Here is a 226418-nt window from a genome sequence, read left to right as displayed (position 1 = left end):
GACGCCGCCCGCGACCGACGAGCCCACGCCGGCCCCGACCGAGACGCCCGCACCGACCGAGACGCCCGCTCCGAGCGAGACCACGGCGCCGACCAACACCCCGGCCGCGCGTTCGGCTGCACCGGAACAGGGTGTCGAGAAGCTCCTGCCGCAGGCATCGGCCGCGAGCACGTTCGCCGCGCGCGCCGCCGTCCCCGCCGACTCCGGCATCGCCGACCTGGTGATCGACGACAGCACGACGTACTTCACCCCGCAGCCCACCGCAGCGGTGTCGAGCACCTCGCTGTCGCTGACCGTCAGCCAGGCCACCAGCACCGGCTTCCCCGTGACGGGGTCCGGCTTCGCACCGGGCGAGACCGTCGGTGTCGCCCTCGCCCAGGGCCAGTCCGGCACCGAGCTGCCGGGAACGCTGACCGCGGACGCCGACGGCAACATCACCGGTACCGTCGTCCTGCCGGCCGGCGCGACCGCCGGTGCCTGGACGCTGGTGTTCGTCGGGACCTCCTCGGCGCAGACCGCCTCGGTCGCGATCACCGTGACCGCCGACCCGGCCGTGGCACCCGTCGCGACCCCGGTCTCGGGTCGGGCGACCTTCACCGGCTGACCTTGCGGTTCATCCCGACCGAGCCACGGCGGCGCGCGACCCTGGTCGCCGCCGCCGTGGCCGTCGTGTGTGCGGGTGCCGTCGCCATCGTCGTGACCAGCACGATGTCCACCGGGACCCCGACGCCGTCCCACAGCGCGGTCGTGGCGACGCCCAGTGCGACGCCCACTCCGCGCGCCTCCGGTTCACCGGCCCCGCAGGACGCGATCGACGCCCCGGCGACGACCACGGTCGCCGCGGCCACGGGTGACTCGGTCCCGGTGAGCGCCGAGCCGGCCGGCGCCGTGACGGAGCACCTGTCCAACCCTCAGAAGTCCGGTGCTCCGCTCGTCCTCCGGGTGGTGGACCAGCGGGACGGCTGGGCGCAGGTGCAGCTCGCGCAGCGCCCGAACGGCAGCACGGGCTGGGTGCCGACGAGCGCCGTGACGCTGTCCAGCACGCCGTACGCGATCGTCGTCACCGAGGCGACGAACACGCTCGACCTGTACAAGGACGGCTCGGTCCTGCACAGCTACCCGGTCGCGACCGGCACCGGCGGCACACCGACCCCCACCGGGCGGTTCGCGCTCACGGAGCTCCTCGCGCCGACGAACGACGGGTACGGGCCGTACGCGTACGGCACGACGGCGTTCTCGGACGTCCTCAACTCCTTCGGCGGCGGCCCCGGTCAGATCGGGCTGCACGGCACCAACGACTCGTCGAGCATCGGGTCGGGCGCCTCGCACGGGTGCGTCCGCATGCACAACGCCGACATCACCGCGCTGGCGAAGCTCCTGCCGCTCGGAACACCCTTCCAGGTCCGCTGACGGTCCGTCCCACAACGTCCGCGATGGGATGTCGGATCGCGCGTGGGTGGTCGGAAGAACCGACCGCCTACGCGCGATTCGACCCCCTACGCGCGATTCGACCCCCGACGCGCGAGTCCGCCTCGTGGTGCGATCTGGCTGACGGGAGGCTCGGGCAGGCCGGTGGGAACCGCACCATCTCAGGTGGTGACGTCCAGGGCGGTGGCGACCAGTGCCTCCAGGACGGTTCGGACCACGGGACGGACTGCACGGTCCTGCCGGACCAGCGCCTCGATCCGGCGGCCGGCGCGGACGTCCGCCAGCTCCGCCAGGTGGAAGCGCCCAGGCGCTCGCGTACCGGAGGTGTAGCGCGGGACGAGCGCGATGCCGTGTCCCGCTGCCACCAGGTTCTCGATCACGGGCAGGTGGATCGTGCGGAACGCGACCTCCGGCGGGGTGTCCGTGGCCGCCGCCATCGCGGTGAGCACCCGGTCGATCGGGTAGTCCTCCGGCACGCCGATCCAGGTCTCGTCGACGACCTCGTCGATGTGCACGCGATCGTGGCCCGACAGCGGGTGTCCGGGCGGCAACGCGACGTCGAGCGGTTCCCGGAGCAGCGGTACGGTCTCGAGCGCCGCCCGGCCGGCGGGAGCGGCACCGTCGGGCCGGTGACCGACGACGACGTCGTGGTCGGCGGTGAGCGGGGCGAACTCCCCCTCGCTGACGTCCACGTCCGACAGGGTCAGCCGGATGCCGGGGTGGGCGCGCATCCGGGTCAGGAGCCCCGGCAGCAGCAGCTCGGCCGCCGACGGGAAGATCGCCAGGTCGACGGTCCCCGATCCGCCGCCGAGGTGTTCCTGCCAGGCCGCATCGACGGTCGCGATCGCGGTGGCGACGCCGTTCGCGAGTCCGGCGAGCACCCGGCCGTGCTCGGTGAGCCGGACGCCGCGGCCGATACGTTCGACGAGCGGAACGCCGACCTGGCGCTGCAGCGTCTGGAGCTGCTGCGAGACCGCGCTCGGCGTGCGGTGGGTGGCCGTCGCGACCGCGGTCACCGAGCCGCGTTCGGCGAGCTCGCGGAGCACCGGCAACAGCGTGACATCGAACATGCAGTGACCCTACAACGTCGGTGCAGAAACGTTCGCTGGTGCTACCGCGTTCGCCGCGCCACCATCGTGGTGTGCTCGTTCGTGACCGTCTTCTCGCCCTCGTCGTCGCCGTCGTCTGGGGACTGAACTTCCCCGCGACGGCGCTCGCCCTGGAGCACTTCCCGCCGTTCCTGCTCGCCGCGATGCGGTTCACGCTGCTGGCGATCCCGACGCTGCTGTTCGTCCCACGGCCGCGGATCCCCTTCGGACGGCTGCTGCTGGTCGGCTTCGGGCTCGGGGTCCTGCAGTTCGCCTTCCTGTACCTCAGCATGGCGTCGGGCATGCCGTCGGGGCTCGCGTCGCTCGTGCTGCAGGCCTCTGCGCCGTTCACGGTCGTGCTCGCCGGGGTGTTCCTCCGCGAGCGACTCACCGGTCGGCAGGTCGCCGGCGTGACGATCGCCGTGTGCGCACTCGCCGCCATCGCCGTGCACCGGTCGCAGACGGCGGCGCTGCTGCCCGTCGTGCTCGCGCTGTGCGGTGCGATGGGGTGGGCGATCGGCAACGTCGCGACACGCCGGGCGGGGGCCGCGAACCCGCTGCACCTGACGCTCTGGTGGTCGGTCGTGCCGCCGATCCCGATGGCCGTGCTGTCGCTGACGGTCGAGGGGCCGGCGCGCATCGGTCACGCGCTCGGAACGGCCTTCACGCCGACAGCACTGCCCGCAGACCTCGGACTGCTCTACATCGTGCTCGTGGCGACGCTCGTCGGGTACGGCATCTGGTCGCGACTGCTGGCGACGTACCCGTCGAGTACCGTCGCACCGTTCTCGATGCTCGTCCCCGTCGTCGGGGTACTCGCATCGTGGGCGGCCTTCGGCGAGGTGCCCGACCTGGTCGAGGTGCTGGCGGGCGCGGTCGTCGTCGGTGGCGTGCTGTGGGCGTCCAGACCGCCGCGTGCCACGGCTCCGGTGGCGTTGCCGGTGCTCAGCCCCGGTGCTGTCGACGCTCGGCGATGATGTTCGCGAGGGCGCCGCGGAGGAGCGGGTACCGGAACTCGTAGCCCGCCTCGACCAGACGTGTCGGGACGACCCACCGGCTCTTCAGCACGAGCTCGGTCTCGGTCGGGATCGCGAACGACCCGATCTCGAGCATCCACCGCCAGGTCGGCAGGCCGAACCGTCGCCCGACGGCGTCCCGGATCGTCGCCATCACCGTGCGGTTGTCCGACGGGTTCGGGCTCGTGACGTTCACGACGCCGTCGATGTCGTCGTGGTCGCGGATGAACCGGACGGAGCCGAGGACGTCCGCGATGTGCACCCAGCTGAACCGCTGCCGGCCCCGGGTGTGCCGGTCGTGGTGGTAGGTGCCCGCGGCCAGGCGCGCCGGCGTCGGGAACCAGGCGCCGTCGTACTGCGGGCCGCCGAGGCCGGCCTGCGCGAGCCGGATCAGCGGGACCAGGGCGCTGCCGTCACCGAGGACGATCGCCATGCGGAGCGCCACACGGCGGGTACCTGGCAGGTCCGTCCCGAAGAAGGCGTCCTCCCACGCGCGGGCGACCCCGACCGAGAAGCCCTCGCCGAGCTCCCCCGTCGCCTCGTCCTGCGGCCGGTCGTCGGCGTGCCGGTAGATCGTCGCGGTCGAGGCGTTCACCCACAGCGGCGGCGGGTGCTCCGACGTGCGGATCGCCTCGGCGAGTTCGAGCGTGGTGTCCACCCGGGAACCGACGATCTCGGCGCGGTTCCGGCGTCCGTAGCGGCAGTTGACGCTCTTGCCGGCCATGTTCACGACGATCGCGGCACCGTCCACGAGCTCGCGGATGCGAAGGGTGTTGCCCCACACGGCATCGCCCGTCCGGCCGATCGTGACGACGTCGTAGCCCTCCTCGCGGAAGGCGTCCTGCAGGTACCTACCCACGAAGCCGCTCGCCCCCGCGATCACCGCGCGGCCCGTGCGCGCGTCGGTGCTGTCGTCGTTCATCCCGTCCCCGTCTCCTCGTCCGGCGCGATCACGTACCGGAACGCCCCCTCGTACCGGTACAGCGTGCCGACGATCGGCGCCGTCAGCACCAGGGACACGCGCTGCAGGTCGGCTTCGTCATCGAATCGTTCCGTGAGCGTCACACGCGGTGCGATCAGGGCCGGGAGGCTCCACTCGCGTCCGAGCGCACGGAACGTCACACGAGTGGAGACCAGGCGCAGGGCACCCGCGTCCGGCCCGTCGGCGTCGACCTCCACGCGCAGTCGGGCGCTGACGCGCCCGTGGCGACCGAGGTGGTCGACCAGGCCCTCCGGTTCAGCGGCGATGGCGTCCACCATCGTGCGGTCTCCGGAGCGGAGGTGGAAGGCGCGGTGCGCGCGGACCGCGACACGAGCCTCCCGGCTGCTGCCCCGGCCGACGCGTGCCGGCCGGTTCTCGACGGTGAAGGGGACCTGCCGTTCCCAGACCGGGAACATCACCGCGTCGCGCGCGAACAGCGCGAGCACCGGCCAGAGCCACCTGCGCGGTGTCCCGACGACGTCGAAGACGCCGTCGCCGCGACCCACGTGCCCCGGTGGGATCGCCCCGAAGTACGTCCGGAGACGGGGGTGCAGCCGTTCGACGACGTCGGGCGTGGTGCTCAGCTCGTAGGGCGACCGGGTCACGCCTCGATCCTGGCATGTCGTCGGTGCGGATCCGTACGATCGTGTGCATGGGACACGACCACGGACACGCGCACGGGGGTGCGAGCGAGCGCGCCCTGTGGGTGGCGTTCTGCATCTCCGCGACGATCCTGCTGGCCGAGGTCGTCGGCGCCGTCGTGACCGGGTCCCTCGCGCTCCTCGTCGACGCCGGACACATGGTCGTCGACACCGGCGGCATCGGGATCGGACTCGTCGCGACACGGCTGGCCCGACGCTCCCCGACCGCACAGCGCACCTGGGGGTTCCAGCGGGCCGAGGTGCTCGGTGCCACCGCGCAGGCGGCGATCCTGCTCGCGGTCGGCGTGTACGTGATCATCTCGGCGATCCAGCGACTGTTCGTGCCCGCCGAGATCCACTCCGGGCCGTTGCTCGTGTTCGGGGTGATCGGGCTCGTCGGGAACCTGGTGGCCTACGCCGTGCTGCTGCGGGCCTCCGGCGAGAACTTCACGTCACGGGCCGCGCGGCTCGAGGTCCTCAACGACACGCTCGGCTCCGTCGCGGTCATCGCCGCGGCCGTCGTGTTGGCGCTGACGGGGTGGGAGCGAGCGGACTCGGTCGCTGCGCTCGTCATCGGTGGGCTGATCCTGCCGCGGGCGATCCGGTTGCTGCGGGAGACCGCGAACGTGCTGCTCGAGGCCACGCCGCCGGGGCTCGACCTGGAGGACGTGCGCGGCCACATGCTGGAGCTCGACCACGTGATCGCGGTGCACGACCTGCACGCGACACTCGTCGCGACCGGGGTGCCGAACCTGACGGCGCACGTGGTGGTGGACGACCACTGCTTCACGACGGCGCACGCCCCGGCGATCCTCGACGAGTTGCAGCAGTGCGTGGCGGAGCACTTCGACGTGCCGGTCGAGCACTCCACGTTCCAGCTCGAGCCCGCGTCGCACCGTCGGCACGAGCACGACGTGCACGCGTAGGGCGGCGGGGCGGCTGGGTCGGTCTGGCGGGGCGGGTCGGCCTGGCGGGGCGGGCCGGCCTGGCGGGCGGGTCCTGGCGGGGCTGTGACGCCGTTGCCGACTCGGAACGACAACGTCGCTGTCGTACGACAACGACGCTGTCGCACCCACGCGCGCGCAACTGCCCGCGCGCGCAACTGCCCGCGCCCGCAACGAACGACAATGTCGCTGTCGTACGACAACGACGCTGTCGTACGGAGTCGGGACGAGGCAGGCGCGGGCGCGCGGGAAGGGCGGGCGCACCACGCGGGACGGGCGCACGGATCGGGCGGCGCGACCCCTCAGCAGTCGTCGTCGTTCGTAGGGTACGCAGTGATCACGCGGTCGGTCGTCGCGGAGACGATGACCTTCACGAAGCCGTCGGGACTCGGCGCGGTCCCGTCGTCGAACCGGACGGCAGCGGCGTAGCAGACCTTGCCGTCGCCGGCGTCGACCGGGAACCCGTCCCGCGGGCTGGTGAGCGCCGTCTGCACCGCGGTGAGCATCGCGTCGTCCCAGTCCCGGTCGCCGTGGCCCGCGAGGACGTCCTCCCAGTCAGCGGTGTGCCGCACGCGGATGTGCTCGTACCCCTGACTCGAGTTCCCGCACTGCAGCACGACGTCGCCGAGCGCGGCCGTGTCGTAGCGAGCGACGGTCGCGCGGGAGTCCCGGTCGCAGGACGCGAGCACGGAGTCACCCGGCAGGTCCGGACCGGTCCGGTCGATGACGACGGAGCCGTCACTCGTCGCGACGGCGGTCGGCGCGGTCGTCGGCCCGGAGAGCACCGGGTCGTCCGCACCCTGCTGCGCGGTGAGGAAGAGCCCACCGGCCACGAGACCGGCGGCCACGACCGCGGCGACACCGGTGACGACGGAACGGTTGCGTCTCGACGGCATGCGGCCAGTATGCCGGAGGTGGGGCGAGCCTCCCGTCCGGTGGACCAGGGCTCCGGACGGGAGGCTCGGGGTGCGTCAGGCGCGCACGGCCAGTCGCGTCCCGGCGACGGCGGCGAGCGCCGCGACGAGCACCACGTACCCGAGGAGCACGGGGAGCGTCGGGAGCACGAGGAGCGCCGCGCCGACCGCCACGACGGGCACCGTCAGCCCGGCGTACGCGACGAGGAACGTCGCCGCGAGCACCCCGCCGCGTTGCTCGGGGCCGACCAGGGCACCTGCGCTCGCGATCGCCGCCCGGAAGAGCAGCCCCACCCCCGCGCCGGCGACGACGCCCCCGCCGATGAACCCGGCGACCTGCAGCAGGACCGCCGCGACACCGAGCACGACGAGCCCGCCGACGAGGAGGACGACACCGAGCCGGATCTGGGCGCGCTGCGAGAGCCGGGCGAACACGAGTTGGGAGACGGAACTCGCGGCGAACACCCCGAAGGTCGTGGCTCCTGCGGCCAGACGGTCGGTCACGTGGAACGTCGAACCGAGGAACGACGGCGCGACCGACGTGAAGAGCCCCTGCACCCCGAAGGCCGCGAACGCCGCGATGCCCGCGGTCCAGAACGCGCCGCCCTTGCCCGCAGGGGCCTGCACGCGCTGCGGTCGGTAGGGCACACGCTCCTCGGGACGACCGACGGTCTCCGGCGCGGCGAGCACCGCCACGAAGGCGACCACGAGCGCGACGACGAACACGATGTACGGCGTCATCAGCGGCTGTCCGACGAACTCCGCCAGCGCTCCGCCGACGAGGGCGCCGAGGGAGAGACCGCCGAGGTTCACGACGCCGGCCGCGACGCTGGCACCCTTCGCGGACGCCTCGCGGCCGGTGGCGCGGACCCGGAGTTCCCCGAGGTGCGCCGTCGCCGTCGCCGTCAGCGTCCCGACGCCGAAGCCCGTGACGAGCCGCGCGACGATCAGCCCGCTGACGTCGTTCCAGACGAGGAACAGCACCGCCGCGACGAGCTCCAGGGCGATCGACACGAGGATGAGCGGCTTCCGCCCGAGGACGTCGCTCAGGTGCCCGGCGAAGTACAGCGACCCGACGACGCCGAGGCCGTACGCGGCGAAGATGATCGTCGTGGTGAACGTGGGGAAGCCGTCGCGTGCCTGGTAGATCACGTACAGCGGCGCGGGGACCGTCGCGAACGCCATCACCGCGAGGAACGCGAACGCCACGGCCCAGAGCCCCGCACCGTGACGGCGACGGCTGTGCGCGCGCCGACCGCGCGGCACCGGAGGGGCGGTGACGGATCCGGTGGAGGGTTCTTCGAGGACGGTTGTCATGCTCCGATGCTCCCGCCATCGCATCATCGGGTCAAACGGATCATCTTGATGGTTTCCATCGATCTGGTCGATGATGGGGTGCATGGAGACCCGACTGCTCGAACAATTCGTCACCGTCGCCGCCGAGGGCAGCGTCACCCGCGCTGCGGAACGGCTCTGGGCAGCGCAGTCGACCGTCTCGGCGGGGATCGCGAGCCTCGAGCGCTCGTTCGGTGTCCGGTTGTTCGAGCGCACCGGCCGGCAGCTCGTCCTCACCACGGCCGGCGAGGACCTCCTCCCGCACGCCAGGGCCGTGCTCGACTCGCTCGACCGGATGCACGACCTCGCCGCCGCGTCGGACGCCGAACTCCGCGGGCGGGTCCGGCTCGGGATCTTCACGAGCATGGACATCGTCGACCTGACCGGGGTGCTCCGCCCGTTCCGGCAGCGCCACCCGCTCGTCGCCGTGGAGCTCATGACGTCCCCGTCCGGGACCACCGGGCTCGTGCAGGACCTGGTGGCTGGACGGCTCGACCTGGCCTACTGCGGCCTGCCGTCGGTGCCCGCCGGCATCGTCGTCGAGCCCCTCCGCGAGATGCGGTTCCGGGTGTTCGTCGCCGCGGACCACCCGCTCGCACGGAGTGGACGCACCTCGGTGTCGCTGACGGAACTCGCCGACGAGTCGTTCATCGACACGGCGCACGGGTTCGGCAACCGGATCATTCTCGACCAGGCGCTCGAGCGACTCGGCATCCGGCGGCGCATCGTCGCGGAGATGAACGACATGCCCGCGGTCATCCGGTTCGCGGCCGCCGGACTCGGGGTCGGCGTGGTGCCGGACTCCGGGGTCCCGCACGACGGCGTGGTCCTCGAGCTCGAGGACCCGGTCGAGCCGCTCCGGGTGGGTCTGGCGATGCGGACGGCACCAGAACCGAACCGAGCGGTGCGGGCGCTCGCGCAGGACATCGTCGCCGCGCGGCAGTGATGCGGTTCAGCCCTCGAGCAGGTGGGCGATGCCCGACACCGACCGCCGCGCCGCAGCCGACGACGACACGAACCCGACGACGACGATGCCCGCACCGATGCCGACGACGATCCACCACATCGCGTGCGTGGCGACCGCGAACCCCGCACCGACGCTGGCGACCGCACTCGCGCCGGTGACGGTCCCCGCGAGGGCGACACCGAGCGACACCCCGGTCTGGCGGCTCGTCGAGGCGACGGCGGCCGCGGAGCCCGACTGCGCCCGTGGCATGCCCGAAACCGCGGTGTTCGTGATCGGGGCGTTCACCATGCCGAACCCGAGTCCGAAGAGCACGAACGCGGAGACGAGCACCCACATCGGGGTGTGCGCGTCGATCGTCGTGAGCACGACACCCGCGCCACCGATGCCGATCCCGGCGAGCACGAGCGGGACACGGGTACCCACCGATCCCACGAGTCGGCCGGACAGGGGCGAGGCGAGCATCGTCGCGACCGCCGCCGGCAGCGTCCACAGTCCGGCCTCGAACGGGGACATGCCCCTGACCTCCTGCAGGTAGAGCGCGTTCAGGAAGAGGAACGCGCCGTTCGCACCGAACGCGGCGATCGCGGTCAGCACCGCGGACGAGAACGGGATGCTCCGGAAGAACCGGACGTCGATGAGGGGCTCGGCGGTGCGCCGTTCGACCCCGACGAGTGCGACCAGGGCAGCAGCCGCGACGACGAAGAGCCCGAGGGCCGCCGGCGAGGTCCACCCCAGCCGCGGGCCCTCGATGAGTCCGCCCACCAGCGTCGCCAGGAGCACGATGACGAGCCCCTGCCCGAGCGGGTCGAGTCGACGCGGACGCGGGGCGCGGGACTCCGGGACGAACAGGAACGTCAGGACGATCGCGGCGATGCCGATCGGCACGTTGATCCAGAAGATCGCCCGCCACCCGACCGTGTCCGTCAGTGCTCCGCCGACGAGCGGCCCGACGCCCATCGAGACCCCGACGACGGCGCCCCACACCCCGACCGCCCGCGCACGCTCCTTGGCGTCGTCGAACGTGGCCGTGATGATCGACATCGCCACCGGGTTCATCATCGATCCGCCGACCGCCTGGACCATGCGGAACACCACGAGCCACCCGACCGTGGGTGCGAGCGAGCAGAGCAGCGACCCGACGCTGAACAGCGCGAGCCCGATCTGGAAGGTCCGGCGCCGCCCGATCCGGTCGGCGGTCGAGCCGGACAGCATGAGCAGGCTCGCGAGCACGAGCGTGTAGGCGTCGATCGTCCACTGCAGTCCGGAGATCGTGCTGTGGAGCTCGCGGCCGATCGACGGCAGCGCGACGTTCACCACGGTGGCGTCCATCGAGACGATGAACAGGCTCATGCAGCAGACCGCGAGGATCAGGTACCGGTGGCGGTACCGGCCGGGCAGGTCAGGAGCACCCTGCTCGGGTCGTCGGACCTCAGTGGAAGCCGTCGCCGTCTCCTTCACCCGGGGTCTTGTGCCCGCCGAGCATGTCGTTGTCGTCCTGGTCACTCGTCGACGCGAGCTGGAGCATCGCGAGGACCACCACGACCACGATGAACGCGATGCCGAGGAAGATCAGCGCGAGCGTGACCTCCCTCGTCGAGATGAGCACGACGAGCCCGGTGAACACCGCGATGATCGCGGAGATCCCGAGGAGCTCGACCGGGCGCAGGCGGTCACGACGGCTGGGGGTGGTCATGCGTGTGGAGCTCCGTTCGGGGACGCCGCTGGTGCAGTCGTCCCCCACTTGTGCGAGAGGCCGGCGATCGCGTGGAAGACCGCCGTGATGGCGAGGTACGCGCCGAGCAGGCCGACGAGGACGATCGACGCGTCGAGGACGCCGCTGACCTGCTCGATGCCGCCGAGCTGCTGCGAGTAGTCCGGCGGGGTCACGAGGAACCCGATCGCCAGCAGCAGGGTCAGCCCGCCGATCGTCATCCAGTCCCTGGCGAACGGCGAGGTGCGGCGAGCGCGGATGCCCTGGGTGAGCTCGAGTGCGCCGGTCAGGACGGCGAACGCCACGACGATCGTGATGAAGGCCGGCAGCCCGAGGCCGTTGCACGCGATCCCGGCGACGCCCGCGAGGACCGTGACGACGGCTTGGGCGACGGCGGTGCGCCGCGACCGGTCGTCATCGCGGAGTCGCGTGAGGCTGCCGACGCCGAGGACGACGCCCTCGACGACCGCGAACGCGCCGAACAGCAGCAGGCCGTACCCGGCCGCGTGGTTGGACGAGAAGGTGATGACGATGGCGACGATCGCAGCGGGGACGGCCCGGAGGATGGGGATCGGCCAGTACCGCGCGCGCTGGTGTGCGTCGGCGACGGAGTCGGACACGAGACCTCTTTCGGGCATGTGGATCGTTCGAACGATCCTACCGCCGACCGGGATGTGCCCCGTCCGTGTGGGCCGCACCCGAGCTGAGGATGCTCCGACCTGCGACGGGCCGGAGCACCCTCGGTTGCTCCGATCAGTCGCCGACGAAGTCCTCGTGGCGGTCGGCACGGAGGCGACGTCGTGCCACCCACCAGCAGCCCGCTCCTGCCGCCACCAGCACGCCCCCGATCGCCGCGACGATCCCGAGGTCGTCGGTGCCGGTGTAGGCCAGCGCACCGCCGCGTGGGTTCGAGGTCCCACCCCGGTCGGCGGCGGGAGCGGTCGAGCGCTCCGGCACGCTCGCGGCGGGAGCGCTCGGCCCCGGCGGCACCGAGGCATCGTCCGGAGCGTCGGGATCCACCACCTCGATCGCGACACCGGGCGAGGGATCTCCGCCGTCGGGGTCGGTCGGCGAGGCAGCGGTCGCCACGTTCACGACGTCCGAGCCGTCACCGCGGTAGTCCTCGCCGAGCAACGCCCGGAACCGGAAGGCCCGTTCCTCGCCCGGCGCGAGGTCCGTCCCGTCGCCACAGGTCACCCGCTGTCCGGCCGCGGCGCAGGCGTCCCCGGAATCGACGAACACGAGCGCCGCCGGCAGGTCGTCGACGACGGAGACGTCCCTGGCGGTCGCCGGCCCGCGGTTCCGTGCGACGACCTGGTACTCGACGTGGTCACCAGGACGGACCCCGGTCGCGGGTTCGACGGACTTGTCCGTCTCGAGCTGCGCCGACGCGGTCACGACCGCGGTCGCTCGCGAGGTGTTGTCGGTCTCGTCCGCGTCCGCCAGGTGCGGCGCCGTCGCGATCGTCGCGACGCTCACCAGCTCACCCGTGGCACCGGGATCGAGGGCGCCCTCGATCGTGACGGTCGCCGATGCTCCGCGGTCGAGCGCGAGGTCCACGCCGACGTCGCCGGTCCCGTCGGCCGCGGAGCACCCGCCACCGTCCGAGGCCGCACACGCCCACGTCACGTCGTGCAGTGCGTCCGGGACGTCCACCGTCAACGGACTCGGGTCCGATGCGTTCCGGCCGACGTTCGACGCGGTGACCGAGTACCGGACGTGTTCCCCGGCGGCCACGGGCGGGAGGTCGTGCTCGACGCGGAGGTCCGCCGGCTGCCGGACGCTGAGCGAGTCGATCTCGTGCACGTTGACGTGGGCACCGGTCGCCCCCGCGAAGCCCAGCCGCAGCGTGGGCGGGAGCGCCGCCTGGCCTGCGCCGTGCAGCGGGACGCCGTCGAGGACCGTCCGCATGCCCCCGCCGGCTTCGAGCTGCACGCTGACGGCGAGCTCGCCGTCGTCGCCCGGCAGCAGCTGCACCCGGACGGTGCGCGTCGTCGGACCGTCGGTCTCGACCCGGCCGGGCGCGACGGCGTTGGCGACGAACCGGTAGCCGTCCGTCCCGTCACCGGAGCCGCGGACCACGACGGCGTCCGGTGTGACCCCCGGACCACTGTCGTTGATCGGCAGCGAGAAGTTGCCGTACCGGTCGAGCGCGATCGCCGCGAACCCGCCCGGGATGCCCGCGGTGTCGCACGGCCCCTGGCCCTGCGTGCTCTCGGGACGGCAGGCGTACCCGAGCGCTGCCCCGGTCCCGCCGATGCCCGGCTCGGCCGCGCCGTCGGCGAGGTACAGGAGCAGGCCGTCCGCACCGGCGCGCGGGTCGTCCGAGTACATCGCGTACTCGAACTCGATGTCGAGCCCGAGCGTCGAGGGGAACGTGTCAGTGGTCGACCACGAGCCGGCCTGTCCGCGGGAGTCGTCCGTCAGGCGGAGTCGCCCGTCGACGATCCGCGCATCGCCGCTCAGGACACCGCCCTGGCCGGTGTCGAACGCGTTGTCGTAGGGGAACGTGAGGTCGTCGGCGGATGCGGACGGGGTCTGCAGCGCGGGGATCGCCAGGACCGCGAGGGCGGCCAGCGACACGGCGACGGCGAGCACCCGGCGGGCTGCTCGCGGCGGTGTGTGGATGCGTTCTGTCATGCCCCGATCGTCGCGATCGGGGCGCGACCGAGCGGCGGTGGTGGGACGATCCGTGGATCGCAGCCACGAGCCTCCCGGGTGTGGAGGAGCCGCTGCCTACGAGAGCCAGACCGTCGTCTCGCCCGGCAGCACGCCGTCACCCAGCGGTCCCGATGCCACCTCCACATGCCCGGCCGGGAGCGGCACCGGGTCGGTGCCGAAGTTCGTGACCGAGCGCCACCCGTCGTGCCGCGCGAACGCGACGACCGCGGCTGGCGCGTCCAGCCACGTGAGCGACTCACCCGACTGCAGTCGGCGCCTGGCAGCGAGCGCCGCCCGGTAGAGCGACAGCGTCGAGGTCGGGTCGCCGTCCTCCGCCGAGACCGAGCACGCGCCGAAGTCCGCCGGCTGGGGCAGGAAGGGTGCCACGTCGCCGAACCCGAACGACGGCCCCGACTCGGTCCACGGGATCGGCACGCGGCAGCCGTCCCGGCCCTTGACGGTGTGCCCAGACCGGACCCACTTCGGGTCCTGCAGCAGGTCGCGGGGGATCGCCGCGGCCTCGTGCAGCCCGAGCTCCTCGCCCTGGTAGACGTACGACGATCCCGGGAGCGCGAGCTGAAGCAACGACGCCGCACGCGCACGTCGGAGCCCCCGGTCACGGTCGGGAGCCGGCGAGACCCCGTCGGTCATCAGCCAGGCGTCCGTGTCGGTGCCGGCGGGGAGTGCGTACCGCGTCGCGTGCCGCACCACGTCGTGGTTCGAGAGCACCCACGTGCTCGACGCCCCCGACTGCTCGGACATGGCGAGGTTCCGCTCGATGACCTGCCGGAACGCCGATGCGTCGAACGGCGACTCGAGCAGGTCGAAGTTGAACGCCTGCCCGAGCTCCGTCGGCCGGGCGTACAGGACCCGTCGAGGCGCAGGGGCCCAGGCCTCGGCGACGGCTGCGCGCGGTGGGTCGTACTCGTCGAGGACGTGCCGCCAGGCGGCGAAGATCTCGTGCACCTCGTCGCGGTCGTACAGCGGGTCGGACCCGTCGAGCGGCAGGTCGTGCTCGTTCGAGGGGCGGTACGGCGTCGACAGGTCCTTCGCGAGCCCGTGCGCGACGTCCACGCGGAACCCGTCGACCCCGCGGTCGGACCAGAAGCGGAGCGTGTCCTCGAAGTCCGCACGCACCGCCGGGTTCGACCAGTCGAGGTCGGGCTGCTCCGGGGCGAACAGGTGCAGGTACCACTGGCCGTCGGGCACGCGGGTCCATGCACTGCCGCCGAAGTTCGACACCCAGTCGCTCGGCGGGAGCTCCCCGGCGTCACCGGTGCCGTCCCGGAACACGTACCGCGCCCGTTCGGGTGATCCCGGTTCGGCGGCGAGCGCGGCCTCGAACCACGCGTGTTCGGACGACGTGTGGTTCGGTACCACGTCCACGATCACCCGGATGTCGTGCGCGTGTGCCGCACGGACCAGGGCATCGAAGTCGTCGAGCGTGCCGAGCCGAGGATCGACGTCGCGGTAGTCGGCGACGTCGTACCCGCCGTCGGCGAGCGGGGACGGGAAGAACGGCGACAGCCAGATCGCGTCGACACCGAGTCCCGCCAGGTACGGCACCCGGCTCGTGATGCCGGCGACGTCCCCGAGTCCGTCGGCGTCCGAGTCGGCGAAGCTCCGTGGGTAGACCTGGTAGACGACGGCGTCGCGCCACCAGTCCGCGTCGGGGGTCGCAGGGGTGCTGTCGGGCGTCCTGGGGTCGGTCACCCCGCCACCGTACCGACGACGCCCAGTTCGGGAATAGCGCTGCGTGCGAACGTATTGGTTGTCTCTGACACCTTTCCGTCCCAGAACCACGAGCACAGAAGGATCCCCATGACGAACGTCGTCGTCCTCGTCGGCAGCCTCCGCGCCGACTCCATCAACCGCAAGCTCGCCGAAGCAGCGATCCACCACGCGCCGGAGGGCATCACCCCCACCGTCCACGAGGGCATCGTCGACCTGCCGTTCTACAACGAGGACATCGACGGGGACACCCCGCCCGCTTCCGCCGTCGCCTTCCGCAAGGCCCTCGCCGACGCCGACGGCGTGCTGCTCGTGACGCCCGAGTACAACGGCACCCTCCCCGCGGTGCTGAAGAACGCGATCGACTGGGCATCGCGTCCGTTCGGCGCCTCCCCGATCTCCGGCAAGCCCGTGGCGGTCATCGGTTCCGCCTTCGGCCAGTACGGCGGCGTCTGGGCGCACGACGACGCCCGCAAGGCCGCCGGCATCGCCGGTGCCAAGGTCCTCGAGGACGTCAAGGTCGCCATCCCGCAGTCGGTCGTCCGCTTCGCGGAGACCCACCCGCGCGAGGACGACGAGGTCACCCAGCTCGTGCAGGGCGCGCTGACCGCGCTCGCCGAGGCGACCGCGGAGCCCGCCGCCGCGTAGGGACCGTACCCCCAGGACGGACGGGAGGCTCGTGGCGGATCCGCCACGGGCCTCCCGTCCGTTCCGGGGTACGGAAGCCGCTAGACCGTCTAGCAACGAGACGGGTTACCCTGAACCCCATGTCCACGCAGGAGATCACGGAAGCATCCGGATACTGGTTCCCGGATGACGACGCGACCCAACGCGGCGTCGCGGTCCTCAACGCCCTGCGTCGCTACCGGGCCGCCGAGACCGCGATGCGACGGCGTACCCGCGACTCGATGGGCATGGGCGAGACGGACCTGCTCGCCGTCCGCTACCTCCTGCAGGCGCAGCGGTCCGGCCGCAAGGTCAGTCCGAAGGACCTCGCCGCCTACCTGAAGATCTCCTCGGCGTCGACGACGATCCTCATCGACCGCCTGGTGCGGAGCAACCACGTCCGGCGCGAGCCACACCCCACCGACCGACGCGCGCTCGTGATCACCCCCACGACCGAGACCGACGACGAGGTCCGCGCGACGCTCGGTGTGATGCACCGTCGGATGATGTCCATCGCCGAGGGCCTGCCGCCAGCCGACGCCCGTGTCGTGGCGGTGTTCCTCGAGCAGATGCGCGACGCCGTCGACCAGATCGACCCCGCTGCGACGACGCCTGGGCACTGACCGGGGCGTCCGGCCTGTCCGCTGAGCGCGGCGGGGGGACACGACCCTCCCCGTGCACTGTGAAACGACTCCGACGCACCGCGTAGACCGGAACGGTCACCAACCGCGAACACTGCTGAAGGAGCCGATCATGCACGCATCGGAAAAGATGGCCGCCAACCTGCAGGCCGTCCTCGTCGACCTCATCGACCTGCACGTCCAGGGCAAGCAGGCCCACTGGAACATCCTCGGCACGAACTTCCGCGACCTGCACCTGCAGCTCGACGAGATCGTCGACGCCGCACGCGAGTTCGCCGACGACACCGCGGAGCGCATGCGTGCGCTCTACGCCGTGCCGGACGGCCGCTCGAGCACGGTCGCGGCGACGAGCCACCTCGACCAGTTCCCCGAGGGCGAGATCACCACGCACGACGCGATCGACCAGGTCACGCTGCGTCTCTACCAGGCCACCGGGACCATGCGCGACGTGCACGACGAGGTCGACGACGAGGACCCGACGACCGCGGACCTGCTGCACGGCTTCATCGAGCGCCTCGAGCAGCTCGCGTGGATGGTCAGCGCCGAGAACCGCGCGCCGAGCACCCCGCTCGCGAGCGCGACGACGCCCGCGGTCGCCGACGCCTCGGCCCACGCGTAGCGCGGACCACCACGTGGACCTCGGGATCCAGGGCAAGACCGCGCTCGTCTTCGGCGCGGACTCCGGCATCGGCTGGAACACCGCTCGCATCCTCCTCGCCGAGGGTGCGACGGTGGTCGTCAGCGACCTCGACCAGTCGCAGCTGGACAACTCGGCCGACCAGCTCGAAGCGCCGTACGGCAAGCTCCACGCGTTCGCCGCTGACGTGACCAGCGCGTCGAGCCTCGCGGACCTGCACACCAGGGTCCGCGAGGCCGTCGGCGAGATCGACATCCTCGTGCAGTCCTCCGGCGTCACCGGCGCTCAGGGGCTCTTCCACGAGATCGACGAGGACGGCTGGACGTCGACGCTCGACGTCGACCTGATGGGGCCGGTGCGGATCACCCGCGAGTTCATCGGAGACCTGCGGAACGGCGGGTGGGGTCGCATCGTGTACCTCGTGTCCGAGGACGCGTCGCAGCCGTACGACGACGAGCTGCCGTACTGCGCCGCCAAGGCCGGGGTGCTCTCGTTCGCGAAGGGGCTCTCGCGCAGCTACGCGACAGAGGGCCTGCTCGTGAACACCGTCTCCCCTGCCTTCATCCACACGCCGATGACCGACGCGATGATGAAACGGCGCGCCGAACAGCTCGGGACCACCTTCGACGAGGCGATCACGAGCTTCCTCGACGAGGAGCGTCCGTACATGGAGCTCAAGCGCCGCGGCGAGCCGGAAGAGGTCGCCAACGTGATCGCGTTCCTGTGCTCCGACCTCGCGAGCTTCGTCAACGGCGCCAACTACCGGGTCGACTCCGGCTCGGTCGCCACCATCTAGGAGGACGCACACATGACCGACTACCGCTACCTCATCGTCGGCGGCGGGATGGTCGCCGACTCGGCGGCACGGGGCATCCGGGAGATCGATGCCGACGGCTCGATCGGCATCATCAGCGAGGACGTCGACCGACCGTACGCCCGGCCGGCCCTGTCGAAGAAACTCTGGACCGACCCGGACTTCAGCTGGGACGACAAGGTCGACCTGCACACGGAGGAGACGGGCGCGGAGTTCGTGCTCGGGACCGTGGTGACGTCGATCGACCGAGACGGCAAGACCGTGACGACCGCCGACGGCAGCACGTTCGGCTACGAGCAGCTGCTCATCGCCACCGGTGGACACCCCCGCGGGCTCCCCGGACTCGAGCCGTCCGACCGCGTCCTCGACTACCGCAGTGCCGCCGACTACCGGAAGCTCCGCGGGTTCGCCGATGCGGGAGCCCACGTGGTCGTCGTGGGTGGCGGCTACATCGGCACCGAGATCGCGTCGGGCGTCGTGCAGAACGGTGCCCGCGTCACGCTCGTCGACCCGGACGAGGTCGTCGGCGGGAACATGTTCCCCGAGGCGCTCGCCGCCGCGTTCCAGCAGCGGTTCGTGGACCACGGCGTGGAACTCCGGCTCGGCCGACGTGTCGCATCCGGCGCCGAACACGACGACGGCGTGACGCTCACCCTCGACGACGGCTCGGTCATCGAGGCGGACGCGGTCGTCGCCGGTCTCGGCATCGAGCCCGCGACCGAGCTCGCCGCAGCAGCCGGTCTCACCGTGAACGACGGCATCGTGGTGTCCTCCACGCTCGTCACGGACGACCCGGCGGTGTTCGCCGCCGGTGACGTCGCCGAGTACCCGGACCGGATCCTCGGTACCCGCCGCGTCGAGCACGTCGACAACGCGCAGCAGCAGGGACGACAGGCGGGGCGGAACCTCGCCGACGCCGACGAGACATACGACCACACGCCGATGTTCTACTCCGACGTCTTCGACGTCGGGTACGAGGCGGTCGGCCAGGTCACGACGTCCCTCCGGACCGTCGAGGACTGGCAGGAACCGAACACCACCGGCGTCGTCTACTACCTCGACGACGATGAGCTCGTCCGCGGCGTCCTGCTCTGGAACGTGTGGGACAAGACCGACGAGGCCCGGAAGGTCCTCGCCGAGGCGCACGCGCTCACGCCCGACATGCTGCCTGGCCGCATCACGCCCTGATCGCGGGCGACATGGAGGCCCGGTGCCGGTCCGTCGGACCGGCACCGGGCCTCCAGTGCGTCGCGTCGCTAGCCGGCCTTGCGCTGGCTGTGCTCGTCCAGTTCCGGGGCAGCCGCGTCGACGACCGCTGCGCGGTCCTCCGGCGCCACCGGGGCGTCTGCCTCGTCCGCCATCGCGACGGCGTGGGCAGACTTGCCGGCCTCGAGGACCTCGTCGTCGCCCTTCGCCATCCCGAACAGCTCCAGGAACCGCGCCTTCACGACGAGCCAGGCGTCCCCCGGGCTGAGCCGAGCGAGGTCCGACGCGGTCGAGTCGTCCCGCACGCGCTGCAACGACGACACCCCGCGATCGGGCAGGTCCCCGCGGACGTGCGCCACGGCGAGCGCCGCGACGGCGTCGGCCTGCGCGTGCATCACCGAGTGCGCGCCGTCGACGACCTCGCGGAGGACGGCGTACGGGAACACCCTGGCCAGCCGGCGGATCCAGTCGCGGGGCACGAGGGCGTCGTGCTCGCCGCGGACGATGAGCGTGCGCGCCCGCACCTGCGGGGCGCGGTCCTCGATCCGGAACGCGACCATCTTCGGCAGCACCTTCCGGAACCAGTGCCAGCCGCAGAGCGCGTACGCGGTCACGGCGTGCCAGCGGACCGCCGCCGGCTCGTGCACGGCGGACCGCACGAAGCGGACCGCCGATTCGCTGATGGTCCTGGCGTTCGAGTCCATCACCGGGCTGATCAGGACCAGGTCGCTGATCTGCGGGCGGCGCGCGGCGACCTCGGTGACGATCTGCGTGCCCATCGAGTGGCCGACGAGGACCGGGTCCTGGAGCCCGAGTTCGTCGAGGACGCGCTCGACGGCGTCGGCGTACCGCTCGATCGACACCGCGCCGCGGAACTTCGGGACGCCGGCGAACCCGGGCAGGTCGAGGGCGTGCACGGGTCCGAACTCGTTGAGGTTCGGGGCGAGCCGTTCGTAGTAGGTCGACGCGATGCCGAGGCCGGCGACGAGCACGAAGGGACGGACCCCGGTGTCGCCGATGGAGCTGACGCGGACGTTCGTGCCGTCGACCTCGATCCGGTCGACCTTGACCACGACGTCGGCGTTCTCCGCGTGCTCCAGCTGGTCGGCGTGGCGCGGGGTCTCGTCGTTCACTGGTCTCTCCTCGTGGGTCGGGCAGTCGCCCAGGCTACCCCGGCAGTTCCCCGTCCGCGGGACATCGGCCCCGGCGTTGTCCACAGCATCCGGTTCCGAGCGCCACGGTGGCTCGCCAGCTGTGAGCGTTGCGTGATGATCCGACCGCTGCACGCCTGGGGAGACGAGAGTATCCGCTCGCACGGCCTCGACGGCCCCGCCTACCTGCTCGGCGCATCGATCGTCGACTCCGCCGATGCGGACGCGGTGCGCGATCGGCTGCGTTCCCTCCGGGGTGCCGACGGACGAAAACTCCACTGGTACGAGCTCGACCGGCGGCACCGAGCACGGGTGGTCGACGTGGTCACGACCCTCGCGGCATCGCACGTCGTCGTCATCGCGCGTCCGATGGACCTGCCGAAGCAGGAACGGGCTCGTTCCGCATGTCTGGAGCGGCTCGTGTGGGAGCTCGCCGGCCGAGCTGCGTCGCTGCTGACGTTGGAAGCCCGACCGACCGCGCTGATGGCCAGGGACCGACGCGCCGTGGACACGCTGCGGATACGAGGAGTACTGCCACCCACCATGCGCGTGGAACACGGACATCCGTCCGACGAACCGCTCCTGTGGCTGCCGGACCAAGTGCTCGGGATGGTCGGGGCGTGTGTCGCGGGCGGATCCAGTCTGCCCGAGCCGTTGGACGTCGACGTCGTGGAGATCAAGCCGTGACAGCGCGAAAGCCGGGTCCCATCAAAGGACGGGGAGCACCGGCTTCTACTTCTGCACCCTCAACGAAGGCGAGCATCAGCAGTATATCACGGGGCCGTTGCGCGCGGGGGTGGGCTGCGCAACACTGCCGTCATGTCGCCAGACGAGCAGCACTCACGCCGGGCGTTCCTCCGCCGAGCGGGCATCGGTGCCGCCGGTGCCGCCGTCGGTGCGGGTGCCGTCGGCGCGTCGGCGGCGTACGACCGGCACGTCCAGGACGAGCGGTACGGGTTCACCCCGCTGCCGGAACGTCGTGAACCCGGCTTCGACCACGTCGTCGTCCTGATGTTCGAGAACCGGAGCTTCGACCACGTGCTCGGCCGGCTGTACACCGACGACGAGCTCGGCGACGGGCAGTCGTTCGAGGGGCTGCAGTCCGGGACGTACGCGAACACCGCCCCAGACGGCACCGTCGTCCCCGCACACGTCTACGAGGGGTCGACCGACGACGTCATGTCGCAGCCGGACCCCGACCCAGGCGAGTTCTACCCACATGTCAACACGCAGTGGTTCGGTGTGGTCGATCCGGCGTCCAACGAGCGACCCGAGCAGCACGGGTACGCGGCACCGTACAACGCGCCGTCGGACACGAGTGCCCCGCCGATGTCGGGCTTCGTCCACGACTACGTCGTCAACTACCGCATCGAACGCGGCCGGGAGCCCACGGTCGCCGAGTACTCGCGCGTGATGGGCGGCTTCTCGCCCGAGATGCTGCCGGTGTTCTCGACGCTCGCGAAGTCCTTCGCGGTGTACGACCACTGGCACTGCGCGGTCCCCTCACAGACGTTCTGCAACCGGTCGTTCTTCCACGCCAGCACGTCGCACGGATTCGTCACGAACACCCGGGACGGCGGTCCGCAGAAGTGGCTCGACGCCCCGGACGTGCCGACGATCTTCAACCGGCTCGAGGACGCGGGGAAGACCTGGCGCGTGTACTTCGACGCCGAGCAGGTCGTCTCCCTGACGGGGTTCCTGCACGCGCCGTCGATCGAGCGGTACTGGAAGACGAACTTCCGCAGCATGGAGCAGTTCCACGCGGACGCGGCGAACGGCGACCTGCCCGACTACGCGTTCGTCGAGCCTCGGATGGTGTTCGACCACAACGACATGCACCCGCCGCAGAACCGGCCGAAGGTCGTCGAGGTCCCGGGCGAGGAGCCGTTCGACAGCGCGATGTCCGACGTCCGGGCCGCGGAGGCCCTGCTCGCCGAGGTCTACGGTGCGGTTCGCGGCGGCCGGTCGACGCGGGGCTCGAACGCGGTCAACACCGCACTCGTGGTCACGTTCGACGAGCACGGCGGCATCTACGACCACGTCCCGCCGCCGGGGGCCGTCCCGCCGTCGGGGAAGCCGGACCCCGGTGAGATGGGGTTCACCTTCGACCGGCTCGGTGGCCGTGTACCGACGTTCGTCGTGTCCGCGTACACGGAGCCAGGGACGATCGTGAACGACCCGATGCACCACGCCGCGATCGTGCACACGCTGACGCAGCAGCACGGGCTCGAGCCGGTCACGCACCGGGACGCCGGCGCCCGCGGCATCCAGAACGTCCTGAACCGGAAGGTCCCCCGGCAGCCGCAGCTCTGGCCGGACGTCGCGAAGCCGTACGTCCCGCGGAACCCGGAGCGTTCGCGGACGGGACCGGGCGACCGGGAGCGCCGACGGCCGTTGACCGCACCGGGCAAGGGGTTGCTCGGGCTGCTGCTGGCGAAGTACGAGCCGGACGCGCCGGAGCCGGAGACGTTCGGCGATGCCCACGACGTGCTCACGAAGCACGGCTTGGGCTTGTTCGGCGACCGCGACTGACGATCAGAGCTTCGCGTACTTCGCGCGGAAGAAGCTGTAGACGCCGAACGCCAGGAACCCGATCCCGATCGCGATCAGGACGAACACCCCGCCGGGCATCCGGTGCAGGGCGTCGAAGGCCCCGTCGAGCCCGGTCGCCTGGTCGGGGTCGCTCCGGAAGGCGGCGACGGCGACGAGCACGCCGACGATGACGACCGCGACGCCCTTCGCGACGTAGCCGACCACGGCGACGACGGTCAGGGGCCGCTCGACGGACTTCGGCGGGGTGACGAGCTGCTTCCGGTACGAGCGGCGGATGCCGATGACGACGAGGCCGATCCCGATCGCGATGGCGATCGCGGCGACGAGCAGCAGCAGGAACACCCCGCCGGGTGTCGCCAACGCCTGCGCGGCGGCGCTCTTCGTCGACCCGGACGAGCTCTTGCCGGCGCCGAGCGCGTACGACCCGGCCGAGTACCCGATGACGCCGTAGACGACGGCCTTGCCGATGTTCTTCGCCCGGTTCAGCCAGGCCCGGGTGGTGTCCGTGCGGCCGCCGATGACCGCCTCGAGCACAAGGCGGAGGCACAAGGCCGCGGTGCCGACCGCGACGATCCAGAGCAGCACGACGCCGCCGGGGACGGCGGCGAGCTGCGCCAGTGCTCCCGACTGGTCGGTCTCGCCGGACTGCGACCCCTGCGAGCCGCTCCCCGCCGCGGCGTCGCCGATCCCGAGCAGGATCGCCAGGTACCCGATGAGCAGGTGCACGACACCGCTCCCGACGAACCCGCCGCGCGCCAGCAGCTCGAACCAGCGGCTGTCGGCGGCGCGTCTCGCCTGTCGTCCGGTCTCACGGGCAGCGTGCTCGGCGGTGTCGCTCATGCCAACGACACTGCCCGTCGGCGCTGGACGTGTCCGGCAGACGAGCGGACACGTCGCCGCGTCGTCGTCGGCGGACGACATGCGACGACTAGCGTGGCGGGCGTGCAGAGACGACGGGTGTCGAGCAACGCGGCGTCGACCGCCGACGGCACGGTCGTGGTCGTCCGCGCCGATCCACGCCGCCGGCCGCGTCGCGCTGATGTCCCGTGGCGACGTGTCCTGACCGGCGTCGTCGTCGCCGCGGTGGTCGGCGGGCTGCTCGTCGCGACGGCCGGGACCCTGGTCTCGCAGCGGATCGCCGAGTGGCTCGCGGTGCGGAACGCGACCACGGACACCGCGACGCTCGCTCGCGCGGTCATCGAACCGGCACTGGACGACGCGATCGCCGACGAGACGGCGGACGCCGCCGAACGGACGGCCGCACGGGACCGGCTGGCCACCGCGGTGGACCACGCGCTCCCCGGTGACACGGCGGTGCGGGTGAAGGTCTGGGACCGGGACGGCACGATCCTCTGGTCGGACGAGCCGCGCTTGGTCGGCGAGCGCTTCACGCTGTCGGGCGACGACCTCGACGCGCTGCTCACCGACGAGTCGGACGCCGAGGTGTCCGACCTCGACGAGCCCGAGAACCGGTACGAACGCGGCGATGGACCGTTGCTGGAGGCCTACCAGGCGGTGCACACCCCGTCGGGCCGTCCGCTGCTGTTCGAGGTCTACTACCGCTACGACGACGTCCTGGCGAGCGCCACTCGTCTGCGCTCCGCCTTCGCCGGGCTGGCGTTCGGGACGGTCGGAGTCGTCCTGGTGCTCCTCGTGCCGGTGCTGCTCTGGCTGCTCGTCCGGATCCGGGACGGCCAGCGCGAACGGGAGCGGTTGCTCGTCCGTGCCCTCGACGCCCAGGCCGAGGAACGCCGGCGGCTCGCCGCGGAACTGCACGACGGCGCCGTGCAGGACGTCGCCGGTCTGGCAATGTCCCTCGGAGCGGCCGGGGACCCGGCTCTCCGCGAGGCCGCCGGCACCCTGCGAGGCGCCGTCTCCTCGCTGCGCTCGTCGCTCTCCGCGATCCGACCGGCAGCGCCGGAACAGGACGGCCTCGGCAGGGCGCTCGACGATGCCTGCGCCCGAGCCAAGAGCGTCGGGCTCGAGACCGTCCTCCGGGTACCCGACCCGGTCACGGCGAGCCCGGCCGCGCTGCACGCGGTCGTGCGATTCGTGCGCGAAGCCGTCGCGAACACGGTCGTGCACGCCCGGGCGACGACGGTCAGGGTGACGATCACGTCGACCCCCGTCGAGTTGGTCGTCGCGGTCTCGGACGACGGCGTCGGGTTCGAGGCGGACAGCGTCCTCGCGCAGCAGCGGGACGGCCACCTCGGCACCACGATCCTGCGGCAGCACGCGATAGACGTCGGCGGATCGCTGACCCTCCGGACCGCCCCGGGTGCGGGCACGACATGGGAGCTCCGCGTCCCGACGGACACCGAGGCGATCGCATGAGGGTCATGGTCGTCGACGACCACGCGCTCGTCCGCAGTGGTCTCCGCGCAGTGCTCGGCATGACGGACGACTGCACGGTCGTCGGCGAGGCCGGAACGGGCGAGGAGGCGCTCGACCTCGCCGCCGAGGTCGCGCCGGACGTCGTCGTGATGGACCTGTCGATGCCGGGCATCGGCGGGGTCGCCGCGACCGCGGAACTCCGCGCGCGGTTCCCGGGGCTCCGGGTGCTCGTGCTGACGACCTTCGCCGACGACGATCGCGTCCGCGCTGCACTTTCGGCGGGTGCGACGGGGTACCTGCTGAAGGACGCGGCCCCCGACGACGTCGTGCGAGCGGTCCGTGCGGCAGGGCGCGACGAGGTGCCGATCGATCCGCGGGTGGCCCGCTCGCTCCTCCCGCGCATGCGCGACGCCGACACGAGCGACGTCGGCCCCAGCGACAGGAACACCAGCACGAGCAACCCGCGCACGAGCGCCTCGGGCCCCGACATCCCGCCACGGGAACGCGACGTCCTCGTCCTCGTCGCCCGTGGCATGTCGAACAAGCAGATCGGAACGGCCCTCGGCATCGCGGAACGCACCGTCAAGGCCCACCTCGGCAACGTGTTCCGACGGATCGGCGTCACCGACCGGACGAGCGCCGCGCTCTGGGCCCGCGACCACGGGTACTAGCCCGAAGGTCCGATGGCGCCGCGGACAGGCGCACCGCAGGATCGACAGCGTGGGCGACGGTCGCCCGCACTGCCCCCTGGAGGTCCCCATGTCCACCGCACCCTCCCGTCGTGTCGCCGGCATCGCCGCCGCCGTCGCAGCGGTCACGATCGCCGCCGTCGCCCTGGTGGGCGTCGCGCCCGCCAGCGCGTCCGGCAAGACGTCGACCGGCGGCGACTACGCCGTCACGATCAACGGCACCACCACGAACCCGGCGAGCGGCAAGGACTTCAAGGCGAAGGACCTCGCGGTCTCCGGCACGATCAAGGTCCGCGGGATCCACAACGGGTTCGACATCCGCGTCGCCGACCTCGGCGTGTACGACTACACGCTCACCGGCGCCCCGGACACGCAGCGCATGGTGACGAAGCCGACCGTGGTGTTCGCCTCGAAGATCCCCTCGCTGACCGCGGCGCAGCTGTCCGGCACGAAGCTGTCCCAGCTCGAGGTGCGCGACGACACCCTCACCGCGATCTTCGCCACGGGTGCCGGGAAGTTCAAGATCCAGGCGAAGGACGGCGCACAGGGCGGCATCTTCCAGATGGAGACCGAGTTCGCCGGCCCCGTCACCTTCACGCACACGCTCGGCGCCGGCCTGTTCTACTTCACCAACCCGTACACCGGCAAGATCAACTTCGGTGACGGCACCCCGGCCGTCACCTCGGGCTCGGGCTCGCACCAGATGCTCCTCGGCAAGGACTCGCCGCAGGTCGCGACGAAGACCTCGCAGACCGCGACGACGACCACGTGGACGGTCCAGCCCGGTGGTCGCCTCGGTGGCGTCCTGGGCGAGGACGCGGTCGAACTGAGCGCCGGTGCGACGAACTGCACCAGCCAGTGCCAGGCACAGAACCAGATCCGCGGATCGCTGCCGGTCCCGCCGGACCCGGTGGACCCGACCCCGCTCGGCTGAGCGGACACGTCCGGTCTCGACCCGGCGACGGACGGGAGGCTCGGTGCCAGCTGGCACCGAGCCTCCCGTCGTCCTGGCCGCTGCGCGCAGCCGGGGTACGGCCGGAGCGGCTCGCCTCAGGCACCGCGGGCAGCATGGATGCATGTCGCAACGCACCCGAGACACCCCCGACGTCGACGAGACCGCGGAGCGGACCGACGGGTACGCCCCGCTCCGGTCCTACGCGGCGATCGGGGACGGCCGCACCGTGGCGCTCATCGCCCGGGACGGCCGGATCGACTGGCTTCCGATCCCGTCGATGGACTCGCCCCCCGTGTTCGCGAGCATCCTCGACGCCGAGGACGGCGGCCACCTCGCGCTGCGCCCGGTCGACCTCGACGCGCACGTGGAGCGCGAGTACCTCCCGGGGACGAACGTCCTCGTCACGACGTGGACGACCGACACCGGTCGCTGCACCGTGACCGACGCGATGGTCACCGGTGTCGCTGGACGCCTGCCGTGGGCCGAGATCGGGCGCTGCGTGCAGGGCGTCGAGGGGACGGTGGAGCTCGAGTGGGCCGTGGTCCCCGGCACGCTGCTGAACACCGCGGAACCGAAGCGACTGGACACCGTCAACGGCTCGGTGATCGGCGTCGACGGCGTGACGATCGCGATCGTCGAGAAGGGCTTCGACCCGGTGCACGAAGACGGCCCACGCTTCTCCGGTCGGTTCAGCACCGCCGAGGGCTCCAAGCACATCCTGACGATCGTCGGCACGCTCGACGAACCGATCTTCCTGCCGGAACCCGAGCTGACCATGCAGGGCATCAACCGGACCATCGAGAACTGGTCGACCTGGTCGAAGGAGTTCAACTACGACGGTCCGTGGGCGGACGCCGTGCAGCGGAGTGCCCTCGCGCTGAAGCTCCTGATCTTCTCCCCGACCGGAGCGATCGCCGCTGCGCCGACGACGAGCCTCCCCGAGGACCGGACCGGCGGGAAGAACTGGGACTACCGGTTCGCCTGGGTCCGCGACCTGTCGTACACCGTGCACGCGCTGGATCGGTTCGGGCTGCGGGAGGAGACCCACGCCGCGGTGTCGTGGGTGATGCGCACGATCGCGAAGCACGACGACGGCATGCCGATCTTCTACACGCTCGAGGGCGAGGTCAGCGACGAGGTAGAAGAGCGCGACGTCCCGGGGTGGAACGGCATCGGACCGGTGACCGAGGGCAACCGGGCCTCTGGCCAGATGCAGCTCGGCGTCTGGGGCGACGTCTTCGAGATCATGCGGCAGTACGTCCGGCAGGGCAACGTCCTCGACCGCAAGACCGCTGCGGTGCTCGAGGGACTCGCCGACGACGCGTGCAAGCAGTGGGAGAAGCCGGACGCGGGCATGTGGGAGCTCGAGGACACCCAGCACTACACGACGAGCAAGATCGGGTGCTGGCAGGCGCTCGATGCGGCCATCGAACTGCACGAGAAGGGGCAGATCGGCGGCACCAGGGACATCTGGGAGAAGAACCGCGGGCTCATCGCGGACTGGGTCGCCGAGCACGGGTGGAACGAGGAACTCGGCCACTACGTGATGCACCCGGACACCGATGCCCTCGACGCCTCGATCCTCATCCACGCGATGTCGGGGTTCGACCGCGGTCCCCGGATGGCCGCGACGATCGAGGCGATCCAGGCGCAACTGCAGCACGGACCGCTCGTGTACCGGTACTCCGGACTGGAGGACGAGGAGTCCCCGTTCGTCGCGTGCTCGTTCTGGCTCGCCTCGGCGCTCGCGTGCACCGGCCGGGTCGACGACGCGACCGCGCTCATGGACGAGATGGTGGACCAGGCGAACGACGTCGGACTGTTCAGCGAGATGCTCAGCGCGGTGGACGGCGACTTCATGGGCAACCTGCCGCAGGGCCTGTCCCACCTCGCGCTCATCCAGGCGGCCTTGACGATCGAGGAGTTGTCAGGCGCATGATGGTCTGACGATGAACGACGTCGACGCACGGATGGACCGGCTCAGGAGGGCCGCCCGCTACCGGTACCAGCAGCTCGTGGAGAGCGAGATCGAGCGGGGCTCCCTCGATCCGGACGAGGTGCGTGAGGAACGGCGGCTGCTCAAGGCGGCAGACGTCGCCGCGCACGCGAGGGCCCAGATCGAGGAGGCCGAACGCCGCGGGGTGTTCGAGGGCAACCCGTACCACGGCAAGCCCCTGCCGGGGAACGACGGGCAGCACGATCCGGACTGGTGGATCAAGTCGAAGATCGAACGCGAGGACATCCGTGGGATCGCCCCGCCTGCCCTCGCGCTCCGCACCGAGGACGCCGAGCTCGACGACGCCCTCGACGCGCTCTCGGTGGAGTCCGACGTGCGCGATGTCCTCGTGGACTTCAACGCCCGCGTGAAGGAGGCCCGTCGGCAACTCCTCGGCGGGCCACCGGTCGTGACGCCGCTCCGGGACGTGGACGCCGAGATCCAGCAGTGGGCGGAGCGACGGGAGGCCCGTCTCGCGTCCGCAGCGCAGGCTGCGGAACAGCTGCGGCTCGAGTCCCGGCCACGGCGCTGGTGGCGCCGGCGCGGCTGAGCCGACCGAAGCCTCCCGTCCGCAACGCCAGAAGGCGCCGCTCCGTCCGGAGCGGCGCCTTCTGGCGTTCTGTCGTACTTACTTGATCTTGGCGGTGATGGTGGCGGTGCCGACGAGGAGGCCGCTCTTGACGGCGTCGGTCTTGAAGGTGCTGTTGAGCAGCTTCGCGGCGTCCGCGGAGACGTGGACGGTGGTGCCGGTGAGGATCGCGTTGTCACCCTCGAGCTGCAGGGGCTTGAGGGTCCCGCCGTGCAGGCTGAACAGGTACGCGTTCGCTGCGGCGACCTGCCCGTTGACCAGGACGTCACCGTAGAGCTTGGACGAGCCCGGGTTCACCACGAAGTTCTCCAGCGTGACGGTCGTGTCCCCGGCCTTCAGGGTCAGACCGGAGTCGTCGTGGTTCAGCAGGCCCTGCACGTACGGACGGTACTTCCCGTCCGGGGACCAGTAGGTGACCGAGCCGGAGGTGATCGGGAACGACACGGCGCCGTCGGCGAGCTTGGCGTTGCCGGACACACCCGGGGTCAGCTTCAGCGCGGTGAGCGCGTCGGTGAAGCCGGAGTCCAGGGCGACGGAGGTGTCGCCACCGAGGACCTCGGGAACCGACGCGACCGGTGCGGGGATCTTCGACGACGACGATGCGACCGTGTGGATCGCGGGGGTCGACGCGTTCGCGGCGGAGACACCGAACGCGGCACCGCCGAGGACGAGGGCACCGGTCGTGGCGAGGGTGATGGTGGTCTTGAGGGACTTGCGCATGAGGGTTGATCCTTTGCTGTGGTGGGCTCCTCCGGCACGCTCCTGTGCGTACGCCGGCTGTGTGTTTGCAGATCGCCGGCCGAATTTGACCGGAGAGCGCCCTGGGCATTTGCCCTGTGCAGATGATTCGGCACCCCTCCGGGATCGGATTGGACGAGTTTCTTGGTCCCTTCCGGTGGGGCGGTCCGTACCGTGGAGGAATGGCGACAGAGCAACTGCAGAGCACGGAACGCATCCGGGCGATCGACGCGTGGTGGCGGGCCGCGAACTACCTGACCGTCGGGCAGATCTACCTGATGGACAACCCGCTGCTGTCCCGTCCGATCGAGCCAGAGGACGTCAAGCCACGCCTGCTCGGGCACTGGGGCACCTCGCCGGCGCTCAACCTCGTCTACGCGCACTGCAACGCGCTCATCGCGTCGTCGGACCGGCAGATGCTCTACGTGTGCGGCCCCGGGCACGGCGGACCGGCGATGAACGCGAACGCCTGGCTCGACGGCACCTGGCAGGAGCTGTACCCGGGCACGACGTTGCAGCAGTTCTTCCGGCAGTTCTCGTTCCCCGGCGGCATCCCGTCGCACGCCGCGCCGGAGACCCCTGGGTCGATCAACGAAGGCGGCGAGCTCGGCTACTCCCTGGCGCACGCGTACGGAGCGGCCCTCGACAACCCGGACCTCGTCGTCACGTGCGTGGTCGGGGACGGCGAGGCGGAGACCGGTCCGCTCGCCGGGTCCTGGCAGGCGCACACGTTCATCGACCCGGTCGCCGACGGTGCCGTGCTGCCGATCCTCAACCTGAACGGGTGGAAGATCGCGAACCCGACGGTCCTCGCCCGCATCCCCGGCGAAGACCTGACCGCGTACTTCCGCGGGCTCGGGTACGACCCGATCGTCGTGGACTCCGCCCGCGTCGACGACGACCCCTTCGCGGTGCACGCCCTGTTCGACGGGGCACTGCGCCGGGCCCTCGCGACGATCGACGACATCCAGGCCGCCGCGCGTGGACAGGCAGCACGCGCGGCGGCCGGTGAGATGGCCGGCGCTGCGGACCTCCGACCGCGCTGGCCGATGATCATCCTCCGGACGCCGAAGGGGTGGACCGGGCCGAAGGAGGTGGACGGACAGAAGGTCGAGGGCACGTTCCGCGCGCACCAGGTCCCGCTGCCCGCCGTCCGCACCGACGACGGGCACCGGGCCCAGCTGCAGGAGTGGATGGAGTCCTACCGTCCCGACGAACTGCTCTCCGAAACCGGCGACGGCATCGGACTGCTCGAGGCGATCCGTCCGTCCGGCGACCTGCGGATGAGCGCGACCCCGCACGCCAACGGCGGGCGCATCCGGACCGCTCTCGACCGTCCGCCCGTGACCGACTTCGGGGTGCCGGCCGGATCCCCGGCGTCCTCCACCAGCACCCTCGGACCGTGGGTCGCGGCCCTGACGGCTCGGAACCCGTCGTCGTTCCGCCTGTTCGGGCCGGACGAGACGATCTCGAACAAGCTCGACGCGGTCTTCGACGTGACGAACCGCGTCTGGCGTGCCGGCAACGGCCCGGACGACGAACACCTCGCGCCCACCGGCCGGGTGGTCGAGATCCTGTCCGAGCACCTGCTCGAGGGGATGCTCGAGGGCTACGTCCTGTCCGGGCGGCACGGCATCCTGAACACGTACGAGGCGTTCGCGCACATCATCGACTCGATGGCCGGGCAGTACACGAAGTGGCTGGAGTCCTCGGCGGAGATCGACTGGCGCGCGCCGGTGTCGAACCTCACGATCCTGCTGTCGTCGCACGTCTGGCGCCAGGACCACAACGGGTTCTCACACCAGGACCCCGGGTTCCTCGACGTCGTCGCGTCGAAGCAGCAGGACCTCGTCCGGATCAAGCTCCCCGCCGACGCCAACACGCTGCTCGCCGTCGCCGCGCACGCGATGGAGACGACCGACCGCATCGAGGTCATCGTCGCGGGGAAGCACCAGGAGCCGGTGTTCCTGTCGATCGACGACGCCGTCGCGCACGCCGCCGCCGGGTCGGGCGTCTGGGACTGGGCCGGGACCGAGGAGGCGATCGGGCACGCGGACGTCGTGCTCGTCTCCGCCGGTGACGTCCCGACCGTGGAGACCGTCGCCGCGGCCGACCTCATCCGCCAGCACGCCCCCGACGTCGGCGTGCGGGTCGTGAACGTCGTCGACCTGCTGTCGCTCGGCGATCCGCGGAAGCACACGCACGCCGTGTCGGACGAACGCTACGACGAGCTCTTCCTCCCCGGCACGCCCGCGGTGTTCGCGTTCCACGGGTACCCGGCGCTCGTGCACCAGCTCACCTACCGCCGACACGGGCACGACGACCTGCACGTGCACGGGTTCCTCGAGCGGGGCACCACGACGTCCCCGTTCGACATGCTGATCCGGAACGAGATGGACCGGTTCGCGCTCGCGCACGACGCCTTGACGCGGGTGGCGGACGGGTCCGACCGGTTCGCGCCGCTGCTGGCGCGGCTGACCGAGGCCCGGGACGCGGCACGCGCACACGCCTACACGAAGGGCGAGGACCACCCGTCCGTCGCCGACTGGCACTTCTCGGGGTGGCCGCAGGACGACGCCTGACCTCCGGATCACGTGGACGAGCGCACTCGTCGCGGTGGTGAGCGCCTGCGGGGCGCTCGCTTCGCTGGCCGTCACCATGCGAGAAGGTCGAGCGCTCCGGCGAAATACGGAGTTCTTGGCACACCGCGACCAGTGGTGGAAGCGTTGGTCGTGGGTCGTCGACCGCGCAGTCTCGGCCGACGAGCACGACCAGACGGCGGCCGCGATCATGGCAACCGCGCTGACCAGTAGACGGTGGACGACACCAGACGACGAGTACATGTTCGACGCCGTCCGCGTGGCAATGCCGTGGATGGAACCGAGAAAGGACGACGATGATCTCCAAGATGAGTGACGCCGAGTTCAAGTGGCGTCTGGACATGGCCGAGATGTGCATCCCCAATCTGCTTGACGACCCGCACTACGGGCCGATCATGCGCCGGAAGGGCAGGGACGTCGAACTCGCGGAACTCCGTGCCGAGTGGCGGGAGCGACAGGAGCGGGCCCGGGCGCGCAAGCTCAAGTACGAGGCGTCGTTCGCCGACTGACCACCGGGCGCCGTGCCACGCTGGGAGGGTGTCCGACCTCGTGATCCCGGCCCCGCCCGTCCCCACCGTCCCGACGTCGACCGGCGAGCGCTTCCCGGTGCGGCGGGTGTTCTGCGTCGGGAGGAACTACGCCGCACACGCCCGCGAGATGGGCCACGACCCGGACCGCGAGCCGCCGTTCTTCTTCACGAAGCCGGCCGACGCGATCGTGGTCGACGGCGCCGACACCCCGTACCCGACGATGACCGGGCAGCTGGAGCACGAGGTCGAACTCGTGGCGGCAATCGGCATCGGCGGAGCGGACGTCCCCGTCGAGTCCGCGCTCGACCACGTCTGGGGCTACGCCGTCGGGCTCGACCTGACCCGGCGCGACCTCCAGGCGGAGGCGAAACGACTCGGGCGCCCGTGGGACCTCGCGAAGGGGTTCGACGCATCCGCGCCGATCGGCGTGCTCGTCCCGGCAGCGACGGTGGACCCGACCCGCGGCTCGATCGCACTCGACGTCGACGGCGCACCGCGGCAGCACGGCGACCTCGCCGACCAGATCTGGTCCGTCGCCGAGGTCATCGCGACACTCTCCCGGTTCGTGACACTCGCGCCGGGCGACCTCGTGATGACGGGCACCCCTGACGGCGTCGGGGCGATCGACCGCCGCGCCGTGCTCCGGGGGACGATCGACGGCATCGGGACGGTGTCGACCTGCATCGTCTGACGACGGTCGCGTTTCGTGCACGTCACGGCGACCTGGGAGCACTCGGAGCCGCGGAGCGTATCACTGTCGGTGACGCCGTGTCGGGAACCGGCGTCGTGGTTCTCATCGACAGGGACAGCGGGACCGAGCACGGTCAGGACGGCCCCCGCGCGCCCGGAGACGGAAGGTGGCGACGTGATCGAACACGACCTGCTCGCGACGTCCTGGACGTGGGACGGCGACGAGCCCATCGACGAACGGGTCCGTGCGGTCGGTGACGCCGGGTTCGCCGGCATCTCCCTCGCGCTGGACGACCTGCACGAGGTCCGCGCCACCATCGGCTTCGCCACGCTCCGACGCATGCTCGACGACGCCGGCATCGTGTGGATCCAGCTCGGCACGCTCGGCAACTGGTGGACCTGCACGAGCCGCACCACCGGCGAGGACGCCGACCGCGGGGTCCTCCTCGAGGCGGCGGCATCCCTCCGCGCGTGGCAGGTGGTGGCGCGCGCGGACGTCACGCTCCCCGGCGTCTCCCCCGCGGCGATGCTCGACGACTGGGTGGTGCTCGCGACCCAGGCCGAGAGCGTCGGCGCGCAGCTCGTGCTCGAACCGGAACCGTGGTCGAACCTGCCGACGGTCGAGCGGGCATCCCGCTTCGTCGCGGCCGCCGGACACCAGAACAGCGGCCTGCTGCTCGACGCGATGCACGCGCTGCGCGGTGGCTCCACGCTCGCGTCGATCCGGCAGGGCATCGCCCCGTCGACCCTGGCCGCGGTCGAGCTCAGCGACGGACTGCTCTCCACCCCGAGCGGGATGACGCTCGCGGACGAGTCGCGCGACGGCCGGTACCTCCCGGGCGCTGGCGCCTGGGACATCCCCGGGTTCATCCGCGTCGCTCGGGAACTCGGGTACGACGACCCGTGGGGTGTCGAGGTCAGGACCCCTGCGCACCGAGCGCTCCCCATCGCCGACGCGCTGCGGACGGCTGCCGCAGCGACCCGGGCGGTGCTGGACGCCGCCGATGCGTACGGCGCCCCGGCCGCGCCCGCGATGCCGACGACTCCTGCCCCGACCTCGGCGGTCGACTACGAGCCGCAGCACCGTCCGCGTCGGGAGACCGGTTCAGGGACGCCCGCGTAACGTCGCCGGCATGAGCGATCAGGCACCCCACGCGGACGAAGCACTCCTGCGCGAGTCGCAGCAGGCGATCGACGACGCCAAGGCCGCAGCGGCCGACGTCGTCGAGCCGGACGAGGACGAACTCGTCGACGAGGGTCTGCCGCTCGCGGACGACGCCGAGCCGGCCGACGGCCCCGCTCCGGCGGCCTGACCGACCCCGGCGGCCCGGGCGTCAGACGATCTCGACCACGCGGACGGTGACGTCGGTGGGCCGACGACCGGCGACGTCCTCGACGCGTCGGACCACGACGTCGCGGACGGCCTTGGCGCGCCCGGTCGCCGACGTCCCCGCATCGACGGCGATCACGACGCGCACTCGGAGCGCCTCGCCCTGCTCGTCGACGAGGACCGCACCGCCGTCCCGCGGCAGGTCGAGCACCGACCGGACGTCGCGGACGAGCACGGCGAGACTCGGCCCCGGCGGGATCACCGACCGCACCCCGGGAACGCCGAGCACGGCTTCGGTGGCTGCGCGGGAGAGCGCGCGGGTGTCAGCGGTCACGGGTTCCTCCCCGGGGCGAGCAGGTCCGCGACCCGGACGGTGAGGGAGCGCACCTCGAACGGCGCGTGCTCGGCGAGGGCGGCGGCCACGATCGTGCGGAGCTCGTCGGCACGGCTGCGGATCGGGGCGGCGGGATCGACCACGATCGCGACCTCGACGTCGGCCGGTCCGCCGGGGATCGACAGGTCGCCCGTGAACCGGGTCCGACGGACGAGGACGCCGGGGAGCGTGTCACCGAGCGCACGGACCAAGCCCCGGATCGCCCCCTCGGTCACGACGAGGGTGCTGGACGGATCGTCGTCGGGCACCGGGATGTCCCGACCGGCGTGCGCGGTGGTGCGGATCGAGGCCAGGACACCGGCGATCCACCCCTCGTCGGCGCCGTCGGCAGCGCGGACGTCCGCGTCGAGCAACGCCGACGATGCCGCTCGCAGCTCGCCGAGACGCACGAGCGCCGCGCGGGCAGCCGCGTCCGACTCGATGTCGTCCCGCACGGGATCCCGGCCGGAGTCGAGGTAGTCCGAGAGCTCGTCGAGCGTGAAGGCGCCGAAACGGTCGTCGACGTCGTCGTCGTTCATCGCCACCCCTCCATCTGCTCGAGCACGGTCCGGCGCGCACGTGCGAGCAGGCCGCGCACGCTCGCCGCCGACAGGCCGGTCTGCTCGGCGATCTCGGCGTAGGACGCGCCACCGATCTCGCGCAGCACCCACACTGCTCGCTGCGCATCCGGGAGGTTCTGGACGACCACGGCCAGCGCGTCGACCTGCATGCGTGTCGCCACGACCTCGTCGACCGGGCGGTCCTCCGAGGCCTCTGGCAGCGCCTCGAGGTCGAGGTGCGGGTGGCGGCGGCGGAGTCGGTCGAGCGCCTTGTTCGCCGCGATGCGGAACAGCCACGTCCGCACCCGGTCCGGCTCCTCGACGGTGTCGATCCGTTGCCAGGCCAGCAGCGACGCCTCCTGCACGGCATCGTCCGCTTCGCCGTCACCGTGCCCGAGGATGCGCGCGGCGTACGCGCGCATGAGCGGCCCGTACCGGTGGATGAGCACGCCGAACGCGGCGGCGTCACCGTCCGCGGAACGTTCGACGAGCGACCCGTCCGACAGGGACGACAGCTGCGTGTCCTCGGTCAGGGTCGGGCCTCTCGGATCGGGTTTCGGTTCTCGCGTGACGAATTCGGGGTTCGGCACGTCTTCAGTACGTGCCTACCATCGGCGCCTGCGTGCTGATGGTCTCGAGCGCGCCGTGGCCGGTCATCCCTGAACGACCGGTCACGGCGCTTCTGCGGCGGCCCGTGCGTTCCCTGATCCGGCGCGCGGGCCGTCTTCAGTCGTCGACCTCGTCGCCGAGGAAGTCCGCGTAGGTCACCTCCGGGTCGGTCGCCGCTGCTGCCGGCTCCACCGGCTTCCGCAGCGGCTGGTCCCCCGACATGGCGACGCGCTCCTCCGTGGTGAACGGTGGCAGGTAGTTGGACGCGCTCATCGCCGCTCCCTTCGTCCCGAGGAACGTAACAGCCCGGCACGTTCATGCCAGCGGTCGTGATGATTTCGTCCCCCACGACGGGGGCCGACGGGGGACGGAAGTTCGCCCGCAGCGGACCCCATGCGCACGTATTCGATCGCGTGCCCGCTCACTCTCGGACGACGTCACCCGCCGACTTGTCGATCCGCCAGCCACGCCACGACGGCTGCCGGAGTCGACCGTCCCCGGTCCACTCCGCGAATTCGACCTCGCCGACGCGCTCGGGGGTCACCCAATGCGCGTCGCGGGCATCCGGAAGAGGGACGTCCGTGAACGGGGGCGTCTTTCGTTCCAGCCGACCGAGCACCACGGCGATCTCGTCGAGGTCACGATCGCTGAACCCCGTCCCGACCTTGCCGACGTACTCCAGGCCGTCCGTGCCGGGGATCCCGAGCAGCAGCGAGCCCACGCCGCCGGCGCGCCGACCGTTCCCGGGCTTCCACCCGCCGACGACGACCTCCTGCGTGGCGTGGTGCTTCAGCTTGAGCCATGCCTCTGACCGACGACCCTCGGCGTACTTCGACGCGCGCTTCTTCGCCACGACCCCTTCGAGCCCGGCCTTCCGGGAATCGCGCAGCGCCTGGTCGAGGTCACCGTCGTGCGCGGGCGGCACCTCGATGACACCGCCGGCATCGACGACCGTCGACAGCGCCTCTCGTCGGTTGGTGTACGCCAGACGCGTCAGCTCGTGACCGTCCGCCTCGAGCACGTCGAACAGCAGGAAGCGCACCGGGGTGGCCTTCCGTGCGGCCTCGACCTCGCGCGGCTTCGTCAGGCCCATCCGGTTCTGCAGGAGTTGGAAGGACGGCCGCCCGTGTTCGTCGAGCGCCACGATCTCCCCGTCGAACACCCCGTCCACGCCCGCCCGCTCGCCGAGTTCCCGCAGTTCCGGGTACTGCGCCGTGAGGTCGTTGCCGTTGCGGCTCCGCAGCGTCACCTCGCCGTCACGGACGGTGGCCAGGGCGCGCACGCCGTCCCACTTCAGCTCGAACGCCCACTCGGCCGGATCGAGCCGGGGTTCGCCCTTCGCCAGGGTCGCCTGCATCGTCCGGCGTTCCACCGGCTCGGTCGCCGACGCGGCGGCCCCGTCGATCCGCTCACGGCCGTCGTCGTGCCTGTGGGGCCGGGAGGCTCGGCTCGGCTCCGCTCCGCCGGTCCCGTCCGCCGTCGGGTCGGGCTGGTCCTTGGTGCGGTGGATGAGCCAGTTCTTCTCGTCGCCCTCGCGGCCGCGCCCGCGTCCCCGGGTGTGCAGGATCGCGAGGCGTCGGTTGCCGTTCGTCCGGCCGTGCAGCGTGACGATGACCTCCTCGCCCTCGCGCCACTTCTCGAGGTCGTAGGTGCCGTCGTCCCAGATCGTGACCGTCCCGCCGCCGTACTCGTCCTTCGGGATCGTCCCCTCGAAGCCGCCGTACTCGAGCGGGTGGTCCTCGGTCATCACGGCGAGGTGGTTCTTCCCCGGATCGGTCGGCTCCCCCTTCGGCAGCGCCCAGCTGACGAGCACGCCGTCGTGCTCCAGCCGGAAGTCGTAGTGGTCCCTGGTGGCGTGGTGCTCCTGGATGACGAACGTCGGGGTGCCGTCCTGCCGGACCGTCGGCGCTCCTTCCGGAACCGGCTCCGGAGTCTTCGACGCGTCCCGCTTCGCACGGTAGGCCGACAGGCGGTCGTTCCCCGAGCCCGTCCGCTCCTGCCGTTCCGCGTCGTTCGCCTGCTGGGTCCGGTCGCTGTCCCAGTGACCGTGGTCGGCGCGACCGACCGCCAACGAGGCGGCGGCGACCGGGTGCAGGGGGTCGCCACGGTCCTCCAGTCGTTCGAGCACCTGGTCCAGCGTCAGCTGGGCCAGCCCCTTCTCGGTGAGTTCCTTCCACGTCCGCGGCGCGGCGACGGTCGGCTGCGACCGGCCACGCAACGAGTACGGGGCGATCGTCGTCTTGTTGCCGTTGTTCTGCGACCAGTCAACGAAGACCTTGCCCTTCCGCTCCGCACGACTCATCGAGGACAGCACCAGGTCGGGGAGGTCCTGTTCGAGGGCCTTGGCGAGTTCGTGGGCGACCTCGGAGACGTGCTTGGTGGCAGCCTTCCCGTCGAGTGCCGCGTACAGGTGGATGCCCTTCGACCCAGACGTCACCGGGTACGGCTCGAGCCCCATGCCCTGCAGGATCTCCCGTGCCGCGACCGCGACCTCGACGCACTCCGGCAGCCCGACGCCATCGCCGGGGTCGAGGTCGAGCACCAGCCGGTCGGGGTTCTGCTGCCCGCCGCGGGGACCGAACCGCCACTGCGGCACGTGCAGCTCGAGCGCGGCCTGCTGCGCCATCCAGACGAGCGTCGGCAGGTCGTCCACGATCGGGTACTCGTTGTCGTGCTCGGTGTGCTCGATGGTGTGGTGCCGGACCCAGTCGGGCGCGGAGTCCGGCAGGTTCTTCTCGAAGAACACCTTGCCGTCGACGCCGTTCGCCCAGCGCTTCCTGGTCACCGGCCGGTCCTTGACGTGCGGGATCATCCACGGCGCGACCCGCGTGTAGTACTCGATCACGCGACCCTTCGTGGTGCCGGTCTCCGGGTACATCTCCTTGTCGAGGTTCGTGAGCGCGATGCGACGGTCCCCGACGAGGACCGTGGTCTTCCGGGAAACCGGACTCACAACGCGACCCCGGTTGCTCCGGCCACCGTGAGCGTGGACCCGGACGTGTAGGACGACTCCGGCCCGGCCAGGTACACGTAGGCACTGCCGAGCTCGACGGGCTGCGCCGGCCGTCCGAACGGCGTGCCCTCGCCATAGTGGGCGATCTCGTCGCCCGGGTAGCTGATCGGCTGGAGCGGCGTCCACACCGGCCCGGGCACCACCGTGTTCGCACGGATGCCCTTCGCCGCGAGCTGCCGCGCGAGCCCGTTCGTGTACGCGATGATCGCCGCCTTCGTCGCGGCGTAATCGATCATCCGGTCCTGCGGCTGGTAGGCCGACACCGAACTCGTCGTGACGATCGCACTCCCAGGGGCCATGTGCGGGACCGCCGCACGGACGAGCCAGAACATCGCGTAGACGTTGACCTTCATCGTGCGGTCGAAGTCCTCGGTGGACTGCTCGGTGACGTCCTCGTGCACGCGCTGGTGCCCGGCGACGAGGACGAGTGCGTCGAGGCCGCCGAGCTCGCTGACCGCATCCCGCACGAGTCGGTCGCAGAACGCCTCGTCGGTGAGGTCCCCCGGGAGCATCACGGCGTTCCGACCGAGGTCGGCGATCAGGTCGCGGACCTCGGTGAGGTCGTCGAGCTCCTCGGGCAGGGCGTTCAGCGCGACGTCGGCGCCCTCCTTCGCCATGGCGATCGCGGCCGCGCGGCCGATGCCCGAGTCCGCCCCCGTCACGAGCACCCGGTAGCCGGGCATCCGCCCCGTGCCGAGGTAGCTCGTCTCCCCGTTGTCGGGCTGCGGGTCCATCGCACTCGCGCTCCCCGATCCCTGCTGGGTCTGCGCGGGGAACGGCGGCCGCGCGTACTTCGTCCGCGGGTCGTCCTTGTCCAGCTGGCTCATCAGCCCATCGTGCTCCCTGCGAACTCCGGGCGCTCCAGCCTCGGTACGGGCATCATGAGCGCATGAGGTCGATCTGGAAGGGCTCCATCGCGTTCGGGCTCGTCAACGTGCCCATCAAGGTCTACGCCGCCACCGAGACCCACGACGTGTCCCTGCACCAGGTCCACGACGAGGACAAGGCCCGCATCCGGTACAAGCGCGTGTGCGAGCTGGGGCACGAGGTCGAGTTCGCCGACATCGAGCGCGCCTACGACGACGGCGAGAAGACCGTCGTGCTCACCGCCGACGACTTCAAGAAGCTCCCCCAGGAGCAGTCGCACGAGATCGAGGTCCTCGAGTTCGTGCCCGTCGACCAGGTCGACCCGATGATGTTCGAGAAGACGTACTACCTCGAACCGGACTCCCGCTCCCCCAAGGCCTACGTGCTGCTCCGCCGGACGCTCGAGGAGACCGACCGCCTGGCGATCGTGCAGTTCACGCTCCGCCAGAAGACCCGGCTCGGTGTCCTGCGCGTGCACGACGACGTCCTGCTCCTGCAGGGGCTCCTCTGGGGCGACGAGGTCCGTGCCGCCGACTTCAAGGCACTCGACACCTCGGTGAAGGTCAGCGCCAACGAGCTGAAGATGTCGTCGTCGCTCGTGGAGAGCATGTCGACCGACTTCGATCCGGAGCGCTACACCGACGAGTACCAGGCCGAGCTGCAACAGCTCATCGACGCGAAGCTCGAGTCCGGCGACGACGTCGACACGTCCGAGACGTTCGGCGAGCAGGAGTCGTCCGACGACGAGGGCGGTGACGTCATCGACCTGATGGCCGCGCTCCGTGCGTCCGTGGACAAGAAGCGGACAGGAGGCTCGGGGTCGCGCTCGTCGTCCGGGTCGCGCTCCTCGTCCAAGGACTCTGCCGACGAGGAGACCGCGGCGGAGAAGGCGCCGCCGAAGAAGGCCCCGGCGAAGCGCGCACCGGCCAAGAAGGCCCCGGCGAAGAAGCCAGCGGCGAAGAAGAAGGCCAGCTAGGCCGGAGATCGCGGGCGGCGATCAGGTGCGGTCGACGATCTCCCGCATCGCGGCCGCAGCGCGGTCGGCGTCGCCGGCGGCGACCGCGTCCGCGAGCGTCCGGTGCAGCGCCACGTCGTGGGCGTCCGGCTCGACGTCCGCGCGCTCCTCGAGCGCTCGCTCGACCACACGCTGCAGGCGCGCGAACATCGCGTTGCCCGACAGTGCCAGCAACCGTCCGTGGAACGCGCGATCGGCCGGGAGGATCGGGGCCGGGTTCGCCGCACCGGCGGCGGAGGCGAGGCGTTCGGCGGAGGCGAGCAGGGCCTCCAGGTCGGATCGGTCGTGCGTTCCGGACGCGACCGCGCGGGCGGCTGCCGCAGCAGCCGCAGGCTCGACGGCACGACGGAGGGCACGGAGTTCGGCCAGCGCGACCGCTCGGTCGGGGCCGTCGAGGCGCCACCGGACCACGTGCGGGTCGATCACGTCCCACTGCTCGGCGGGCAGGACCCGGAGCCCGACGCGTCGGCCGGCACTGAGCATGCCGAGGGAGACGAGGACGCGGGTGGCCTCGCGGACGATGCTCCTCGAGGCGCCCGTGCGGGCGACGAAGCCCTCGACGCTGTCGGCGTGCCCGACGGGCAGGTCGCCGCGGACGATGGCGCTCCCGAGCTCGTCGAGCACCCGGTCGAAGATCACCGCTGCGACACCGGGGAGATGACGAGCTCGTCGATCCGGACGTGTGCGGGGGCGTCGAGCACGAAGGCGACGGTGCGGCCGATGTCCTCCGGGGTGAGCATGACGGCACGGGCAGCTTCGTCGGGGACCTGTGGGCGCTGTGCGAGGAAGTCCGTCGCGACGTCACCGGGGCAGAGGTGCGTCGCCCGGACGCCGTGCTGCGCCTCCTGCTGGTTGAGCGACCTCGTGAGGGAGCCGAGCGCGGTCTTGCTCGCGGAGTAGGCGACCCCGGCACCGGGCTGAAACGACCACCCGGCGTACGAGGAGATCACCACGACGACGCCGCCGGTCTCCCGCAGGGCGGGGAGGGCCGCGTCCGTGACGATCGCCACGGCGGTGAGGTTCGTGTCGACGATGCTCTGGAAGGAGCCCATCGTCTGGTCGTCCCACCGTCGGGCGGGTGCGTTGAGCCCGGCTGCGAGCACGAGTCCGTCGAGCCGACCGTGCTCGGCGATGACGGTGTCCCTTGCGGCTCGCACCGCGTCCGGATCGGTCACGTCGAGCGGGAGCACCTGCGCTGTTCCGCCGTCGGCGCGGATGCCGTCCGCCACTGCGTCGAGCTGTTCGGCGCGGCGGCCGCTCAGCACGACGGTCCAGCCGGAGCGGGCGGCGGCGGCTGCGCTGGCAGCCCCCATGCCGCTGCCGCCGCCGGTGATCCAGAGCACACGTTCGGTCGTCATGGCCCAATAGTATGCTCATTGCATGGAACTCGACATCACCGGCCGCGTGGTCGTCATCACCGGAGCCGGTCGCGGGATCGGTCGCACCATCGCCGAGCGGTTCGCCGCCGACGGGGCGCGGGTCGTCGCGCTCGACCTGGCGTTCCCGGACGGAGCGCCGACGGACTCGGTCGACACCGTGACCTGCAACGTCGCCGATCCGGACTCCGTCCGCACCGCCGTCGACACCGTCGTCGAGCGGCACGGCACGATCGACGTCCTCGTCAACAACGCTGGGATCAACGTCGACGGACCGGTCGCCGAGCTCCGGTGGGCTGACTGGCAGCGCTGCATGGACGTCAACCTGGGCGGGGTGTTCCTCATGAGCCAGGCGGTGGCACCGGTGATGCAGCGCGCCGGCCGCGGGCGGATCATCAACGCGGCGTCGTTCGCGGCGATCATCCCGAGCGTCGGTAGTGCGGCGTACGCGGCATCGAAGGCCGCCGTCGTGTCCTTCACCCGGGTGCTCGCGTCGGAACTCGGCCCGTGGGGCATCACCGTGAACGCCTACGCGCCGGGGATGGTGCCGACGGCGATGAACGGCTTCGCAACGCGCCCGCAGGAGGAGCAGGACGTGCTGCTCGACACACTGTCGCTGCGCCGGTGGGAGACGGCGGACGACGTGTCGAACCTGCTGCTGTTCCTGGCGAGCGACCAGGCCGGGTACATCACGGGGACGCTGCACGACGTGTCGGGCGGCAAGCTGGCGACGCAGATCCCGTCGAGGGCGTACCCGACACGAGCGTGAAACACGGGTCGGGGACACTGGTGCCATGACTCCACAAGAGCCAGGGAGCCTGCAGTCGTCACCCGAGACCGCCGGCCCGCCCGTCACCGTGTCCATCACCCGTCTCGTCGAACCCGAGCGCATCCCCGAGGTCACCCGCTGGGTGCAGTCCGGCGTGAACCTCGCCAACCGGTACCCGGGGTTCCTCGGCTCCGGGTGGGTCCGCTCCCGGGCGCAGTCCCGCGAGTGGCACATGCTCTACCGCTTCGCCGACCACGACTCCCTGGCGACGTGGGAGAACTCCGACGACCGGCTGCGGTGGCTCGACCTCGGACGGGATCTCGTGGTGGAGTCCCGCGTCGAGAAGCGCACCGGGATCGAGGGCTGGTTCGACACCCCGTCCGACACCCCTGCGTCGAGTGCTCCCCCGCGGTGGAAGCAGGCGGTCAGCATCTGGCTCGGGTTCTTCCCGGTGAACCTGGCGTTCACGATCCTCGTCGGGCTGCTCGTGCCGTCCTTCGCCGGGCTCGCAGCACTGCCCCGGGTCCTCATCACGACGCTGGTGCTCACACCGATCATGACGTTCTGGGTGCTGCCGTTCGTCACGAAGCTGATCCGCCCGTGGTTGCTCGCCCCGCCGCGGCGGCGCTAGCGAGCCCTACGCCCCGAGCACGGAGAGCTGGTCGAGCCGCTCGAGGATCACGCCCTCGCGGAGCGCCCACGGGCAGATCTCGAGTGCGGGCAGGTCGAAGATGTCCAGGCACGCCTCGGCGACGAGCGCACCGGGCACGACCTGGTGCGCCCGGCTCGCGGAGACCCCGGGGAGCGTGGCGAGGTCGGCGACGGACATCTGCAGCAGGGACGGCAGCTTCGCGCGGAGCACGTCCCCGTCGAGCGACCGCGGCACGAGCGGACCGGCTCCGGACGGTGCGGCCCCGCAGATCCGTGCGATCGAGCGGAACGTCTTCGAGGTCGCCACGGCACGATCCGGCGCACCCGAGCGGAGCAGCTTGCCGGCGTCCCGGGCGATCTCGACGCGGATCTCGTGCCGGATCCGGCGGACGTCGTCCTCGGTCGGGGTGCCCACCGCGAAGAACGACCGCGCGAGCCGGGCGGCGCCGATCGGCATCGACCACGCGACATCCGGTGCCTCGTCCGCGCCGCCGGCGATCTCGAGCGAGCCGCCGCCGATGTCGAACACCGCGAGCCGTCCGGCTGACCAGCCGAACCAGCGGCGGACGGCCAGGAAGGTGAGTCGCGCCTCGTCGGAGCCGGACAACACGGCGAGCTCGACGCCGGTGCGTTCCTCGACGTGGGCGAGGACGGCCTCGGAGTTCACGGCGTCACGGACCGCCGACGTGGCGAACCCGAGCATGTCCTCGCAGCCGCGCTCCTCGGCCACGCGCACCGAGTCCGCGACGAAGCCGGTCAGCGCGTCGATGCCGACCTGTGTGACGGCGCCCCGGTCGTCGAGGTGCTCGGCGAGCCGCAGCGGCTGCTTGAACGACGACGCCGGCAGCGGCGCAGCGCCGCCGTGGGCGTCGACCACCAGCAGGTGACCGGTGTTGGACCCGATGTCGAGGACTCCCACGCGCATGCGAAGACCGTACCGGCCCGGGAGGCTCGTCCTACGACCGCGGGAACGCCTCCAGCTGCTCCGTGGTCGGGTAGGACGCCTGTGCCCCGGCTCCGGTCGCGGCGTACGCCCCGACCGCGGCGGCGAACCGCGCGGCCTCCGCGAGGTCGTCGCCTGCGGCGAGTCGGAGCGCCACGGCACCCATGAACGCGTCGCCGCAGCCCGTGGTGTCGACGGCCTCGACGGGGATCGCGGGGACCTCGACGGGCGCGGCGTCGCCGTCGTGCACGATCGACCCGTCACCACCCCGCGTGACGATCGACCGGGCGACGCCGTGGTCGCCGAGCAGTTCCGCCTCGTGCTCGTTCACCAGCAGCACGTCGGTGAGGTCGAGGAGCTCGCGCGGCACGTCGCCGAACGGGGACAGGTTCGTGAGGACGGTCACGCCGGCCTCGTGTGCGGCACGGGCGGCGGCGAGGACGACGTCGATCGAGACCTCGAGGCAGAGCCCGAGCACCGCCGCGCCGTCGAAGGCATCGGCGGGGACGTCGTCCGGTGTCAGCGTGGCGTTCGCGCCGCCGGAGATCACGATGGTGTTCTCGCCCTGCGCGTCGACGGTGATCACCGCGGTGCCGGTCGCAACGCCCTCGCGGACGGCGACGTGCGTCGTGTCCACCCCCGCAGCCGCGACGGAGTCGCGGAGCAGCGCACCGTTCCCGTCGTCGCCGACCGCACCGATCATGCGCACCGTGCCCCCGAGCCTTCCGGCTGCCACCGCCTGGTTGGCGGACTTGCCGCCTGGCAGGATCGCGAGGTCGGAACCGTGCAGGGTCTCGCCGGGCTTCGGGAAGCGCTCGGTGCGGACCACCAGGTCCGCGTTCAGCGACCCGACGACGACGATGGTGTTCAACGGACGGTCTCCTTCTGCGGGGCGACGGACGTCGTCTCGGCGCTCGACGGGCGCGGGATGAGGAACGACGTCGCCAGGGCGGCGATCGTGATGACGGCACCGAGCAGCATCCCACCGGAGTACCCGGCGGTGCCCGCGGACCCGCCGACCCCGAGGGCGATCTGCAGTGCGGGCAGGACGGCGAAGCTGACACCGGCGCCGAGGTTGAACGCCCCGGCGTTGAGGCCGGGCAGGAACCCGGGGTTCGAGTCCGGCGACAGCACGATGCCGAGCCCGTTCAGGATGATGTTCGCGATGCCGGCGTAGGTGATGCCGATGAGCACGGTCGCGGCGATGAGCACCGGCAGGGAGTGCACGCCGACGAAGGCCATCAGGAGCGTCGCGACGATGCTGCCGACGAGCCCGACGCGCAGGATCGCCCGGTAGCCGACGGTCGGGGCGAGGCGTCCGGCGAACGGTCCGACGATCCATCCGACGAGCGCGTACGGCGTGAGGAACACGAGGGAGGCGAGGTCCGCCTCCATCCCGAAGCCGGCGTCGTGGTTCTGCGCCAGGCTCGTGACGAGTCCGTTGACGACGGCGAAGACGCCGGTCATGGTGAGGAACGTCGTGGCGAGGAGCGCCCACGTCGCACGGCGCTTCAGGAACCGCGTCTCGACGAGCGGTTCCTGCACGCGGGACTCGACCGCCCAGAACACGGCGAAGGCAGCGAGCGCGACGACGATCCCGCCGATGACGAGGACCGGGTTCGCAGCACCGAGCTTGCCGGCCTCGTTGAAGGCGGTCAGCAGGGCACCGACGCTCACCACGAGGGGCACGACACCGATCCAGTCCATGCGGGTGCCCTTGGACGGGTGGGACTCCACGCCCCACACGGCGACCAGCGCGAGCGCGACCACGGTGACGACGGCGATGACCCAGAAGATCCCGCGGAACCCGAAGTTCGTGACGATCCACCCGCCGGCGAGGGAGTCGATCCCGGCGATGCCGCCGTTCACCGCGGTGAGGAGGCCGAGCGCGGCGCCGTAGCGCTTCGGATCGGCGATCTCGTTGCGGAGCACGAGCAGGCAGATCGGGACGACGGGGCCGGTGACGCCCTGGATGATGCGGCCGGCGAAGAGCATCGGCACGTTCACCGCGAGGGCTGCGACGACGCTGCCGATGAGCATCACGGCGAGCATGCCGATCAGCACGCGCTTACGGCCGACGATGTCGGACAGGCGGGGCAGGAACAGCGAGAACAGCGCGGCGAGGGTGAAGTACAGCGTCTGCGAGAGGCCGATCGTCGCGTCGTCGGTGTGCAGCTCCCGTGCCATGGTGACGAGGGCCGGGCTGAGCATGCTCGCGTTCAGCTGGAACGCGATGCATGCTGCGAGGAGCGCCGCCGTGAGGGCGCCGATCGACTTCTTCGACATCGTCGTCGAGGTGGGGGTCATGGGGTTCAGGCCTTCTGGGTCTCGGGTCGGGGGGTCCAGCCGGTGTCGGGTGTCTCGCCGATGCGCTCGAGTGCGTCGACGACGAGGTCCCAGAACCGGCCGTGGTCGAGCTCCATCGCGGCGCTCGTGCGGCAGTCCTCCGGCGCGGGGGCGCGGAAGTCGGCGACGGTCATGCCGAGGGTCAGCGTGCCCTGGGTCTCGACGTGGATCGGGACCTTCACGGCCCGCACGATCGTCGGGTCGATGACGTACGCGACGGCGCAGGGGTCGTGGACCGGCGGGGAGTCGAAGCCCTGCGCGTCCTTGTAGGTCTGGCCGAAGAAGTCGAGCAGCTCCCCCACGAATGCCGCGGGTCCGGTGCCGACCTCGCTGATCCGGGCAGCGACCTCGGGCGTCGCCAGGGCCTGGTGCGTGAGGTCGAGGCCGACCATCACGACGTCCCAGCCGGCGTCGAAGACGATCGACGCGGCCTCGGGGTCGATGACGATGTTGAACTCGGCGACCGGGCTCCAGTTGCCGACGTGGACGCCGCCGCCCATCAGCACGACCTGCTTGACGCGCTCGACGATGCGGGGCTCCTTGCGGGCTGCGAGCGCGATGTTCGTCAGGCCGCCGGTCGGCACGAGGGTGACGGTGCCCGGCTCGTGCGCCATGACGGTCTCGATGATGAGGTCGACCGCGTGCCGCTCGTCCAGGTCGAACGAGGGCTCGGGCAGCATCGGCCCGTCGAGGCCGCTCTCGCCGTGGATGTCGCCGGCGACCTCGATCTCGCGCAGCAGCGGCCGGTCGGCCCCTGCGGCGAACGGCACGCCGGTGATCCCCGCGATGCGGGCGACGGCGAGGGCGTTGCGGGTGACCTTCGGCAGCGTCTGGTTGCCCACGACGGTCGTCACGGCGAGCAGCTCGATGTCGGGGTTGCCGTGTGCCAGCAGGATGGCGACGGCGTCGTCGTGGCCGGGGTCGCAGTCGAGGATGATCTTCTGCTTGGTCGCGTTCGGCACGTGTGCGCTCCACTTCGTCGGGGATGCCGGGCTCGCCGGCGGTAGCTGTGGCTCGACGCGGCCATGCACTCCGCGTCAAGCGTTTGACATCACACCTCATCAAACGCTTGACGTCAAGTCGAGCAGGGCTCAGTCGGTAGCATCGACGGGTGCCAGCATCCTCCGGGACCCCTCGTCGCGTCACCGCCGCGATGGTCGCCGAACGCGCCGGCACCAGCATCGCCACGGTGTCGCTCGTGGTGAACGGCAAGGACCGCGGCCGTGTCTCGGTGCCGATCGCGACTCGGGTCCGCGATGCCGTCGAGGAGCTCGGGTACGTCGTCGACCACGCCGCCAGCTCCCTCGCCCGAGGCAGCGGCGACCTCGTCGTGCTCATCGCCCCCGACCTGTCGAACCCGTTCTTCGCCGAGGTCATCCGTGGCGTCCGGGACACCATCGGCGACCGGTTCCAGCTCGTGCTCTCCGTCACGGAACGCGGCGAGCAACCCGTCGACGCCGACGTCCGGCGCTTCGAGCGACTCCGGCCGGCGGGGATCCTCGTCGACGCCCCGGCAGCCGGCGAGTCGATGTCGGCCGGTGTGCCCGTCGTGCTCCTCGACGCGCCGGGAGGCCCGGGAGCCGTCAACTACGACCTGTCCCCGGGTGTCTCCGCGCTCGTCACGCACCTCGCCGACGCGGGGCACCGGCGCATCGGCTACCTCGACGGCACCTCGCGCGCGACGACCTTCGCCGTGCGCCGCGCCATGTTCGAGGACGCGTGCGCCGCCGCGGGCATCACCGTGTCGGACCTCCCCGCGAGCGCCGACCTGACGATCGAGGCCGCCACGACCGCGGTGTCCGGCGTGCTCGACGCATGGCTCGACTCCGGCGTGACGGCCGTCGTGGCCGCAGCCGACACGCTGGCGTACGGGGTGCTGCGGGTCGCTGCCGCCCGAGGCGTCGGGATCCCGGGAACCCTCGCCGTCGCGGGCTTCGACGACCTGCCGTCGTCCTCGGTCACCGCGCCCGCGCTCACGAGCGTGGCACTGCCGGGAGCGGAACTCGGACGTGCCGCAGCACTTCGGCTGCTCGCGACGCTCGACGGCACGGAGGCGCCGGCCCCGTCACTCCAGACGCGCCTGGTCCCGCGCGCGAGCACGGGCGGCTGACGCGGGCGGTGTGCCGCCGGCGGTTGCCGACTCGGAACGACATGCTCGCTGTCGTACGACAACGATCGTGTCGCCCCTTGCACGCGCAACAGTTGCACGCGCCCGGGAGCGACAGCGTCGCTGTCGTACGACATCGACAGTGTCGCCCCTTGCACGCGCAACGAGCACGCGAACCGGCGCTCCTTGCACACGCAACGAGCGCGGGGGCCAGGGCTCCTTGCGCACGCAACGAGCGCGCGGACCGGCGCACGGCCCGGACGCACCCCACGACGGACGGGAGGCACGGTGCCAGCTGGCACCGTGCCTCCCGTCCGTCGTCGGGTGAGCGTCTACTCGTCGTGACGCGCCGTCGGGACCGACCCCGTTCCGAAGCCGACCGACTCGGCCGGACGCTCCGCGCCCGAACCGCGCTGCGCACGCTCGAGCTCGTCCGCCTCGGCGCCGCCGACCGCCTCGCCGCGGGCGACCATGCCGGCCACGTCCGCGAGCTTCATCTGCGGGATGAACAGGGCCAGCACGAGGGCCACCGCGATGAACGGGAGCAGGTACCAGAACACCGGTGACAGCGAGTCGGCGTAGGCGTTCACGATGCCGTCCTGCACCGCTTCGGGCAGCTTCGCGAGCTGCGTCGGGTCGATGCTCGCGCTCGCACTCGCCGCCTGGGAGGCACTTCCGCCGGCGCTCGTGAAGACGTCCGTCAGCGACTCCGTGAGGCGGGACGTGAAGATCGCACCGAACACGGCGACACCGAGGGAGGCGCCGACCTCACGGAAGTAGTTGTTGGTCGAGGTCGCCGTGCCGACGTGCTCCGGTGGGACGGCGTTCTGCGCGACGAGCACGACGACCTGCATGATGAGGCCGAGGCCGGCACCGAACACGAACAGGTAGACGCAGATCAGCCAGATCGGGGTCGCCGCGGCGAGGGTCGTCATGCCGAGCATCGCGATGCCGACGATGATCGTGCCGATGATCGGGAACGCGCGGTACCGGCCCGTCTTGGTGATGAGCGTGCCGGAGAGGATCGACGTCCCCATGAGCCCGACCATCATCGGGAGCATCAGCAGACCGGAGACGGCGGCCGACGTGCCGGACGCCATCTGCAGGAAGGTCGGGACGAAGCCGATCGCGGCGAACATCCCGAGGCCGAGCACGAAGCCGATCGCCGTCGCGGTGACGAACGTGCGGTTCCGGAAGAACGACAGCGGGATGATCGGGTCGTCGGCCCTGGACTCGGTGAGGACGAACAGCGCGGCAGCGACGATGAACCCGGCGCCCCAGGCCCAGGTCTCGAGCGCACCCCACCCGTGCTGCTTGTTGCCGCCGAACTCGGTGAAGAACACCAGGCAGGCGGTGGTCGCGGAGAGCAGCGCGACGCCGAGGACGTCGATGCGCTTCGTCGCCTTCTTGCTCGGCAGGGTCAAGGCGAACCAGGCCACGAAGAAGGCCGCGATGCCGACGGGGATGTTGATCCAGAACGCCCAGTGCCAGGTCATGTGGTCGACGAAGAACCCGCCGAGCAGCGGGCCTCCGACGGCGGAGAGGCCGAAGATGGCGCCGAGCGGCCCGAGGTACTTGCCGCGCTCGGACGCCGGGACGATGTCCGCGATGATCGCCTGCGACAGGATCATGAGGCCACCGCCGCCGAGGCCCTGGAGGGCACGGAAGACCACGAACTGCCAGAAGTCGGTCGACATCGCACACCCCAGCGATGCCAGCGTGAACAGCGCGATCGCGATGAGGAACAGGTTGCGGCGGCCGATGACGTCACCGAACTTGCCGTAGATCGGCATCACGATGGTCGATGCCAGCAGGTAGCCGGTCGTGATCCACGCCTGGTGGGCGACGCCGCCGAGGTCGCCGACGATGGTCGGCATCGCGGTCGAGACGATCGTCTGGTCGAGACTCGACAGCAGCATGCCGGCGATCAGCGCGGAGAAGATGATCCAGATCCGACGCTGGGTGAGGAGCAGCGGCCCGTCGCTCCCGGGGCGTGCGCGCTTGGCGGTGCGCGGCGCTGAGGTGCTCATTCGGTGTCTTCCTGTCCGGTGGTGATGGCCGCCCGCATGAGGCGGAGGTTCGTGGTGAGCAGGTCGTCGAAGGACGGGCCCGTCGACTCGTCGAAGTCGTCGTCGAAGTAGTCGGCGGCGGTGACCTTGAGCAGCCCTGCCGCCGACTCGGTCACGAGCCGAGCGCGAGGGTCGTCCGGGACGGTCCACCCGAAGCGTTCCCGCACGGCGTCGGCGACCTTCGCGAGTTGCACGTCCGTCGCCGAGAGGAACCGTGCGACGAGTGCGGGTTCTCGGTCGAAGACCTTGCGCACGAGCGCTTCGTCGGAACGGTCGAGCCCCACGACGTGGACCTGCTCGATCGCGAGCGCGACGATCGAGCTCAGAGGGTCGAGCGTCGCCGGGACGACCTGTCCGCGGGCGTACGCCACGAGCAGGTTCTCGTCCGCGTTGAGCTCGATGCCGAGGACGACGTCTTCCTTCGACGCGAAGTGGTTGAAGAACGTGCGTCGGGACACCCCGACCGTCTCGCAGAGCTGCTCGATCGTGAAGCCGTGCAGACCGCTCTCGACGGTCGACCGACGTGCCTCGACGATCATGCGTCGACGCAGCGTGCGGGTGCGTTCGGCTGTGCTCACCGGACAAGAATTGCACTCGTGGCACGAAAGTGCAATACGGGAAGTGCTACAGCGCCTTGTCGAAGCAGAACGACCACGGCATCGTCGCCGCGTACGGCTCGTACACGGGGATCGAGCGCCATCCGGTCTTCTCGTACAGGGCGACGGCGTCGGGCTGCCGATCGCCGGTCTGCAGGATCAACCGCCGTGCGCCCTGTTCGCGACCGATGCGCTCACATTCGTCGAGCAGCGCCGTCGCCGCACCCTTGCCGCGAGCGGACGACAGCACGATGAGGCGCTTGAGCTCGACCTCGTCGCGGAGCTGACGGACCGCGATGTGCCCGACGGCCTCGCCGCCCTCGTCGATCGCGAGCACCGAGGTGATGACCGTGGCCGGCTCGACGGCGAGCGACCGGTCGCGCTCGGCGGTGACGGCGGGGTCCTCGTCGGCGGCTGCCGAGCCGTAGCGCTCGTGCATCTCCTCGTCCATGCGGGCGCGGAGGACGACTCCGCGGGGGTCTTCCCAGGCGACGCGTTCGATCGTGATCACGATCGACCATCCTGACACGCACGGACGACACCGCCGAACGCGGGTCCGGGGTCAGGGGTGCCAGCGACGACGGTCCGTGTGCGCCTCGTACGGCTGCGGGTCCGGGTACGTCAGCAGCTCGACGGTGCTCCCCCACGGTGTCCGGACGTAGACGAACCGGTTCCGGGCACCCGCCTCGGGTCCCGGGAGCTGGCGAGGTGCACCGAGCGCGACGGCGCCGGCACGCACGACCCGGTCGAGGGTCGCGTCGAGGTCGTCGACGTACAGGGCGACGTGCTGCCATCCGAGGTCCGTCGGCACCGCTGGAGCCCCTTGCGCAGCACCGTCGAACGCGAACAGCTCGATGCCGGGCCCGCCGGGCAGCGCGAGCATCCGGACGCGGACCTCGCGGGCACCGTCCGGTACGCCGAGTCGCTCGTCCGTCTCGTGGCCGCCCTTCGGCGGCGCGTCGGCGGGGAGGGTGTCGTAGAGCACGACCGCGTCGAAGGCCTCGACGAGGAAGGTCGTCGCCGCGTCGACGTCCGGCACGGTGAGCCCGACGTGGTCGACGCCGCGCACCGTCACGAGCGCCCGCCGACCGACCCGGGGGATCCGAGCGCGCCGATTGGGCCGCCGTCGAGATCCGCCAGGACCGCTGCCGCGTCGTCGTACACGGCAGCGGCTCCGGCCTGCCGCAGTTCGTCGCCGCCGATGCCGCCCGTCATCACGGAGACGCACGGCACGCCGACCCTCGCCGACGCCTCGACGTCCCACATCGCGTCCCCGACCATGACCGCCCGCTCCGCGACGACCCCGACCCGGTCGAGCGCGACCTGGACGATCCCGGGCGCCGGCTTCGCCTCGTCGACGTCCTCGGAGCTGGTCACCGCGGTGATCCACTCCTCGGCGTCGAGGACTTCCCGCAGCCGGACGAGCTCGGAAGCGGGAGCACTCGTGGCGAGCACCACCGCATGCCCCAGGGAGGCGACGGCCCGCAGCAGGTCACGGGCTCCGGGCAGTGTGCTCAATCGCGGCATCTGCTCCGCGTAGTACGCGGAGTGGTACTGCTTCGCGGTCGCGCGGACGTCGTCGGGCGCGTCGGGGAGCAACGCCCCGAGCAGGCGGGAGGAGTCCATGCCGATCGCGCGGTGGATGCGCCAGGCATCGACGGACTCGTCGACGGCGCGGAACGCCCGCCACCACGCGTCGACATGGGCGTAGTTCGAGTCGACGAGCGTCCCGTCGATGTCGAACAGGACAGCGGTGCTGGGGTCGGCAGACATCACCCCAGGCAACTCCGCCCGCCTCTGCACCGGCTCAGTCCGCGACACGTGTCACGGGTGCGCCGTGGTCGTCACTCCTCGACGCGCCGGGCGATCCGGTGGAGCAACGGCGGCATCCGGGCGAGCATCTCCCGTTCGTCGGCCGACAGGTCCTCCGCGATCGCCGTGGCGAGCCAGTCCGCCCGCGCCCGTCGGTCCCGCAGCACCACGTCACGTCCGGTCGGGGTGATGCCGATCACCGACACCCGGCGGTCCTCGGCCGAGGTCTCCCGTGCGACCAGCCCGCGCTCCTCGAGCTCGCCGATCGTGCGGGACTGCCCCTGGTGCTTCACCCCGCGCTTGCGGGCGAGGTCGGCGATCGTCATGGCACCCTGCCGGTCGAGCAGCCCGAGCGTCGCCGAGTGCGCCGGCGGGATCGTGTCGACCTTGCCGCGGGTCGCACGGACGATCCGCCCGATCGACTCCCGGAGTTCGTCGGCGAGGTCATCGGGCGAGTCCATGCCCCCGACCGTATCGCCTGGCGCCGAACACCCTCCGGGGCGTCGCGGCGGCGACCACCGCGTCGAGGCCCCCATCGTGATCGAACAGCAACCGCACACCAGGCGCGACGTCCGTAGATTCGGAGAGCGGAGGGGAGCACACCATGGGGAACGCACGACGACGCGCCGCGGGGATCGCGATCGCGCTGGCAGCGACGGCGACGCTGCTCAGCGGCTGCACCGGGAACACCACCCCCGACCCGACGCCGAGCGCGAGTACGACACCGGCTCCCAGCACCAGCACGACACCGGATCCGAGCACGAGCACCACCCCGCGTCCGACCTCGACGATCACGCCGGTCCCGGGGGTGGACTACGACGGCGGCACGGTCCCGGACACGTGCGACGGACTCATCACCACCAGCAAGTGGAAGGACTCGTTCCTCCGCGCGCCGCTCAACGACCCCGCGGTCGTCGGCGATCCCGTCGAGATCCCGAAGTCGGTGTTCACGCCGGTGCTGCAGCCCGACGGCAAGCGTCTCTACTGCGTCTGGCGCGACCCCCGAGCGGACATCACGAACGTGTCGATCGCCGTGCAGGTGGTCGACTCGTCGAAGGCGTTCGCCGTGCTGCAGGGCCTGCAGGGCTTCCAGTGCGAGCACCTCGCCGAGGGCTACCGGTGCCAACGGATCAGCACTGACAACCAGTACGGCGTCGAGACGGGTGTGACCTACTTCACCCGCGGCGACATCGCGATCCACATCAGCCAGGCGAACGTCCCGACCTCCGGCCTGCTCGACGACGTGATGGCCCACGTGTTCTGAGCACGCCGCGTCCCATCACCCTGCCGGCCGCGACCGCACGTGGGCCCGCTCGCCCTGGGGCCCGTACAGGCAGAGCACCTCGGTCACGTGGTCCGTCACGTTCCCGATCCAGTGCGGCGTGTGCGTGTCGAACTCGACGACCTCACCCGGCCCGAGGTCGAAGTCGTGTTCGCCGAGCACCAGCCGCAGCCGACCGGACAGCACGTAGAGCCACTCGTAGCCCTCGTGCGTCTTCGGGGATGGTTCACCACCGGGCGAGTGCGGCGGGAAGAGCTGCTTGAACGACCGCACTCCCCCGGTCCGCCGGGTGAGCGGCACGACGACCCGCCCACCGTGCATCTCGGGCTTCATGTGCACCCGCGGATCGCCGGTCTGCGGTGCCCCCACGAGGTCGTCGAGCGGCACCTGGTACGCCCGGGCCAGCGGCAGCAACAGCTCCAGCGTCGGCTTGCGCTGCCCCGACTCCAGCCGCGAGAGCGTGCTCACCGAGATCCCGGTCTCCGTCGCCAGCGCAGCCAACGTGACGTCACGTCGTTGACGCAACGTGCGCAGCCGGGGCCCGACCCCGTCGACGACCTCAGCCGTCGTCCGCGAGGTGGGCCGAGCCTCCTGTCCGTGGTCCATGCCGACCATGTTGCCAGAGCGGCAAGGTTTGTTGCCAGTTCATGAGCGATGCCGCACGATGTCGGCATGCGTGACACCTACGACGTGATCGTCATCGGCGGCGGAGCCGCCGGCCTCGCCGCCGCCCTCATCCTCGGCCGCTCCCGCCGTTCCGTGCTGGTGGTGGACGCGGGCGACCCCCGCAACGCCCCGGCTGCGGGCGTCCACAACTACCTGGGCCAGGAGGGCACGCCCCCGCTGGAACTGGCCCGGATCGGTCGTGAGGAGGTCGCCCGGTACGGGGTCGACATCACGGCCGGGAGGCTCGTGGCCGCGTCCCCCGCGCCGGCGAGCGATGCCGACGAGGTCGCCTTCACCGCCATCCTCGACTCCGGCGCGCAGGTGACGGCCCGTCGCGTGGTCGTCGCCTCCGGCGCCGCGGACGTCCTGCCGGACGTGCCGGGTCTCGCGGAACAGTGGGGCCGCGGGGTCGTGCACTGCCCGTTCTGCCACGGGTGGGAGATCCGCGACCGACGGATCGGCGTGCTCGTCACGACACCGTTCGGGGCACACCAGGCGCTGCTCTGGCGCGCGCTGAGCGAGCACGTCACCGTGTTCGCCGCCGACCCAGCACTCGTCGACGACACCGCCCGTGCTGGTTTCGACGCCTCCGGGATCACGGTCCACGACGGCCCGGTGGCCCGGGTGCTGTCGGACGGTGATGTCCTGACGGGTGTCGAGCTCGCCGACGGCACGACGGTCGAACTCGACGCCCTCGCTGCCGCGAGCTCGGCCGAGGCGCGCGTCGACGGCCTCGAAGGTCTCGGGATCGTCGCGGAGGACGTGCTGATGGGCGACGTCCGGATCGCGGGTGCGGTCACCGTCGACGGCATGGGGAAGACGTCCGTGCGCGGGGTCTACGCCGCGGGCAACGTGGCGTCGCCGATGGCCACCGTCATCGGCTCGGCGGCGGCGGGGACCCAGGCGGGCGCTGCGGTGCACGGGGACCTCGTGCAGGCCGACCTGGCCGCGGCGCTGGCCGGCGTGACCAGGCGAGCGGGTCAGTCGACGCGGTAGCCCGCCTGCGCCGCCAGCAACGGTGCGAGCGTGTAGAGGTGGTCAGCCGCGATCGTCGCACCGCGGAGACCCTCGAGCCGCTCGACCCGGTCGAGGTCGGCGCCGCGCAGGTCCACGTGCTCGATCCGGGTGTTCGAGCCCTCGGCAGCGCGGATGCGGGTCCCCTCGAAGGACACCCGCAGGAGCTTGGCGTCGGCGATGTCGAGCTCGTCGATGACGCAGTCGCGGAACACCACGTCGGTCACGGTCGCGCCGCGGAGGTTCACGAACCCGAGCTTCATCCCGACGAACTCGACGCCGTTCAGCCCCGCGTCGTAGAGCTCCGCGGAGCCGACCCGGCCGCCGCCGATCCGGACCTCGCGCCAGGAACTGCTCGACGCCCGAAGGACCGGAGCGTCCAGGGTCTCGATCACGGTGTCGTGCACGCGCACCCCACGGAGGTCGGCGCCGTCGGCGCGGAGATCCTCGATGACGCACTCCTCGATCTCGAGGTCGGGCAGGCGCTCGCCCGCGATGTCGAGCGACGCGATGCGCTTGCCGTCGATGCGGTCACCGGAGAGCACGTCACCTGGTGCCGGAGCCCAGTCGTCGAGGTCGGCGGGTTCGGTCAGGGTGATCCGAGGGGCGTCGGTGCCGGAGGACTTGCCGGAGGTGCGGGCCATGCACCCAGTCTGCCGCGCCCCGCCGACGCTCACACGAGCGGGAGGCCGAGCGGGAGATCGAGCCGCAGGTCGAGCGGGGTCAGGACGCTGTCGAGCCGGTAGTCCTTCGCCGGACCGACCGCGTCCCACCGCACGGTCCAGCGCGATGCGTCGCCGTCGAGCTCGCCGGTGTACTCGTCCGGCGCACAGTCATGCACCACGGACACACCCCAGACCCAGTCGTGGAACAGGCGACCGTCGGCGAAGCACACCGTCCAGGCGCCGTCGTCGTCCCGCCGCACGATGAGCGTCCGGGACACCGGTGTCGAGCGGCCCGCGAGCTCCATCGTGCCGGACTCTTCCCACCGCACGAGCCCGGCGTGTTCGAGGGTCAGGGTCGTGGTCCCTCGGACGGTGCCCCGCACGCCTGCACGACGATCGACCACGGCTCGCTCGAGCGCCCACTCCCCGAGCAGCTGGTCCGGCATCACGGGGCGAGCGTACCCGCCCGAACTCCCCCAGCGCCGCCGACCAACCCGCTACCCGCGGAGCGGACCCGAACCCTGGACGTTCGCACCGTCCGCGAACCCGGACACGAGATCACGCAACGCGTCTTCGGAGGTGTGCCGAGCCTCCCACCAGAGTTCCGTGCGCGCACGGTCCGTCCGCATGATCGGGACGGACGCGGCGATGTCGATCCACCCGGCGTCCGTCGGCTGGATCCGGAGCCGCCAGGTCAGGGTGACCAGGCCGCGGAGCAGTCGGAGCGGGATCCGGACGGCCCCGCGCATCCCGAGCACCGCCGCGATCCGGGGCGGGGTGAGCACGGGCGCCGCGGCGATGTTGAACGCTCCTGCCGCCCGCCGGTCCACCGCGCGCCAGTACGCGTCGGCGACGTCGTCGGCGTGCACGGCCTGGAACACGAACGGGTACGGCAGCGGCAGCACCGCCCACTGCACCCAGCGCACGATCCGCATCGGCACCAGCGGACCGAGGAACAGCCCACGGATCTCGGCAGCAGCCGCCCGCTGGAAGATCAGCCCCGGTCGGAGTCGCGTCACCACGACGTCCGGGTTCGCCTGCGCGAAGGCGTCCATCGCCCGCTCGTTCTCGGCCTTGTGGATCGAGTAGGTCGCGGTCGGGATGCCGTCCACCGGCCACGACTCGTCGACGCGCAAGCGCTTGCCCGCAGCATCGACCCCGCGGTAGGTCCCCACCGACGACGCCACGACGACCTGCGGGACCGACACCCGGGCCACGGCGGCGAGCACGTTCGCCGTCCCGGTCACGTTCGTGCGGTACTGCACCGGGATGTCGTGCGTCGGCTGCAGCGCCCACGCCAGGTGGATCACGGCGTCCGCGCCGCGGAACACGGCGGCGAGCTGGTCGACGGCGTCGGAGGCACCGACGTCCACCGCGTGCCAGACGGCATCGCCGTACGGCGCGGTGTGCACGTCGGGCAGCCGCCGGGCGACCCCGACGACCTGCACGTCGGGCTCGGCGGCGAGCCGGCGGACGACGGCGGTGCCGACGTTGCCGGTCGCGCCGACGACCACGATGCGGGTCACGCCGTGGCCGGTTCCAGGACGACCTTGACGCAGCCGTCCTGCTTCTTCTGGAAGACCTCGTACATGTGCGGGGCGTCCTCGAGCGGGACCCGGTGCGTGACCAGGTCGAGTGTGCCGAGCGGGTCGGCCGGGTCGGACACGAGCGGCATGATGTCGTCGATCCAGCGCTTCACGTTGCACTGGCCTTCGCGGACGGTGATCTGCTTGTCGAACAGCGTCATCATCGGCATCGGATCCGCCATGCCCCCGTAGACCCCGCTCAGCGAGACGGTGCCACCCCGGCGGACCAGGTCGATCGCGGCGTGCACGGCAGCGAGCCGGTCGACCCCGGCGGTCTCGATCGCCTTATGCGCGAGGGCGTCTGGCAACAGCCCGGCAGCGCGCTGGGCGAAACCGGCGAGGGGGTTGCCGTGCGCCTCCATGCCGACCGCGTCCACGACGCCGTCCGGCCCGCGACCGTCGGTCAGGTCGACCAGCTGGGCGACGACGTCCTTCGTCAGGTCGAACGTCTCCACGTCGTGGCGCGACCCGAGGTCGCGGCGGACCTGCTCCGGGTCGACCGCGAGGACGCGGTAGCCGAGGTGTCTGCCGATCCGAGCGGCGAACTGCCCGACCGGTCCGAGACCGAGGACCGCCAGGGTCCCGCCCTCCGGCACGTCGGCGTACTGCACGGCCTGCCACGCCGTCGGGAGGATGTCGCTGAGGAACAGCCAACGGTCGTCAGGGGTGCCGTCGTCGGGGATGACGATGGGTCCGTAGTCGGCGTGCGGGACGCGGAGGTACTCGGCCTGGCCACCGGGGACCTGGCCGTACATCTTCGTGTAGCCGAACAGCGCCGCTCCGCTGCCGTACTCGGTGACCTGGGTGGTCTCGCACTGCGACTGCAGGCCTCGCTGGCACATCCAGCAGTGGCCGCACGAGATGTTGAAGGGGACGACGACGCGGTCGCCGACCTTCAGGTTCGTGACGGCGCTGCCGACCGCCTCGACGATGCCCATCGGCTCGTGACCGAGCACGTCGCCCCTGTCGATGTAGGGGCCGAGCACGCGGTACAGGTGCAGGTCGGAGCCGCAGATCGCGGTGGAGGTGATCCGCACGATCGCGTCGGTGGGCTCGTGGATGGTCGGGTCCGGGACTGTCTCGACCGAGACCTTCTCCGTGCCCTGCCAGGTGAGTGCGCGCATGAACGCTCCTATCGTCGGTACGTCCCGTGTACCCGGACGCACCGGCGCGCCTTCTCAGCGCGGGTCGGACGGGAGGCTCGTGGCGGCGCCGCCACGAGCCTCCCGTCCGTCACGTGACCGGGTCGGCGAGCGTGGCGGCCAGGACCGCCTGGTGGCCTGCGCGGTCGCCGGGGCCGGCACTGCCGGCCAGCATGATGAGGGACTTCCAGAGGACCCAGCCACGGCCCCTGGCCCAGGTCGCGTCGTCCAGCCCGACCGCATCGCGGAACACCTGCCGCGCCGCCGGGTCGAGGAACGTCCACGCCAGCACCAGGTCGCACGCCGGATCGCCGACGCCGCACGTGCCGAAGTCGATGAGTGCCGTGAGCCGGCCGTCGTCGCCCACGAGCAGGTTCGTCGGGGCGACGTCGCCGTGGAACCACACGGCGGGTCGCTCCCAGGCCGTGGCGCACGCCGTGTCCCAGACCGCCTCGCAGGCCGCCCGGTCGACGTCGTCGCCGAGCCGGTCGAGTGCGTCGCGGACCTCGTGGTCGTAGAACGACGGGTGCGCGCCGCGGTGGAACGAGTGCGCCCCGGCGGCAGGACCGCCGTCGGCCGGGACGGCCCGGAGCTGCCGGAGGACCCGGCCGACGTCCACGGCGAGCGCCGACCGGTCCGGATCGGCGTGTGCTGCCACCGTGCCGTCGAGCCAGCGGCGCACCGACCACGGGAACGGGTAGCCGCAGCCCGGGCGTCCGAGTCCGACGGGCTCGGGAACCGGGACATCGAGGGACGGCGCCAGGTACGGCAGGACGCGCTGCTCCTTCTCGACGGCTGCGACGTAGCCCTCCGCGCTCGGCAGCCGGACCGACAGTGCGTCGCCGAGCCGGTAGGTGCGGTTGTCCCAGCCCTGCGGGTCGACCTCGGTGACGGGCAGGTCCGACCATGCAGGGAACTGCTCGGCGACGAGGCGTCGGACGAGATCGGCGTCGATGACGGGCACGTCGGTGTGCGGCATGGGGTCATCGTGCCGCATCGTTGGCCGATCGGCCATCGGGGATCGTCCTGGTGACTGATGCGCGGCAGTGCACCGCGCGGGGACGCTGGATGGCGATGAACCACCGCGCTCCCTCCCGCCCGTCCCGTCGCGGGCTGTTGGCCGGGGTCGGTGGGGCCGTGCTGACGGGGGCGCTCGCCGCGTGTTCGGCCGGGCCGTCGTCACGGCCGACGGGTTCGCGGACTTCTGCGGCTTCCGCGTCGCCGTCCCCTTCTGCTTCGTCATCCGCGACTGCGACTGCGACGGCGACCGCGACTGTTCCGCCGGTCGCCCTGCAGCGACAGCCGCTCCCCGCTGGGACGATCACCGGGCTGCCGGAGGGGACGCCCGGGATCGCCTGGACCGTCGACGACGGAGCGTCGAGCGAGGTGGTCGAGGCCTACGCCCGGTTCGCCGCCGAGACCGGGACCCGCCTGACGTTCTTCGTGAACGGGGTGCGCCCCGCGTGGACCGAGCACGCCGACCTGCTGCGACCGTTGGTGACCTTCGGGCAGGTGCAGCTCGGGAACCACACGTGGGACCACCCGGCGCTCACGAAGCTCTCCGACCAGGGCATCATCGACCAGCTCACCCGGAACCACGACTTCATCCGGGACACCTACGGCGTGGACGCGAAGCCGTACTTCCGGCCGCCGTTCGGGTACCACGACGCCCGGGTCGACGCCGCAGCCGCCCGCGCCGGGTACACGACGCCGCTGCTCTGGTACGGGTCGCTGGCCGACTCCGGTGACATCACGTCGGACCAGATCGTCGGGTTCGCGGAGCAGTGGTTCCAGCCGGCGCACATCGTGATCGGGCACGCGAACTTCCGGGGGACCATCGGGGCGCTACCGCGGTTGCACGCGCTGTTGCAGGAGCGGAGGTTGTCGACGTTCACGTTGGACGACGTGTTCGCCCGGTAGCGCGCAGGCGGTCTCGCGTTCGGCAGCTCTCGCGTTCAGCCGTTCTGGCGGAGACGGTCGCGCTCGGCCGCCGGCAGGTGCTCGGTCGCGGTCTCGAGCGCGCTCCGGCTGAGGAACCGCCCCTGTCGCTCGAGGAACGCGACGAGTGCCGGCTCGGACGCCCGCTTGCCGACCTCTCGAAGCACCCAGCCGAGCGCCGACTGCACGGTGTCCCCGCGCTCACGGACGAGTCGGCCAGCCACCGCGAGCGGCACGTCCGCGTCGCCCTGCTTGGCGAACGCCAGCGTCGCGACCACCGCGATGCGCCTGACCCAGGCGACGTCCGACTTCGCGAGCGCGAACAGCGGTCCGGTCGAGCCGTCGAGCATCGGTGCGCCGACGAGCTCCTCGGCAGCGATGTCGACGAGTTCTGCGCGGTCGATCCGTTCGGCGCGTGCCGCCGACAGGTACTCCTCGGTGAGTTCGGGATCGGCGCGCTCCCGCATCGCCTGCACGAGCAGCACGACTGCGACGAGCCGTGCGCCTGGGTCCTCGCTCCACAACAGCGCGGACCGTTCGCCCTCGTCGAGGTCCCGGTGCGCCCGAGCCACCCGCCGGGCACCCGCGACGTCGCCCGGCGTCTTCGCGAACGCGGCCAGGACGTCCTCGGCGGTGACCGTCACGCGACCTCTCCGACCTGCGGATCGGGTTTGCTCGCCTTCCCGAGTCCGCGTCGCAGCACGATCAGGGCCACCACGACCAGGAACCCGGCGAACATCCACGTCCCGACCTGCGGGTCGACGACCCCTGCGATGAACGCCCCGACCGGTGAGCAGACCGCCGCCGTGATGCCCACCGTCAGCCCCACGCGGATGTCCACGACGCCACGGCGCAGGTTCGCCACGGTGCCCGACACCGACGTCGGCACCATCGTGAGCAGCGACGTCCCCTTCGCGAGCAGGTCACCCGCGCCCAGTGCGAGTTCCATCCCGGGCACGATCACCACTCCGCCGCCGACACCGATCAGGCCGGAGAGGACACCGGCCAGCAGCCCGATCCCGAGCAGGACGACCGCCTCGATCGGGCCGAAGTGCACGTCACCCTCACGGGTGGGCACGTTGGTGAACAGGGAGACGAGCACGACGACGATGAAGCCGACGAAGATCCACGGGAGGACCCGGAGCGGGATCGCCCGCAGGAGCCTGGAGCCGATGGGCGCTCCGACGACACTGCCGATCGCCAGGGTGAGTGCCGCGAGCCAGTGTACCTCGCCCTGCACGGCGTAGGTGATCGCACCGACGACGGCCGCGGGGGCGATCGCGACGAGGGAGCTCGCGGAGGCGCTGCGCTGGTCCATGTGCAGGAAGGCCATGAGTGCGGGGACCACGATGACCCCACCACCGACGCCGAACAGGCCGGAGAGCACCCCGGCGACGACGCCGATCGCGACGAGCACGGTCAGTTGCGCGGCGCGGGATCTCATCCTGTCCAGGGTACGGCCGCGCACGCAGCGCTGATTCAAATACGAAATGACAGTTGCGGCGGGTGTGCGGATGGCTAGGGCGCATCTCGCCAGACTTGCGCGACCTGCGCCGCGGAGGACCACGCCGACGACACCGGTGGAGGGGTCGTCGTTTTACACAATCGAAACAGAATGTATACAAGCGACAGCCAACACGTGTGATTGTATGCAATCAACCCCGATCCTGAGCGCGACCCCACAAGGGACGCCACGCACCTCCCCAGCATCAGGAACCGCATGTCCCCGATCAGCCCCCGACGACGACGCACGCTCATCGCGCTGCCCGCCGTCCTCATCGCCGCGACGCTCGCACTCACCGCCTGCGTCCCCGTCCAACGCTCGAAGGCCGGCGGCACCACCGCCGGCACCGTCACCACCGCCCCGATCGGCGACCAGCAGATCAAGGAGGGCGGTGACCTGGTGATGGCGCTTTCGGCAGAGCCCGACCGCCTCGACCCGACCACCTCGTCGTCGCTGTACACCCGGTACGTCATGGAGACGATGTGCCAGAAGCTCTACGACATCGACGCCGAGGGCACCCTCGTCCCGATGCTCGCGACGGAGCTCCCGACGGTGAGCGACGGCGGCAAGACCGTCACGTTCCCGGTGAAGACCGGCGTGCGGTTCGCCGACGGCACGCCGTTCGACGCCGACGCGGTCGTGACGACGCTCGAGCGGAACCTGACGAAGGCGGACTCCAGCCGGAAGAGCGAGCTCGGCCCGGTGTCCGATGTCGAGGCGGTCGACGACCACACCGTGCGGCTGCACTACGGGACCCCGTTCGCCCCGCTCACCGCGGCGCTCGCGGACCGCGCGGGCATGATCATGTCGCCGACGGCGCTCGCGGAGAAGGGCGACGACTTCGGCGACTCCCCGGTGTGCGTCGGCCCGTACAAGTTCGTGAAGCGCGTCCCGCAGACCTCGATCCAGGTCGAGAAGGACCCGGAGTACTACGACCCGTCGTCGGCGCACTTCGACACGATCACCTACCGGATCATCACCGACGCCAGCATCCGGGCGGCGAACCTCCGCTCCGGCGACGTCCAGGTGGCGGACACGATCTCCACGCAGGACGTCGACGACCTGCGGAAGCGCAAGGACCTGTCCATCCTGCGGACGGGTTCCCTCGGCTACCAGGGCATCACCGTGAACATCGGCAACCAGGACGGCGTCGGCACGGACCCGAAGCAGATCGACACCCCGCTGGCGAAGCGCGCGGACGTCCGCCGGGCCCTGTCGATGTCGATCAACCGCGCGGAGCTCGTGCAGAGCGTGTTCCACGGTTGGGCGGACGTCGCGTGCTCCCCCGTGCCGGACACGAGCGTGTTCGCCAGCACGGCGAGCAAGGCGTGCCCGGAGTACGACCCGGCCGCCGCGAAGAAGATCCTCGAGAAGGCGGGCGTCCAGCAGCCGTTCCCGATCGAGATGGAGGTGACGAACACCCCCGACACCGTGCGGTTCGCCCAGGCACTGCAGGCGCAGGCCCGCGGTGGCGGCTTCGCGATCACGATCACCCCGGTCGAGTACACGACACTGCTCGACGACCAGACCCGCGGCGACTTCCAGGCGCTGCAGCTCGGCTGGTCCGGCCGCGTCGACCCGCACGGCAACATCGGCGGCTTCCTGACGACGGGTGGCGGCAACAACTACGCCGGCTACAGCAACGCCGAGGTCGACGACCTCATCACCCGCGCCGCGCAGTCGACCGACGAGCAGGAGCGAGCCGACCTGTACGGCGAGATGACGACGATCGTCCAACGAGACGACCCCATCATCTACCTCTACCGGACCCGGAGCATCACCGGCGTCGGGAACACGATCGCGGGCGTCTCGACGTACGCGGACGGCGTCGTGCGGCTGAGCAAGGCCGCGTTCGTGGAAGGAGCGACGAAGTGATCCGCTACGTCAGCACCCGCATCTGGCAGTCGGCGATCACGCTGGTGCTCGCGTCGATCGTCGTGTTCTTCGGGGTCCGGCAGCTCCCGGGCGACCCGGCGCTCGCGCTCGCCGGCGAGGAGGCGAGCCCTGCACGGCTCGCCGCGGTCCGGGCCCAGCTCGGCCTCGACGACTCGATCGTCGTGCAGTACTGGCGCTTCCTGGTGAACGCGTTCCAGGGCGACTTCGGCCGCTCGACCCGCACGGGCACCCCGGTGACCGAGCTCATCGGTTCGACGCTCCCGGTCACACTGTGGCTCGCGCTCTACGCCATCGTCGTCGCCGTGCTCGTCGGGGTCGCCCTCGGCACCCTGGCCGAGCGCTACCGCGGGCAGTGGCCGGAGTGGATGGCGAACGCCGCTGCGCTCGTCGGCCTCAGCGTCCCGAACTTCTGGCTCGGCATCCTGGCGATCGTGTGGCTCGCGGCAGGGCTCGGCTGGTTCCCGGCGTCCGGGTACGTCCCGATGACGTCGAACCCGCTCAGTGCGCTCTACCACCTGACCCTGCCGGCACTCATCCTCGGCACCTCGCTCGCGGCCGTGATCATGCGGCAGACCCGCGCGTCGATGATCGAGACGATGAAGACCGACTTCGTCCGGACGGCACGGGCGAAGGGGCTCGGCCGCGGCAGGGTGCTGTTCCGCTACGGCCTCCGCAACTCGATGATCGTGGTCGTCACCATCGTCGGGCTGCAGCTCGGCGGGCTCATCTCGGGTGCCGTCGTCACCGAGCGCATCTTCGCGCTCCCCGGGTTCGGCAAGCTGACGCTCGACTCGGTGTTCACCCGCGACTACCCGGTGATCCAGGCGGTCGTGCTCGTCATCACGGTCGGCTACGTCGTGATCAACCTGGCCGTGGACGTCCTGTACTCGGTCATCAACCCGAAGATCCGCGTGGGAGGCACCCGATGACCACCGTGACACCCACGTTCGACCTCGGCTCCAGCCGCGGCCGCGTCTGGAAGCAGGTCAGGGCGAACCGCCTCGGGCTCACTGGCGGCGTCATGCTCGCGGTCGTCGTGCTCGCCGCGCTGACCGCTCCGCTCGTCGCGCCGCACGACCCCACGCAGACGCACTTCGACCTGCCGTTCCAGGTGCCGTTCACCGTCGGCTTCGGCCTCGGCACCGACGACCTCGGTCGCGACATCCTGTCCCGCACGCTGTACGGCGTGCAGGTCTCACTCGTGGTCGGCGCACTCTCCGTGCTCGTCGCCGTCGTCGTCGGGACCCCGCTCGGGCTCCTCGCCGGCTACTGGAAGTGGCTCGACGCGATCATCTCGCGCCTGACCGACGTCGCCCTGGCGTTCCCGTTCCTCATCATCGCGGTCGGCCTCGCGGCGATCAGCGGCCCCAGCCTGTCGAACGCCGTCATCGCCATCGGCGTCTCGCACGTCCCGGCGATGATCCGCATCGTTCGCGGTGAGACGCTGCGCATCACGAGCGCCGACTTCGTGACGAGCGCGAAGACCCTCGACGCCGGTGGTGCCCGGATCATCGCGCAGCACGTCCTGCCGAACTGCGTCTCCGCGATCATCGTGCAGGCGACGGTGATCATGCCGGTCGCGGTGATCGGCGAAGCGCTGCTGTCGTTCCTCGGTCTGGGCATCCAGCCGCCGACCCCGAGCCTCGGCATCATGCTCTCGGACGCGCAGCAGTACCTCGGTCAGGCGCCGTGGGCCGCAGTGGTCCCCGGCATCGCCATCGCCGTGATCTGCCTCGGCTTCAACCTGTTCGGGGACGCCCTGCGCGACGCCCTCGACCCGACCGCATCGGACCGCAAGTGAGCACCATGAGCACCAACCCCGCCTTCGTCCAGCCGACCGCCCACACCACACGTCCCGACCTGCAGGGCACGTTCGGCATGGCCGCCGCCACGCACTGGATCGCCACCGCGAGCGCGCAGGCCGTCCTGGAGCGCGGCGGCAACGCATTCGACGCCGCCGTCGCCGGCGCATTCGTCCTGCACGTCGTCGAACCGCACCTGAACGGTCCAGGCGGCGACATGACCGCCGTCTTCGCCACCGCCGATGACAAGACACCGACGGTGCTGGTCGGCCAGGGTCCCGCACCGGCGGGCGCCACCCCGGAACACTTCCGCGCCGAGGGCCTCGACCTGGTCCCCGGCGCCGGCGCACTCGCCGCCGCCGTCCCCGGCGCCGTCGACGCCTGGCTCATGCTCCTCCGCGACCACGGCACGTGGGAACTCGCCGACGTCCTCAGCTTCGCCATCGGCTACGCGCGCGACGGCCACCCGGTCGCACCCCGCGTGGTCGCCACGATCAGCACGGTCCAGGACCTGTTCCGCGACCACTGGCCGTCCTCCGCTGCTCGGTGGATGCCGGGAGGCTGGGTGCCGGTCCCGGGGACCGTCATCCGCAACGAGACGTGGGCTGCAGTGCTCGACCGGCTCGTCGACGCCGGCTCCGCGCACACGGGCGGCAGCGCGGACGACCGGATCGCCCGCATCGATGCTGCGCGCGATGCGTGGTCGAGCGGGTTCGTCGCGGAGGCGATCGACCGGTTCGTGCGCGCCCCGCACCGGCACGCCTCGGGCACCGACCACGCCGGCGTCATCCGCGCGAGCGACATGGCGGCGTTCCGGGCGACCTACGAGCCCGCGACGACCGCCGAGTTCCGCGGGTACACGGTCGCGAAGACCGGTCCGTGGGGGCAGGGACCCGCGCTGCTGCAGACCCTGCGGTTGCTCGAGCCCTTCGACGACGCCCAGCTCGACCCGTCGACGGTCGACGGCGCACACACCATCGTCGAGGCGCAGAAGCTCGCCATGGCCGACCGCGAGGCGTACTACGGCGACCACGGCGTCCCGATGGACGCACTGCTGAGCGACGCGTACACCGACGCCCGTCGTGCACTGATCGGCGATCGGGCGTCCCACGAGTTCCGCCCGGGGTCGACTGCGGACGGCCCGAGCACGCTGCCGCCGCTCCGCGAGACGTACACACCGGGCGGCGAACCGATCGCCGGCATCGGCGAACCGACCGTCCCGGCACCCGTCGAAGACCGAGGTGAGCCGATCGTGATGGCGACCGGCGAGACCCGCGGCGACACGGTCCACATCGACGTCGTCGACCGCTGGGGCAACATCATCAGCGCGACACCGTCCGGCGGCTGGCTGCAGTCCTCCCCGACGATCCCCGAGCTCGGGTTCTGCCTCGGCACCCGCATGCAGATGACCTGGCTCGAGGAGGGCACCGCGTCGACGCTCCGCCCCGGCGAGCGCCCTCGCACGACACTGACCCCGACGCTCGTGCTCCGTGACGGCGAGCCCGTCGTAGCGCTCGGCTCCCCGGGCGGCGACCAGCAGGACCAGTGGCAGCTGCTCTTCCTGCTCCGCACGATCGTCGGGGGTTACTCCCCGCAGCAGGCCATCGACGCGCCCGCGCTGCACACGACCTCGTTCCCCGGGTCGTTCTGGCCGCGGACCTGGACCCCGGGTGGCCTCGTCGTCGAGGACCGGCTCGGCGAGGACGTGATCGCCGGCCTCGAGGAACTCGGCCACGTCGTCACCCGAGCCGGCGACTGGGCACTCGGCCGCCTGTCGTGCGTGACGCGCGACCCCGCAACCGGCGTCATGGGCGCCGCAGCCAACCCGAGAGGAGCACAGGGACATGCCGCAGGACGCTGAAGACCGCACGATGCCCACCGGAGCCGACCCGAGCCTCCCGTCCGCCCCCTTGCTGACCATCCGCGACCTGCGCGTCGAATTCGGCGGCACCGAGGTGCTGCACGGCGTCGACCTCGACGTCCGTCGCGGGGAGCGCGTCGCGATCGTCGGCCAGTCCGGATCCGGTAAGTCGACGTTGATCGCCGCAGTGCTCCGGCTGTTGCCCGGAGCCGGACGGATCACGGGCGGATCGATCCGCCTCGGCGACCTCGACGTCTCCGGCGCGGACGAGGCCACCATGCGCCCGGTCCGCGGCGGACGCATCGGACTCGTGCCGCAGGACCCGTCGACCAACCTCAACCCAGCGATGAAGGTCGGCGCGCAGATCGCCGACTCGCTCCGCGCCGGGGGGCTCCGCGGCCGCGCGGCGGTCCGGCAGCGCGTCGTGGAGCTCATGACCGAGGCCGGGATCCCGGAAGCCGCGCGACGGGCGGACCAGTACCCGCACGAGTTCTCCGGCGGCATGCGGCAGCGCATCCTCATCGCCATCGCGCTCGCCCGCCAGCCGGAACTGCTCATCGCCGACGAGCCGACCAGCGCGCTCGACGTGACCGTGCAGCGGCAGATCCTCGACCACCTGCAGACGCTGGTGGACCAGCACGGCACCACGCTGCTCTTCGTGACGCACGACCTCGGGGTCGCGGCGGACCGGACCGATCGCGTCGTCGTGATGCTCGACGGTGCGATCGTCGAGCAGGGCGCGCCGGAGGACATCCTCCGGAGCCCGCAGCACGAGTACACGAAGCGGCTCATCGCGGCGGCACCCGCGCTGACGGGCGTCGCTCCGGAGCCGGTGGCTGCCGGTGAACCGATCCTCGTCGTGTCGGAGCTGGTGAAGGAGTACAAGCTCCGCGGGCGCGGCGCCGGCACCCTCCGAGCGTCCGACGGCGTCTCGTTCACCGTCCGACGCGGCACCACCACCGCGGTCGTCGGGGAGTCCGGGTCGGGCAAGACGACGGTCGCCAGGATCGTCCTGGGGCTCGAGACGCCGACGTCGGGCAGCGCGCTCGTCGACGGGCTCTCGATCGGGACCGCCCGGGGTGCCGAACGGCGGAGTGTCCGACGGCGGGTGCAGCCGGTCTTCCAGGACCCGTACGGTTCCCTCGACCCGACGTCGACGATCGAACGGATCATCGACGAGCCCCTGCGCGTGTTCGGGATCGGTGACCGGGCGTCCCGCACCGAGCGGGTCGCGACGCTGCTCGACCAGGTCGCCCTGCCACGCACGGTCGCGCAGCTCCGTCCGAACGAGTTGTCCGGCGGGCAGCGGCAGCGCGTCGCGATCGCCCGCGCGCTCGCCCTCGAGCCGGAGCTGCTCATCCTCGACGAGGCGGTCTCCGCGCTCGACGTCCTCGTCCAGGAGCAGATCCTGGCACTGCTCGACGACCTGCAGGACCGCCTGGGCCTGAGCTACCTGTTCATCACGCACGACCTCGGGGTGGTCAGGCGGATCGCGGACGACGTCGTGGTGATGCGCCGCGGGAAGGTCGTGGAGCACGGTTCGGTCGCGCAGGTGTTCGACGCCCCCGCTGAGCAGTACACGCGGGATCTGCTCGACGCGATCCCCGGCAGGGCACTGGCGGAGCACGCCGCGTGACGCGCTCGCCATGGGCGGTGGTCCGCGTGAGACGATCGTCACCGTGCTGAACGGTGCCGGCGTCCTCGACGCGATCCGCCGCGACATCGTCGCCGGCGCGCTCCTGCCCGGGACCCGGGTGACGGAGGCGTTCCTCGCGGAGCGGTACGGCGTCTCCCGGGTCCCGGTGCGGGAGGCGTTGCGCGGCCTCGAGGGCGAGGGCTTCGTCGTGTCGCAGCCGAACGTGGGCTCCAGGATCGCGGCGATCCCGTTCGACGAGGCCGACGACCTGTTCGCCGTGCGGGAGTCGCTCGAGATCGCCACCGCCAGGCGTGCGGCCACCCGGGCGCGCACGCTCTTCGACGGTGACGCCCCGCCCGAGGACTGGTGGCGGATCCGGCGCGAGCTCGGCGCGATCCTGGACGCAGGTGACGACGCGGTCGAGCGGGACGAACTCGACCTGCTCGTCGACCTCAACGACCGCTTCCACTTCCTGGTCGCCGAACTCTCCGGCAGCGCGACGCTCGCGACGCTGCTCCGGCAGTTGTCCCGGAAGATCGAGTGGTTGTACGCGACGGACACGTTCTCCCGTGGCAAGCGACTGTGGCCCGAGCACCGACGCATCCTCGCGGCGATCGACGCCGGCGACGTGGATGCGGCGGCGGAGCGGATGGGGTGGCACGTCCGCGAGAGCCGGATCGGGTACGCGGCGCGTTCGTCGCCCGACCACGCCGAGGCCCTGCGGTCTGCACGCCCCGCGATCTGAATGTGATACTGCAGTTGCGGGCGGCGACCAGTCGGGTTACGCTCGACACGCAACCCGGGGTGCCGCAAACGGCTAACCGGCGCGGGGCCCTGTTCTACGGAACGGGGCCCCTGCTTCTCTCCAGGCCTTCGGGCGCGAGAACCCGCCGAGCTCGTCCACGATCCGGTCGGGGAACTGACTGTCCCGCAGATTTCCTTCCCGAACGACTAGGTCGGCAGGAGATGGCTGCAGAGCAGTTCGAGGTCGAGCCACTCGAGGTCGCCACGACCACGGAGGGCACGGCGGAAGAGGTTGAAGCCGTCGACGTACACGGCGGCCGTCGGCTTCCCGGCAGTGGAGGTCAGGGTGGGCATCCGCCGATGATCGACGATCCGGGTCGCGGGCGCCGAACATGTTGCATGTCCGGCGCCCGGCACCCGGCACCCGGCACGGGTCAGCGGAAGGAGAGGATCGTCAGCGGGTCCTTCAACGTCCCGTTCACCCGCGTCTCCACGTGGACGTGCGGCCCCGTCGACTGCCCGGTGTTGCCCGACTTCGCGATCTCCGTCCCCGGCGACACGAGCTGGCCCTTCGAGACCTCGATCGCGGAGAGGTGCGCGGTGAGCACGGTCGTCAGGCCGTACTTCACGACGACGTAGTTGCCGAACGTCTTGTCGTTCGCCACGGTGCTCGTCACCGATCCAGCACCCGAGGCGTACACCGGCGTGCCCGTCTTCACTCCGGCGTCCGTGCCCTGGTGGTAGCGCGGGGTGTGTCCGGCCCCGCGGTCGTCACCGTAGCGGCCGGTGATGCTCCGGCTCGCGACCGGCCACAGCAGTCCCGTGACCTTCTGCGTCGACCAGGCACGGGTGTCGCTCTTGCCGTAGAACACCACGTTCGCGTCGAGCTGCACGATCAAGGAGCCCGCGCCGGCGCGGCTGGTGCTCGATGCCCAGAGGACCCGCTTGTCCGGCGCGTAGACCACGATGTTCCCGTCGGCCTGCACCGCAGCCCACGCACCCGGGTTCCGGTTGGTGTGCGTCGACCAGGTCGCCCGGCCGTTGACGTACTGCACGAGGTTGCCGTCTGCCTGCATCGTGAAGGTGCGGCTCTTGCTCGCATCCGAGCGGAGGACCGTGCCGGGCATGATGTTCGTCCCGGAGCGCACCGTGTTCTGGAAGGACTCGATCCCCCAGAGCACGCGGACCGCGGTGTCCACGGAGTGGATCGATCCGTCCGACTCGAGGATGAGGCCGAGCCCGCGGTTGGCACCCGATCCCCACTGCTTGAACGCCTTGCCGCCGGATCGCAGCGTCAGCACGCCGTTCGTCCCGTAGACCGCGGTCGCGCCGGGCTTGTCCGTCGTGTTCGAGGCGTACAGCACGACGTTCCCGATGCCGTACTCGACGAGGTTCCCGTCGCCCTGCATGACGAGGCGGAACTGCCCGTTGTCCGAGGTGAGCTGGTCACCGGCGACCATGGTGGTCCCGGCGGGCAGGACGCCCTTGTAGGTGGTGGCTGCGTGGGCGGGAGCGGCGAGCACGACCGAGCCGAGCACGGTGACGAGCACGGCGGTGGTGATCGCGGCGAGCCGCGCGGTGAGTGAGCTCTGCAAGTGGTGGATCCCCTGGTTCGTCGGCTCGCTCTCATCGAGCCGTGCGGCGACTCGGCTCCCGAGTCGTTCGGCGGCCCGCCCTGTACAGGCCGCCGAACGATGGTCACCGAGGGGTGCCCGAGCGACACAGCCCCAGTCGTGGGGGCTGTACGCCCGAGCGAACCTGTGCAGACGCCGATCAGAGCGGCCCGCGAGCGGCGTTCGCCGAGCCCTCAGCGGAACCGCGACGGCGGCACCCCGAACGCCCGGGTGAACGCCGCGGTGAACGCGGCAGGGGTCGCGTAGCCGAGTCGGCCAGCGACGTCCGTCACGGACGCCGTGCGGAGCGACGGGAGGCTCGCCAGCAGTCGCGCACGCACCCGCCAGACCGCAGGCCCCACCCCCGTGGCCGCCCGGAACCGCCGATCGAGCGTCCGGCCGCTCACGGAGGCCCTGCTCGCCCAGTCCGCGTTCGTCACGTGCACGTCGGGGTCGGCGAGGTACGCGCGGCACAGGTCGCGGAGGACGCCCTCCGCCGGCAGTCTGATGGACAGCGGGACGGGCGCCACGCGCTGGAGTTCGTGCAGCGCGAGGTCGAGCACCGCGCCGTCACGTCCGTGGACGTCGAGGTCGAGCGGCAGGTCGAACGCCGCGCGGAGCAGTTCACGCAGGAGCGGCCCGACCTCGACGACCGTGCACGAGGTCGGCCACCACGGCACCGCGTCCGGTTCGATGTAGAGGCTCCACGTGGTGACGTCGAGCATCCTGACCTCGTGCTCGACTCCCGGAGGGATCAGCACGGCACGGTCGGTCGGCACCGTCCACGACCCCTCGTCCGTCTCGACGAGCATCGTCCCGCTGGCCCCGTAGAGCACCTGGGCACGCCGGTGCGCGTGCCGGGCGAGCAGGAAGTCGGGCGGGTACTCGGTCCCGATGGGCAGGACGTCGAGCGGCAGGTGGTCGTGGTCCTCGACCCGGACGTTGCGCACCCCGCAAGGCTAACCCTCGAAGGTCTGCGGCGGAACATCGATTGCTCGCCGCCACGGTCGGCGCTGGACTGGATGCCATGACGTTCTTCGTGCTGGTGCTCATCGGGGTCCTCGTCGGGCTGACGACCGTGTTGTTCGGCTTCGGCGGCGGATTCGTGACGGTCCCGATCATCACGGTCGCCGATGCCGCCCTCGGTGGCGATGCGGTCCGCGTGGCGACGGCGACCTCGGCGCTCGTGATGCTCGTGAACGCCGCGGTGGCGACGGCGTCCACGAAGCGCGTCGTCCTCCGGGGACTCCGCGGACGCGCCGGACTCTTCGCGCTGCTCGTCGTCGGCGGTGCGGTCGGCGCCGCAGCCGCTCGGTTCGCGCCTGACGCGCTGCTCCGGTGGGGCTTCGTCGCGTACGTCGGGGCCACCGTCGTCGACTTGCTCGTCCGCCCCGGGTTCTTCCGACGAGAGCTGCGCCCCGGCTCCCGACGCGAGCCGACCATCGGGTCGCGCCCGACGGCCGTGGTGTCCGGCAGCACGCCGGGCGGAAGCGGCATGCGCACGGTGCTCGGCCTCCCGGTCGGCGCGGTCGCGGCGTTCCTGGGTGTCGGTGGCAGCGTCATGACCGTCCCGGTCATGCGCCGGGCCGGTGCGTCCATGCCGGTGGCGACCGCCCTGGCGAACCCGCTGACGCTCGCGATCGCCGCGCCGGCGGTCCTCGTCACCCTGCTCGTGCACGGGCGCATGCCGGATGCGACAGGGCTGGTCGGCGCCGTCGACGTCCCGGCCGCGGTCGCGCTGCTGCTCGGCGCGATGCCCGTGATCGTGCTGCTCCGCCGACGTCCCCCGCGCATCCCCGAGGCGGTGCACGCTTGGGGCTACGTCGTGCTGCTCGGTGCCGCCGGCGTCGCCGTCGCCGTGTCCTGAGGCTCGGGCGGCAAGGTGGCGCTCGGCTTGTACGCGTCCCACATCGTGCGGTCGAACCGCACGCCCGCCGCACGAGGCCGACGCACGACCATGACGGTCACGATCAACCACCCGAGCGGCCCGGTGAGTGCGAGCAGCAGCACCCAGAGCCCGGTGTGGTCCCGGTCGTGCAGCCGCCGGACCAGCAGTGTCCAGCGCGGGACCGCCGTCGCCGCGACCCACAGGAGCAGCACCACGTCCCACGGGTTCGGCGGGACGTCCGCGCCGTCGCCGTACCCCCACCACCACGTCGGGCTGCCGAACAGGTGGAAGTGCACGGCCGGCGTCGGCACGATCCCGAACGGGTCCGCGTACGAGTCCCACCGCCACGGCGTCCCGGACCACACCGGGATCCCCACCGCGAGGACCACGACGACCAGCTCGAACCCCATCGGCCAGAAGAACTCGGACCGGCTCGCCCGACCGGAGAACCGCCAGCCCTGTGTCCAGAACCGGACCCAGGCCTCGAGCGGGCCGGCGTCGCGCAGCGGCCCCTGCCGGAGCGCGCGCGAGCGGAACGACGATCGATCCCCCATGCGTTCGACCCTACCGACCTGCGTCTTCGCCGGGAACCCCTTGCGAGAACGTGCGTTCTCCGATTGACTCGGCACCGCGGCTCCCGCTCGGGACCGCACCCCACACGAAAGGAGCGGCCATGCCCACGCGCACCGCACGCACCGCCTGGAACGGCGGCCTCCAGGACGGCTCCGGCCAGGTCGAACTCTCCAGCTCGAAGGTCGGCACGTACGACGTCTCGTTCCCGAAGCGCGCCGCCGAGGACGCTGACGGCACGACCAGCCCCGAGGAACTCATCGCCGCAGCGCACTCCGCCTGCTACGCGATGCAGTTCTCCGCCGTGCTCGGCGAGGCCGGCGGCACCGTCGAGGCCCTCGACGTCAAGGCCGACGTCTCGCTCGGCCCGGACTCGGCCGGCGGGTTCAAGCTCACCGGCATCGCCCTCACCGTGAGCGGCGAGGTGTCCGGCATCGACGAGGCGACCTTCCTCAAGGCGGCAGAGGACGCCAAGGCGACCTGCCCCGTCAGCAAGGCGCTCACCGGAGTCGACATCACCCTGAACGCGACGTTCGAGCAGTAGTCGGCACCACCTGACGGACTGGAGGCTCGTGGCGATCCCGCCACGAGCCTCCAGTCCGTCTCCTGGTCACCCTCGGAGCGTCACCGCGCGTCATCACCGCGCGTCGGCGACGCGGAGCCGGGCATCGGCTGCGGTACAGGTTCGGCCCGTCGGCGTAGTAGAGGTCGGTGACCACCAGCCGGCCATCAGCGCCGCGCATCACGTTCGCCGGGTTGTCGTCGAGCGGGCCCCACCACGGCTGCTCGTCCGCTCCCTGCGCGTGCACGGTCCTGATGTGCCGGACGAGTGTCGCGACCTCGGGATCCCCGGCTGCGAGCGATCGGTGGAACGCCGCGGCCTCGGGTTCCGCGACGGGCTCCAGTGCCTCCATCAGCGTGAGGTCACCGCCGCCGTCCAGGACCCGGTGCCCGAACAGCACGGGCACCTGCCCGGTGTCCGACGCCACCCGGTAGAGCGCTGCCGAGTACGGAGCCGCGGGGTCGAACGGGCTGATCCGTGCAGCGGACCGGCCGTCGAGAGCGCGGAGAGCCCATGCCCAGTCACCGGTACCGCAGTCGGTCCAGCCGGTGGCGCGGAGGGCTCGATCGGCGTCGTGGTGCGTGGCACCGTCGGGCAGCACGTCGAGGACCGTCGCCCAGGGATCTCCGTCGGTGGTCGCCATGGTCAGCACGGTAGTCGTGGCGTTCAGCGGACGTCCGGACTCGGGTGGACGTGGCAGGCACAATGGACCGATGGCCGAACCGCTCCTCCCCGGCGCGCGGCCCGGTCGTCCGCACCGCCCGCGGGCCCGCAGCGTCGCCCAGCACGACCTCCGCGACATCCGTGCCCGCCTCCGCGGCACGATCTACGAGCACGTCGAGCCGGACACCCGGTCGCGGCGCGAGCAGTACTCCGCGCAGCAGATCGTCGACTTCTGTCTCGACCTCGCCGAGGTGATGCTGGCCTCGGGCGCCGACACCCGCAGCGTCGAGATCGCCCTGGTGGCCGTCGCGACCAAGTGGAACCTCGCACCCCTCGAACTCGACTTCACGGGCAGCTCGGTCACGATCCAGTACGCACCGTCGGACGCGCCGATGCTCGTCAAGATGCGGACGATCCGCTCGGACGGCTCCGACCTGAACCGGCTCGCCTGGGCGAACCAGATCGTCGACGACGTCATCCACGACGAGCGGGACATGTCGTCGGCGGTGAGCGCGCTCGTCGCCGTGCTGCGGATGCCCTCCCGGTGGCCGATGTGGACCGCCGACGTCGGCCTGTCCATCCTGGGCACGTCGATCGCGATGCAGGCCGGCGGGGGCTGGCGCGCGGGCATCGGGGCGTTCGTGCTCATGCTCGGCATCATCGTCTCCGGGCGCTGGCTGACGGGCAGGGGCTACCCCCAGTTCTTCGTCTCCGGTGCGCAGGGGGCGGTGGCGTCCGTGATCGGCACCCTGGCGATCGGCATCGGGATCCTGCACCCGGCCGGCGCCGCGACGATGGTGGCGGCCCTGGTGGTGCTGCTCCTGCCCCACGTGTCGCTCGTCACATGGGCGCAGGACGCGATCTCCGGTTTCCGGGCGATGGCCGTCGCCCGCGCGTTCTACATCGGGCTGGTCATCGCGGCGATCGTGGTCGGGGTCCCGGCGGGCATCGCGCTGACGAAGTGGCTCCACCTCGAGGTCGACCCGTCCGGCATCGTCACCCAGGCCCTCCCGCTGTGGGCCTCGCTCGCGCTGACGGTCGTGTCGGCGGGTGCGAACTGCTTCGTGCAGCAGGCCAGCGCCCGGGTGATCCCGGTCGCGGTGGTGTTCTCGGTCGCGGCGGCTGCCTCGCTGTGGGGGCTGCGCCAGCTCGGGCTCCCGCTGCTCGGCGCGACGTTCATCGCCGCCGTGCTCCTCGGCGTCCTGTCCACGTACGCCGCCGTCCGGATGCGCACCGCGGTCGCGGCGATCGCGGTCCCGGCGTTCTGCGGCGCTCTCCTGCCAGGTGTCGCGGTGTCGAACGCGCTCCTGAACTTCATGTCGGGGTCGTCGAGCGCCGCGCTCGACTTCGTCGCCGCGGTCTCGGTCGCGCTCGGGATCGGCGCGGGGCTCGTGCTCGGCGGCCTGTTCGCGACCCCGGGGGCTCGGCGTGCGCTCCGGCGGACCCGGCGCGTGGTGGTGCACTCGGTGCACAACGACACGACGGCGATCCCGGTGCTGCGCGACACGGGCTACGACCCGGGCAACGGCTCGGTCCCCCGCGGTTCCCGCACGCGGTGACCCCGGTGACCGCGGCGGGCTAGATGTCCCAGCCGCCGTCCGACCACGTGGACAGCCGGCGCTGCGCCTGCGGCTCGTAGCGTTCCATCCAGCCGCGCTCCATCCGCGCGACCGCACGGTCGAACGCGGGCACCAGGTCGAGGTCGCTGCGCAGCAGGGCCTGCAGCTGGAGCCCCTCGTAGAGCGCGATGAGCTGCTCGGCGCCGCGGCGCGGGTCCATCGTGTGCGGGGCGCGGCCGACGGCGACGTCGTGCTCCAGCCCGCGCCGGATCTGCGAGGAGAAGAGCTGGTAGCGCGAGCGGAGGTACGTCGACATCGGGTGCGCCGGGTTGCCCGCGACGGACAACAGGGCGACGAGGAGCCGCATCAGGGCAGGGTCCTCGGCGTTCGAGGCGACGATCGCACGGAGGAGCTCGACCGTGCTTCCGTCACCGACCTCGCGTGTGACCTCGTCCATGCGGCCGCCGTTCCAGCGGTCGAGTGCGGCGAGCACGAGACCGTCCCACGACGGGAAGTGTTGACGGAGCTCGGCGACACTGATGTCCAGGCGCTCGGCGACGGCCTCGGGACGGGCCTCGTGGAACGGGACGTCGCGGAGCAGGTCCACGGTCGCGCCGACGATGGTGATCCGCAGGTGCAGGGTCGCTGCTGCGGCTGCAGCTGCCTGGGTGTCCGCGCTGGTGTCCTCGAGCATCGTGCCCTCCGTCTGCGGACGTCCTGTCCGCATGTCCATCCAAACGGATTCCGGGGTGCGACAGAATCCCCGTTCCGGGGGTCGGCATGATGGGGGACAGAATGTCCAGGTGCTGGCCGTCACGGACTCCTGGCGGGTTCCCGGCGAGCTGTGTGACGATGCCGGGATGACCCCGAACGACCCCACCGCACAGGGCTTGGCGACCATGGCCTCCGCCGGCTTCGAGTTCGGCGGCGACGCCGATCAGGTCGCCCACGACGTCCGGGCGATGTGGGAGCAGGTCGGTCGGCCGGACGGCGCGTTCGAGGCGGCGGCTCAGGCGATCGCGGTGCTGCCGCAGCGTCCGGAGGTGCCCGTCGCCGACCAGGCCCGTCGTCGCAAGCTCGAGCGGGCGTTCGGCATCAACCCGGTCGAGGTCGAGCTCGCGGCCGCACTGTCCGCGCGTGAGCTCCTCGAGCGCATGGCGAGGTCCTGCGGCGTCGCGAGCTGACCGGCCGGCGACTCGCCGGCTCGGCGCAGCTCGGCGCACAACCGAAAGCACCCCGCGCCACGCGAACAGGTGGTGCGGGGTGCTTCTGGTTGTGCGGGCGGCGGCCTCCGGGCCGGCCGAGCGCGGGCGCGCTACGGCGTCGGCATGCCGCCGTCGACGTGCAGCGTCTCGCCGACCACGTAGGACGACTCCCCGCTCGCGAGGAACACGTACGCAGGCGCGAGTTCGGCTGGCTGCCCCCAGCGCCCGAGGTACGTCTGCTCACCCGCGGTCGGCAGGGCCTCCGGCGGCTGCCCACCTGCGGGCTGCAGCGGCGTCCAGATCGGGCCCGGCGCGACCGCGTTCACGCGGATGCCCTTGGGCGCGAGCTGCGCCGCGAGGCCCTTCGCCAGGTTGTTCACGGTCGACTTGGTCGCCGCGTAGTGCACCAGGTGCGGCGACGGCGCGTAGGCCTGGATCGAGGTCGTGTTGATGATCGTCGACCCCGGCTGCAGGTGCGGCACGGCGGCCTTGGTGATCCGGAACGTGGCGTAGACGTTCGTCTTGAAGGTCTCGTCGAACTCCTCGTCCGAGATGTCCTCGATCGAGGACACGTTCTGCTGCTTGCCGGCGTTGTTCACGAGGATGTCGAGCCCACCGAGCTCCTGCACGGCGGTCGCGACGAGCTCCTCGCAGAACGCGAGCGACGTGATGTCACCCGGGATCGCGACGGCCTTGCGGCCGGCTGCCTCGATGAGCGAGACGATCCGGTCGGCGTCCTCCTGCTCCTCCGGCAGGTAGCCGATCGCGACGTCGGCACCCTCGCGGGCGTAGGCGATCGCGACCGCCGCGCCGATCCCGGAGTCGCCGCCGGTGACGAGCGCCTTCCGGCCCTGCAGGCGCCCGGAGCCGCGGTACGTCTCCTCGCCGTGGTCGGCCGGGACGTTCTTCGCCATCTCCTCGTCGGTGCCAGCACCCTCGAGGTACTGCTCGTCGGGACGCTTGTCGGCGTAGAGCTTCGTCGGGTCCTGCATCGTGTACTGGTCGATCTGCTGGTCCGTCATGCCGTCGACGGTACGCAGGCCGCCGTCAGGACCGCTCCAGGAGGCTGTCCCCCGATGCGCGCAGCGGCCAGGCCTGCGGGTGCTCGCCGGACGGGAGGCCCGGTGCGGCCCCGGTGGTCGACCTACGCCGGGTGGGCGGCGAGGAACGCGTCGGTCTCGGCCCGGGTGGGCGCGGTCGCGGGACCGAGGCGCGAGACGGCGATCGCCGCCGCGGCGTTGGCACGCCGCACGGCGTCGAGGAGCGGCTCACCACGGGACAGCGCCGCGACCAGGACGCCACCGTGGGCGTCGCCGGCTCCGTTCGTGTCCACGGCAGCGACCGTGAACCCCGGCACCAGGACGGGCCCGTCTGGGAGCGAATCGTCCGCGATCCAGCACCCGGCCCCGCCGTCACGCACCAGCACCGCGCCCCGCGCGACCGCGGCCATGGCGGTGATCGCCTGCCGGAGGTCGGCCGACCCCGGGGACATGAGCCGGGCCTCCCGGGCGTTCGTGGACAGGACGTCGGTACGCGCCGTCACGGGCGCGACCACCTGCGGGTCCAGCGTCGCGACGAGTGGCGACGGGTCGAACACGACCCGTACCGATGCCGGGATCGACGTGATCCAGGACGCGATCGCACGCCCGTTCACCGGGTGGGCGAGCCCGTACCCGGACACGAACAGGGTGTCGTCGTCCCGGAGCTCGACGCGGTCCAGCTCGGCGGTCCCGAGACGTCCCTCCGCGCCGACGCTCGTGACGAAGGTGCGCTCGGTCGAGGCGTCCACCAGCGCGACGCAGTACCCGCTGTCCTCGTCGGGAACCCCGGGCTGCAGGACCTCGACGTCGGCGGCGGCGAGCGCGGCGCGGACCACGTCACCGAACGGGCCGGTGCCGTACTGCCCGGCGAACACGACCTCGAGGCCGTCACGCCGAGCGGCGACCATCGTGTTCAGGCCGCCACCGGCGGTGATGTCCGACGACGACGCGATCACGTCGCCACCGGGCTCCGGCAGTTCCCCGACGCGCATCACGATGTCGACGATGACGTTGCCGACGGAGACGAGCCGCGGCATCAGGCGTGCTCCGTCACGTGCATCGGCGCGGACTCGTCGACCGGCTCGTGGAGCACGCCCTTCGGGCCGCCCGTGAGCACGTACACGGCTGCGGCGACGAAGAAGGTGACGATCCAGCCGAGTCCGTTGGCGCCGATCCAGGTGCTCGAGAACGCGCCGACGAACACCGGGTCCGCGTCGCCGACCTGCACGCTCGTGAACAGGAAGCCGACGACGATCGCGACGGCCCACGCGATGACGGCACGCCACGCGATGCCGCCCGAGTACCAGTACCGACCGCCGGCGCGGAGGTCGAGCAGGGCCACCGGGTCGTACCAGGTGCGACGGAGGATGTCGGCGATGAAGACGCCGAGCCACGCCGTGATCGGCACGGCGAGCACCGAGATGAAGGTGATGAACGGCGCGTAGAAGCCGTCCGCGACGAGCATGAAGTACATCGCGCCGAGGAACGTGACCACGACGTCGACGGTGACCGCCCAGACCCGGGGGACCTTGATACCGAGCGTGAGCGTCGTGAGGCTCGCCGAGTACACGGACAGGTGGTTCGAGAGGAGCAGCCCGCCGAACGCCGCGATGAGGTACGGCACCGCCATCCAGCCGGGCAGCAGGTCACGGATCGCGGCGACGGGGTCGCCCGCCTGCGCCAGCGTCGGGTCGCCTGCGGAGACCAGCGCGCCCAGGCCGACGAGCACGACGAGCGGGATGCCGGCGCCGGCTGCGCTCGCGCTGACCAGCTTGGCCGCGCGGACGCTCGTCTTCGAGTAGCGGGCGATGTCCGCACCGGCGGTCGCCCACCCGATGCCGGTGCCGGCGGCGATGGTCCCGATGCCGATCACCATCGCTGCGACGGGCCCGGCGGGGGCGCTGCCGACGACGTGCCAGTCCACGCGGACGACCAGGAACACGGCGACGAAGACGTTCAGCGCGCCGAAGACCCACGTGGCCCACTTCTGCACGGCGACGATGAAGGCGTGTCCAAGGCCGGAGATGAGCACGGTCGCGACGACGAAGACCAGGATCGCGACGATCGTCAGGACCGGGTTGTGCTTGGCGTCCCCGTCCGTGCCGAAGAGGATCGTGAACAGCGACAGCAGCACGAAGGCCGCGGTCGTGGTGTTCACCGTCTCCCAGCCCAGGCGGGACAGCAGCGAGACGAACGTCGGGCCGATGTTGCCGCGGACGCCGAAGACCGCGCGGCTCAGGGTCAGGCCGGGTGCGCCACCACGGCGCCCGGCGATCGAGATCACACCGACCACGGCGAACGACCCCGCGGCACCGATCACGGCGACGAGGAGCGCCTGCCAGATGTTCAGGTGCTGGAACGCCACCAGGGTCGCGCCGAGGGGCAGACCGAGGATGGAGATGTTGGCGGCGAACCACACCCAGAACAGCGCGCCGGCGTTCCCGGTGCGCTCGGCGGCGGGCACCGGTTCGATGCCGCGCTGCTCGATGCTGGTGAGGGTTCCCGAGCTCGGGGTGTCTGCCATGGTTCCTCTTACGTCGTCGGAAGGGCGTGGGGTGGGACCGGGCGGTGGCTCGTGGGGGATGCCACCGACCGGGGGCTAGGAGGTGCTGCTCGCGGTGCGGGCGCGGTCCACGCGCTCCACGCGGCTCGCGCGGAGCTGCAGCAGGGGGGTCACGACGTCGGCGAAGCGGATGTCGTTGACGGACTCGACCTGGTCGACGGTCTCCGGCGACCACGCGCCGGCACCGTGCACGGCGCCGAGCACCGCGCCGGCCATCGCGGCGATCGTGTCGGTGTCGCCACCGATGCTCGCGGCGGTGCAGAGCGTCTCCCACGGGTCGAGGTCGAGCGACACGAGGGCGCCTGCGGCGACGACGGACTCCTGACTGGCGACGCTCGTGCCGATCACGCCGTCGATGGCGGCGATCCGGTCGGACGACGGCACGGTCGGGAGCCACTCCCGCGCCCAAGCGGTCTTGTCGGCGATCGACGCCCCGGCGATCCAGTGGCCCCGTCGCTCCCCGATCCGGGCGGCGGCGACCGCGACGTCCAGCGCCTCGGCACGCGACGCTCCGTCGATGCCGGCACTGACGGCAGCGGCGATCGCGGCCGCGCCGCCGATGCCGAGCCCGGTGTCGTGGGTGACGCGGGAGGCGTCCTGCACGGCGTCGACGAGCGCGTCGAGGTCGTCAGCGGTCGTGGTGATGCCGACCGGCGTGATCCGCATCGCTGCACCGTTGGTGGTGCCCGTGGAACCGGCTTCGGACGCAGGGACACCGTCGAGGATCCGCTGCACCGCGGTCTTCGTGCTCGGGCCGAGCAGGTCGAGGGACCCCTTCGCTGCCATCCCGCGCTCCCAGTCGATGAGCGCCTCGGCGAACCGGGTCGGGTCGAGCCTTCCGCCGCCCTCGACGAGCAGCCGTGCGACGAGCACGGCCTGCTCGGTGTCGTCGGTGATGCTCGCAGCGGGCATGCCGTGCGCGATGCGCTGCCGGGGGCCGGCGTCGACGAACCCGGTGATGCGGCCGTGGTCCTCGCGGATCTCCCCGAGGGACATCGACTGCGTCGGCATGCCGAGGGCGTCACCGATCGCGAGGCCCCGGAAGGCGGCGAGCGCGTGGTCGGCGGTGGTCGTGCGGGTCATCGGGGGTCTCCTTGTCCGAAGCGCATGTGGATGCGGAAGCGCTCGGGGTCGAGCAGGCTGTCGACGGCCTCGACGAAGGCACCGCCCGCGGTGCGGGAGACCCGACGGCTGTGCAGGAAGGGGGTACCGGGGGTGCGGTCGAGCACCGCGGCCTCGGCGTCGTCGAGCGGGCGGACGTCGATCCACTGCTCCGCTCGCGCCGGGACGAGGCCGGCCGCCTCGATCGTCGCGCTCAACGACCCGTCCACGAGTCCGTCCTCGACCGCACGGTCGAGCCGGCCGATGCGCGGCACGACGCTGCGCTCGTAGGAGACGTGCGGACCGTCGACCACGGAGCGCACCCGGTCCACGGCGACGAAGGCCGGTTCGGCGTCGACCAGGCTCGCGAGTTCGGCGTCCTCGATGCGTTCGATCCGCAGCGTGGAGGCCCGGACCTCGGTGCCGCTCCCGGCGATGGACCGTGCCCACCCGGCACGCGGGTCGAGCGCAGCACCGTCGAAGGTGACGACCGAACCGATGCCGCCGTGGGTGGCGATGTACTCGTCGTCGGCGAGGTCGGCGAGCGCTGCACGGACGGTGCCGCGGCTGACCGCGAAGCGCTCGGCGAGGTCGTGCTCCCCCGGGAGTCGCTCGCCGGAGACGTACCGGCCCGTCGCGATCGCGTCGCGGAGGGCGTCGGCGACGAGGCGTCGCTTCGATGAGACGGGCATGACGGCGATGGTACATGTACAAGACCTGTCCAGTCCATCCGAAGGTCACGGTCCGGTTTCGGCCAGGCCCCGATTCGGTAACACACGTCGTGCAACGAGCCCGTCGGCCCTACCGTCGAGTGGTGACCACACGGACCCTGCTCGCGACCGGCGCCGTCGTGCTCGCCCTCGTGGCCGGCACCACGAGCGTCGATCTGACGACCGGTGCGGCCGCTGACGACCGGGCCGCAGCAGCAGAGGTGACACCGGCGACCACGCCGTCCCCGGTCTCGAACGCCAAGCTGAAGCGTGTCGATGGACTCGAACTGGGCGCCGAGTCCATCACGCTCCGCCGTGGGGACCGCACCGTCGCCGTCGCGTCGATGCGGAACGGCTCCGCGACCGTCGAGCTCTTCGACCGCCTGTTCGGCACCCCGTCCCGCACCCTCACCGCGGAGGGTGACGGGGGACGATGCCTGCCGGCGGGGACGACCTACACGTGGGGTGGGTCGCTCCGCGTCGCCGCACTGTCCGATCCGTCCGACCTCGGCAACTCGCTCGAGGTCCGCGTGCTCCGCGACGAGGTCCGTTCGCGCACGGGCGGCATCGTCGAGCTGAGCGGACCGGACGGCGTCCAGGTCGGCGACGACGTGTCGGACCTGATCGACGACGCCCCGAAGCGCGACCGCGAGTCCCTGGGGTCCGGGGACTCCGAAGCCTGGCAGCTGCTCCTCGCCGAGGGATGGGCTTCCGACCATCCGAGCGCGGGGACGAACGGCGTCTCGGCGTTGACCGACGGCACCACCGTGACCGTGATCGGGTCGCCGATGCCGGTCAACGCGACGAGGAGCTGCTGACCCGCCGGGTCACATCCGGATCGTCGCGACCACCGGGAAGTGGTCACTCGCGAACCAGGTCTCCGGACCGTCGTGGTCGATCACGACGCGGTCCACCCCGGCCACGTCCTTCGTCAGGACCCAGTCGATCCGTTCCCCCGACTCCACCGGTGGCAGCCAGTCGTTGAACGTCGCGGTGCGGTCGTCCAGGTCCCCCGCGACCGTCCACGCGTCGACGTACCCACCGTCGGCGAAGACGCGCGACGCCGTTCCCGCGCCGGCCGGTTCGTTGCAGTCCCCCGCGACGACGACGGGACCGTCCACACCCGCGAGCCGCTCGACGATGAGCGCCGCACTCTTGCCGCGGACCGCGTCCCCGTGCTCGTTCGCCTCGTGGTCCAGGTGCGTGGTCAGCAGGGTGAACGCTGCCCCGTCGACGTCCAGGAAGCGGACGTGGTTCGCGATGCGCGGGAACAGGCTGCCCCACGTGTTCGACACCGGCTCGTCCGGGGTGTCCGACAGCCAGAACGATCCGTCCTCGATCGGGCGGAGGCGGTCGTGTCGGAAGAAGACCGCGGCGTGCTCCCCCGCACTGCCGCCCTCGCGCCCCTGTCCGACGGCCGTGTAGCCGCCGAGCCCCTGCCGGAGGTCGTCCATCTGGTGGTCGAAGGCCTCTTGCACGCACAGGACGTCCGGGTCGTGGCGCCGCACGATGTCGAGCAGGACGGGGAGCCTGGCCGGCCAGTCGTGCGCCGGATCGGGGTTCTTGATGTTGTAGGTCATCAGGGTGATCGGACGCGATGCGTTGTCCACACCCTCGAACCTAGTAGATGCAGGCGTCCGCCGAGCCGTAGCTGTGCACGGCGGTGGACGTCGGGCTCGGCTCGGACGACGATCCCGAGTCCGACGAGCCCGAGTCCGACGACGCCTGGTCCGACGGGGACGCCGCGTCCGACGGCGCCGCCGGGTCGGCCGGCTGCTCGGCCGCGACCGCCGTCTTGCCGTCCGTGCCGAGGACGAGCGTCACGCCCTGCACCGAGGAGGTCTGCACGGCGACCGCGCCGGGGACCGCGGCGGCGACGGCCTTGGCCTGCGCTTCCATGCCAGCGGGGTACTGCACCATCGTCGTCGCGGTGGTGTCCGACGATCCCGGTGCGCCGACCTGGAACGACCGCCCGGCGAGCACCGTGGCGGCGGCACCTGCCGCACCCGTCACGCCGCTGCCGTTGAGCACGGTCACCGCGACGCTCGCCGGGTCGGCCGCCGTGGCCTTCGTGTAGGCCTCCGGCTGTCCGACGAGGCTCTGGACGAACGCGGGCATGCCTGCGGTGTCGACCTCCACGATCGACAAAGCGGAGCCGCCGACGTAGATCGTGGGGGTGCCGAGGATCGGGATCGTCGCCGACTTGATGTTCGCCGGCCGCAGGTTCCGCAGCTGGGTGGCGAGCGAGAGCATGTCGAGCCCCTGGTCGGTCTCGATGGACCCGCCGATGGCGTCGATGACGTTCGTCGTCTTCACGGGGTTGAGCAGGGTGCCCGCCGACAGGATCTTCCGCGCTTCCTGCGACAGGAAGTACTGCTGACGGACCTGGCGGTCGAGGTCGCCGTTCGGCAGTCCGTGCCGCTGCCGCACGAACGACAGCGCCTGCTTGGCATCGAGCTCGGACGTGCCTGCTGGCAGGTCGACGCCCGAGTAGCTGTCCTTGGCCGGCTCCTTGAGACAGACCGAGACCGGTCCCAGTTGCTTGACGATCTCGTAGAACCCGAGGAGGGAGACGCGCACGTAGTGGTCGATCGACAGCCCGCTGAGCCCCTCGATCGTCTTGATGAGCAGCTGTGCGCCGCCGGAGGGACCGCCGCCGTTGAGGGTGCCGTAGTAGAAGGCGCTGTTGAGCTTGCCCTTGCCGACGCCGGGGATCGCGACGTAGGAGTCGCGCGGGAACGAGATCATCGTCGCGTCCTTGCCGTCCGCGGAGATGTGCAACACGATCATCGTGTCGGTGTTCGTCGCTCCGCCGTCCGACTCGGTGCTGAGTTCCGCCATCTGCTCGGGTGTGGCGTTGTCCGGCCGGTGGTCGTCCCCGACCAGCAGGATGTTCATCGCCTTGCCGTCGACGTCGTCCTTCTTGTCCGTCGAACCGGTGATCGCGTCGACCTTGGTGACGCTGGACGCCAGGCGGTTGTACGCGTACGCCGCGTAGCCGCCGCCGAGCAGCAGGGCCATCGTGAGCACGCCGGCGACGGCGGGCAGCACCACGCCGAAACCGCGTTTCTGGCGGCCGTGCCGGGGCGGCACGGCGCCGCGTCCGCGGCGCACAGTCGTCTCATCGGGTTGCGAACTCACGTGAGCACGATAGCGGCGGACCGTGAGCCGAGCATGAAACCGCCCTGCAAAACGGCCTGGAGGCCCGTGGCACGCCCGCCACGGACCTCCGGACCGACTCCGGGTCGCCGCGTCACTCCGGACGCAACGAGGCCTTGTTGGTCTCGCGGGCCCGCAGGACCGCGATGCCGCTGATCAGCGCGGCGGCCATCACGTAGAAGGCCGGTGCGAACGTGTTGCCCGTGGAGGCGATCAGCCAGGTGGCGAAGTACGGGGTGATCCCACCGAAGACCGCCACGCTGATGTTGTAGGCGATGCCCATCGAGCCGTAGCGGATGTTCGTCGGGAAGAGCTCGGCCATCGCGGCGCTCACGGCACCGTCGAACGCGGCCATGAACAGCCCGAGGAGCATCATCGCCCCGGCCGCCGCCCAGAAGTTGCCGGCGTTCATGAGCATGAGCGTCGGGTAGGTCAGCACGACGAACCCTGCGCAACCGGCCAGCATGACGGGCTTCCGGCCGATCCTGTCCGACAGCAGCCCGAAGAACGGCACCAGGGCGGCGATCACGATGAACCCGAGGACGACGGCGCCGTAGGACACCAGCGGCGAGTACCCGAGGTCGGTCTGCAGGTAGGACGGCATGAACGTCTGCAGGATCCAGTGTCCGACGGCCTTGATCACGACGAACCCGACGCAGAACAGCAGCGCCTTCCACGAGCTGCGGATCGAGCGGCGCAGCGGGTTGGCGGCGACCTCCCCCTTCGCCTTGAGCGCCCGGAACTCCGGGGTGTCCTCGAGCTTCGTGCGGAGGTAGAGCCCGACGAGGCCGAGCGGCACGGCGATGAGGAACAGGACGCGCCACCCCCACGACCCGAGTGCTTCCCCGCCGGCGATCGCGGTGAACAGGAACACCAGGCCGCCCCCGACGATGAACGCCATGAACCCGAAGACGTCGATGAAGCTCGTGACGAACCCGCGCCGGTTCGACGGGGCGTACTCCGCCAGCAACGTGGTCGCCCCCGCTCCCTCGCCACCGGCCGCGAAGCCCTGCACGAGTCGCACGATGACGAGCAGCAGCGGTGCCCACAGTCCGACGTTCTCGTACGTCGGCAGGATGCCCATCAGCGCGGTCGCGCCGCTCGTGATGAGGATCACCGTGGCGAGCGTCGTCTTGCGGCCGACCCGGTCGCCGAGCGATCCCCAGAAGAGCCCGCCGAGCGGACGCATCACGAACCCGGCGCCGAACACGGCGAACGCCGACAGCAGCGCGACCTGCGGGTCACCCTGCTTGAAGAAGTGCACGGAGATGACCGTCGCGAGCGTGCCGTAGAGGCCGAAGTCGAACCACTCGACGAAGTGGCCGACACCGGCGGCGACGATGACCTTCCGCATGCCGGTGCGACGAGCGTCGTCACCCAGCGCGGCGTTCAGATCTGGGGTGGTGGCAGCGTCCGGCGTTGCAGGCGCTCGGGTTACGTCGCTCATGTGGGGACCTCACACTTCGTTGTCGAGAGTTGCTTGACCATAGCATCGGCCGGGCACACTTTGCCACATAGTGGGAAAGAAACTCCAATGGGTGATACGTTCGCTGCCATGCAGTCCCGGAACCAGCACCACGACGTCGTGGTCGTCGGCGGCGGTCTCGCCGGTGTGAGCGCCGCCGTCGCCGCCGCCCGCCTCGGCTCCAGCGTCGCCCTCGTCACCAACCGTCCCGTCCTCGGCGGGAACTCATCGAGCGAGATCCGCGTGTGGGTCGTCGGCGCCACCGCCCACGGCACGCAGCGGTTCGCCCGCGAGACCGGCATCATGGGTGAGCTGTTCCTCGAGAACCAGTACCGGAACCCGCAGGGCAACGCGATCTACTGGGACCAGGTCGTGCTCGACCTCGTCCGCGCCGAGCCGAACGTGCACCTGCACCTCAACACCGACGTCCGCACGGTCACGACGTCCGACGACGACGGGGCGCGCCGGATCACGAGCGTCACCGGGTGGACGATGGGCAGCGAGATCGAGACGACCTTCACCGCGCCGGTCTTCCTCGACTGCACGGGCGACGGGCTCGTCGGTGCCCTCGCCGGCGCCCAGTACCGCATCGGCCGCGAAGGGCGCGACGAGTACGGCGAGGACTGGGCACCGGAGCAGGCCGACGACGAGCTCCTCGGCAGCTCGATCTTCTTCTCCACGCACGACACCGGCAAGCCCGAGAAGTTCGTCGCACCGTCCATCGCAGTCGACCTGTCGACGACCCCGATCCTCGTGAACCGCGCCATCAAGACGGGCGACAACGGCTGCAACTACTGGTGGATCGAGTGGGGCGGCGAGCTCGACACCGTGACCGACAACGAACACATCCGCGACGAACTCTGGGGTGTCGTCTACGGCATCTGGGACCACATCAAGAACTCCGGGCAGTTCGACGCCGACACCCTGACGCTCGACTGGGTCGGCGCGATCCCCGGCAAGCGCGAGTACCGGCGGTTCGTGGGCGATCACACCCTCACGCAGCACGACCTGCTGTCGCAGCGGACCTTCCCCGACACCGTCGCGTTCGGCGGCTGGTCGATCGACCTGCACCCCGTCGAGGGTGTCTACGCGGAGACGGCCGGCGCCCAGCAGCGCTACACCGACGGCACGTACGACATCCCGTTCCGCTCCCTCTACTCGGCGAACGTCGCGAACCTGCTCTTCGCCGGCCGGAACATCTCCGCGTCGCACATCGCCTTCGGGTCGACGCGGGTGATGGCCACGTGCTCCGCCCAGGGACAGGCCGCCGGGACCGCCGCACACCTCGTCGCTCGGCATCAGCTGACGCCGCGGGAGCTCGGCACCGACCACGTCGCGATGCTCCAGCAGACGCTCCTCCGCGAGGACGCCCCGCTCATCGGCGTCCGGGCGATCGACGGCGCCGACCTGGCACGCAGCGCTCGCGTCTCGGCGAGCTCGGAGCTGACCACGATCGACACCACGCCCTGGCTCAGCGAGGAGACCTTCGCCCTCGACCGGGACGCCGCGATCGTCCTCCCGGTGGACCCGACGCTCGGCACGATCGCCATCCGCACCGCAGCCGACCACGCCACCGACCTGACCGTCGAGCTCTGGACCACCGGCAAGCCACAGAACTACGCCCCGATCGTCCACGTCGCCACGCATGCGGCGCACGTGCCCGCCGGTGTCGGCGACGCGGTGGTCGACCTCGCGTTCACGCCGGACGAGCCGTGCAACGCGGTCGTCGTCGTCCGGGCAGCCCCCGGCGTCCGCCTCTTCCGGACGACCGCACACCCGTACGGCGTGATGGCGCTCCGTGCCCGATCCGCAGAGGACGCGGCGTTCGACGAGCACATCCCCGAGGAGGCCGACCAACCGGTCACCGACTGGGAGGCCCGCGCCCTGCGCGGGACCGGCTTCGCGTTCAGCGTGAGCGGCGAGACGGACGCGTGGCGAGCCTCCAGGGTGGTGGACGGCTACCAGCGTCCCTTCGGCGGGCCGCACATGTGGTCGTCCGACGCTGTCGGTACGGCAGCGCTGACGCTCGACTGGGCGGAGCCCGTCGACGTCCACCAGGTCCGCATCGTCTGGAACGACGACGTCGACGCGGACCTCATCAACCTGCACCACCACCGCACGCACTGGGACGCCGTCCCGGAGCTCGCTCGCGACTACCGGGTCGAGGCGTGCGTCGACGGCGGCTGGCGCACGGTGGCGGAGGTGGAGGGCAACCGCCGACGGCACCGCGTCCACGACGTCGAGCCGGTCCGCACGTCGTCGCTGCGCGTCGTCGTGACCGCGACCAACGGTTCGCCGTTCGTCACGGCGAGCGCCGTGAAGGTGTCCTGACCGGCACGATCCTGACAGGCGGCGCGGGGTGCCCGTCCGACCAGCAGAATGGGCACATGGCCACCACCCCTCCGAACCAGAGCATCGAACGCGCCGCGGCGGTCCTCGGTGCGCTCGGCGCCTCCGAGAACGGGAGTGTCCGAGCGTCGGACATCGCCAGGGCCATCGGGCTCGGGACCTCGACGACCGGTCGGCTCCTCGCGACGCTGGAGTCGCTCGAGTACGTGCGCCGCGACCCGGAGACGCAGGGCTACTCGGTCGGGCGGGCCGTGCTCGAACTCGCCAGCCAGGGCCTGAACCACAACCCGGTCCACCGCGAGTCCCGTGCAGCAGCGCAGGAGCTCGCGCACCGCATCGGCCTGACCGCCAACGTCGGCGTCCTCGACGACGCGTGGGCGATCTACCTCTGTCACTTCGAGGGATCGCTCGCGCCGAAGTCGCACACGATGATCGGCATGCGGCAACCCCTGCACGCGTCGGCGCTCGGCAAGGCCCTGATGCTCGACCTGACCGAAGTGCAGCGACGGGCACTGCTCCCGGAGCTCCCCCGCTACACCGACCACACCATCACGACGCACGACGCCCTGACCGCGGACCTCGCGGCGTCGGCGTCGCGCGGGTGGTGCGTCGAGAACCAGGAACTCGCGCTCGGTCGGTTCTGCATCGCGGCGCCGATCCGGAACGCCTCCGGTCGGATCGCCGCAGCGCTGTCGATCTCCGGCCGGGTCACGCAGCTCCGCGACCGCGACATGGACTCCCTCGCCGAGGACCTCATCGAGGTGGCCGACCGGATCAGTGTCGGGCTGGGGATGATCAGCGCCGTCGCACACTGACCGCAAACTTGTCGACACACGTTCAGGCAACTGGCGCACGTTGTATACCGAACTCGGTTCGGATGGTGTCGGGCGAACCGCCCCTCACCGTTCGAAGGAGCACGACATGCGGAACCTCCGCACCACGATCGCGGCCTGTCTGACCGCGACCACCGTCGCCGGCATCGCACTCGGCGTGCCGACCGTCGCGTCCGCCACGACCCCGAACACACTCGCGCCCGCCGCATCTGCGACCGCGAAGCACGTCGTCGTCATCGGGGTGGACGGACTGCTGTTCGACCGCATCGCACCGGCCGACGCACCGAACCTCGACGCGATGATCGCGTCCGGGTACTCGTCGAAGACGTCCCTCTACGCCGACCCGATGGCGCCGACGCTCTCCGGACCGGGGTGGGCGACGAACCTCACCGGCGTCTGGCCGGACAAGCACGGGGTGACCAGCAACTCGTGGGGCACGGGGACGAACCTGTCGCAGTACCCCGACTTCCTGACGCGGCTCGAGCAGGCGAACCCGAGCCTGTCGACGTTCGCCGACGTCAGCTGGAACCCGATCGTCGACGGCTCGGCCGGCACCCCCCTCATCACGAGCGCGGTCGACGACGTCCAGGCCGCGAAGGGCGACGCCGACACTGCGGCTCGCGCCGTCGCGAAGGTCACCAGTGCGGGCCCGAACGCCTCGTTCGTCCACTTCGACGACGTCGACGAGGCCGGACACGCATCGGGAGCCGCCTCGCAGGCCTACCTCGACGCGATCCACGAGATCGACGGGTACATCGGCCAGATCCGGGCCGCAGTGGCGAAACGCTCCGACGCCGCCGACTGGTCGTTCATCGTGACGAGCGACCACGGCCACACCGATGCCGGCGGCCACGGTGGCAGCACGCCTGCCGAGCGTTCGTCCTTCATCCTGAAGACCGGCAGCGGCATCGCGAAGCAGACCCCGGCCGTCGCGCCGAAGAACGTCGACATCGCGGCGGACGTCCTGCACACCTTCGGCATCCCGATCCCCGGAGCGCTCGACGGCCGCCCGCTCGACGCGGTCTCCACCGACCCGTTCGAGACGAAGGCCGGCGCGCTGCAGGCCCGAGTCGACGAGACCGGCATCCCGGCGACGACCCTCGGCTGGACCAAGTCGATGCCCACGGGGTGGACGGTGGACAACACCGGGATGGGCACCGGCGGCGTGAGCGAGTGGCGGGGCTGGTCACTGGCGAGCGACGTGTTCTGGACCGGCACCGAGACCGGCCAGGGACGCGAGGACAACGTCCGCGCCCGTGGCGTCTTCGCCGTTGCCGACTCCGACGAGTGGTCGGACAAGTCGCACACCGGCACGTTCAACAGCCGCATCGTGTCGGCCCCGTACACGGTGACGGGCAAGACCACGGCGACGCTGTCGTTCGCGTCGCACTACCGCAAGGAGGGCAACGAGACCGCCTCCGTGCTCGTCTCCTTCGACGGTGGCGCGTGGAGGAACATCGAGACCTACACGTCCGACCACATCGCGTCGATCGACACGCAGACGATCGCGGTACCGGCGGGTGCGAAGCAGATGCGCGTCCAGTGGTCGCTGACCAACGGTGACAACAACTGGTACTGGGCCATCGACGCCCCGTCCGTCAGCTAGTCACCACCGCCCGGCCTGGAGGCACGGTGCACGCCCGGCGCGCACCGTGCCTCCGTCACGTGTCCAGTGGATCAGGGGCGGGGCTGCATGAAGGACGGGTTGCCCGCGGCGGCGACGGTGAACCGGACGACGTCGCTCCGGTAGCGGTCGTCGGAGCACTCGAACGCGCGTCCGTCGTCACCGACGGTGGTGCGCCGGACGCGGAGGATCGGCGACCCGAGCTGGACCTCCATGAGCCGCGCGTCGAGGTCGTCCGCCGCGACCGCGTCGATCTCGTGCGTGACGTCCGCGAACCGGTGGCCCTTCGTCGCGAGGAACGCCGTGATCGACTCCTCGTCGATCTCCCGGAACTCGAACAGCAGCCGGCCGACGGGCTCGATGAACGTGGAGCGCTCGACCATCGCAGGACGCCCGTCGAGCGTGCGCATCCGGATGACGTCGACGACCCGGTCCCCGACCTCGATCCCGAGCGCAGCGGCCTGGTGCTCGTCGGCACGCCGCACCGCGAGCTCCTCGGTCCGCCCGCCCGGTGTCCGGTGGAACGACCGCGCCCAGGCGGTGAACGGCGTGTACACGTCGGCGCGCTGCTGCACCTGCCGCGTCCGCACGCGTGAGGGACGTCCACGCGTCGACTCGATCAACCCCTCGTTCCGCAGCTCGGCGAGTGCGTTGCGGACCGGGCCGCGTGACGTGTTCCACTGCACCGCGAGGTCACCCTCGGTCGGGACGTCGTCCCCCGGTGCGAGGTCTCCGTCAAGGATCCTGGCACGCAGGGAGTCCGCGATCTGCTGGTACACGAAGTCGGCCACGTGTCGATCGTAGAGACGCCAACCCGCGAGGATCGCTCGCCGCACCGCCCCGAACGACGAGAGTTGTATTGCGAACTGGTGAACAGAGCATGACGATCCCGTAGTTGTATACCCATGTGGCGCGATCGTGTGGAATCGTCCCAGACATGTCCACCACGTCCCACCACGACGTCGCGATCGTCGGCGCCGGCATCGTCGGGCTCGCCCACGCCTGGGAAGCCCACCGCAGGGGCCTCCGTGTCGTCGTCGTCGACGCCGCAGCCGGCCCGCACGGCGCCTCCGTCCGGAACTTCGGCCACGCCTGCATCACCCCGCAGACCGGAGCGGCCGCGGTGTTCGCGAACGAGGCGCGCGGCCGCTGGCTCGAGCTCGCGGTCCGCGCCGGTTTCACGGCCCGCGAGACCGGCACGCTGGTCGTCGCCCGCCGGCCGGAAGAGCTGGCGGTCGTGGAGGAGTTCGCGGCCGCCACCCGCGGTCCGGTCGAGCTGCTCACCGCCACCGCTGCCACCGCCCGCATCCCGGTCGCCCCGGACGAGGTCGTCGGCGGGGCGTTCCTCCCGGCCGACCTGCAGGTGGACCCGCGCACCGCGACGCCCGCGATCGCCGCGTTCCTGGCGGCCGAGGGCGTCGACTTCCGCTGGCGCACCAGCGCGACCGGCGTGACCAGCGGGACCCTCGCCACCACCCGCGGGGACATCGCCGCAGCGACCGTCGTCGTCGCCACGAACCACGACCTCGACCGCCTGTTCCCGGAGATCGCCGAGCGCGCCCGTCTGGTGCGCTGCCGACTGCACATGCTCCGGGCGACGCCGGCGCTCCGCGCACCCCTCGTCGCCCCGCTCTTCACCGGCTGGTCCCTGCTCCGCTACTCGGGGTTCGCGACCCAGCCGAGCGCCGACGCACTGCGTGACCGACTGCGGGCCGAACTCCCCGAGGGGATGGAGTTCGACCTCAACCAGATGGTCACGCAGCACGTCGACGGGTCGCTCATCCTCGGCGACACCCACGAGCGCGGGATCGACGCGACGCCGTTCGAGTCCGAAGCCGGGTTCGACCTGGTCATCCGCGAGACGAAGCGGCTGTTCGGCGTCGAGGACGTCCCGGTCGTCGAACGCTGGCAGGGCGTCTACGCGTCGTCGCCCGACCGCGAGTTCGTCATCGAGCAGCCGGAGCCGGGCGTGCACGTCGTCACCGTCGCGAGCGGGATCGGCATGACGACCGGACTCGGCATCGCCCCCTTCACCTTCGACGGCACCGCCGTCGACATCGCGGCGGGAACCCTGCCGTCGAGCCCCGTCACGACCACCCTCCAGGAGACCCGATGACCATCGACACCCCCATCACGCTCGTCGTCCTCGACATGGCCGGCACCACCGTCAGCGACGACGGCACCGTCGAGCGCGCCTTCCTCGCCGCTGACGCCGCCGTCGGACTCGCCGCCGATGACGCCGGCCGCCAGGAGATGCTGCAGTACGTCCGCGACACCATGGGCTACTCGAAGATCGTGGTGTTCCGGCACCTGGCGAACGGTGACGAGGACCTCGCCCGGCGCGCGAACGCCGCGTTCGAGTCCGCGTACCGCGAGATCGTCGCGTCCGGCGGGTGCGAGCCGATCCCCGGCGCCGCGGAGACGATCCACGCGCTGCGCGCCGCGGGCATCCGGACGGCCTTCACCACCGGATTCTCCGCCGAGACGCAGGAGGCACTGCTCGCGTCGCTCGGCTGGACCGACATCGTCGACGTGGTGCTGACGCCGGCGGACGCCGGTCGCGGCCGCCCGTTCCCGGACATGCCCCTCACCGCGCTGATCCGCACGGAGACCGAGTCCGTACGGCAGATGGTGGTCGTCGGTGACACCGCGAACGACGTCCTGTCGGGGGTCCGGTCCGGCGCAGCAGCCTCCGTCGGGGTCCTGACGGGCGCGCACGACGAGGCCGCACTCCGCGCCGCTGGGGCCACGCACGTGCTCGCGTCGATCGCGGACCTCCCGTCCCTGCTCGGTCTCCCCGTCCTGGAGGCACGGTGACGGTCCGCGGCGCCCGTCGCGACGTCGACGGCGCTGCGTCCACCGCCCCCGGGATCGAGTTCCGGGACGTCACGGTCCGCGGCGACGACGGCCGGGTGATCCTCGACTCACTGACGATGGCCGTCCCGCGCGGCGAGATCGTCGCCCTGCTCGGCCCGTCCGGTGCCGGCAAGACCACCGCGCTGCGCGCCGTCGCGGGGTTCCAGGCGCCGGCCTCGGGGCAGGTGCTCCTCGGCGGCCGAGACGTCACATCGGTCGCACCCCGCGACCGCGGCATCGGGATGGTCGTGCAGAGCTACGCCCTGTTCCCGCACATGTCCGTCGCGCAGAACGTCGCGTACGGGCTCCGGTCACGAGGCGTCCGTCGTCGCGACACCACCGAGCGTGTCCTCGAGGCCCTGGCGATGGTCGGGATGGCGTCGTTCGCGGACCGTCGTCCCTCGTCGCTCTCCGGCGGGCAGCAGCAGCGCGTGGCCATCGCCCGCGCGCTCGCACCCCGGCCAGCGGTCCTGCTGCTCGACGAACCGCTCTCGGCGCTCGACGCGCAGCTCCGCTCGGGGATGCTCGCCGAGCTCGCACGGCTGCACCGTGAGCTCCCGGACGTCACGATGCTCTACGTCACGCACGGGCAGAACGAGGCGCTCGCACTGGCCGACCGCATCGCCGTGATGGCCGATGCCCGGCTCGTCGAGTACGGTGCGTCGGAGAGCCTCTACCGCGACCCGGAGTACGCCTTCACCGCCCGGTTCCTCGGGGCGTCGAACGTCCTCGAGGGCATCGTCGCCGGAGACCACGAGGTCCTCGTCCACGGAGCACCGTCGGCGCTCCGGCTCGTCGAGCCCGTCCGCAGCGGCTCGACCGTCCGCCTGTCGGTCCGCCCGCACCGCGTCCGGCTGCTGTGCGGCGACGAACACGGCACGAACGAGATCGCGGTGACGGTGACCGACGTGCAGTGGCGCGGGGCGACCCACCACGTCACCGGGACGATCGGCACGCAGTCGTTCGCCGCCGAGCTCCTCGAGCTCAGCGTGCCGCCGACCGTCGGTTCGACGGTGCGGTTCGGGTTCGAGCCGCACGACGTGGTGGTCGTCCGCGACCCGGCCACGGCCGTGCGACCCGACCACGGGACCGCGGAAGCGGCCGTGCCCGGGCCGAGCCGAGCCTCCCGGCAAACCCTCGCCAGGAGCATGCCGTGACCGCCGTCCTCGGCGCACCACCCGCCCTCCCACGGCCCCGCATCAGGGTCGCCGGTCCGGCCGTGGCGGCGCTCGTGCCGCTCGCCGTGCTGCTGGTCCTGGGCGTGTACCCGCTCGTCCTGCTGCTGTCGAACGCGGTGCACGACGACCTCGGGACCGTCGACCTGGCCAGGTGGGGCGAGCTCTTCGGCAACCCGGTGTTCCTCGACGTGATCTGGACCACCGTCCGGATCGGTGTCCTGACGACCATCGGCTGCGTCGCCCTCGGCACGTTCCTGGCACTCGTCATCGCCTTCGTGCCGTTCCCCGGGACCGGCTTCGTCGTCGGGGCACTCAACGTCGCGGTGTCGTTCCCCTCGTTCCTCATCACGCTCGCGCTGGTGTTCGTCTGGGGTGACGTGGGCGTCGTCAACGGCGGCCTCGCGGCGATCGGCCTCGGACCGGTGCACCTGCTCGACGGACAGTGGGGCGTCGTCCTCGCCGAGGTCGTGTACTTCACGCCCTTCGTGCTCCGCCCGGTGCTCGGCGCACTCGAGAACGTCGACCGTCGCCAGGTCGAGGTCGCCGAGTCGCTCGGGGCCGGGCCGTGGCGGATCATCAGGACCGTCGTGCTGCCCGAGGTGCTGCCGGCGATCGCCGCGGGTGGGGCGCTCGTGCTCATGTACTCGCTCAACGAGTTCGGGATCGTCCTGTTCACGGGGGCGAAGGACGTGCAGACCCTGCCGACCCTGGTGTACAGCCAGGCGATCGGCCGCGGCGAGTACCAGACCGCCGCCATCGCCGCGGTCGTCAACGTCGCCGTCTCGATCGGGTTGTACCTGGTCGCACGGCGCGTGACGCGGGCGGGGGTGCGCTGATGCTGGTCCGCAGCGCTGCCGTCCGCCGCACGGTGCAGGCCATCGCGATCGCCCTGCTGCTCGCCGTGTTCGCGCTGCCGTTCGGCGCCGTGCTGCTCGGTTCGTTGGCGTCGTCGTGGTCGGGTGCGCTCCCGTCCGGGATCACGCTCGGCAACTTCGTGGCGGTCTTCGGGGAGTCCGGCACGCTCGGCGCGGTCGGGGCGTCGCTCGCCACCGCCGTCGTCGCCACCGCGATCGCGATTGCGCTCGCCACCTCGGCAGCGCTCGGTGCCCGAGCACTCCCCCGACTCCGCCCGGTCGTCGACGCCGCGTTCCTGCTGCCCGTCGCCGTGCCGTCGGTGGCGATCGGGCTCGCCATCCTCATCGCGTTCTCGACCGGCCCCGTCCCGCTGAACGGCACCGTGTGGATCGTCCTCGTCGCCCACGTGGTGCTCGTCAGCGCCATCGCCCACCAGCCGATCGCGGCGGCGGTCGCACGGCTCGACCGACGCTACGAGGAGTCGGCCGCGGCACTCGGGGCATCCGGGTTCCGGGTGCTCCTGACCGTGGTGCTCCCGCAGCTCCGCCCGGCGCTCATCGCCGCCGCCGCGCTCTGCACGGCACTGTCGATGGGCGAACTCACCGCCGTGATGATGGTCGCGCCGCCGACCTGGCGCACGCTGCCGCTCCAGGTCTTCTCGATGACGAGCCGCGGCATCCACCTGTACGAGGGCGCGGCGCTGGCCGTCGTGCTCATGGGCATCACGCTCGTCGTGCTGCTCGGCCTCGGCCGCCTCGCGCGCCGGGCCGCCTGACCCCCACCCGACCCACCGCATCCGCGCCCCACATCCGCCCCCCCCACATCCGCCTCAGGGAGAACCATGTCCATGCACCGATCCCCCCGCCACCGCGTCGCCGCCGGCATCGCCGCCGTCGCCACCGTCGCCGTCCTCGCGGGCTGCTCCGCGACCGGCGCGGCCAGCACCGGCTCCGGCTCGGACTCGAAGACCGTCACGCTCTACACCGCCGACGGGCTGAACGACGGGGACTCGTCGTTCTACAAGACCGTGTTCGCCGACTTCCGGAAGGACACCGGCATCACCGTGAACGTCGTCGAAGCGGGTTCAGGGGAGGTCGTGCAGCGTGCCGCCAAGGAGAAGACGAACACCCAGGCCGACGTCCTCGTGACGCTGCCACCGTTCATCCAGCAGGCCGACCAGCAGGGGCTCCTGGCGAAGTACACGCCGGCCGGGTCCGAGCACGTCGCGGACGACAACAAGGCCGCTGACGGCACGTACACGACCATGGTCGACAACGTGATCGGGTTCATCCGCAACACCTCGTCCGTGCCGTCGGCCCCGACGACCTGGAAGGACCTGCTCGACGCCGACTACAAGGGCAAGCTGCAGTACTCGACCCCGGGTGTCGCCGGCGACGGCACGGCGATGCTGTTGCTCGCGCAGCAGGTCCTCGGCAAGCAGGCCGTCGACGGCTACATGCGGGACCTGCAGGAGAACAACGTCGGCCCGTCCGACTCGACCGGCGCCCTCGCGGCGAAGGTCGACAAGGGCGAGCTGTCGATCGCGAACGGTGACGTCCAGATGAACCTCGCGCAGCAGGCGTCGATGCCGAACCTCGGGATCTTCTTCCTCGACGGCAAGGACGGCAAGCCGACCACCATGTCGGTGCCGTACGTCGCGGGCCTCGTCAAGGACGCCCCGCATGCTGCCGCCGGCAAGAAGCTGCTCGACTACCTCTACTCGGAGAAGGTGCAGGAGGAAGCGACCACCGTCGCCGGCGGGCTGCCGGCACGCGATGACGTCACGCCGACCGGTCCGGAGGCGGAGAAGGTCACGAAGCTGCTCGACGGCGTCACCGTCGTCCGTCCCGACTGGGACGCGGTGCTGAAGGACCTCGACGACACCGTCGACCGCTGGAACACCGCCACCGGGACGCTCTGACGCACACGTGTCCCACCGCCCCCGCGTCGCTCGGCGCGGGGGCTCGACGGTGTCGTCAGCCGCGCGACGGCAGCAGGTGCACGGCCTCCATCGCGAGCTCGGCGGCGATCGGGTCCTTCGCCACGACCGCGTCCTGCAGCTTCCTGAGCTCCGGCAGGATGACGTCAGCCGGCACGAGTTCGGCGAGCTCGGGAACGCGGAGCTTGAACGCGAGCCCGTCGGTCGTCGACTTGCAGAGCTGCTCGAGGGAGGCGTTCCCGCAAGCATCCGCCCACATCGCGTAGAGGTCGGCTCCGTCGTGCGCGACCTCGGACTGCTCTTCCTTGCCGACGCGCGAGGCGACGTCGTCGAGCATCTTCACGATCTTCTTGCGCTCGGCGTCGGTGAACCGCGGGACCGCGAGCCGGACGACACCGCCGTAGATGACGCCGAGCGTCCGGTAGGCGTCGAGGAGCTCGTCCTTGGCCGGAGCGGCGACCCGGGTGTACCGGTTCGGCGCCATCTCGATCAGGCCGGAGCGGGCGAGCTCCGCGAGGGCCTCGCGGATCGGGGTGCGCGAGACGCCGAGCCACGCGATGAGGTCGTCGTCGTTCAGACGCTCCCCCGGCTCGAGCGTGCCGTCCATGATGGCGTCGCGGATCTTGTCCTGCACCGTGTCACGGAGGAGCTTGCGCTCTGCTGCGGGCTGCGTCGAGGGAACTGGCATGCGCTCAGCGTGTCACATGTCGGCTCGTCGCCGCGACAGGATCGTCGGCAGTTCGACGCGACAGCCGCGACGGCCACCACGCGTGCCGTCCGAGGTCGTACGCCAGCGCCGGGACGAGCAGGGAACGGACCACGATCGTGTCGAGCAGCACCCCGAACGCGACCACGAACGCGATCTGCACGAGGAACAGGATGGGGATCACCCCGAGGGCCGCGAACGTCGCCGCGAGGACCACGCCGGCGGACGTGATCACGCCGCCGGTGACCCCGAGCCCGCGGAGCACGCCCTCGCGCGGGCCGGACCGGATCGTCTCCTCGCGCACCCGGGTCATGAGGAAGATGTTGTAGTCGACCCCCAGCGCCACGAGGAACACGAACGAGTACAGCGGCACGGACGGGTCGGCCCCGGGGAAGTGGAACACGTGGTCGAACACGAGCGCCCCGACGCCGAGCGCCGCCGCGAACGACACGATCACGCTGCCGATCAGCACGAGCGGCGCGACGATGCTCCTGAGCAGCAGCATCAGGATCAGCAGGATGACGACGAGCACCACCGGGATGATCACCGACCGGTCCCGGATGCCGGTGTCGTTCGTGTCGACGGCGGTGGCGGTCACACCGCCGACGATCGCGGACGGGTCGACGCGTTCCACCGCGGTCCGCATGTCCCTGATCGTCTGCTCCGCGGCGTCCGAGTCGGCTGCGGAGGTGAGCGTGGCCTGCAGCAGGACGTCACCGTCGGACACCGTCAGCGAGTCCGACGACCCGATCGACACGGTGCCGGACGGGGAGTCCTTCGACACCGCGACGACCTCACCGACACCGTCCACACCGCGGATCGCCGATGCCAGCCGATCGATCCGGTCCGCCGAGCCGATCACCTGCGCCGGGCTTCCCGATCCCGCCGGGAAGTGGTCGGCGAGCACGTCCTGACCGTCCCTGGCCTGCGACTGCCCGATCACGAGGTCGCTCTGCGGGACCCCGTCCGCCTTGAGCCCGATGAGCCCGGTGCCCATGGCGAGCAGCCCGACGGTGCAGACGATCCAGACGACCCGTGAGCGCCGCGCGACGAGCCGGCCGACGCGCGCCCAGAGCCCGGTGGCGTCCGGCCCGGTGACGACGGGGTGCGCGCTGCCGTGGACGGGGCGGAGCGGCCAGAACGCCGCGCGCCGGAAGGCGAGGAGCAGCGCGGGCAGCAGCGTGAGCGCGGCGAGGAGGCTGAACGCGATGCCGATGGCCGCGACGGGACCCAGCGCCTTGTTCGAGTTGAGGTCGGACAGCAGCAGGCAGAGCACGCCCACGATGACCGTGCCGCCGGAGGCCAGGATCGGCTCGAGGCTCCCGCGAAGCGCGGCCTTCGTCGCTTCCCAGCCGGTGCGGTGGTCGCGCAGGGCCTCGCGGTACCGGGACACGTACAGCAGCGCGTAGTCGGTGGCCGCACCGATGACGAGGATCGACAGGATGCCCTGCACCTGCCCGTTGACGGTGACGACGCCCGCCTTCGCCAGGGCCCACACGACGAGGATCGACGCGGTCAGCGCGAACGTCGCGGTCCCGAGCACCAGGAACGGCAGCAGGGGCGAGCGGTAGACCACGACGAGGATGACGAGGACGGCTGCGAGCGCGACACCGAGCAGGATGCCGTCGATCCCGGCGAAGGCCTCCGTGAGGTCAGCCGTGAACCCGGCAGGCCCCGTGACGTACCCGCGCATCCCCGTGGGCACCGCGTCGTCGACGTCCGCGCGAATCGCCTCGACCGCGTCCCCGGTGTCCGCCGCGGTCGTCAGCGTGGCGACGATCTCCACGGCGTCACCGTCGTCGCTCGGGATCGCGGGGCTGACCGACTGGACGTCGGAGCGGTCGCCGAGCCGTCCGACGAGGGCAGCGGCCACAGCGGTGTCGGCGGCCGAGAACCCGCCCGAGCGCTCGAGCACGATCACGGCAGGCGCTCCGGACGGGTCCCGGAAGTCCGCAGCGCGCTCCTGCACCTTGGTCGCGTCCGCGGACGCCGGCAGGAACGAGGTCTGGTCGTTGGTCGAGACCTCGGAGATCTTCCCGAAGAAGGGCCCGCCGATCGAGGCGATGACGAGCCAGGCGACGATGAGGACCGCGGGGATGGTGATGCGGAGGAAGCGGGGCACGTCGATGAGCGTACTCCAATAGTCAGCATGCTGATTACTAGAAGAACGACATCAGCACGAACCGTAGACTCCAACCATGGACGACGCCCCCGCCGAGTGGCCCCTGGGCCGGTTGCTCGCCGCCGCGGCCCGCTCGGTCGAACGCGACTGGGACGAGCGACTCCGCGCGATCGGCCTGCCGCACGCCGCGCTGATCGCACTCGACATCGTCATCCGCACGGGGCCGACGGGGGCGGACACCCTCGCCCGCACAGCCAGGGTCCAACCGCAGACGATGTCGAGGACGCTCGAGCGCCTCGAGCGCGACGGCATGATCGAGCGCGGCCCACACCCCGCCGACCGTCGCCGCCGGGTCGTCACCGTCACGGAGCACGGGCGCACGATGTGGGACACCGCACGGCACATCGAGCGCGAGGTCCTGCCGGACGATCCCGATCTGCGCGCAGCGCTGGGGCGGATCCTCCACAGATCCTGACCATATCACACGTGACATACCACATGCCGTAGCATCGGTGGCATGCCTCGTCGCCGCACTGCCCGTCGTCGCCGCCCCTTCCTCGTCGCCCTCATCGCGACCGTCGGCGCACTCGTCGGCATCGCGGCGGTCATCGCCGTGGTCGCCAGCGTCTTCATCGGCGGCCTCGCGCGCAGCTACGACCGCAACTCGGACGTCATCGCGGACGCGTTCCCGAAGGCGGACCGCCCGGCGGCGACCGACGGCGCGGAGAACATCCTGCTGATCGGCTCCGACTCCAGGAGCGGCGCAGGCACCGCGAGCGGCGGCCGGTCGGACACCCTGATGCTCGCCCACGTCCCGGCCGACCGGAAGGCCGTGTACCTGATGTCGATCATGCGGGACTCGTGGGTCGACGTCCCCGGCCACGGCACCGCGAAGATCAACGCCGCCTCATCGTGGGGTGGCGTCCCGCTGACGGTGCAGACGGTGGAACAGCTCCTCGACGTCCGCATCGACCACGTCGCCGAGATCGACTTCGCCGGCTTCGAGGGGATGACCGACGCGCTCGGCGGCGTCACGGTGCAGTCACCGAAGGACTTCACCGTCCGCGGGCAGCACTTCGTCGCCGGAGCCAACCGACTCGACGGCGCCCAGGCGCTGACGTTCGTCCGCGAACGGCACGCATTTGCCGATGCCGACCACACCCGCGTGGAGAACCAGCAGGCGTTCATGCGCGGCATCGTCGACGGGGTGCTCTCGAAGGGCACGATCACGAACCCCGGACGCGTCCAGGACTTCGTCACGGCGACGAGCAAGTACCTGTCGGTGGATGCCGGCCTGGACTTCCAGACCCTCGTGGGGCTCGGCTGGTCCCTCCGCGACGTCCGTCCGAGCGACCTGCAGACGTTCACGTTGCCCACCGCCGGCGGTGGGACGTCCGCTGACGGCCAGTCCTACGTCGCGGTCGACACCGGCGCGGTGCAGTCGCTGTCGTCGGCGCTCCGATCCGACGACCTCGGCCGCTGGCTGCAGGACAACCCGCACTAGCCGGAGCACCGAACGCCCCCGCGACGAGTGTCACGGGGGCGTTCGTGTGGTGATCGGTCGACCGGGATCAGGCCGGGAGCTGCAGCGTCTGACCCGCGTAGATCAGGTTCGCGTTGTCGATCGTGGTCGTGTTCGCGGCCCACAGCTTGTTGTAGCCGCCGTCGATGCCCAGCTTCGTGGCGATCGAGTCGAGCGTGTCACCGGAGACGACCTGGTAGGTCTTCCCGCTGGTGGGCACGGCGGCCGGCTTCGACGGCACGGCCGGGGCCGTGACCTTCGGAGCAGTGCTCGTGGTCGACGGTGCAGCCTTCTGCGCCGGGGCAGCAGGAGCGGGCGCAGCCGGTGCCGGTGCCGCCTGCTGCTGCGGGATCGCGCCAGGGGCGGCACCGGTCGTGCCGCTCAGCCCGAGCTTCGCGGAGCAGGCGGGCCATGCGCCCCAACCCTGCGAGGCGAGGACGTGCTCGGCGACGGCGATCTGCGTCTCGCGGCTGGCGTTCGCCGGGCTGCCGGTACCGCCGTTCGCGGCCCAGGTGCCCTGCGTGAACTGCAGGCCGCCGTAGTAGCCGTTGCCGGTGTTGATGGCCCAGTTGCCGCCGGACTCGCACTGCGCGAGGGCGTCCCACGTGGATCCGTCGGCCGCGTTGGCCGGGGCCGACAGCCCGACGCCTGCCGCGGCGATGCCGGCGAAGGCGAGTCCGCCGAGGACGGCGCGGGTACGAGTGGTCTTCTTCATGTTGTTGCTCCACCGGGGCCGCCCGCCGTTTCCGACGTCCTCGCTGCCCACCCCGACCGATCGCGGTCTGTTGAGGTGTCGCCGGGGGCAGCGGTTCGCGCCGGCGTCACGGTCGGCCACCATAGGAAACTCCGCGTCGTTATCAAACTGAGACAAATGGTTCTACCCATCGGCGGTCGTCCCCCTCCGCCGAACCTGTACGCGCGGATCGCCGCGGACGCGGCGATCCGCTGTACCCGGGTACACGAACATCCGAATCCCCTGGCAAGGCCGGACTGGAGGCTTGTGGCGGCACCGACCGGTGCCTCCCGTCCGGCCGTGGTCCGGACCGGATCCCGTCAGACGCGGGAGAGGAGGGTGACCGCCTCGAGGTGGCCGGTCTGCGGGAACATGTCGAGGACCCGCGCGCGGCGCAGCCGCAGCGACGGCATCCGCGCGAGGTCCTTCGCGAGGGTCACCGGGTTGCAGCTGGAGTACACGACGTGCTCGACGTCGGACGTCTCGATCCACTCCGACAGCGCCTGACCGATGCCCCGTCGTGGCGGGTTGACCACGACCAGCTCGGGCACCAGGTCGGGTCGGGACCGGAGCGCGTGCTCGGTCGCGTCGTCCGCTGCGAACCGGACGTCCACCAGCCCGGCTTCTCGTGCCGACTGCTTCGCGGACCGGATGGCCTCGACGCTGGTCTCGATGCCGGTCACGGCACGACCAGGGCGGGCGGCGTGCAGGGCGAAGCCACCGACACCGCAGTAGAGGTCCCACATCGACGCCGGTGCGACCTCGTCGATCCATGCCGACGCCTGCATGTACAGCGCGGACGCGACGTGCGCGTTGGTCTGGAAGAAGCTCTGCGGGCGCAGGTGCATCGTCACGTCGCCGAAGCGCATGGGCAGTGTCTCCTGCTCGGTGAGGACGATCTCGCGGTCCCCCTCGGTGACGGCCTTGTGCTCCGGCAGCAGATTGGCGGTGACGACCACCGCGTCCGGCAGCGCCAGCAGCAGGTCGCCGAGCCGCGAGCGGAGCCGGGCGAGCTGCCCCTCGGAGCGCAGGACGAACCGGACCATGAGCTCGCCGTCCGGCGACTCGGTGACGAGGACGTACTTGAGCTCACCCCGCCGTGCGGCGACGTCGTACGGGATCAGCCCGGCGGACGTGACGAACTCCGCGAGGACGGGGAGCGCCTGCCGGATCCCAGGCGTGCAGATCCCGCAATGCCGGATGTCGACCCCGCGCTGCCGGTGGTCGAGGATCCCGATCGTGGGGTGCTCGGTCGACCCGCCGACGACCATCTTCGCCTTGTTCCGGTACCCGGACTCCGGACTGGTGACCGCGGGGAGCCACTCGACGCTGCCGGGGCCCCCGGCGGCCTCGACCGCGTCGTGCAGGAGCTCGCGCGTCCGGAGCTCCTTGTCGAGGACCTGCTCGGCGTACGGCTGCCCCATGAGCGTGCACGAGCGGCACACCCCGCGGTCGAAGTAGTCGCACTGCATGGCCCGGTCAGGATACGGCAGCGGCGTCCCTCGCCCGCGTGGCGATGCGGTAGATCGAGGTGCTCGCCGCGATGAAGAGGGTCGTCCCGTCGTCGCCGCCGAAGCAGAGGTTCGCGACGACCTCGGGGACGGGGACCTCGCCGATGCGGGTTCCGTCGGGGGCGAACACGACGATGCCCGCGTGCGACGACGACCACACGTTGCCGTCGGTGTCCACGCGGATGCCGTCCGGTGCGCCTTCACCTGGCGCGAGTGTGGCGAAGACCCGGCCGTTCTTCACGCGGTGTCCGTCGACGTCGTACGCGCGGATGACCGGACGCTCGCCGGACGAGCTCGCGAGGTAGAGCACACGCTCGGACGGGTCGAACGCCAGCCCGTTCGGCTCGTCGGCGTCGAGCACCACCGGGCGCAGGTCAGCGCCGTCGGGGCCGCAGCGGAACACCCAGTGGTCGCCGTACTCGCGCTCGCCCGGATGTCCCTCGCGCGGCTGGGTGATGCCGTACGCCGGGTCGGTGAACCAGACGGCACCGTCCCGCGAGACGACGACGTCGTTCGGGGAGTTCAGCCGGACGCCGTTCCAGCCGTCGGCGATGACCTCGACGACACCGTCCCGATCGCGCTCGACGCGGCGGTTCCCGTGCGAGCACTGCACGACGCTGCCGTCGCGGTCGAGTGTCCGGCCGTTCGTGAACTCGACGGCGGTGGCGTACTCGTCGGTCGCACCGGTGTCCGCGTGCCACTGCAGGATCCGGTCGCCCGGGATGTCCGACCAGCGCAGCGTCCGGGTGGCGGGGATCCAGCACGGCCCCTCTGCCCAGGTGCTGCCGGTCGCGATGCGCTCGAGCGCGGCGGGGTCCGGGACGAGGTCGGTGATCGACGTCATGGGTTCTCCTTCGAACACCACGAGCCTACGACCCCGTCCCGGCGCCACTCGCGGTCACTCCGTGGTGTCCTCCAGCGCGTCGAGAGTCGCGACGTCCTCCGGTGCCAGGACGAAGTCGACGTCGGCGTTCTCCGCGATGCGGGACGGGGTCGTGGACTTCGGCAGCGGCAGGACGTCCTTCTCGAGCAGGTAGCGGATGGCGACCTGTGCCACGGACTTGTCGTACTTCCGGGCGATCTCCTCGATCGCGGTGTTCGACAGCAGGCCGCCGGTGGCGAGCGGCGAGTACCCCTCGACGAGGATCTCGTGCTCGGCGCAGAAGGCCGTCGTGTCGTCCTGGGTGTTGCCGATGAACCAGCGGATCTGGTCGGCGTGCGGGGTGACGTCGGTGTTCGCGAGGAGGTGCTCGAGGTCCGCGACGACGAAGTTCGAGACACCGATCGACTTCGTCTTGCCGGCGTCGTAGAGCTCCTCGAAGACCTTCCACACCTCGACGTTGCCCGCGCGGTGGTCGCTGCCCATGTCGCTCCAGGGCCACGGCGCGTGGATCAGGTAGAGGTCGACGACGCCGAGGTCGAGCGCCGCCGTCGAGGCCGCGAAGGCCTCACGGGCGCCGGCCGCGGTCTTGATCTCGGCCGGGAGCTTCGTGGTGATGAAGACCTCGTCGCGCGGGACGCCGCTGTCGCGGACGGCCTCGCCGACGCTGGCCTCGTTGCCGTAGGCGGCCGCGGTGTCGATGTGGCGGTAGCCGGCGTCGAGCGCGACGCGGGTGGCGTCGTAGGCCTCGGAGCCCGGTGGGATCTGCCAGGTGCCGAACCCGATCTTCGGGATGTGCAGGCCGTTGGACATGACGAACGTGTCGGTGAGAGCAGGCATGGTCCAGACGGTACGCGCGCGCCGCGCGTCGGTCCGCCAGCCGGTCAGTCGGTCAGTCGGTCAGTCGGTCAGTGCGACCGACAGGATCCGGTCGTCGCCGGTACCGGCGCTGCCGCGGCCGTCGGTGTTGTTCGTCACGAACCAGAGCGTGTCTTCCGGGCCGGCGAGCACCGTGCGCAGACGCCCGTACGTCCCGGCGAACCACTCCCGCGACGTCGACGGGTCGGACACGGGCACCGACCGCAGCACCTCGCCGCGGAGGTTCGCGATGAACACGGTGTCATCGACCACCGCGAGGCCGGACGGGCTGGCGTCGGAGGTCCGCCACTGCTGCACGGGGTCGACGAAACCCTGATCGGCGCCACCGGTGCCCTCGACCTCGGGCCAGCCGTAGTCGGCACCGGGTTCGATGACGTTGAGCTCGTCCCAGGTGTTCTCGCCGAACTCGGACGCGAACATCGTGCCGTCGGAGGCCCACCCGAGCCCCTGCACGTTCCGGTGCCCGAGCGACCACACCGGGGAGCCGTCGAACGGGTTGTCGGCAGGGACCGCCCCTGTCGGCGTGAGCCGCAGGATCTTGCCGGCGAGGGAGTCCCGGTCCTGCGCCTCCGACCGGTTGCCGGCGTCGCCGACCGTCACGTAGAGCATGTCGTCGGGGCCGAACGCGATGCGCCCGCCGTTGTGGAAGCTGTTCGCGGGCAGGTCGTCGATGACCGTCGCCCCATCGCCGAGGGCGTACGACCCCGCGCCGCCGGTGAGGGGGTAGCGCTCGACACGGTTGCCGCCCTCCCCCGTCGAGTACACGTACAGGTCGTCGTCGTGCAGTGCGAGGCCGAGCAGCCCACCCTCGCCGCCGTGCCGGACACCCTCGATCGAGCCGACCGTGCGGGTGTCGCCGTCGTCCCCGAGTTCGAGGACGTCCCCGGAGTCCCGCAGGCTGACGAGCGGGACGTCGTCGTCGGTGAGCACCACCGACCACGGCGCGTCGAGGTCCGTCGCGACGTCCGAGACGGCTCCGGTGGGTGCGACCTCGCCGGTGGCCAGGTCGGTCGGCGCCGGCCCCACGGTGGCGCTGCGGCGTGTGGTCGACTCGTCGGCGTCCGACCCGGCGGTGCAGCCGGCGAGCGCCAGGACGAGCAGGGCGAACGACGCGATCGGTGCTGCGGTCCGGGTGCGCATGGCGCGCACAGTACGCGCCGCGGTTGCGAGCCCGTGTGCACGCGTCCCCCTCCCGCACTCGCGTTTCCACACACACCCGCGTTCCCTCCACCCCACCCGCGTTCCCTCCACCCGACTCGGAACGACAGCGTCGATGTCGTACGACATCGGTCTTGTCGTCCCCACGCGTCCGCAACAGTTGCAGGCGCGTGGCCGGCCACCGGACGGGAGGCTCGTGGCGGCGCCGGCACGAGCCTCCCGTCCGGCGGTGGCGCGACCAGAGCACCTGCCGGACCCGCGCACGTCAGCGCAGCATGCGCTCCAGCAGCTCGCGGAGCCGACGGCGGTCCGCCGACGGCAACCGCTCGGTGAGCGGCAGGAGCGCGTCACGCATGGCCGCCTCGAGCGCGGCGGCCACCTCGTGCCCGCGGTCGGTGAGCACCACGTCGACCGCGCGCGCGTCGTCCGCGTTCGGGACGCGCGCGAGCAGTTCCTTCTTCTCAGCACGGGCGACGAGGCCGGTCATCGTCGACTTCTCGAGCCCGAGGTACTCGGCCAGGTCGCCGATCCGCAGGCGGCGGTCACGCAGGATCGCGAGCACCCGGAGCTGCGTCAGGGACAACCCGGCGTCGGCCGCCAGCCCGGTCAGCGAGCCCATGGTCGTGAACGCAGCGTGGCCGAGGGCGTCGACGAGGCGGTCCTGCTCCGTGGTGTCCATGGACTGAGCCTACTTGACGAACTTCGCTGTGCGAACTATTTTGATTCGTAACACGAACCAATTGGAGACAGTCATGCACGCATCGGTCGTCACACAGTTCGACTCGGCACCCACGTGGACCGAGTTCCCGGAGCCCGAACCCCGTGGCGAGGAGGTCGTGGTCGACGTCGTCGCCGCCGGCCTGCACCCCCGCGTCCGGTCGCAGGCGGACGGGTCGCACTACACGAGCGAGGGCGCGCTCCCCCTCATCCCGGGCGTGGACGGCGTCGGGCGCTTCCCGGACGGCACGCTCCGCTACTTCGCCGTGCAGTCCGACACCAGGGGCTCGATGGCCGAACGCACCGCGGTGGACCCCCGCGCGAGTGTCGTCCTGCCGGACGGCGCCGACCCCGCCCGGGTCGCAGCCGGCGTCAACCCGGTGATGTCGTCGTGGGTGGCGCTCCGTCGCCGCATCGCGTTCCCGGACGGGGCGCGGGTGCTCGTGCTCGGCGCGACCGGGGCATCCGGCCGTGCCGCCGTGCAGGTCGCGAAGCACCTCGGGGCGTCCCACGTCGTCGCGAGCGGCCGCAGTGCGGAGCGGCTCGCCGGACTCCCCGCGCTCGGCGCGGACGTCGTCGTCCCGCTCGACGACGTCGAGGCGATCGGCCGCGCGGCGTCCGACGTGGACGTCGTCATCGACTACGTCTGGGGTGCGCCCGCCGCCGCGGTCATGCGGACGCTCGTCACCGCCCGCGAGGCTCGCGGCGAGCGCCTCGACTGGATCGCGATCGGGTCGACGGCCGGCCAGGAGGCTCCGATCCCGTCCGCAGCGCTCCGGGCGTCCGGCCTCACCATCGTCGGCAGCGGGCAGGGATCGGTGGGGACGTCCGGGTTCGTCGCCGAGCTCCCGGGCATCGTCGGCGCCATCGCGGACGGCACCATCACGGTCGATGCGACCGCGCTGCCGATGCGGACCGTCGCGGACGCATGGGCCGGACAGGTCGACACCGGGACGAGCAGAGTGGTGCTCGAAGTCTGATCCTCGGTGGGTCATCCTGTCCGGTCGTTCAGGTTCTCCCCATCCGGCTCTCGGTAGCCTGAGAGCCACCCAGAGCCGGACTTGCACGCCCGACCCCGAGGAGGCGCCCCATGGTCACCGTCCTCGTCGCGTTCGGGGTCGTCGCGCTCCTCGTCCCCGTGCTGACGCCCCTGCTCGGGCGCCGTGTGTTCTACGTCGCCGCCCTCGCGCCGGCAGCTGCTGCGGTCCTGACCATCGCGCAGACCGACCGGGCCCTGCACGGGGGCGTCCGTTCGTCGGTGCAGTGGATCCCGCAACTCGACCTGTCGATCGCGCTCCGGGTCGACGCACTGTCGTGGGTCCTCGCGCTCGTGGTGACGATCGTCGGCGCGCTCGTGCTCGTGTACTGCGCGTCGTACTTCGGCCCGAAGGAACCCGGGCTCGGCCGGTTCGCCGGGGTCCTCACCGCGTTCGCCGGGTCGATGTACGGCCTGGTGATCGCCGACGACGTCATCGTGCTGTTCGTCCTGTGGGAAGCGACCACCGTCTTCTCCTACCTGCTCATCGGCCACGACGCCGTCAAGCGGGCGAGCCGCGCCGCTGCGATGCAGGCGCTCGTCGTCACCACGGCCGGCGGCCTGGCGATGCTCGCCGGCCTCGTCATCCTGTCCGTCACGGCCGGCACGACGCAGCTGTCCGCCATCGTCGCGCAGGCCCCGACCGGCACGGTCGTCACGGTGTCGGTGGTGCTGATCCTCGCCGGTGCCCTGACGAAGTCCGCGATCGTCCCCTTCCACTTCTGGCTCCCGGCCGCGATGGCCGCGCCGACACCGGTGAGCGCCTACCTGCACGCCGCGGCGATGGTCAAGGCCGGCATCTACCTCGTCGCCCGCCTCGCCCCGGCGTTCGCGCTGCTCGAGGGCTGGCGCGAGACGATCACCCTTCTCGGTGTGCTCGGCATGGTGATCGGCGGGTACCGGGCGCTCCGCCAGACCGACCTCAAGCTGCTGCTCGCGTACGGCACGGTCGCCCAGCTCGGGTTCCTCGTGCTCGCCGCCGGCTGGGGCACGCCCGCGATCGCCCTCGGCGGGGTCGCGCTGCTCGTCGCCCACGCCGCGTTCAAGTCGACGCTGTTCCTGGTCGTCGGGACGATCGACCACGTCACGGGCACCCGGGACCTCGGCAATCTGTCCGGGCTCGGCCGGAAGCTCCCGTGGCTCGCGACCGTCGCCGTCCTGGCGCTCCTGTCGATGGCCGGCATCCCGCCGATGATCGGGTTCGTGGCGAAGGAAGCCGTCCTCACCGGGCTCGTCGAAGCGCTGCACGGCCCAGGGTCCGGGTGGGCGTGGTTCGCGCTCGTCGGCGTCACCGTCGGGTCCGTCCTCACCGTCGCCTACTCGCTGCGCTTCCTCTGGGGCGCCTTCGCCCGCAAGCCCGGGGTGGAGCAGACCGAGCCGCACGCGCTGCACGGTCTCGGGGTCGTGCCCTCGATCCTCGGCCTCACGGGCCTCGCGCTCGGACTCCTCACGCCGGTCGTGGCGCACGGGATCGAACCAGCCGCTGCCGCCGCGTCGATGTCCGGGGAAGCCGTGCCGCACCTGGCGCTCTGGCACGGACTCGAGCCGGCGCTCGGCATCTCCGCGATCACGCTCATCGGCGGCCTGGCGCTCTTCGCCGCTCGCACGCAGGTCGAGGCGCTCCAGCACCGCCTCGCCGGGTTCCCGAGCGCCGCGAACACCTACCGACACCTCATGCGCGGGCTCGACCGGGCCGCCACCGGTGTCACCGCCGCCCTCCAGCGGGGCTCGCTCCCCTACTACCTGACGGTCATCCTGTCGGTGTTCGTCGCCGGTGCCCTCGTCAACCTCGCGCTCGGCGGGCCGTGGGAGTTCCACGTGCGCTTCGCCGACTCGTGGGGCCAGATCCCGGTCGTGATCGTGATGTCGATCGCCGCGATCGCCGTCCTCACCGCGAAGACACGGTTCGCCGCGGCCGTGCTCGTCGGTGTCACGGGCTACGGCATGTCCGTGCTGTTCGTCCTGCACGGCGCCGTGGACCTCGCCCTCACGCAGCTCGTCGTCGAGACGGTGACGCTCATCGCCTTCGTCCTGGTGCTCCGCCGCCTCCCCCCGAGGATCGCGACGGCGAACCCCTCGCGCTTCCGGGTGCTCCGCGCCCTGTTCGCCGCACTCGCGGGCGCCACCCTGGCGGTCGTCGTCATCGTCGCCGCCTCTGCTCGGTCGGCCAAGCCGATCTGGCCGGACCTCCCCGCGCTGACGAGCTCGTTCGGACACGGACTGAACGTGGTGAACGTCGCGCTCGTCGACCTCCGTGGCTGGGACACGCTCGGTGAGCTCACCGTGGTCGTCGCCGCGGCCACCGGTGTCGCGAGCCTGATCTTCGTGAACTCCCGCGAGGACACGCTCCCCCGACTCCGCGACCTGCCGAGCGTCGTCGCGGGCGACAAGCACCGCCCGGACGGCGAGCCCCGCGCCTGGCTGCCGACGAGCGCCGCGCTCCCGACCGGTCGCTCCGCGCTGCTCGACGTCGTCGTCCGACTGCTGTTCCACGGGCTCATCGTCCTGTCCGTCTACCTGCTGTTCGCCGGGCACAACGCCGCCGGTGGCGGGTTCGCCGGCGGCCTCGTCGCGGGCATCGCGCTCGCGGCCCGCTACCTGGCCGGTGGCCCCGCCGAACTCGGCGCCGCCGCTCCGATCCGTGCCGGCCGGCTGCTCGGCCTGGGGGTCGCGACGGCCGCGATCACCGCGATCGTGCCGCTGTTCTTCGGCCGGGAAGCCCTGTACTCGGAGTTCTTCGAGGCCACGGTCCCGATCCTCGGGCACGTCGAGTTCGTCACGGCGACGTTCTTCGACATCGGTGTGTACCTCGTCGTCGTCGGCCTGGTGCTCGACGTCCTGCGGAGCCTCGGCGCAGAGGTCGACCGGCAGCGGCTCGAGGACTCCAGTACCCCGACGTCCGACTCGATCGAGGGCAACCCCGACGACCGCGAACAGCAAGAGGTGACCGCATGACCATCACCCTCGTCCTCGTCATCGCGATGGCCGTCCTCTTCGCCTGCGGGGTCTACCTGCTGCTCGAACGCTCGCTCACGCGGATGCTGCTCGGGTTCCTGCTCGTCGGCAACGCCCTCAACCTGCTGCTGCTCGTGATGTCCGGCGCTGCCGGGAACCCGCCGATCGGCAAGTCGTCGGACGGCATCACCGACCCGCTGCCCCAGGCGTTCGCCCTGACCGCCATCGTGATCACCTTCGCCGTCAGCGCGTTCCTGCTCGCCCTCATCCACCGCTCCTGGACGCTCTCCCGCGCCGACGAGGTCGAGGTGGACGAGGCCGACGTCGCGATCCGGCACGAACGGGACGCCCCGGCCGAGGACGACCCGGAGACCGACACGGACCCGGAAGCCGACACCGCCCACGAACGGCACCACGAAGACCAGACCCAGGACGAGGCCCACCGATGACCTTCCTCGTCCCGCTCCTCGTCCTCGTCCCGCTCCTCGGTGCAGCCGTCGCCCTCGGGCTGCTCCGGCACCAGCGCATCCAGCGCGCGATCACCGTGGCCGTGCTCGTCATCGCGCTGGCCGTCGCCGCGACGCTGATGGTGCTCGTCGACCACCACGGCACCATCGTCGTGCAGGTCGGTGGCTGGGACGCCCCCTACGGCATCTCGCTCGTCGTCGACCGGTTGAGCGCGTTGCTCCTCACGGTGTCCGCGAGTGTGCTGCTCATCGTCCTGCTGTTCTCGATCGGGCAGGGTCTGGCCGCGGACGACGGCGAGGCCCCGGTCACGATCTTCTACCCGACGTACCTCGTCCTCGCGGCGGGCGTCCTCGACTCCTTCATCGCCGGCGACCTCTTCAACCTCTACGTGGCGTTCGAGATGCTGCTCGTCGCGAGCTACGTGCTGATCACCCTCGGCGGCAGCGAGCAGCGCGTGCGGGCCGGTACGACGTACATCGTGACGAGCCTCATCGCGTCGGCGATCTTCCTCTCCGCGATCGGGCTGGTCTACGGCGCGACGGGCACGGTCAACATCGCCCAGATCAGCGAGCGGATGGCAGCGCTGCCGGACCACGTGCAGCTGCTCATCCACACGATGCTGCTCATCGGCTTCGGCATCAAGGCGGCCGTGTTCCCGCTGGCGTTCTGGCTCCCTGACTCGTACCCGACCGCACCCGCACCGGTCACGGCGGTGTTCGCCGGCCTGCTGACCAAGGTGGGCATCTACGCGATCATCCGCCTCGAGACGATCATGTTCCCGCGTCCGCAGCTCAACACCGTCCTGCTCGTGGTCGCCGCACTGACGATGATCGTCGGCGTGCTCGGCGCCGTGTCGCAGACCGACGTGAAGCGACTGCTGTCGTTCACGCTGATCAGCCACATCGGGTTCATGGTGATGGGCATCGGGCTCGGATCGGTCGTCGGCACGGCGGCTGCGGTGTTCTACACGGTGCACCACATCGTCGTGCAGACGACCCTGTTCCTGGTGTCGGGCCTGATGGAACGCGTCGGCGGGACCACCTCGACCAGGTCGCTCGGCGGTCTGCTCAAGGCCGCACCGTTCCTGGCCGCCCTGTACCTGATCCCGGCGTTCAACCTCGGCGGGATCCCGCCCTTCTCCGGCTTCATCGGCAAGCTCGGACTCTTCCGCGCCGCGGCGATCGACGGCAGTCCGCTGGCGTACATGACCATCGCCGCCGGTGTCGTGACCTCGCTCCTCACCCTCTACGCACTGATGCGCGTGTGGGATGCCGCTTTTTGGCGGCCGAAGCCCGCCGCCGAGGCAGCGGCCCCGCACGTCGCGGTGGCGGAGCCGCACGAGTCACTGCGGGCGCCGGAGCCGGCACCCGTCACCCGATCCGAGGCGGACGGCTCGGTCCTGTCGGGAGGCTCGGTGACGGTCACGGATCCGGTCACCGGGAGCATGCAGCACGTCTCCGGCCGCACCCGCCTGCCGCGCATGCTGGTCGGCGTCACCACGGTCGCCGTGCTCGGCTCCGTGGCACTGACCGTCGTCGCCGGCCCGCTGTACGGGTACGCCACCAGGGCGGCAGAGTCGCTCGAGTCCCCCCAGCAGTACGTCGAGGCAGTCCTGGGGGCACGACCGTGACCGACGCCAGGACCCGACGCATCGCGAACGCCCGACGGATCGCCGTCGCGTGGCGCTACGACGTGCCGCTCGTGCTCGGACTCACGGTGCTGTGGGCACTGCTGTGGGGATCGTGGACGCCGCTGACCCTGCTGTGCGGGATCGTCGTCGCGCTCCTCGTGACGCAGGCCCTCCCCCTGCCGGCCGTCCCGCTGTCCTCCCGGTTCTCCCCGCTGCACTTCGTCTGGTTCCTCGTCGTCTGGTCCGGCCTCGTCGTCGCCGCGTCGTTCCGGGTCGCGTGGGTGGCGTTCCGGCCGCGGGGCGTCCGGCGCAGCTCGATCGTGCTCGTGCAGATGCACACGACGTCCGAGATGACGTTCACCCTCGCGACCCTCGCAGTCTCGCTCGTGCCGGGGTCCTACGTCGCGGACGTCGACCTCCGCCGCCGCCGGCTGCTGCTCCACGTGCTCGACACCGAACGGCGTGAACAGGTCGAGCACGCCAAGCGCGAGGCACTCGGCATCGAGACGATGGTGATCCGGGCGCTCGGCTCGAAGCAGGACCTCTCCGAACTGTCCGAACCCCTGCCGGAGGTGACCCGATGAGTGCCGGAGTCGTCGTGATGGGGATCCTCATCGCCGTGGTCCTCGCCCTGCTCGGCGCCACCCTGCTCCTCGCCGTGTTCCGCATCGTCCGCGGCCCGACCATCCTCGACCGGATGATCGGCTCCGACATGGTGCTCACCACCGTCCTCGTGGTGATCGCCGCGGCCATGGTGATCCGGCAGGACCTCGCAGGGATCCCGGTGCTGGTGGTGATCGCCGCGACGAGCGTCTTCGCGACCATCGCCGTGGCCCGTGCCGTGACCCCGTCCTCCGATCCCTCCGACGACGGTACTGACGTGACCACACCGGAGCGACGACAAGGAGGCGAGTCGTGATCGAACTCATCGAGTCCTTCATCGACGGCGCGGGCATCCGGGCATGGATCGCCGTCGGGCTGCTGCTCGTCGGGTCGCTGCTCTCGCTCGGCGCCGGCGTCGGCATCGTGCGCTTCCCCGACCCGCTCGTCCGGCTGCACGCGATGGCGAAGCCGCAGGTCCTCGGGCTGGCGTTCGGGCTCGCGGCGATCGTCGTCGCGGTGTGGACGTGGACCGCGCTCTGGTTCGTGCTGCCGATCATGGTGTTCCAGCTCTTCCTGGTGCCGGTGTCGACGCACATGATCGCCCGGGCCGGGGTCCGTTCCGGCGACTACGACCACCAGGCGCTGCTCGTCGACGACACCGAGTCCTAGACGACGTAGGCGGTGCCCAGGCCGGAGGCCGCACGCACCGACTCCCACGTGCGGGCGAGACCGTCCTCGAGCGACACCTGCGGTGCCCACCCGGTGAGCGACCGGACGAGCGTGTTGTCCGACAGCAGTCGATCGACCTCGCTGGCCTCCGGGCGCAGGCGCGACTCCTCCACCACGATCCGCGCCCGACGGCCACTCACCCGGACGAGCATCGCCGCGAGGTCCCCGATCGACACCTCGCTCCCGGTCCCGAGGTTGCACGTGCGGCCGACCGCCGCGTCCGAGGCCCCGATCGCCAGGAACCCCGCGACCGTGTCGGTCACGTACGTGAAGTCCCGCGTGGGTGTCGTCGAGCCGAGCCGGACGACGTCGGACCCCGCTGCGAGCTGCCCGAGGACCGCCGGGATCACCGCGCGGGCACTCTGCCGGGGTCCGTACGTGTTGAACGGCCGGCAGACCGCGACCGGCGTGCCGAAGGCCGCGTGGTACGACAGCACCATCGCGTCCGCGGCGATCTTCGACGCGGAGTACGGCGACTGCGACTGCGCCGGGTGCGTCTCGTCCATCGGCACCCGCAACGCGCTGCCGTACGTCTCCGACGTCGAGGTGTGCACCATCCGGGAACCGTGGCGTCGGCACGCGGCGACGACGTTGTGCGAGCCGACGACGTTCGTCTGCACGTACGACTCCGGCGCGACGTAGGAGTACGGGATCCCGATGAGGGCCGCCAGGTGGAACACGGTGTCCGTGCCCGCGACCGCGGAGTCGACGAGGAACGGGTCGCGCACGTCGCCCGCGAGGACCTCGACGCGGTCGTCCTCGGCATACCGGGCGAGCCACCCAGCCGATCCGTACGGCTTGTAGTGGCAGAGCGCGCGGACACGGGCGCCCCGTTCGACGAGGGCGTCGACGAGCGTCGAGCCGATGAAGCCCTCGGCTCCGGTCACGAGGACGCTGCGGCCCTCCCAGTACGTGTCGTTCATCGTGCGGTCCTTTCCGTGGCGGTGCGGGCGAGTTCGATCGCCCAGTCGGCGACGGCGTCGGCCGCCGCCGCATGGGGTGAGGTCGCGTGGTGCGCGTGGCTGATCGGTGCGACCGGGAGGCCCGGTTCGGCTCCGACGGGCACGGCGAGTTCCGAGACGGCCCGGTCCAGGGCGCGGGCGTCCAGTTCCGAGTCGGCCAGCACCACGACACGGGCGCCGGACGCGGCGAGGGCTCGGGCGTTCGCGGTCTGGTGGTCGTCAGTGGCTCCGGGCAGCGGCACGAGGACGGCGGGGACACCGAGGTGCTCGACCTCGGCGACGGTCGAGGCTCCGGCCCGGACGACCACGACGTCGGCTGCGGCGTACGCGGCGGCCATGTCGTCGATGTGCGGCACGATCGTGGCGACCGCGTCTCCCCCGCCGTCGCGGAGTCGCCGTCCGAGCTCCGCGGCGTGCGAGCCGCTCGCCTTGACCAGCATGCGGAGCCGACCGTCCCACGACCGGGCGCACGCCAGGTCGACGGCGGCCCGGTCGAGCGACACCGCGCCGAGGCTCCCGCCGGACACGACGACGAAGCGCTCCTCGGCGGCTATGCCGAACACCGCCCTGGCACGTTCCCGCATCACCGAGCGGTCGCATGACGCCAGCCCCGGGAGGATCGGGATGCCGACGCGCCGGACCTCGGCGCCCGGCGCGAACCCGGCACGGTCGGGGTCGAACGCGCACGCGACCTTCCCGGCCAGCCGTGCGGCGAGGACGTTGGCGAGCCCCGGCGTCGCGTTCGACTCGTGCACGAGCACCGGGATCCGGAGCGTCCACGCGGCGACGATCGCCGGCACGCTCGGGTACCCGCCGACGCCGACGACGACGTCCGCCCGTCGGTCGCGGAGTTGCCGGCGGGCGCGCAGGACACACCGGACGAACCGCGCAGGGAAGCCGAACGCGCGCCGGTCCACGCGACGCGGGAACGGCACCATCCGTGTGGTGTCGAGACGGTACCCGGCGGCGGGGACGAGCCGGGCCTCCAGGCGGTCCGGCGTTCCCGAGAACGTGACGGACGCGCCGGGCACGAGTCGTTCGATCGCGGCGGCGACCGCGAGGCCGGGGAAGACGTGTCCGCCGGTGCCGCCGGCGGCGATGACGACGCGGAGCGGCGCACCGTCGGCGACGGAGCGCGACGTGCGGTTCGAGTGCAGCATGACCATGCCGCAAGGGTGCGACGCGGTCGTGAGCCGAACGTGAGGTCGAGGAGCGTCAGCCAGCAGGCAGGGTGATGACGATCTCGGTGCCGGGGCCGTCGCCGCGAGCGGCAGCCGTGATCGTCCCGCCGGACGCGGCGACGATCTGCGCCGCGATCGCCAGCCCGAGCCCGGACCCCGGGAGCCCGCGCGCGGACGCGGCCCGGTGGAAGCGGTCGAAGACGTGTGCGCGGTCCTCCGGTGGGATGCCGATCCCTCGGTCCCGGATCGACACGATGACCGGCCGCCCGTCGAGGATCTCGATGTCGACCGGTTCGCCTGCGCCGTACTTGCCGGCGTTGTCCAGCACGACGTCCAGCAGGCGCGGGAGCCGTCCCTCGGCGACGCGCACCGGGACGTCCGACGACGGGAACTGCACCCGGAACGACACGCCCCAACGACGGGCCGCCGTGGCCGCCGACGACCGGACGACACCGACCAGGTTCACCGTCGTCAGGGTGTCGGCGCCGGGACGGTCCCCGCGCGCGAGTTCTGCGAGGTCGTCGATCGTCGCCTGCATCGCGGTGATCTCCTCGGTGACCGCTGCGCGCAGGGCGGCGCGGGTGGCCTCGTCGAGCGGCCGGTCGTCGGCGAGGAGCTGGAGGTTCGTGCGCAGGGTCGTCAGCGGGGTCCGGAGTTCGTGCGACGCGTCGGCGACGAAGTCCCGCTGCGCGTCGCTGGCGGCCGCGAGCTCGGCGAGCATCTCGTCGAAGGCGCCGGCGAGCCGCCCGAGTTCGTCGTTGCGGTGCACGTCGACGCGCTCGTGCGGATCGGCCGTGTCCCGGACCCGTCGCACCGCGGTGTCGAGCGCGCGCACGGGCCGGAGCCCCACCGTGGCGACGACGTACCCGAGGGCCGCGGCGAGCACGATCCCGATCGCACCGGCGACGGCGAGCGCGATGGCCGTGCGCGTGAGCGCCGTCTCGGTCTGGCGGGTGGGGACGCCGACCATCACGGCCTCGCCCGTACGGGTCGGGACCACGGCGACCCGGACCCCGTCGGCCGTGTACCGCGCGCGTGCCGATTCCCGGGTGGCGACCGCGTGCGCCTGCTCGGTGACGGTGAGCGGCCCGCTCCCGGCCCCCACCGGCTCGCTCGTGTCGATGCGCCGGACGCACGCGGGCTCCACGGCGTACGCGCACCCGCCACTCCCCTCGCCGGTCCAGTCGGCGTTCGCCTGGATCAGACGTTGGACGCGGGTTGCCTCGCGGTCGAGCGCGGTGTCGAGCGCACTGTGCAGCTGCGAGGCGACGACGAACCACGTCAGGACGGCCACCAGGACGACGGCGACCGCGACGGCTCCGGCCACGACGGCGGCCAGGCGACGGCGGAGCGATCCGGTCCGCGTCCTCACGGCTCGAGCCGGTAGCCGAGACCGCGGACGGCCGTGATCGCGGGGCCGTCGGTCGCGGCGACGAGCTTCCGTCGCAGGGAGCTCACCGCGACGTCGAGGGCGTTCGACGTGGGCACCGATCCGTCGGGCCACACCGCCGCGCCGAGCTCGTCGCGGGTGCGCACGCGGGCGGGATCCCGGAAGAGCAGCTCGGCGACGACGGTCTCGGTGCGCGTGAGGTCGACGGGGCCGGCTGCCGTCAAGAGTCGCTGCTGCTCGGCGTCGAGACCGTTCCCGCGCCAGGTGGGCTGGTCCGTCCCCGTGCTCTGGCCACCCCGTCGGACGAGCGCACGCACCCGCGCCCGGAGCTCGTCGACGTCGAACGGCTTGCCGAGGTAGTCGTCCGCACCGGCGTCGAGTCCGTCCACGCGCTCGCGGGGTCGGTCGTGCGCGGTGAGCATCATCACCGGGACGGCGTCGCCGGCGGCACGCAGGGCCCGGCACACGCCGAGGCCGTCGAGGAAGGGCATCGCCAGGTCGAGCACGACGGCGTCGGGCTCGTCCGACACGACCGCGGCGAGCGCCTGCCGACCGTCGGGAGCGGTGACGACCGTGTGGCCGTCGGTCTCGAGGGCGACACGGATGCCGAGCAGCACGTTCGGGTCGTCGTCCACCACGAGGACCGTCGTCTGCCGTGCCATGCCCGTCATGCTGGCACGGACCGCTTCACCTTCGCCTCATGCGGCACCGAGCCTCCCGTCCGTCTCGGGGTCGCGTCAGCCCCGCTGGTCGCGACGCGACAGGACCAGGTTGACGACGGCCGCGAGCACCACGAGGGCGGCGGACAGCGCCGGGAAGAGCATCGCGGTCTCGGTGCCGGATCGTTCCGCGACCTCGCCGACGACCGCCGAGGTGAGCGACTGGCCGACGATCACGGCGGAGCCGAGGATGGTCATCGTGGTCGCCGAGCGCCCGACAGGCGACCGGTCCGAGCCGAGGCTGTACTGCGCGACCAGCGTCGGGCCGATGCCGACACCCATGATCGCGAGGACGATCCCGACCGCGAGCACCGAGTCCGCGGAGGCGAACGCGACGGCCCCGCCGAGGAGCACGAGACCGAAGACGAGCCACCGCCAGCCGATGCCGAACGCCTTCGGGAACGCCGCCGAACCGAGCGCGAGTCCCGCGGAGCCGATCCCCATCAGGCCGTAGAGGAGCCCCGCCTCCGAGGACTCGCCGTGGACCTCCATGAACGCGGTCAGCGAGGTCAGGGTCGAGCCGAAGAAGAAGCCGATGCCGAGGATCCCGGCGACCACGACGACGAGCCGCGGGCGCAGGAGCTCCCGAGCCGGCGCCTGGGCGGCCACGGCGTGCTGTCCGGTGGCGAGCTTGCCGGTCGGGTGCAGCGCGAACGCCGTCACGAACACGAACGTCAATACGGACGCGCCCGCGACTGCCACCCACGGGGCGATCGCGCTCGCGAGCAGCCCGACCAGGAACGGGCCGATGATGAACACCGTCTCGTCGGCGGCGGACTCGTACGCCATCGTGCCGCTGAGCACCCGCTCGCGACGGCCCCCCGACATGCGCTGCCGGATGATCGCGACGAGCCGCGTGCGGGACATCGGCGCGACCTGGGGTGCCGTCGCGCCGATCAGGAACGACATCGCCAGCACGGCGAGGTCGGGAGCGGCGCTCTGCACGACGAACGGCAGGACGCCGAGCAGCACGCCGTTCGCCAGGCCGACGGGGACCAGCACCTTCCGCTGGCCGAGCCGGTCGGCCGCTGCGCCCACCAGCGGGCCGAAGACCGCCGAGCCGATGCCGACGAAGGCGGAGTTGATGCCACCGAGGGCGACGGAGTCACGGGATGCGACGACGAGGGTCAGGACGCCGACGACCATCATCGCGAAGGGGAGCCGGGCGATGAACGCGATCGGGAAGTAGGACCGGCCGGCGTGGGCGATCAGCGATGCGTCGGAAGAACGCGGTTGGAGCATGTCGAGGTGTGCCTTCTCGGCCCGCGTCTGTCCGGCGGACCCATCGGGTGCCGCCGTTGTCCGTCGAGGTGCGACGGCCGGTAGATACACACTGCGTTCCGTGATGGTACCAAAGGGCTTGATCTCCACTTTGGTTGAGGTCGTTCACTGGATGCCATGACCGTCTGGACCTGCGCCACGTGCGCCATCGAGCACGCCGACACCGACCAACCACCCGTCCGCTGCGAGATCTGCTCGGACGAACGGCAGTTCGTCCCGGCGGGCGGACAGCGGTGGACGACCCGGGACGCCCTCGCCGACGAGGGCCTCCGGATCGTCGTCACCGAGATCGAACCGGGCCTGCACGCGATCACGACCGAGCCCGCGCTCGGCATCAACCAGCGTGGACTCCTCGTGCAGACCGAGGGCGGGAACCTGCTGTTCGAGCCGCCGGGGTTCATCGACGCGGCCGGCGTTACAGCCGTGCGTGCCCTCGGCGGCGTCGCGGTGATCGCCTCGAGTCACCCGCACCTGACCGGGTCGTCGATCCAGTGGAGCCACGCCTTCGACCGGGTCCCCGTCCTGGTCAACGAGAAGGACGGGCACTGGATCCGCCGACCGGACCCGGTGATCTCGCTGTGGCGGGACCGGGTCGAGCTGCTGCCGGGGCTCGTCATGGTCGAGGCCGGCGGGCACTTCGCGGGGAGCAGCGTCGTGCACTGGGCGGCCGGTTCCGACGGACGCGGCGTGCTGCTCACGGGCGACACGATCGCGGTCGGCGGCGACCGGCGGTCGGCGAACGTGATGCGGAGCTTCGTGAACAACATCCCGCTGCCCGAGCGCGCGGTGCGCCGGGTGCAGGACGTGGCGCGGGGGTTCGCGTTCGATCGGCTCTACAGCGCCTTCGGCGAGCTCCCCGCCGACGCATCGGGGATCGTCGAGTCGTCGCTCGAGCGGTACGTCGGCTGGCTCCGGGGCGACTTCCCCGAGTGACGCCCGAGTCGGTTCAGCCGCGACGACGCGAGCGCCGGGCGAAGGCATCGAGCGCGCGCAGAACGTCGTCGTTTCGCCACACGGTCGTCCTGAGCTTGTACTCGGACTTCGACACGAGCACTCCCGCGGCGACGAGCGTGTCGAGCAGCCGGTAGACGTTGACCGATCCGCCGAGCTGCGCCGAGAGCGATGCTGCTGTGAGGACGGGCTGGCGTGCCACGACCTCGAGGACCCGCCACACCGCCGAGTCTGCGCGCGCCGTCACGCCCTCCCGCCACCGAGCCTGGGCGGCGTGGACGTCGTCGACGAGCTCACGCGCGTTGTTGACGGCTCGGAACGACGCCTCCGCCGCAGCGACGACGATCGGCTCGATGTCGCCGGATCGATAGGCGTCGAGAGCCGCGTGGTAGCCGACGGTGTCGGTCAGAAGCCCCGCAGACACCGGGATCGTCACGTTCCGAGTGAGCCCCGTTCCGCGGAACATCGCCTGCATCAGAGCGCGCCCCGTTCGACCGCTGCCGTCCGTGAACGGGTGGATGGTCTCGAACTGGGCGTGCGCGACGGCGATCTGCACGAGCCGCGGCAGGTCGGTGCGGCGAGCGAACGCCATGACGTCGTCGACGAGGACGGGAACCCGCTCGAACGCGGGGGCAACGAAGTCCGCACCGGCAGGGCTGTCTGCACTCCGGCCGATCCAGACCGGTTCCTCACGCCAAGACCCGGCGTCGTGATGCGGATCACCGTCGAGCAGGACGCCGTGCATGGCGAGCACGGATTCGGGCGTGAGCTCGTCAGCGAGGTCGAGCGCGCTCTGCATCGCGCGGGTGTTCGCGACGATCTGCGCGGCGTTCTGCCGTGAGTCGTCGCCGAGCTCGGCCGTGAAGATGGCCCGAGCGCTCGCAGTGAGGTTCTCGATCTGCGACGACGCCGCCGCTTCGGACCGCAAGAGCAACGAGGCGAACGGCGCGATCTCCCCACCGAACTGCGCATCGAACCGCACGAGGGCCTCGACCGCGTCGTCGACGAGCGCGGCAGTCGACGACGACACCACGGGGTCGAGACCCGCGATGAGCGGCGGAACGGCAGCGCGGTCCGCGTGCCCGAGGGTGCTCCGCCGACTGGCGGCGACACCGAACCCGGCGTACTTCGATTCGAACCAGAGTTCCTCAGAATCGATCGATGGCCAGTTCATGACGCTCCGATCTGTCACCACGACGCGAAGGTTTTGACACTTATCGCGCTAAGTGCAACTCGTCGGTGCGGCGAGTGACAGATCGTCGTCGGTCAGCGGGCCTCGCCCGTGGCCCAGAAGTACGTCAAGGGCGCCCCGTTCACCAGGTGGTCGCCGATCACCCGCTGCTGGAAGACGACGGGGTTGTGCGACGACAGGGTCCGGGCGTTCCGCCAGTGCCGGTCGAGCGCACGGTCGCGGTCGGTCGCGCTCGCACCGCCGACCTCGAACAGGGTCGTCGTCGCACGCAGGACGACCTCGACGACCGTCCCCTGCACGGCGATCGTCCGGAGCTCGGCGGCGTCGATGACCGCGTCGAGCTCGGGGCCGTCTTCGCCGTCCACGATCGCGTCGTGTGCGGTGTCGATGGCGTCGGCGGCGTTCAGCACGAGGGCCTCAGCGGCGACGGCGTCCGATGCGATCCGTCCGACGACGGACTGCACGAGCGGGTCGGACGCCGCGGTCCGGCCGACCCCGTGCTGGTAGTGCCGGGTCCGGGAGCGCACGAACGCAGCAGCGTCGCGGGCTGCGGCCGCGCCGACCCCCGCGAGCGAGGCGAGCAGCACGGTCTGCAGGAACGCCGGCAGCACCGTGCGTCGCTCGGCACGCTCGGGTCGGAGCTGCCAGAGCTCGACGCGGACCCCGTCGAACGTCGTGGTGCCGCTGCCGGTCAGGCGCTGCCCGAAGCCGTTCCAGTCGTCGTGGACCTCGACGTCCGGGTCGTCCACCCGCACGGTGACCCCGACGGTGTGGCCGTCCGGCGTCTGCGCGGTGACGGTGGTCCAGTCCGCGAAGATCGTGCCGGTGCTGTAGTGCTTCTGGCCGTGCAGACGCCAACCGTCGCCGTCCGGGACGATGTGCGTCGACAGGGAGCCGACGGCCGCGGTGGAGCGCTCGTGACTGGCGTTCCCGAACACCTCGCCCGCGGCGATCCGCGTGAACCACTCGTCGCGGCGGACGACGTCGGGATCGAGCAGCAGCTCCTCGACGAAGGCGAAGTGCGCGCGGAGCAGTTGCGGGATGTTCGAGTCGGCCTCGGCGAGCCGGATGAGCAGGGTGAACAGGTCCGATGCCGAAGCGCCGGAACCGCCCGCGGCGACCGGGACGGTGACCGCCGTGAACCCAGCGTCCGCGAGCCACCTGACCTGCTCGTGCGGCAGCGTCCGGTGCTGCTCGCGGTCCACGGCGCCGTCCGCGATCCGCTCGAACACCGGGGCGAAGCGATCGAGCAGCGAGGTACGGGTGGGCTGGGTCGTGACGGTCATCGTTCCTCCTGGTGGTTCCGGTGGACGCTGACACCGGGGACGGCGTCGAGCAAGCCCTGCGTGTACGGGTCGGCCGGGGAGCGGAACACCTGGTCGGCGGGCCCCTCCTCGACCACGCGGCCGTCGCGCAGCACGAGCACGCGGTCGCTGACGTGGTGGATCACCCCGAGGTCGTGCGAGATGAAGAGCGCGGCGGTGCCGTACTCCTGGCGGATGTCCGCGAGGAGGTCGAGCACCTGCGCCTGCACGGAGACGTCGAGTGCACTGACGGCCTCGTCGAGGACGAGCACGTCGGGGTCGGTGGCGAGCGCCCGGGCGATGGCCACGCGCTGGCGCTGCCCGCCGGACAGCGTCGAGGGGTGCCGGCGGGCGATCCCGACGTCGAGCCCGACGCCCGTGAGGAGTTCCTCCACGCGAGCGGAGTCGGAACGACCGTCGTCGGATGACCTTCGGGCGGCGCGCGCACCCGTCAGCGCGGAGCGGATGAGCTCGCCGACCGTGCGGCGGGGGTCGAACGAGGACAGCGGGTCCTGCGACACCGTGGCGATGCGCGGCCGATCAGCGCGACGAGCACGTTCGGACAGCGCCGACCACGGGCGGCCCTCGAACGTGACCGTCCCCGACGAGGGCGGGGTCAATGCGAGGGCGATCGCCGCGGTCGTGGACTTCCCGGAGCCGGACTCTCCCACGATGCCGAGCGTCTCGCCCGCGCGGAGCTCGAACGACACGTCGTCGACCACGGTCCGCGTGACCCGGTCGGGCCCCCGGTACCGCTTGGTCACGTGCGACACCGACAGTACGACGGAGCCGGCGACGGGCACCGGACGTGATGCCGGCCGCGGGGCGAGGGTCGCACGGGGAGCGTCCGACAGCCGGGCTCCCGGTGCGTGTGCGGACGGGATCGCCGCGAGCAGACGCTTCGTGTACGGGTGCTGCGGGTCGCCGAGCACGGCGCCGACGGGCCCCTGCTCGACGACGACCCCGTGCTGCATCACGACGACGTCGTCCGCGAGCTGCTCGACGACGCCGAGGTCGTGACTGATGAGGACGAGCCCGGTCCCGCCCGCACGGAGCTCGTCGAGGAGCGCCAGGATCTGCGCCTGCACGGTGGTGTCGAGCGCGGTCGTCGGCTCGTCGGCGATGAGCACGGCCGGGTCGAGGGCGATCGCGGCGGCGATGAGCGCACGCTGCCGGAGCCCGCCGGACAGCTCCGACGGCAGCTGACGAGCACGGAGCGCAGGTGACGGCACACCGACGCGCGAGAGCAGCGAGAGCACCTGCTGCTCCCGGACGGAGCGGGGCCCGACGCCGTGCTCACGCAGGGCATCGGCGACGGACGCCCCGACCTTCCGGAGCGGGTCGAGCGAGACCAGTGCGTCCTGCAGCACGTAGCCGACCTGCTTGCCGCGGACCTTCCGCCATGCGCCGTCGGACAGGTCGCGGAGGTCCTGGCCGCCGAGCGACAGGGCCGAGGCCGTGGTCGTCGCCGTGGCCCCGTTCAGCCCGAGCAACGACCGGGCGGTGACGCTCTTGCCGGAGCCGGACTCGCCGACGATCGCCACGCAGCGACCGGCGTCGAGCGTGAAGGAGACGTCCTGCACGACGGTGCGGTCACCGAAGGCGACGGACAGGTTCCGGACGTCGACGACCGGGGCTGGGCCCTGGACGACTGACGCGGCGGACGTGAGCGAGTCTGCGGTGGTCACCGGGGGCCTCCAGGCTGGGTCAGGGTCTGCACGGCGCGACCGACGGCGGTCAGCGACAGGGCGAGCAGCACGATCACGACACCGGGCCAGAAGTCGAGCCACCACGCCTGCTGCAGGTAGTTGCGGCCGGCGTTGAGCATCGCGCCCCACTCCGGTGCCGGCGGTTGCACGCCCATGCCGAGGAACCCGAGCGCCGACGCCCAGACGATCGCCTGCCCGATGCCGAGCGTGACCAGGACGGTGAGCGGCCGGAACGCGTTCGGGAGCAGCGTGCGGAACAGCACGTGCGCTGAGGAGTGCCCGAGTGCCCGCTCCGCCTGCACGTACGGCGCACCACGGACGGCGAGCACCTGTCCACGGACCATCCGTGCGTACCCGGGGATGGTCGCGATGCCGACGGCGAGGATCTGCGTCCCAGCACTCGACCCGAACACGGCGATCAGGATGAGCGCGAGCAGGATGCCCGGGAACGCGTAGAGCACCTCGATCACGCGGGTCACGACGGCGTCGACGGCACGGCCGCCGAGCCCGCCGAGGACCCCGAGCAGCACGGCCCCCGCGAGCCCGAGCGCGGTCGCGCCGACCCCGATCAGGACCGACTGGCCGGCTCCGTGCACGACGCGCGAGTAGACGTCGCGCCCGGACTGGTCGGTCCCGAACACGTGCTGCGCACTGGGTGCGTCGAAGCTCTTGCCGAGGTCGATGGCGAGCGGGTCCTGCGGCGCGAGCAGTGACGGCCAGAGGGCCGCCACCGCGACGAGCGCGATGAACGCTGCGGCCACCCAGAAGGAGACGCGGCGCAACGGGTGGGAGGCCGGGCGCACCTTCCGGACGCCGGCCGCGGCGGGTGCCGGGGCCGGGTCCAGGACGTCGGGTCCGCCGGGTGCGATCGTTGCGGTGGTCATGCTGCGGCTCCCGTCGTGCGGCGCAGTCGTGGGTCGATGACGACGTACGCGATGTCGGTGAGGATGTTCGCCACGACGTAGACGAGCGCCACGACGAAGGTGATGCCGATCACGAGCGGCAGGTCCTGCGCGCTCACGGCCGTGACCAGGACCTGCCCGATGCCCTGGCGGGCGAAGACGACCTCGGCGATGACGGCGCCGGAGACGAGCGAGCCGAGGCCCCAGCCGGACAGCGTGACGCCGGGGAGCGCCGCGTGCCGGAGCACGTACTTCCCGCGGATGGCGCGTTCGGAGAGGCCCCGACTGCGGGCGGAGAGGACGAACGGCTGCTGCTGCTTGTCCTCGAACTCGTCGCGGGTGACCTGCCCGAGGAACCCGGCGAGCGGGATCGCCAGCGTCAGGGCGGGCAGGACGATGCCGAGCGGACCGGAGCCGATGACCGGGAACCAGTGCAGCTGCACGGCGAAGACCAGGAGCAGCACGAGGCCGAGCCAGAACTGCGGGAGCCCGGCGGCGACGGTCTCGACGACGGAGCCGAGGCGTCCGACGATGCCCGGGCGACCGGCGGTGAGGAGGGTCGACGCGATCGAGAGCAGCCACGCGATGACGAGCGCGGACACCGTCAGCGCCAGGGTCGGGCCGATCTGCCCCGCGATGACGCTCGTGACGGACTGCTTCAGCGTGTAGGACTCCCCGAAATCGAGCCGGAACAGCCCGCCGAGGAAGTCGCCGTACTGCGCGATGAGGGGTCGGTCGAAGCCGTACTGCTCGGTGACCGCGGCGACCGCTTCCTTCGTGGGGTGTGCAGCAGCGCCGCCGAGGATCGCGACGGCGGGGTCGCCAGGCACGGCGTGCTCGAGGAAGAACACGATCGTGCCGACGGCGAGGAGCAGGACCACCGCCTCGACGATGCGTCGTGTGACTCGGATGACCATCACTTGCCTCCGTCGATCAGGTAGGCGTCGGAGAGGACGGGTTCGCCCTCGCTGGGTTCGATCCACACGCCGCCGACGCGGTCGGAGATGCCGAGACGGGTCTGGATCGGGTAGAGCGGCAGCGTCCAGGCCTGCGACGACAGCAGCTCCTGGGCCTTGTCGTAGAAGACCTCCTGCTGCGCCGGATCGGTGGTCGCCGTGCCCGCGATGAGCAGGCGGTCGAGCTCGTCGTCGTACGCGAACGCCGAGTTCTGGCCGTTGTCGACGTCGTAGGTCGCCTTCGAGTACTTGATGTACATCACGTGCGGGGTCGGGCTGTTCCAGTAGTTCCCGAGCAGGTCGTAGGCCTTCGGGTTGCCCCACACCGCGTTCATCGAGGACGAGTCGAGCGCCTGCAGCACGACCTTGATCCCGACGCGCTTCTCCATCGCCTGGATGTCTTGCAGGATCGTGACGTCGGCCGGCGGGGTCTCCGCGGAGTCGGCGTTGTACGGCAGTTCCACGGTCAGCGTCTCGCCGTCCTTGGTCCGGTAGCCGTCCTCGTCGCGTCCGGTCCAGCCGGCCTCGTCGAGGAGCCGCTTCGCCTCGGCCGGGTCGTACGGGAAGGGCTCGTGGTACGCCGCGTCGTAGTGCGGCGTCCCCGAGGAGACGTTGTTGCCCTCGTACGGGAACACCCCGTTGTAGGCGCTCTCCACCGCTTCCTTCGCGTCCGAGGCGTGCACGAACGCCTTCCGCACCCGGATGTCGCTGAAGACCGTGCTCTTCGTGTTGATGTCGAGGCTGAACGGCGCTCCCGAGTGCACGAACGACTGCAGCTCGATCGAGGGGTCCGACTTCGCCAGGCCCTCGCTCTCCGGCGGGACGTTGAAGATGACGTCCGCTTCGCCCGAGCTGAGCGCGCCGTACCGTGTGGTGTTGTCCTTGAGGAACTTCCACGTGATGCCGTCGAGGTAGGCGGGGCCCTGGTGCTTCGCATCAGCCGGGGCGCTGTTGTACGCATCGTTCCGGACGAGCTCGACGTCCCGCTCGTGGTTCCACGCCGCGACCTTGAACGGCCCTGTCCCGACCGGCGACTCGCAGTTCGCGGCGAGCCCCCGCGCCATGGCCTTCGGCGACTCCATGCCGAAGAACGCCTGCGACAGTGCGGCGAGGAGCGGCGAGTACGGCCGCTTCAGGGTGATCCGCACGACGTGGTCGCTGACGGCGGTGGCCTTGTCGAAGTACCCGGTCAGGTAGAGCAGGTCGGTCGAGGACTGCGTCGCCGGGTCGAGGATCTGCGTGAAGTTGTCCACGACGGCCTGGGCGTCGAACGGGGTGCCGTCGGTGAACTCCACGCCCTGCTTGAGCGTGAAGTCGTACTGCGTGCCGTCGTCCGAGATCGTCCAGCTCGACGCGAGCCACGGCTTGACCGAGCCGTCCTTCTGCAGCGACACGAGCGAGTCCAGGTACTGCCGGGCGATGTACGTCTGCGGCATGTCCCCGGAGTTGTGCGGATCGAGGCACGTCGGCTCACGGTCCGTCGCGTAGACGAGGTTCCCGCCGCGCACCGGCCCGGTGTCGCGGGTCGCCGAGGCAGCGCCGGCGGAGCAGCCGGCGAGGAGCACCACGGTCGCGGCTGCAGCGGCGAGCGCCGCGGTCACGCGGCGGTGGAACACGCGCCGTGCAGTGTCGGATCGGGTCATGTCGAGGACCGTAGGCAGCCGGGCGGGGTCGGGTCGAGCCTCCCGTCTTCCGTCGCAACGGACCGTCACACGGCGTCGCGGACCGCGGGAGCGCGTGTCACGGAACGTCACGTGCACGGGACCCGGAGGGGAGGCTCGTCACGGTTCGTCACCCGCGTCACGTCGGGACGTGGTCACCCATATCGTGTCGGCCATGGAGCAGCGGACCATGGGGCGGACGGGTGCGCCCGTCAGCGCGCTGACGCTCGGCACGCGGGCAATCGCGGGCGTCGCGGAGCGCGACGTGGACGACGCGGTGGACCTGGTGGTCGAGTCCCTCGGCCGTGGCGTCACCGCGATCGACGTGTCGGACGCACACGGATCGGGGCTCGCGGAGTCCGTCGTCGGTGCCGCGCTCGCCGGACGCCGCGACGACGTCTTCGTGTCGGTGCGGTTCGGCGACCCCGTCGACGACGACTCCGCGCACCGGGGATCCGGGCGCCGGTGGATGTTCCGCGCGGTCGAGCGGAGCCTCGAACGGCTCGGCACCGACGTCATCGACCTGTACCAGCCCGCGCGGCCCGACCCCACGACGTCCCTCGACGAGACCCTCGACGCGCTCGCCGACCTCGTCACGCAGGGCAAGATCCGCAGCTTCGGCATCCCCGGGTTCCCCGCAGAGGAACTCGTCGAGGCGCAGTGGCTCCGCTCCGGCGCGAAGAGTGCCACCGCGACGCACGTGCCCTACTCGATCCTGACCAGGACGGCGGAGCGCACCGTGTTCCCCGTCGCCAGGCGCTTCGGGCTCGGGGTGCTCGCGGGGGCACCGCTCACCGGCGGGTGGCTCGCCGGCGCCTACCGGGACGGCACCGTGCAACCCCGGTCGCCGCACGCCGTCGAGCAGCCCGACGTGTACGACATCGGGTCGCCGCAGAACCGGCGGAAGCTCGCGGTCGCCGATCGACTCGGGACCCTGGCGGACGAGGCCGGGTTGACGCTCCTCGAGCTGTCGATCGGGTTCGCACTGACGCATCCGGACGTGGCCTCGGTGGTGGTCGGGCCGCGGACCGTGTCGCACGTGGACGCCTACGCGCAGGCGGCCGAGGTCGTGCTCGATGACGACCTGCTCGACGCGGTGGACGCCATCGTGCCGCCGGGGACGCACGTGCTCGAGCGGGACACGGGGTTCCCGCTGCCGGCGCTCACGCGCGAGCGGCTCCGCGGCCGCGTGGTCTCGCGGTCGATCCGCGCGTAGGGGGTCGATCCGCGCGTAGGGGGCCACTTTTTCGGACCTCCTACGCGCGATTCGACTTCCCATCTAGGCTTTGTGGGCAGGAACGCCCGCCGGGTCAGCGGTAGGCGACGGTCGACAGTGCGGCATGCGCCACCATGACCGGCAGTGCCACTGCGTGCGGCAGACGCGCTACGGCACGCTCGAGTCCGCCGAGGAGCGCGTCGAGCGGCATCCCTGCAGCGGTGGCGGCGGCGGGTCGGGTGGTCGCGGTGACTGCGGACATTGGGGTCTCCTCGTGGTGCGGGCTCTCTGGCGAGCCCGAATACACACAACATATTGGATACTGCATAGCCGGTCAAGTGTTATGCGAAATGGGTCCGAGCAACGAGGAGGACCTCGGTCACGAGCGTCGGTAACCTCGACCGCATGACCTCGTCGCCCTGCTCGGCCGCAGCGTGCTGACCATCGGAGCCGCTCCGGTCTTCGCCGCGCTGTTTCTCTTCCTGTACGTCATCTGCCGACGACACGACCCGCGGATGCTCCGGAACGGCGTGTTCCTGACCGGAGCGGCGTTCTTCGCGCTGGTCACGGTGGTGTCCGTGCTGAGCGCGGTCGTCCCGGGGTTCGGCGTGGCCGTGGGCCTGGCACTGCTGTTGATCCCGGTGGCGGTGGTGGCGCTGGGCATCGCACTGATCGCGAACGGCGTGCAGATGCTGCGCGCCGAGGGGCACAGCCTCGGCAACCTGCTCTCGCTCATCGCCGGCGTGCTGGTCTTCGTGCTCCCTGCGGTCGCGATCACACTGTTCGCGCTGTCGACCGGACCCCGGACGACGTCGTGGAACGTCGTCGGCGTGGCGGCCGCCGTCCTCATGGTCTTCGTCTGCGGCTACTTCGCGGTGGCCTTCGTCGCGTTCGCGGTCTACTCGATCGTGTACGGACGGATACGTCATCGGATGGAACCGGCCGCCGTCGTCGTGCTCGGGTCGGGGCTCATCCGGGGCGAGGTCCCTCCACTCCTCCGCAGCCGTCTCGACCGGAGCCTTGCCCTGTACCGCGCGGAACGAGCAGCGGGGAGGCGCCCGGCGCTGATCCCATCCGGCGGGCAGGGAGCGGACGAACCGCGTCCGGAAGGGACGGCGATGGCAGAGTACCTGGTCGCGAACGGAGCCGATCCCGCTGACGTCCTACCCGAGACCGATTCGCGGAGCACCCTCGAGAACCTGCGGTTCTCTCGGGACGTGCAGACCGGAGCTGGCCGCGACGGACCGATCGTCATCGTGACGAACAACTACCACGTCCTCCGCGCCGCGGTGCTCGCGCGGCAGCTCGACCTCCCCGCACAGGTGGTGGGGTCTCCGACCGCCACCTACTACGTTCCGAGCGCTTTCCTCAGGGAGTTCGTCGCCGTCATCGTCGAGCACCGGTGGTTGAACCTCATCGCCTGCGCACCGTTCGTCCTCTTCACCGCCTTCCTGCTCTGGGAGTCGTTCCAACAGCGCTGACCGCACCCGTAGGATCTCGACCATGGTCGAGATCCCGCGTCCCAGGCCCACCGACCTGCTGACGATCGGCGAAGTGGTCGCGCGCACCGGGGTCGCGGCGTCCGCGCTGCACTTCTACGAACGCAAGGGCCTGATCCACCCGGAGCGGACCGACGGCGGGACCCGGCTGTACCCGCGACACGTGGAACGACGGATCGCGATCATCCAGGTGGCGAAACGGCTCGGCATCCCGCTGCGCGAGGTCGCCGAGCAGTTCGCGACCCTGCCGGAGGACCGGATGCCGTCGCTCCGGGACTGGAACCGGCTGAACGAACGGTGGCGTGCGCGACTCCGGGCCCGCCAGCTGGAGCTCGAACGCCTGCAGCAGGAGATGACGCAGTGCATCGGGTGCGGCTGCGTCTCGCTGAACGCCTGTCTGGTGATGAACCCGGGCGACGCGCTCGCAGCCGAGGGACACGGCGCCCGTCGGCTCCTGCCGATCGAGGACGAGGAGCCGTCAGCCCCGTAGCCCGCCATCGAGCCGGGTGAGCAGGGTGAGGGCATCCCGCACGCCCTCGTCGTCGCCATCGAGTGCGTTCCGCAGCTTGGCAGCCCAGTGGCCGCGCAGGATCGCGATGTTCGCCGCCGCCCGCTCGGTCGGGAACAGCTGGACCAGACGCGCGTCGGCCGGGTCAGCGCGACGATCGACCATGCCCTTCGCGACGAGGGATCGCAGGGCCGCGCTGAGGTTGCTCCGGTGGAGTGCGGTCGCCTCGGCGGTCGCGCTCGGTGAGGTACCCGGGTGCATGTCGACCCAGCGCATCACGAGCGCCTCGGTCCCGGTGAGCGGCACGATGTCGAGCGCCGGCGTGCCGTGCGGGTCGATCTCGCGGGAGATCCGGAGCACAGCCTCGGCAAGCTCCGCGAGCACGTCGTCGGTCACCGGTCGTCCCATGGGGAGCACTGTAGCGCCGACCGCCCAGGGTTATACATTCACAACCATTGGGTTATGATTTCATAATCATGACGACGGACACCGGATCCATCCGCGCGCACGACGCGACACCCACGACGGCAGCGGCCGCGCCCCGACAGCAGGGCATCACCACGGCGCTGCTGCTCGTGCTCGGACTGCTCAGCGCGGTGGCCCCGTTCGCCACCGACCTGTACCTGCCGGCCTTCCCCGAGATGACGGTCGAGCTGCAGACCTCCGCCACGACCGTCCAGCTCACCCTCACGGCCTTCCTGGTCGGGGTCACCGCGGGCCAGCTCGTCTTCGGGCCGCTCTCCGACCGGTTCGGCCGGGTGCCGCCGCTGATCGCCGGGGCGGTGCTCTGCGTGCTCGCCAGTGCGGCAGCCGTGCTCGCGCCGAACGTCGGCGTGCTCATCGTCGCCCGACTCCTGCAGGGCCTCGGCGGTGCGGCCGGCATGGTGATCGGCCGTGCGGTCATCTCCGACCTGGCCACCGGCAAGCCCGCGGCGAAGGCGTTCTCGCTCATGATGATCGTCGGCGGCGTCGCCCCGGTCGTCGCGCCCCTGCTCGGTGGGCTGCTCACCGGGCCGATCGGATGGCGCGGGCTGCTCACCGTCGTGCTCGGCCTGTCGGTCGTCATGCTCGTGGCGGTGCTCGTCGTGATCCGCGAGACCCACCTCCGCTCGCACCGTGCTGCGCTGCGTGCGGCACGGACGTCGTCTGGTTCGCCTGTCCGGGCAGTGCGCTCGCGGACGTTCCTCGGCTACACCGCGGTGTTCGGCTTCGCGTTCGCGGTGATGATGGCGTACATCTCGGCGTCACCGTTCCTGTACCAGGACATGATCGGCTTCGGCACGGTCGGCTACGGCATCGCGTTCGGCATCAACGCGTTCGCACTGATGGGCGTCAGCATCCTGTCCGCCAAGCTCACCGAGACGCGTTCGGTCGGCGGCGTGCTGTCGCTCGGCATCGTGCTGGTGCTCGCCTCGACGGTGGCGTTCGCGGTGCTGGTCGTCACGTCCGCGCCGGTGGTCTTCCTCGCCGTGCCGCTCTTCACCGCGGTCGGCAGCCTCGGGCTCGTGCTCGGGAACGCGACGGCCCTGGCGCTCGGTGCGGTCCCGTCAGCGGCCGGGAGTGCGTCCGCGGTGCTCGGCGCGCTGCAGTTCGGGCTGGCCGCGCTGGTGTCCCCGCTCGTGAGCGTCGGCGGCTCGACCACCGCGGTACCCCTCGCGATCGTGATGCTCGCCGCCGCGGTCGTCGCGGTGCTCGCGCTGCTCGTCGCGCGCGGGCCGCACGCGGCCTGACGCTGGGCCGAGACTCGGCCTGAGCGACAGTGCTCGCGCTCCCGGGCGCGAGAGGCGTCGCTCAGCGCGAGACTCGGCCTCCTGCCGCGCCCGTCGCGCCGCCGACAGCAGGGTACGCGGGGCGCAGGTACGGGATGCGCGGCATCAGCCAGTCCACCCACACCAGGCGTGCCGCCGGCGCCACGGCGAGCGCCCACGCGACCGAGGCCAGCGCGTCCGTCGGGTAGTGCACGGCGTCGATCGTCACCGAGAACCACACGACGACGACCGCGATCGTCCCGAGCACCACCGCGAGCCGGTGCCACCTGGTGTCCCGCAGCACCCAGCACAGCGCGATCGTGAACGCCACCATGAACACCGTGTGCCCGCTCGGGTACCCGGGGTCCGGCTGCACGGGGAACGGGTGCGGGAGCACGTCGACCGACGGCCGCGCGCGGTGCACGATCTCCTTCGCCAGGTCCGACGGGATCCAGGTGATCGCGACGACCCCCGCGAACGCCGCCGCCGGCCGGATGTTCCGCTGGAGCGCCCAGATCAGCCCGGTGACGATCGCGGTCACGACGATCGCGGGGCCGGGGCTGATCGCGTGGTAGACCCCGTCCGTGATCGCGCCGAGGAACCCGACGTGCAACGAGTTGAGCGCGCGGGCGATCCCGATGTCGACGGTGCCGAGGAAGAACCCGATGACCGTGATGACGACCACGGCGCCGATGGCGATCGCGAGGGTCGTCAGCGGGTACGGCGACCGCACGAGGATGCCGTTCGCGTCGGGCTCCCGGCGTCGTGGGCGGAGCGGCGGCGCATCGTCGATCATCCGTCCATCGTGACATCCCTCGTTGCCGAGCAGCCGCCAACACCATCAGAAAGCGTTCAGCGCACGGAAAGGCGCAGGCCCGGAGGACTACACAGGAGACATGCCAACCGTTGCCGAGAACATCGTCGCCACCCTCCGCAAGAACGACGTCGAGCGGGTCTACGGCCTCCCCGGCGACTCCCTCAACGGGTTCACCGACGCGCTCCGCAAGGACGGCTCCATCCGGTGGGAGCACGTCCGGCACGAAGAGGCGGCCGCGTTCGCCGCGAGCGCCGAAGCCGCACTCACGGGGAACATCGCCGTGTGTGCCGGCAGCTGCGGCCCCGGCAACCTGCACCTCGTCAACGGCCTCTACGACGCGAACCGGTCCCGCGTGCCCGTCCTCGCGATCGCCGCACACATCCCGACCGCCGAGATCGGCTCCGGCTACTTCCAGGAGACGCACCCGCAGGAACTCTTCCGCGAGTGCTCCGTCTACGTCGAGTACGTCGCCGACCCGACGCAGATGCCCCGTCTGCTCGAGATCGCGATGCGTGAGGCGATCGAGAAGCGCGGCGTCGCCGTCCTCGTCATCCCGGGCGACGTGCTCCTCGCCGAGGCGGTCGGCACGCGCGAGACCCGCATCGAGGCCACCACGCCGCGGATCATCCCGAGCGAGGCGGAGCTCCAGCGCACCGCCGAGCTCCTCAACGGCGCCGACAAGGTCACGATCCTGGCCGGCGCGGGCGTCGCCGGTGCCCACGACGAGGTCGTCGCCCTCGCCGAGCGCCTGCAGGCACCGATCGTGCACGCGCTCCGCGGCAAGGAGCACATCGAGTACGACAACCCCTACGACGTCGGGATGACCGGACTGCTCGGCTTCGCGTCCGGGTACCGCGCGATGGAGGACGCCGACGTCGTGCTGATGCTCGGCACCGACTTCCCGTACCAGCAGTTCTTCCCCGCCAAGGCGAAGCACGTGCAGGTCGACGTCCGCGGATCGCAGCTCGGCCGCCGGCACCCCGTCGACATCGGGCTCGTGGGGACGGTCAAGGACACGGCGCTCGCACTCATCCCGATGCTCGACGGCTCGAAGCCGACGAAGCACCTGCAGGACGCGCTGAAGCACTACCGCAAGACCCGCGAGCGACTCGACGACCTCGCGGTCCCGGCCGGCAAGAACAAGCCCCTGCACCCGCAGTACGTCGCGAGGGTGCTCGACCAGCTCGCGGCCGACGACGCCGTGTTCATCCCCGACGTCGGGTCCCCCGTCGTGTGGGCGTCGCGCTACCTCACGATGAACGGCGGTCGCCGGCTGATCGGCTCGTTCGTGCACGGCACGATGGCGAACGCCGTCCCGCAGGCGATCGGCGCGCAGGCGGCGTTCCCCGACCGGCAGGTGATCGCGCTCGCGGGCGACGGCGGCCTGGCGATGCTCCTCGGCGAGCTCATCACGATCGTGCAGAACAAGCTGCCGGTGAAGGTCGTCGTGTTCGACAATTCGTCGCTGAACTTCGTCGAGCTCGAGATGAAGGCCGCCGGGTTCGTCACGTACGGCACCGAGCTGCAGAACCCGGACTTCGCGGCCGTCGCAGAAGCGGTCGGCATCAAGGGCTTCCGCGTCGACACGTCCGACGAGTTCGAGGACGCGATGGCAGCAGCACTCGCCCACGACGGTCCGGCGCTGGTCAGCGTGAAGGTGGACCGGCAGGAGCTGTCGATGCCGCCGGCGGTGACGATGGAGCAGGCGAAGGGCTTCACGCTCTACGCGATCCGGACCGTCATGTCGGGTCGCGGAGACGAGTTGCTGGACCTGGCCTCCACGAACTTCCGACAGCTGCTCTAGTCGTCACCACGAGGCGGACGGGAGGCTCGGTGCCAGCTGGCACCGAGCCTCCCGTCCGCCATCGGGTCACCAACCGAGCGGGTGGCCGTCCTCCAGCAGGACGCCGGTCGGGCCCTCCGGGCCCGCGCTGGCGGCTGCCACCACCGTGGCGGCGCTGACCTCGACGGGTCGACCGTGCGGGTTCGGCATCCCGCCGAGCTCCGTCGCGGTGTAGCCGGGCTCGAGCGCGACGAAGTGCACCTCCGGTGCCATCCGCGCGTACTGGACGGTGAGCATCGTCACGGCGGACTTGCTCGCGCCGTAGACCGCTGCCTGCACGGTCGACGCGGCGCTCTCGGGGTCGTGCACCGCGGTGAACGAGCCGAGGGCGCTCGAGATGTTCACCACGAGCGGGTTGGCCGAGCGGCGGAGGATCGGGAGCGCTGCCTCGGTGGTGCGGACGATGCCGACGGCGTTCGTGTCGAACACCCGGAGTGCGTCGGGGCCGTTCAGCCCCCACATCGCGATGCCGGCGTTGTTCACCAGCACGTCGAGCCCTCCGTCGGCGTCGACCTGCGCGAACGCCGCGGCGACCGAGGCGTCGTCGGTCACGTCGAGCTGGACGGACCGGGCGCCGATCTCGGCGGCGACGGCCTCCCCCTGCTCGGCGTTCCTGGCGCCGATCCAGACGGTGTGTCCGGCTTCGACGAGCTGGCGGGCGGTTTCCTTGCCGAGGCCACGGGTGGCTCCGGTCACGAGTGTCGTTGTCATGTCCCCAGCGTCGGTCGGCGCGCGCGTCCGAGGGAGTCGTCCGGTTGTCGTAGGACTGCCAGGACCAGGACTCGCGGGCGCGTCACGCGCAGACTGGTGGCGTGGACGAGACCGACTTCGGGAGCACGCTCCGACGGCTGCGGGACCACGTCGCGCCCGATGCGGTCGGCGTGACCGTGGGACCGCGGCGTCGTGCGGTGGGGCTCCGGCGCGAGGAGCTCGCCGGCCTCGCCGGGATCTCCGCCGACTACCTGACCCGACTCGAGCAGGGGCGTGCGACCTCCCCGTCCGCGCAGGTCGTCGAGGCGCTGGTCCGCGCGCTGCGGGTGGCCGACGCCGACCGGGAGCTGCTCTACCGCCTTGCCGGGCACGCAACGCCCGGAGCGGACGTCGTCCCGACCCGGATCCCGCCGAGTGTGCAGCGACTGCTCGACCGGCTCGCCGACACCCCGGTCGCGGTCCTCGACGCCGCGGGCAACCTGCTCGTCGCGAACGCCCCGCACGATGCGTTGATGGGGTCGATCTCGGCGTACACCGGGCACGAGCGGAACACCACGTGGCGGCACCTCGTCGGACCTGGTAGCCGCGCGGTGCACACCGACGCCGAACAGGCTGCGTTCGAGGAGTCCCTCGTGGCCGGGCTCCGGATGACCGTGGCGCGCTACCCGCTCGACCGCCAGCTGCAGCAGCTCGTGCGCGACCTCCGCGCGGCGAGCCCGCGGTTCGTGGAGCTGTGGGCGTCCGTGTCGGGGACACCGGCCGCGCAAGGGCGGCGGAAGGTGATCGAGCACCCGCTCGTCGGCCGGATCACGCTCGACTGCGATGCGCTCGTCGTCGCCCCGGAGGACCTCTGCATCCTGGCGTACACGGCCGAGCCGGGGACGGTCGACGCCGAACGGCTCGCGCTGGCCGTCGTGCTCGGGACGCAGTCGCTCGTCGAGTGACGCAGTCGCGTCTCGGTCCGGGCGTCAGGCGCCCGCACCGCCGTCGACGGGGACGATCGCGCCCGTGACCATCGCCGAGCGATCGCTGAGGAGCCACGCGGCGACCTCGGCGACCTCCTCCGGCTCGGCCATGCGTCCGAGCGGCACGGACGCGTTGATCTGTTCGGTGATGCCGGGGGTCGCCGCCTCCCAGGCGTCGATCATCTCCGTCGCCGTGCCTCCTGGCGTGATGCCGTTGACGCGGATGTGCTCGGGCGCCCAGGTCACGGCAGCGGTCTCGGTGATGCTGTTGAGCGCCCGCTTCATCGCGCCGTACGCGGGCAGCGCCGGGTTCGCCCGACGGCTGCCGATGCTCGACGTGTTCACGATCGCGCCGCCGCCCGACCGCCGCATGAGCGCTGCCTCTGCGGTCATCGCGACCCAGTGCCCCCGGAAGTTCACCGCGAACTGGGTGTCGATGTCCTCGTCCGTCGTGGTGTCGAGGGGACCGGGCTGCTGGATAGCCGCGCCGTTGTTGAACGCGCCGTCGAGCCGCCCGTGCAGCTCGTCGACCCTGGTCACCGCTGCGCGGATGCTGTCGGCGTCCGCGAGGTCGAGTGCGACGGCGTCGGCGGTCCCTCCCGCCGACCGGACGTCGGTGACGACGGCGTCGAGCGCATCCGTGCTGCGTGCCGCGAGCACGACGGCGGCGCCTTCGCGAGCGAAGAGCCGGGCGGCGGCGGCCCCGATCCCGCGGCTCGCGCCGGTGATGAGCAGGACCTTGCCCGTGAGCAGGCCGATGGGAGTGGACGTGGTGTCGTTGGTCATGCCGACAGCGTCCCTCCGCTCCGCGCGGCGGAGCCAGGTACATCCGGTACCAGGATCCCGTGGCCCGTCGGGAGCAGACTCTGGGGCATGGACAAGCAGGCACTCGCCGCGTTCCTCCGCTCACGACGCGAGCGGCTGCGGCCGGAGGACGTCGGGCTGCCGTCCGGATCGCGACGCCGGACGCCGGGGCTCCGGCGCGAGGAGGTGGCGGTCCTCGCCCACATCTCCACGGAGTACTACGTCCGGCTGGAGCAGGGGCGTGCGCCACGACCGTCGGCCGAGGTGCTCGCGGGCATTGCCGGGTCACTCCGCCTGACGCCCGCCGAGTCCGAGCACCTCCACCTGCTCGCGGGAACCGCTCCGCTGCACGGCGGGACCGTTCGGCGTGATGTCCGACCGAGCATCCTCGCGGTGATCGACCGGCTCCCGCAGACCGCCGCGATCGTCATCTCCGCGACCTTCGAGGTGCTGGCGTGGAACCCGCTCGCCGCCGCGCTCATGGAGGACTTCGCCGAACGCACGCCTGCTGAGCGCAACCTGGCGCGCAAGGCCTTCCCGATCGGTGGGGCCACGGAACGGACGCCGTACGGGATCTCCGACGGCACGGAGTTCCAGCGGCACGTCGTGATGCAGCTCCGGACGACCCGCGCCCACTACCCGGCGGACGCATCGGTGACGGACCTCATCGACGAACTCAGCGGCAACGAGGAGTTCGTCAGGCTCTGGGAGCAGCAGGACGTCGCACCGGCTCCGATGCTCACGAAGACGTTCCACCACCCGATGGTCGGATCGGTGACGGTCGACTGCGACAGTCTCGCGCTCACCGACCACGACCAGTTCCTGGTGCTCTACACCGCGCCGCCCGGGTCACCGGACGCGGACGCCCTCGCGCTCCTCGGCGTGGTCGGCGCGCGCGACTACGAGGGCGTCCGCTCGGACTGACGGATCAGAACGCGGGCGTGCCCCCGGCGATCGTGATCGTGGAGCCCGACTGGTAGCTCGACTCCGGGCTGACGAGGTGCACGTACGCGGCACCGAGCTCCGCGGGCTGCCCCGGGCGGCCGAACGGCGAGCCCTCGCCGAAGTGCGACACGGTCTCTGCATCGTCCGACCCGGGCTGCAGCGGCGTCCACACCGGTCCCGGTGCGACGGAGTTCACGCGGATGCCCTTCGGCGCGAGCTGCTGCGCGACAGCCTCGGTGAAGAGCTTGATCGCACCCTTGGACACCGCGTAGTCGATCTTGTCGGCCGACGGCGTCGATGCTTGGATCGACCCGGTCGTGACGATCGTCGACCCCGGCTCGAGGTGCGGCACAGCGGCCTTCGTCAGCCAGAACAACGAGTAGATGTTCGTCTTGAACGTCGAGTCGAACATCGACGTGTCGAGCGTCAGGATGTCGTCGTTGCTGTCCATGCGGCCGGCGACCATCACGAGGGTGTCGAGACCGCCGAGCTCGTCGACGCCCTTCTGGACGAGGTCGATGCAGTACTGCTCGTCGGCGATGTCACCGGGGAAGAGCACGGCGAGACGTCCCTCGCCCTCGAGCAGGTCGCGGACCTCCTCGGCGTCCTCCTGCTCGTCGGGGAGGTACGACAGCACGAGGTCGGCGCCCTCACGCGAGAGCGCGATCGCCGCGGCACGGCCGATCCCGGAGTCCGCGCCGGTGACGATGCCGCGGTACCCGGTCAGGCGTTCCCGCCCGACGTAGCTCTCCTCGCCGTGGTCGGGCTTCGGGTCCATCTTCCACGCGGCACCGGGCAGGGACTGTTCCTGCTTCGGGTACGGCGGTGCGGGGTAGAGGGTGTTCGGGTCGCGCTTGTCGTACTGGCTCATGAGACCAGGGTGCTCATTCCGGCCCGAACGACCACTCAGGTCAGCGCTTCGCCTCGGCCCGCTGCTGGATCACGACCATGACGAGGAACAGGATGCCCACGGCGAGGAGGATCGACGCGGTGACGAACCCGCCACCGCCGATCAGCGACGTGACGAGCGCCGCGACGCCGATCGCGGTGAACATGCCGCCGAGCAGCCACCCGGCCTTGACACTGACGAACCAGCGCGGTCGGCCGGCAGCGTCGGCCTCGCGCTGCTGCCGGTCCTGGTCCTCGCGCCAGGCGCTGCCGGGACCGCGCTTCCGGAGCACGAGCGCCCAGAAAACGACCGCCCCCACGCCGAAGACGAGGAAGAACGCGGTCAGCCCCGCGGCCGCGCCGGTCTTCCCCTCCGCCCAGAACGGGATCGTGATGGCGAGCCCCACGACCGCCAACCCGACGACCAACCACGGCGCGATGCTGCGCGCGTACGACTGGTTCGCGCGCCCGACGGCCCGGTCCGCCCGCATGAAACGACGTTCTCGGTCGCTCCGCTCGGACTCGGGCTTGTGCATGATGCGGCCTTCGACGGCGATGAGCACGACGGACACGAGCAGCACGGCTCCGATGACGATCCACACGACCATGGCGAGAACCTACTCCCGAGGTCTCCTCACACCACCGCCGATCGGGGTACGGGACTCCGCACCCCTGGACGGGCGGCGCGGGCCCTCCGCGAGCTCCGCGTCGCGGACGAGCGCCCGCACCTGCGCGGCCGCACCGAGGGCGACGGCGTCGGACCCGAGCGTCGACTGCTCCACGCGGATGGCCGCCCCGGACACCGGGGGCTCGGCAGCGATCGCGGCGGAGATCGCCGGCGCGAGCAGGTCCCACGACCGTGCGACCCCGCCCCCGATGACGACCGTCGTCACGTCGAGGATGCCAGCCGTCAGCAGGATCCCCCTGGCGATCCCCCACCCGGCGTCGTCGAACACCGCGCGGGCATCGACGTCGCCGGCGCGGGCAGCGTCCGCGATGGCGTGCACGGGCAGGCGCTGCCCGGTCCGGGCTTCGTAGCGCGATGCCATCCCGCGCGCCGCCGCGATCGTCTCGAGGTGTCCGTGCTGGCCGCACGTGCAGAGCTCGTCACCGAACCCCGGCACGTGCCCGATCTCGCCAGCGGCGCCCCGCGGGCCGCCGAACAGGGACCCGTCGAGCACGAGGGCGCCGCCGACCCCGGTCCCGAGGGTCATCCCGAGCACGTCGCGCTCCCCCACGACGGCACCGGCCGCGATCTCGCCGAGGAGGAACGCGTTCACGTCGTTGTCGAGCGTCGCGGGGACGCCGAGCGCCGCAGACACCGCGTTGGTCACGCCGTAACCGGCCCAGCCGGTGAACGAGTTCCCGGTCACGAGCACGGTCCCCGTGGCCGGGTCCACGACACCGGCAGCGCCGACGCCGACACCCGCAAGGGAGGCTCGGTGCCGGTCGAGCAGGTCCGTCACCGCGCCGAGCGCCGCCGCCACGATCGCCGCCCCACCCGCGTGCGCGGGCGTCGGCAGGTCGACGCGGTCGATCACCTCGAGGGACGGTGTCGCGATGAGCACCTTGGTGTTCGTCCCACCGACGTCGATGCCGGCGAAGACCGCGCTCACGACTCCACCGCCGCGAGGGTCGCGAGCCGCTCGGTCCGGCGCTGCCGTTGCAGCACGGGGTCCGGGACCGGGACCGCCGCGAGCAGCCGACGCGTGTAGTCCGTCGTCGGGTGCAGGAGCGTGGTGCCCGTCGTGCCCTGCTCCTCGATCACGCCGCGGCGCATCACGACGACGCGCTCGGCGAAGTGCTGCACGACGGCGAGGTCGTGCGACACGAACAGGCACGCGAACCCGAGTTCGCCCTGCAGTTCGGTCAGGACCTCGAGCACTGCCTCCTGCACGCTGACGTCCAGAGCCGAGGTCGGTTCGTCGGCAACGAGCAACCGCGGGTCGAGCACGAGGGCACGGGCAAGGCTGACTCGCTGCCGCTGGCCACCCGAGAGTTCCCGCGGGGCACGGTTCGCCAGGGCTCGGGGCAGCCGGACGGCGTCGAGCACCTCGACGACGCGCTTCCGCCGCTCCGCTGTCGACAGCCCGCGACGATGCACCGCGAGCGGTTCCGCGATGCATTCCCCGACCGACATACGGGCGTCGAGCGAGGCGACGGGGTCCTGCAGGACGACGCCGATCCCGGACCGCAGCGCACGCCGATCCCGCCCTCGCGTGCGCCGGAGGTCCTCGCCGAAGAGGTGCACGGCGCCAGCGGTGGGCTTGATGAGGCCGAGCGCAACCCGCGCTGCCGTCGACTTCCCGGAGCCGGACTCGCCGACCAGGCCGACGGTCTCACCAGCGTGCACCGCGATGTCGACGCTGCTCAGGGCATGGACCGCCCGCGCCCCGCGCCCGAACGTCACCGAGACGTCCCGCAGGTCGACCACCGGAGCCGAGCCGAGCCTCCCGTCCGTGTCCTCGACCACCTGGACGACAGGGGCCGCTGCTCGATCCCGGGCCGCGACCGACTCAGGCGTGTCGAGCCGCGGCACCGCGGCGAGCAGCCGCTTCGTGTACTCGTGCTGCGGGCGGAGGAGGACGTCCTCGACCGGGCCCGTCTCGACGATCTCCCCCTGCAGCATCACGGCCACGCGGTCCGCGAAGTCCGCCACGACACCCATGTTGTGCGTGACGAGGAGCACACCGGTGCCGCTGTCCACCGCGAGCGCTCGGAGCAGCTCGAGGATCTCGGCCTGCACGGTGACGTCCAGCGCCGTGGTGGGCTCGTCGGCGATGAGGAGCGCCGGGCTGTTCGCGATCGCCATCGCGATGACGACACGCTGCCGCTGCCCGCCGGAGAGCTGGAACGGGAAGGCACGGGCGCGCGTGGACGGGTCGGGGATGCCGACCTTGCCGAGGAGCTCGACGGCCTCGGACCGTGCGGCAGCGGCGGGGACGGAGCGGTGGTTCCTGATGACCTCGGCGATCTGCTCCCCCACGCGGGTCAGCGGGTCGAGGGCGGTCGCCGGCTCCTGGAAGACCATCGACACGGTCTTCCCACGGAGCCCACGCAGCGCCGGTTCGGTGGCACCGATCACCTCGTGCCCGGCGACGACCGCGCTGCCCGACGCCGTCGCGTTGCCGGAGAGGAGCCCCATCGCGGCGAGCGCGACGGTGGACTTGCCCGAGCCGGACTCCCCGACGAGTGCGAGGGTCTCGCCTGGCGCGACCGACAGGGAGACCCCGCGGACGGCGTCGACCGTGCCGGATTCGGTGCTGAACGAGACCCCGAGGTCGGTGGTCTGCAGAATGGTGTCGGTCATCCCCGGCCCCTCACGTCGAAAGCGTCCCGGAGCCCGTCGCCCACGGCGTTGAACGCGCAGACGACCAGGATCACGGCGAGACCCGGCGGCACGATCAGCCACCACCGCCCCGAGTACGCGGCGGTCAGTCCCGCCGAGAGCATCCCACCCCAGTCCGTCGCCGGCGCCTGCACCCCGAGACCGAGGTACGAGACGTACGCCACGAGGAGGATCGCGTCGGCGACCTGGAACGTGGCGGCGACGACGATCGTGGACACCGAGTTCGGCAGCAGGTGCTTCCCGATGGCGCGGGCGTGCGAGCCGCCGATGGCGCGGAGGGTGAGGACGTAGTCGCGGTTCTTCAGCGTGAGCGTCTCGGCGCGGATCAGGCGGGAGGGGACCAGCCACGACACCAGGCCGAGGATCACGATGAGCCCGCCGACCCCCGGCGTGGTGATCGCGGAGATGACGAGCAGGATGAACAGTGCGGGGATCGCGATGCCCGCGTCGACGATGCGCATCATCACCGCGTCCACCCAGCCGCCGACGTACCCGGCGACCGAGCCCCACAGCGTGCCGACGATCGTGGCGAGGATGCCGGCCGCGATGCCGACCATGAGCGAGACCTTGCCGCCGTACATCAGGCGGCCGAGGACGTCGTGCCCGACGGCGTCCGTGCCGAGCCAGTGTGCGGCGCTCGGGCCGAGGTTGGCCTGCGACAGCTGCGTGTGCGTCTGGTCGGTCGGGTACAGGAACGGGCCGACGAAGCAGAACAGCACGATGGCGACGATCACGGCGAGGCCGATCACGGCGAGGGTGTTGTGCGAGAACCGGCGGGCGGCGAGGCGGAAGCCGGTCGCGGCGGCGGTGACGGGTGCGCCCGGTGCTTCCGGGGCCATCTGGACGGTGGTCATGCGCGGTCCGCCTTCACACGAGGGTCGATGAGCGACTGGGCGACGTCGGCGAGCAGCGTGCCGATCACCGTCGCGACCGAGATGACGAGGACACAGCCGAGGAGCGTCGGGTAGTCCGAGGACTGCGCCGCGTTCCAGAACAGCAGCCCCATGCCCGGGTAGTTGAACAGCTGCTCGGTGACGAGCGCGCCGCCGAACAGCACCGGCAGGTAGTACCCGAGCATCGCGACGACCGGCGTCAGCGAGTTCCGGAACACGTGCCGCCGCAGGATCGTCATCGTCGACGAGCCGCCGGCGCGGGCGGTGCGCACGTAGTCCTCCTGCAGGTTCTCGAGCGTCGATGCCCGCATGTACCGGCTGAACACCGCGATCATCGCGAGCGCCCCGGTGAGCACCGGCAGCACGAGTCCTGCCGGGTCCTGGAAGACCTCGGCGAGGGTGTTGCCACTCGGCGCCTGCGACGGCAACCACGGCAGCTGCTGGCTGAACACCACGATGAGGACGAGGCCGAGGAAGAACGCGGGCGTCGAGTAGAAGACGAACGCGAGTGCCGTGACCGTGTAGTCCACCGCGCCGTTGCGGCGGGCGGCCTGCCACATGCCGATCGGGATCGCGACGACGAGGCCGAGGACCGCGGAGAGCCCGGTCAGCACCAGGGTCTTCGGCAGGCGCTCCTGGATGAGCTGCGAAACCGGCTCGTTGAGCGTGTACGAGGTGCCGAGGTCGCCGGTGAGCAGCCGCCCGAGGAACCGGAGGTACTGCACGGGCAGCGGCTGGTCGAGCCCCTGCGCCTGGTTGAAGGCGGCGATCTGGACAGGTGTCGCGGAGACGCCGAGCACGCCTCTCGCGGGGCCGCCGGGCAGCGCGTGCAGCAGGCAGAACACGACGATCGTGACGATGAGGATCACCGCGAGCGCCTGGAGCACCCGCCGGGTGAGGTAGAGGACTGTGGTCATGCGGCTTCCGTTGGTCGGTTCCTACGTGAGCGGGACGGGAGGCGCGGTGCGGGTCGGACCCGTACCGCGCCTCCCGTCAGACGGTTACTTGCTCCACTTCCACTGGGCCGGGTGGAAGTTCGCCAGCGAGTCCTGGTCGAACCCGGTCAGGCCCTGCTTGACGACCGAGATCTGGTAGTCAGGGCTCGGCAGCCAGATCACCGGCAGGTCCTTCGCGACCGCCGCGCTGTACTCCTGCACCGCGCTGGAGTCGGTCGAGGTGGTCGTCGCGTCGATGAGGTCGTCGACCTGCTTGTTCGAGTAGCTGCCGAAGTTCGCCGAGCCACCCGTGGAGAACAGCGACTCACCGGTCGGGTAGGCCGGGAAGTACCAGCTGCCGGCGGTGCCGAAGAACGACAGGTCCCAGTCGCAGCTGGCTTCGTCCGAGGTGCACGTCGGGGTCTGCGACAGGACGCTCGACACCGGGGCCGTCTTGATGGTGAAGCCGATGCCGGTCTTCGCGAGCGAGGACTGGATCGCGCTCATCATGTTGTCGGTCACGGACGAGCCGGACTGGGACAGCACCTGCATGGTGAACTTCGTACCGGCCGCGACGCCCTCGCCGCACTGGCTGGCGCCGGAACCCGCGTCGGAGCAGACCATCGTGCCGTCCTTCTCGGTCCAGCCGTGGCTGGTGAGCAGGGCCTTCGCCTTGGAGGTGCTGAACGGGTACGGGTTGTCCTTCTGGGTGCTCGACACGTAGTCGGACTCCTGCGCCTGCGGCACCGGGCCGTAGGTCGGCGTCGCGGTGCCGTTGAAGACGACCTTCGACAGGCTCTTCTGGTCGATCGACATCTGCACGGCTTGGCGCGCGTAGTCCTGCTTGAAGACGGCACCCATCTTCGGGTTGTTGAAGTTGTACGGCATGTACGTGATCGCCCAGCCGGTCCACGGCTCCACGTCGTAGCCCTTCGACGTGAAGGAGTCCTTCTGGTCGAGGTCGGTCGCCTGGATGTAGCCGTAGTCGACTTCGCCGGAGCGGACCGCGTTCGCCTCGGCGTCGGCGGTGGTGAACGGCAGCAGGTTGACCGTCTTGATCTGGGCCTTCTGGCCGCCGTCGTACTTGCTGTTGGCGACCAGCTGGACCTTGCCCGCGGTGGTGAACGACTTCACGCCGTACGGGCCGGAGATCGTCTTCCAGAGCGGGTCGGAGTCGTAGTCGGCGATCTTGCCCGCGGCGGTGTTGATGGTCTTCCAGACCGCCTTCGCACCGTCGGTCGTGCGGTCGGCGTCCGACACCGATGCCGAGGCGCTCGTCTTGTCCCACGCGTGCTGCGGCAGCGGGACGACGAGGCTCAGCTGGTTGGCGAGCATCCAGTCGGAGTTGTACGCCTTGTCGAACGTGATCGTGAAGTGCGTGTCGTCGTCGGCCGTGAACGAGGTCCAGTTGTCCGGGACCTTGCCCTCGGAGTAGGACCCCCACTGGGCCTTGTTCGCCTTGATCAGGTTGTACCAGAACTCGACGTCGCGGCTCGTGATCGGCTTGCCGTCCGACCAGTGCCGGTCGCCGAGCGTGACCGTGACGCTCTTGCCGTCGCTCGCGAAGTCCGCGGCCGTCGCGACCGAGCCCTTCTTGTTCCAGGCGATCTTGCCGGTGGAACCGTCGTACGCGATGAGGGGCTCGTACAGCGACTGGGCGATCGAGCCGTTGTTCGTGTTGAGGTGCGCTGCGGTGCCGATCGGCAGGAACCAGTTCGGCGTGAAGTTCGCCGGCAGCGCGTAGTTGATCTCGTCCGAGTTGGTGTTCGTGGCAGCGGTGCCGCCTCCGGAACAGCCGGCGAGCAGCGCGCTCACCGCGATCGCCGCCCCGGTGAGGAGGGCCCAGCGACGGGGCTTGGTCATGCGGATCTCCTAGTGCGTGGGATTCGGGAGTGGAGCGTGGGGACAGTCAACGACCAAAGCCGTTGGAAAAACAAACATTTGTTTGTAAATACTTCGTTTCTGCGGTTCGGTCGAAAGGGTCGACCTTGCTGTCTGCCCGTTAGAGTCGGCGATGCGTCGTTGTTGCCAGGTGTTTTTCGTTGTATTGGAGAAAGTCGTGCCGGACCTCAGCTCCCGAGTGCTGGAACTCGTCGCATCCGGTCAGGCGACCAGCCGGACCGAGATCGCCGGGCTGCTCGCCGCCGCTCCCTCGACCGTGTCGCACGTCGTGTCGCAGCTCCTGTCACACGGGCTGCTCGCCGAGGAGGGCACCGATGCCTCGACCGGCGGTCGCCCCCGCAAGGTGCTCCGGATCGGTGGGGTGGACGAGTACGCAGTCGCCGCCGACGTCGGCGGCGGTCACGCGCGGGTCGGCATCGTGCTGCCAGGAGGCTCGCTCGAGTCGGTCGCGAACGTCCCGTTCGCGCTCTCCGACGGCCCAACCGCCGGGCTCCAGCGACTGGCGTCGCTGCTGGAGGAGCTGATCGAGTCGCGCGGAGCGGCCGGACTCCGTGGCGTCGGGCTGAGCCTCCCCGGTCCGGTCGACGTCGAGGCCGGTGTCGTCGACCTGCCGAGCCGGATGCCCGGGTGGAACGGGTTCCCCGTCGCGTCGTGGCTCACCGAGCGGTTCGGGGTGCCGGCGGCGGTCGACAACGACGCGAACTGCATGGCCGCCGGTGAGCAGATCGTGCAACCCGCATCGCGGCGACAGGCGATCACGATCAAGGCCGGCTCGGCGATCGGTGCCGGGATCGTCATCGACGGCCGGCTCTACCGGGGCGCCACCGGCTCCGCAGGGGACATCACGCACGTGCGGATCGACGCGGCCGGGGACACCCCGTGCTCGTGCGGCAACACCGGGTGCCTCGAGACCGTGGCGTCCGGCGCGGCGCTCGTCCGGATCCTCAGTGCCGCAGGGGTGCCGGTCACCTCGACGGCCGACGTCGTGCGACTCGCATCCGACGCCGATCCCGAGGCGACCCGTGCCGTGCGGCTCGCCGGCCGGTACCTCGGCGAGGTGCTCGCCGCCAACGTGAACTTCTTCAACCCGGATGCCGTGTACCTCGGCGGCATCCTGTCCACCCTCGACCCGTTCGTCGCGGCCGTGCGCAGCCAGCTCTACGAGAGCTGCCACCCCCTCATGACGCAGCACCTCGTCATCGAGCGCGCCTCGCTCGGCGCGGACGCGGGTCTCGTCGGTGCCGGACAGTTCGCCCTGCAGCGCGGTCTCGCCGCGTCACTGCAGGACCTGTCGACGCCGATCCCCCAGTCGACCACCAGGAACAGGAGCGTCCGTGTCTGACACGACCAGCACCACGACCGCCGGCCACCGTCCCGTCATCGCCATCGCCGGGCTCGCCATCGAGACGTCGACGTTCACGCCGACGCGGACCCTCGCGCCGGCGTTCCACCCGGATCGCGGGGACGAGGTCGTGGCGCGGTACCCGTTCCTCGCGTCGCTGGACGCCGACTTCCGTGGGGCGCTCATCGGGCACGCGCTGCCGGGCGGCATCGTCGACCGCGCGTCCTACGAGGAGCTCGCGTCCGAGATCGTGGCGCGCCTGACCGCGATCGTGGCGTCGACGTCCGTCGACGGGCTCTGGTACGACATCCACGGGGCGATGGTCGTCGAGGGGCTCGACGACGCCGAGGCCGACCTGCTCGGACGCATCCGCGCGGTGATCGGCCCCGACGTGGTCGTGTCGGCATCGATGGACCTGCACGGCAACGTCACCGCGGAGCTCGCGCATCAGGTCGACCTCGTCACCTGCTACCGGATGGCTCCGCACGAGGACGCCATGGAGACGAAGGAGCGCGCCGTCCGGAACCTCGTCGAGGTGCTCACCACCCGACCCCTCGGTGCCCGTCGTCCGGTGAAGGCGTGGATCCCGATCCCCGTCCTGCTTCCCGGCGAGCAGACCTCGACGCGCATCGAGCCCGCGGCGTCGCTCTACGCGCAGGTGCCGGAGGTCGAGGCGACCGAGGGCGTCCTCGATGCCGCGATCTGGGTCGGGTACGCCTGGGCCGACCAACCCCGAGACCGTGCCGTCACCGTCGTCACCGGGTGGTCGAGGGACGCGGTCGCCGCGGGCGCCGAACGGCTGGCGCAGGCCTTCTGGGACGTCCGCGAGGACTTCGTGTTCGTCGCGCCGACGGGCTCCTTCGACGAGTGCATCGCCGCTGCACTGGCTCCCGGCGCCGCACGGCCGTACTTCATCTCGGACTCCGGCGACAACCCGACCGCGGGCGGTTCCGGCGACATGACGTGGGGGCTGACCCGGCTGCTCACGCATCCCGCGTTCACCGACCCGTCCGGCCCGGTGGTCATCTACGCGAGCGTTCCCGGCGCCGATGCCGTCGCCACCGCCGTCGACGCAGGTGTCGGTGCGACCGTCACCGTGACCGCCGGCGCAACCGTCGACGCTGTGCACGCGGGCCCGATCACGATGACCGGCCGGGTGCACGCGATCAAGCACGGCGACCGAGACGCCGAGATCGAGGTCGTGCTGCAGGTCGGCAGCGTCTTCGCGATCCTGACGAAGACCAGGAAGCCGTACCACCACGAGCACGACTTCACCGACCTCGACCTCGACCCGCGCAGCGCCGACGTCGTCATCGTGAAGATCGGCTACCTCGAACCAGAGCTCTTCGACATGTCCGCCGACTGGATGCTCGCGCTCACCCCGGGGGGCGTCGACCAGGACCTCGAGCGGCTCGGGCACCACAGGATCGAGCGGCCGATGTTCCCCTACGATCGAGTGTTCCCGTCGGAGCCCGACCTGACCGCGCGGATCATCCCCTCGTCGAACGAACCCCTCGGAGCCGTGCTGTGACCGTTGCCCTCGAGATCGCCGTCACCTCGCCGGCCGGTGCCGCGACCGCCCGCGACGGCGGTGCCGACCGTGTCGAGCTCTGCGTCGGGCTGGAGCTCGGCGGGCTCACCCCGTCGCAGGCGCTCGTCGAGGCCGTGCACGAGACCGGCATCCCGGCGCACGCGCTCATCCGCAGCCGGCCGGGCGGGTTCGTGTTCGACGCTGCCGAGATCGACCTCATGGAACGGGAACTCCGGGCCGTGCTGCGCTCCGGCGCCGCCGGTGTCGTGGTCGGGGCGCTGCGTCCGGACCACTCGCTCGACGTGGACGTCCTCCGGCGCTTCGTGGCGACCGCGAAGGAGGTCCGCGACACGGCAGAGGTCACCCTGCACCGCGCGATCGACCACGCCGCCGACCCCGTCGCAGCCGTCGCGCTCCTCGCCGACATCGGGTTCACCCGCGTGCTGACGTCCGGCGGCAAGCCCACCGCGGTCGCCGGCGCCACGACGATCGCCCGCATGGTCGATGCCGCCGGGCCCGTGCAGGTCATGGCGGGCGCAGGGGTCACCCCCGCTGACGTCCCGGCCCTCCTCGCGACGGGGGCCGCCGCCGTGCACCTCTCCGCGAAGCGCGCGGCCGCGGGGAGCGCCCATGACGGCGTCCCGATGGGTGGCTCCGACGACGGTTCCGCGCACTTCGTGACCGATCTCGAGGTCGTCCGGGCCGCTCGCGCCGCGGTCGACGCGGCCTAGCGCCGCGTCGACCGACAGCGCCGCGGGAGCGACAGTCCCCGCCCGGAGTTCACCGACAGACTGTCGCCCTCGCGATCCGACCCCGCCACGATGGACCCATGGGGAACGGGCAATCGGCGACCGGGGCAGCGATCGGTGCCGTGCTGCTCGTCGTGGCGCTCGGCGGGTGCGCGGCGTTCCCCACGACCTGCCCGGCGATCGGCTGGACGAACGCCGTCGAGGTGCGCGTCCCCGACGGGACCTCCGTCCACGAAGTCGCCTTCTGCCGCGGTGCCGACTGCACGCCAGGGCAGCCGCCGCAGTCTGCGCCGGTCCCGACGGGGAACGCGACGCCAGCGGCTCCGGGCCCACTGACCGCGAAACCGGAGCCGACGGACACCGTCACCCTGGACCCGACGCCGTGGCGCACGACCGACCACGACGGCGAGGTCTGGACCGTCTCGACGGACATGGGCACACCCGAGCGCGGCCGGGTGGCACTCCGCGACGACACCGGCGCGACGATCGTCGAGCGCGCCGTCTACCTGACGTGGACCCGCCACGGTGGCTCTGCACAGTGCGGCGGTCCGAGCACCGCGACGGTCACCGTGCGCCAGTGACCTGCGGCCGTCGGACGACGGCACTCGAACGCCCGAGGAACACACCGACCGTGACCGCAGCCGCCGCGCAGATGCCGGCGTTCACCCAGATCGCACTCGTCACGCCGTGCAACACCGCTGCCGCGGACGATGGGGCAGCGCTCCCGACGACGACGGCCGTCACCACCGCGCTCATGACGGGCGTCCCCATCGTGATCCCGATCTGCTGGCTCATCGTCGTGAGACCCGTCGCGAGCCCCTGCTCGCCCTCCGGGAGGCCGGACGTCGCACTGACCATGAACCCCACGATCACGACCAGGTTCGCCACACCGCCGACGAAGGTGGCGACCAGGACGAGCACGATCGACTCCGGCGCCCCCGAGACCAGCACGAGCGGCAGCGTGGCGACGGCCTGCACGGCGAACCCACCGACGACGGCGACCCGGCTGCCGAACCGGCCGACGACCTTCGGGCCCAGCACGCCGCCGAGCACCGTTCCGACACCGAGTACGGCGAACGACAGGCCAGCGGCCAGCGGTGAGTACCCGAGCACCCGCTGCAGGTACAGCGTCAGGAGGAACACGAGCGACGTCTCGGTGACGAAGGCGAGCACCCCGGCGACGTTGCCCCAGGCGATCTCGGCGCGTCCGAGGATGCCGAGTGGCACGAGGGGGAACCGCGACCGTCGCTCCACTGCGACGAACACGACGAGCAACGCGCCCGCGACGGCGAACGATCCGAGCGTGAGCACGTCGGTCCAGCCATCCTCGGCGGCGTTCGTCAGCCCGAACACCAGGGCGAGCAGTGCGGCCGTGGCCGTGATCGCGCCGGGGACGTCGAGCCGGGACCGCTCGGCACCACGGCTCTCCCGCAACACCAGCGGTCCGAGCACGAGGACGACCGCTGCGACCGGCACGTTCAGGAAGAACGCCCACCGCCAGGACAGGACGTCGGTGAGCAGTCCCCCGAGGATCGCACCGGTCGTGAAGCCGGCCGCCATCAGCGAGCCGTTCAGACCGAGTGCGCGCTCCCGTTCCCGGCCTTCGGGGAACGTGCTGAGCAGGAGCGCCAGGGCGGCTGGGACCACCATCGCGGTCGCCAGACCCTGCAGGACCCGAGCCGCGAGGAGGACGGCGGGGACCGTCGCGAGTCCTCCGGCGAGCGATCCGACCCCGAGCAGGACCATCCCGACGAGGAACACGCGACGACGACCGACGAGGTCGGCGACCCGTCCCATCAACAGGGTGAAGCCGGCCGAGCACAGCGCGAACGCCGTCACGATCCACTGCAGGTCATCGATGCCGAAGCCGACGTCGGCGCCGATCGTCGGGAGTGCGACGGTCAGGATGGAGAAGTCCACGGCGAGGGTGAAGCTCGCGGTGAGCAGGAGGATCAGGGCGATGCGGGGTCTCATGTCCGCCAGCCTCCTGTGACGGCGCTCGGTCATCCACACCCGGTCGTGCCTGTCACCGCCAGGGACAGGCACCCCGCGCACCAATCGGACAGACTGTCTCCGTGACCGGATCGAACGAACTGGGCGAGTTCCTGCGGACCCGTCGAGCTGGCCTGCAACCAGACGACGTCGGGGTGCAGGGCTACGGGCTCCGTCGTGTGCCCGGGCTCCGTCGTGAGGAACTCGCGATGCTCGCGGGGGTCAGCCCCACGTACTACTCCCGGCTCGAACAGGGGCTCAGCGCGAACGCCTCGCTCTCGGTGATCACGTCGATCGCCCGTGCCCTCCGCCTCAGTGACGACGAGCAGGCGCACCTCGTGAACCTCGCTCGACACACCCCGGCGACCCTCCGTCCGCCTCGCCCAGAGCCGGACCACATCCGCCCGGGCACACTCCGACTCCTCCGTTCGCTGACCACGACCCCGGCGGTCGTGGTCGGGAAGCGCAGCGAGGTGCTGGGGTGGAACGAGCTCGGGCACCGACTCGTCGCCGGGCACCTCGACGTCGACAGCCCCGCGGATCCGCTCGACCGGCCCAACATGACGCGGATGCTGTTCCTCGACGCGCACACCAGGGAGCTCTACATCGACTGGCGCGGCGAAGCGTCGCGAGCGGTCTCGTCCCTCCGCGTCCTCGGCGGCAAGAACCCCGACGACCCCGAGCTCGCAGCACTCGTCGGCGAGCTCACCGTGAAGAGCACCGAGTTCAGCGAGATGTGGGCGGACCACCGCGTCGAGAACTGCGTCTCCGGTGTCAAGCGGTTCCGGCACCCGGACGTCGGTGAGTTCGAGCTCGCCTTCGAGGTGCTGACCCCGCCGGACGACTCCGGGCACCGGGTCATCATGTACTCGGCCACAGACGACGGCCCCACGGCCGAATCCCTCGCGTTGCTCGCCTGGATCAGTTCGAGAGTTGACAGTTAGAAGTCAAACACTTAGGGTTCTGATCATGACGCAGCGCGCACCACACTTCGACACCCCGCTCCAGCTCATGCGCTGGATCGGGTGGGCCCAGCGCAAGGCCGCAGAAGAGTGGGTCCGCGAGCGCGAGCTCACCCACGAACAGAGCTTCGTGCTCGGCTACCTGCAGCAGAACCCCGGGGCCATCCAGCGTGACATCGCCGAGATGACCCGGACCAGCGCCGCGAGTGTCTCGAGTCTCCTGCAGGGCCTCGAGAAGCGCGGGCTGATCGAACGACGAGCAGAGGCCGGCAACGCCCGGACGAAGCTCGTGTACGCCACGCCGACCGGCATCGACCTGATCGCCGGGTTCGAGGACGCGATGCTCGCACTCGACGACACCCTGCTCGCACCGCTCACCCCGGACGAGCGCGCCACCCTCCGCACCCTGCTGCTGAAGGTCACCGCAGAGCTCGACGAGCCCACCCGGTAGACCACGCCCGCCAGGGCGCTCCCACTTCCACTCACACCACGCCGTGCCGGCGTCCGTCGGCGCGCGCTCGACCCTGCCCGGAACCGGGAGGGAAGGAGCACACCATGAGCACCGAAACCGCACCCGCGACCGCCGTGGAACGGACCGCAGCGGAGAAGAACCGCTGGTACCTCTCCGCCGCCCCCATCGCCAGGGCCCTCGTGCACCTCTGCGTGCCGATGGCCGCCGCGATGGTCGTCAGCGCCCTCTACAACGTCATCAACGCGGGCTTCATCGGCTCGCAGCACGACACCTCGCTCCTCGCCGCGATCACCTTCGGTACCCCGCTCCTCGGCCTGATCATGGCGATCGGCGGCGTGTTCGGTGTCGGCGGCAGCTCGCTGATGTCCCGCCTGCTCGGGGCGTCCGAGAACGACCCCGCGAAGGCCGGCGAGATCAAGCACGTCGCGTCCTTCGCCGTGTGGGGCTCGGTCATCACGGGCATCGTGCTCGGCGGCATCGGTCTCCTCCTCCTGCAGCCCCTCGTCGGCGTGCTCGGCGCGGACGCGGCAGCCGTGCCCGCCACGAGCGCCTACGTCGCCGTCATGCTCGCGTTCGTCCCCGTGCTCGCCGCGGCGTTCTGCCTCGAGCAGATGGTCCGGGCGGAGGGTGCGGCGCGCCAGGCCATGATCGGCCTCATCCTGTCGACGATCGGGAACCTCGTCTTCGACGTGCTGTTCATCCTGGTCCTGCACTGGGGCGTCGCCGGCGCCGCACTCGCGGTCGGTCTCGCCAACGCCGTCAGCATCGTGTACTGGGTGATGTGGCTCGGCAAGCACAGCGAGAACGTCTCCCTGTCGCTCCGCTGGTTCACGCTCCGCCCCGCCGTCCTGGGGCCGGTGTTCGGCATCGGCGTCAGCGAGCTGCTGCAGGCCGGGTTCCTCATCGTGACGACCCTCGTCCTCAACAACCTCGCCGCGCAGTACGGCGACGACCCGCTCGCCGCGATGGGTGTCGCGGTCCGCATCGCACAGGTGCCGGAGTTCCTCGTGATGGGCGTCACGATCGGCGTCCTGCCGCTCCTCGCCTACGCGTACGGCAAGGGCGACAAGGGCCGCCTGAACTCTGCGCTGAAGGCATCGGCACTGACCGTCGGCGCGATCGTGCTGATCTTCTCGGGCACGGTGTTCGTCTTCCGCGAGCAGGTCTTCACGATCTTCTCCTCCGACCACTCCGTCCTGGCGATCGGGCTGACGATCCTGGTCGCCCAGCTCGTCGCCACGATCGTGAACGGCTTCACCGGCCTGTTCACCTCGCTGTTCCAGGCAGCAGGACTCGCCACCCCGGCGATCGCGATGTCGATGGCGCAGGGCATCCTGTTCATCCCGATCGTCCTGCTCGGCAACCTGTGGTTCGGCCTCGCCGGCATCATCTGGGCGCTGACGATCACGGAGATCCTGGTGTTCCTCGCCGGCGTCGTCATCTGGCTGGCTTCGCGCGGTCGGATCGACCGCGGCCTCGCCGAGGGCAGCGCAGAGCGGGCGGAAGCCGTCCTGGAAGAAGCGGCCGCCTGATCGCGTGCCCAGGGGCGGACGGGAGGTGGGCCCCACCAGCCGGTACCGGCAGGACGCGCCAGCGGCGTGACGGCCGTGCCTGGAGGCTCGGTGCCAGCTGGCACCGAGCCTCCCGTCCTGCGATCCCACGTAGGGTCGGAACGTGACCGGCAGCGACGCGTACGCGATCTTCCTCAACGGCTCGTACGGCGTCGGGAAGACCGCGACGCTCGACCACGTCGGGGACCTCCTCGCAGCGGCCGGGCGCCCGTTCGCCCTGATGGACGTCGACTGGTTCCACCGCTCGTGGCCGACGGCGGACCACGACCCCGACAACACCGTGATCGAGGCGCAGAACATCGCCGCCGTGTGGGCGGCCTACCGCGCTGCCGGTCCGCGGCAGCTCGTCCTGAGCGGTGTGATCGCGAGCCGGACGGACCTCCACCGGTACGAGGAGGCGGTCGGGATGCCGGTCCGGGCGATCCGCCTCGTCGCGGAGCCCCCGACCGTCGAGACCCGGTTGCGCCGACGGTACGACGCTGATCAGGACCACGCACTGTCCTGGCACCTCGAGCGGTACGCCGAGCTCCAGGAACGACAGGCTCGGGCAGACCTCGACGAGGTGGTGCTCGCAACGGACGGCACGACCCCTGCCGAGGTCGCTCGGGCCGTCGTCGCGCACTTCGACGCGACGGTGCACGATGTCGTCTGACGTGGAGGAGTCGTACGCGGGCAGGGCGGCCGAGTACATCGGGCTGCTCGGGTCGATGACGTCGGTGCACCCCGCCGACGAGCACCTCGTGACGACGTGGGCGCGCGGCATCGACGGCCCGATCATCGACGCCGGGTGTGGCCCCGGACACTGGACCGCCCACCTCGCCGAGCGCGGCTGCGACGTGCACGGGGTCGACCAGGTCGCCGGGTTCATCGAGCACGCCCGGGCAGCACATCCGGGACCGATGTTCGGCCTCGGCAGCATCGATGCGCTCCCCGATGCCGAGGGCAGCCACGCCGGTGTGCTCGCCTGGTACTCGCTCATCCACCACGAACCGGCCACGATCCGCCGACCGCTCGGCGAGTTCGCCCGCGTCGTCCGCCCCGGCGGCGGGCTGCTCGTCGGGTTCTTCGTCGGCCCGCGGGTGGAGGCCTTCGAGCACGCGGTCGTCACCGCCTACCGCTGGTCTCCCGAGGCGCTGTCGGCAGCACTGCGCTCCGCCGGGTTCGACGTGCTCGAGACCCACACGCGCACCGGGCCAGCGGATGGTCCGCGGCCGCACGGGGCGATCGTCGCGCGGCGCCGGGACGACACTCTGTCGTTAACCTGACCGTCGCATGCGCATGGCATGGTGGGTCCGGGCGTCGCTGCCCGCAGCCCAGCCAGCCGCGAGCGGAGACCGATGCCAGCACCCGACCTGATGGTCGTCACCGACCTCGACGGCACGTTCCTCGACCACCACGACTACTCGTTCGCGGCGGCGCTCCCCGTGCTCGATCGTCTGCGATCCGACGGCGTCCCGGTGGTGTTCTGCAGCAGCAAGACGACGGCCGAGATCGCGGCGCTGCAGGAGCGCACCGGGCTGACCGGCGAGGCGTTCGTCGCGGAGAACGGCGCGGTCGTCGTCGGCCGTGGCGGTACCGTCCTCGCCGGACCGGCGGACGGCAGCCTCGGGCGGCTGCAGGACGTGCTCGACGATCTGCGCGACGCACTCGACCTGCACTTCGCGACGTTCTCGTCCGTCTCCGACGAGATCGTCGCGACGTGGACCGGCCTCGATGTCGACGCCGCGTCCGCAGCGCGTCGACGTGCGGCGTCCGAGGTCCTGCTCTGGCACGCCGCGGACGACGACCGCGCCGACGACTTCCGCGCGGGGCTCGCAGCGTCGGGCCTCGACCTGGTGCGTGGTGGGCGGTTCTGGCACGTCCTGCCGGCCGGGTGCGGCAAGGGCGCTGCGGTGCGGATGCTCCTCGCCGACCACGAGCGCCAGACCGGCCGGACGCCGTGCACGATCGGCCTCGGCGACGGCCCGAACGACACCGACCTGCTCGATGCCGTCGACCTCGCCGTCGTCGTCCGTGGCCACGGCCCGGCGCCGGGACCGTTCGTCGACGACCGACGCGAACGCGTGTACCGAACGACCGCCCCCGGCCCGCACGGCTGGGCCGAGGGCCTGACCCACTTCCTGAGGAGCGACCGATGAGCGACTTCCACCAGAACGGCGTCATCACGACGTTCCACGACCTCAGCCGCCGCAGCACCGCGAGCATCGAGGACGACCTGCGCGGGTTCGCCGAGAAGCGCCCGATGAGCCTGATCCTGCCGGCGCTGTACTCGGAGCTCGAACGGCCGGCGCTGACCCGCATCGTCGACGAGCTCGCCGAGGCCGACTGGCTCAGCGAGATCGTGATCGGGCTCGACCGTGCCGACCGGGCGCAGTTCGAACACGCCCGCGAGTTCTTCGCACGGCTGCCGCAGCGCCACCGGATCCTGTGGAACGACGGCCCGCGCCTCAGGGCACTCGACGCCGACCTCGACGCCGCGGGGCTGGCACCGGGTGAACCCGGCAAGGGACGCAACGTCTGGTACTGCACCGGGTACGCCCTGGCGTCCGAGCGGGCCGAGTGCATCGCGCTGCACGACAGCGACATCACCACGTACGAGCGGGGCATGCTCGCGCGGATGCTCTACCCGCTGGCGAACCCGGCGTTCGACTACGAGTTCTCGAAGGGCTACTACGCCCGCGTCGCCGACGGCCGGATCAACGGCAGGGTCGGACGCCTGCTCGTCGGTCCGCTGCTCCGGTCGCTCCGCCAGGTCTACGGGGAGTCCGAGTACCTGGAGTACCTCAGCAGCTTCCGCTACCCGCTGTCCGGCGAGTTCGCGATGCGCGCGCACGTCCTGAACGGACTGAAGATCCCGGGCGACTGGGGCCTGGAGATCGGGATGCTGTCCGAGGTGTACCGCGACTACGCCACCCGCCAGGTCTGCCAGGTGGAGATCGCCGACGCGTACGACCACAAACACCAGCCCCTCGCCGAGGCCGACGGCACCGGCGGGCTGGCGCGCATGGGGAACGACATCGTGCAGTCGCTGTTCCGGAAGCTCGCGACGATGGGCGTCCCGCTCACCTCGGACTCGTTCCGGGTCCTCAAGGCGACGTACTACCGGAACGCACTCGACATCGTGGAGATCTACCGGCACGAGGCCCAGATGAACGGGCTCGGGTTCGACCAGCACGCGGAGGAAGCGGCGGTCGAGCTCTTCACGAAGGCGATCCTCGACGCCGGCGGGGCCTTCACCGCCCGCCCGAACGACCGGGCGTTCATCCCGAGCTGGAGCCGCGTGCGCTCCGCGGTCCCCGACGTCCTGGACCGGCTGAGCGCCGCGGTCGAGGCGGACCAGCAGGACTGAGCACCGGCTGGATAGGCTGACGGCGACCGGCGTCACCGTCGAACCGGCCGGCAGTCAAGGAGTTCGAGATGCCCGCGACCCCGCTCCGCATCGGCCTCGTCGGGGCCGGTGGGATCGCGCACGCCCACATGCCCGGGTTGCTGCGGCTCGGCTCCGTGACCGTGTACGCGAAGGACGGTGCGCCGGAGTTCGCAGCTGCGTGGGCATCGGCAGCGGCCGCAGCTGGATCGTCCGTCACGGTCGTGGAGTCGCTCGACGCCCTGCTCGAAGCGGTCGACGTGGTGGACGTGGTCACCCCGACGTTCGCCCACGCCGAGGTGGTCCGAGCGGCCCTCGCGGCGGGCAAGGACGTCGTCTCGGAGAAGCCCCTGGCGCGGACCGACGCCGACGCGTCGGACCTGGTGCAGTGCGCACGGGACGCGGGCCGGCGGCTCTACCCGGCCCACGTGGTGCGCTTCTTCCCTGCGTACGTGCGCCTGCAGGAGGCCGTGACCACGGGCCTCCTGGGCGACCTGGCGGTCCTGCGGTTCGTCCGCTCCGGTGCCTTCCCGATCCGCACCCCGTGGTTCGCGGACCGTGCCCTGTCCGGCGGGATCGTGATGGACCAGATGATCCACGACCTCGACATCGCGCGCTGGGTGGCCGGCGAGGTGACGACGGTGTCGGCGGTCGGTGTGCGCTCCGGGACCGACGCCGAGCCGGTCGAGGCGGCGCACGTCCTGCTGACCCACGCGTCGGGGGCGATCAGCCACGTGGCGGGGATCTGGGGGCCGCAGCACCTGCCGTTCACGACCGAGTACTCGGTGACCGGCACGCTCGGCAGTCTGTCGCACCGATCGCGCGACGAGGTCGACTACGTCGCGGACCTGGCGGTGCCGGAGGCCGTCGACGGGTTCCTGCCTGCGGTCGATCCGGCCGACGATCCGTACGGGCTGGAGCTCGCGGAGTTCTTCGGGGCCGTGCTGGACCCGGCGAAGCCCGAGCCCCGCGTCACTGCGGCGGACGGAGCAGCAGCAGTCCGCATCGCGAACGCCGCGCTCGAGTCGATCGAGACCGGGCAGCCCGTGACGCTGGGAGGTGGCGCGTGACCATCAGGATCGGCGTGATGTCGTTCGCGCACACGCACGCGATCGGGTACCTCAGCGCCCTGCAGGCGATGGACGGCGTCGAGGTCAGGGGCTCGGATCCGGACGGCGTGAGCACCGGGCCGTCCGTCGGTGAGCTGCGCGGCCGCGACCTCGCCGAGGCGCTCGGGGTCGCCTACGCCGACACGCACGACGAGCTGCTGGCGTGGCGGCCGGACGCCGTCGTCGTCACGAGCGAGAACGCGCGGCACCGCGAGCTCGTCGAGCTCGCCGCAGCGGCCGGTGCGCACGTGCTGTGCGAGAAGCCACTCGCCACGACGTGGGAGGACGGCCTCGCCATCCGGGACGCCGTCGAACGCGCCGGGGTCCTGCTCATGGTGGCGTTCCCGGTGCGGTTCTCGTCGGCGTTCGCGAAGCTCAGGGCCGCGCACGACGCCGGTGCACTCGGGCAGCTGTTCGCGATCCGGGGGACGAACAACGGCATGCTGCCGCGCACCCGCGACTGGTTCACCGACCCGGCACTGTCCGGTGGCGGCGCGATCGTCGACCACGTCGTGCACATCGCCGACATGCTCGAGGGGCTCATGGGTGCAGCGCCGGGGACCGTCACGGCTGTGGTGAACCGCACGCTGCACGCCGGGCGCGCGCGGGCCGAGACCGCCGGGCTCGTGACGATCACCTACGACAACGGGGTGATCGCCGCGATCGACTGCTCGTGGAGCAAGGCGGACACGTCCGCGGTGTGGGGCGGGCTGACGCTCGACGTCGCGGGGACCGGCGGGACCGTGTCGCTCGACTTCTTCGGCCCGGCCGCACGGGGGTTCGCCGCGGAGACGGGATTGCCGATCGAGGCCAGGTACGGCGCCGACCTCGACGAGGCGATGCTCGCCACCTTCGTCGACGCCGTCCGGACAGGGGTGCAGCCCCAGCCCGACGTGCGGGTGGGGCTGCGGACGCTGTCGATCGTGCTGGCAGCGCAGGAGTCCGTGCGGACCGGGCAGACGGTGGCGGTCGGCTCCGTGACCGCCACCGCCGGCCCGGACGACGTCAGCGCTGCAGTGCCTCCGTCAGCTTGACCCGTCCACCGGTGCGGAGCAGGGCGTTCTCGTAGACCCGGGCACCGATCACCACGACGAGCGCGGCGGACGCGATGACCACGAGGAGCGACACGATCGGCTCCCACCACTCGGCGGTCCCGAGGAAGATCCGCATCGGCATCCCGATCGGGGCGCTGAACGGCACGTAGGACATGATCCCGAGCACGGTGGGGTTGTCCGCGGCGAAGATGATCAGGAAGTAGGGGATCATCACGAGCATCATCACCGGGGTGGTGACGCTGCCGACGTCCTCCTGTCGGGACACGAGGGCCGCCGACGCCGCGAACAGCGCCGCGATGAGCACGAACCCGAACGCGAAGAACACGACGAACCAGAGCATGCTCGGCCCGAGCAGCGTGAACAGGTTGTCCTGCCCGGTCACGGCGAGCGTCACCGCCGCTGCGATCGCGATCGCCACGATCTGCCCGAGGGCCATCACGCTGTTCCCGATCACCTTGCCCGCGAGCAGGGCCCTTGCCGGGATCGCGGCCATCAGGATCTCGACCACGCGGGTCGCCTTCTCCTCGACGACGCTCTGCGCGATCGACTGCCCGAACGTGACCGCCGCGGCGAAGAACACGATGCCGAACGCGATCCCGACGAGGGAGATGAGCCCCGGCGCCATCGCGTCCGGGTCGAGCAGCTCCACCTCCGGCGAGACGCTGAGCGCCTGGACGACGTCGGTCGGCGCGCTGTCGAGCCCGACGACACCGAACCCGATCGGGCCGGACTCCGGCACGATCGCGGCGTCGACGTCACCGCTCCGGACGAGTCGCTCGGCCGCGGCACGGTCGTCGACCCGGGTGACGTCGAGCCCACCGGTCGACGGCAGGCTGACACCGTCCACGACCGCGACGGGCGTGGTGCTGTCGCCACTCGACTTGCCGACGATGCCGCCGACCACGATCGACGCGACGACCATCAGGAGCAGGATCAGCGCCGAGATGACGAAGGCCTTGCTGCGGAGCCGCGCCTGGATCTCACGGTTGGAGACGAGACGGACGGCCCGACCGAACGAGTTCATCGGACGACCTCCCGGAAGACCTCGCTGAGCCGGGCGACCCTGGGCCCGAACGACCCCACCGTCCCCGTGGTGACCGCCCGCTGCAGGACGCGCTGCGCCACGGGCTCGGACGCCTCGAAGACCGCGTAGCCGCCGTCGAACTCGCGGACGTGCACGTCCGGCTCCTCGCGGAGCCAGGCGACGTCCCCGTCGACCAGCAGCTCCCACGCCGCCGGACCTGCCGCACGGCGGAGTTCCTCCTGCGGGCCCGCAGCACGGATCCGGCCGTCGGCGATGACCACGACGTCGTCGCAGAGCCGCTCGACGACGTCGAGCTGGTGGCTGGAGAACAGGACGGGGACCCCGTCGGCCGCGGCCTCGCGCAGGACGCCGAGCACGGTGTCGACGGCCATCGGGTCGAGGCCGGAGAACGGCTCGTCGAGCACGAGCACCTCCGGCCGGTGGGCGAGCGCCGCGGCGACCTGCACGCGCTGCTGGTTGCCGAGGGAGAGCTTCTCGACCGGGTCGTCGGCGTGCTGCGTCAGTTCGAGGCGCTCGAGCAGTTCGGCGGTGCGAGCGGCGGCCGGGCGACGGTCGACCCCGTGCAGCCGCGCCAGGTAGGTGACCTGCTCGGCAACGGGCATCTTCGGGTACAGGCCGCGTTCCTCGGGCATGTACCCGAAGCGGCGGCGGTCGGCGGGCCCGATGGTCTGGCCGTCGATCGACACCGATCCGCTGTCGGCGTCGAGCACGCCGAGCATGATGCGCATGGTGGTGGTCTTGCCGGCGCCGTTGCCGCCGACGAACCCGGTGAGCCGACCCCGGCCGACCGTGAACGTCACGTCGTCGAGCACCAGGCGGTCTCCGAAGTGCTTCGTCACTCCCTCGACACTGAGCATCGTGTCCCCTCTCGTGCGGTGGTGGATCCACCGCACCACCGACGCTACGGAGGAACCGCGGACCGCACCTCCCACGCCGGACGGGTTCCGAGCCTCCGTCCCAAGACGGAGGAGGGGACCTCCCCGCCGGACCGGGCGGGGCGGGAGCTACCCGCCGGACCGGGCCACCCCGTGCTCGTACGCCCAGACCACCGCCTGCACGCGGTCCCGGAGCTGCAGCTTCTGCAGCACGTTCGACACGTGCGTCTTCACGGTCGCCTCCCCCACGTACAGCCGCTCCGCGATCTCACCGTTGCTCATGCCCTGCGCGAGCAGCCGGAGGACCTCGGCCTCGCGCTCGGTGAGTCCGGGCACGGCGCCGTCCGAGACCCCAGCGGGTGCGGATCCCGTCGCGCGGCTGATCACCCGACGGGTGACGTCCGGCGCAAGCAGCGCGTCGCCGGACGCGACCGTCAGCACCGCGTCGATGAGCTTCTCCGGCGAGGCGTTCTTCAGCAAGAAGCCGCTCGCTCCCGCGTCCAACGCGGCGAACAGGGTGTCGTCGTTGTCGAAGGTGGTCAGGATCAGGACGGCGGGCGGATCGTCCAGGGCCGTGATGCGCCGGGCCGCTTCGAGCCCGTCCACGCCCGGCATCTGCACGTCGAGGCAGACCACGTCCGGCCGGAGCGTGGTGACGGCGTCGACCGCCGTCGCTCCGTCGGCCGCCTCGCCGACGACCGTGATGCCCGGCTCCGACTCGAGGATGACCCGGAACCCGGCGCGCACCAGGTCCTGGTCATCGGCCAGCACCACCCGCACGGTCACGTCGTCGGCAGCCATGCGCGCACCAGGTACCCTCCCCGGGCGCGTGGCCCGATCTCGATGCGGCCGCCGACGGCGGCGACCCGCTCACGCATCCCGACGTGGCCGAGTCCGCCCCGCCCGGTGCCGTCCGCCTCGGCCCTCGCCGCCGGACTGGAGGCTCGACTCCCGATCCCGGTGTCCGTCACCTCGATCTCCACCGCGTCCGGCAGGTACCGGAGTCGAAGGTCCGCGCGCGCGTCCGGTCCGGCGTGCTTCAGGACGTTGGTCACGGCCTCTTGCGCGATGCGGAAGGCGACGACGGCGACCGTCGGCGGCACCGCGCGCTCGTCGCCGACCACGGTGTACTGCGTGGGGTGTCCCGCAGTCCTGGCCGCCTCGGCGAGTTCACCGAGCCGTGCCATCCCCTCGGTGCTGGGGGCATCGGGCACGGTGTCGCGGTCGTCGCGATCCGTCTCCCGGAGGGTGCCGAGCATCTTCCGGAGTTCCTCCACCGCGGTCCGCGCGCTGTCCTCGACGACACCGAGCGACGTCGCCGCCTGGTCCGGGTCGCGGTCGAGCACCCGTCGGGCAGCGCCCGCCTGGACACCCATGAGCGAGACGTGGTGGGCCACGACGTCGTGCAGTTCCCGCGCGATCCGGACGCGTTCGAGCGTGACGGCCTGTGCCGCGGTCCGCTCGCGCTCGACCGCGAGCTCGGCGGTACGTTCGGCGAGCTCGTGCTTCGCGACCGCCGACGCCCATGCACGGTTGCCGGAGTACCAGGCGGCGCCGAAGTAGACGAGGTTGATGATGATCGACATCAGCGAGTTCGCGATGAACGGCGAGACCGGTCCGTCGCCCGTCTTCGGCAGGGCGCTCGGCACCGACCAGCTGAACGACAGGGCGATGAACAGCCAGGCGAACATCCCGACGATGACGATCCAGCGCACCACCTCGGCGCGGACGCGGTCGGAACACCACGCCCCCACCGTGTACAGCGCGATGAAGAGTGTGAAGTTGTTGAAGAACAGCTCGGGCACGTGCAGGATCTGCATCGCCGCGAACGTCGCCGCCACGACCACCGCGACGGTCATCGGGAAGCGGCGCCGGAACGCGAGGGGTCCGGCGTTCGCCACGACGAGCAGGACGGACAGCCACCACGGTGCGAGCTCGTCGTAGAAGCCGGTCGAGCCGTAGAGGATCGTCGAGACGCCCATCGCGACGGCGAGCACCGCCGCGAGGATCGTGTCCTGCCGGTACTCCGCACGACCGACGGGCAGCCGCGACCATTCGCTCGTCGTCGCCCCCGTTGCGTCCATGCCGTCAACGCTAGCGGCCCGGGTGCGCTCCGGGGGTTGCGCGCGTAGGGGGTCGATTCGCGCGTAGGAGGTCGAATCGCGCGCAGGAGGTCGGTTCTTCCGACCTCCTCCGCGCGATCCCGCTTTCCATTGCAAGCGTTGTGGGTGCTCTGGGCGGTCGCGCAGCAGGACGGGAGGCACGGTGCGGGCTGGCACCGCGCCTCCCGTCCGTCGGGGTGACCGTCCACCGCACGGTCGTTGCGTCCGCAACGTGCGACAGCTGCGCTGTCGGACGACAGCGACTTCGTCGTTCCGAGTCGGCACGCGGCGCTAGTGCTCCGTGCGGCGCGACCACCGGACCAGCAGGAACAACCCGAGCACGACGGCCACGGCCACGAACCCGCCGATCCCCGCCGCTCCGGCCGACACGGCCACACCGGCGAGCACCGCCAGGACCGGGGCGTCCATCGCCCAGAGGACCCGGATGACCGGCATCGGGTCGCCGACCGCGGAGGGCGCCGGCGTCATCAGGAAGAGCGGCGCAGGCCCGCGGAGGGCGTTGCTGAGATGTGCTGCGACCGCGACGATCGGCAGCGCGATGCCACCCCAGACGAGCACGGGCACCGATGCCGGCGCGACGACGGCACCGAGCACGATCGCTGTCCCGCCGGTCAGGAGCAGCGTCGCTCCGGTCGGCACGATGCTGTGGACGAGGAGCAGCCGCCCGTCGCCGACGCCGTACAGCGGGAGGTCCGTCGTGACCTGCGCAGCGTGCTGCAGCCCGCGACTGAACGCGCCGACGCCGGTGTACAGCAGGACCGCGGCGAGGGCTCCGAGGAGGAACCCGCCAGCGGGTGCGACCGCGGCGAGCACCAGGAACGCTCCGGCCCCCGCGACCGTCACGACCCCGGTCGCGAGGCGTGCCGGCGTCCGGACCGCCCCGACCAGGTCGCGGACGACGAAGACCACCCAGAGGCGTGCGCTGCGGAGCACCGCCTCGATCCGCCTCCCGACCGTCGGGAGCGCCTGGTACGACTCGGCGACGGAGGTGAAGTCGAGGCTGACGGCGTGGGCGATCGCCACGTCCCAGTTCGCCGCCTGCGCCGTGAGCGTCGCGTCGTCGATCCGGTCGAGCAGCCACGGCACCGCCGCGAGTCCGGCGACGGCGAGGACGAGCAGCACCACGTCGGCGGCGACGACCGGACCTCCGCTACTCACCCACGCCCATCGGCCGAACGGCTCAGCGGACACGACCTGCGCCGCGCCAGCGACAAGGAGCAGGACCACGGCGAGCGCCCCGGCGACACGGGGGAACGACTCACCGATGAGCCAGCACACCACCGCGACCACGCCGACGAGTGCCCCGCGCAGCGCGAAGTCCAGCACGGCGGGCGCGGACACCAGCCCGAGCGAGCCGAGCGCGAGTCCGATGAACACCGCGATCCCGCCGCCGATGACCACCGCGACGGACACCGCGGTGAGGACCCGCGACCGGAACACGGTCCGTCGGCGGAGATCGCTCCCGGTCAGCGCGTGGACGAGGAACGGCGGGGCGACCGCCGGCCCACGGCTCCTGCCGATCAGGAGCGCCGCCGCCCAGATGCCGAGCACGACGGTCCCGGCGATCGTCCCTGCGGCCGACGACGTCAGCGCGGACGAGCTCGTCTCGGTGGTGATCCGCAGCCACACGGTCCGGCCGATCGGGGCCCCGACGATGAGCGCGGCGAGCACGAGCGTGTACGCGAGGTAGGCCCGGTCCCCCAGGTCCCGGACCTGACGGTCGCGCCACACGCCGGTGGCGGCAGCGAGACGTGCGCTCACCGGTGGGCGCCCAGGTCGACGACGTGGTCGGCGAGCTGCTCGGTGAGGAGGTCGCTGTGCGTCGCGACGACGAGGGACGCACCGGCGTCTCGCCGACGGCCGAGCACGTCGCTCACCATCTCGAGGCGTTCCTGGTCGAGTCGTTGTTCGGGCTCGTCGAGCAGGAGCACGTCGAACGGCCGCGCGAGCACGAGCGCCAGTCCGACCAGCTGTTGCTGCCCGGTCGACAGCTCGTGCGGGAACCGCCGCACCAGCGTGTCCAGTCCGAACGCACCGAGTGTCTCCGTGGCCAGCGTCTCGGCGGTGTCGCGGTCGCCGAACCAGGTCGCTGCCACGAGCCGGACGTGGTCCTGGACGGTCAGGTCGCTCGCCATCGGTGGCAGTCCGATCATCGCGGCGACCCGGCGCCGGAAGGCCGGGTCGCGACGGGAGATCCGCGCCCCCGCGATGGTGGCGGTCCCTGTGCTCGGCGACCGCATCCCGGCGAGCACGCGGAGCAGTGTCGACTTGCCGGCGCCGTTGTGTCCGCGCACGATGAGGGCCTGCCCCGCGTCGCACCGGACGGTCGTCGCGGGCAACAGGGTCACGTCGTCGGCCGCGACCACGAGGTCGTCCACGGAGATCATCACGGGCCCAGCCTGCCCTGTCGTCGCACCGTGACGCGAGCACGAGTCCTCGGTAGCATCACTCCACCGTGGTCAGGGGTGACCGCGCCAGGGATCAGGGGCCCACCATGACCGCACGACGATGGACGACGGTCGGCATCACGGCCGCGATGACAATGATCGGCGTGCTGGTCGCACCGGTCACCGCCAGCGCTGCGGTCCCGGACGGCGACGGGACGCTCACCGTGATGCTGACCGACCCGGACAAGCAGCCGATCGCCTTGGGTGGTGTGGCCGTGGACCTGCGCGCCGCGGACGGCGGCACCGCCGCGTCGGCGACGAGTGACCAGCGCGGACGCCTCACGTTCGAGGACGTCCCTGCCGGGACCTGGACGCTCCACGGCGAGCGCGAGGGATCGTACGGCTTCGACGACACGATCCCCGCGACGCGGAGCGAGGTCGTCGTCACACCGGGTGGCCACGACACCGTCGTGCTCGTGATGCGGAGGGGTGCGTCCATCGGCGGTACGGCGCACAACCCGTACGGCGCGGACCTCTCCGGCGCGTCGGTCGTCGTGCGCGGCTGGAACACCGGCACCGTGAAGCGCACGGTGACCTCGCCGGACGGGCACTACTGGGTGCACGGGCTGCCGAGCGACGACTACAGCGTGCAGGTCAACGCGCACGACGAGACCCTCGACTCGTGGCCGGCACTCCGGAACGAGTCGTGGGGATTCCACCGCGACCCGGGCTCCACGGCGGCGCGCACGTACGTCCGGGTGTCGCACGAAGCGGTCGGCCGCGACGAGACGGTGCTCGACGGGATCGACGGCAGTGCGACCGAGGGCGTCACGCTCACCGGCATCGTCAACCCGCAGCTCGACACCGACTTCACCAACGCCACCGTGCACGTGTACGGCGAGTCCATCGGCAGTACGTTCGACACCCGCTTGAGCTACTGGTCCCCGGGCCGCGGCGGGACGTTCGGCGCGGTGTTGAGCGCCGGGCGGTACAAGGTCGAGGTCGTCGGGTGGTCGCCGAGCCAACGTCGGTGGATCTCGTACTGGTACGGCGGCGAGGGCAACCGGCCGGTCGCGGACCGGGCGTCGTCGCACACGATCGTGATGAGCGGAGACCAGAGCCGCTCGATCTCCTTCTGGAGCACGCGCTGACGGACTGCACCCGACCGCCGCGTCCGCAATGAGAAAACCCGGCCCCAGAGGGGCCGGGCGGTATGTCACCCATCATACACGAGGATCACCAGCCAGGTGGTCGCCGCGCTCGGCCGCACACCGACGGAAGTTGCGCCGAGCGTGTCTCCGCGGCAGTCAGCTGATGCCACCAGTGGGCTCCTACGCCATCCGTGGCGTCTCCGTTCAGCTTGCCAGCCGGGTACCCGGGCGTCGGGTTGACGAGCCCGACCGGGACGACTGTGCGCACGTACCGGATCGGGAACTCGAGGTCGCTGTCGTTGCTGATCACGATCGCCGTGTCGATCCGGGCGGTGAGGACGTCGATGAGCAGGTGGGACGCTACGTTGACGTCCGAGCCCTTCTCCTCTCGGCGTGCGACGGAGGCCATGAACGTGGCATCGGGGACATCTGATCCGAACTGGTCGCGCACCTGCAGTGGCCAGTCCGCTCGGGTCAGCTGGGGGCGACCACGACGTCCCGGGGTCGCGAGTGGTGCCGTCGCGACGCGTGAGACGTAGTTCCCGAGGGCGAGCACGTCGATCGAACCGTTCTGGTCGAGAGCACGGAGGTACGTGTCCTGGTCGTGCTGCCCTGCGGTGTTGTCGGCTCCGTTGACCCTCGCGGTGCAGTAGACGACCCGGGACACGTGCGCATTCCTCCACGCACTGCCGGGTCCGTCGAGCAGGTTCGTCGCGAGCGTGCGGAGATCGAGCCAGCGCCATCCCGGCGTCGAACGCCCGCAGAGCGCGCGGGCACCGTAGTAGAGGTTGAACCCGTCGATGTACACGCCGACCCGCATGCGGTCACGGTAGGGAGACGCAGCTGCGCGGCGGAGCCGGTGCGCGTGATCTGTGGACAACACCTCGTTGCGGGCTACGCTGCGAGCCACCGGGCAAGGCCGACGAGGAGGTCGCGCATGCACAAGGTCACGTACTCGATGACGGCGTCCCTCGACGGGTTCACCACGGACGCCGGCGGACGCTTCGACTGGAGCGAGCCGGACGACGAGGTGTTCCGGGTCTTCCTCGACCAGCTCCGCGGCGTCGACGTGCACCTCATGGGGCGGAAGCTCTACGAGACGATGCTGTTCTGGGAGACCGCGGACGACGTGCCAGGTCTGAGCGACGCCGAACGTGAGTGGACGACGATCTGGAAGGCGCTGCCGAAGGTGGTGTTCTCGCGCACCTTGACGTCGGTGGAGGGCAACGCACGCCTGGCGACGGACGGCATCGAGGAAGAGGTCGCCCGGCTGCGCGCGGCCCCCGGCGACGGCGACATCGCGATCGGTGGCCCCGAGCTCGCAGCCCAGATCGCCGGCCTCGACCTGATCGACGAGTACCAGCTCGTGGTCGCGCCGGTGCTCGTCGGCGGCGGGACGCCGTACTTCGCGCACGCCGGCGCGCACCGGCAGCTCGAACTCGTCGAGGCCCGCGTCTTCGAGGCCGGGTCGGTCTTCCTCCGCCACCGCGTCACGCCTTGAGCGGACGCGGTCCGGACCGCGTTCAGAGCGCGAGCAGCAGGACCACCAGGGTCGCGACCGACAGCACGAGGAGTGCAGCTGCGCCCTGCAGGCCCTTGTCGCGCGCCCGCACGTGCGCGACGATCGCGCCGACGAAGTACACGATCGAGCCGATGGCGGCAGCGATGCCGAGCGCCGGGATCCACAGCCCCGCGACGAGGCCGATCGTGGCGAGGACCTCGAGCACCCCGAGCACGCGCATCTGCGACGGGGTCACGTGCACCGACGCCATGTTCGCCCGCATGGGCGCCGCGCCGACGAGCTTCATGACACCGGACCCGAGCATGGCGGCGGCGAGGACGAGGGACAGGATGACGGCTGCGATGTGCACGGGGTGCTCCAAGTGACGAAACGGACAGTGGTGTCCGATTCAATCCGGACACCACTGTCCGTATTCCCGGATCGCCGTCGTACACTCCGATCGTGAGCGAGACCCCCGCGAGAGCACCTCGGAAGGACGCCCTCCGCAACCGAGCAGCGATCGTCGAGTCGGCGTGCACGGCCTTCGCGGAGCGGGGACTCGACGCCCCGCTCGAACCGATCGCCGCGGCCGCAGGAGTCGGCAACGCGACGCTCTACCGGCACTTCCCCGAGCGCGCGGCCCTGTGGGAGGAGGTCCTCCTGGCACCGTTGCAGGAGGTCCTCGACCTGGTGCACGAGTGCGCCGCCCTGTCCGAGGGGGATCCGTGGAGCGGCTTCGCCACCTTCATCCGCCGGACCGCCGAGATCGAGGCGCGGCGCGAGGGCTTCAGCGACCTGATGACCACTCGGTTCACGGGCGCGCCGACGCTCCTCGCCATGCGTGCGGAGATCCAGACCGGCCTCGAGTCGCTGTTCCGTCGCGCGCAGGACTCCGGCTCGATCCGGCCCGACGCGGCGCTCGAGGACGTGGCCGTCCTGCAACTCTCGATGTCGAGCACGATCGCGGCCTTCGGCGAGGTGGCCCCACAGCTCCACAGACGATGGGTCGACCTGCTCCTCGATGCCCTTCGAGCACCGGGAGCGGAACGAGAGCCACTCGGTGGGTCACCCCTCCGGCCGAACCAGATCTGGCGTGCGGTGATGCGACGGCGGTGAGCCCCGGTCAGGCCAGGTGCCGGAGCAGCGCAGCGGCGGGACGACGCCCGTCGGCGACGACCCCACGGAGCGAGCGGACGAAGGGGTCACCCGGCGAGACGGTGACGGGCTGCTCCCACGCGACCGCGGTACCGATGCCCGGGTAGTCGGTTGCCCGGACGAACCACGGGTCAGGCGCCGAGGACGTCAGCAGGATCGTCGCCGGCCCGATCGCACCCGGGGTCCCGGCGAAGTCCGCCGCCCATCTGACCCACGGTGCCCGGGTGCCGAGCACGGCGTCCTCCCCGTCGGCGTCGGCCGTGGAGACCTCGACGCCCGAGCACGGCGGGAAGCGCCAGAACCACCCGCCGTACCCGGCACGCACCCGACCGTTCGACCCGGGGCTCCCGAGCGTCACCGGCCGGTCCCCCACGGGTTCGAGTGAGGTGGACAGGTCCAGCAGCCAACAGTCACCGTCGAGCGGTCGGGACCGCATCGTGCGGACCTCGCGGAGCTGGTCGGCACCGTCGCGATCGACCCACGTCAGGGAGGCCGTGATCGAGTCGGCGTCCCGCTCGAGGTCGTCCAGCCGCTGCCGCCCGTGGTCGTCCTGGTCGACGTACCCGCGCCCGTGCACGTACGTCCCGCCGCCCCAGGTGTTCGTCCCGTCGACATCGGCGACGGTGAACCCCAGCCCGAGGTGCCAGTCGTGGTCAGCCGGTCGACGGGCGGTGAGTTCGACGCCGCCGAGTGTCCGGACGGGGTGCAGGAACGGGCGAGGGGACGAGGACGGCGTGGTCCCGGCGCCGTCCTGCAGCACGAGGAGCGGTCCTGCACCGGCGGTGGCCACCACGGCGTCCCGAGCGGCTGACGCCCACGGGGCGCCGGCATCGACGAACGTCCCGTCGAGGTCCGCGGCCGCCCGGACCCAGCGCTCGACGTCCTGCACGACCGGGTGCGCGTCGTCGCCGGTCCCGACGACCTCGACGAAACGGGGTTCGATCCTGGTGGGCTCCGGCGCGGTGCGCATCGCCTCGACGACCCGCATGAACGCACCGGTCGAGTCGAGGGGCACCAGCAGCGGGACGCCGTCGGCACGGTGCGCCAAGAGGTTCTCGAGCAGGTCGGTCCTCGTACCAGGAGTCACCGCGCCGTCCGGACCGACGACCTCGTCCGTCGTGTACCGGAAGGAGACGGTACCGCGGTCGCCGACGACCTCGACGACCGGTGCCGCATCTGCCGGGCCCGACGCCGCCAGGGTCAGGGCAGCGGAGACGGTCGGTCGGTCGGCGTCGAGCGGAGCGGGCACGATCCGGAGCGCAGTGGTGTCGTCCGCGTCGATCGCGTTCGCGCGGTAGGCATCGACGTCGACACGCTCCACGTCCTCGACACGCTGGACCCCGGCGATGCGGAGCGCCGTCGCCACCGCGTGGGCGAGCGGGTTCGTGACGACCCCGTCCACGACGTCGACGCCGTCGAGCGAGCGTCTGCCTGCCCAGGGCGAGCGCTTCCAGTACGCCGCGCGACGCACCCACGTGCCCATCGCCCGCACGTGCCGGACCGGACCGATGCCGAACCGGTCGACATCGAGGTCGTCGAGCACGTGCGACCCGAGGCTCTGGAACCCCACCTGCACGACCCGGCCGGTCTCGCGCTGCACGGCGAGCAGGGTCTCGAAGTCCGCCATCCGGGCGAAGGGCGGCTTCTCGAGCAGGACGTCGGCACCGGCACGGAGCGCCTCGGCAGCGGCGGTCGCGTGCACGGGGATGGGTACCGCGGCGATCACGATGTCCGGCACGCCGACACCCGCGAAGGCGTCGCCGAGTGATGGGAAGAGCGGAGCGCCGACGGCGTCGACATCAACCACGAGCGGGTCGACCAGCCCGGTCAACCGGACCGCGCCCGCCGCCTGCAGCCGCCGGACGTTCGCCAGGTGTACCGCACCGAAGCCACGCACCCCGACGAGCACGACCGACGCCCCGGTCATCGGTCGAAGCGCCGCACGGGGACGCACGCGTCGAACGCCGCGACCACCCGTTCGGCGACGACGTCGGCCGGTGTGTCCCAGACGTCCTGGTTGAACACCTCGACCTCGACGTCCCCGGTGTACCCGGCCGCGTCGACGGCCTCGGAGACCGGGCCGAAGTCGATGTGCCCGTCCCCCATCAGGCCGCGCGACAGCAGCGGGTCCGCGGCGATCGGCGTGACCCAGTCGCTCACCTGGTAGGACGCGATCCGGCGCTCCCTCCCGGCCCGCGCGACCGATCCGGGCAGAGCAGGGTCCCACCAGACGTGGAAGGTGTCCACCACGACCCCGACGACGGCCGGGTCGAACGGCGCGGCGAGGTCGAGGGCCTGCGCGAGCGTCGACACGACGGCCCGATCGGCCGCGTACATCGGGTGGAGCGGCTCGATCGCGAGCTGCACGCCCGCTGCGGCCGCCGTCGGTTCGAGTTCGGCGAGCGCGTCGGCGACCCTGCCCCGCGCCCCGACCAGGTCCGTCGATCCCGACGGGAGTCCCCCGGCGACGAGCACCAGCACCGCTCGCGATCCCGGGGCTCCCGCAGCCGCCAGTGCCGCCGTCTCCTCGATCGCCCGCCGGTTGTCGTCGATCGCCGCCCGGCGGACCGTGCCCTCGACGGGCGTGAAGAACCCGCTGCGGCAGTGCGACGACACCCGGAGCCCGGAGTCAGCGAGCATCCGCGCGGCGTCGTCGAGCCCGACCTCCTGCACCGGCTCACGCCACGTCCCGATCGCACCGATGCCGGCGGACCGCGTGGCGGCGATCGCCTCGGCGAGCGTCGCGGACTTCACCGTCGCCTGGTTGAGCGACAAGCGCGGGTGCGCCTCGGCGCGCCCAGCTACACGCGCCGCCCCGCGCCCACCCACACCCGCGCCCGCGCGCCCCGCCACGGTGCTCACGCGACCACCGCGTTCCTGGAGCCGCCGCGCGGACCGGCACCGAGCCTCCCGGCCGACCCGACCGGCACCCCAGCCCACGTGAGCATGCCGTGCCAGCGCGACGCGGCGAGGTCCGGGTCCTCGAGCGCGCCGCAGGCGTTCGCGAGGCGGACGGTCTCGGACAGCTGCGGCAGACTGCGCGCCGCGTGCATGCCACCGACCATCGTGAAGGCGGGCTGGTGACCGTTCAGCCAGGACAGGAAGGCGATCCCGGTCTTGTAGTGCCAGGTCGGCGCGGCGAAGACCTGCCGAGCGAGCGCCTCCGTCGGACCGAGGACGCTGCGGAACCCGTCCGCGTCCCCGCGGTCGAGCGCCTGCACCGCCGACGACGCGATCGGCGCGATCGCGGCGAACGCCCCGAGCAGCGCGTCGGAGTGCCGACCGGCGTGCTCGGACATCAGGTCGACGTAGTGGAAGTCGTCCCCCGTGAACATCCGGGCGGTCCCCGGGAGCCGCGAGCGGAGCGCGACCTCGGCGTCCGCGTCGAGCAGGCTCATCTTGATGCCGGCGACCCGTTCGCCGGCATCCGCGATGATCCGGAGGACGGTGTTCGTGGCCTCCGGTACTGACCTGGACCCGAAGTACTCCTCGAGCACCGGATCGAACGCGGCCCCGAGCCAGTGCAGCACCACCGGCTGCGTCGCAGCGGCGATCACCCGCTCGTACACGTGTCGGTAGTCGTCGGCCGTCCGGGCCGCGCGCGCCAGGTGCCGACTCGCCATCACGACGGCCACCGCACCGTGCTCCTCGGCGTGCCGGAGCTGCGCGACGTACGCGTCGACGATCTCGTCGAGGGTGGCACCGTCGGACGCGATGTCGTCGGTGTTCACGCCGACCGCGATGCGTCCGCCGACGGAACGGGCCTCTGCCGCGCTGCGCCGGACGAGTTCCCGCATCGCGACCGGGTCGAGGCCCGCGTTGCGCTGCGCGGTGTCCATCGCGTCCGCCACGCCGAGCCCCCACGACCACAGGTGGTGCCGGAACGCGAGGGTCGCGTCCCAGTCGATGTCCGCTGCGGCTCCTGGGGTGTTGTCGCCCGCGACGCGCGGGACGACGTGGGCCGCCGCGTAGACGACCCGACTGGTGAGCGGTCCGCGCGGCTTCGTCCACATCGGGGCCTCGCGGAGCGGGACGCCGGCCGTGGTGCCGTCCGGCGCGAGGAGCGTCAGGTCCGTCATGCGGTCACCCGGGCGTCGTCGGCCTGGAGGCTCGGTGCGGCTCCGTCGCCGAGCCGCAGGTCCGGCAGGTCGATCCGTCGCCCCTCGCGGTCCGACCGCAGACCGGCTTCCGCCAGCGCCACCCCGCGCGCACCGGAGAGCAGGTCGTACGGGTGCGGCGCGTCCTCGACGACGTGGCGCACGAACTGCTCCCACTGGACCTTGAAGCCGTTCTCGAAGACCTCGTTGTCGGGGACCTCCTGCCAGCCGGCGCGGTAGTCGTTCTCGTCGCGGATGTCGGGGTTCCAGACCGGCTTCGGCGTGGTGCTCCGGTGCTGGACCCGGCAGCCGAAGAGCCCGGCGACGGCGCTGCCCTCGGTGCCGTCGACCTGGAACTCGACGAGCTCGTCGCGGTCGACGCGCACCGTCCAGCTCGAGTTGATCTGCGCGGTGATCCCGCCTGCGAGGTCGAAGATGCCGTACGCCGCGTCGTCAGCGGTGGCCCGGTACCGGTTGCCGTGCTCGTCCACCCGCTCCGGGATGTGGGTGACCGCACGGGCGGAGACGGACTCGACCCGGCCGAACAGGTCCTCCAGGACGTAGTTCCAGTGCGGGAACATGTCGACGACGATGCCACCGCCGTCCTCGGCGCGGTAGTTCCAGCTCGGGCGCTGCGCGGCCTGCCAGTCGCCCTCGAAGACCCAGTAGCCGAACTCCCCGCGCACGCTGAGGACCCGTCCGAGGGCGCCGGACGCCAGCACCCGGCGGAGCTTCCTGAGCCCCGGGAGGAACAGCTTGTCGTGCACCACGCCGTTCTTGACCCCGGCGTCACGGGCCGCGCGGGCGAGGTCGAGGGCGTCGTCGAGGGTCTCCGCGGTGGGCTTCTCGGTGTAGACCGCCTTGCCTGCGGCGATCGCGCGGCGGAGTGCGGGGACGCGGGCGCTGGTCACGAGGAAGTCGGCGTAGACGTCCCAACGCGGGTCGGACAGCGCGGCGTCGAGGTCGGTCGTCCAGTGCTCGATGCCGTGCCGGTGCCCGATCTCGGCGAGCTTCGGTTCAGAGCGCCCGACGAGCAGCGGCTCGACCTGCACGCGGGAGCCGTCGGACAGCAGCACGCCGCCCTGCTCCCGGATGGCGAGGATCGAGCGGACGAGGTGCTGTCGGTACCCCATCCGACCGGAGACGCCGTTCATGATGATGCCGAGTGGTGGTCGTGACACGGAGTCCTCCGGTGATCGTCGGTGATCGCGCACGGATGCCGTGCGGAAAGCGCTTACCGCACGGTACACCGATGCACAGGCCGAGGGAAGGCCCGTCGTCAGGTGAGCCTGGTGCTCGCGCGGAGGACGACCTCGCCGGCGACCACCGCGGGCACGTCCTCGCCGAGGGCCGCCTGGACGGCGAGCTCCCCGATCGTCTCGAGCGGCAGGTGCACGGTCGACAGCGCGGGCACCACGTCCGCCAGCGTGCCGACGTCGTCGAACCCAGCGACCGCGATGTCCCGCCCCGGTTCGAGCCCGTGGTCGCGGATCGCGGCGAGCGCCCCGACCGCACTGACGTCGTTGACCGCGAAGACGCACCCGGGACGGACCCCGGCCTCGAGCAGCTGCGTCATCGCGGCATGGCCACCGTCGCGCGTGAACACCCCGGCGACCACCCGGTCGTCCGCCAGACGGATCCCCCGACCCGCGAGCCCGTCGACGAAGCCCGTCGCCCGTGCCCTGGCGGTGACGACGTCGTGCTCGCCGGCGAGCACCGCGAAGTCCCGGTGCCCCTCGTCGACGAGCGCCTCGGCGAGCGCAGCCGCTCCCGCGCGGTTCCCGATCACGAGCGGGATGACGGCGGTCGGCGACGCGGCACCCTCGTCCGACACCAGGGCGACGACCGAGGCACCACCGCCACGCAGGAGCTCCACGCCCGCTCCGGCCGCGCTGCTCGTCCTGCGACTCACAGCGAGGACGACCGCGCGCGGCCGGAGTCCCGCGACGCTCTGCAACACCGACGCCTCGCGCTCCGCGTCCCCCGCGGTGGAGGTGATCACGAGCACGAGGCCGGCTCGGTCGGCCGCCCGCATCGCCCCCGCGGCGATCTGCGCGAAGTACGGGTCCGTGATCTCGCCGACGACGAGCGACACCACCGTCGTCGCCCCACGCGCGACGGCCTGCGCCTGCACGTTGGGCATGTACCGGAGCTCCCGCGCCGCCGCCTCCACCCGCTCGACGTACTCGGGACGCACGCGGCGGGTGCTGCCGTTGAGCGCTCGGGACGCCGTCGCGAGTGAGACGCCGGCCGCGCGGGCGACGTCCTCCAGGGTCGCACTGCTGCGCTCGACCACCTCGACGCTCCGTCCCGGCCGCGCGTTCGCGGACACGGTCACAGCATGCCAGGCGTTGCCGTCCACACCGGCCCCGGCAGGCCACCGGCACACTTGCGGAAAGCGCTTGCCAAGGTCCGTTACAACGATTACGGTGGCGCCCAGTCACCGACACCACCATCAAAGGAGATGGGAATCGTGCAACGCAGCAACTCCATGACGGCGAGCTCCTGGTGAGTGCGCTCGGCGAACTCCGTGCACTCCGCGCACGAGACGCCCAGGGGAAACGCATCCCCGCTTCCCGGCGGGACGACAAGGCCGCGGCCGTCTTCCTCGCCCCGTGGCTGATCGGCATGGTCGGGATCACCCTCGGCCCGATCCTCGCCTCGCTCTACCTGTCCTTCACCAACTACAACCTCCTGCAGAACCCGACGTTCACCGGCTTGACCAACATCCAGCGGATGGTCGAGGACACCAACCTCGGCAGCTCGCTCGTGGTGACGCTCGTCTACACGGTGGTCTCCGTCCCGCTGCAGCTCGCGGCCGCCCTCCTCGTCGCCGTGCTGCTCGACCGCGGGATGCGGGGGCTGTCGTTCTACCGGTCGGTCCTCTACCTGCCGTCCCTGCTCGGCGGCAGTGTCGCGATCGCGGTGCTCTGGCGTCTGGTGTTCGGCGGCGACGGACTGCTCAACGCACTCCTGGCGGTCTTCGGCATCCAGGGACAGTCCTGGATCGGGTCCCCGAACACGGCCCTCGGGACGCTGATCATCCTGCACGTCTGGACCTTCGGGGCGCCGATGGTGATCTTCCTCGCCGGGCTCCGGCAGATCCCCCGGCAGTACTACGAGGCGGCCTCCACCGACGGGGCGACCCGCTGGCGGCAGTTCCGGTCGATCACGCTGCCGCTGCTCAGCCCGATCGTGTTCTTCAACCTGGTGCTCGGGATCATCGGGGCCTTCCAGTCGTTCACGCAGGCCTACGTGATCTCGAACGGCACAGGAGGGCCGACGAACTCGACCCTCTTCATCACGCTCTACCTCTACCAGAAGGCGTTTGGCAGCCTGCAGATGGGATACGCCTCCGCGATCGCGTGGCTCCTCCTGCTCATCGTCGGCGCCGCCACCGCGCTCAACTTCTGGGCCTCGAAGTACTGGGTCTTCTACGATGACTGATCACTCGACCGCGCTGCGTCCAGCACCGGCGACGCCCCCGGCGGACCGCCGACCCGATCCCCGACCCGAGACCGTCCGCGTCGCGAAGGCCCGCGGCTCACGCGCCGGCAGCATCGCCAAGCACACCGTCCTCATCCTGCTGAGCCTCGTGATGCTCTACCCGGTGCTCTGGATGGTGGTGAGTTCGCTCCGCCCCGACGGGCACATCTTCGACAACCCGAGCCTCGTGCTCAACACCTTCGACACCGAGAACTACACGACGGGGTGGAGCGCCCTGCAACGCCCGTTCGGCGTGTACCTGGCGAACTCGGCGATCATCGTGATCGGCGCCATCATCGGCAACCTCGTAAGCTGCTCCCTCGCGGCCTACGCGTTCGCCCGGCTGAGCTTCCGGTACAAGCGGCTCGCGTTCGGCGCGATGCTCGTGACGATGATGCTGCCCATCCAGGTGCTCATCATCCCGCAGTACGTCATCTACTCGCAGCTCGGCTGGATCAACACGTTCCTGCCGCTCATCGTGCCGAAGTTCCTCGCCACGGACGGCTTCTTCGTCTTCCTGATGGTCCAGTTCATCCGCGGGATCCCGCGTGAGCTCGACGAGGCCGCGCGCATCGACGGCGCAGGGCACGCACGGATCTTCTTCCAGGTGATCCTGCCGCTCATGAAGCCGGCGCTGGCGACGGCGGCGATCTTCACCTTCATCTGGACGTGGAACGACTTCTTCAGCCAGCTCGTGTTCGTCACCGCGCCGGACAAGTACACGGCGTCCGTCGCCCTCCGCCAGTTCATCGACCCGACCGGGCAGTCCGACTTCGGTGCCCTCTTCGCGATGAGCGTCGTCACGCTCGTCCCCGTGTTCCTCGCGTTCCTCTTCGGCCAGCGGTTCCTCCTCAGGGGCATCGCGACCACCGGCGGCAAGTGAACCGCCCCCACCCGATCGATCCACTCACCAGAGCAAGGAAGACCATGCACCTGAGATCACGCGTCATCGGCGCCGTCGCGATCGCCACCGCCTCCGTCCTCGCCGTCGGCGGCTGCGCCGTCGGCAACTCGAACGGCGGTGGAGCCGAGCTGAGCAAGGACCCCGTCACCATCTCCCTGAACTGGTGGGGCGCTGGGGCCCGCGTCACCGCCACCGAAGCGGCAGTGAAGGCCTTCGAGAAGGAGCACCCCAACATCACCGTGAAGACCCAGTCCACCGACTGGGGCAGCTACTGGGACAAGCTCGCCACCACCATCGCCGGCGGCAGCGCGCCGGACGTCATGCAGTTCGACCAGATCTACGTCGCCTCGTACGCCCAGCGCGGCGCGATCGCCGACCTCGGGCAGTACAGCAAGTACCTCGACACCTCGGACCTCACGAAGAACGTCCGCGACACGGGCCAGTACGACGGCAAGCTCTACGCCGTCCCGATCGGGCTGAACTCGATCGGCGTCGCCGTGAACCGGACCGTCCTCGACGAGTACGGCATCGACATGCCCTCCTCGAAGGGGTGGACGTGGGACGAGATGAACACGGTCGCGAAGGAGGTCACCGAGAAGTCCGGCGGCAAGGTCAAGGGCCTCGACCCGTTCGGCGGCGACACCCCGTCACTGACGCTCTGGGCCCGCCAGCACGGCGGCGCGGTGTTCGATGACAAGGGCAAGGTCGTCCTGAAGCCGTCCATGCTCGCCGACTACTGGCAGTACGCGCTCGACCAGATCGACGCCGGGGTCACGCCGAGTCCGTCGCAGCTCGCCGAGGGCACGAACGCCGCGCTCGACCAGTCCGACATCGCCACCGGCAAGGTCGCGATGACGTTCATCCCCTCCAACCTCAGCGCGTACCAGGCCGCAGCGCCGTCGCAGAAGCTCGACATGCTCGCGATGCCGGCCGCCGCCGATGCGAAGAAGGGCTGGCAGTACCTCAAGTCCTCGATGTACTGGTCGATCTCGAGCAAGTCGAAGCACCCGGCGGAAGCGGCTGAGCTCATCGACTTCCTGACGACCAGCCCGAAGGTCGGCAAGATCTTCGGCGCCGAGCGCGGTATGCCCGCGAACCCCGCGTTCCAGAAGCAGATCACGCCGGACCTCAGCGGCTCGGACAAGATCGTCATGGACTACGTGAAGCAGGTCACCGCAGAGTCCGGTCCGCCCGCTCCGATCACGCCGGTCGGCGCGCAGGACGCGGACACCCTGCTGGCCCAGATCTGGCAGAACGTCCAGTTCGGCAAGACCACGCCGAAGGCGGGGGCCGAGCAGTACGTGACGCAGCTGAAGAAGGCCATCCAGGACGCGCAGTAGGCGCGACCGCAGACGGACGGGAGGCACGGTGCCAGCTGGCACCGTACCTCCCGTCCGTCACACTGCCGACCGCGGGAATGGAACCCGCGTGTCCGGGTTTGACCCCTCCATGACATCGTCAGCCCAGCGCCGTGGGTGGCTCAGCGTCCTCTCCGTCGCACTCGGTTCCTTCGTGCTCGTCCTCTCCGAGTTCCTGCCCATCGGGCTCCTCCCCGCGATCGCCGCCGACCTCGACGTCCCGGTCGGGACCGCCGGCTTGATGGTCGTCGCGACCGGACTCGTCGGTGCCGTCGCCGCCCCCGTCGTGACGGTCGCGACCTCGCGCCTCGACCGTCGTGTGGTCCTCGTCGCCCTGACGGTGCTGCTGGTCGTCGCCGACGGCCTGGCGGCCGTCGCGCCCACGTTCGCGGTCCTCCTCGCCGCACGCATGCTGCTCGGGGTCGGGATCGGTGGCTTCTGGGCGATCGGTGCCGGGATCGCCGGGAGGCTCGTCCCGGCCCCGTCGGTCATCCGCGCGACCTCCTTCATCACCGCGGGCGTCTCGGTCGCCACCGTGGTCAGCCTGCCGCTCGGCGCGTTCGTCTCCGCGCTCGGCAGCTGGCGCCTCGGGTTCGTGATCGGCGGCGCGCTCGGGCTGGTCGCGCTGGTGCTCCAGCTGGCGATGCTGCCGAGCATCCCGGCGGTGCAGCGGGTGCGGTTCGCCACACTCGGCGCGCTGCTCCGCGTGCCGAGGGCCCGGGTCGGGCTCATCGGCACCGCGTTCGTCTTCGCGGCGCAGTTCGCGGCGTACACCTACGTCGCGCCGTACCTGCAGGAGCTCGTCGGTGTCGGGCCTGAGACGATCACCCTCGCGCTCCTGGTGTTCGGCGTCGCCGGCATCGTCGGTAACTTCGTGGCGGGGGTCACGCTGAGCCGGAACGTGCTCGGCACGATCGGGGCGTCCAAGATCGTCCTGGCCGCGGCCGTGATCGCGCTGCCACTGCTCGCCCACTCGGTCGTCGGGGTGTTCGCCCTGCTCGTCGTCTGGGGCCTCGTGTGGGGCGCACTCCCCCTCGGGATGCAGACCTGGATGTCCACCGCGTCACCCGGCGGTTCGGAGACCGGTCTCGCGCTCTTCGTCACCACGATCCAGCTCGCGATCGCCGCGGGATCGGTCCTCGGCGGCGTCGCCGTGACGTCGTTCGGGATCGCCGCGGACTTCTGGTTCGCCGGTGGCATCGCGGTCGTCGGGGCCGTCGTGCTGGTCGGCCTCGGGCTGCGCCGTGGGAACGCGGTGCCGGTGGCGTCCACCGACGACGTCGTCCCCGCGTCGACCGGCCCCGTCCAGACCGTCTGCCCGACCGGGGCCTGACCCGGCCGCGCGCCGCCCGCCGCGCGCCGCCCGCCGCATCGAGTGCGCGGAAACGGCGAGCAGATCGCCCCCGAGAACGCATCGTCTGCACACTCGCTCTGCGCGAGCGGGGTGACGACGGACGGGAGGGTCGTGGCGGGGCCGCGACGAGCCTACAGGCTGGCCGCGCGCCGCAGGCGCAGCGCCGAGACGAGGAAGAAGACACCGCCGAGCACCGCGTAGCCGGCGAGGCTCGTGAGTCCCGTCCCGCCGTGCAGGCCCTGCGAGACGAACCCGGCACCGGCGAGCACCGAGATCCCTCCGCTGAGGATCATCGGCCACTGTCCACCCATACGGCGACGCGCGACGGCGAGGACGAGCTGGACCGCGCCGGCGGTGATCGCCCACGCTCCCCAGACGACGAGGACCGCCGGCGAGCCCGACACTGCGGCGATGCCGAGGCCGATCGCCGCGAGCAGGCTCAGCACCATGTTCACGACGAGTGCCCGAGCGGGCCTGGTGTCCCGGGACGACCGGTGGTCCCACACCGCAGCGGCGAGGTCGACGACCGGGTAGAGGACGAGCAGCACCACGACGGTCGCGGCGAGCGTCGGGAGCGTGGCGGCGATGACCGCGAGGGCGATCGCCCACAGGACGGCGAACCCGAAGCGGAAGAAGTAGAGCCGTCGGAGGGAGGAGGCGACGTTCGAGGTCGCGCGCTCGGTGGTGGTCATGGCGAGTCCGTTCGTCGGGGTCCAATGTAGAGTTACTAGTACGTCTACATCGAGGACTCTAGAGTTGGGTCCGTCGAGACCGCAAGCCCCGAGGGAGAGAACGTGACCGCCGGTTCGCCACCAGTCGACGGACGTCGCAGCGCCGTCGCGACGCGGGCGCGGATCCTCGACGCGGCGACCGAGCTCTTCGCCGCCTCGGGCATCCGCGGCACGAGTGCCGATCGGGTGATCGATCGGGTGGGGATCACGAAGGTCACCTTCTACCGGCACTTCCGCACGAAGACGGACCTGGCGGTGGCGTACCTCGAGGCCCAGGCAGACGGCGAGCGCGGAGCCTTCTCGCACGTCACGGACGGGCATCACGGTCTGGACGCGGCCCGAGCGATCGCATCCCTCATCGGGGAGGTGAGCTGCCTGCCGGGGTTCCGGGGCTGCCCGTTCATCAACGCCGCGGCGGAGACCCCCGACCCCGACGATCCCGTCCGCGCCGTCGTCCGTCGGCACCGGGAGTGGATGCACGGGTTCTTCGCCACGATCGCCGCCGACGCGGGCGCCCCCGACCCGGACGTCACGGCCGGCCAGCTGGTGATGCTCCGCGACGGGGCGATGGTCGGCGGGTACCTAGCGGATCCCGAGGCGATCGCGGGCGAACTCGACGCTGCGTTCACCGCCGTCCTGGACCGCTCCCGGCAGCCCGCCGCCGCAGAGGAGGAGCGGTACAAGTAATCCAGGCGGAAACCTGTTTTGCTTGTACGACAACGCCATGGAACTCGTTCGGGAGCACATCGCCCCGATCTGACCGTCGGGCGACCCCGTCCGCCGGCCGGACCGTCAGCCCGGCCAGCGCTCCGAGGTCCACGTGCCGTCCCCGTCCCGTTCGAACGCGAGCCGGTTGCTCGGCGCGTCCGTCGCACCACGCCAGAACAGCATCCGCACGGGCGTGATCGCGTAGCCGACCCAGGTGTCGGGCGGATCGAGCACGGCGTCCCGGTGCTCCGCGATGAACGCCGCCCAGGTCGCGCGCCGCACGTCGTCCTCCGCAGCGGCGAGCGGGTGGTCGTTGACCCAGGCGAGCACCTGTAGGTAGTGGGTCCTCGCGGCGTAGGCGGCCCGAGCCTCCTGGTCGGTGTCCGGCGCGACGTCCCCGGTGACGACGAGCTGTCGCGCGGTCTCCGGCCAGACGATCGTGGCGGTCGCCCTGGGGACCGCCGCGACCTCGGCGGCCTTCCGGCTCCTGGAGTCGGTGTGGAAGTGCAGGCGCTCCCCGTCGAACGCGGAGAGCAGCACGGTCCTCGCCGACGGGTAGCCGTCGAGGCCGATCGTCGACAGCGTCATCGTCACCGGCGCACCCGTGCCGGGGAGCCACGACACGGCGAGCGCCAGGGGGTCCGCCGGCGCCGCAGAAGCAGAACCGGAACCGGAACCGTCCGCGGTGACCTCGCCCGGCAGCACCGACGTCACCGCCGGACGGCGGGGTCGAACCGCGCGATCTCGTGGAGCGACGCGACCGCCTCGTCGAGCGAGACGTCCCACAGCGCCTTGCCGTACTCCGCCGTCGCGCGGCTCGCGTCCCCGATGACACCCGGTGTCCCGAAGTCGTTCGACAGCCACCCGAAGCTGACCGGGCCGCCGTTGAACCGGACGCGCTCGAACTCGGCGAGGTGGTCCGGCACCCACCGTTCGGCCTTCGACATGTCGACGAGGTCCGGACGCAGGTGCAGGATCATCGAGGTCTCCGCCGCGCCGCCGTGGATCCCGAGGCCGCGCTCGTCGGCGTCCTCGCCACCGGGCCCAGGCACGCGCGCCAGGGTCGGCATCAGGAACGTCTTCAGCCCGAACCGCTTCCGGATCTCGCGCAGGGCGACCTGCAGCAGCGCGACGTTCCCGCCGTGTCCGTTGGCGAACACCAGCGTGCCGGCACCGGTGAGGGCGACGGCGCGGCCGACCTGCACGACGGTGTCGAACATCGTCGCCTCGTCGAGCCACACGGTGCCCGGCGCCCAGCTGTGCTCGTCCGACTTCGTGAACGCCAGGGTCGGGAGCCGCCACACGTCGAGCCCCTCGGTCGCCGCGCGCTCGACGGCCGCGCCGCCGATGTGGTCCGCGAGCAGGAAGTCGGTCAGGAGCGGCAGGTGCGGTCCGTGGTGCTCGACGGCGCCGGTGGGCTGGACGACGATCGTGTCGGGCGTGAACCGTGCCGCGACCTCGGGGCCGGACAGCTCGGCGAGGTTCCTCGTCCCGCTCACTTGCCGAATCCCGGGATGCTCGGCTGCGCCGACGCCGTGGACCCGCCGGACTCGACCAGCGCGGGGTCGATCACGTGCCCGGGGTTCAGCAGTCCGGCGGGGTCGGTGCGCTGCTTGAGCGCGACGAGTTCCTCGACGCCGTGGTCGACGTAGTACTGGTGGGGGCTGTGCACGCGGACGCCGAGGTCGCGGAGTGCCGGGTAGCCGGCGTAGACGTCCTCGGCGCCGGTGTACGGCGCGGTCAGCATGCCGATCGGCCCGATGTGCGCCGCCTCGATGTGCAGCATGGCGCCCGGGTACACCGCCTCGACCTCGGCGATGCGGTCGATCAGCGCCTCGCCGCCGACCTCGACGTGGAACCAGACGGTGTCCGGCGAGTTCCGCTTGAGCCACCAGATCGGGTGGTTGTAGGACAGCATCGAGACCTTGGTCGTCTGCTGGAGGCCCTCGCGGACGTCCTCGACGGTGCCACCCGCTGCCTCGATGAGGTCCCGCGACTCCTCGAGCACGACGGCGTCGATGATCCCGCGCAGGCTCGCCCGGTCGACGGCGATGGCGGGGTCCTTCGGCAGCTTCGCCGCGATCTCGGCTCGGTCGGCGCTCACGAGGCGTGGTGCCGGGGTCGTCCCACGGAGCGTGCGGACCGCGGTGAGCGCCTGCTCGAAGGTGGGGAACGTCGCGTACACGGCCCGCCAGTCCTGCAGGGGCTCGAGCCGCACGGTGGCGCGCGCGATGACCCCGGCTGTGCCGTAGGTGTGCACGAACGTCTGCGCTTCGGCGCCCTCGACGTGCAGCAGTCCGTCCTCGCCGGGGAGCGCGATGTCGAGCGCGGTGACGAAGCCCTCCCAGTTCGATCCGTGCGAGATCGACCCGGTCCCGCCGGAGCCGCCGGACAGGAAGCCGCCGATCGTCGACTGCGCGGTGGACGGGTACATCCAGAGCTGCTGCCCGGCGGCCGCTGCGGCCTGTTCGAGCGAGACCATCGAGGCGCCGGCCTCTGCCGTGACGTACCCGTCGCCGACCTCGACGACGGCGCGCGCCCGCGAGGTGTCGAGCACCACACCGCCGTGCAGCGGGATGCCCTGGCCGTAGTTGCCGGTTCCCTTGCCCCGGGTGGTGACGGGGACGCCGTGCCGCGCCGCGAGCTGCAGGACGGCGGCGATCTCGTCGGCGCTCGCGGGGTACGCGACCAGGTCGGCGAGGCCGAGGGGGAGCTGTTCGGTGAGGATCGGGCTCATCGTCGCCTCGTCCACGGACGCGCGTTCGCGCGTCCGCTGGTCGGTGCTGACGCCGCGGTCGCCGAGCAGGTCGACGAGCGCGACCCGCAGGGTGTCGAGGGATTCCTGGGTGGCGGGCATTGGGGGGCTCCTGTGGGGTGGTCGGACGGGAGGCTCGGTGACGGTCCGGCACCGAGCCTCCAGAACGGTGGGTGGGGCCGACCACCGCGATGGCGGCCGGCCCCGTGGCCGGCTAGAAGCCGAACCCGATCTTGTCGTCGAGGAACTTGTTCGTGTAGAGGTCGTCGGCCGTGAGGCCCGCCTTCACGTGTCCGCCGGATGCGTCGAAGATCGGCTTCGCCTTCGCGATGAAGTCCGTCATCCGGTCGGCGTCCATGTCGCCGACGTAGGCGTTGTCGCCGTCGGTCGCGACCTTCAGCTTCTTCATCTGCTTGACGGCGAACGCGCCGACCTGGGCGTCGTAGGTCCAGCCGTTGTTGTACTGCTGGACGAGCTGGTCGATCAGGTCGTTCGTCGGCGTCGGGTTCTTGAAGTAGTCGACGTCGGCCTGCTGCATCACCGGCACGAGCTTCTCGAGGCACGGGCTCAGCTTCTCGAGGTCACCGCTGCGGACCGACATGGTCTCGGGGTACGGGTTCCACCCGGTGCTGGAGATGAGCGAGTAGTCCACCTTCTTGCCCCAGGCGGCGACCTCGTTCTGGTAGATGTACGGCTCGGCGGTGGCGAAGCCCTGCTGGGCGTCCTTGCCGCCGGCCGAGACGAACTTCGACGGGGTGCCGTCGTAGCTGCCGTCGAGGACGCTCTTCGGCAGGTTGCCGGACTGCTCGAGGTAGGTCATGTACGCGGCGCCGCTGAAGTAGCGCACGACGCCGTCGTTCTTCTCGAGCGCCTTGCCGAGCGACTTGATCGAGTCGACGTCCTGGTACTTCGACGGGTCCCACATGAGCACCATCGGCGACTGGTCGTTCTCGGCGAACACCGCGGTGGTCGGCAGGTTGTCGGAGAACTGCACGGCCTCGTCGGTGGAGACGTAGCCGAGGGTGATGTCCTTGTCCTGGTACATCTGCGAACTGACGGTCGAGTAGCCGATCGCCGGGCCGCCTGCACGGACCTCGAGCTGCACGCCGGTCGACTTGCCGTTGGCGTACAGGTCGCCGGTGACGGACTTGCCGCTCGCGTCGATCTTCGGGTTCGGTCCGAGCATCTGGTACAGGTGGCCGTGGTCGGCTTCTGGGTTCCAGTCGGTCTGGACGACGACGGTCGCCGGGCAGACGTCCGACAGGTCGACGGCCGGGCCGCTCGCCGTGGACGCGGTCGACGTGCTGTCGCCGGTCGCGGCGCCGGATCCGCTCGCACAGCCGGTGAGGGCGATCGCGGTGACGCCGAGGGCGGCGGTCGCGATGCCGAGGCGGGTCTTGATGCGCATGGGTGCTCCGTTCGTGGTGCTGTTCACGTGGTGCGTCGGGATGATGGGAGGGATGGTCGGGGGGGCTCAGCCGAAGTCGTGCCAGCGCCCGACGGCGAGGCGACCGATCAGGCCGAAGAGCAGGAAGACGGCGACGCCGTAGAGCGAGGCGATGATGATGGTCGCGTAGAGCTCCGGGCCCATCAGGCGTGAGGCGGTGACCTGGATGAGGACGCCGAGCCCGGGGTTGCCGCGCTGGAAGAACTGGTCGCCGACGATCGCGCCGATGACCGACAGCCCAGCGGAGGTCCGCAAGCCGACGAAGATCGACGGCAGCGCGGCGGGGACCTGGAGCTTCATGAGCTGCGCGCCGCGCCCGGCCCGCTGCAGCTGGAAGAGCTCGCGTTGCGCCCGGTCGGCGGACTGCAGTCCGAAGAGCGTGTTGGAGACCATCGGGAACAGGGCGATCATCACCGTGACGATGACCCGGCTGGTGAACTCGTAGCCGAACAGGGCGCCGATGAGCGGCACCAGCGCCAGGATCGGCACGCACTGCAGGACGACGGCGTACGGGTAGAGCGAGTTCTCGAGCCACTTCGCCTGCGCCATCAGCATCGCCCAGACGACACCGATCACGATCGCGAACGCGAGCCCGGTCAACGAGACGACCGACGTGCGTCCGAGCGCCTTCCACAGGTCGCTGTCGAACGTCGTGGGGGCACCGTTCACGCCGGTGTCCCAGACGATCGCCTTGAGCACGAGGTGCGGGTACGGCACCAGGAACGCGAGGTTCCTGACGTGGTCGTAGTAGGCGGCGGCCGCGTACCAGACGCCGATCAGGACGGCGAAGACCACGACCGGCTGCCACCACGTGACGGCGCGACGCGGTCGGGAGCGGCGGGTGGCGAGTCTCGCCGCCCTGGCCTCGGTGACCTGCTGCAGGGTCGTCATCAGCGGTGCCCCTCTCGGAGTGCGTGTGAGACCTCGCCGACCAGTTCGGCGAACTCGGGGGTGAACCGGATGTCGGGGTCGCGTGGCATCGGGAACGGGACGTCGAAGCGGCCGACGATGCTGCCGGGGCGACCGGACATCACGATGACCTTGGTGGACAGGTACACGGCCTCGGACACCGAGTGCGTGATGAACAGCCCCGCGAAGCGCTGCGCGACGAAGAGCCGGAGGAGCTCGTCGTTGAGGCGCTCGCGGGTGATCTCGTCGAGGGCGCCGAACGGCTCGTCGAACAGGAACAGCTGCGGGTCGAGGGTGAGCGACCTGGCGAGCGAGACGCGCATCCGCATGCCGCCGGAGAGCTGCTTCGGCAGGTTCGACTCGAAGCCGTTGAGCCCGACGAGGTCGATCGCCCGTCGTGCCTTCTCGGCCCGGTCGGCCTTCGGTGCGTGCTGCAGCTCGGCGAGCAGCTCGACGTTGCCCTGCACCGAACGCCACGGCAGCAGCGTGGCGTCCTGGAAGACGTAGCCGATCCGGTCCGCAGTGACCTGGGCGGTCCCGTCCGAGGCGGTCTCGAGGCCGGAGGCGATGCGGAGCAGGGTCGACTTGCCGCAGCCGGAGGGGCCGACGACGGAGACGAACTCGCCGCGGTCCACGGTGAGGTCGACTCCCTGCAGGGCGACGGTGCCGTTCGGGAACGTCATCTCGACGTTGCCGAAGTCGAGCAGCGTGTCCGTCGACGTGACGGGCGCTGGTGCGGTGGTGGTCACGTGTACCTCGTTTCGGTGGGGTGGGGCGGGCGGGTCGTGCCGGGGAGCCCGGTCAGGGGACGAGTTCGGGGGCGACGGGCGCTGCGAGCGCGGGTGCAGCGACGCTGCGGCGGACCTCGGTGACTGCGACGAGTCGGCCGTGCGCGATGACCACCCGGTCGGCGGGCGCGTTCGCCACGGCATCGACGACGCTCGTCGCGTCCACCGCGACGAGGTCCGCGCGCGCTCCTGGCGCGACGCCGGCGACGGGCAGGCCCATCACGCTGCGAGCGCCGTCGCTGACGAGCGCGTACGCCTCGTCCGGCGTCAGGTGCCCGGCAGTGACCAGGAGCGATGCCGTCTCGAACGCGTCGGACCGGCCGACGGGGTTGAACGGGTCGCGGACGTTGTCCGCGCCGGCGGCGACGCGGACGCCGGCGTCGAGCAGGGCGCGCAGGGCGGTGAGTCCGCGGGGCGTCGACACCGGGTGCTGCCAGCCCTGCAGGTACAGGTTCGTGATCGGGAGGGAGATCACCCCGATGTCGGCGGCGAGCACGTCCGCGACGACCTCGGCGAGACGGCCGGGTTCGAGCGTGCCGAGCCGGACGCAGTGCCCAGCGGAGTACTGCCGGTCGCGGGGCCAGTCGCGCACGATCCTTGCGTACCGGTCGAGGGTGACGGGGCCGTCCAGGCTCTCGTCCGCGTGCAGGTCGACGCCGAGGCCCCGCCGCTCGGCGATGGCGAGGAGCCGCACGAGGTCGGCCTCCGGGTCGTCGGCGAGGTGCGGGGCGCCACCGACCAGGTCGACGCCGAGGTCGAGGACCGCCTCGACGTGCTCGTCCGGCGCGTGGTGTCCGGCGAGCGCGACGAGCTCCAGGTCGACGAGCCCGGCGAGCTCGCGGCGGACCTGCACGAGCGCGCGCGCACCACGGGTGGCCGCCTGCACGTCGGCGGCCCCGCGGGCGCTCAACACGTCGACGTGGGTCCGGATGGAGGTCGTCCCGGCAGCGAGCATCGCGAGGGCCTGCGTCCGTGCCCGATCCGCGATGTCGGCCACGGTCATGTCGTCGGCGTGGTCGACCCATGCCTCGATCGCGGACCCGAGGTCGCCGAGCGGCGGCTGGATGCGGTCGAAGCTCAGGGCCTTGTCGAGGTGCGCGTGCGGTTCGGCGGGCGCGGTGAGCAGGAGCCGGCCCTGCAGGTCGAACGTCGCCGCTGCGTCGGCGGTGAGGGAGCCGGCCGCAGCGACCTCGACGACGATCTCGCCGTCGATTCGGACGTCGACGGTGCGCCCGTCCGGCAGTGTCGCTCCGCGCAGCAGGGCAAGTGCGTTCGGCAGGGATGACCGCATCGGAACGCCCTCTCGATCGTGTGTCAGAATGTTGATCGCATCAACATTGGTGATGCTATGAGGACCACGTTTCCCACGTATTTCGCGGCGGTTGCCATGTGTGACGGTCGCGTCCCGGTGAAACCCCGCCCGTGACCGACCGACGGAGGAACAGTGCCCACCGACCTCATCGAGCCCGGCTCGACGAACACCCGCGTCGTCGACGAGCAGGCGCTCCGCACCGGCGAGCACATCCGCGCGCTGCGCCGGTCGCACGGCCAGACCCTCGTCCAGCTCGCCGAACGCACCGGGCTGTCGCACCCGTTCCTCAGCCAGCTCGAACGCGGGCACTCCCGCGCCAGCATGGTCTCGCTCGAGAAGATCGCGATCGCGTTGGGCACGAGCCAGGTCGAGCTGCTCGCGGCCGGGGACTCGCAGCACCGCGAACCCGACGACCGCTCCCCCGACGTCCTGCGTGCCGCCGACGGTGCGCGCGGTCCGTTCTCGAAGGGCGAGGCGCGCCTGCTCGTGCACGGTGGCCGGCACGCGTTCGAACCGCTCGAGTTCACCGGCATGAACACCGACCCCGGCGAGTACTACGAGCACCGCGAGGACGAGTTCCTCTACGTGCTGTCCGGCTCGCTGCTCCTCGACCTCGGCAGCTCCGGCGTGCAGCACCTGGAACCGGGCGACTCCGCGTACTACCGCGGCGGCACACCGCACCGGTGGTGCAGCCCGGACGGCGGCAGGTTCCAGCTCGTCGTGGTCAAGCAGAGCCCGTTCGGCGGGGAGGGCGGCGCATGAGCGCTCGGTTCCCCCTCCGGATCGCCGCCCGCCGGACCGTCGCGTCGGACGTCGTCGCGATCGACCTCGCCGCGGTCGGCCCCGAGCCGCTCCCCACCTGGCAGCCGGGCGCACACCTCGACGTCGAGGTCGCACCCGGTGTCGAGCGGCAGTACTCGCTCGTCACCACCACGGACGACGGGCACTGGCGGGTGGCCGTCCTCCGCGAGCACGGTGGCCGCGGTGGCTCGGTGGCCGTCCACGACACGCTCGAGGTCGGGAGCACCGTGACGGTCGGCGGCCCGCGCAACCACTTCACCTTCGAGCCCGACCGACCCGCGGTGTTCGTCGCCGGCGGCATCGGCATCACCCCGATCGCCGCGATGATCGCCGAGGCCGAACTCCGTGGGACCCCGTGGGAGCTGCACTACGCGGGTCGCCGGCGGGACGCGATGGCCTTCGCCGAGGACCTCGTGACCGACCACCCGGGCCGGGTGTCGCTCGCCGTCGCCGACGAGGGCACACGACTCGACGTCGAGGCACTGCTCGCCGCGCCACGTGACGCGGTCGTGTACTGCTGCGGCCCGAAGCGCCTGATGGACGCGGTCGAGGCGGCGGCGGCGCACTGGCCGGACGGCAGCGTCCGGGTCGAACGGTTCGAGGCCTCCGACGCCGCCACGCTCCCCGGCACGGAGTTCGAGGCCGAGCTGGCCGTGTCCGGGATGACCCTGACCGTGCCGGCGGACCGCACGCTGCTCGAGGTCGCCGAGGACGCCGGGGTGTTCGTCCTGTCGTCCTGCCGCGAGGGCGCGTGCGGCACCTGCGAGACGCCGGTGCTCGAGGGCTCGGTCGACCACCGCGACGCCGTGCTGAGCGCCGCGGAACAGGCCGGCGACCACACCATGATGATCTGCGTGTCCCGCGCGGCACGGGGCTGCCCGCGCCTGGTCCTCGACCTCTAGCCCGAAACCGCCCCGAAACGCACCGCTGCTAGAACCGGTCCATGCTCACCGTCTCCGGCGCACGCCGCGTCCTCGTCGACCCCAGGACCGAGCGGGACGGAGACGTCCTCGTCGACGACGGCTCACCCGACCACGCGACCCTCGACGCCTCCGGCTGCGTCGTCACCCCCGGCCTCGTCAACGCCCACCACCACCTGCTGCAGACGGCCTTCCGGACCCTCCCGGGCACGCGTGGCGTACCCATGTCGGCCTGGCTGCCGACGATGGCCGATGCGTACGGCCGGGTCGGCCACGATCCCGAGCTCTACGGACTGGCGGCGACCGTCGGAGCCGCGGAGGGCCTCCTGTCCGGGGTCACCACGATCGCCGACCACCACCTGAACTGGCCGGCCACGGCCTCCGCGGACGACACGGTCGCCCTGGCGGCCGCGACCGCCGACGCGGTCCGCGCGCTCGGTGGCCGCCTGGCGTTCGTCCGCGGCTCCGCCCGGGACGACCCGGACCGCGCGGCCGCATCTGCCGAGGCGATCGTGACCGGCCTGCTGCACCCGGACGCCGTCGGCGGGGTCGACCCCGACGGTCTGCTCCAGGTCGCGGTCGGACCGGCGGGCGTGCACTCCGACGGTGAGGCAACGTTCCGCGCGCTCGGCGACGTGGCCGCACGCCACGGGCTCCGCCGCAGGACGCAGGCGAACGAGCAGGTCGACACCGCCATCGCGCTCGAGCGGTACGGCCGACGGCCGATCGACCTGCTCGAGGACTGGGGCTGGCTCGCGCCGGACGTGACCATCGCGCACCTGTGCGACGTGACCGACGACGAGATCGCCCGGCTCGCCGCCGCCGGCGTGACCGCGACGCACGCGCCGGGGTGCGACGTGCCGATGGGGTGGGGCATCGCCCCGGTCGCACGGCTCACGGACGCCGGGATCATGGTCGGACTCGGGACGAGCGGTGGCGGCAGCAACGACGCCGGGCACCTGCTCGCGGACGCCCGGCTCGCGATGCAGGTGTCGGCACTGGTCGGACCGCAGCTCCCGGCACGGCAGGTGCTCGGGATGGCGACGGAGGGCTCCGCCGTCGGCCTCGGTCGACCGGAGCTCGGCCACCTCGGTGCCGGTTCCGCCGGGGACCTGTGCGTGTGGGACGTTTCCGGTGTCGCCGACGCCGGTGTCGACGACCCGGTGGCCGGCCTGCTGTGGGCGTCACCGGGGCGCCGGCCCCGGCACGTCGTCGTCGGTGGGCGCGTGGTGGTCAGGGACTTCGCGCTCGTGGCCGCCGACGAGCGCGAGCTCGCGGCCCGGCTGCGGGACCGGTTGGCACGGACGCCGGTCACGCCGTGACGGACAGGTCCGCCACCACCGGCGTCGACCGCTCGGGCCTCGTCCACATGCCCTACCGGGCGCTCGGTGTCGTCGAGCGGTGCTTCGATCTCACGGTCAGGCGTGCAATCCGGACCCGCCGCCGACGACGACGTTCTCACCCGTGATGTAGCCGGCGTCGTCGGACAAGAGGAAAGCCACTGTCGCGGCGATTTCGCGGGCCGCACCGAAGCGGCCGAGCGGAATCGCGGTCGACATCGACTCGGTGATCGTGGAGAGCTGCTCTGGGGGCAATCCGGACTTGGCCCATATCGGTGTCGTGATCGCTCCCGGGCTGACCGCATTGACCCTGATCCGGCGTGGCGCGAGCTCCAACGCGAGTGAAGGAACCATCGACAGGAGAGCTCCTTTACTGCCGGCGGCGGCGCTGCCACCGGCAATCCCGCGCGTTGCACCGATACCGACCATGAACACCACGGACGCACCATCGGTGAGCAGAGGTGCGGTCTTCTGCAGAGTGAAGAACTGTCCCTTCGTGTTCGTGGCGAACAGTTCGTCGTAGGTCGTTTCGTCGATCGCTTCAAGCGGCAGCGCCTTACTGATGCCGGCGTTGAGGAACACACCGCTGAGTGCACCGAATCGCTCCGTGATCTCGGCCACCAACCGGTCAGAGTCCGCGAGCGATGCTGCGTCCGCCTGCACCACCACCACCTCTTCCGGAAGGATCTCCCGGGCGGTACGGATCGTGTCCGGATTCCTCCCGGTGACGACCACCCGTGCGCCTCGCTCGTGCAGGAGCTGGGCTGTCGCAAGCCCGATCCCGCTGGTTCCACCAGTGATGAGCACAGTCTGTTCTGCCATCAGATCTCCGAATTCCCTATTCGGAGGCACCCTCCGACTGAACTCGACGATACGTGCCCCGGGTATTCTGTGCAAACGATGAGTGCCGAACAGCAGCGGAGACCCCGCGCAAGGATCGCCGAGGCACGCCGTAACCGGCAGACCCTGCTCGACACTGCGACCCGGCTGTTCGCCGAGGGCACCGGCCCCGTGGCGTTGGAGACGATCGCGCGGGCCGCGGGAGTCGGCATCGGCACTCTGTACCGGCACTTCCCGACGCGGGAAGCGCTCGTCGAAGCGGTGACGCTCGATCAGATGGCTCACCTGCGCGAGACCGCGACGACGTTGCTCGCCACCAGGCAACCCGTCGAGGCGTTCCGGGAATGGCTGGGCGCTTTCGCCCGGTGGTCCCGGACCAAACACGGGATGCTCGACACCCTCAGCAAGATCATGACCACCGGCAACCTCGACGCCGGCTCACTCCGCGCCACGTTGACGGAGACAGTCGGACTCTTTCTCGATGCAGGCATCCAGGACGGCACATTCCGCGACGACGTGCCGGCCGGCGACATCGCAGGACTCCTTGCATCGACGTTGGTCACCCACTCGGCTGACGCCCAGCAGGAACAACTCGACAGACTCCTGCATCTGATCGTCGACAGCCTGCGCCCTCTTTGACCCCGACCATCACGCGGCTCGTTGCTCTTGGCGTCCGGCCCCGGCACGTCGTCGTCGGCGGGCGCGTGAGGGACGGGAGGCTCGTGGCGGTGCCGCCACGAGCCTCCTGTCCTGTGGTGGTCAGTCCGCGAACCGCTTCTGCAGCCGGAGGAAGACCGCCGAGACGCCGACCACGATGACGAACCCGACGACGGCGAGCGCCGTCGCGAGCCCCATCGACTGCGCCGTCGTCCCGAACCCGCCGAAGCCGGTCCGGTAGAACAGCGTGCCGAGGACGTCCGTCGAGCCGCTCGGCCCGGCCTGGCTCCCCTGCATGATGTAGATCAGGTCGAACGTCCCGAAGGCGCCGATGAAGTTCATCGTCGTGATGAGCAGGATCGTCGGCCGGATCGCCGGGATGAGGACCGACCACAGGATCCGGAACCGCCCGGCACCGTCGAGCGCTGCGGCGTCCATCGTGTCCTGCGGCACCTCGGTCAGCGACGCGAGGAACACCAGCACCGGGAAGCCCATGCCGACCCACGCCGTGATGACGGCGATCGTCGGGAGCGCGAGCGTCGTCGACCCGAGGAACGGCAGCGCGAGGGCGTCGAGGTGCAGCGCGTGCAGCACGGAGTACAGCACGCCGCTGTTCGGTTCGAGGTAGATCGTCCAGATGTACGCGATCGCGACCGGGGGCAGCGTGAACGGCAGCATCATGATGATCGAGTAGCGCTGCGACGCCCGCTCGTTGACGATCATCATCATGTACGCGAGCCCGATGCCGAACACGAGCGTCAGGACCATCGAGATGGCGAAGAAGTACAGGTTGTGGCCGACCGCCCGCCAGAACTCCGGGGCGAACGAGGGGTCGAAGAGCGTGAACGCGTAGTTCCCGAGGCCGATGAAGTTCGACAGCGGGCCGGTGCCGTTCCAGTTGTAGAAGCTGTACCGGACGCCGTCGAGCAGCGGGAACACCACGAAGACCGCGAAGAGCAGGAACGCCGGGGCCACGAAGGCGGCGAGGATCGCGACCTGGCGCTTCGGCATCCCGCGGGGGACCCGCGGTGCTGGCTGGTCCGAGGGAGCCGCGGGAGACGGGGCCGGCGTGCCGCCCCGCCTCCCGGAATCGGTGATGGTGGCCATGGTCACTTGGCCCCGAAGTACCAGTCGAGCTTGCCGTTGATGTGCTCGGCGGCTTCCTGCGGGGTCGTCTTGCCCTCGAGGAGCGGCACGACGACGTCCTGCTCGGCCGTGTACACGCCCGAGGTCGTCGACACCGTCTTCTTCTTCGAGAGCGACGCCGGGTCGGGGTCCGGCGTGTCCATCGGCGAGCGGATCCCGATGATCGGGTTCGCCGCCTGGGTGTCGAACCACTCCGCGGCCTGTCGGCTGAGCGGGTACTTCTTCGGGATCGTCACCCCGGCGATCGGGGAGATCTCCCCCGCGACGTCCGAGAACGCGTTGCCGAACTTCTTCGTCGCCGTGTAGGCGATGACCTTCTCGGACGCCTTCTCCACGGCCGAGTCACCGATCTTCGCGTTCATCGAGATGTTGCCGTCGACGTACCAGGTGATCTTCGGCTTCTGGCCGTTGGGCGACGGGACGAGCATCTGCCCGTAGTCGAGGTCGGGGTTCACCTGGTCGATCGTCGCCGTGTCGAAGATGCCGTCGATGATGAACGCCGCCTTGCCGAGCGCGAAGGCCGTCTCCTGCTCGTTGCCGGCCGAGCCCGTCGCCTGCCAGTTGTCCTGCAGGTACGGCGCGAGGTCCTGGAACGCGGCGAGCGACTGCACGAACTCCGGGTCCGTGTAGTCCGACTTCTTGTCCGTGATCGCCTGCGCGGTGGTGTTGCTCACCGTGGACGCGCCGACCGCCTGCAGCTGGAGCGACATCAGCCACTGTTGGACGCCCATCGTGTACATCGGGGTCGTCCCCTTGGACTTGAGCTTCTTCATCGCGGCGATGAACTGCTTCCACGTGGTCGGCTTCTCGATGCCGGCGTCCTTGAGGATCTTCTTGTTGTAGAACATCGACATCGTCTGGACCGCGAAGGGGACACCGTACGTCTTGCCCTCGTACTGCGCGGCCGCGAGCGACGCCGGCTTCATGCCGGAGGTGTCGGCGACGTCGTCGATCGGCTTGACGAGACCCGCCGCCGCGTACGTCTGCGTGCCGTTGCCGGCGCGGTCGTAGAAGATGTCCGGCCCGCTCCCACCGTTCATCGCGGTCTTCAGCACGGAGTCGTAGGACGTCGCGGAGATGGACCGGAACTTGATCGTGAGGTCGGTGCCCTCGGCGCGCAGGTTCTTCTGGACGCTCTCCCACAGGGGCTTGTCCTGGGAGCGCCACGACCAGACGGACACGGTCGGCCCGCTCGAGTCCCCGCTGTCGGCACCGGCGGCGGACCCGCCCGCTGAACACCCGGCGAGGGCGATGGCGGCTGCGGCGACGGCGCCGACGACCGCGAGGGTCCTGCCGCGACGGTGTCGGGTGGTGTGCGTTCGTTGCATGGCTCCGGACGTCCTTTCGGGGTCGGTCGGCTTTCGGGTTCGGTCGGCTTTCGGGGTCGGTCGGGGAAGCGGTCAGGCCTTGACGCCGCCGCCGACGAGGTTCCGTCGGAACTGCTTCGCGACGAGCAGGAACCCGATGAGGGTCGGCAGGCTGATGATGACCAGACCAGCGAGGAGGAGTTGCCACTCCGTGGAGTGCTCGCCGACGAAGGAGAGGATGCCGACGGGCACGGTCATGCTCGACGGGTCCTGCACGAGGAGCAGCGGGAGGAAGAACTCCTTCCACGCCGACAGGAACTGGAAGATCGCGACGATGCCGAGCGCCGGGCGGATCAGCGGCAGCACGATGTGCCAGTAGATCCGCAGCGGGCCGGCACCGTCCATCACCGCGGCCTCCTGCAGCTCGAAGGGGATCGTCCGCATGAAGTTGACGAGGATGAACACGCTGTAGGAGATCCCACCGGACGCGAACACGATGACGAGCGACGTGAGCGTGTTCAGCAGGTGCAGGTTCTTGATGAGGATGAAGATCGGCAGCGCGATGATCTGGATCGGCAGCGCGAGGCCGGACACGAAGAACAGGTACAGCAGCTGGTTGCCCGTGAAGCGGTAGCGCGCGATCACGAACGCGGCGAGCGACGAGAACGCCAGGATCGCGGCGACGGTGACGCACGCGACGATGATCGTGTTGGCCAGGAAGCGCCCGATGTCGCCCTCGTTCCAGGCGTTCGGGTAGTTCTCGACGTGGAAGACGTCCGGCCACGACAGCGGGGTGCCGAGGATGCCGGGGATGTCCTTGAACGACAGGAACACGACGAACAGCAGCGGCAGCAGCACGACGATCGACGCGATGACGAGGACGACGTGGCTCACGACCGGAGCGGCGCCGGCCCGCCGGCCGCGGTGCCGCGTCGGTGCTGCTCCTGCGGGGCGAGCGGGCCGAGTGGGGATGGCGGTCATGAGCGGCATCCTTTCCGTGGTTCTTCGTCTCGGGAGCGAAGTTGTCGGAAGGTTACCTAGCGCGACGCAATTGCGTCAATGGTTTACGTGATCAGGAAACACGATCGCAACACGCTCCCCACGGACCGGATGACCGCATCGCCCTGTGCCTCGTCGAAGCCGCGCGTGCAGACCGCCAGGACGGACGCATCATCGGCGTCCGCAGTGGTCGCGAACGCGGCGACGTCGTGCACGACCCCCGGGACCCACCCGCTCTTCGACCCCCACCACCGACCGGGTGGCAGCTCGCGCGCGATGTGCGGAAAACGCTGTCGTGCGAGCACCGCACGCGCGAACGCGGCGCTCGACGCGGAGAGCACGCGACCGGACACGAGCAGGTGCATCGTGCGGGCGAGGTCGGACGCGGACGACCGGTTCTCGAGCCCCGCACGCTGCGCCGGCACGTCGCCGAGCTTGCGGGCGAGGACCGTCCGGCCGAGCTCCGCCGCGCGGATGGTCTCCGCGATCCGTCCGGGACCGAGCAGGTCCAGGAGCACGTTGGTCGCCTCGTTCGAGGACCGTTCGATCATCATCCCGGCGAGCGACGCGACGGTCGCCTCCGCACCGTCCGGCGGGAACTCCGGGTCGGCGTCCTCGGGATCCGGTCGGACGACGATGCCGCCGCCCGCCGCCGACGCCGTGGTCGAGGACACCGTGACCGATCGGTCCAGCGCGATCGTGCCGTCATCGACCGCCAGGAGCAGGGCGAGGAGCACGACGAGCTTGATGGTGGAGGCCGCTGGCAGCACCACGTCGGCGTCCCGTTCGGACACCGTGCCACCGGTGGGGTCGAGGAGCACCCAGGTGACGAGCGGTCCGCCGTCACCCGCCACGCTCACCGGCACGCGAACGCCAGTTCGGCGACGTCGCGACGCAGCGCCGTGACACCCGACCCGTGTCGTGTGGGGTGCACCCGGTTCGTCAGCAGCACGATCGTCAGTCCGGCATCCCGGTCGACCTGGACCGACGCGCCCGTGAACCCGGTGTGCCCGCGCGAGGCCGTGCCGGAGGCGCCCATCCACGACGTCTCGCCGACGCGGAGCCCGAGACTGGCTCCCGTCCCGTCACCGCGTGGATCCGGCCGTCCGGTCACCGTGGGCAACTGGTCGTCCCACATCCACCGCGCGGTGACCTCGGTCTCGCCACGACGGAGCACCTCGCCGAAGCGCGCGACGTCGTCGACGTCGGCGAAGAGCCCCGCGTTCGCGGTCGCGCCGCCGAGTGACCAGGACGACTCGTCGTGCACGTCGCCGCGCACGACGCCGCGGTGCAGCTCCGGCTGGTACTCGGTCGCGACGACGTCGTCCCGCAGCCCGACATCGGTCGGTCGGTAGCGCGTGTCCGCGAGCCCGAGCGGGACGAGCGTCTCGCGCGAGACGAGGTCGGCCCACGGCTCGCCGGTCGCGGCCTCCGCCACGAGCATGGCCGTGTTGAACCCGGTGCACGCGTACTCCCAGTGCCGGCCGGGAGGCTCGGTGAGCGTCGTGCGCGCCAGGTCCGCCCGCAGAGCGGCCCGGTCCGACAGCGGCGACGCCCGGAAGGTCGGGGCACCGTCCGGCAGCGCGGCGAGCGCCGCATCGAAGGGAGCCCGCCAGCCGGACCAGGTCGCCGGGAGCCCGGAGGTGTGGGTCAGCAGGTGACGGAGGGTGACGGCACGTCGGTCCGGGTCGGTCCGGTAGTCGGGCAGGTGTTCCGCGATCGGGTCGTCGAGGCCGAGCACACCGGACTCCACGAGCCGGAGGAGCGTGTACGCCGAGTACGTCTTCGTCACGGACGCCAGGTCGAACCGCGCTCCGTCGGCGACCGCGGTGCGCGCCTCGGCGGGGATCGCGGCACCGTCGTCGTCGACCGTCGCGACCGTGCCACGGACGCTCCGCGCCGCGACGTTCCCGTCGACGACCACGACGGCGGCCGCTGCGGAGGCGACCCCGCCGTCCACCGCGACGTCGAGGAGCGTGGTGAGCCGAGCCTCCAGGCTCATGCGGTCACCTGGTCGTCCGTCGCGTCCGCGAACCCGACCACGTCGTCACCCGCGGTGAGCGCGAGCCGGAGTCGGTCGGATCCCCAGAGGCGGTCGAGCGGGCAGCCGGGCTCCGGTGGGGCGTCCGCGGGCTGTGGCCGCACGGCGAACGCGTCCGGGTGCAGCCGCGCGGCGGTCCCGATGATCGCGAGGCCGGTCCGGACCGGCCGGAAGCGCTCGCGGTCCGTCACGTGGAGGACGACCCCGCGCACGACCTCCCCCGCGTACTTGTGGAAGGTCGGCCGGAAGCGGGTCTCGCGGAAGCGGACGCCGGGGAGCTCGAGTTCGCGGAGTGCCGGCACGAACCGGTCGTCGAGCCACGGTGCGCCGACGGTCTCGAACGGTCGGGTCGTCCCGCGCCCCTCGCTGAGGTTGGTGCCCTCGACGAGCCCGGTACCGGGGTAGACGAACGCGGTGTCCGGTGTCGGCAGGTTCGGCGACGGCGTGACCCAGGGCCCACCGTCGAGCGGCCACGGTGCGCGGTCGTCCCACTCCGCGACCTCGACGACGTCGAGCGCCGTGGTCGTCCGGAGGCCGCCGGTGCCGGTGGCGACCGCCGTCCTGGCGAGCTCGCCGAGGGTCAGCCCGTGCCGGATCGGGACGTCCACCCGTCCGACGAAGCTCGCGAACGCCGGATCGAGGCCCGGACCCTCGACGAGGGTCCCGCCGATCGGGTTCGGGCGGTCGAGCACGACCACCGGGACGCCCGCGCGGTCGGCGGCGACGAGGCAGTCGACCATCGTCCACGGGTACGTCCAGAACCGCGTCCCGATGTCCGGCAGGTCGACGAGCAGGAGGTCGATGCCCGACGAGGCCATCCGCTCGGCCAGTCGATCTGGGTCGAGCTCGTACGTGTCGACGACGGGCAGGCCGGTCGCGCGGTCGTGCTCGAGGCGCTCGGACTCCCCCGCCTGCCCCGTGCCGTGCATGCCGTGCTCCGGTCCGAACAACAGGGCGAGACGCACACCGATGCGCTGCAGGGCGTCGGCGGTGCGCTCGAAGCCGGCGGCGACGGCGGTGTCGTTCGTGACCAGGCCGACGCGGGCGTCGCCGATCACGGACGCGCGGAGCCCGGGGTCGGCGAGCAGTCGGTCGATCGCGGTCACCGCCACGTCACGCACCGCCACGTCACGCACCGTCACGTCACGCACCGTCGCGGAGCGGTCGGACGGCGGAGTGCGTGCGCCGGATGGCGGCGACGCTCCGGTCGTGGTCGGCGCGGGCGACCCCGACGAAGAGGTAGTCGACGACGGTGAGCTGCGCGATCCGGCTCGCCATCGCACCGGAGCGGAAGGCGGTCTCACGGACTGCGGTCCGGAGCACGGCGTCCGCGACACCGCCGAGTGGCGAGTCCGCGGCGTTCGTGATCGCCACCGTCGCGGCGCCGCTGTCGTGCGCGGCGCGGAGGAACTCGATCGCCTCGCGCGTCCGGCCGCTGTGCGAGAACGCGATCGCGACGCCGTTCGGGCCGAGCAGCGTCGCCGGGACCAGCGCGTCGTGCGCGTCCGCGAACGACAGCGCCGTCCGACCGACGCGGAGGAGTTTCTGCGCGAGGTCGCGGGCGCCGGCGTTGCTCGCGGACACACCGAACACGATGACGGTGTCCGCGGCGGCGACCCGGTCGATGACGGACTGCAGCACGTCGAGGTCGAGCGACGCCGCGGTCTCCTGGATCCCGACGATCTCGGACCGGCTGATCTTCGCGATCATCTCGGCGAGGGAGTCCGCGTCGGTGATGTCGGAGCCGTACTCGCCGACCTGACCGAACTGGGCGGACTCGGTCGCGAGCTCGGTGGCCATCTGCAACCGCATCGGGGCGTACCCGGTGAACCCGATCGTGCGGCAGAACCGGACGACACTCGTCTCGCTCGTGGAACAGTTGCGGGCCAGCTCGGTGATCGTCTGCTCGAGCACGATCTGCGGACGCTCGAGGATCGCCTCGGCCACACGCCTCGTCGAGGGCGGGTAGGTGTCGAGTCGCGACTGGATCGAGGTCCGGATGCTCACCCTGATGACACTATTGGGCGATTCCAGCACGGTCATGGACAACCTCTCCGAACGCGTTCCGATTGGTCGTCATGCTACGGAGCGGGATGCCGTCGCGTCAATGCTTTTCATCAGGCATGACGATCAGGTAAATTACCCACCATGGCACCAGCCGAGCCCGCTGCCCTCGTCGACCTGGGGAAGACGACGTGCCGTGTGCGCGTCGGCGACCGGTCCGCCTCGGGGCACGGGAGCGCCGGCCTCGCGGAGCACGACGGGCTCGAGGACGCGATCGCCGCGATCACCGACGCACTGGCCGAGCTCCACGCGCCGGGAGCTGCGCCCACATCACTCGCCGCACTCGCGACGTTCGCCAGCGGTGTCGCCATCGGCGCTGCGGGAGCCGCCACCGTGCCCGATCGCGCCCGCGAACTGGCGGACTGCGTCGCCACGGCCTCCGGCGGACGCGCCGTCGTCACGAGCGACGTCGTGACCGCGCACGCCGGTGCCCTCGGCGGCGCACCCGGGACCGTGCTGGTCGCCGGCACCGGAGCGGTCGCGATCGGGATCGACCCGACCGGACGGATCCGACGCGCGGACGGCTCGGGCATCTGGCTCGGCGACGACGGGTCCGGCCGCTGGATCGGACAACAGGGCCTGCGCGCTGCCCTCCGCGCGCACGACGGACGCGGACGCGACACCGCACTCCGCGATGCCGCGATGTCGCTGGCGCCGTCGCTCGACGCACTGCCCGCCGTCGTCGGCGGGTCCGCGACCCCCGAGCGCACCCTGGCCGCCTTCGCGCCCGTCGTCCTGTCGCACGCGGCCGACGGCGACGCCGTCGCGTCGGACATCGTCGAGCGGGCGATCGAGCACCTCGTCACGACGGCCCGCGCGGTGGCTCCACCCGAGTCCGCGACGCACCTGGTCGCGATCACCGGTGGACTCGTCGCGCACGACGGATTCGCGGCGCGGCTCCGGCAGGCGCTCGTCGACGGCGATCTCGACGTCGTCGAGCCGCTCGGTGACGCCCTCGACGGCGCCGCACTCATCCTCGACAACCCCGATCTCCCCCATGAGAGGCAGGTGTCCCGTGTCGATGCCCCGTGACCCAGACGACGCGCTCCTCGACGCCATCGGCGACGAACTCAGCACGCTCGCCACCGAGTCCGTCGACGAGCGCCGCAGCTCCGTCGACCTCCTCGACACCGCCGACCTCGTCGCCGCCATGCACGACGGGAACCGCGCCGCGTTCGACGCCGTCGGCACCTCGCTCCCCGCGATCGCCAGCGCCGTCGACGCGATCAGCTCGCGGATGGCCGGCGGCGGCCGGCTCATCTACATCGGCGCGGGGACGTCCGGCCGCCTCGGTGTCCTCGACGCGAGCGAGTGCCCACCGACGTTCGGGACCGATCCGTCGCTCGTCGTCGGCATCATCGCCGGCGGGGAGCCCGCGATCCGCTCTGCCGTCGAACGCTCCGAGGACGACGAGGCATCGGGAGCAGCCGACCTCGCCGCCGTCGGGCTCACCGCGCAGGACACCGTCGTCGGACTCTCCGCCTCCGGCCGCACCCCGTACGTGCTGGGCGCGCTCCGTGCCGCGAACGAGGTCGGTGCGCTCACCGTCTCGGTCGCCGGCAACGAGCACTCCAGGACGGGCCAGACGGCGGCGATCGCGATCGAGGCCCCGGTCGGCGCCGAGTTCATCGCCGGCTCGACCCGGCTCAACGCCGGGACCGCCCAGAAGCTCGTGGTCAACATGCTCTCGACCCTGACGATGGTGCGGCTCGGCAAGACCTACGGCAACGTCATGGTCGACCTCCGCGCGACGAACGCCAAGCTCGTCGCCCGCAGCCGCCGCACCGTCGTCTCGGTCACCGGCGTCGACACCGCGACGGCGGCCACCGCCCTCGACGCGGCGCACGGCTCGGTCAAGGAGGCGGTCTTCGCGCTCCTGACCGGCAGCAGCCCCGCCACCGCGACGTCCGCACTCGCCGCGGCGGACGGGCACCTGCGGATCGCACTCGACCGGGCGTCCTCCTCGACGGGCCTCGCACGATGACGCGCATGCTCGACCTGCTGGCCGCCCCGACGGTCGTCGGGGTCCCCGCGACGGTGCTCTGGAACGCACCGACCGCCCCACGACCGATCGACGCCGCCGCCGTGGTCGACGCGCCGGACCTCGTCGCGTGGGCCGCCGGCCTCGACGACGACGCACGGCTCGGACTGCTCGACCGCGCCGACACCCACGCCGTCCTCGGCGAGCCGGTCGTCGTCGTCGCCGAATCGGACGGATGGGCAGAGGTCCGCCTGCCGCTCCAACCGTCGTCGAAGCACCCGGACGGCTACCCCGGGTTCCTGCCGGCCGCGCACCTCCTGCCGCTCGCGAGCCCGCGGACCGACCCGGTCGTCGTGCGGAGCGGGCCGCTCCTCGGCGCGGTGCTCGACCGCCGTGCAGCGGGCGGGTGCCTCGGCCCCGACGGCGTCGTGCACGACCTCGCAGCGACCACAGTCACGTCGCTGCGCTCGACCTCGCCGGGGGCTGTCGACCCCTCCGATGCACTCGCGGTCGCCCGTACCTTCACGGGGATGCCGTACCTCTGGGCCGGGTCATCGGCCGCCGGTGTCGACTGCTCGGGCCTCGTCCACGTGTCCTACCGCGCCCTCGGGATCGTCGTCCCGCGTGACGCCGACGACCAGGCCGAGGCCCTCGAGCCGGTCGCGCCGGAGGACGCCCGACCCGGCGACCCGGTGTTCTTCGCGAACGAGCACGGCATCCACCACGTCGCCATGGCGACCGGTGGCGGCGCGACCTTCCACGCACCACGGACGGGGCAGCTCGTCGGCGCGGGGCGATTCGACACGGTGGCGGCGACCGAGACGGTGACCGCGGCGCGCGTCCGCTGAGCGAGCGTCGTCAGGACGGACGGGAGGCTCGAGGCGGGGCCGCCACGAGCCTCCCGTCAGCGGCTGGTCACCGCGATGCGCGCCGGATGCGGACCGCGGCCGCCTCGAACGGCGCCAACGACGTGCGCACGACGCCGTCCACGAGATCGACCGGAGCCCCGGTGTCGTCGCCGAGGTAGGTCGACCGGACGACGGTGTCGACGTCCACCCCGAAGGCGAGTTCGACGTCGACCGGCTCGTCCGCGAAGGACTGTAGCCGGACGATCGACGTCTGCTCGTCGTCACCGGCGACCACCGACACGAGCCGGACACGGGGATCGCTGATAGTGAGAAGCTCCGCCGACGCCGGGTCCGCGATGCCCACACCGGACGCCGGGACGGCTGCGAGCGGCCGGACCAGGTCGGCCGTGGTCTGCACCGCCACGGCCTCGATCGGCTCGGCCGTGTGCGCCCGCACACCGATCGCGTACTCGAACGTGGCGGTGAAGCCCTGCTCGATCGGGAAGTTCGTGTCCCACACGTTGTTGTGCAGCCACGAGTACACGGTCGCCGCACGGTTCGGCGCAGTGCTCGCGGGGAAGGGTGCGTACGGCAGCGAGATCGTGCCGGGGTGCACGAGCGGTGCGTCCTTGGTGACCCACACCACCGCGTCGTCGCCGTCCTGCACGCTGACCCAGTTGCGGATCGCACGCATGTGCTGCGGGGCACCGGGCACGTGCTGCAACCCGTCACCGGTCACGCCGCCGGAGACCTCGTACCGGACCAGCGGCTCGGTCGCGGCGAAGGGGAACGCGAAGAAGGCGCTCTCCTTGGTGCGGGTGACGGGCTTCTCGAGACGGTTCTCGATGCGCAGCCGTGGCTCACCGTGCCGGAGGCGCAGCGTCACCGTGACACCGTCCACCCCGGCAGCGGCGAACCGGTAGACCAGCCGCTCCTCGACCGCGTCCGAGACCCGCTCGACGAGCACCGCCGGCCCTGCGGTCGTGCGGCCGGCGAGGAGTTCGAGCCGGTCCGAGCTCCACAGCTTGTTCGACAGGTGGTTCACGCCCGCCCCGGACGAGCCGTACTCGTCGTAGACGTAGCCGTTGAACCCGGCAGGGGCGTCCTGCTCGACGATCTCCCGGCCGGTCGCCACCTCGACGACGGAGCGGATGGTGGAGGTCCTCGGGTCGACGGCCACGCGGAGGTACGCGTTCTCGAGGGAGAACAGCTCGGCGGCCGGGGTGGTGAGGGCGTCGTGGAACCGAGGTGCGGCGACCGCGCCGTCAGCCGGCAGCACGTCGATCCGCACGAAGCCGAACGCCGGGACGTCGGTCAGCTGCACCGTCAGCCAGCGGCCGGACTCGCGGTGCAGCGAGTTGGACTGCGGTTCGACGACCAGCCCGAGTGAAGCGCCGGTGCGGCCGTCACGGACACCGACACCGGCGTCGAGCGGGACGGTCGACTCCTTCAGCAGGAAGCGGACCGCTCCGGTGCGGGTGACGCCGGACGCGTTCGCCACCACGATCGACACGAGGGCGTCCTCCGGCGCCGCCACGGTGTCCGCGAGGTACACGAGTGCGTGCTCCTCGAGGTCACGGCCGCGCTGGTGACCGGTGAGCGCCTGCGCGACCTTCCACTGCCACTGCCGCTCCCCCGAGTCGTAGCCCTCGTCGCCGTGGGTCCACGAGTTGCTCGCACCCCAGGTGTGCTCGTTGAACATCGAGATCGCGTCGTACGCCTGGTCCGAGTCGGCGCGCTCCGTCGGGATCGCCTGACCACCGAGCCACGCGGCGGCCTGCGAGAAGGAGCGGGCGTCGCTCACGGTCGCCTGCGCCTCACGAGCGAGCGCGAGGGGCACGGCGGCCGACCCGACGCCCTCGACCCACCAGTCGCCCCAATCCCCCTCGACCGTGATCAGCTCGTCGCCGTGGCGCGCCTCCGCCTCGGCGAAGAAGTCCTCGTTCGTCGAGACGCGCAGTGTCGGTGACGTCCAGGTCTCGTTCCACCGCCGGACGATCTCGGAGAGGTGCAGCCGAGCCGGGCCGTTGTCACCCATGAAGCCCTGCGTGCGGAGGTGCAGCACACCCCACGGGTACCCAGGTCGTCCCTCTGCCTCCTCGCCGTGCGCGCCGAACACCCCTGGCGGGAACGGGTAGCCGCGGGTCGCGAGGGCGGTGAGGTAGGCGGGCAGGTAGGTCTCGGCGACCTCGTACGACTCCGTCAGGCCCACCATCGGGCCCTCCATGTAGGCGAGGCCGTGCGGGCTGTCCGTCATCCACACCACGACGGAGTTGCCGGCGGGCGTGCGCCACCGGAACAGTCGCGGGAGCTCGAGGGCGCCGTTCTGGTGCGGCATCGAGCGACCCGCCCAGTTGTGCGCGACGGCGAGGTACCGGACGCCGACCTCCTGCAGCGCGTCGGGCAGCCCGGCGACCTGCCCGGGGACGTCGGTCTGCATGGCGGTCGTGAAGTCGATGCCGTACTGCTCCCGGATGCGTCGGGCCTCCCGCAGCAGCTCGTGGAGCTCCTCCGTCGAACAGGTGTCGGTGTGCAGGTTGTAGGGCATCGCGCTCAGGCCGATCGAGCCATGCTGCACGAGCCGCACGAACTCGGCGACCTTGGCCGCTGGACGGTGTCGCTCCCAGTCGGCGAACGCCCACAGCGCCTCGACGTTCCAGCGGAAGCGCGCGGCGTCCGGCCACTCGCTCGTGGCCGCGGCGAGCTCCACCGCGGAGTCGACGTACGACCGCTGTGCGGAGATCACGGTGGTCTGCGGGTCGGTGTACCCGAAGTCGAAGTGCGAGTGGTGCACGACGTGGACGGACCAGTCCCGCTGCGGCTGCAGCACGAACGACACGGTCTCGTCGCCGAGCTCGGGCAGCGCCAGGGTCACCTCGGTCGGCTCGTCGACGGCACGGACGAGGAGCCGGACGGATGTGTCGTCCGGGGCCGGAGCCCTGCCGACGACCAGGTCCCCGTCCGGCCCGGCGATCGTCGGGGTCACCCGGTCCGGGAGCCGGCCGTCGACGAGCAGCCGCACAGCCTGCACCGTCACCCCGTCCCGCTCGGTCTTCAGCGGTTCGGGGAGGACCCGAACGCGGGTGCCGCCGATGGTCGCGGCGACGACGGTGGCCCGGTCGAGCAGGCCGTCACGGGCCTCCAGGTGGGACCAGGGTTGCGCGGAGACGAGGGCGGGTTCGGTCATCGAGACGGACTTCCTTCTGGTTCTGGACGAGGTGCGGGGAACGGGGTCTGGGTCAGGCGGTCGGGTTGAGCCCACGGGCGAAGAACCGCTGGAACGCGAAGAACACGATGATCGTCGGCAGGGACGCGACGAGCGCCCCGGCGAGCGCCACCGGCGGCCCGTACGTGGAGTAGTTGCCGGTCAGGTCGGCCAACGTGGCCATCACCGGCCGGATGTTCGGGCTCGACGACAGCGTCAGGCCGAACAGCAGGTCGTTCCAGATCCAGGTGAACTGGAAGACGAACGCGGCGAGGAGGGCACTCGTCGACAGCGGCAGGTGGACCTGGAAGAACATGCGGACCCACCCGGCCCCGTCGAGCGACGCCGCCTCGCGCACCTCGTTCGGCAGGCCGGTCATGTGCCCGCGCACCACGAAGAACGCGAACGGGATCGTCAGCGCGACGTAGACGAGGAGCATGCCGTACTGCGTGTCGAACAGCGATGCCGCGGCGTACCCGGTGAACAGCGGCGACAGGAAGGCCTGCAACGGCAGGATCGTGCCGATGTAGATCACCCAGAACCAGAACGTCGGGCGCTTCACGGGCATGATCGTCACCGCGAACGACGCCAGCGCTGCGATGAACACCGCGGCACCGGCTCCGAACACGGAGTACAGCAGGCTGTTCAGCATGCCCTGCCCGACGTTCGCGTTCTGGAAGGCGGTGGCGATGTTGTCGAACAGCGACCACGAGGTCGGCCACCACGACGGGGTGCCCGAGTAGTCGGCGCTCTTCGTGAACGCGTTGACCACGAGCAGGTACGACGGGATCAGCCAGATCAGTGACACGACCGTCAGCACGACGGCCAGGATGCGGCGAGAGGTCTTCGTCATCGGACGGCTCCAGCTAGTCGGTGGGTCGGAGTTGCCGGCGGAGGTACGCCCACGAGGCCACGACGACCACGAGCGTCAGGAACACGGCGACCGCCGCACCCGATCCGTACCGCGAGAGCGTGAACGTCTCGCGGTACATGGTGAGCGCGAGCGTCTCGGACGCCGTCCCGGGGCCGCCGTTCGTGAGCAGCAGCACCTGGTCGAAGACCTTCAGGCTGCCGACGATCGAGATCCCCACCACGACGACGGTCATCGGGCGCAGCTGCGGGAACGTCACCGACCAGAACAGCCGCCATCCGGAGGCGCCGTCGATCTGTGCGGCCTCGAGCGTGTTCGGCGGGATCGACTGGAGCCCGACGAGGAACAGGATCACGCAGGCGCCGGTGGCCTGCCAGGTCGTCGCGACGATCATCATCACGGTGTTCAGCGGCCACTGCAGCAGCCACTGCGAGACGAGCCCGTCGAGCCCGACCATCCGCAGGAGCGTGTCCAGGCCGCCGTCCGTCGAGAGCATGAACGTCCACACCACGGCGGTCGCCGAACCGGAGATCGCGTACGGCAGCACGATCGCGAACCGGGCGAGGCCGCCGAGCTTGAGCTTCCACGTGCCGACGGCGATCGCGAGACCGATCCCGACCGGCAGCAGCAGCGTGCCGACGACCCAGAGGAACGTGTTCAGCACGGACTGCCCGAACGCGGGATCGGCGAACATCGCGCGGTAGTTCTCGATCCCGACCCAGCTCCGGGTGAACCCGTTGTCGTTGAAGAAGCTGCGGTAGATCGTGAACAGGAACGGGACGACGAGCAGCGCGACCACCAGCACGACGGAGGGGGCGAGGAACGCGCCGCCGGTGAGGCGGGCCCTGAGCGGTGCCCGTCTCGGGGACGTGGGCCGACGTCGGTCGGTGGGCCGGGCCTCCTGGTCGAGCACCGTGTCGGGGACGGGCGGCTGTGTGAGCGTCATGCGGCGTTCCAGGTCTTCCACTCGGTCACTGCTCGGTTCTGCATGGAGCGCAGGGTGGCGGCGCCGTTCGGCTTCGAGGGGTTCACCATGAAGGACCCGAGGTCCTGCACGTTGCCCTCGATGAGCGGCGTGGGCGAGGCTTCCCAGTAGCGGGTGAGCTCGACGGGGCTGGTGTCGGCAATGTCCTTCGCCAGGACCTTCACGAGGTTCGACTTCGGCAGCGCGTGCGGGTTCGGACTGGTGTCGCCGAGGAACCCGACCCATGCCGTCTGCACGTCGGTCGCGAGCCAGTTCTCCGCGACCTCGACCGCTGCACGGTGCCGGTGCGCCTTGACCGGGACCGACAGCGACCCGCTCTCGACGACGATCGCCGGTGCCGCCGACCCGCGCGGCGGGACCCGGAAGAACCCGATGTCCGCGTCGGTGAGCCCGGCGGCGAGGAGGGTGTTCGCGAACCACGTGCCGTAGAGCATCATGCCGAACTTGCCCTGCTTCACGAGGCCGGGCAGGTCGTTCGACGTGACGTCCGGCGCCGAGAAGAACCCCTCGGCGTACATCGAGGACCAGAGGTCCATCGCCTGCTGCGCCGGGGCCTCCGTGTAGCTGGCCTTGTCCGTCGTGACGGCCTTGTAGTAGTCCGGGTCGATCGAGGCGAGCAGCTGCATGAACCAGATCTCGGCCTCCCACGTGGTGGCACCCGGGGAGAGGAACGGGGTGATGCCGGCGTCCTTGAGCTTCTGCGCGGCGTCGAGCATCTCGTCGAACGTCGTCGGCACGTCGATGCCGTGCTCGGCGAACGCCTGCTTGCTGTAGAACACGGCGTAGTAGCTCTTGTAGAGGGGGACGCCGTAGGCCTTGCCGCGGTAGCTGAACGACTCGCGCTGCGCCGGGTCCACCCACCCGTGCTCGACCGCGGCGTCCCACACGGGATTGAGGTCGGTCAGGATGTCGGCGCGGGCGATGTCCTGCAGCCGGTACCCGTTCGTCCACTTGATGAGGTCGGTGGTGCTGTCGGTCTGCGCCGTCATCCGGATGACCTGCGTGTAGTTGTTCACGCTGGCGATCGACCGCGACGTGATGCGGTACCCGATGCGCTTCGCGAGCACCGCGGACGCTGCGGCGTACCCGGGACCCCACGTGGGGTTGTCGCTGTTCAGGGTGACCGTGCCCGGTGCGGACGGCTGCGTGTCGGAACCCCTGGCACAGGCGGCCAGGGTCATGGCGAGCAGGCCGCCGCCGCCCAGCGCGAGCGCGGTGCGTCGGGTCACGGCAGGCCCTCTGGAGAACGGGTTGGGCATCGGGCGTTCCATTCGACGGTGAATTGATAACGTTACCAACGGGAGCATACACGGCACCGGACCAGCCGCAAGAGGGATGTCCGGTATACAGGGACACATGCAGGCAGCCGCGGGGTCCGGACCGAACCGGAAGCCCGCGATGACCGTGAAGGACATCGCGCGGGTGGCCGAGGTCAGCCCGATGACGGTCTCCCGGGTGCTGTCCGGCGGCAAGAACGTGCGGCCTGCGCTCCGGGAACACGTCGAACGCGTCATCGCGGAGGTCGGCTACCACCGGAACGAGAACGCACGGAGCCTGCGGCCAGGACAGCGCTCCGGGCTCGTCGGCGTGATGATCACGAACATCGGCAACCCGTACTACGCCGGAGTGGTGCAGGGCATCGAGCAGGTCGTCGCGGGTACCGGTCGCCGCATCTTGGTCGGCACCACCAACGAGGACCAGGACCTCGAGCGGCAACTCCTGTCGGACTTCCTCGGCCGGCAGGTCGAGGGGCTCATCGTGGTCCCGGCCGGAGCGGACGCCGACCGGTTCGCCGCCGATCGCCTCCACGACGTCCCACTCGTCCTCGCCTCGCGCACCGTCGAGGACGTCGCAGCCGACGCCGTCCTGATCGACGACGTGCACGGCGCGCGGGACGCGACCTCACTCATGCTCGACGACGGGCACCGCCGGATCGCGTTCCTCGGCAACAAGGTCACGGTGTCGACCGGTCAGCGCCGGCTCGCCGGCTTCCGGAGCGCCTTCGCCGCACACGCGGTGACACCCGACGAGTCCCTCGTCGTCCTCGAACTGCAGGACACCGACACGGCGGAGCGCGCGATGCGCCGACTCCTCGCCCTGCCCGAGCCGCCGACCGCCGTGTTCGCCGCGAACAACCGGATCAGCGTCGGTGCGATCCGGGCGATCGCCACGGCCGTCCACGACGGGACGGTCACCTCGCCGCCACGCCTGTTCGCGTTCGACTCGTTCGACTTCGCGGACATGGCGCCGATCGCGCTGTCCGTCATCGACCACGACCCGGCGGAGCTCGGTCGCGTCGCGGCGCGGATGCTGCTGTCGCGGCTCGACGGGTCCGCCGACGGCGAGCCGCCGCGGCTGGTCGAGCTGCCGGTGCACATCGTCCACCACTGAGCGCGCGGCCGGTCCGGTCCGAACTGGAGGCCCGGCTTGCGTCCCAGCGCACCTTGCGGGGTAGTGTTGGTAACGTTATCAGCGCGAAAGGGGCCCCATGTCCACCTTCCTGCCCACCGGGGTGACCGTCGGCCAGTACGACAAGGCACCCACCATCGACCTCCCGCCGGGACACGCTGCCTGGAGCGGCGAGGACACGTGGGAGCAGCTCGCCGCACGCCTCTCCGGTCGGCACGTCATGGCAGTGGACACGTACCCGGGGAGCGACCTGGACGGCCTCCGCCGCGAACTCGCCGCCGTCGCCCCTGAGGCGCTCCTCATCGACGTCGAAGCCGCTGCTGCCCTGCCGAACGCCGTTATCGAGGAGCGCATCGCCGCGAACCTCACCGACGACCGCGTCTTCGGCGTCCTCGGGCACCAGGTGCTCACCGACTTCTACGACACGTCCCGCCTCGCGGACGTCGCCGAGCAGATCAGCGCAGCCGAGGGCCCCGTCGTGGTCATCGGCTGGGGCGCGACCCTGGTGCCGACCGAGTTCGACACGGTGGTGCTCGCCGACCTGGCACGGTGGGAGATCCAGCGCCGGCAGCGAGCCGGAGCGCCGAACTGGCGCGCGGACAACGCCGACGAGGACCAGCTCCGCAAGGTCAAGCGAGGCTACTTCGTCGAGTGGCGCGTCGCCGATCGGCACAAGCGCGACCTGTTCGACCGGATCGACCTGGTCCTCGACGCGAACGGCTCGATGGCGGACGCGAAGCTCGTCACGGCCGAGACCTTCCTCGCCGGCCTGGAACTCGCGAGCCGTCGCCCCTTCCGCGTGGTCCCCTTCTTCGACCCCGGGGTGTGGGGCGGGCAGTGGATGAAGGAGGTCCTCGAGGTCGGGGACGCCGACAACTACGCCTGGTGCTTCGACTGCGTCCCCGAGGAGAACAGCCTGCTGTTCCGCATCGGCGACACGGTCGTCGAGCTCCCGGCGCTCGACCTGGTCTTCCGGCACCCGCGCGAGCTGCTCGGGGCGAAGACGTACGCCCGGTTCGGCGCGGAGTTCCCGATCCGCTTCGACTTCCTCGACACCATGGCCGGCGGCAACCTCTCCCTGCAGGTGCACCCGCTGACCGACTACATGCAGAACGTCTTCGGCATGCCCTACACGCAGGACGAGAGCTACTACATGCTCGATGCCGCGGACGACGCCGTCGTGTACCTCGGGGTCCGGGACGACGCCGACCCCGAGGCGATGCAGGCAGCACTGCGGACCGCGTCGTCGGGTGAGGAGCCCTTCCCGGCGGACCGCTACGTGAACACCTTCCCGGCGAAGAAGCACGACCACTTCCTCATCCCCGCCGGCACCGTGCACTGCTCCGGAGCGGACTCGATGGTCCTCGAGATCTCCGCGACCCCGTACATCTTCACCTTCAAGATGTGGGACTGGGGACGGGTCGGCCTCGACGGGGTCCCGCGTCCGGTGCACCTCGACCACGCCTTCGCGAACATCCAGTGGGACCGCCGCACCGACTTCGCCCGCGACGAGCTCGTCAACCAGGTGACCGAGGTCGCACGCGGTGACGGCTGGGTCGAGGAACGCACGGGGCTCCACGAGCTCGAGTTCATCGAGGTCCGTCGGCACTGGTTCGACGGCGTCGTCCCGCACGACACCGACGGCACCGTGAACGTCCTCAACCTCGTTGAGGGCGCCGAGGCCGTCGTCGAGAGCCCGGACGGCGCGTTCGAGCCGTTCGTCGTCCACTACGCCGAGACGTTCATCGTCCCCGCGAGCGTCGGCCGCTACACGATCCGCCCCTGCGGACGCGGGGTGGGGCAGCGGCTCGGCACGGTGAAGGCGGCGGTCCGCGGGACCGGGCTCAGCGACTGAGCCGGCGGGCACCACTCGCCCACGCCGATGCGGCGCCGACGAGTGGTGCCCGGGAACCGAGCGCGGCCCGGACCAGGTCACCGTCCTCGTCCAGCGCCAGCCCGGCTCGGAGCGGGGCCTCGATGACGTCCCACGACCGCGCGATCGAACCGCCGACGACGACCCGGTCGGCTCCGAACCGCTCCACCCACGGCCGCAGCGCCGCACCCAGCGCGCGCATCGCCGACGCGACCACCTCGCGTGCCTCCCGGTCGCCGGCCCGGGCAGCGGCGCAGATCTCCTCGACCGTCCGCTCCCGGCCGGACCGCGCGCGGTCGGCAAGCCGGATCGCCGGCGATGAGACGGTCTCCTCCAGCGGGTGCCCGTCGATCGAGAGCCGGTGCACCTCCCCGGCCTCCGGGACGGTCGGCCCGCTCCTGACCTCTGCACCGTCCACGAGGAACGCCGAACCGACCCCGGTCCCAAGGGTGATGCAGACCATCCGGCGCGCGCCGACTCCCGCCCCAGAAGCCCACTCCCCGATGCCGTACGCGACCGCGTCGTTCACGAACCGGACCGCTGCCGGAGCGACTCCGAGCCGATCGGCGAGGGCGGCCCGGAGGTCGATCCCCGCGATCGACCGGAACTTGTCGACCCCGGCGAACGTGCCCGTCCCCGCCTCGGCGTCGAACGGACCGGGCATCGCGATCGACCAGCCCGCGAGCGTCTGGTGCGCAGCCAGCACCCGTCCCGGAGCCGCGAGCTGCTCGAGGAGCTCGTCACGCGCCGCGTGCGGATCGACCGGTGCTCCGCGCTCGACGAGGACGTCGCCCGCCGACCCGGGGTCGACGAGCGCAGCCGTGACGTGGCCCCCACCGACGTCCATGACGCCGATGGGGGCCTCGCTGCTCCGCCGATCGCTCAACTGACGTCCCCGAGGCGGTCCGACGACCACCCGAGCACGGCGAAGACCTGGATCATCGCCGCCTGGTCGAGCGTCGCTGCCGGCCGCGCCCAGTCGGGGTCGCCGCCGCCGCTCGGCTGGAAGTGGAACAGGCCGGTCGTCGGGTCGCGGTTGTCCCGCCACGTCGCCGTCGCCCACTGCTCCGCAGCCGCGCGGTAGGACGGGTCGTGCTGCACGGAGTCGAGCAGCAGCAGGTCCTTGCAGTAGAACGCGTTGAAGACCGCCGGCTGCTGCTGGAGTCGGCCGTCCGCGCTCCAGTACCGCAGTGACGCGCGCGCGGCCGAGGTCGTCTGGCGCAGGTACTTCGGGTCGTCGGTCGCCCGGTAGAGGATCGTCGCCGTGCCGATCATCGCGCCCGAGTTGTAGGTCCAGAGCGTGGAGTCGACGCTCCCGTCGTCACCGAGGCTGTTCCGGTACAGCCCGGCCGACTGGCGCAGACACCTGTTGTTCCAGTCGTACAGCCTGGTGCTCCAGCGCAGGTACGACGCGTCCTTCGTCTCCTCGTAGAGGTGTGCCGCGAGCTGCGCGGTCAGCCCGGTGACGTTCGCCGCGCGGGTCGTGTTGTCCGGGCGGTCGATCCAGTCGGAGCCCCCGGGGCAGGTGAGCGCACTGTCCTCGTTCCAGCTCCTGACCGCCACGTCGAACGCCGCTCGCGCGTGGTCGAGCGACGCGGCGTCGTCCGTCGCCTGGTACTGGCTGACGAACGAGAGACCCACGACGGCATTGTCGTCGTAGTACACGTCTCCGCCGCTGCCGAGCGGTGCCGGGAGGTACGACTCGTACCCGGCGCGGCCACCCGGAGCGACGGCGTAGTAGTGCTGGAACCCGTCGATGCGCGCCGCGGCGGAGTTCGTGTACGCCGGACCGACGCCGTCGATCCCCTGCAGGTCGAGCGCGGCCTGCGTGGCTTCGCGGTACTCCCAGAGGAAGGAGTACGGGTTGCCGACGGTCGTGTCCGTGTTCTCGCGGTAGAGCCCGTGGCCGGCGGCTCCGGTGTACAGGTTGTCCTGCATGGCGTCGTAGGTCGCGCTCGCGCGCTGCTGCCAGACCGGGTCCGGCGCGCTCTGGGCGGCGGTCGCCGCGTCGGCTGCGTTCGGTGCGGCGGCCACGAGGACGCCCATGACGATCGCAGTGGCGGTGAGACGGACGGCGCGGGTGATCGGTGCGGTGGTCTGACTGAGCATCGTTGCTCCCCTGGTCGTTGGTATCGTTACCATACGGGGCGGGTGACGACATGACAAGACCGGCCGTCTCCGGACGGGAGGCACGGTGCGGGCCCGCACCGTGCCTCCCGTCCGGAGGTGGGAACGGGTGCGACCTTGCTCCGCGACTCAGCGGGGACGGCGCGCCGTCCCCTGGGGCGCCGACCGGGACGACGGGATCAGCCCGGCCGCGATGACGAGCAAGCCGATGCCACTCCCGAGCACCGAGAGGTGGATCGACATCGAGGTGACGTCGAGGCCGGATCCCGCCGCGAGGAGCAGGCGATCGGCGAGGAGCGCCGTGCCGTTCGTGACCAGCGCCGAGACCGCGATGAGGCCGAGGCCGACGAAGACCGCGGCGGGGACCACGCGTCTCGCGCGGTGCACGGCGAGCAGGATGCACGCGACACCCACCGCCGTGCCACCGACGACACCGATCCCCGGGACGACCAGCCGGAGGAACGGCTCGGAGAAGACGTCGGGGACCCGGACCCGCAGGGCCGTCGTCTGGACCACCCCCGCGACCGCGGCCACCAGGAGCAGCGCCTGCGCGGCCGGGACCGCCCGCAACGGACGTTCGTCCGACGCACCGAAGCCCAGGATGAGCAAGCCGGCGAGTGTCAGGGGCCCGGCGAAGAGCGACGCCACGGACGCGACCTCGTGACTGACGTCGATCAGGAGCGTGGCGCAGGTGCACAGGCCGGCTGCGGTGAACACCGCTGCTCCGACCGAGACGGCATCGAGGCCGCGGAGCTTGGTCGACCGACCGTCGCTCACGATGCCTCGCCCATCACAGTCGCCAGCGTACTCACCGACGACGACGGCGATCCTCGTCCGCCGCGATGCGGCTCGCGGTTCACGCCGACGGGATGCTCGCGCCGTCGCGGGCCGGCCACGACGGAGCGACCCGCACCAGGACGCGGCCGGTACGACCGGCGTCGACGTCGTCGTGCGCCTGCGCGATCTGGTCGAGGGGAAGCACCTGCCCGACCGAGAGGCGGAGCGCACCCGCATCCAGGGCGGTGACCAGGTCGTCCATCGCGGCGCGCTTCGCGGTCGGTGGGAAGTCGTCGCTGCCGAGGAACCGGACGGTGACGTTGGCGAAGAGCAGCGGTGGGAACGGCAGCGAGACGCGGTCTCCGCGCGCGAAGTACGTCGCGATCACCCCGTCGTTCGCGATCACGGACGCGTCCAGGTCCCCGTTGGCGTCCAGCGCCACCTCGACGATCCGGTCGACGCCGTCCGGTGCGATGCGCCGGACGGCGGCCGCCGGGTCGTCGTCGAGTGCGATGACGTGATCGACGTCGGGGAGCCCTGCCGCATCGAGGTCCGACGATCGGCGGACCGTGCCGATGACCGTCGCACCGCCCCACTGCGCGAGCTGCGCGGCGATCCCGCTGACACCGCCGCGGATGCCGTGCACGAGGACGACCTTCCCGGTCACCGGGCCGTCGCCGAACACAGCCCGGTGAGCCGTGATCCCGGGGATGCCGAGGAGCGCGCCGATCTCGTCGCTGACCGTGTCGGGCAGCGGGGTGATGAGGTCCGTCGGGACGACGGTGTACTCGGCGGCGGTGCCGAACTGCCGGTACGACTGCGCGCCGTGCACGGCGACGCGGCGGCCGACCAGGCCCTCGTCGACGCCCGCGCCGACCCGGTCCACGACGCCCGCACCGTCACTGTGCGGGATCACCACCGGGTAGGGCATCGCCGACCCCAGCCACCCGTCGCGCTTCTTCGTGTCACCAGGGTTCACCCCGGAGAACGCGATCCGGACCCGGACCTCCCCCTCGCCGGGAGCGGGATCAGGTCGTTCTCCGACTCGCAGCACCTCGCTCGCCGGACCTTGTTCGTCGTACCAAGCAGCCCTCATGACTCCACGTCCTCTCGCCGAGGACTCCACGTCCTCTCGCCGAGGGGAAACGTACCGGGCGACCCAATCAGGTCCGGTCAGCGGCGGATGAACGCGAGGATGTCGGGGTTGATCACGTCAGCATGGGTCGTCAGCATGCCGTGCGGGTACCCCTCGTAGATCTTCAACGTCGAGTCGCTGAGGAGCTCGTCCTGCTTCAGTGCGGCGTCGCGGTACGGCACGACCTGGTCGTCGTCGCCCTGCAGGACGAGGACGGGGACCGTGATCGCGCGCAGGTCCTCGGTCTGGTCGGTCTCCGAGAACGCCTTGATGCCCTCGTAGTGCGCGAGGGCGCTGCCCGTCATTCCCTGCCGCCACCAGTTCGCGATCACCGGCTCCGACGGCGTCACGCCGTCGCGGTTGAATCCGTAGAACGGTCCGGCGGCGACGTCCTGGAAGAACTCCGCGCGGTTCGCCGCGAGTGCTTCCCGGAACCCGTCGAAGACCGAGATGTCGGTGCCGTCGGGGTTCGCGTCGGTCTTCACCATCAGCGGCGGGACCGCGGACACCAGCACGGCCTTCGCGACGCGGCCCTGCGGCTGACCGTACCGGGCGACGTACCGAGCGACCTGGCCGCCGCCGGTCGAGTGGCCGATGTGGATCGCGTCGTGCAGGTCCAGGTGCTCGACCACCGCGGACACGTCGCTGGCGTAGTGGTCCATGTCGTGGCCGGTGCCGATCTGCGACGAACGGCCGTGCCCGCGACGGTCGCTCGCGACGACCCGGTAGCCCTCGGCCAGGAAGTACAGCATCTGCGCGTCCCAGTCATCGGAAGACAGCGGCCAGCCGTGGTGGAACACGATCGGCTGCGCATCGTGGCTGCCCCAGTCCTTGAAGTAGATCTCTGCACCGTCGTCGGTGGTCA

Annotated in this window: 222 protein-coding genes (2 of these 222 running past the window's edge); 97 read left to right on the top strand and 125 right to left on the bottom strand. The window is 71.3% G+C overall.

What is annotated here, in order from left to right:
- Positions 1 to 604, top strand: partial view of a hypothetical protein gene (locus AAEP80_RS05405; protein WP_420366261.1) — the 3' portion only. 584 nt of this gene lie to the left of the window's left edge; the window shows 604 of its 1188 coding nt (coding positions 585–1188); its start codon lies beyond the left edge, outside the window; its stop codon occupies positions 602 to 604.
- On the opposite strand, the gene AAEP80_RS05400 is transcribed toward AAEP80_RS05405, so the two are convergent.
- Entirely contained in the window at positions 594 to 773 is a 180-nt protein-coding gene (locus tag AAEP80_RS05400) for a hypothetical protein (RefSeq protein ID WP_420366260.1), read from the bottom strand. The two genes, AAEP80_RS05405 and AAEP80_RS05400, sit on opposite strands and share 11 nt — an antisense overlap.
- On the opposite strand from AAEP80_RS05400, the gene AAEP80_RS05395 reads away from it, so the two are divergent.
- Positions 748 to 1410 carry a L,D-transpeptidase family protein gene (locus tag AAEP80_RS05395; protein ID WP_420366259.1) on the top strand — a complete coding sequence of 221 codons (663 nt, stop codon included), beginning with the start codon at positions 748 to 750 and terminating at the stop codon, positions 1408 to 1410. The genes AAEP80_RS05400 and AAEP80_RS05395 overlap by 26 nt on opposite strands.
- Before the next feature lie 179 nt (positions 1411 to 1589).
- Here the strand turns inward: AAEP80_RS05395 and AAEP80_RS05390 are convergent, their stop codons facing one another.
- A complete protein-coding gene (locus AAEP80_RS05390) occupies positions 1590 to 2498 on the bottom strand; it encodes a LysR family transcriptional regulator (protein ID WP_420366258.1) in 909 nt (302 codons plus the stop codon).
- Between the two features lie 71 nt (positions 2499 to 2569).
- On the opposite strand from AAEP80_RS05390, the gene AAEP80_RS05385 reads away from it, so the two are divergent.
- A complete protein-coding gene (locus tag AAEP80_RS05385; RefSeq protein ID WP_420366257.1) occupies positions 2570 to 3493 on the top strand; it encodes an EamA family transporter in 924 nt (307 codons plus the stop codon).
- Here the strand turns inward: AAEP80_RS05385 and AAEP80_RS05380 are convergent.
- Positions 3462 to 4454, bottom strand: coding sequence for an epimerase (locus AAEP80_RS05380; RefSeq protein WP_420366256.1), 993 nt, complete (start codon positions 4452 to 4454; stop codon positions 3462 to 3464). The two genes, AAEP80_RS05385 and AAEP80_RS05380, sit on opposite strands and share 32 nt — an antisense overlap.
- The gene (locus tag AAEP80_RS05375; RefSeq protein WP_420366255.1) at positions 4451 to 5119 is read right to left on the bottom strand and encodes a DUF4166 domain-containing protein; all 669 of its coding nucleotides are present in this window, start codon (positions 5117 to 5119) and stop codon (positions 4451 to 4453) included. The genes AAEP80_RS05380 and AAEP80_RS05375 overlap by 4 nt, the downstream gene beginning before the upstream one ends.
- Positions 5120 to 5166: 47 nt before the next feature.
- Between AAEP80_RS05375 and AAEP80_RS05370 the strand changes: the two genes are divergently transcribed.
- A complete protein-coding gene (locus tag AAEP80_RS05370; RefSeq protein WP_420366254.1) occupies positions 5167 to 6081 on the top strand; it encodes a cation diffusion facilitator family transporter in 915 nt (304 codons plus the stop codon).
- 320 nt (positions 6082 to 6401) lie between these two features.
- On the opposite strand, the gene AAEP80_RS05365 is transcribed toward AAEP80_RS05370, so the two are convergent.
- Positions 6402 to 6995, bottom strand: a complete 594-nt coding sequence (locus AAEP80_RS05365) for a hypothetical protein (RefSeq protein ID WP_420366253.1) — start codon at positions 6993 to 6995, stop codon at positions 6402 to 6404.
- A gap of 75 nt (positions 6996 to 7070) precedes the next feature.
- Entirely contained in the window at positions 7071 to 8330 is a 1260-nt protein-coding gene (locus AAEP80_RS05360; RefSeq protein ID WP_420366252.1) for an MFS transporter, read from the bottom strand.
- A gap of 82 nt (positions 8331 to 8412) precedes the next feature.
- Between AAEP80_RS05360 and AAEP80_RS05355 the strand changes: the two genes are divergently transcribed.
- A complete protein-coding gene (locus AAEP80_RS05355) occupies positions 8413 to 9294 on the top strand; it encodes a LysR family transcriptional regulator (RefSeq protein ID WP_420366251.1) in 882 nt (293 codons plus the stop codon).
- Between the two features lie 6 nt (positions 9295 to 9300).
- Here the strand turns inward: AAEP80_RS05355 and AAEP80_RS05350 are convergent, their stop codons facing one another.
- The 5 genes from AAEP80_RS05350 to AAEP80_RS05330 form a co-directional block, all read right to left on the bottom strand.
- A complete protein-coding gene (locus tag AAEP80_RS05350) occupies positions 9301 to 10683 on the bottom strand; it encodes an MFS transporter (protein WP_420366846.1) in 1383 nt (460 codons plus the stop codon).
- 61 nt (positions 10684 to 10744) lie between these two features.
- Positions 10745 to 11008 carry a hypothetical protein gene (locus AAEP80_RS05345; protein ID WP_281266675.1) on the bottom strand — a complete coding sequence of 88 codons (264 nt, stop codon included), beginning with the start codon at positions 11006 to 11008 and terminating at the stop codon, positions 10745 to 10747.
- Positions 11005 to 11646 carry a DUF308 domain-containing protein gene (locus tag AAEP80_RS05340; RefSeq protein WP_420366250.1) on the bottom strand — a complete coding sequence of 214 codons (642 nt, stop codon included), beginning with the start codon at positions 11644 to 11646 and terminating at the stop codon, positions 11005 to 11007. Before AAEP80_RS05340 ends, AAEP80_RS05345 begins: the two co-directional genes overlap by 4 nt.
- A 133-nt stretch (positions 11647 to 11779) precedes the next feature.
- Positions 11780 to 13666, bottom strand: coding sequence for a lectin-like domain-containing protein (locus tag AAEP80_RS05335; RefSeq protein WP_420366249.1), 1887 nt, complete (start codon positions 13664 to 13666; stop codon positions 11780 to 11782).
- A gap of 96 nt (positions 13667 to 13762) precedes the next feature.
- Positions 13763 to 15400, bottom strand: coding sequence for a glycoside hydrolase family 13 protein (locus tag AAEP80_RS05330; RefSeq protein ID WP_420366248.1), 1638 nt, complete (start codon positions 15398 to 15400; stop codon positions 13763 to 13765).
- Between the two features lie 108 nt (positions 15401 to 15508).
- On the opposite strand from AAEP80_RS05330, the gene AAEP80_RS05325 reads away from it, so the two are divergent.
- The 5 genes from AAEP80_RS05325 (at position 15509) to AAEP80_RS05305 (ending at position 19364) form a co-directional block, all read left to right on the top strand.
- Positions 15509 to 16066 (top strand): NADPH-dependent FMN reductase, encoded by a 558-nt coding sequence (locus AAEP80_RS05325; RefSeq protein WP_413600123.1) that lies wholly within the window; start codon positions 15509 to 15511, stop codon positions 16064 to 16066.
- Positions 16067 to 16185: 119 nt separating this feature from the next.
- Positions 16186 to 16707, top strand: coding sequence for a MarR family winged helix-turn-helix transcriptional regulator (locus AAEP80_RS05320; protein ID WP_281266670.1), 522 nt, complete (start codon positions 16186 to 16188; stop codon positions 16705 to 16707).
- A 130-nt stretch (positions 16708 to 16837) separates the two neighbouring features.
- Positions 16838 to 17344, top strand: coding sequence for a Dps family protein (locus tag AAEP80_RS05315; protein ID WP_281266669.1), 507 nt, complete (start codon positions 16838 to 16840; stop codon positions 17342 to 17344).
- A gap of 13 nt (positions 17345 to 17357) precedes the next feature.
- Positions 17358 to 18158 carry an SDR family NAD(P)-dependent oxidoreductase gene (locus AAEP80_RS05310; RefSeq protein ID WP_420366247.1) on the top strand — a complete coding sequence of 267 codons (801 nt, stop codon included), beginning with the start codon at positions 17358 to 17360 and terminating at the stop codon, positions 18156 to 18158.
- A gap of 12 nt (positions 18159 to 18170) precedes the next feature.
- Positions 18171 to 19364 carry an NAD(P)/FAD-dependent oxidoreductase gene (locus AAEP80_RS05305; RefSeq protein ID WP_420366246.1) on the top strand — a complete coding sequence of 398 codons (1194 nt, stop codon included), beginning with the start codon at positions 18171 to 18173 and terminating at the stop codon, positions 19362 to 19364.
- 68 nt (positions 19365 to 19432) lie between these two features.
- Here AAEP80_RS05305 and AAEP80_RS05300 read toward each other — a convergent pair whose 3' ends face one another.
- Entirely contained in the window at positions 19433 to 20515 is a 1083-nt protein-coding gene (locus AAEP80_RS05300) for an alpha/beta fold hydrolase (RefSeq protein ID WP_420366245.1), read from the bottom strand.
- Positions 20516 to 20650: 135 nt separating this feature from the next.
- Between AAEP80_RS05300 and AAEP80_RS05295 the strand changes: the two genes are divergently transcribed.
- Both AAEP80_RS05295 and AAEP80_RS05290 read left to right on the top strand, forming a co-directional pair.
- Positions 20651 to 21220 carry a hypothetical protein gene (locus AAEP80_RS05295; protein WP_420366244.1) on the top strand — a complete coding sequence of 190 codons (570 nt, stop codon included), beginning with the start codon at positions 20651 to 20653 and terminating at the stop codon, positions 21218 to 21220.
- Between the two features lie 132 nt (positions 21221 to 21352).
- Positions 21353 to 23065, top strand: coding sequence for an alkaline phosphatase family protein (locus AAEP80_RS05290; RefSeq protein WP_420366243.1), 1713 nt, complete (start codon positions 21353 to 21355; stop codon positions 23063 to 23065).
- A 3-nt stretch (positions 23066 to 23068) separates the two neighbouring features.
- Here the strand turns inward: AAEP80_RS05290 and AAEP80_RS05285 are convergent, their stop codons facing one another.
- On the bottom strand, positions 23069 to 23926 hold the full coding sequence (locus AAEP80_RS05285; protein WP_281266663.1) for a DUF1206 domain-containing protein: 858 nt from the start codon (positions 23924 to 23926) through the stop codon (positions 23069 to 23071).
- A gap of 102 nt (positions 23927 to 24028) precedes the next feature.
- Here AAEP80_RS05285 and AAEP80_RS05280 point away from each other — a divergent pair, with 102 nt between their 5' ends.
- The 5 genes from AAEP80_RS05280 to AAEP80_RS05260 all read left to right on the top strand — a co-directional run bounded on the left by AAEP80_RS05280 (position 24029) and on the right by AAEP80_RS05260 (position 29610).
- A complete protein-coding gene (locus AAEP80_RS05280) occupies positions 24029 to 25420 on the top strand; it encodes a sensor histidine kinase (protein WP_420366242.1) in 1392 nt (463 codons plus the stop codon).
- Entirely contained in the window at positions 25417 to 26091 is a 675-nt protein-coding gene (locus tag AAEP80_RS05275; RefSeq protein WP_413600132.1) for a response regulator, read from the top strand. Before AAEP80_RS05280 ends, AAEP80_RS05275 begins: the two co-directional genes overlap by 4 nt.
- Positions 26092 to 26179: 88 nt before the next feature.
- Entirely contained in the window at positions 26180 to 27043 is an 864-nt protein-coding gene (locus tag AAEP80_RS05270; protein WP_413600133.1) for a hypothetical protein, read from the top strand.
- A 142-nt stretch (positions 27044 to 27185) separates the two neighbouring features.
- A complete protein-coding gene (locus AAEP80_RS05265; RefSeq protein ID WP_420366241.1) occupies positions 27186 to 29003 on the top strand; it encodes a glycoside hydrolase family 15 protein in 1818 nt (605 codons plus the stop codon).
- 10 nt (positions 29004 to 29013) lie between these two features.
- The gene (locus tag AAEP80_RS05260; RefSeq protein WP_420366240.1) at positions 29014 to 29610 is read left to right on the top strand and encodes a DUF1992 domain-containing protein; all 597 of its coding nucleotides are present in this window, start codon (positions 29014 to 29016) and stop codon (positions 29608 to 29610) included.
- A gap of 78 nt (positions 29611 to 29688) precedes the next feature.
- Here AAEP80_RS05260 and AAEP80_RS05255 read toward each other — a convergent pair whose 3' ends face one another.
- A complete protein-coding gene (locus AAEP80_RS05255) occupies positions 29689 to 30369 on the bottom strand; it encodes a hypothetical protein (RefSeq protein ID WP_420366239.1) in 681 nt (226 codons plus the stop codon).
- A 200-nt stretch (positions 30370 to 30569) separates the two neighbouring features.
- Here AAEP80_RS05255 and AAEP80_RS05250 point away from each other — a divergent pair, with 200 nt between their 5' ends.
- From AAEP80_RS05250 to AAEP80_RS05225, 6 genes are all read left to right on the top strand, one after another.
- A complete protein-coding gene (locus tag AAEP80_RS05250) occupies positions 30570 to 32969 on the top strand; it encodes a phosphoketolase (RefSeq protein ID WP_420366238.1) in 2400 nt (799 codons plus the stop codon).
- Positions 32970 to 33084: 115 nt separating this feature from the next.
- Positions 33085 to 33303, top strand: coding sequence for a hypothetical protein (locus AAEP80_RS05245; protein ID WP_420366237.1), 219 nt, complete (start codon positions 33085 to 33087; stop codon positions 33301 to 33303).
- A complete protein-coding gene (locus AAEP80_RS05240) occupies positions 33296 to 33496 on the top strand; it encodes a hypothetical protein (protein ID WP_420366236.1) in 201 nt (66 codons plus the stop codon). Before AAEP80_RS05245 ends, AAEP80_RS05240 begins: the two co-directional genes overlap by 8 nt.
- 28 nt (positions 33497 to 33524) lie before the next feature.
- A complete protein-coding gene (locus AAEP80_RS05235; RefSeq protein ID WP_420366235.1) occupies positions 33525 to 34208 on the top strand; it encodes a fumarylacetoacetate hydrolase family protein in 684 nt (227 codons plus the stop codon).
- A gap of 174 nt (positions 34209 to 34382) precedes the next feature.
- Positions 34383 to 35330: a sugar phosphate isomerase/epimerase family protein gene (locus AAEP80_RS05230; RefSeq protein ID WP_420366234.1), complete on the top strand. Its 948-nt coding sequence runs from the start codon at positions 34383 to 34385 to the stop codon at positions 35328 to 35330.
- Between the two features lie 10 nt (positions 35331 to 35340).
- The gene (locus AAEP80_RS05225; RefSeq protein ID WP_420366233.1) at positions 35341 to 35520 is read left to right on the top strand and encodes a hypothetical protein; all 180 of its coding nucleotides are present in this window, start codon (positions 35341 to 35343) and stop codon (positions 35518 to 35520) included.
- Between the two features lie 21 nt (positions 35521 to 35541).
- Here AAEP80_RS05225 and AAEP80_RS05220 read toward each other — a convergent pair whose 3' ends face one another.
- From AAEP80_RS05220 to AAEP80_RS05195, 6 genes are all read right to left on the bottom strand, one after another.
- Positions 35542 to 35871, bottom strand: a complete 330-nt coding sequence (locus AAEP80_RS05220) for a hypothetical protein (protein ID WP_420366232.1) — start codon at positions 35869 to 35871, stop codon at positions 35542 to 35544.
- Positions 35868 to 36449, bottom strand: coding sequence for a hypothetical protein (locus AAEP80_RS05215; RefSeq protein ID WP_420366231.1), 582 nt, complete (start codon positions 36447 to 36449; stop codon positions 35868 to 35870). Before AAEP80_RS05215 ends, AAEP80_RS05220 begins: the two co-directional genes overlap by 4 nt.
- Positions 36446 to 37060 carry an RNA polymerase sigma factor gene (locus AAEP80_RS05210; protein ID WP_281266648.1) on the bottom strand — a complete coding sequence of 205 codons (615 nt, stop codon included), beginning with the start codon at positions 37058 to 37060 and terminating at the stop codon, positions 36446 to 36448. The genes AAEP80_RS05215 and AAEP80_RS05210 overlap by 4 nt, the downstream gene beginning before the upstream one ends.
- Positions 37061 to 37196: 136 nt before the next feature.
- A complete protein-coding gene (locus AAEP80_RS05205) occupies positions 37197 to 37352 on the bottom strand; it encodes a hypothetical protein (protein WP_413600145.1) in 156 nt (51 codons plus the stop codon).
- A gap of 148 nt (positions 37353 to 37500) precedes the next feature.
- Positions 37501 to 40032, bottom strand: coding sequence for an ATP-dependent DNA ligase (locus tag AAEP80_RS05200; RefSeq protein WP_420366230.1), 2532 nt, complete (start codon positions 40030 to 40032; stop codon positions 37501 to 37503).
- Positions 40029 to 40919 (bottom strand): SDR family oxidoreductase, encoded by an 891-nt coding sequence (locus AAEP80_RS05195; protein WP_420366229.1) that lies wholly within the window; start codon positions 40917 to 40919, stop codon positions 40029 to 40031. Before AAEP80_RS05195 ends, AAEP80_RS05200 begins: the two co-directional genes overlap by 4 nt.
- A gap of 62 nt (positions 40920 to 40981) precedes the next feature.
- Here AAEP80_RS05195 and AAEP80_RS05190 point away from each other — a divergent pair, with 62 nt between their 5' ends.
- Positions 40982 to 41935 carry a Ku protein gene (locus AAEP80_RS05190; protein WP_420366228.1) on the top strand — a complete coding sequence of 318 codons (954 nt, stop codon included), beginning with the start codon at positions 40982 to 40984 and terminating at the stop codon, positions 41933 to 41935.
- A 21-nt stretch (positions 41936 to 41956) separates the two neighbouring features.
- Here the strand turns inward: AAEP80_RS05190 and AAEP80_RS05185 are convergent, their stop codons facing one another.
- Together AAEP80_RS05185 and AAEP80_RS05180 are read right to left on the bottom strand one after the other, a co-directional pair.
- Entirely contained in the window at positions 41957 to 42613 is a 657-nt protein-coding gene (locus tag AAEP80_RS05185; RefSeq protein WP_420366227.1) for a FadR/GntR family transcriptional regulator, read from the bottom strand.
- A complete protein-coding gene (locus tag AAEP80_RS05180) occupies positions 42610 to 43332 on the bottom strand; it encodes an SDR family oxidoreductase (RefSeq protein ID WP_420366226.1) in 723 nt (240 codons plus the stop codon). Before AAEP80_RS05180 ends, AAEP80_RS05185 begins: the two co-directional genes overlap by 4 nt.
- A 22-nt stretch (positions 43333 to 43354) precedes the next feature.
- Between AAEP80_RS05180 and AAEP80_RS05175 the strand changes: the two genes are divergently transcribed.
- On the top strand, positions 43355 to 44119 hold the full coding sequence (locus AAEP80_RS05175; RefSeq protein WP_420366225.1) for an SDR family NAD(P)-dependent oxidoreductase: 765 nt from the start codon (positions 43355 to 43357) through the stop codon (positions 44117 to 44119).
- Positions 44120 to 44144: 25 nt separating this feature from the next.
- A complete protein-coding gene (locus AAEP80_RS05170) occupies positions 44145 to 44750 on the top strand; it encodes an antibiotic biosynthesis monooxygenase (RefSeq protein ID WP_420366224.1) in 606 nt (201 codons plus the stop codon).
- Positions 44751 to 44756: 6 nt separating this feature from the next.
- Here the strand turns inward: AAEP80_RS05170 and AAEP80_RS05165 are convergent, their stop codons facing one another.
- Genes AAEP80_RS05165 through AAEP80_RS05150 form a run of 4 tightly spaced genes read right to left on the bottom strand, consistent with a single transcriptional unit; the run spans position 44757 to position 49021 of the window.
- Positions 44757 to 45695: a Ppx/GppA family phosphatase gene (locus tag AAEP80_RS05165; protein ID WP_420366223.1), complete on the bottom strand. Its 939-nt coding sequence runs from the start codon at positions 45693 to 45695 to the stop codon at positions 44757 to 44759.
- Between the two features lie 31 nt (positions 45696 to 45726).
- On the bottom strand, positions 45727 to 46584 hold the full coding sequence (locus tag AAEP80_RS05160; protein WP_420366222.1) for a ribokinase: 858 nt from the start codon (positions 46582 to 46584) through the stop codon (positions 45727 to 45729).
- The gene (locus AAEP80_RS05155; RefSeq protein ID WP_420366221.1) at positions 46581 to 48020 is read right to left on the bottom strand and encodes an MFS transporter; all 1440 of its coding nucleotides are present in this window, start codon (positions 48018 to 48020) and stop codon (positions 46581 to 46583) included. The genes AAEP80_RS05160 and AAEP80_RS05155 overlap by 4 nt, the downstream gene beginning before the upstream one ends.
- 5 nt (positions 48021 to 48025) lie before the next feature.
- Complete coding sequence (locus AAEP80_RS05150) at positions 48026 to 49021, bottom strand: nucleoside hydrolase (protein WP_420366220.1); 996 nt, start codon at positions 49019 to 49021, stop codon at positions 48026 to 48028.
- Positions 49022 to 49170: 149 nt separating this feature from the next.
- Between AAEP80_RS05150 and AAEP80_RS05145 the strand changes: the two genes are divergently transcribed.
- Complete coding sequence (locus AAEP80_RS05145; protein ID WP_420366219.1) at positions 49171 to 50169, top strand: LacI family DNA-binding transcriptional regulator; 999 nt, start codon at positions 49171 to 49173, stop codon at positions 50167 to 50169.
- Between the two features lie 329 nt (positions 50170 to 50498).
- Here the strand turns inward: AAEP80_RS05145 and AAEP80_RS05140 are convergent, their stop codons facing one another.
- The 6 genes from AAEP80_RS05140 to AAEP80_RS05115 all read right to left on the bottom strand — a co-directional run bounded on the left by AAEP80_RS05140 (position 50499) and on the right by AAEP80_RS05115 (position 55104).
- Entirely contained in the window at positions 50499 to 52196 is a 1698-nt protein-coding gene (locus AAEP80_RS05140; protein WP_420366218.1) for an MDR family MFS transporter, read from the bottom strand.
- Positions 52193 to 52813, bottom strand: a complete 621-nt coding sequence (locus tag AAEP80_RS05135) for a TetR/AcrR family transcriptional regulator (RefSeq protein ID WP_402727870.1) — start codon at positions 52811 to 52813, stop codon at positions 52193 to 52195. Before AAEP80_RS05135 ends, AAEP80_RS05140 begins: the two co-directional genes overlap by 4 nt.
- 46 nt (positions 52814 to 52859) lie before the next feature.
- On the bottom strand, positions 52860 to 53342 hold the full coding sequence (locus tag AAEP80_RS05130; RefSeq protein WP_420366217.1) for a GNAT family N-acetyltransferase: 483 nt from the start codon (positions 53340 to 53342) through the stop codon (positions 52860 to 52862).
- Positions 53343 to 53393: 51 nt separating this feature from the next.
- Positions 53394 to 53906 (bottom strand): VOC family protein, encoded by a 513-nt coding sequence (locus tag AAEP80_RS05125; RefSeq protein ID WP_420366216.1) that lies wholly within the window; start codon positions 53904 to 53906, stop codon positions 53394 to 53396.
- Positions 53903 to 54604, bottom strand: coding sequence for an HAD family hydrolase (locus tag AAEP80_RS05120; protein WP_420366215.1), 702 nt, complete (start codon positions 54602 to 54604; stop codon positions 53903 to 53905). The genes AAEP80_RS05125 and AAEP80_RS05120 overlap by 4 nt, the downstream gene beginning before the upstream one ends.
- 71 nt (positions 54605 to 54675) lie before the next feature.
- Positions 54676 to 55104: a MarR family winged helix-turn-helix transcriptional regulator gene (locus AAEP80_RS05115; RefSeq protein WP_413600160.1), complete on the bottom strand. Its 429-nt coding sequence runs from the start codon at positions 55102 to 55104 to the stop codon at positions 54676 to 54678.
- Between the two features lie 143 nt (positions 55105 to 55247).
- Between AAEP80_RS05115 and AAEP80_RS05110 the strand changes: the two genes are divergently transcribed.
- Positions 55248 to 55907, top strand: coding sequence for a hypothetical protein (locus AAEP80_RS05110; protein ID WP_420366214.1), 660 nt, complete (start codon positions 55248 to 55250; stop codon positions 55905 to 55907).
- Positions 55908 to 55922: 15 nt separating this feature from the next.
- On the opposite strand, the gene AAEP80_RS05105 is transcribed toward AAEP80_RS05110, so the two are convergent.
- Positions 55923 to 56540: a helix-turn-helix domain-containing protein gene (locus AAEP80_RS05105; protein ID WP_420366213.1), complete on the bottom strand. Its 618-nt coding sequence runs from the start codon at positions 56538 to 56540 to the stop codon at positions 55923 to 55925.
- A gap of 57 nt (positions 56541 to 56597) precedes the next feature.
- On the opposite strand from AAEP80_RS05105, the gene AAEP80_RS05100 reads away from it, so the two are divergent.
- The gene (locus AAEP80_RS05100) at positions 56598 to 57587 is read left to right on the top strand and encodes an NAD(P)/FAD-dependent oxidoreductase (RefSeq protein WP_420366212.1); all 990 of its coding nucleotides are present in this window, start codon (positions 56598 to 56600) and stop codon (positions 57585 to 57587) included.
- Here the strand turns inward: AAEP80_RS05100 and AAEP80_RS05095 are convergent.
- The 5 genes from AAEP80_RS05095 to AAEP80_RS05075 form a co-directional block, all read right to left on the bottom strand.
- Complete coding sequence (locus tag AAEP80_RS05095) at positions 57572 to 58249, bottom strand: pentapeptide repeat-containing protein (protein WP_420366211.1); 678 nt, start codon at positions 58247 to 58249, stop codon at positions 57572 to 57574. The genes AAEP80_RS05100 and AAEP80_RS05095 overlap by 16 nt on opposite strands.
- Before the next feature lie 29 nt (positions 58250 to 58278).
- On the bottom strand, positions 58279 to 58716 hold the full coding sequence (locus tag AAEP80_RS05090) for a DUF6314 family protein (protein WP_402728315.1): 438 nt from the start codon (positions 58714 to 58716) through the stop codon (positions 58279 to 58281).
- Between the two features lie 51 nt (positions 58717 to 58767).
- Positions 58768 to 59796, bottom strand: coding sequence for an NAD-dependent epimerase/dehydratase family protein (locus AAEP80_RS05085; protein ID WP_420366210.1), 1029 nt, complete (start codon positions 59794 to 59796; stop codon positions 58768 to 58770).
- Positions 59793 to 60980: a zinc-dependent alcohol dehydrogenase gene (locus AAEP80_RS05080; RefSeq protein ID WP_420366209.1), complete on the bottom strand. Its 1188-nt coding sequence runs from the start codon at positions 60978 to 60980 to the stop codon at positions 59793 to 59795. Before AAEP80_RS05080 ends, AAEP80_RS05085 begins: the two co-directional genes overlap by 4 nt.
- Before the next feature lie 109 nt (positions 60981 to 61089).
- A complete protein-coding gene (locus AAEP80_RS05075) occupies positions 61090 to 61977 on the bottom strand; it encodes an aminoglycoside phosphotransferase family protein (RefSeq protein ID WP_420366208.1) in 888 nt (295 codons plus the stop codon).
- Between the two features lie 95 nt (positions 61978 to 62072).
- On the opposite strand from AAEP80_RS05075, the gene AAEP80_RS05070 reads away from it, so the two are divergent.
- The gene (locus AAEP80_RS05070; protein WP_420366207.1) at positions 62073 to 62918 is read left to right on the top strand and encodes a polysaccharide deacetylase family protein; all 846 of its coding nucleotides are present in this window, start codon (positions 62073 to 62075) and stop codon (positions 62916 to 62918) included.
- A gap of 35 nt (positions 62919 to 62953) precedes the next feature.
- Here AAEP80_RS05070 and AAEP80_RS05065 read toward each other — a convergent pair whose 3' ends face one another.
- On the bottom strand, positions 62954 to 63580 hold the full coding sequence (locus AAEP80_RS05065; RefSeq protein ID WP_420366206.1) for a DNA alkylation repair protein: 627 nt from the start codon (positions 63578 to 63580) through the stop codon (positions 62954 to 62956).
- Entirely contained in the window at positions 63577 to 64503 is a 927-nt protein-coding gene (locus tag AAEP80_RS05060) for a sulfite exporter TauE/SafE family protein (protein ID WP_420366205.1), read from the bottom strand. The genes AAEP80_RS05065 and AAEP80_RS05060 overlap by 4 nt, the downstream gene beginning before the upstream one ends.
- Before the next feature lie 153 nt (positions 64504 to 64656).
- Between AAEP80_RS05060 and AAEP80_RS05055 the strand changes: the two genes are divergently transcribed.
- From AAEP80_RS05055 to AAEP80_RS05030, 6 genes are read left to right on the top strand one after another with little or no spacing between them, the layout of a single operon-like run.
- Positions 64657 to 66315 (top strand): ABC transporter substrate-binding protein, encoded by a 1659-nt coding sequence (locus tag AAEP80_RS05055; protein WP_413600172.1) that lies wholly within the window; start codon positions 64657 to 64659, stop codon positions 66313 to 66315.
- The gene (locus AAEP80_RS05050; protein ID WP_281266614.1) at positions 66312 to 67265 is read left to right on the top strand and encodes an ABC transporter permease; all 954 of its coding nucleotides are present in this window, start codon (positions 66312 to 66314) and stop codon (positions 67263 to 67265) included. Before AAEP80_RS05055 ends, AAEP80_RS05050 begins: the two co-directional genes overlap by 4 nt.
- Positions 67262 to 68137, top strand: a complete 876-nt coding sequence (locus AAEP80_RS05045; protein ID WP_281266613.1) for an ABC transporter permease — start codon at positions 67262 to 67264, stop codon at positions 68135 to 68137. The genes AAEP80_RS05050 and AAEP80_RS05045 overlap by 4 nt, the downstream gene beginning before the upstream one ends.
- A gap of 5 nt (positions 68138 to 68142) precedes the next feature.
- Positions 68143 to 69999 (top strand): gamma-glutamyltransferase family protein, encoded by a 1857-nt coding sequence (locus AAEP80_RS05040; RefSeq protein WP_420366204.1) that lies wholly within the window; start codon positions 68143 to 68145, stop codon positions 69997 to 69999.
- Between the two features lie 10 nt (positions 70000 to 70009).
- Entirely contained in the window at positions 70010 to 71635 is a 1626-nt protein-coding gene (locus AAEP80_RS05035) for a dipeptide ABC transporter ATP-binding protein (RefSeq protein WP_420366845.1), read from the top strand.
- A 10-nt stretch (positions 71636 to 71645) separates the two neighbouring features.
- Positions 71646 to 72380: a GntR family transcriptional regulator gene (locus AAEP80_RS05030; protein WP_420366203.1), complete on the top strand. Its 735-nt coding sequence runs from the start codon at positions 71646 to 71648 to the stop codon at positions 72378 to 72380.
- 206 nt (positions 72381 to 72586) lie between these two features.
- Here AAEP80_RS05030 and AAEP80_RS05025 read toward each other — a convergent pair whose 3' ends face one another.
- The 3 genes from AAEP80_RS05025 to AAEP80_RS05015 all read right to left on the bottom strand — a co-directional run bounded on the left by AAEP80_RS05025 (position 72587) and on the right by AAEP80_RS05015 (position 74942).
- Entirely contained in the window at positions 72587 to 72733 is a 147-nt protein-coding gene (locus tag AAEP80_RS05025; protein ID WP_420366202.1) for a hypothetical protein, read from the bottom strand.
- Positions 72734 to 72813: 80 nt separating this feature from the next.
- Complete coding sequence (locus AAEP80_RS05020) at positions 72814 to 73974, bottom strand: peptidoglycan DD-metalloendopeptidase family protein (RefSeq protein ID WP_413600176.1); 1161 nt, start codon at positions 73972 to 73974, stop codon at positions 72814 to 72816.
- Positions 73975 to 74186: 212 nt separating this feature from the next.
- Positions 74187 to 74942, bottom strand: a complete 756-nt coding sequence (locus AAEP80_RS05015; RefSeq protein WP_420366201.1) for an AraC family transcriptional regulator — start codon at positions 74940 to 74942, stop codon at positions 74187 to 74189.
- A 77-nt stretch (positions 74943 to 75019) separates the two neighbouring features.
- On the opposite strand from AAEP80_RS05015, the gene AAEP80_RS05010 reads away from it, so the two are divergent.
- On the top strand, positions 75020 to 75859 hold the full coding sequence (locus AAEP80_RS05010) for a TSUP family transporter (RefSeq protein ID WP_420366200.1): 840 nt from the start codon (positions 75020 to 75022) through the stop codon (positions 75857 to 75859).
- Here the strand turns inward: AAEP80_RS05010 and AAEP80_RS05005 are convergent.
- Positions 75811 to 76434 (bottom strand): DUF805 domain-containing protein, encoded by a 624-nt coding sequence (locus AAEP80_RS05005; protein ID WP_420366199.1) that lies wholly within the window; start codon positions 76432 to 76434, stop codon positions 75811 to 75813. The two genes, AAEP80_RS05010 and AAEP80_RS05005, sit on opposite strands and share 49 nt — an antisense overlap.
- A gap of 119 nt (positions 76435 to 76553) precedes the next feature.
- On the opposite strand from AAEP80_RS05005, the gene AAEP80_RS05000 reads away from it, so the two are divergent.
- A complete protein-coding gene (locus AAEP80_RS05000; RefSeq protein WP_413600180.1) occupies positions 76554 to 76994 on the top strand; it encodes an OsmC family peroxiredoxin in 441 nt (146 codons plus the stop codon).
- Here the strand turns inward: AAEP80_RS05000 and AAEP80_RS04995 are convergent.
- On the bottom strand, positions 76966 to 77655 hold the full coding sequence (locus AAEP80_RS04995; RefSeq protein ID WP_420366198.1) for a hypothetical protein: 690 nt from the start codon (positions 77653 to 77655) through the stop codon (positions 76966 to 76968). The two genes, AAEP80_RS05000 and AAEP80_RS04995, sit on opposite strands and share 29 nt — an antisense overlap.
- Positions 77656 to 77725: 70 nt before the next feature.
- Between AAEP80_RS04995 and AAEP80_RS04990 the strand changes: the two genes are divergently transcribed.
- On the top strand, positions 77726 to 79234 hold the full coding sequence (locus AAEP80_RS04990; protein WP_281266602.1) for a threonine/serine ThrE exporter family protein: 1509 nt from the start codon (positions 77726 to 77728) through the stop codon (positions 79232 to 79234).
- Positions 79235 to 79253: 19 nt separating this feature from the next.
- On the opposite strand, the gene AAEP80_RS04985 is transcribed toward AAEP80_RS04990, so the two are convergent.
- A complete protein-coding gene (locus AAEP80_RS04985) occupies positions 79254 to 79961 on the bottom strand; it encodes a TetR/AcrR family transcriptional regulator (RefSeq protein WP_420366197.1) in 708 nt (235 codons plus the stop codon).
- 133 nt (positions 79962 to 80094) lie between these two features.
- Between AAEP80_RS04985 and AAEP80_RS04980 the strand changes: the two genes are divergently transcribed.
- Positions 80095 to 80418: a hypothetical protein gene (locus AAEP80_RS04980; protein ID WP_420366196.1), complete on the top strand. Its 324-nt coding sequence runs from the start codon at positions 80095 to 80097 to the stop codon at positions 80416 to 80418.
- A gap of 131 nt (positions 80419 to 80549) precedes the next feature.
- On the opposite strand, the gene AAEP80_RS04975 is transcribed toward AAEP80_RS04980, so the two are convergent.
- The 5 genes from AAEP80_RS04975 to AAEP80_RS04955 form a co-directional block, all read right to left on the bottom strand.
- On the bottom strand, positions 80550 to 81461 hold the full coding sequence (locus tag AAEP80_RS04975) for an SDR family oxidoreductase (RefSeq protein WP_413600184.1): 912 nt from the start codon (positions 81459 to 81461) through the stop codon (positions 80550 to 80552).
- A 122-nt stretch (positions 81462 to 81583) separates the two neighbouring features.
- Positions 81584 to 82516, bottom strand: a complete 933-nt coding sequence (locus AAEP80_RS04970; RefSeq protein WP_420366195.1) for a PfkB family carbohydrate kinase — start codon at positions 82514 to 82516, stop codon at positions 81584 to 81586.
- Positions 82516 to 84003, bottom strand: coding sequence for a purine-cytosine permease family protein (locus tag AAEP80_RS04965; protein ID WP_281266597.1), 1488 nt, complete (start codon positions 84001 to 84003; stop codon positions 82516 to 82518). The genes AAEP80_RS04970 and AAEP80_RS04965 overlap by 1 nt, the downstream gene beginning before the upstream one ends.
- Before the next feature lie 75 nt (positions 84004 to 84078).
- The gene (locus AAEP80_RS04960; RefSeq protein WP_420366194.1) at positions 84079 to 85125 is read right to left on the bottom strand and encodes an ADP-ribosylglycohydrolase family protein; all 1047 of its coding nucleotides are present in this window, start codon (positions 85123 to 85125) and stop codon (positions 84079 to 84081) included.
- On the bottom strand, positions 85122 to 85835 hold the full coding sequence (locus AAEP80_RS04955; protein ID WP_402727837.1) for a GntR family transcriptional regulator: 714 nt from the start codon (positions 85833 to 85835) through the stop codon (positions 85122 to 85124). Before AAEP80_RS04955 ends, AAEP80_RS04960 begins: the two co-directional genes overlap by 4 nt.
- A gap of 122 nt (positions 85836 to 85957) precedes the next feature.
- Here AAEP80_RS04955 and AAEP80_RS04950 point away from each other — a divergent pair, with 122 nt between their 5' ends.
- Positions 85958 to 86671 carry a hypothetical protein gene (locus AAEP80_RS04950; RefSeq protein WP_420366193.1) on the top strand — a complete coding sequence of 238 codons (714 nt, stop codon included), beginning with the start codon at positions 85958 to 85960 and terminating at the stop codon, positions 86669 to 86671.
- 9 nt (positions 86672 to 86680) lie between these two features.
- Here the strand turns inward: AAEP80_RS04950 and AAEP80_RS04945 are convergent, their stop codons facing one another.
- The 3 genes from AAEP80_RS04945 to AAEP80_RS04935 form a co-directional block, all read right to left on the bottom strand.
- Positions 86681 to 87463 carry an endonuclease/exonuclease/phosphatase family protein gene (locus AAEP80_RS04945; RefSeq protein ID WP_420366192.1) on the bottom strand — a complete coding sequence of 261 codons (783 nt, stop codon included), beginning with the start codon at positions 87461 to 87463 and terminating at the stop codon, positions 86681 to 86683.
- A 10-nt stretch (positions 87464 to 87473) separates the two neighbouring features.
- Positions 87474 to 88994, bottom strand: coding sequence for an LCP family protein (locus AAEP80_RS04940; protein WP_420366191.1), 1521 nt, complete (start codon positions 88992 to 88994; stop codon positions 87474 to 87476).
- A 112-nt stretch (positions 88995 to 89106) separates the two neighbouring features.
- Entirely contained in the window at positions 89107 to 90459 is a 1353-nt protein-coding gene (locus AAEP80_RS04935; protein WP_420366190.1) for an MFS transporter, read from the bottom strand.
- Between the two features lie 108 nt (positions 90460 to 90567).
- On the opposite strand from AAEP80_RS04935, the gene AAEP80_RS04930 reads away from it, so the two are divergent.
- The 3 genes from AAEP80_RS04930 (at position 90568) to AAEP80_RS04920 (ending at position 95265) form a co-directional block, all read left to right on the top strand.
- Positions 90568 to 92808: an FAD-dependent oxidoreductase gene (locus AAEP80_RS04930; protein WP_420366189.1), complete on the top strand. Its 2241-nt coding sequence runs from the start codon at positions 90568 to 90570 to the stop codon at positions 92806 to 92808.
- A gap of 56 nt (positions 92809 to 92864) precedes the next feature.
- Positions 92865 to 93641, top strand: a complete 777-nt coding sequence (locus AAEP80_RS04925; RefSeq protein ID WP_420366188.1) for an IclR family transcriptional regulator — start codon at positions 92865 to 92867, stop codon at positions 93639 to 93641.
- A 106-nt stretch (positions 93642 to 93747) separates the two neighbouring features.
- Complete coding sequence (locus tag AAEP80_RS04920) at positions 93748 to 95265, top strand: alkaline phosphatase family protein (RefSeq protein ID WP_420366187.1); 1518 nt, start codon at positions 93748 to 93750, stop codon at positions 95263 to 95265.
- A gap of 71 nt (positions 95266 to 95336) precedes the next feature.
- On the opposite strand, the gene AAEP80_RS04915 is transcribed toward AAEP80_RS04920, so the two are convergent.
- Positions 95337 to 96074, bottom strand: coding sequence for a GntR family transcriptional regulator (locus tag AAEP80_RS04915; RefSeq protein WP_413600195.1), 738 nt, complete (start codon positions 96072 to 96074; stop codon positions 95337 to 95339).
- Between the two features lie 146 nt (positions 96075 to 96220).
- Here AAEP80_RS04915 and AAEP80_RS04910 point away from each other — a divergent pair, with 146 nt between their 5' ends.
- The 6 genes from AAEP80_RS04910 (at position 96221) to AAEP80_RS04885 (ending at position 102093) form a co-directional block, all read left to right on the top strand.
- Positions 96221 to 97399 carry a TIGR03364 family FAD-dependent oxidoreductase gene (locus AAEP80_RS04910; RefSeq protein WP_420366186.1) on the top strand — a complete coding sequence of 393 codons (1179 nt, stop codon included), beginning with the start codon at positions 96221 to 96223 and terminating at the stop codon, positions 97397 to 97399.
- Positions 97396 to 98100, top strand: coding sequence for a phosphonatase-like hydrolase (locus AAEP80_RS04905; protein ID WP_420366185.1), 705 nt, complete (start codon positions 97396 to 97398; stop codon positions 98098 to 98100). Before AAEP80_RS04910 ends, AAEP80_RS04905 begins: the two co-directional genes overlap by 4 nt.
- Positions 98097 to 99296, top strand: coding sequence for an ABC transporter ATP-binding protein (locus AAEP80_RS04900; RefSeq protein WP_420366184.1), 1200 nt, complete (start codon positions 98097 to 98099; stop codon positions 99294 to 99296). Before AAEP80_RS04905 ends, AAEP80_RS04900 begins: the two co-directional genes overlap by 4 nt.
- Positions 99293 to 100153, top strand: a complete 861-nt coding sequence (locus AAEP80_RS04895) for a 2-aminoethylphosphonate ABC transporter permease subunit (RefSeq protein ID WP_420366183.1) — start codon at positions 99293 to 99295, stop codon at positions 100151 to 100153. Before AAEP80_RS04900 ends, AAEP80_RS04895 begins: the two co-directional genes overlap by 4 nt.
- Positions 100153 to 100947, top strand: coding sequence for an ABC transporter permease (locus tag AAEP80_RS04890; RefSeq protein WP_420366182.1), 795 nt, complete (start codon positions 100153 to 100155; stop codon positions 100945 to 100947). The genes AAEP80_RS04895 and AAEP80_RS04890 overlap by 1 nt, the downstream gene beginning before the upstream one ends.
- Before the next feature lie 72 nt (positions 100948 to 101019).
- Positions 101020 to 102093, top strand: coding sequence for a 2-aminoethylphosphonate ABC transporter substrate-binding protein (locus AAEP80_RS04885; protein WP_420366181.1), 1074 nt, complete (start codon positions 101020 to 101022; stop codon positions 102091 to 102093).
- Positions 102094 to 102148: 55 nt separating this feature from the next.
- Here AAEP80_RS04885 and AAEP80_RS04880 read toward each other — a convergent pair whose 3' ends face one another.
- Together AAEP80_RS04880 and AAEP80_RS04875 are read right to left on the bottom strand one after the other, a co-directional pair.
- Complete coding sequence (locus AAEP80_RS04880) at positions 102149 to 102799, bottom strand: GntR family transcriptional regulator (RefSeq protein WP_420366180.1); 651 nt, start codon at positions 102797 to 102799, stop codon at positions 102149 to 102151.
- A gap of 4 nt (positions 102800 to 102803) precedes the next feature.
- Positions 102804 to 104939, bottom strand: a complete 2136-nt coding sequence (locus tag AAEP80_RS04875) for an MMPL family transporter (protein WP_420366179.1) — start codon at positions 104937 to 104939, stop codon at positions 102804 to 102806.
- Positions 104940 to 105015: 76 nt separating this feature from the next.
- On the opposite strand from AAEP80_RS04875, the gene AAEP80_RS04870 reads away from it, so the two are divergent.
- Both AAEP80_RS04870 and AAEP80_RS04865 read left to right on the top strand, forming a co-directional pair.
- A complete protein-coding gene (locus tag AAEP80_RS04870) occupies positions 105016 to 105414 on the top strand; it encodes a MarR family winged helix-turn-helix transcriptional regulator (RefSeq protein ID WP_281266585.1) in 399 nt (132 codons plus the stop codon).
- Positions 105415 to 105456: 42 nt separating this feature from the next.
- A complete protein-coding gene (locus AAEP80_RS04865) occupies positions 105457 to 106443 on the top strand; it encodes an LCP family protein (protein WP_420366178.1) in 987 nt (328 codons plus the stop codon).
- 67 nt (positions 106444 to 106510) lie between these two features.
- Here AAEP80_RS04865 and AAEP80_RS04860 read toward each other — a convergent pair whose 3' ends face one another.
- From AAEP80_RS04860 to AAEP80_RS04835, 6 genes are all read right to left on the bottom strand, one after another.
- Complete coding sequence (locus AAEP80_RS04860; RefSeq protein ID WP_420366177.1) at positions 106511 to 107176, bottom strand: transglycosylase family protein; 666 nt, start codon at positions 107174 to 107176, stop codon at positions 106511 to 106513.
- A gap of 338 nt (positions 107177 to 107514) precedes the next feature.
- Entirely contained in the window at positions 107515 to 108666 is a 1152-nt protein-coding gene (gene rlmC, locus AAEP80_RS04855; protein WP_420366176.1) for a 23S rRNA (uracil(747)-C(5))-methyltransferase RlmC, read from the bottom strand.
- A 7-nt stretch (positions 108667 to 108673) separates the two neighbouring features.
- The gene (locus AAEP80_RS04850) at positions 108674 to 109549 is read right to left on the bottom strand and encodes an SMP-30/gluconolactonase/LRE family protein (protein ID WP_420366175.1); all 876 of its coding nucleotides are present in this window, start codon (positions 109547 to 109549) and stop codon (positions 108674 to 108676) included.
- A 54-nt stretch (positions 109550 to 109603) separates the two neighbouring features.
- The gene (locus tag AAEP80_RS04845; RefSeq protein ID WP_420366174.1) at positions 109604 to 110425 is read right to left on the bottom strand and encodes an aldo/keto reductase; all 822 of its coding nucleotides are present in this window, start codon (positions 110423 to 110425) and stop codon (positions 109604 to 109606) included.
- A 60-nt stretch (positions 110426 to 110485) separates the two neighbouring features.
- The gene (locus AAEP80_RS04840) at positions 110486 to 111604 is read right to left on the bottom strand and encodes a PQQ-dependent sugar dehydrogenase (RefSeq protein WP_420366173.1); all 1119 of its coding nucleotides are present in this window, start codon (positions 111602 to 111604) and stop codon (positions 110486 to 110488) included.
- 283 nt (positions 111605 to 111887) lie between these two features.
- Positions 111888 to 112301 carry a MarR family winged helix-turn-helix transcriptional regulator gene (locus AAEP80_RS04835; RefSeq protein ID WP_402727814.1) on the bottom strand — a complete coding sequence of 138 codons (414 nt, stop codon included), beginning with the start codon at positions 112299 to 112301 and terminating at the stop codon, positions 111888 to 111890.
- A 73-nt stretch (positions 112302 to 112374) separates the two neighbouring features.
- On the opposite strand from AAEP80_RS04835, the gene AAEP80_RS04830 reads away from it, so the two are divergent.
- The 7 genes from AAEP80_RS04830 (at position 112375) to AAEP80_RS04800 (ending at position 119700) form a co-directional block, all read left to right on the top strand.
- On the top strand, positions 112375 to 113319 hold the full coding sequence (locus AAEP80_RS04830; RefSeq protein ID WP_420366172.1) for a zinc-binding dehydrogenase: 945 nt from the start codon (positions 112375 to 112377) through the stop codon (positions 113317 to 113319).
- A gap of 110 nt (positions 113320 to 113429) precedes the next feature.
- Positions 113430 to 116330 (top strand): Na+/H+ antiporter subunit A, encoded by a 2901-nt coding sequence (locus AAEP80_RS04825; protein ID WP_420366171.1) that lies wholly within the window; start codon positions 113430 to 113432, stop codon positions 116328 to 116330.
- Entirely contained in the window at positions 116327 to 116779 is a 453-nt protein-coding gene (locus AAEP80_RS04820) for a Na(+)/H(+) antiporter subunit C (RefSeq protein WP_402727811.1), read from the top strand. The genes AAEP80_RS04825 and AAEP80_RS04820 overlap by 4 nt, the downstream gene beginning before the upstream one ends.
- The gene (locus tag AAEP80_RS04815) at positions 116776 to 118428 is read left to right on the top strand and encodes a Na+/H+ antiporter subunit D (protein ID WP_402727810.1); all 1653 of its coding nucleotides are present in this window, start codon (positions 116776 to 116778) and stop codon (positions 118426 to 118428) included. The genes AAEP80_RS04820 and AAEP80_RS04815 overlap by 4 nt, the downstream gene beginning before the upstream one ends.
- Positions 118425 to 119012, top strand: a complete 588-nt coding sequence (locus AAEP80_RS04810; RefSeq protein WP_420366170.1) for a Na+/H+ antiporter subunit E — start codon at positions 118425 to 118427, stop codon at positions 119010 to 119012. The genes AAEP80_RS04815 and AAEP80_RS04810 overlap by 4 nt, the downstream gene beginning before the upstream one ends.
- Positions 119009 to 119347 carry a sodium:proton antiporter gene (locus tag AAEP80_RS04805; RefSeq protein ID WP_420366169.1) on the top strand — a complete coding sequence of 113 codons (339 nt, stop codon included), beginning with the start codon at positions 119009 to 119011 and terminating at the stop codon, positions 119345 to 119347. Before AAEP80_RS04810 ends, AAEP80_RS04805 begins: the two co-directional genes overlap by 4 nt.
- Positions 119344 to 119700 (top strand): cation:proton antiporter, encoded by a 357-nt coding sequence (locus tag AAEP80_RS04800; RefSeq protein WP_420366168.1) that lies wholly within the window; start codon positions 119344 to 119346, stop codon positions 119698 to 119700. Before AAEP80_RS04805 ends, AAEP80_RS04800 begins: the two co-directional genes overlap by 4 nt.
- Here AAEP80_RS04800 and AAEP80_RS04795 read toward each other — a convergent pair.
- The 5 genes from AAEP80_RS04795 to AAEP80_RS04775 all read right to left on the bottom strand — a co-directional run bounded on the left by AAEP80_RS04795 (position 119697) and on the right by AAEP80_RS04775 (position 125254).
- Positions 119697 to 120683: an SDR family NAD(P)-dependent oxidoreductase gene (locus AAEP80_RS04795; RefSeq protein WP_420366167.1), complete on the bottom strand. Its 987-nt coding sequence runs from the start codon at positions 120681 to 120683 to the stop codon at positions 119697 to 119699. The two genes, AAEP80_RS04800 and AAEP80_RS04795, sit on opposite strands and share 4 nt — an antisense overlap.
- Positions 120680 to 121888, bottom strand: coding sequence for a UDP-N-acetylglucosamine--N-acetylmuramyl-(pentapeptide) pyrophosphoryl-undecaprenol N-acetylglucosamine transferase (locus AAEP80_RS04790; RefSeq protein ID WP_420366166.1), 1209 nt, complete (start codon positions 121886 to 121888; stop codon positions 120680 to 120682). The genes AAEP80_RS04795 and AAEP80_RS04790 overlap by 4 nt, the downstream gene beginning before the upstream one ends.
- A 49-nt stretch (positions 121889 to 121937) precedes the next feature.
- A complete protein-coding gene (locus tag AAEP80_RS04785; protein ID WP_420366165.1) occupies positions 121938 to 123275 on the bottom strand; it encodes a HAMP domain-containing sensor histidine kinase in 1338 nt (445 codons plus the stop codon).
- Complete coding sequence (locus tag AAEP80_RS04780) at positions 123272 to 123955, bottom strand: response regulator transcription factor (protein ID WP_420366164.1); 684 nt, start codon at positions 123953 to 123955, stop codon at positions 123272 to 123274. The genes AAEP80_RS04785 and AAEP80_RS04780 overlap by 4 nt, the downstream gene beginning before the upstream one ends.
- A 75-nt stretch (positions 123956 to 124030) precedes the next feature.
- On the bottom strand, positions 124031 to 125254 hold the full coding sequence (locus AAEP80_RS04775) for an MFS transporter (RefSeq protein WP_420366163.1): 1224 nt from the start codon (positions 125252 to 125254) through the stop codon (positions 124031 to 124033).
- Positions 125255 to 125410: 156 nt separating this feature from the next.
- Between AAEP80_RS04775 and AAEP80_RS04770 the strand changes: the two genes are divergently transcribed.
- Positions 125411 to 126226: a hydrolase gene (locus tag AAEP80_RS04770; RefSeq protein ID WP_420366162.1), complete on the top strand. Its 816-nt coding sequence runs from the start codon at positions 125411 to 125413 to the stop codon at positions 126224 to 126226.
- Positions 126227 to 126239: 13 nt separating this feature from the next.
- On the opposite strand, the gene AAEP80_RS04765 is transcribed toward AAEP80_RS04770, so the two are convergent.
- From AAEP80_RS04765 to AAEP80_RS04740, 6 genes are all read right to left on the bottom strand, one after another.
- The gene (locus tag AAEP80_RS04765) at positions 126240 to 127418 is read right to left on the bottom strand and encodes a Fic family protein (protein ID WP_420366161.1); all 1179 of its coding nucleotides are present in this window, start codon (positions 127416 to 127418) and stop codon (positions 126240 to 126242) included.
- A 92-nt stretch (positions 127419 to 127510) separates the two neighbouring features.
- Positions 127511 to 128722: an acyl-CoA dehydrogenase family protein gene (locus AAEP80_RS04760; RefSeq protein WP_420366160.1), complete on the bottom strand. Its 1212-nt coding sequence runs from the start codon at positions 128720 to 128722 to the stop codon at positions 127511 to 127513.
- Entirely contained in the window at positions 128719 to 130428 is a 1710-nt protein-coding gene (locus tag AAEP80_RS04755; protein ID WP_420366159.1) for a dipeptide ABC transporter ATP-binding protein, read from the bottom strand. Before AAEP80_RS04755 ends, AAEP80_RS04760 begins: the two co-directional genes overlap by 4 nt.
- Positions 130425 to 131333 carry an ABC transporter permease gene (locus tag AAEP80_RS04750; protein WP_420366158.1) on the bottom strand — a complete coding sequence of 303 codons (909 nt, stop codon included), beginning with the start codon at positions 131331 to 131333 and terminating at the stop codon, positions 130425 to 130427. Before AAEP80_RS04750 ends, AAEP80_RS04755 begins: the two co-directional genes overlap by 4 nt.
- A complete protein-coding gene (locus AAEP80_RS04745) occupies positions 131330 to 132268 on the bottom strand; it encodes an ABC transporter permease (protein WP_281266559.1) in 939 nt (312 codons plus the stop codon). Before AAEP80_RS04745 ends, AAEP80_RS04750 begins: the two co-directional genes overlap by 4 nt.
- Positions 132268 to 133950 carry an ABC transporter substrate-binding protein gene (locus AAEP80_RS04740; RefSeq protein ID WP_420366157.1) on the bottom strand — a complete coding sequence of 561 codons (1683 nt, stop codon included), beginning with the start codon at positions 133948 to 133950 and terminating at the stop codon, positions 132268 to 132270. Before AAEP80_RS04740 ends, AAEP80_RS04745 begins: the two co-directional genes overlap by 1 nt.
- A 193-nt stretch (positions 133951 to 134143) precedes the next feature.
- Between AAEP80_RS04740 and AAEP80_RS04735 the strand changes: the two genes are divergently transcribed.
- Positions 134144 to 135184: an aldo/keto reductase gene (locus AAEP80_RS04735; protein ID WP_420366156.1), complete on the top strand. Its 1041-nt coding sequence runs from the start codon at positions 134144 to 134146 to the stop codon at positions 135182 to 135184.
- A 94-nt stretch (positions 135185 to 135278) separates the two neighbouring features.
- On the opposite strand, the gene AAEP80_RS04730 is transcribed toward AAEP80_RS04735, so the two are convergent.
- Positions 135279 to 135446, bottom strand: a complete 168-nt coding sequence (locus tag AAEP80_RS04730) for a hypothetical protein (protein ID WP_420366155.1) — start codon at positions 135444 to 135446, stop codon at positions 135279 to 135281.
- A 172-nt stretch (positions 135447 to 135618) separates the two neighbouring features.
- Here AAEP80_RS04730 and AAEP80_RS04725 point away from each other — a divergent pair, with 172 nt between their 5' ends.
- Entirely contained in the window at positions 135619 to 136665 is a 1047-nt protein-coding gene (locus tag AAEP80_RS04725; protein WP_420366154.1) for a YdcF family protein, read from the top strand.
- Between the two features lie 22 nt (positions 136666 to 136687).
- Entirely contained in the window at positions 136688 to 137173 is a 486-nt protein-coding gene (soxR, locus tag AAEP80_RS04720) for a redox-sensitive transcriptional activator SoxR (protein WP_420366153.1), read from the top strand.
- On the opposite strand, the gene AAEP80_RS04715 is transcribed toward soxR, so the two are convergent.
- On the bottom strand, positions 137162 to 137599 hold the full coding sequence (locus AAEP80_RS04715) for a MarR family winged helix-turn-helix transcriptional regulator (RefSeq protein WP_420366152.1): 438 nt from the start codon (positions 137597 to 137599) through the stop codon (positions 137162 to 137164). The genes soxR and AAEP80_RS04715 overlap by 12 nt on opposite strands.
- 68 nt (positions 137600 to 137667) lie before the next feature.
- On the opposite strand from AAEP80_RS04715, the gene AAEP80_RS04710 reads away from it, so the two are divergent.
- Positions 137668 to 138921 (top strand): multidrug effflux MFS transporter, encoded by a 1254-nt coding sequence (locus AAEP80_RS04710; protein WP_420366151.1) that lies wholly within the window; start codon positions 137668 to 137670, stop codon positions 138919 to 138921.
- 61 nt (positions 138922 to 138982) lie between these two features.
- Here AAEP80_RS04710 and AAEP80_RS04705 read toward each other — a convergent pair whose 3' ends face one another.
- Entirely contained in the window at positions 138983 to 139735 is a 753-nt protein-coding gene (locus tag AAEP80_RS04705; protein ID WP_420366150.1) for a phosphatase PAP2 family protein, read from the bottom strand.
- A gap of 100 nt (positions 139736 to 139835) precedes the next feature.
- Between AAEP80_RS04705 and poxB the strand changes: the two genes are divergently transcribed.
- The gene (poxB, locus tag AAEP80_RS04700; protein WP_402727786.1) at positions 139836 to 141560 is read left to right on the top strand and encodes a ubiquinone-dependent pyruvate dehydrogenase; all 1725 of its coding nucleotides are present in this window, start codon (positions 139836 to 139838) and stop codon (positions 141558 to 141560) included.
- Between the two features lie 66 nt (positions 141561 to 141626).
- Here the strand turns inward: poxB and AAEP80_RS04695 are convergent, their stop codons facing one another.
- Positions 141627 to 142310 (bottom strand): SDR family NAD(P)-dependent oxidoreductase, encoded by a 684-nt coding sequence (locus tag AAEP80_RS04695; protein WP_281266549.1) that lies wholly within the window; start codon positions 142308 to 142310, stop codon positions 141627 to 141629.
- A gap of 101 nt (positions 142311 to 142411) precedes the next feature.
- On the opposite strand from AAEP80_RS04695, the gene AAEP80_RS04690 reads away from it, so the two are divergent.
- Positions 142412 to 143254 carry a helix-turn-helix transcriptional regulator gene (locus tag AAEP80_RS04690; RefSeq protein ID WP_420366149.1) on the top strand — a complete coding sequence of 281 codons (843 nt, stop codon included), beginning with the start codon at positions 142412 to 142414 and terminating at the stop codon, positions 143252 to 143254.
- A gap of 24 nt (positions 143255 to 143278) precedes the next feature.
- Here the strand turns inward: AAEP80_RS04690 and AAEP80_RS04685 are convergent, their stop codons facing one another.
- Positions 143279 to 144061 carry an SDR family NAD(P)-dependent oxidoreductase gene (locus tag AAEP80_RS04685; RefSeq protein WP_420366148.1) on the bottom strand — a complete coding sequence of 261 codons (783 nt, stop codon included), beginning with the start codon at positions 144059 to 144061 and terminating at the stop codon, positions 143279 to 143281.
- Positions 144062 to 144148: 87 nt separating this feature from the next.
- Here AAEP80_RS04685 and AAEP80_RS04680 point away from each other — a divergent pair, with 87 nt between their 5' ends.
- Positions 144149 to 145003 (top strand): helix-turn-helix transcriptional regulator, encoded by an 855-nt coding sequence (locus AAEP80_RS04680; protein ID WP_420366147.1) that lies wholly within the window; start codon positions 144149 to 144151, stop codon positions 145001 to 145003.
- A gap of 4 nt (positions 145004 to 145007) precedes the next feature.
- On the opposite strand, the gene AAEP80_RS04675 is transcribed toward AAEP80_RS04680, so the two are convergent.
- The 7 genes from AAEP80_RS04675 to AAEP80_RS04645 all read right to left on the bottom strand — a co-directional run bounded on the left by AAEP80_RS04675 (position 145008) and on the right by AAEP80_RS04645 (position 152952).
- Positions 145008 to 145895, bottom strand: a complete 888-nt coding sequence (locus AAEP80_RS04675) for an SDR family oxidoreductase (protein WP_420366146.1) — start codon at positions 145893 to 145895, stop codon at positions 145008 to 145010.
- Between the two features lie 40 nt (positions 145896 to 145935).
- Positions 145936 to 146520: a hypothetical protein gene (locus AAEP80_RS04670; RefSeq protein WP_420366145.1), complete on the bottom strand. Its 585-nt coding sequence runs from the start codon at positions 146518 to 146520 to the stop codon at positions 145936 to 145938.
- 9 nt (positions 146521 to 146529) lie between these two features.
- Positions 146530 to 147528, bottom strand: coding sequence for an ROK family protein (locus AAEP80_RS04665; RefSeq protein WP_420366144.1), 999 nt, complete (start codon positions 147526 to 147528; stop codon positions 146530 to 146532).
- On the bottom strand, positions 147525 to 149222 hold the full coding sequence (locus AAEP80_RS04660; RefSeq protein ID WP_420366143.1) for a dipeptide ABC transporter ATP-binding protein: 1698 nt from the start codon (positions 149220 to 149222) through the stop codon (positions 147525 to 147527). Before AAEP80_RS04660 ends, AAEP80_RS04665 begins: the two co-directional genes overlap by 4 nt.
- Positions 149219 to 150115, bottom strand: coding sequence for an ABC transporter permease (locus AAEP80_RS04655; RefSeq protein ID WP_420366142.1), 897 nt, complete (start codon positions 150113 to 150115; stop codon positions 149219 to 149221). The genes AAEP80_RS04660 and AAEP80_RS04655 overlap by 4 nt, the downstream gene beginning before the upstream one ends.
- Positions 150112 to 151071 carry an ABC transporter permease gene (locus AAEP80_RS04650; protein ID WP_402727778.1) on the bottom strand — a complete coding sequence of 320 codons (960 nt, stop codon included), beginning with the start codon at positions 151069 to 151071 and terminating at the stop codon, positions 150112 to 150114. Before AAEP80_RS04650 ends, AAEP80_RS04655 begins: the two co-directional genes overlap by 4 nt.
- Positions 151072 to 151155: 84 nt before the next feature.
- The gene (locus AAEP80_RS04645) at positions 151156 to 152952 is read right to left on the bottom strand and encodes a peptide ABC transporter substrate-binding protein (RefSeq protein WP_420366141.1); all 1797 of its coding nucleotides are present in this window, start codon (positions 152950 to 152952) and stop codon (positions 151156 to 151158) included.
- Between the two features lie 196 nt (positions 152953 to 153148).
- Here AAEP80_RS04645 and AAEP80_RS04640 point away from each other — a divergent pair, with 196 nt between their 5' ends.
- The 4 genes from AAEP80_RS04640 to AAEP80_RS04625 all read left to right on the top strand — a co-directional run bounded on the left by AAEP80_RS04640 (position 153149) and on the right by AAEP80_RS04625 (position 157194).
- Positions 153149 to 154333: an ROK family protein gene (locus AAEP80_RS04640; protein WP_281266540.1), complete on the top strand. Its 1185-nt coding sequence runs from the start codon at positions 153149 to 153151 to the stop codon at positions 154331 to 154333.
- Positions 154326 to 155864: a M81 family metallopeptidase gene (locus AAEP80_RS04635; RefSeq protein WP_420366140.1), complete on the top strand. Its 1539-nt coding sequence runs from the start codon at positions 154326 to 154328 to the stop codon at positions 155862 to 155864. Before AAEP80_RS04640 ends, AAEP80_RS04635 begins: the two co-directional genes overlap by 8 nt.
- Complete coding sequence (locus tag AAEP80_RS04630) at positions 155861 to 156595, top strand: copper homeostasis protein CutC (protein ID WP_420366139.1); 735 nt, start codon at positions 155861 to 155863, stop codon at positions 156593 to 156595. Before AAEP80_RS04635 ends, AAEP80_RS04630 begins: the two co-directional genes overlap by 4 nt.
- A gap of 98 nt (positions 156596 to 156693) precedes the next feature.
- Positions 156694 to 157194 (top strand): hypothetical protein, encoded by a 501-nt coding sequence (locus AAEP80_RS04625; RefSeq protein WP_420366138.1) that lies wholly within the window; start codon positions 156694 to 156696, stop codon positions 157192 to 157194.
- Here the strand turns inward: AAEP80_RS04625 and AAEP80_RS04620 are convergent.
- Positions 157178 to 158587 carry an MFS transporter gene (locus AAEP80_RS04620; RefSeq protein WP_420366137.1) on the bottom strand — a complete coding sequence of 470 codons (1410 nt, stop codon included), beginning with the start codon at positions 158585 to 158587 and terminating at the stop codon, positions 157178 to 157180. The genes AAEP80_RS04625 and AAEP80_RS04620 overlap by 17 nt on opposite strands.
- Positions 158588 to 158688: 101 nt before the next feature.
- Between AAEP80_RS04620 and AAEP80_RS04615 the strand changes: the two genes are divergently transcribed.
- From AAEP80_RS04615 to AAEP80_RS04575, 9 genes are all read left to right on the top strand, one after another.
- Entirely contained in the window at positions 158689 to 159549 is an 861-nt protein-coding gene (locus AAEP80_RS04615; RefSeq protein WP_420366136.1) for a helix-turn-helix domain-containing protein, read from the top strand.
- A gap of 25 nt (positions 159550 to 159574) precedes the next feature.
- Positions 159575 to 160018 carry a MarR family winged helix-turn-helix transcriptional regulator gene (locus tag AAEP80_RS04610; RefSeq protein WP_281266537.1) on the top strand — a complete coding sequence of 148 codons (444 nt, stop codon included), beginning with the start codon at positions 159575 to 159577 and terminating at the stop codon, positions 160016 to 160018.
- Between the two features lie 104 nt (positions 160019 to 160122).
- Positions 160123 to 161571 (top strand): MATE family efflux transporter, encoded by a 1449-nt coding sequence (locus AAEP80_RS04605; RefSeq protein ID WP_420366135.1) that lies wholly within the window; start codon positions 160123 to 160125, stop codon positions 161569 to 161571.
- Between the two features lie 142 nt (positions 161572 to 161713).
- Positions 161714 to 162262 (top strand): hypothetical protein, encoded by a 549-nt coding sequence (locus AAEP80_RS04600; RefSeq protein ID WP_420366134.1) that lies wholly within the window; start codon positions 161714 to 161716, stop codon positions 162260 to 162262.
- Positions 162252 to 162875 carry a class I SAM-dependent methyltransferase gene (locus tag AAEP80_RS04595; protein ID WP_420366133.1) on the top strand — a complete coding sequence of 208 codons (624 nt, stop codon included), beginning with the start codon at positions 162252 to 162254 and terminating at the stop codon, positions 162873 to 162875. Before AAEP80_RS04600 ends, AAEP80_RS04595 begins: the two co-directional genes overlap by 11 nt.
- Before the next feature lie 72 nt (positions 162876 to 162947).
- The gene (locus tag AAEP80_RS04590; RefSeq protein WP_420366132.1) at positions 162948 to 163748 is read left to right on the top strand and encodes an HAD-IIB family hydrolase; all 801 of its coding nucleotides are present in this window, start codon (positions 162948 to 162950) and stop codon (positions 163746 to 163748) included.
- Entirely contained in the window at positions 163745 to 164959 is a 1215-nt protein-coding gene (locus AAEP80_RS04585) for a hypothetical protein (protein ID WP_413600254.1), read from the top strand. The genes AAEP80_RS04590 and AAEP80_RS04585 overlap by 4 nt, the downstream gene beginning before the upstream one ends.
- A gap of 68 nt (positions 164960 to 165027) precedes the next feature.
- Complete coding sequence (locus AAEP80_RS04580) at positions 165028 to 166047, top strand: Gfo/Idh/MocA family protein (RefSeq protein ID WP_413600255.1); 1020 nt, start codon at positions 165028 to 165030, stop codon at positions 166045 to 166047.
- Positions 166044 to 167120: a Gfo/Idh/MocA family protein gene (locus AAEP80_RS04575; protein ID WP_420366131.1), complete on the top strand. Its 1077-nt coding sequence runs from the start codon at positions 166044 to 166046 to the stop codon at positions 167118 to 167120. Before AAEP80_RS04580 ends, AAEP80_RS04575 begins: the two co-directional genes overlap by 4 nt.
- Here AAEP80_RS04575 and AAEP80_RS04570 read toward each other — a convergent pair.
- The 6 genes from AAEP80_RS04570 to AAEP80_RS04545 form a co-directional block, all read right to left on the bottom strand.
- Positions 167092 to 168165 carry an ABC transporter permease gene (locus tag AAEP80_RS04570; RefSeq protein WP_420366130.1) on the bottom strand — a complete coding sequence of 358 codons (1074 nt, stop codon included), beginning with the start codon at positions 168163 to 168165 and terminating at the stop codon, positions 167092 to 167094. The two genes, AAEP80_RS04575 and AAEP80_RS04570, sit on opposite strands and share 29 nt — an antisense overlap.
- A complete protein-coding gene (locus AAEP80_RS04565; RefSeq protein ID WP_420366129.1) occupies positions 168162 to 169043 on the bottom strand; it encodes an ABC transporter ATP-binding protein in 882 nt (293 codons plus the stop codon). The genes AAEP80_RS04570 and AAEP80_RS04565 overlap by 4 nt, the downstream gene beginning before the upstream one ends.
- Before the next feature lie 147 nt (positions 169044 to 169190).
- Positions 169191 to 169862: a response regulator gene (locus AAEP80_RS04560; protein ID WP_402727760.1), complete on the bottom strand. Its 672-nt coding sequence runs from the start codon at positions 169860 to 169862 to the stop codon at positions 169191 to 169193.
- Positions 169844 to 171145, bottom strand: coding sequence for a sensor histidine kinase (locus tag AAEP80_RS04555; protein ID WP_413600259.1), 1302 nt, complete (start codon positions 171143 to 171145; stop codon positions 169844 to 169846). The genes AAEP80_RS04560 and AAEP80_RS04555 overlap by 19 nt, the downstream gene beginning before the upstream one ends.
- Positions 171146 to 171454: 309 nt before the next feature.
- Positions 171455 to 172945 (bottom strand): hypothetical protein, encoded by a 1491-nt coding sequence (locus tag AAEP80_RS04550; protein ID WP_420366128.1) that lies wholly within the window; start codon positions 172943 to 172945, stop codon positions 171455 to 171457.
- A complete protein-coding gene (locus AAEP80_RS04545) occupies positions 172942 to 173571 on the bottom strand; it encodes an ABC transporter ATP-binding protein (protein ID WP_420366844.1) in 630 nt (209 codons plus the stop codon). Before AAEP80_RS04545 ends, AAEP80_RS04550 begins: the two co-directional genes overlap by 4 nt.
- Positions 173572 to 173678: 107 nt before the next feature.
- Here AAEP80_RS04545 and AAEP80_RS04540 point away from each other — a divergent pair, with 107 nt between their 5' ends.
- Entirely contained in the window at positions 173679 to 174722 is a 1044-nt protein-coding gene (locus tag AAEP80_RS04540; protein ID WP_420366127.1) for a carboxypeptidase regulatory-like domain-containing protein, read from the top strand.
- Positions 174723 to 174807: 85 nt separating this feature from the next.
- Here AAEP80_RS04540 and AAEP80_RS04535 read toward each other — a convergent pair whose 3' ends face one another.
- Positions 174808 to 175542: an NYN domain-containing protein gene (locus tag AAEP80_RS04535; RefSeq protein ID WP_420366126.1), complete on the bottom strand. Its 735-nt coding sequence runs from the start codon at positions 175540 to 175542 to the stop codon at positions 174808 to 174810.
- A gap of 117 nt (positions 175543 to 175659) precedes the next feature.
- Here AAEP80_RS04535 and AAEP80_RS04530 point away from each other — a divergent pair, with 117 nt between their 5' ends.
- Entirely contained in the window at positions 175660 to 176223 is a 564-nt protein-coding gene (locus AAEP80_RS04530) for a dihydrofolate reductase family protein (RefSeq protein WP_420366125.1), read from the top strand.
- A gap of 22 nt (positions 176224 to 176245) precedes the next feature.
- Here the strand turns inward: AAEP80_RS04530 and AAEP80_RS04525 are convergent, their stop codons facing one another.
- Positions 176246 to 176593 carry a DoxX family protein gene (locus AAEP80_RS04525; RefSeq protein ID WP_420366124.1) on the bottom strand — a complete coding sequence of 116 codons (348 nt, stop codon included), beginning with the start codon at positions 176591 to 176593 and terminating at the stop codon, positions 176246 to 176248.
- A gap of 92 nt (positions 176594 to 176685) precedes the next feature.
- Between AAEP80_RS04525 and AAEP80_RS04520 the strand changes: the two genes are divergently transcribed.
- Complete coding sequence (locus tag AAEP80_RS04520) at positions 176686 to 177339, top strand: TetR/AcrR family transcriptional regulator (protein WP_420366123.1); 654 nt, start codon at positions 176686 to 176688, stop codon at positions 177337 to 177339.
- Between the two features lie 7 nt (positions 177340 to 177346).
- On the opposite strand, the gene AAEP80_RS04515 is transcribed toward AAEP80_RS04520, so the two are convergent.
- The 5 genes from AAEP80_RS04515 to AAEP80_RS04495 form a co-directional block, all read right to left on the bottom strand.
- Positions 177347 to 179305, bottom strand: a complete 1959-nt coding sequence (locus tag AAEP80_RS04515) for a DUF6807 family protein (RefSeq protein ID WP_420366122.1) — start codon at positions 179303 to 179305, stop codon at positions 177347 to 177349.
- Entirely contained in the window at positions 179302 to 180153 is an 852-nt protein-coding gene (locus tag AAEP80_RS04510; protein ID WP_420366121.1) for a sugar phosphate isomerase/epimerase family protein, read from the bottom strand. Before AAEP80_RS04510 ends, AAEP80_RS04515 begins: the two co-directional genes overlap by 4 nt.
- A gap of 83 nt (positions 180154 to 180236) precedes the next feature.
- Positions 180237 to 181457, bottom strand: a complete 1221-nt coding sequence (locus tag AAEP80_RS04505; protein WP_420366120.1) for a DUF993 family protein — start codon at positions 181455 to 181457, stop codon at positions 180237 to 180239.
- Positions 181454 to 182629: a Gfo/Idh/MocA family protein gene (locus AAEP80_RS04500; RefSeq protein WP_420366843.1), complete on the bottom strand. Its 1176-nt coding sequence runs from the start codon at positions 182627 to 182629 to the stop codon at positions 181454 to 181456. Before AAEP80_RS04500 ends, AAEP80_RS04505 begins: the two co-directional genes overlap by 4 nt.
- A gap of 125 nt (positions 182630 to 182754) precedes the next feature.
- Positions 182755 to 183807, bottom strand: a complete 1053-nt coding sequence (locus AAEP80_RS04495) for a LacI family DNA-binding transcriptional regulator (protein ID WP_420366119.1) — start codon at positions 183805 to 183807, stop codon at positions 182755 to 182757.
- A gap of 176 nt (positions 183808 to 183983) precedes the next feature.
- Between AAEP80_RS04495 and AAEP80_RS04490 the strand changes: the two genes are divergently transcribed.
- The 4 genes from AAEP80_RS04490 to AAEP80_RS04475 all read left to right on the top strand — a co-directional run bounded on the left by AAEP80_RS04490 (position 183984) and on the right by AAEP80_RS04475 (position 188556).
- On the top strand, positions 183984 to 184922 hold the full coding sequence (locus AAEP80_RS04490; RefSeq protein WP_281266515.1) for a carbohydrate ABC transporter permease: 939 nt from the start codon (positions 183984 to 183986) through the stop codon (positions 184920 to 184922).
- The gene (locus AAEP80_RS04485; RefSeq protein ID WP_281266514.1) at positions 184915 to 185844 is read left to right on the top strand and encodes a carbohydrate ABC transporter permease; all 930 of its coding nucleotides are present in this window, start codon (positions 184915 to 184917) and stop codon (positions 185842 to 185844) included. The genes AAEP80_RS04490 and AAEP80_RS04485 overlap by 8 nt, the downstream gene beginning before the upstream one ends.
- A gap of 44 nt (positions 185845 to 185888) precedes the next feature.
- Complete coding sequence (locus AAEP80_RS04480; protein WP_420366118.1) at positions 185889 to 187205, top strand: ABC transporter substrate-binding protein; 1317 nt, start codon at positions 185889 to 185891, stop codon at positions 187203 to 187205.
- 109 nt (positions 187206 to 187314) lie between these two features.
- Positions 187315 to 188556: an MFS transporter gene (locus tag AAEP80_RS04475; RefSeq protein ID WP_420366117.1), complete on the top strand. Its 1242-nt coding sequence runs from the start codon at positions 187315 to 187317 to the stop codon at positions 188554 to 188556.
- Positions 188557 to 188708: 152 nt separating this feature from the next.
- On the opposite strand, the gene AAEP80_RS04470 is transcribed toward AAEP80_RS04475, so the two are convergent.
- On the bottom strand, positions 188709 to 189269 hold the full coding sequence (locus AAEP80_RS04470) for a hypothetical protein (protein ID WP_420366116.1): 561 nt from the start codon (positions 189267 to 189269) through the stop codon (positions 188709 to 188711).
- Positions 189270 to 189371: 102 nt separating this feature from the next.
- Here AAEP80_RS04470 and AAEP80_RS04465 point away from each other — a divergent pair, with 102 nt between their 5' ends.
- Positions 189372 to 189995, top strand: coding sequence for a TetR/AcrR family transcriptional regulator (locus AAEP80_RS04465; protein WP_420366115.1), 624 nt, complete (start codon positions 189372 to 189374; stop codon positions 189993 to 189995).
- A gap of 105 nt (positions 189996 to 190100) precedes the next feature.
- Here the strand turns inward: AAEP80_RS04465 and AAEP80_RS04460 are convergent, their stop codons facing one another.
- From AAEP80_RS04460 to AAEP80_RS04430, 7 genes are all read right to left on the bottom strand, one after another.
- Positions 190101 to 190730, bottom strand: a complete 630-nt coding sequence (locus AAEP80_RS04460; RefSeq protein WP_420366114.1) for a pyridoxine/pyridoxamine 5'-phosphate oxidase — start codon at positions 190728 to 190730, stop codon at positions 190101 to 190103.
- Positions 190727 to 191515 carry a creatininase family protein gene (locus AAEP80_RS04455; RefSeq protein WP_420366113.1) on the bottom strand — a complete coding sequence of 263 codons (789 nt, stop codon included), beginning with the start codon at positions 191513 to 191515 and terminating at the stop codon, positions 190727 to 190729. The genes AAEP80_RS04460 and AAEP80_RS04455 overlap by 4 nt, the downstream gene beginning before the upstream one ends.
- Positions 191512 to 192873, bottom strand: a complete 1362-nt coding sequence (locus AAEP80_RS04450) for an FAD-binding oxidoreductase (RefSeq protein WP_413600277.1) — start codon at positions 192871 to 192873, stop codon at positions 191512 to 191514. The genes AAEP80_RS04455 and AAEP80_RS04450 overlap by 4 nt, the downstream gene beginning before the upstream one ends.
- Positions 192874 to 192985: 112 nt before the next feature.
- Entirely contained in the window at positions 192986 to 194179 is a 1194-nt protein-coding gene (locus AAEP80_RS04445; RefSeq protein WP_420366112.1) for an ABC transporter substrate-binding protein, read from the bottom strand.
- A gap of 66 nt (positions 194180 to 194245) precedes the next feature.
- Positions 194246 to 195109 (bottom strand): ABC transporter permease, encoded by an 864-nt coding sequence (locus AAEP80_RS04440; RefSeq protein WP_420366111.1) that lies wholly within the window; start codon positions 195107 to 195109, stop codon positions 194246 to 194248.
- A complete protein-coding gene (locus tag AAEP80_RS04435) occupies positions 195109 to 195876 on the bottom strand; it encodes an ABC transporter ATP-binding protein (protein WP_281266506.1) in 768 nt (255 codons plus the stop codon). The genes AAEP80_RS04440 and AAEP80_RS04435 overlap by 1 nt, the downstream gene beginning before the upstream one ends.
- 52 nt (positions 195877 to 195928) lie before the next feature.
- Positions 195929 to 197206, bottom strand: coding sequence for an amidohydrolase family protein (locus tag AAEP80_RS04430; RefSeq protein WP_420366110.1), 1278 nt, complete (start codon positions 197204 to 197206; stop codon positions 195929 to 195931).
- A 153-nt stretch (positions 197207 to 197359) separates the two neighbouring features.
- Between AAEP80_RS04430 and AAEP80_RS04425 the strand changes: the two genes are divergently transcribed.
- The 3 genes from AAEP80_RS04425 to AAEP80_RS04415 are packed head-to-tail and all read left to right on the top strand — an operon-like array spanning position 197360 to position 200270.
- A complete protein-coding gene (locus tag AAEP80_RS04425) occupies positions 197360 to 197989 on the top strand; it encodes a cupin domain-containing protein (protein ID WP_420366109.1) in 630 nt (209 codons plus the stop codon).
- Positions 197986 to 198930: a PDR/VanB family oxidoreductase gene (locus tag AAEP80_RS04420; protein WP_420366108.1), complete on the top strand. Its 945-nt coding sequence runs from the start codon at positions 197986 to 197988 to the stop codon at positions 198928 to 198930. Before AAEP80_RS04425 ends, AAEP80_RS04420 begins: the two co-directional genes overlap by 4 nt.
- A 41-nt stretch (positions 198931 to 198971) precedes the next feature.
- Positions 198972 to 200270, top strand: coding sequence for an amidohydrolase family protein (locus AAEP80_RS04415; protein ID WP_420366107.1), 1299 nt, complete (start codon positions 198972 to 198974; stop codon positions 200268 to 200270).
- A 96-nt stretch (positions 200271 to 200366) separates the two neighbouring features.
- On the opposite strand, the gene AAEP80_RS04410 is transcribed toward AAEP80_RS04415, so the two are convergent.
- Complete coding sequence (locus AAEP80_RS04410; RefSeq protein ID WP_420366106.1) at positions 200367 to 201110, bottom strand: SDR family oxidoreductase; 744 nt, start codon at positions 201108 to 201110, stop codon at positions 200367 to 200369.
- Positions 201111 to 201188: 78 nt separating this feature from the next.
- Between AAEP80_RS04410 and AAEP80_RS04405 the strand changes: the two genes are divergently transcribed.
- Positions 201189 to 201767, top strand: coding sequence for a TetR/AcrR family transcriptional regulator (locus tag AAEP80_RS04405; RefSeq protein ID WP_420366105.1), 579 nt, complete (start codon positions 201189 to 201191; stop codon positions 201765 to 201767).
- Between the two features lie 120 nt (positions 201768 to 201887).
- On the opposite strand, the gene AAEP80_RS04400 is transcribed toward AAEP80_RS04405, so the two are convergent.
- From AAEP80_RS04400 to AAEP80_RS04370, 7 genes are all read right to left on the bottom strand, one after another.
- Positions 201888 to 202796, bottom strand: a complete 909-nt coding sequence (locus AAEP80_RS04400) for a carbohydrate ABC transporter permease (RefSeq protein WP_420366104.1) — start codon at positions 202794 to 202796, stop codon at positions 201888 to 201890.
- A gap of 98 nt (positions 202797 to 202894) precedes the next feature.
- Positions 202895 to 204259 carry an ABC transporter substrate-binding protein gene (locus AAEP80_RS04395; protein ID WP_420366103.1) on the bottom strand — a complete coding sequence of 455 codons (1365 nt, stop codon included), beginning with the start codon at positions 204257 to 204259 and terminating at the stop codon, positions 202895 to 202897.
- 72 nt (positions 204260 to 204331) lie between these two features.
- Positions 204332 to 205219 (bottom strand): carbohydrate ABC transporter permease, encoded by an 888-nt coding sequence (locus AAEP80_RS04390; RefSeq protein WP_281266499.1) that lies wholly within the window; start codon positions 205217 to 205219, stop codon positions 204332 to 204334.
- Positions 205220 to 205302: 83 nt separating this feature from the next.
- Positions 205303 to 206103 carry a serine hydrolase gene (locus tag AAEP80_RS04385; protein WP_420366102.1) on the bottom strand — a complete coding sequence of 267 codons (801 nt, stop codon included), beginning with the start codon at positions 206101 to 206103 and terminating at the stop codon, positions 205303 to 205305.
- Entirely contained in the window at positions 206094 to 207239 is a 1146-nt protein-coding gene (locus AAEP80_RS04380; protein WP_420366101.1) for a serine hydrolase domain-containing protein, read from the bottom strand. Before AAEP80_RS04380 ends, AAEP80_RS04385 begins: the two co-directional genes overlap by 10 nt.
- Entirely contained in the window at positions 207236 to 208420 is a 1185-nt protein-coding gene (locus AAEP80_RS04375; protein WP_420366100.1) for an exo-beta-N-acetylmuramidase NamZ domain-containing protein, read from the bottom strand. Before AAEP80_RS04375 ends, AAEP80_RS04380 begins: the two co-directional genes overlap by 4 nt.
- A gap of 1 nt (position 208421) precedes the next feature.
- Positions 208422 to 209321: a MurR/RpiR family transcriptional regulator gene (locus AAEP80_RS04370; RefSeq protein ID WP_281266495.1), complete on the bottom strand. Its 900-nt coding sequence runs from the start codon at positions 209319 to 209321 to the stop codon at positions 208422 to 208424.
- Between the two features lie 105 nt (positions 209322 to 209426).
- Here AAEP80_RS04370 and AAEP80_RS04365 point away from each other — a divergent pair, with 105 nt between their 5' ends.
- Genes AAEP80_RS04365 through AAEP80_RS04355 form a run of 3 tightly spaced genes read left to right on the top strand, consistent with a single transcriptional unit; the run spans position 209427 to position 212171 of the window.
- Positions 209427 to 210374, top strand: a complete 948-nt coding sequence (locus AAEP80_RS04365) for an N-acetylglucosamine kinase (protein WP_420366099.1) — start codon at positions 209427 to 209429, stop codon at positions 210372 to 210374.
- On the top strand, positions 210364 to 211326 hold the full coding sequence (gene murQ, locus AAEP80_RS04360; RefSeq protein ID WP_420366098.1) for an N-acetylmuramic acid 6-phosphate etherase: 963 nt from the start codon (positions 210364 to 210366) through the stop codon (positions 211324 to 211326). The genes AAEP80_RS04365 and murQ overlap by 11 nt, the downstream gene beginning before the upstream one ends.
- A gap of 5 nt (positions 211327 to 211331) precedes the next feature.
- The gene (locus AAEP80_RS04355) at positions 211332 to 212171 is read left to right on the top strand and encodes an NlpC/P60 family protein (protein WP_420366097.1); all 840 of its coding nucleotides are present in this window, start codon (positions 211332 to 211334) and stop codon (positions 212169 to 212171) included.
- Between the two features lie 67 nt (positions 212172 to 212238).
- On the opposite strand, the gene AAEP80_RS04350 is transcribed toward AAEP80_RS04355, so the two are convergent.
- Genes AAEP80_RS04350 through AAEP80_RS04335 form a run of 4 tightly spaced genes read right to left on the bottom strand, consistent with a single transcriptional unit; the run spans position 212239 to position 218461 of the window.
- Positions 212239 to 215358 carry a glycoside hydrolase family 38 C-terminal domain-containing protein gene (locus AAEP80_RS04350; protein ID WP_420366096.1) on the bottom strand — a complete coding sequence of 1040 codons (3120 nt, stop codon included), beginning with the start codon at positions 215356 to 215358 and terminating at the stop codon, positions 212239 to 212241.
- Between the two features lie 52 nt (positions 215359 to 215410).
- Positions 215411 to 216229 (bottom strand): carbohydrate ABC transporter permease, encoded by an 819-nt coding sequence (locus tag AAEP80_RS04345; RefSeq protein WP_420366095.1) that lies wholly within the window; start codon positions 216227 to 216229, stop codon positions 215411 to 215413.
- Between the two features lie 13 nt (positions 216230 to 216242).
- Positions 216243 to 217193: a carbohydrate ABC transporter permease gene (locus tag AAEP80_RS04340; RefSeq protein WP_420366094.1), complete on the bottom strand. Its 951-nt coding sequence runs from the start codon at positions 217191 to 217193 to the stop codon at positions 216243 to 216245.
- Positions 217190 to 218461: an ABC transporter substrate-binding protein gene (locus AAEP80_RS04335; RefSeq protein WP_420366093.1), complete on the bottom strand. Its 1272-nt coding sequence runs from the start codon at positions 218459 to 218461 to the stop codon at positions 217190 to 217192. Before AAEP80_RS04335 ends, AAEP80_RS04340 begins: the two co-directional genes overlap by 4 nt.
- Positions 218462 to 218588: 127 nt before the next feature.
- Between AAEP80_RS04335 and AAEP80_RS04330 the strand changes: the two genes are divergently transcribed.
- A complete protein-coding gene (locus AAEP80_RS04330; protein WP_420366092.1) occupies positions 218589 to 219623 on the top strand; it encodes a LacI family DNA-binding transcriptional regulator in 1035 nt (344 codons plus the stop codon).
- A gap of 97 nt (positions 219624 to 219720) precedes the next feature.
- Entirely contained in the window at positions 219721 to 221496 is a 1776-nt protein-coding gene (locus AAEP80_RS04325; RefSeq protein ID WP_420366091.1) for a class I mannose-6-phosphate isomerase, read from the top strand.
- On the opposite strand, the gene AAEP80_RS04320 is transcribed toward AAEP80_RS04325, so the two are convergent.
- The 5 genes from AAEP80_RS04320 to AAEP80_RS04300 form a co-directional block, all read right to left on the bottom strand.
- A complete protein-coding gene (locus AAEP80_RS04320) occupies positions 221486 to 222361 on the bottom strand; it encodes an ROK family protein (RefSeq protein ID WP_420366090.1) in 876 nt (291 codons plus the stop codon). The genes AAEP80_RS04325 and AAEP80_RS04320 overlap by 11 nt on opposite strands.
- A gap of 35 nt (positions 222362 to 222396) precedes the next feature.
- A complete protein-coding gene (locus AAEP80_RS04315) occupies positions 222397 to 223623 on the bottom strand; it encodes a glycoside hydrolase family 76 protein (protein WP_420366089.1) in 1227 nt (408 codons plus the stop codon).
- A gap of 147 nt (positions 223624 to 223770) precedes the next feature.
- The gene (locus AAEP80_RS04310) at positions 223771 to 224418 is read right to left on the bottom strand and encodes a hypothetical protein (RefSeq protein WP_420366088.1); all 648 of its coding nucleotides are present in this window, start codon (positions 224416 to 224418) and stop codon (positions 223771 to 223773) included.
- A gap of 79 nt (positions 224419 to 224497) precedes the next feature.
- Complete coding sequence (locus AAEP80_RS04305; protein WP_420366087.1) at positions 224498 to 225514, bottom strand: NADPH:quinone reductase; 1017 nt, start codon at positions 225512 to 225514, stop codon at positions 224498 to 224500.
- Positions 225515 to 225591: 77 nt separating this feature from the next.
- Positions 225592 to 226418, bottom strand: partial view of an alpha/beta fold hydrolase gene (locus AAEP80_RS04300; protein WP_420366086.1) — the 3' portion only. 10 nt of this gene lie beyond the right edge of the window; the window shows 827 of its 837 coding nt (coding positions 11–837); its start codon lies beyond the right edge, outside the window; the stop codon is at positions 225592 to 225594.

Origin of the sequence: Curtobacterium sp. L3-7 (assembly GCF_048756585.1) — a bacterium.
Taxonomy (GTDB): domain Bacteria; phylum Actinomycetota; class Actinomycetes; order Actinomycetales; family Microbacteriaceae; genus Curtobacterium.
Note: the sequence above shows the minus strand (reverse complement) of the source record. Positions and strands in the feature narration are given on the sequence as shown.

Coding starts and splice junctions, on each gene's coding strand:
- AAEP80_RS05390 (WP_420366258.1), bottom strand. CDS start 2,498: ATGTTCGATGTCACGCTGTTGCCGGTGCTCCGCGAGCTCGCCGAACGC.
- AAEP80_RS05380 (WP_420366256.1), bottom strand. CDS start 4,454: ATGAACGACGACAGCACCGACGCGCGCACGGGCCGCGCGGTGATCGCG.
- AAEP80_RS05370 (WP_420366254.1), top strand. CDS start 5,167: ATGGGACACGACCACGGACACGCGCACGGGGGTGCGAGCGAGCGCGCC.
- AAEP80_RS05365 (WP_420366253.1), bottom strand. CDS start 6,995: ATGCCGTCGAGACGCAACCGTTCCGTCGTCACCGGTGTCGCCGCGGTC.
- AAEP80_RS05360 (WP_420366252.1), bottom strand. CDS start 8,330: ATGACAACCGTCCTCGAAGAACCCTCCACCGGATCCGTCACCGCCCCT.
- AAEP80_RS05355 (WP_420366251.1), top strand. CDS start 8,413: ATGGAGACCCGACTGCTCGAACAATTCGTCACCGTCGCCGCCGAGGGC.
- AAEP80_RS05345 (WP_281266675.1), bottom strand. CDS start 11,008: ATGACCACCCCCAGCCGTCGTGACCGCCTGCGCCCGGTCGAGCTCCTC.
- AAEP80_RS05335 (WP_420366249.1), bottom strand. CDS start 13,666: ATGACAGAACGCATCCACACACCGCCGCGAGCAGCCCGCCGGGTGCTC.
- AAEP80_RS05325 (WP_413600123.1), top strand. CDS start 15,509: ATGACGAACGTCGTCGTCCTCGTCGGCAGCCTCCGCGCCGACTCCATC.
- AAEP80_RS05320 (WP_281266670.1), top strand. CDS start 16,186: ATGTCCACGCAGGAGATCACGGAAGCATCCGGATACTGGTTCCCGGAT.
- AAEP80_RS05315 (WP_281266669.1), top strand. CDS start 16,838: ATGCACGCATCGGAAAAGATGGCCGCCAACCTGCAGGCCGTCCTCGTC.
- AAEP80_RS05305 (WP_420366246.1), top strand. CDS start 18,171: ATGACCGACTACCGCTACCTCATCGTCGGCGGCGGGATGGTCGCCGAC.
- AAEP80_RS05295 (WP_420366244.1), top strand. CDS start 20,651: ATGATCCGACCGCTGCACGCCTGGGGAGACGAGAGTATCCGCTCGCAC.
- AAEP80_RS05290 (WP_420366243.1), top strand. CDS start 21,353: ATGTCGCCAGACGAGCAGCACTCACGCCGGGCGTTCCTCCGCCGAGCG.
- AAEP80_RS05285 (WP_281266663.1), bottom strand. CDS start 23,926: ATGAGCGACACCGCCGAGCACGCTGCCCGTGAGACCGGACGACAGGCG.
- AAEP80_RS05275 (WP_413600132.1), top strand. CDS start 25,417: ATGAGGGTCATGGTCGTCGACGACCACGCGCTCGTCCGCAGTGGTCTC.
- AAEP80_RS05270 (WP_413600133.1), top strand. CDS start 26,180: ATGTCCACCGCACCCTCCCGTCGTGTCGCCGGCATCGCCGCCGCCGTC.
- AAEP80_RS05265 (WP_420366241.1), top strand. CDS start 27,186: ATGTCGCAACGCACCCGAGACACCCCCGACGTCGACGAGACCGCGGAG.
- AAEP80_RS05260 (WP_420366240.1), top strand. CDS start 29,014: ATGAACGACGTCGACGCACGGATGGACCGGCTCAGGAGGGCCGCCCGC.
- AAEP80_RS05255 (WP_420366239.1), bottom strand. CDS start 30,369: ATGCGCAAGTCCCTCAAGACCACCATCACCCTCGCCACGACCGGTGCC.
- AAEP80_RS05250 (WP_420366238.1), top strand. CDS start 30,570: ATGGCGACAGAGCAACTGCAGAGCACGGAACGCATCCGGGCGATCGAC.
- AAEP80_RS05240 (WP_420366236.1), top strand. CDS start 33,296: ATGAGTGACGCCGAGTTCAAGTGGCGTCTGGACATGGCCGAGATGTGC.
- AAEP80_RS05225 (WP_420366233.1), top strand. CDS start 35,341: ATGAGCGATCAGGCACCCCACGCGGACGAAGCACTCCTGCGCGAGTCG.
- AAEP80_RS05215 (WP_420366231.1), bottom strand. CDS start 36,449: ATGAACGACGACGACGTCGACGACCGTTTCGGCGCCTTCACGCTCGAC.
- AAEP80_RS05205 (WP_413600145.1), bottom strand. CDS start 37,352: ATGAGCGCGTCCAACTACCTGCCACCGTTCACCACGGAGGAGCGCGTC.
- AAEP80_RS05195 (WP_420366229.1), bottom strand. CDS start 40,919: ATGAGCCAGCTGGACAAGGACGACCCGCGGACGAAGTACGCGCGGCCG.
- AAEP80_RS05190 (WP_420366228.1), top strand. CDS start 40,982: ATGAGGTCGATCTGGAAGGGCTCCATCGCGTTCGGGCTCGTCAACGTG.
- AAEP80_RS05180 (WP_420366226.1), bottom strand. CDS start 43,332: ATGACGACCGAACGTGTGCTCTGGATCACCGGCGGCGGCAGCGGCATG.
- AAEP80_RS05175 (WP_420366225.1), top strand. CDS start 43,355: ATGGAACTCGACATCACCGGCCGCGTGGTCGTCATCACCGGAGCCGGT.
- AAEP80_RS05170 (WP_420366224.1), top strand. CDS start 44,145: ATGACTCCACAAGAGCCAGGGAGCCTGCAGTCGTCACCCGAGACCGCC.
- AAEP80_RS05165 (WP_420366223.1), bottom strand. CDS start 45,695: ATGCGCGTGGGAGTCCTCGACATCGGGTCCAACACCGGTCACCTGCTG.
- AAEP80_RS05155 (WP_420366221.1), bottom strand. CDS start 48,020: ATGACCCCCACCTCGACGACGATGTCGAAGAAGTCGATCGGCGCCCTC.
- AAEP80_RS05140 (WP_420366218.1), bottom strand. CDS start 52,196: ATGAGCACCTCAGCGCCGCGCACCGCCAAGCGCGCACGCCCCGGGAGC.
- AAEP80_RS05120 (WP_420366215.1), bottom strand. CDS start 54,604: ATGTCTGCCGACCCCAGCACCGCTGTCCTGTTCGACATCGACGGGACG.
- AAEP80_RS05115 (WP_413600160.1), bottom strand. CDS start 55,104: ATGGACTCGCCCGATGACCTCGCCGACGAACTCCGGGAGTCGATCGGG.
- AAEP80_RS05110 (WP_420366214.1), top strand. CDS start 55,248: ATGGGGAACGCACGACGACGCGCCGCGGGGATCGCGATCGCGCTGGCA.
- AAEP80_RS05105 (WP_420366213.1), bottom strand. CDS start 56,540: ATGGTCGGCATGGACCACGGACAGGAGGCTCGGCCCACCTCGCGGACG.
- AAEP80_RS05100 (WP_420366212.1), top strand. CDS start 56,598: ATGCGTGACACCTACGACGTGATCGTCATCGGCGGCGGAGCCGCCGGC.
- AAEP80_RS05095 (WP_420366211.1), bottom strand. CDS start 58,249: ATGGCCCGCACCTCCGGCAAGTCCTCCGGCACCGACGCCCCTCGGATC.
- AAEP80_RS05090 (WP_402728315.1), bottom strand. CDS start 58,716: ATGCCGGACCAGCTGCTCGGGGAGTGGGCGCTCGAGCGAGCCGTGGTC.
- AAEP80_RS05080 (WP_420366209.1), bottom strand. CDS start 60,980: ATGCGCGCACTCACCTGGCAGGGCACGGAGAAGGTCTCGGTCGAGACA.
- AAEP80_RS05075 (WP_420366208.1), bottom strand. CDS start 61,977: ATGCCGCACACCGACGTGCCCGTCATCGACGCCGATCTCGTCCGACGC.
- AAEP80_RS05070 (WP_420366207.1), top strand. CDS start 62,073: ATGAACCACCGCGCTCCCTCCCGCCCGTCCCGTCGCGGGCTGTTGGCC.
- AAEP80_RS05055 (WP_413600172.1), top strand. CDS start 64,657: ATGTCCCCGATCAGCCCCCGACGACGACGCACGCTCATCGCGCTGCCC.
- AAEP80_RS05045 (WP_281266613.1), top strand. CDS start 67,262: ATGACCACCGTGACACCCACGTTCGACCTCGGCTCCAGCCGCGGCCGC.
- AAEP80_RS05040 (WP_420366204.1), top strand. CDS start 68,143: ATGAGCACCAACCCCGCCTTCGTCCAGCCGACCGCCCACACCACACGT.
- AAEP80_RS05035 (WP_420366845.1), top strand. CDS start 70,010: ATGCCCACCGGAGCCGACCCGAGCCTCCCGTCCGCCCCCTTGCTGACC.
- AAEP80_RS05030 (WP_420366203.1), top strand. CDS start 71,646: ATGGGCGGTGGTCCGCGTGAGACGATCGTCACCGTGCTGAACGGTGCC.
- AAEP80_RS05025 (WP_420366202.1), bottom strand. CDS start 72,733: ATGCCCACCCTGACCTCCACTGCCGGGAAGCCGACGGCCGCCGTGTAC.
- AAEP80_RS05010 (WP_420366200.1), top strand. CDS start 75,020: ATGACGTTCTTCGTGCTGGTGCTCATCGGGGTCCTCGTCGGGCTGACG.
- AAEP80_RS05005 (WP_420366199.1), bottom strand. CDS start 76,434: ATGGGGGATCGATCGTCGTTCCGCTCGCGCGCGCTCCGGCAGGGGCCG.
- AAEP80_RS05000 (WP_413600180.1), top strand. CDS start 76,554: ATGCCCACGCGCACCGCACGCACCGCCTGGAACGGCGGCCTCCAGGAC.
- AAEP80_RS04995 (WP_420366198.1), bottom strand. CDS start 77,655: ATGGCGACCACCGACGGAGATCCCTGGGCGACGGTCCTCGACGTGCTG.
- AAEP80_RS04990 (WP_281266602.1), top strand. CDS start 77,726: ATGGCCGAACCGCTCCTCCCCGGCGCGCGGCCCGGTCGTCCGCACCGC.
- AAEP80_RS04985 (WP_420366197.1), bottom strand. CDS start 79,961: ATGCGGACAGGACGTCCGCAGACGGAGGGCACGATGCTCGAGGACACC.
- AAEP80_RS04980 (WP_420366196.1), top strand. CDS start 80,095: ATGACCCCGAACGACCCCACCGCACAGGGCTTGGCGACCATGGCCTCC.
- AAEP80_RS04975 (WP_413600184.1), bottom strand. CDS start 81,461: ATGACGGACCAGCAGATCGACCAGTACACGATGCAGGACCCGACGAAG.
- AAEP80_RS04970 (WP_420366195.1), bottom strand. CDS start 82,516: ATGCCGCGGCTCGTCTCCGTCGGCAACGTCATCGTCGACATCGTGATG.
- AAEP80_RS04965 (WP_281266597.1), bottom strand. CDS start 84,003: ATGGCAGACACCCCGAGCTCGGGAACCCTCACCAGCATCGAGCAGCGC.
- AAEP80_RS04960 (WP_420366194.1), bottom strand. CDS start 85,125: ATGACCCGCACGACCACCGCCGACCACGCGCTCGCCGCCTTCCGGGGC.
- AAEP80_RS04955 (WP_402727837.1), bottom strand. CDS start 85,835: ATGCCCGTCTCATCGAAGCGACGCCTCGTCGCCGACGCCCTCCGCGAC.
- AAEP80_RS04935 (WP_420366190.1), bottom strand. CDS start 90,459: ATGAGCGACGTAACCCGAGCGCCTGCAACGCCGGACGCTGCCACCACC.
- AAEP80_RS04930 (WP_420366189.1), top strand. CDS start 90,568: ATGCAGTCCCGGAACCAGCACCACGACGTCGTGGTCGTCGGCGGCGGT.
- AAEP80_RS04925 (WP_420366188.1), top strand. CDS start 92,865: ATGGCCACCACCCCTCCGAACCAGAGCATCGAACGCGCCGCGGCGGTC.
- AAEP80_RS04920 (WP_420366187.1), top strand. CDS start 93,748: ATGCGGAACCTCCGCACCACGATCGCGGCCTGTCTGACCGCGACCACC.
- AAEP80_RS04910 (WP_420366186.1), top strand. CDS start 96,221: ATGTCCACCACGTCCCACCACGACGTCGCGATCGTCGGCGCCGGCATC.
- AAEP80_RS04905 (WP_420366185.1), top strand. CDS start 97,396: ATGACCATCGACACCCCCATCACGCTCGTCGTCCTCGACATGGCCGGC.
- AAEP80_RS04890 (WP_420366182.1), top strand. CDS start 100,153: ATGCTGGTCCGCAGCGCTGCCGTCCGCCGCACGGTGCAGGCCATCGCG.
- AAEP80_RS04885 (WP_420366181.1), top strand. CDS start 101,020: ATGCACCGATCCCCCCGCCACCGCGTCGCCGCCGGCATCGCCGCCGTC.
- AAEP80_RS04880 (WP_420366180.1), bottom strand. CDS start 102,799: ATGCCAGTTCCCTCGACGCAGCCCGCAGCAGAGCGCAAGCTCCTCCGT.
- AAEP80_RS04870 (WP_281266585.1), top strand. CDS start 105,016: ATGGACGACGCCCCCGCCGAGTGGCCCCTGGGCCGGTTGCTCGCCGCC.
- AAEP80_RS04865 (WP_420366178.1), top strand. CDS start 105,457: ATGCCTCGTCGCCGCACTGCCCGTCGTCGCCGCCCCTTCCTCGTCGCC.
- AAEP80_RS04860 (WP_420366177.1), bottom strand. CDS start 107,176: ATGAAGAAGACCACTCGTACCCGCGCCGTCCTCGGCGGACTCGCCTTC.
- rlmC (WP_420366176.1), bottom strand. CDS start 108,666: ATGCAGTGCGACTACTTCGACCGCGGGGTGTGCCGCTCGTGCACGCTC.
- AAEP80_RS04850 (WP_420366175.1), bottom strand. CDS start 109,549: ATGACGTCGATCACCGACCTCGTCCCGGACCCCGCCGCGCTCGAGCGC.
- AAEP80_RS04845 (WP_420366174.1), bottom strand. CDS start 110,425: ATGCCTGCTCTCACCGACACGTTCGTCATGTCCAACGGCCTGCACATC.
- AAEP80_RS04840 (WP_420366173.1), bottom strand. CDS start 111,604: ATGCGCACCCGGACCGCAGCACCGATCGCGTCGTTCGCCCTGCTCGTC.
- AAEP80_RS04835 (WP_402727814.1), bottom strand. CDS start 112,301: ATGGACACCACGGAGCAGGACCGCCTCGTCGACGCCCTCGGCCACGCT.
- AAEP80_RS04830 (WP_420366172.1), top strand. CDS start 112,375: ATGCACGCATCGGTCGTCACACAGTTCGACTCGGCACCCACGTGGACC.
- AAEP80_RS04825 (WP_420366171.1), top strand. CDS start 113,430: ATGGTCACCGTCCTCGTCGCGTTCGGGGTCGTCGCGCTCCTCGTCCCC.
- AAEP80_RS04820 (WP_402727811.1), top strand. CDS start 116,327: ATGACCATCACCCTCGTCCTCGTCATCGCGATGGCCGTCCTCTTCGCC.
- AAEP80_RS04815 (WP_402727810.1), top strand. CDS start 116,776: ATGACCTTCCTCGTCCCGCTCCTCGTCCTCGTCCCGCTCCTCGGTGCA.
- AAEP80_RS04805 (WP_420366169.1), top strand. CDS start 119,009: ATGAGTGCCGGAGTCGTCGTGATGGGGATCCTCATCGCCGTGGTCCTC.
- AAEP80_RS04795 (WP_420366167.1), bottom strand. CDS start 120,683: ATGAACGACACGTACTGGGAGGGCCGCAGCGTCCTCGTGACCGGAGCC.
- AAEP80_RS04790 (WP_420366166.1), bottom strand. CDS start 121,888: ATGGTCATGCTGCACTCGAACCGCACGTCGCGCTCCGTCGCCGACGGT.
- AAEP80_RS04780 (WP_420366164.1), bottom strand. CDS start 123,955: ATGGCACGGCAGACGACGGTCCTCGTGGTGGACGACGACCCGAACGTG.
- AAEP80_RS04775 (WP_420366163.1), bottom strand. CDS start 125,254: ATGCTCCAACCGCGTTCTTCCGACGCATCGCTGATCGCCCACGCCGGC.
- AAEP80_RS04770 (WP_420366162.1), top strand. CDS start 125,411: ATGACCGTCTGGACCTGCGCCACGTGCGCCATCGAGCACGCCGACACC.
- AAEP80_RS04765 (WP_420366161.1), bottom strand. CDS start 127,418: ATGAACTGGCCATCGATCGATTCTGAGGAACTCTGGTTCGAATCGAAG.
- AAEP80_RS04760 (WP_420366160.1), bottom strand. CDS start 128,722: ATGACCGTCACGACCCAGCCCACCCGTACCTCGCTGCTCGATCGCTTC.
- AAEP80_RS04750 (WP_420366158.1), bottom strand. CDS start 131,333: ATGACCACCGCAACGATCGCACCCGGCGGACCCGACGTCCTGGACCCG.
- AAEP80_RS04745 (WP_281266559.1), bottom strand. CDS start 132,268: ATGGTCATCCGAGTCACACGACGCATCGTCGAGGCGGTGGTCCTGCTC.
- AAEP80_RS04740 (WP_420366157.1), bottom strand. CDS start 133,950: ATGACCCGATCCGACACTGCACGGCGCGTGTTCCACCGCCGCGTGACC.
- AAEP80_RS04735 (WP_420366156.1), top strand. CDS start 134,144: ATGGAGCAGCGGACCATGGGGCGGACGGGTGCGCCCGTCAGCGCGCTG.
- AAEP80_RS04730 (WP_420366155.1), bottom strand. CDS start 135,446: ATGTCCGCAGTCACCGCGACCACCCGACCCGCCGCCGCCACCGCTGCA.
- soxR (WP_420366153.1), top strand. CDS start 136,688: ATGGTCGAGATCCCGCGTCCCAGGCCCACCGACCTGCTGACGATCGGC.
- AAEP80_RS04715 (WP_420366152.1), bottom strand. CDS start 137,599: ATGGGACGACCGGTGACCGACGACGTGCTCGCGGAGCTTGCCGAGGCT.
- AAEP80_RS04710 (WP_420366151.1), top strand. CDS start 137,668: ATGACGACGGACACCGGATCCATCCGCGCGCACGACGCGACACCCACG.
- AAEP80_RS04705 (WP_420366150.1), bottom strand. CDS start 139,735: ATGATCGACGATGCGCCGCCGCTCCGCCCACGACGCCGGGAGCCCGAC.
- poxB (WP_402727786.1), top strand. CDS start 139,836: ATGCCAACCGTTGCCGAGAACATCGTCGCCACCCTCCGCAAGAACGAC.
- AAEP80_RS04695 (WP_281266549.1), bottom strand. CDS start 142,310: ATGACAACGACACTCGTGACCGGAGCCACCCGTGGCCTCGGCAAGGAA.
- AAEP80_RS04685 (WP_420366148.1), bottom strand. CDS start 144,061: ATGACCAACGACACCACGTCCACTCCCATCGGCCTGCTCACGGGCAAG.
- AAEP80_RS04680 (WP_420366147.1), top strand. CDS start 144,149: ATGGACAAGCAGGCACTCGCCGCGTTCCTCCGCTCACGACGCGAGCGG.
- AAEP80_RS04675 (WP_420366146.1), bottom strand. CDS start 145,895: ATGAGCCAGTACGACAAGCGCGACCCGAACACCCTCTACCCCGCACCG.
- AAEP80_RS04670 (WP_420366145.1), bottom strand. CDS start 146,520: ATGGTCGTGTGGATCGTCATCGGAGCCGTGCTGCTCGTGTCCGTCGTG.
- AAEP80_RS04660 (WP_420366143.1), bottom strand. CDS start 149,222: ATGACCGACACCATTCTGCAGACCACCGACCTCGGGGTCTCGTTCAGC.
- AAEP80_RS04655 (WP_420366142.1), bottom strand. CDS start 150,115: ATGACCACCGTCCAGATGGCCCCGGAAGCACCGGGCGCACCCGTCACC.
- AAEP80_RS04650 (WP_402727778.1), bottom strand. CDS start 151,071: ATGACCACAGTCCTCTACCTCACCCGGCGGGTGCTCCAGGCGCTCGCG.
- AAEP80_RS04645 (WP_420366141.1), bottom strand. CDS start 152,952: ATGACCAAGCCCCGTCGCTGGGCCCTCCTCACCGGGGCGGCGATCGCG.
- AAEP80_RS04625 (WP_420366138.1), top strand. CDS start 156,694: ATGGGGAACGGGCAATCGGCGACCGGGGCAGCGATCGGTGCCGTGCTG.
- AAEP80_RS04620 (WP_420366137.1), bottom strand. CDS start 158,587: ATGAGACCCCGCATCGCCCTGATCCTCCTGCTCACCGCGAGCTTCACC.
- AAEP80_RS04610 (WP_281266537.1), top strand. CDS start 159,575: ATGACGCAGCGCGCACCACACTTCGACACCCCGCTCCAGCTCATGCGC.
- AAEP80_RS04605 (WP_420366135.1), top strand. CDS start 160,123: ATGAGCACCGAAACCGCACCCGCGACCGCCGTGGAACGGACCGCAGCG.
- AAEP80_RS04595 (WP_420366133.1), top strand. CDS start 162,252: ATGTCGTCTGACGTGGAGGAGTCGTACGCGGGCAGGGCGGCCGAGTAC.
- AAEP80_RS04590 (WP_420366132.1), top strand. CDS start 162,948: ATGCCAGCACCCGACCTGATGGTCGTCACCGACCTCGACGGCACGTTC.
- AAEP80_RS04585 (WP_413600254.1), top strand. CDS start 163,745: ATGAGCGACTTCCACCAGAACGGCGTCATCACGACGTTCCACGACCTC.
- AAEP80_RS04580 (WP_413600255.1), top strand. CDS start 165,028: ATGCCCGCGACCCCGCTCCGCATCGGCCTCGTCGGGGCCGGTGGGATC.
- AAEP80_RS04570 (WP_420366130.1), bottom strand. CDS start 168,165: ATGAACTCGTTCGGTCGGGCCGTCCGTCTCGTCTCCAACCGTGAGATC.
- AAEP80_RS04565 (WP_420366129.1), bottom strand. CDS start 169,043: ATGCTCAGTGTCGAGGGAGTGACGAAGCACTTCGGAGACCGCCTGGTG.
- AAEP80_RS04560 (WP_402727760.1), bottom strand. CDS start 169,862: ATGGCTGCCGACGACGTGACCGTGCGGGTGGTGCTGGCCGATGACCAG.
- AAEP80_RS04555 (WP_413600259.1), bottom strand. CDS start 171,145: ATGGACGCAACGGGGGCGACGACGAGCGAATGGTCGCGGCTGCCCGTC.
- AAEP80_RS04545 (WP_420366844.1), bottom strand. CDS start 173,571: ATGATCTCCGTGGACGACCTCGTGGTCGCGGCCGACGACGTGACCCTG.
- AAEP80_RS04540 (WP_420366127.1), top strand. CDS start 173,679: ATGACCGCACGACGATGGACGACGGTCGGCATCACGGCCGCGATGACA.
- AAEP80_RS04535 (WP_420366126.1), bottom strand. CDS start 175,542: ATGCGGGTCGGCGTGTACATCGACGGGTTCAACCTCTACTACGGTGCC.
- AAEP80_RS04530 (WP_420366125.1), top strand. CDS start 175,660: ATGCACAAGGTCACGTACTCGATGACGGCGTCCCTCGACGGGTTCACC.
- AAEP80_RS04515 (WP_420366122.1), bottom strand. CDS start 179,305: ATGACCGGGGCGTCGGTCGTGCTCGTCGGGGTGCGTGGCTTCGGTGCG.
- AAEP80_RS04505 (WP_420366120.1), bottom strand. CDS start 181,457: ATGACGGACCTGACGCTCCTCGCGCCGGACGGCACCACGGCCGGCGTC.
- AAEP80_RS04500 (WP_420366843.1), bottom strand. CDS start 182,629: ATGAACGGCGTCTCCGGTCGGATGGGGTACCGACAGCACCTCGTCCGC.
- AAEP80_RS04485 (WP_281266514.1), top strand. CDS start 184,915: ATGACTGATCACTCGACCGCGCTGCGTCCAGCACCGGCGACGCCCCCG.
- AAEP80_RS04480 (WP_420366118.1), top strand. CDS start 185,889: ATGCACCTGAGATCACGCGTCATCGGCGCCGTCGCGATCGCCACCGCC.
- AAEP80_RS04475 (WP_420366117.1), top strand. CDS start 187,315: ATGACATCGTCAGCCCAGCGCCGTGGGTGGCTCAGCGTCCTCTCCGTC.
- AAEP80_RS04470 (WP_420366116.1), bottom strand. CDS start 189,269: ATGACCACCACCGAGCGCGCGACCTCGAACGTCGCCTCCTCCCTCCGA.
- AAEP80_RS04450 (WP_413600277.1), bottom strand. CDS start 192,873: ATGCCCGCCACCCAGGAATCCCTCGACACCCTGCGGGTCGCGCTCGTC.
- AAEP80_RS04445 (WP_420366112.1), bottom strand. CDS start 194,179: ATGCGCATCAAGACCCGCCTCGGCATCGCGACCGCCGCCCTCGGCGTC.
- AAEP80_RS04440 (WP_420366111.1), bottom strand. CDS start 195,109: ATGACGACCCTGCAGCAGGTCACCGAGGCCAGGGCGGCGAGACTCGCC.
- AAEP80_RS04430 (WP_420366110.1), bottom strand. CDS start 197,206: ATGCGGTCATCCCTGCCGAACGCACTTGCCCTGCTGCGCGGAGCGACA.
- AAEP80_RS04420 (WP_420366108.1), top strand. CDS start 197,986: ATGAGCGCTCGGTTCCCCCTCCGGATCGCCGCCCGCCGGACCGTCGCG.
- AAEP80_RS04415 (WP_420366107.1), top strand. CDS start 198,972: ATGCTCACCGTCTCCGGCGCACGCCGCGTCCTCGTCGACCCCAGGACC.
- AAEP80_RS04410 (WP_420366106.1), bottom strand. CDS start 201,110: ATGGCAGAACAGACTGTGCTCATCACTGGTGGAACCAGCGGGATCGGG.
- AAEP80_RS04405 (WP_420366105.1), top strand. CDS start 201,189: ATGAGTGCCGAACAGCAGCGGAGACCCCGCGCAAGGATCGCCGAGGCA.
- AAEP80_RS04400 (WP_420366104.1), bottom strand. CDS start 202,796: ATGCCGAAGCGCCAGGTCGCGATCCTCGCCGCCTTCGTGGCCCCGGCG.
- AAEP80_RS04395 (WP_420366103.1), bottom strand. CDS start 204,259: ATGCAACGAACGCACACCACCCGACACCGTCGCGGCAGGACCCTCGCG.
- AAEP80_RS04390 (WP_281266499.1), bottom strand. CDS start 205,219: ATGACCGCCATCCCCACTCGGCCCGCTCGCCCCGCAGGAGCAGCACCG.
- AAEP80_RS04380 (WP_420366101.1), bottom strand. CDS start 207,239: ATGAGCCTGGAGGCTCGGCTCACCACGCTCCTCGACGTCGCGGTGGAC.
- AAEP80_RS04370 (WP_281266495.1), bottom strand. CDS start 209,321: ATGACCGTGCTGGAATCGCCCAATAGTGTCATCAGGGTGAGCATCCGG.
- AAEP80_RS04365 (WP_420366099.1), top strand. CDS start 209,427: ATGGCACCAGCCGAGCCCGCTGCCCTCGTCGACCTGGGGAAGACGACG.
- murQ (WP_420366098.1), top strand. CDS start 210,364: ATGCCCCGTGACCCAGACGACGCGCTCCTCGACGCCATCGGCGACGAA.
- AAEP80_RS04355 (WP_420366097.1), top strand. CDS start 211,332: ATGCTCGACCTGCTGGCCGCCCCGACGGTCGTCGGGGTCCCCGCGACG.
- AAEP80_RS04350 (WP_420366096.1), bottom strand. CDS start 215,358: ATGACCGAACCCGCCCTCGTCTCCGCGCAACCCTGGTCCCACCTGGAG.
- AAEP80_RS04345 (WP_420366095.1), bottom strand. CDS start 216,229: ATGACGAAGACCTCTCGCCGCATCCTGGCCGTCGTGCTGACGGTCGTG.
- AAEP80_RS04340 (WP_420366094.1), bottom strand. CDS start 217,193: ATGACGCTCACACAGCCGCCCGTCCCCGACACGGTGCTCGACCAGGAG.
- AAEP80_RS04330 (WP_420366092.1), top strand. CDS start 218,589: ATGCAGGCAGCCGCGGGGTCCGGACCGAACCGGAAGCCCGCGATGACC.
- AAEP80_RS04325 (WP_420366091.1), top strand. CDS start 219,721: ATGTCCACCTTCCTGCCCACCGGGGTGACCGTCGGCCAGTACGACAAG.
- AAEP80_RS04320 (WP_420366090.1), bottom strand. CDS start 222,361: ATGGACGTCGGTGGGGGCCACGTCACGGCTGCGCTCGTCGACCCCGGG.
- AAEP80_RS04315 (WP_420366089.1), bottom strand. CDS start 223,623: ATGCTCAGTCAGACCACCGCACCGATCACCCGCGCCGTCCGTCTCACC.
- AAEP80_RS04305 (WP_420366087.1), bottom strand. CDS start 225,514: ATGAGGGCTGCTTGGTACGACGAACAAGGTCCGGCGAGCGAGGTGCTG.